Origin of the sequence: Stenotrophomonas sp. BR163 (assembly GCF_047520985.2) — a bacterium.
Taxonomy (GTDB): domain Bacteria; phylum Pseudomonadota; class Gammaproteobacteria; order Xanthomonadales; family Xanthomonadaceae; genus Stenotrophomonas; species Stenotrophomonas sepilia.
On the sequence record NZ_JAXBRE020000004.1, the window covers coordinates 1 to 227603 of the forward strand.

At 66.5% G+C, this 227603-nt stretch carries 211 protein-coding genes, 12 tRNA genes and 2 pseudogenes (1 of these 225 running past the window's edge); 131 read left to right on the forward strand and 94 right to left on the reverse strand.

Annotated elements, in window-relative coordinates; translation table 11 throughout:
* Window positions 1–103, forward strand: a pseudogene (locus tag ACM0PY_RS04155) (IS110-like element ISStma4 family transposase); the annotation flags it as partial.
* A gap of 100 nt (window positions 104–203) precedes the next feature.
* On the opposite strand, the gene ACM0PY_RS04160 reads toward ACM0PY_RS04155, so the two are convergent.
* The 11 genes from ACM0PY_RS04160 to tig form a co-directional block, all read right to left on the reverse strand.
* Window positions 204–2159 (reverse strand): peptidyl-prolyl cis-trans isomerase, encoded by a 1956-nt coding sequence (locus ACM0PY_RS04160; protein ID WP_180886491.1) that lies wholly within the window; start codon window positions 2157–2159, stop codon window positions 204–206.
* Between the two features lie 183 nt (window positions 2160–2342).
* Window positions 2343–2419 (reverse strand) — tRNA-Asp (locus tag ACM0PY_RS04165).
* 106 nt (window positions 2420–2525) lie between these two features.
* A tRNA-Asp gene (locus ACM0PY_RS04170) sits at window positions 2526–2602 on the reverse strand.
* A gap of 86 nt (window positions 2603–2688) precedes the next feature.
* Window positions 2689–2765: transfer RNA gene (locus tag ACM0PY_RS04175), tRNA-Asp, on the reverse strand.
* An 82-nt stretch (window positions 2766–2847) separates the two neighbouring features.
* A tRNA-Asp gene (locus ACM0PY_RS04180) sits at window positions 2848–2924 on the reverse strand.
* A 26-nt stretch (window positions 2925–2950) separates the two neighbouring features.
* Window positions 2951–3025: transfer RNA gene (locus tag ACM0PY_RS04185), tRNA-Val, on the reverse strand.
* An 11-nt stretch (window positions 3026–3036) separates the two neighbouring features.
* On the reverse strand, window positions 3037–3309 hold the full coding sequence (gene hbs / locus ACM0PY_RS04190) for a non-specific DNA-binding protein Hbs (RefSeq protein ID WP_005408270.1): 273 nt from the start codon (window positions 3307–3309) through the stop codon (window positions 3037–3039).
* Window positions 3310–3528: 219 nt separating this feature from the next.
* Entirely contained in the window at window positions 3529–5979 is a 2451-nt protein-coding gene (lon, locus tag ACM0PY_RS04195) for an endopeptidase La (protein WP_180886102.1), read from the reverse strand.
* A gap of 143 nt (window positions 5980–6122) precedes the next feature.
* A complete protein-coding gene (gene clpX / locus ACM0PY_RS04200) occupies window positions 6123–7412 on the reverse strand; it encodes an ATP-dependent Clp protease ATP-binding subunit ClpX (protein ID WP_004154600.1) in 1290 nt (429 codons plus the stop codon).
* Between the two features lie 126 nt (window positions 7413–7538).
* Window positions 7539–8165, reverse strand: a complete 627-nt coding sequence (gene clpP, locus ACM0PY_RS04205) for an ATP-dependent Clp endopeptidase proteolytic subunit ClpP (protein WP_004146318.1) — start codon at window positions 8163–8165, stop codon at window positions 7539–7541.
* Between the two features lie 76 nt (window positions 8166–8241).
* A complete protein-coding gene (gene tig / locus ACM0PY_RS04210; protein WP_069138945.1) occupies window positions 8242–9537 on the reverse strand; it encodes a trigger factor in 1296 nt (431 codons plus the stop codon).
* A 562-nt stretch (window positions 9538–10099) separates the two neighbouring features.
* On the opposite strand from tig, the gene ACM0PY_RS04215 reads away from it, so the two are divergent.
* From ACM0PY_RS04215 to ACM0PY_RS04430, 44 genes are all read left to right on the forward strand, one after another.
* On the forward strand, window positions 10100–12535 hold the full coding sequence (locus ACM0PY_RS04215; RefSeq protein WP_005412423.1) for a DNA-directed RNA polymerase: 2436 nt from the start codon (window positions 10100–10102) through the stop codon (window positions 12533–12535).
* 44 nt (window positions 12536–12579) lie between these two features.
* The gene (locus tag ACM0PY_RS04220; protein ID WP_005412422.1) at window positions 12580–12723 is read left to right on the forward strand and encodes a hypothetical protein; all 144 of its coding nucleotides are present in this window, start codon (window positions 12580–12582) and stop codon (window positions 12721–12723) included.
* On the forward strand, window positions 12716–13000 hold the full coding sequence (locus ACM0PY_RS04225; protein ID WP_005412421.1) for a hypothetical protein: 285 nt from the start codon (window positions 12716–12718) through the stop codon (window positions 12998–13000). The genes ACM0PY_RS04220 and ACM0PY_RS04225 overlap by 8 nt, the downstream gene beginning before the upstream one ends.
* A complete protein-coding gene (locus tag ACM0PY_RS04230; RefSeq protein ID WP_154267700.1) occupies window positions 13000–13158 on the forward strand; it encodes a hypothetical protein in 159 nt (52 codons plus the stop codon). The genes ACM0PY_RS04225 and ACM0PY_RS04230 overlap by 1 nt, the downstream gene beginning before the upstream one ends.
* Window positions 13158–13823, forward strand: a complete 666-nt coding sequence (locus tag ACM0PY_RS04235; protein WP_004154595.1) for a hypothetical protein — start codon at window positions 13158–13160, stop codon at window positions 13821–13823. The genes ACM0PY_RS04230 and ACM0PY_RS04235 overlap by 1 nt, the downstream gene beginning before the upstream one ends.
* A complete protein-coding gene (locus tag ACM0PY_RS04240) occupies window positions 13807–14244 on the forward strand; it encodes a RusA family crossover junction endodeoxyribonuclease (protein ID WP_049444495.1) in 438 nt (145 codons plus the stop codon). Before ACM0PY_RS04235 ends, ACM0PY_RS04240 begins: the two co-directional genes overlap by 17 nt.
* On the forward strand, window positions 14245–14607 hold the full coding sequence (locus ACM0PY_RS04245; RefSeq protein WP_004154593.1) for an N-acetylmuramoyl-L-alanine amidase: 363 nt from the start codon (window positions 14245–14247) through the stop codon (window positions 14605–14607).
* An 11-nt stretch (window positions 14608–14618) separates the two neighbouring features.
* Window positions 14619–15005 carry a helix-turn-helix domain-containing protein gene (locus ACM0PY_RS04250; protein WP_004154592.1) on the forward strand — a complete coding sequence of 129 codons (387 nt, stop codon included), beginning with the start codon at window positions 14619–14621 and terminating at the stop codon, window positions 15003–15005.
* Window positions 15002–15181: a hypothetical protein gene (locus ACM0PY_RS04255; protein ID WP_004154591.1), complete on the forward strand. Its 180-nt coding sequence runs from the start codon at window positions 15002–15004 to the stop codon at window positions 15179–15181. The genes ACM0PY_RS04250 and ACM0PY_RS04255 overlap by 4 nt, the downstream gene beginning before the upstream one ends.
* Before the next feature lie 151 nt (window positions 15182–15332).
* On the forward strand, window positions 15333–16799 hold the full coding sequence (locus tag ACM0PY_RS04260) for a toprim domain-containing protein (protein WP_005412418.1): 1467 nt from the start codon (window positions 15333–15335) through the stop codon (window positions 16797–16799).
* A 165-nt stretch (window positions 16800–16964) separates the two neighbouring features.
* A complete protein-coding gene (locus tag ACM0PY_RS04265) occupies window positions 16965–17213 on the forward strand; it encodes a hypothetical protein (protein WP_005412417.1) in 249 nt (82 codons plus the stop codon).
* Between the two features lie 10 nt (window positions 17214–17223).
* Window positions 17224–17874: a Gabija anti-defense Gad2 family protein gene (locus ACM0PY_RS04270; protein ID WP_180886100.1), complete on the forward strand. Its 651-nt coding sequence runs from the start codon at window positions 17224–17226 to the stop codon at window positions 17872–17874.
* 12 nt (window positions 17875–17886) lie between these two features.
* Window positions 17887–19725, forward strand: coding sequence for a DNA polymerase (locus ACM0PY_RS04275; RefSeq protein ID WP_180886098.1), 1839 nt, complete (start codon window positions 17887–17889; stop codon window positions 19723–19725).
* Window positions 19707–20045, forward strand: coding sequence for a hypothetical protein (locus ACM0PY_RS04280; RefSeq protein ID WP_050483582.1), 339 nt, complete (start codon window positions 19707–19709; stop codon window positions 20043–20045). The genes ACM0PY_RS04275 and ACM0PY_RS04280 overlap by 19 nt, the downstream gene beginning before the upstream one ends.
* Window positions 20042–20407 carry a hypothetical protein gene (locus tag ACM0PY_RS04285; RefSeq protein WP_005412414.1) on the forward strand — a complete coding sequence of 122 codons (366 nt, stop codon included), beginning with the start codon at window positions 20042–20044 and terminating at the stop codon, window positions 20405–20407. The genes ACM0PY_RS04280 and ACM0PY_RS04285 overlap by 4 nt, the downstream gene beginning before the upstream one ends.
* 28 nt (window positions 20408–20435) lie before the next feature.
* A complete protein-coding gene (locus tag ACM0PY_RS04290) occupies window positions 20436–20561 on the forward strand; it encodes a hypothetical protein (protein WP_005412413.1) in 126 nt (41 codons plus the stop codon).
* Window positions 20558–20806 carry a hypothetical protein gene (locus ACM0PY_RS04295; RefSeq protein WP_164170918.1) on the forward strand — a complete coding sequence of 83 codons (249 nt, stop codon included), beginning with the start codon at window positions 20558–20560 and terminating at the stop codon, window positions 20804–20806. The genes ACM0PY_RS04290 and ACM0PY_RS04295 overlap by 4 nt, the downstream gene beginning before the upstream one ends.
* A complete protein-coding gene (locus ACM0PY_RS04300; protein ID WP_164170919.1) occupies window positions 20803–21114 on the forward strand; it encodes a hypothetical protein in 312 nt (103 codons plus the stop codon). The genes ACM0PY_RS04295 and ACM0PY_RS04300 overlap by 4 nt, the downstream gene beginning before the upstream one ends.
* Entirely contained in the window at window positions 21111–21260 is a 150-nt protein-coding gene (locus tag ACM0PY_RS04305; RefSeq protein ID WP_164170920.1) for a hypothetical protein, read from the forward strand. Before ACM0PY_RS04300 ends, ACM0PY_RS04305 begins: the two co-directional genes overlap by 4 nt.
* Complete coding sequence (locus ACM0PY_RS04310; protein WP_235645387.1) at window positions 21257–22090, forward strand: phage exonuclease; 834 nt, start codon at window positions 21257–21259, stop codon at window positions 22088–22090. Before ACM0PY_RS04305 ends, ACM0PY_RS04310 begins: the two co-directional genes overlap by 4 nt.
* Window positions 22078–22284: a hypothetical protein gene (locus ACM0PY_RS04315; RefSeq protein WP_164170922.1), complete on the forward strand. Its 207-nt coding sequence runs from the start codon at window positions 22078–22080 to the stop codon at window positions 22282–22284. The genes ACM0PY_RS04310 and ACM0PY_RS04315 overlap by 13 nt, the downstream gene beginning before the upstream one ends.
* Window positions 22285–22408: 124 nt before the next feature.
* Window positions 22409–22945 (forward strand): deoxynucleotide monophosphate kinase family protein, encoded by a 537-nt coding sequence (locus ACM0PY_RS04320; protein WP_164170923.1) that lies wholly within the window; start codon window positions 22409–22411, stop codon window positions 22943–22945.
* A 64-nt stretch (window positions 22946–23009) separates the two neighbouring features.
* Window positions 23010–23189: a hypothetical protein gene (locus ACM0PY_RS04325; protein WP_004154580.1), complete on the forward strand. Its 180-nt coding sequence runs from the start codon at window positions 23010–23012 to the stop codon at window positions 23187–23189.
* 2 nt (window positions 23190–23191) lie between these two features.
* Window positions 23192–23362 (forward strand): hypothetical protein, encoded by a 171-nt coding sequence (locus ACM0PY_RS04330; protein ID WP_235648607.1) that lies wholly within the window; start codon window positions 23192–23194, stop codon window positions 23360–23362.
* The gene (locus ACM0PY_RS04335) at window positions 23355–24911 is read left to right on the forward strand and encodes a portal protein (protein ID WP_164170925.1); all 1557 of its coding nucleotides are present in this window, start codon (window positions 23355–23357) and stop codon (window positions 24909–24911) included. The genes ACM0PY_RS04330 and ACM0PY_RS04335 overlap by 8 nt, the downstream gene beginning before the upstream one ends.
* Window positions 24912–24927: 16 nt before the next feature.
* A complete protein-coding gene (locus tag ACM0PY_RS04340) occupies window positions 24928–25071 on the forward strand; it encodes a hypothetical protein (protein ID WP_160314196.1) in 144 nt (47 codons plus the stop codon).
* A complete protein-coding gene (locus ACM0PY_RS04345) occupies window positions 25071–25856 on the forward strand; it encodes a capsid assembly protein (protein WP_164170926.1) in 786 nt (261 codons plus the stop codon). Before ACM0PY_RS04340 ends, ACM0PY_RS04345 begins: the two co-directional genes overlap by 1 nt.
* Window positions 25857–25882: 26 nt before the next feature.
* Entirely contained in the window at window positions 25883–26836 is a 954-nt protein-coding gene (locus ACM0PY_RS04350) for a major capsid protein (RefSeq protein WP_111007468.1), read from the forward strand.
* Between the two features lie 150 nt (window positions 26837–26986).
* Window positions 26987–27577 (forward strand): phage tail tubular protein A, encoded by a 591-nt coding sequence (locus ACM0PY_RS04355; protein WP_005412402.1) that lies wholly within the window; start codon window positions 26987–26989, stop codon window positions 27575–27577.
* On the forward strand, window positions 27577–29709 hold the full coding sequence (locus ACM0PY_RS04360; RefSeq protein WP_111007469.1) for a phage nozzle protein: 2133 nt from the start codon (window positions 27577–27579) through the stop codon (window positions 29707–29709). The genes ACM0PY_RS04355 and ACM0PY_RS04360 overlap by 1 nt, the downstream gene beginning before the upstream one ends.
* Entirely contained in the window at window positions 29706–30179 is a 474-nt protein-coding gene (locus tag ACM0PY_RS04365) for a hypothetical protein (RefSeq protein WP_049434065.1), read from the forward strand. The genes ACM0PY_RS04360 and ACM0PY_RS04365 overlap by 4 nt, the downstream gene beginning before the upstream one ends.
* Window positions 30180–30211: 32 nt before the next feature.
* Window positions 30212–30610 carry a virion core protein, T7 gp14 family gene (locus ACM0PY_RS04370; RefSeq protein ID WP_049397861.1) on the forward strand — a complete coding sequence of 133 codons (399 nt, stop codon included), beginning with the start codon at window positions 30212–30214 and terminating at the stop codon, window positions 30608–30610.
* 3 nt (window positions 30611–30613) lie between these two features.
* The gene (locus tag ACM0PY_RS04375; protein WP_180895468.1) at window positions 30614–32788 is read left to right on the forward strand and encodes a hypothetical protein; all 2175 of its coding nucleotides are present in this window, start codon (window positions 30614–30616) and stop codon (window positions 32786–32788) included.
* 69 nt (window positions 32789–32857) lie between these two features.
* A complete protein-coding gene (locus tag ACM0PY_RS04380) occupies window positions 32858–35959 on the forward strand; it encodes a hypothetical protein (protein WP_495493244.1) in 3102 nt (1033 codons plus the stop codon).
* Window positions 35960–35998: 39 nt separating this feature from the next.
* Window positions 35999–38446, forward strand: coding sequence for a phage tail fiber domain-containing protein (locus ACM0PY_RS04385; protein WP_049444473.1), 2448 nt, complete (start codon window positions 35999–36001; stop codon window positions 38444–38446).
* Between the two features lie 24 nt (window positions 38447–38470).
* Window positions 38471–41245 (forward strand): tail fiber domain-containing protein, encoded by a 2775-nt coding sequence (locus ACM0PY_RS04390; protein ID WP_049451865.1) that lies wholly within the window; start codon window positions 38471–38473, stop codon window positions 41243–41245.
* Window positions 41245–41730 (forward strand): hypothetical protein, encoded by a 486-nt coding sequence (locus tag ACM0PY_RS04395; protein WP_049447215.1) that lies wholly within the window; start codon window positions 41245–41247, stop codon window positions 41728–41730. Before ACM0PY_RS04390 ends, ACM0PY_RS04395 begins: the two co-directional genes overlap by 1 nt.
* Before the next feature lie 26 nt (window positions 41731–41756).
* Window positions 41757–42026 (forward strand): phage holin family protein, encoded by a 270-nt coding sequence (locus ACM0PY_RS04400; RefSeq protein WP_005412393.1) that lies wholly within the window; start codon window positions 41757–41759, stop codon window positions 42024–42026.
* Window positions 42023–42268 (forward strand): DNA packaging protein, encoded by a 246-nt coding sequence (locus ACM0PY_RS04405; protein ID WP_032961803.1) that lies wholly within the window; start codon window positions 42023–42025, stop codon window positions 42266–42268. Before ACM0PY_RS04400 ends, ACM0PY_RS04405 begins: the two co-directional genes overlap by 4 nt.
* A gap of 8 nt (window positions 42269–42276) precedes the next feature.
* Window positions 42277–43941: a phage terminase large subunit gene (gene terL, locus ACM0PY_RS04410; RefSeq protein WP_235646857.1), complete on the forward strand. Its 1665-nt coding sequence runs from the start codon at window positions 42277–42279 to the stop codon at window positions 43939–43941.
* An 8-nt stretch (window positions 43942–43949) separates the two neighbouring features.
* Window positions 43950–44141: an LPXTG cell wall anchor domain-containing protein gene (locus tag ACM0PY_RS04415; protein WP_049434054.1), complete on the forward strand. Its 192-nt coding sequence runs from the start codon at window positions 43950–43952 to the stop codon at window positions 44139–44141.
* Window positions 44138–44584 (forward strand): lysozyme, encoded by a 447-nt coding sequence (locus ACM0PY_RS04420; protein WP_049397868.1) that lies wholly within the window; start codon window positions 44138–44140, stop codon window positions 44582–44584. The genes ACM0PY_RS04415 and ACM0PY_RS04420 overlap by 4 nt, the downstream gene beginning before the upstream one ends.
* Complete coding sequence (locus tag ACM0PY_RS04425; RefSeq protein ID WP_180886082.1) at window positions 44581–44889, forward strand: hypothetical protein; 309 nt, start codon at window positions 44581–44583, stop codon at window positions 44887–44889. Before ACM0PY_RS04420 ends, ACM0PY_RS04425 begins: the two co-directional genes overlap by 4 nt.
* The gene (locus ACM0PY_RS04430) at window positions 44886–45338 is read left to right on the forward strand and encodes a hypothetical protein (RefSeq protein WP_005412387.1); all 453 of its coding nucleotides are present in this window, start codon (window positions 44886–44888) and stop codon (window positions 45336–45338) included. The genes ACM0PY_RS04425 and ACM0PY_RS04430 overlap by 4 nt, the downstream gene beginning before the upstream one ends.
* Before the next feature lie 21 nt (window positions 45339–45359).
* Here ACM0PY_RS04430 and ACM0PY_RS04435 read toward each other — a convergent pair whose 3' ends face one another.
* The 3 genes from ACM0PY_RS04435 to ACM0PY_RS04445 all read right to left on the reverse strand — a co-directional run bounded on the left by ACM0PY_RS04435 (window position 45360) and on the right by ACM0PY_RS04445 (window position 46727).
* On the reverse strand, window positions 45360–45746 hold the full coding sequence (locus ACM0PY_RS04435) for a response regulator (RefSeq protein ID WP_005409127.1): 387 nt from the start codon (window positions 45744–45746) through the stop codon (window positions 45360–45362).
* A gap of 103 nt (window positions 45747–45849) precedes the next feature.
* On the reverse strand, window positions 45850–46182 hold the full coding sequence (locus ACM0PY_RS04440) for a hypothetical protein (protein WP_032961798.1): 333 nt from the start codon (window positions 46180–46182) through the stop codon (window positions 45850–45852).
* 215 nt (window positions 46183–46397) lie between these two features.
* The gene (locus tag ACM0PY_RS04445; protein ID WP_032961796.1) at window positions 46398–46727 is read right to left on the reverse strand and encodes a hypothetical protein; all 330 of its coding nucleotides are present in this window, start codon (window positions 46725–46727) and stop codon (window positions 46398–46400) included.
* A gap of 1074 nt (window positions 46728–47801) precedes the next feature.
* Here ACM0PY_RS04445 and ACM0PY_RS04450 point away from each other — a divergent pair.
* The 11 genes from ACM0PY_RS04450 to ACM0PY_RS04500 all read left to right on the forward strand — a co-directional run bounded on the left by ACM0PY_RS04450 (window position 47802) and on the right by ACM0PY_RS04500 (window position 53608).
* Window positions 47802–47963: a hypothetical protein gene (locus tag ACM0PY_RS04450; RefSeq protein WP_154267699.1), complete on the forward strand. Its 162-nt coding sequence runs from the start codon at window positions 47802–47804 to the stop codon at window positions 47961–47963.
* Between the two features lie 68 nt (window positions 47964–48031).
* On the forward strand, window positions 48032–48202 hold the full coding sequence (locus ACM0PY_RS04455; protein ID WP_004154558.1) for a hypothetical protein: 171 nt from the start codon (window positions 48032–48034) through the stop codon (window positions 48200–48202).
* Window positions 48203–48266: 64 nt separating this feature from the next.
* The gene (locus tag ACM0PY_RS04460) at window positions 48267–48866 is read left to right on the forward strand and encodes a DNA polymerase III subunit beta family protein (protein ID WP_005412385.1); all 600 of its coding nucleotides are present in this window, start codon (window positions 48267–48269) and stop codon (window positions 48864–48866) included.
* Between the two features lie 52 nt (window positions 48867–48918).
* On the forward strand, window positions 48919–49242 hold the full coding sequence (locus ACM0PY_RS04465) for a hypothetical protein (protein ID WP_005412384.1): 324 nt from the start codon (window positions 48919–48921) through the stop codon (window positions 49240–49242).
* Window positions 49242–49682 carry a hypothetical protein gene (locus ACM0PY_RS04470; RefSeq protein WP_005412383.1) on the forward strand — a complete coding sequence of 147 codons (441 nt, stop codon included), beginning with the start codon at window positions 49242–49244 and terminating at the stop codon, window positions 49680–49682. The genes ACM0PY_RS04465 and ACM0PY_RS04470 overlap by 1 nt, the downstream gene beginning before the upstream one ends.
* The gene (locus ACM0PY_RS04475) at window positions 49679–49861 is read left to right on the forward strand and encodes a hypothetical protein (protein WP_032961794.1); all 183 of its coding nucleotides are present in this window, start codon (window positions 49679–49681) and stop codon (window positions 49859–49861) included. The genes ACM0PY_RS04470 and ACM0PY_RS04475 overlap by 4 nt, the downstream gene beginning before the upstream one ends.
* Window positions 49858–50118: a hypothetical protein gene (locus tag ACM0PY_RS04480; RefSeq protein WP_032961791.1), complete on the forward strand. Its 261-nt coding sequence runs from the start codon at window positions 49858–49860 to the stop codon at window positions 50116–50118. The genes ACM0PY_RS04475 and ACM0PY_RS04480 overlap by 4 nt, the downstream gene beginning before the upstream one ends.
* A gap of 63 nt (window positions 50119–50181) precedes the next feature.
* The gene (locus ACM0PY_RS04485; protein ID WP_032961789.1) at window positions 50182–50802 is read left to right on the forward strand and encodes an antirestriction protein ArdA; all 621 of its coding nucleotides are present in this window, start codon (window positions 50182–50184) and stop codon (window positions 50800–50802) included.
* Window positions 50803–51043: 241 nt separating this feature from the next.
* Window positions 51044–51184 carry a hypothetical protein gene (locus tag ACM0PY_RS04490; protein WP_005412379.1) on the forward strand — a complete coding sequence of 47 codons (141 nt, stop codon included), beginning with the start codon at window positions 51044–51046 and terminating at the stop codon, window positions 51182–51184.
* 739 nt (window positions 51185–51923) lie between these two features.
* Window positions 51924–52298 carry a winged helix DNA-binding protein gene (locus tag ACM0PY_RS04495; protein WP_005412378.1) on the forward strand — a complete coding sequence of 125 codons (375 nt, stop codon included), beginning with the start codon at window positions 51924–51926 and terminating at the stop codon, window positions 52296–52298.
* A gap of 65 nt (window positions 52299–52363) precedes the next feature.
* Window positions 52364–53608: a tyrosine-type recombinase/integrase gene (locus ACM0PY_RS04500; protein WP_180885808.1), complete on the forward strand. Its 1245-nt coding sequence runs from the start codon at window positions 52364–52366 to the stop codon at window positions 53606–53608.
* 59 nt (window positions 53609–53667) lie between these two features.
* On the opposite strand, the gene ACM0PY_RS04505 is transcribed toward ACM0PY_RS04500, so the two are convergent.
* The 7 genes from ACM0PY_RS04505 to ACM0PY_RS04535 all read right to left on the reverse strand — a co-directional run bounded on the left by ACM0PY_RS04505 (window position 53668) and on the right by ACM0PY_RS04535 (window position 55552).
* Window positions 53668–53754: transfer RNA gene (locus ACM0PY_RS04505), tRNA-Leu, on the reverse strand.
* A gap of 136 nt (window positions 53755–53890) precedes the next feature.
* On the reverse strand, window positions 53891–54259 hold the full coding sequence (locus ACM0PY_RS04510; RefSeq protein ID WP_180885810.1) for a hypothetical protein: 369 nt from the start codon (window positions 54257–54259) through the stop codon (window positions 53891–53893).
* 423 nt (window positions 54260–54682) lie between these two features.
* A tRNA-Lys gene (locus ACM0PY_RS04515) sits at window positions 54683–54758 on the reverse strand.
* Window positions 54759–54955: 197 nt separating this feature from the next.
* Window positions 54956–55031: transfer RNA gene (locus tag ACM0PY_RS04520), tRNA-Lys, on the reverse strand.
* Window positions 55032–55110: 79 nt separating this feature from the next.
* Window positions 55111–55187 (reverse strand) — tRNA-His (locus ACM0PY_RS04525).
* A gap of 172 nt (window positions 55188–55359) precedes the next feature.
* Window positions 55360–55436: transfer RNA gene (locus ACM0PY_RS04530), tRNA-Arg, on the reverse strand.
* 39 nt (window positions 55437–55475) lie between these two features.
* A tRNA-Pro gene (locus ACM0PY_RS04535) sits at window positions 55476–55552 on the reverse strand.
* A 180-nt stretch (window positions 55553–55732) separates the two neighbouring features.
* Between ACM0PY_RS04535 and ACM0PY_RS04540 the strand changes: the two genes are divergently transcribed.
* Window positions 55733–56491 (forward strand): Bax inhibitor-1/YccA family protein, encoded by a 759-nt coding sequence (locus ACM0PY_RS04540; RefSeq protein ID WP_069138943.1) that lies wholly within the window; start codon window positions 55733–55735, stop codon window positions 56489–56491.
* 81 nt (window positions 56492–56572) lie between these two features.
* Here the strand turns inward: ACM0PY_RS04540 and ACM0PY_RS04545 are convergent, their stop codons facing one another.
* The 5 genes from ACM0PY_RS04545 to grxC all read right to left on the reverse strand — a co-directional run bounded on the left by ACM0PY_RS04545 (window position 56573) and on the right by grxC (window position 60487).
* Window positions 56573–57481, reverse strand: coding sequence for a LysR family transcriptional regulator (locus ACM0PY_RS04545; RefSeq protein ID WP_134972213.1), 909 nt, complete (start codon window positions 57479–57481; stop codon window positions 56573–56575).
* Window positions 57482–57534: 53 nt separating this feature from the next.
* Window positions 57535–58278 (reverse strand): cysteine hydrolase family protein, encoded by a 744-nt coding sequence (locus tag ACM0PY_RS04550; protein ID WP_180885812.1) that lies wholly within the window; start codon window positions 58276–58278, stop codon window positions 57535–57537.
* A gap of 249 nt (window positions 58279–58527) precedes the next feature.
* Window positions 58528–59532 (reverse strand): isocitrate dehydrogenase, encoded by a 1005-nt coding sequence (locus tag ACM0PY_RS04555; RefSeq protein WP_012479261.1) that lies wholly within the window; start codon window positions 59530–59532, stop codon window positions 58528–58530.
* Between the two features lie 275 nt (window positions 59533–59807).
* Entirely contained in the window at window positions 59808–60200 is a 393-nt protein-coding gene (locus tag ACM0PY_RS04560) for a carboxymuconolactone decarboxylase family protein (protein ID WP_004154542.1), read from the reverse strand.
* Entirely contained in the window at window positions 60197–60487 is a 291-nt protein-coding gene (gene grxC, locus ACM0PY_RS04565; RefSeq protein WP_004154541.1) for a glutaredoxin 3, read from the reverse strand. The genes ACM0PY_RS04560 and grxC overlap by 4 nt, the downstream gene beginning before the upstream one ends.
* Before the next feature lie 142 nt (window positions 60488–60629).
* Here grxC and ACM0PY_RS04570 point away from each other — a divergent pair, with 142 nt between their 5' ends.
* The 9 genes from ACM0PY_RS04570 to lpxH all read left to right on the forward strand — a co-directional run bounded on the left by ACM0PY_RS04570 (window position 60630) and on the right by lpxH (window position 74225).
* Window positions 60630–62276, forward strand: a complete 1647-nt coding sequence (locus ACM0PY_RS04570) for a M48 family metalloprotease (RefSeq protein ID WP_456116003.1) — start codon at window positions 60630–60632, stop codon at window positions 62274–62276.
* 116 nt (window positions 62277–62392) lie between these two features.
* Window positions 62393–63082: a phosphate regulon transcriptional regulator PhoB gene (gene phoB / locus ACM0PY_RS04575; protein WP_005408258.1), complete on the forward strand. Its 690-nt coding sequence runs from the start codon at window positions 62393–62395 to the stop codon at window positions 63080–63082.
* Window positions 63083–63188: 106 nt separating this feature from the next.
* Window positions 63189–64520: a phosphate regulon sensor histidine kinase PhoR gene (phoR, locus tag ACM0PY_RS04580; protein WP_180885815.1), complete on the forward strand. Its 1332-nt coding sequence runs from the start codon at window positions 63189–63191 to the stop codon at window positions 64518–64520.
* A 4-nt stretch (window positions 64521–64524) separates the two neighbouring features.
* Entirely contained in the window at window positions 64525–66612 is a 2088-nt protein-coding gene (ppk1, locus tag ACM0PY_RS04585) for a polyphosphate kinase 1 (protein WP_134971969.1), read from the forward strand.
* A gap of 169 nt (window positions 66613–66781) precedes the next feature.
* Window positions 66782–68308 (forward strand): exopolyphosphatase, encoded by a 1527-nt coding sequence (gene ppx, locus ACM0PY_RS04590; RefSeq protein WP_005415458.1) that lies wholly within the window; start codon window positions 66782–66784, stop codon window positions 68306–68308.
* A 317-nt stretch (window positions 68309–68625) separates the two neighbouring features.
* Entirely contained in the window at window positions 68626–71550 is a 2925-nt protein-coding gene (locus ACM0PY_RS04595) for a TonB-dependent receptor domain-containing protein (protein ID WP_053500125.1), read from the forward strand.
* A 170-nt stretch (window positions 71551–71720) separates the two neighbouring features.
* Entirely contained in the window at window positions 71721–72866 is a 1146-nt protein-coding gene (locus tag ACM0PY_RS04600; protein WP_180885817.1) for a glycosyltransferase family 4 protein, read from the forward strand.
* Window positions 72847–73386, forward strand: coding sequence for a phosphatase PAP2 family protein (locus ACM0PY_RS04605; RefSeq protein WP_005415455.1), 540 nt, complete (start codon window positions 72847–72849; stop codon window positions 73384–73386). The genes ACM0PY_RS04600 and ACM0PY_RS04605 overlap by 20 nt, the downstream gene beginning before the upstream one ends.
* A 92-nt stretch (window positions 73387–73478) precedes the next feature.
* Window positions 73479–74225 (forward strand): UDP-2,3-diacylglucosamine diphosphatase, encoded by a 747-nt coding sequence (gene lpxH / locus ACM0PY_RS04610; RefSeq protein WP_134971963.1) that lies wholly within the window; start codon window positions 73479–73481, stop codon window positions 74223–74225.
* 88 nt (window positions 74226–74313) lie between these two features.
* Here lpxH and ACM0PY_RS04615 read toward each other — a convergent pair whose 3' ends face one another.
* Window positions 74314–75567: a M12 family metallo-peptidase gene (locus ACM0PY_RS04615; RefSeq protein WP_069138938.1), complete on the reverse strand. Its 1254-nt coding sequence runs from the start codon at window positions 75565–75567 to the stop codon at window positions 74314–74316.
* A gap of 225 nt (window positions 75568–75792) precedes the next feature.
* Here ACM0PY_RS04615 and ACM0PY_RS04620 point away from each other — a divergent pair, with 225 nt between their 5' ends.
* A complete protein-coding gene (locus ACM0PY_RS04620) occupies window positions 75793–77250 on the forward strand; it encodes a T6SS phospholipase effector Tle1-like catalytic domain-containing protein (RefSeq protein ID WP_134971961.1) in 1458 nt (485 codons plus the stop codon).
* Between the two features lie 66 nt (window positions 77251–77316).
* Here ACM0PY_RS04620 and ACM0PY_RS04625 read toward each other — a convergent pair whose 3' ends face one another.
* From ACM0PY_RS04625 to ACM0PY_RS04655, 7 genes are all read right to left on the reverse strand, one after another.
* Window positions 77317–78141, reverse strand: coding sequence for a ferritin-like domain-containing protein (locus tag ACM0PY_RS04625; protein ID WP_180885819.1), 825 nt, complete (start codon window positions 78139–78141; stop codon window positions 77317–77319).
* 9 nt (window positions 78142–78150) lie between these two features.
* Entirely contained in the window at window positions 78151–79617 is a 1467-nt protein-coding gene (gene purF, locus ACM0PY_RS04630) for an amidophosphoribosyltransferase (RefSeq protein WP_049414284.1), read from the reverse strand.
* A 30-nt stretch (window positions 79618–79647) separates the two neighbouring features.
* Window positions 79648–80427, reverse strand: coding sequence for a CvpA family protein (locus ACM0PY_RS04635; protein ID WP_134971957.1), 780 nt, complete (start codon window positions 80425–80427; stop codon window positions 79648–79650).
* A gap of 46 nt (window positions 80428–80473) precedes the next feature.
* Window positions 80474–81517, reverse strand: coding sequence for an SPOR domain-containing protein (locus ACM0PY_RS04640; RefSeq protein ID WP_072169154.1), 1044 nt, complete (start codon window positions 81515–81517; stop codon window positions 80474–80476).
* A gap of 80 nt (window positions 81518–81597) precedes the next feature.
* Entirely contained in the window at window positions 81598–82869 is a 1272-nt protein-coding gene (folC, locus tag ACM0PY_RS04645; protein WP_180885821.1) for a bifunctional tetrahydrofolate synthase/dihydrofolate synthase, read from the reverse strand.
* Window positions 82870–82910: 41 nt separating this feature from the next.
* Window positions 82911–83555, reverse strand: coding sequence for a histidine phosphatase family protein (locus ACM0PY_RS04650; RefSeq protein WP_005415444.1), 645 nt, complete (start codon window positions 83553–83555; stop codon window positions 82911–82913).
* Window positions 83556–83756: 201 nt separating this feature from the next.
* Window positions 83757–85919: a S46 family peptidase gene (locus ACM0PY_RS04655; RefSeq protein WP_134972564.1), complete on the reverse strand. Its 2163-nt coding sequence runs from the start codon at window positions 85917–85919 to the stop codon at window positions 83757–83759.
* A 372-nt stretch (window positions 85920–86291) separates the two neighbouring features.
* On the opposite strand from ACM0PY_RS04655, the gene tdh reads away from it, so the two are divergent.
* On the forward strand, window positions 86292–87314 hold the full coding sequence (gene tdh / locus ACM0PY_RS04660; protein ID WP_005415442.1) for an L-threonine 3-dehydrogenase: 1023 nt from the start codon (window positions 86292–86294) through the stop codon (window positions 87312–87314).
* 184 nt (window positions 87315–87498) lie between these two features.
* Here the strand turns inward: tdh and ACM0PY_RS04665 are convergent, their stop codons facing one another.
* Window positions 87499–88194, reverse strand: coding sequence for a TorF family putative porin (locus tag ACM0PY_RS04665; protein ID WP_134972563.1), 696 nt, complete (start codon window positions 88192–88194; stop codon window positions 87499–87501).
* Between the two features lie 200 nt (window positions 88195–88394).
* Between ACM0PY_RS04665 and kbl the strand changes: the two genes are divergently transcribed.
* Complete coding sequence (kbl, locus tag ACM0PY_RS04670) at window positions 88395–89603, forward strand: glycine C-acetyltransferase (RefSeq protein ID WP_041863091.1); 1209 nt, start codon at window positions 88395–88397, stop codon at window positions 89601–89603.
* Between the two features lie 127 nt (window positions 89604–89730).
* Here kbl and ACM0PY_RS04675 read toward each other — a convergent pair whose 3' ends face one another.
* The 4 genes from ACM0PY_RS04675 to ACM0PY_RS04690 form a co-directional block, all read right to left on the reverse strand.
* The gene (locus ACM0PY_RS04675) at window positions 89731–90063 is read right to left on the reverse strand and encodes a hypothetical protein (RefSeq protein WP_180885823.1); all 333 of its coding nucleotides are present in this window, start codon (window positions 90061–90063) and stop codon (window positions 89731–89733) included.
* A gap of 84 nt (window positions 90064–90147) precedes the next feature.
* Window positions 90148–90954 (reverse strand): pseudouridine synthase, encoded by an 807-nt coding sequence (locus ACM0PY_RS04680; protein ID WP_072169152.1) that lies wholly within the window; start codon window positions 90952–90954, stop codon window positions 90148–90150.
* 20 nt (window positions 90955–90974) lie between these two features.
* The gene (locus ACM0PY_RS04685; protein ID WP_005408235.1) at window positions 90975–91481 is read right to left on the reverse strand and encodes a hypothetical protein; all 507 of its coding nucleotides are present in this window, start codon (window positions 91479–91481) and stop codon (window positions 90975–90977) included.
* A 218-nt stretch (window positions 91482–91699) separates the two neighbouring features.
* Complete coding sequence (locus tag ACM0PY_RS04690) at window positions 91700–92791, reverse strand: OmpA family protein (RefSeq protein ID WP_049416163.1); 1092 nt, start codon at window positions 92789–92791, stop codon at window positions 91700–91702.
* Window positions 92792–93148: 357 nt separating this feature from the next.
* On the opposite strand from ACM0PY_RS04690, the gene ACM0PY_RS04695 reads away from it, so the two are divergent.
* The 5 genes from ACM0PY_RS04695 (at window position 93149) to ACM0PY_RS04715 (ending at window position 98611) form a co-directional block, all read left to right on the forward strand.
* The gene (locus ACM0PY_RS04695; RefSeq protein WP_180885825.1) at window positions 93149–94168 is read left to right on the forward strand and encodes a zinc-binding alcohol dehydrogenase family protein; all 1020 of its coding nucleotides are present in this window, start codon (window positions 93149–93151) and stop codon (window positions 94166–94168) included.
* A 196-nt stretch (window positions 94169–94364) separates the two neighbouring features.
* Complete coding sequence (gene yczE, locus ACM0PY_RS04700; protein WP_061480599.1) at window positions 94365–94997, forward strand: membrane protein YczE; 633 nt, start codon at window positions 94365–94367, stop codon at window positions 94995–94997.
* Window positions 94998–95126: 129 nt separating this feature from the next.
* Window positions 95127–97157, forward strand: coding sequence for an NADPH-dependent 2,4-dienoyl-CoA reductase (locus tag ACM0PY_RS04705; RefSeq protein ID WP_180885827.1), 2031 nt, complete (start codon window positions 95127–95129; stop codon window positions 97155–97157).
* A gap of 299 nt (window positions 97158–97456) precedes the next feature.
* Window positions 97457–97915, forward strand: a complete 459-nt coding sequence (locus ACM0PY_RS04710; protein ID WP_004154513.1) for a cell wall hydrolase — start codon at window positions 97457–97459, stop codon at window positions 97913–97915.
* 84 nt (window positions 97916–97999) lie between these two features.
* Window positions 98000–98611, forward strand: a complete 612-nt coding sequence (locus ACM0PY_RS04715; protein ID WP_019659563.1) for a glutathione S-transferase N-terminal domain-containing protein — start codon at window positions 98000–98002, stop codon at window positions 98609–98611.
* Between the two features lie 123 nt (window positions 98612–98734).
* Here ACM0PY_RS04715 and ACM0PY_RS04720 read toward each other — a convergent pair whose 3' ends face one another.
* The 6 genes from ACM0PY_RS04720 to ACM0PY_RS04745 all read right to left on the reverse strand — a co-directional run bounded on the left by ACM0PY_RS04720 (window position 98735) and on the right by ACM0PY_RS04745 (window position 105410).
* Window positions 98735–99790 (reverse strand): suppressor of fused domain protein, encoded by a 1056-nt coding sequence (locus ACM0PY_RS04720; RefSeq protein ID WP_061480596.1) that lies wholly within the window; start codon window positions 99788–99790, stop codon window positions 98735–98737.
* Window positions 99791–99836: 46 nt separating this feature from the next.
* Window positions 99837–100340 carry a hypothetical protein gene (locus ACM0PY_RS04725; RefSeq protein WP_005415431.1) on the reverse strand — a complete coding sequence of 168 codons (504 nt, stop codon included), beginning with the start codon at window positions 100338–100340 and terminating at the stop codon, window positions 99837–99839.
* A 214-nt stretch (window positions 100341–100554) separates the two neighbouring features.
* Window positions 100555–102435, reverse strand: coding sequence for a propionate--CoA ligase (gene prpE / locus ACM0PY_RS04730; protein WP_180885829.1), 1881 nt, complete (start codon window positions 102433–102435; stop codon window positions 100555–100557).
* Window positions 102436–103076: 641 nt separating this feature from the next.
* On the reverse strand, window positions 103077–103691 hold the full coding sequence (locus tag ACM0PY_RS04735; RefSeq protein WP_134971660.1) for an RluA family pseudouridine synthase: 615 nt from the start codon (window positions 103689–103691) through the stop codon (window positions 103077–103079).
* Between the two features lie 122 nt (window positions 103692–103813).
* The gene (locus ACM0PY_RS04740; RefSeq protein WP_134971658.1) at window positions 103814–104800 is read right to left on the reverse strand and encodes a malate dehydrogenase; all 987 of its coding nucleotides are present in this window, start codon (window positions 104798–104800) and stop codon (window positions 103814–103816) included.
* Between the two features lie 118 nt (window positions 104801–104918).
* Window positions 104919–105410 (reverse strand): peptidylprolyl isomerase, encoded by a 492-nt coding sequence (locus tag ACM0PY_RS04745; protein ID WP_005408225.1) that lies wholly within the window; start codon window positions 105408–105410, stop codon window positions 104919–104921.
* A 270-nt stretch (window positions 105411–105680) separates the two neighbouring features.
* Between ACM0PY_RS04745 and typA the strand changes: the two genes are divergently transcribed.
* The 3 genes from typA to ACM0PY_RS04760 are packed head-to-tail and all read left to right on the forward strand — an operon-like array spanning window position 105681 to window position 109671.
* Entirely contained in the window at window positions 105681–107528 is a 1848-nt protein-coding gene (gene typA / locus ACM0PY_RS04750) for a translational GTPase TypA (protein ID WP_061480552.1), read from the forward strand.
* A gap of 11 nt (window positions 107529–107539) precedes the next feature.
* Window positions 107540–108007, forward strand: coding sequence for a DUF2127 domain-containing protein (locus tag ACM0PY_RS04755; RefSeq protein ID WP_005415426.1), 468 nt, complete (start codon window positions 107540–107542; stop codon window positions 108005–108007).
* Between the two features lie 41 nt (window positions 108008–108048).
* On the forward strand, window positions 108049–109671 hold the full coding sequence (locus ACM0PY_RS04760; RefSeq protein WP_134971654.1) for an amidase: 1623 nt from the start codon (window positions 108049–108051) through the stop codon (window positions 109669–109671).
* Between the two features lie 27 nt (window positions 109672–109698).
* Here ACM0PY_RS04760 and ACM0PY_RS04765 read toward each other — a convergent pair whose 3' ends face one another.
* From ACM0PY_RS04765 to ACM0PY_RS04775, 3 genes are all read right to left on the reverse strand, one after another.
* Window positions 109699–110886, reverse strand: coding sequence for a mechanosensitive ion channel family protein (locus tag ACM0PY_RS04765; RefSeq protein ID WP_219633375.1), 1188 nt, complete (start codon window positions 110884–110886; stop codon window positions 109699–109701).
* 596 nt (window positions 110887–111482) lie between these two features.
* Window positions 111483–112076 carry a mechanosensitive ion channel family protein gene (locus tag ACM0PY_RS04770; RefSeq protein WP_005418176.1) on the reverse strand — a complete coding sequence of 198 codons (594 nt, stop codon included), beginning with the start codon at window positions 112074–112076 and terminating at the stop codon, window positions 111483–111485.
* Between the two features lie 35 nt (window positions 112077–112111).
* Window positions 112112–112291, reverse strand: coding sequence for a hypothetical protein (locus ACM0PY_RS04775; RefSeq protein WP_061480628.1), 180 nt, complete (start codon window positions 112289–112291; stop codon window positions 112112–112114).
* Between the two features lie 126 nt (window positions 112292–112417).
* On the opposite strand from ACM0PY_RS04775, the gene ACM0PY_RS04780 reads away from it, so the two are divergent.
* Genes ACM0PY_RS04780 through ACM0PY_RS04790 form a run of 3 tightly spaced genes read left to right on the forward strand, consistent with a single transcriptional unit; the run spans window position 112418 to window position 114419 of the window.
* A complete protein-coding gene (locus ACM0PY_RS04780) occupies window positions 112418–112996 on the forward strand; it encodes an RNA polymerase sigma factor (protein WP_180870201.1) in 579 nt (192 codons plus the stop codon).
* Entirely contained in the window at window positions 112993–113526 is a 534-nt protein-coding gene (locus ACM0PY_RS04785; protein ID WP_134955655.1) for a hypothetical protein, read from the forward strand. Before ACM0PY_RS04780 ends, ACM0PY_RS04785 begins: the two co-directional genes overlap by 4 nt.
* A gap of 11 nt (window positions 113527–113537) precedes the next feature.
* Window positions 113538–114419, forward strand: a complete 882-nt coding sequence (locus ACM0PY_RS04790; protein ID WP_134970962.1) for a DUF4097 family beta strand repeat-containing protein — start codon at window positions 113538–113540, stop codon at window positions 114417–114419.
* Window positions 114420–114468: 49 nt separating this feature from the next.
* Here the strand turns inward: ACM0PY_RS04790 and ACM0PY_RS04795 are convergent, their stop codons facing one another.
* The 3 genes from ACM0PY_RS04795 to ACM0PY_RS04805 all read right to left on the reverse strand — a co-directional run bounded on the left by ACM0PY_RS04795 (window position 114469) and on the right by ACM0PY_RS04805 (window position 116547).
* Entirely contained in the window at window positions 114469–114651 is a 183-nt protein-coding gene (locus ACM0PY_RS04795) for a hypothetical protein (RefSeq protein ID WP_005410566.1), read from the reverse strand.
* Window positions 114652–114662: 11 nt separating this feature from the next.
* Window positions 114663–114956 carry a YkgJ family cysteine cluster protein gene (locus ACM0PY_RS04800; RefSeq protein WP_072169117.1) on the reverse strand — a complete coding sequence of 98 codons (294 nt, stop codon included), beginning with the start codon at window positions 114954–114956 and terminating at the stop codon, window positions 114663–114665.
* A gap of 229 nt (window positions 114957–115185) precedes the next feature.
* Window positions 115186–116547 carry an Hsp70 family protein gene (locus tag ACM0PY_RS04805; RefSeq protein ID WP_180884548.1) on the reverse strand — a complete coding sequence of 454 codons (1362 nt, stop codon included), beginning with the start codon at window positions 116545–116547 and terminating at the stop codon, window positions 115186–115188.
* A 179-nt stretch (window positions 116548–116726) separates the two neighbouring features.
* Here ACM0PY_RS04805 and ACM0PY_RS04810 point away from each other — a divergent pair, with 179 nt between their 5' ends.
* Window positions 116727–117062 carry a zinc ribbon domain-containing protein YjdM gene (locus ACM0PY_RS04810; RefSeq protein ID WP_010482882.1) on the forward strand — a complete coding sequence of 112 codons (336 nt, stop codon included), beginning with the start codon at window positions 116727–116729 and terminating at the stop codon, window positions 117060–117062.
* Between the two features lie 7 nt (window positions 117063–117069).
* Here the strand turns inward: ACM0PY_RS04810 and ACM0PY_RS04815 are convergent, their stop codons facing one another.
* Window positions 117070–118221, reverse strand: a complete 1152-nt coding sequence (locus tag ACM0PY_RS04815) for a transglutaminase domain-containing protein (RefSeq protein ID WP_180884550.1) — start codon at window positions 118219–118221, stop codon at window positions 117070–117072.
* 229 nt (window positions 118222–118450) lie between these two features.
* Between ACM0PY_RS04815 and ACM0PY_RS04820 the strand changes: the two genes are divergently transcribed.
* The 4 genes from ACM0PY_RS04820 to ACM0PY_RS04835 all read left to right on the forward strand — a co-directional run bounded on the left by ACM0PY_RS04820 (window position 118451) and on the right by ACM0PY_RS04835 (window position 121315).
* Window positions 118451–119053: an HD domain-containing protein gene (locus ACM0PY_RS04820; RefSeq protein ID WP_180884552.1), complete on the forward strand. Its 603-nt coding sequence runs from the start codon at window positions 118451–118453 to the stop codon at window positions 119051–119053.
* 49 nt (window positions 119054–119102) lie between these two features.
* Window positions 119103–119276 (forward strand): oxidoreductase-like domain-containing protein, encoded by a 174-nt coding sequence (locus ACM0PY_RS04825; RefSeq protein WP_061480629.1) that lies wholly within the window; start codon window positions 119103–119105, stop codon window positions 119274–119276.
* Window positions 119273–119890: a DUF998 domain-containing protein gene (locus tag ACM0PY_RS04830; protein ID WP_134970966.1), complete on the forward strand. Its 618-nt coding sequence runs from the start codon at window positions 119273–119275 to the stop codon at window positions 119888–119890. Before ACM0PY_RS04825 ends, ACM0PY_RS04830 begins: the two co-directional genes overlap by 4 nt.
* 78 nt (window positions 119891–119968) lie before the next feature.
* Entirely contained in the window at window positions 119969–121315 is a 1347-nt protein-coding gene (locus tag ACM0PY_RS04835) for a virulence factor family protein (RefSeq protein WP_275942803.1), read from the forward strand.
* 95 nt (window positions 121316–121410) lie between these two features.
* Here the strand turns inward: ACM0PY_RS04835 and mprF are convergent, their stop codons facing one another.
* Window positions 121411–123975, reverse strand: coding sequence for a bifunctional lysylphosphatidylglycerol flippase/synthetase MprF (mprF, locus tag ACM0PY_RS04840; RefSeq protein WP_180884553.1), 2565 nt, complete (start codon window positions 123973–123975; stop codon window positions 121411–121413).
* 193 nt (window positions 123976–124168) lie between these two features.
* Here mprF and ACM0PY_RS04845 point away from each other — a divergent pair, with 193 nt between their 5' ends.
* Window positions 124169–124516 (forward strand): RidA family protein, encoded by a 348-nt coding sequence (locus ACM0PY_RS04845; protein WP_005418155.1) that lies wholly within the window; start codon window positions 124169–124171, stop codon window positions 124514–124516.
* Window positions 124517–124566: 50 nt separating this feature from the next.
* Here the strand turns inward: ACM0PY_RS04845 and rnfB are convergent, their stop codons facing one another.
* The 9 genes from rnfB to ACM0PY_RS04890 form a co-directional block, all read right to left on the reverse strand.
* Entirely contained in the window at window positions 124567–124980 is a 414-nt protein-coding gene (gene rnfB / locus ACM0PY_RS04850) for an Rnf electron transport complex subunit RnfB (protein WP_061480619.1), read from the reverse strand.
* A gap of 24 nt (window positions 124981–125004) precedes the next feature.
* Window positions 125005–125595, reverse strand: a complete 591-nt coding sequence (locus ACM0PY_RS04855; RefSeq protein ID WP_134972598.1) for an HAD family hydrolase — start codon at window positions 125593–125595, stop codon at window positions 125005–125007.
* Between the two features lie 78 nt (window positions 125596–125673).
* Window positions 125674–127746, reverse strand: coding sequence for a methionine--tRNA ligase (metG, locus tag ACM0PY_RS04860; protein WP_180884554.1), 2073 nt, complete (start codon window positions 127744–127746; stop codon window positions 125674–125676).
* A 100-nt stretch (window positions 127747–127846) separates the two neighbouring features.
* Complete coding sequence (locus ACM0PY_RS04865) at window positions 127847–128290, reverse strand: DUF2147 domain-containing protein (RefSeq protein WP_049415741.1); 444 nt, start codon at window positions 128288–128290, stop codon at window positions 127847–127849.
* Between the two features lie 484 nt (window positions 128291–128774).
* Window positions 128775–129179 carry an SMU1112c/YaeR family gloxylase I-like metalloprotein gene (gene gloA2 / locus ACM0PY_RS04870; RefSeq protein ID WP_134972595.1) on the reverse strand — a complete coding sequence of 135 codons (405 nt, stop codon included), beginning with the start codon at window positions 129177–129179 and terminating at the stop codon, window positions 128775–128777.
* On the reverse strand, window positions 129176–130246 hold the full coding sequence (locus tag ACM0PY_RS04875) for a serine hydrolase domain-containing protein (RefSeq protein ID WP_134972596.1): 1071 nt from the start codon (window positions 130244–130246) through the stop codon (window positions 129176–129178). The genes gloA2 and ACM0PY_RS04875 overlap by 4 nt, the downstream gene beginning before the upstream one ends.
* A 16-nt stretch (window positions 130247–130262) precedes the next feature.
* Window positions 130263–132203, reverse strand: a complete 1941-nt coding sequence (locus tag ACM0PY_RS04880) for a DUF885 domain-containing protein (protein ID WP_180884556.1) — start codon at window positions 132201–132203, stop codon at window positions 130263–130265.
* Window positions 132204–132297: 94 nt separating this feature from the next.
* Window positions 132298–133086 carry a queuosine precursor transporter gene (locus tag ACM0PY_RS04885; RefSeq protein WP_180884557.1) on the reverse strand — a complete coding sequence of 263 codons (789 nt, stop codon included), beginning with the start codon at window positions 133084–133086 and terminating at the stop codon, window positions 132298–132300.
* Window positions 133083–133766: a DUF502 domain-containing protein gene (locus tag ACM0PY_RS04890; protein WP_005418129.1), complete on the reverse strand. Its 684-nt coding sequence runs from the start codon at window positions 133764–133766 to the stop codon at window positions 133083–133085. The genes ACM0PY_RS04885 and ACM0PY_RS04890 overlap by 4 nt, the downstream gene beginning before the upstream one ends.
* A gap of 76 nt (window positions 133767–133842) precedes the next feature.
* Here ACM0PY_RS04890 and ACM0PY_RS04895 point away from each other — a divergent pair, with 76 nt between their 5' ends.
* Window positions 133843–135159: a hypothetical protein gene (locus tag ACM0PY_RS04895; protein WP_180884559.1), complete on the forward strand. Its 1317-nt coding sequence runs from the start codon at window positions 133843–133845 to the stop codon at window positions 135157–135159.
* 127 nt (window positions 135160–135286) lie between these two features.
* Here ACM0PY_RS04895 and ACM0PY_RS04900 read toward each other — a convergent pair whose 3' ends face one another.
* The 4 genes from ACM0PY_RS04900 to trxA all read right to left on the reverse strand — a co-directional run bounded on the left by ACM0PY_RS04900 (window position 135287) and on the right by trxA (window position 140122).
* A complete protein-coding gene (locus tag ACM0PY_RS04900) occupies window positions 135287–135739 on the reverse strand; it encodes a DUF4442 domain-containing protein (RefSeq protein WP_111201791.1) in 453 nt (150 codons plus the stop codon).
* A gap of 98 nt (window positions 135740–135837) precedes the next feature.
* Window positions 135838–137460 (reverse strand): CHASE2 domain-containing protein, encoded by a 1623-nt coding sequence (locus tag ACM0PY_RS04905; protein WP_134972587.1) that lies wholly within the window; start codon window positions 137458–137460, stop codon window positions 135838–135840.
* Complete coding sequence (locus ACM0PY_RS04910) at window positions 137457–139157, reverse strand: FecR family protein (protein WP_134972588.1); 1701 nt, start codon at window positions 139155–139157, stop codon at window positions 137457–137459. Before ACM0PY_RS04910 ends, ACM0PY_RS04905 begins: the two co-directional genes overlap by 4 nt.
* A gap of 107 nt (window positions 139158–139264) precedes the next feature.
* Entirely contained in the window at window positions 139265–140122 is an 858-nt protein-coding gene (gene trxA / locus ACM0PY_RS04915; protein ID WP_069139614.1) for a thioredoxin, read from the reverse strand.
* Between the two features lie 257 nt (window positions 140123–140379).
* Between trxA and ACM0PY_RS04920 the strand changes: the two genes are divergently transcribed.
* From ACM0PY_RS04920 to ACM0PY_RS04955, 8 genes are all read left to right on the forward strand, one after another.
* Entirely contained in the window at window positions 140380–140988 is a 609-nt protein-coding gene (locus ACM0PY_RS04920; protein WP_180884560.1) for a DUF998 domain-containing protein, read from the forward strand.
* 105 nt (window positions 140989–141093) lie between these two features.
* Window positions 141094–143736, forward strand: coding sequence for a leucine--tRNA ligase (gene leuS / locus ACM0PY_RS04925; RefSeq protein ID WP_111201801.1), 2643 nt, complete (start codon window positions 141094–141096; stop codon window positions 143734–143736).
* A 137-nt stretch (window positions 143737–143873) separates the two neighbouring features.
* Complete coding sequence (locus ACM0PY_RS04930; RefSeq protein ID WP_253137224.1) at window positions 143874–144458, forward strand: LPS-assembly lipoprotein LptE; 585 nt, start codon at window positions 143874–143876, stop codon at window positions 144456–144458.
* Between the two features lie 12 nt (window positions 144459–144470).
* Window positions 144471–145508 (forward strand): DNA polymerase III subunit delta, encoded by a 1038-nt coding sequence (gene holA / locus ACM0PY_RS04935; protein ID WP_049414424.1) that lies wholly within the window; start codon window positions 144471–144473, stop codon window positions 145506–145508.
* Window positions 145509–145511: 3 nt separating this feature from the next.
* Window positions 145512–146177: a nicotinate-nucleotide adenylyltransferase gene (nadD, locus tag ACM0PY_RS04940; protein WP_069139612.1), complete on the forward strand. Its 666-nt coding sequence runs from the start codon at window positions 145512–145514 to the stop codon at window positions 146175–146177.
* A 58-nt stretch (window positions 146178–146235) separates the two neighbouring features.
* Window positions 146236–146646 (forward strand): ribosome silencing factor, encoded by a 411-nt coding sequence (rsfS, locus tag ACM0PY_RS04945; protein ID WP_005410536.1) that lies wholly within the window; start codon window positions 146236–146238, stop codon window positions 146644–146646.
* A gap of 64 nt (window positions 146647–146710) precedes the next feature.
* Window positions 146711–147181 carry a 23S rRNA (pseudouridine(1915)-N(3))-methyltransferase RlmH gene (gene rlmH / locus ACM0PY_RS04950; protein ID WP_005418108.1) on the forward strand — a complete coding sequence of 157 codons (471 nt, stop codon included), beginning with the start codon at window positions 146711–146713 and terminating at the stop codon, window positions 147179–147181.
* 22 nt (window positions 147182–147203) lie between these two features.
* Window positions 147204–147280, forward strand: a tRNA-Asn gene (locus tag ACM0PY_RS04955).
* Window positions 147281–147381: 101 nt separating this feature from the next.
* Here the strand turns inward: ACM0PY_RS04955 and arcD are convergent.
* The 4 genes from arcD to ACM0PY_RS04975 all read right to left on the reverse strand — a co-directional run bounded on the left by arcD (window position 147382) and on the right by ACM0PY_RS04975 (window position 153557).
* Complete coding sequence (arcD, locus tag ACM0PY_RS04960; protein ID WP_134972466.1) at window positions 147382–148803, reverse strand: arginine-ornithine antiporter; 1422 nt, start codon at window positions 148801–148803, stop codon at window positions 147382–147384.
* 164 nt (window positions 148804–148967) lie between these two features.
* Window positions 148968–151757 carry a TonB-dependent receptor gene (locus ACM0PY_RS04965; protein WP_134972465.1) on the reverse strand — a complete coding sequence of 930 codons (2790 nt, stop codon included), beginning with the start codon at window positions 151755–151757 and terminating at the stop codon, window positions 148968–148970.
* A gap of 196 nt (window positions 151758–151953) precedes the next feature.
* Window positions 151954–152604: an energy transducer TonB gene (locus ACM0PY_RS04970; RefSeq protein WP_235646709.1), complete on the reverse strand. Its 651-nt coding sequence runs from the start codon at window positions 152602–152604 to the stop codon at window positions 151954–151956.
* A 215-nt stretch (window positions 152605–152819) separates the two neighbouring features.
* Window positions 152820–153557, reverse strand: coding sequence for an SIMPL domain-containing protein (locus ACM0PY_RS04975; protein WP_111126989.1), 738 nt, complete (start codon window positions 153555–153557; stop codon window positions 152820–152822).
* 130 nt (window positions 153558–153687) lie between these two features.
* On the opposite strand from ACM0PY_RS04975, the gene ACM0PY_RS04980 reads away from it, so the two are divergent.
* Genes ACM0PY_RS04980 through tldD form a run of 4 tightly spaced genes read left to right on the forward strand, consistent with a single transcriptional unit; the run spans window position 153688 to window position 161168 of the window.
* Entirely contained in the window at window positions 153688–154296 is a 609-nt protein-coding gene (locus ACM0PY_RS04980; RefSeq protein ID WP_065179231.1) for a Maf family nucleotide pyrophosphatase, read from the forward strand.
* A complete protein-coding gene (gene rng / locus ACM0PY_RS04985; RefSeq protein ID WP_005418079.1) occupies window positions 154289–155776 on the forward strand; it encodes a ribonuclease G in 1488 nt (495 codons plus the stop codon). The genes ACM0PY_RS04980 and rng overlap by 8 nt, the downstream gene beginning before the upstream one ends.
* A gap of 30 nt (window positions 155777–155806) precedes the next feature.
* Window positions 155807–159664, forward strand: coding sequence for a YhdP family protein (locus ACM0PY_RS04990; RefSeq protein ID WP_180884565.1), 3858 nt, complete (start codon window positions 155807–155809; stop codon window positions 159662–159664).
* 58 nt (window positions 159665–159722) lie between these two features.
* Complete coding sequence (gene tldD / locus ACM0PY_RS04995; RefSeq protein ID WP_099485977.1) at window positions 159723–161168, forward strand: metalloprotease TldD; 1446 nt, start codon at window positions 159723–159725, stop codon at window positions 161166–161168.
* 41 nt (window positions 161169–161209) lie between these two features.
* Here the strand turns inward: tldD and yjgA are convergent, their stop codons facing one another.
* Window positions 161210–161797 carry a ribosome biogenesis factor YjgA gene (gene yjgA, locus ACM0PY_RS05000; protein WP_005418075.1) on the reverse strand — a complete coding sequence of 196 codons (588 nt, stop codon included), beginning with the start codon at window positions 161795–161797 and terminating at the stop codon, window positions 161210–161212.
* A gap of 68 nt (window positions 161798–161865) precedes the next feature.
* Between yjgA and pmbA the strand changes: the two genes are divergently transcribed.
* On the forward strand, window positions 161866–163233 hold the full coding sequence (gene pmbA, locus ACM0PY_RS05005) for a metalloprotease PmbA (RefSeq protein WP_134972648.1): 1368 nt from the start codon (window positions 161866–161868) through the stop codon (window positions 163231–163233).
* Between the two features lie 87 nt (window positions 163234–163320).
* Complete coding sequence (locus tag ACM0PY_RS05010; RefSeq protein WP_061479648.1) at window positions 163321–163692, forward strand: DUF4870 domain-containing protein; 372 nt, start codon at window positions 163321–163323, stop codon at window positions 163690–163692.
* A 75-nt stretch (window positions 163693–163767) separates the two neighbouring features.
* Here the strand turns inward: ACM0PY_RS05010 and ACM0PY_RS05015 are convergent, their stop codons facing one another.
* The 5 genes from ACM0PY_RS05015 to ACM0PY_RS05035 form a co-directional block, all read right to left on the reverse strand.
* A complete protein-coding gene (locus tag ACM0PY_RS05015; RefSeq protein WP_061479647.1) occupies window positions 163768–164646 on the reverse strand; it encodes a polyprenyl synthetase family protein in 879 nt (292 codons plus the stop codon).
* Window positions 164636–164896: an exodeoxyribonuclease VII small subunit gene (locus tag ACM0PY_RS05020; RefSeq protein ID WP_005410522.1), complete on the reverse strand. Its 261-nt coding sequence runs from the start codon at window positions 164894–164896 to the stop codon at window positions 164636–164638. The genes ACM0PY_RS05015 and ACM0PY_RS05020 overlap by 11 nt, the downstream gene beginning before the upstream one ends.
* Before the next feature lie 36 nt (window positions 164897–164932).
* Window positions 164933–166219, reverse strand: coding sequence for a tRNA lysidine(34) synthetase TilS (tilS, locus tag ACM0PY_RS05025; RefSeq protein WP_171957221.1), 1287 nt, complete (start codon window positions 166217–166219; stop codon window positions 164933–164935).
* A gap of 545 nt (window positions 166220–166764) precedes the next feature.
* A complete protein-coding gene (locus ACM0PY_RS05030) occupies window positions 166765–167310 on the reverse strand; it encodes a WG repeat-containing protein (protein ID WP_180884568.1) in 546 nt (181 codons plus the stop codon).
* Window positions 167307–169013, reverse strand: coding sequence for an alkaline phosphatase (locus ACM0PY_RS05035; RefSeq protein ID WP_180884569.1), 1707 nt, complete (start codon window positions 169011–169013; stop codon window positions 167307–167309). The genes ACM0PY_RS05030 and ACM0PY_RS05035 overlap by 4 nt, the downstream gene beginning before the upstream one ends.
* A 154-nt stretch (window positions 169014–169167) precedes the next feature.
* Between ACM0PY_RS05035 and ACM0PY_RS05040 the strand changes: the two genes are divergently transcribed.
* Window positions 169168–170502, forward strand: a complete 1335-nt coding sequence (locus ACM0PY_RS05040; protein WP_065179181.1) for a dicarboxylate/amino acid:cation symporter — start codon at window positions 169168–169170, stop codon at window positions 170500–170502.
* A 244-nt stretch (window positions 170503–170746) separates the two neighbouring features.
* Here ACM0PY_RS05040 and ACM0PY_RS05045 read toward each other — a convergent pair whose 3' ends face one another.
* Window positions 170747–171520: a C40 family peptidase gene (locus tag ACM0PY_RS05045; protein ID WP_180884571.1), complete on the reverse strand. Its 774-nt coding sequence runs from the start codon at window positions 171518–171520 to the stop codon at window positions 170747–170749.
* Between the two features lie 131 nt (window positions 171521–171651).
* Window positions 171652–172191, reverse strand: coding sequence for a C40 family peptidase (locus ACM0PY_RS05050; RefSeq protein ID WP_005418044.1), 540 nt, complete (start codon window positions 172189–172191; stop codon window positions 171652–171654).
* Between the two features lie 111 nt (window positions 172192–172302).
* Between ACM0PY_RS05050 and ACM0PY_RS05055 the strand changes: the two genes are divergently transcribed.
* The 7 genes and pseudogenes from ACM0PY_RS05055 (at window position 172303) to ACM0PY_RS05085 (ending at window position 177855) form a co-directional block, all read left to right on the forward strand.
* The gene (locus tag ACM0PY_RS05055; RefSeq protein WP_005418041.1) at window positions 172303–172785 is read left to right on the forward strand and encodes an FKBP-type peptidyl-prolyl cis-trans isomerase; all 483 of its coding nucleotides are present in this window, start codon (window positions 172303–172305) and stop codon (window positions 172783–172785) included.
* A gap of 99 nt (window positions 172786–172884) precedes the next feature.
* Window positions 172885–174129 carry a DUF418 domain-containing protein gene (locus ACM0PY_RS05060; RefSeq protein ID WP_180884572.1) on the forward strand — a complete coding sequence of 415 codons (1245 nt, stop codon included), beginning with the start codon at window positions 172885–172887 and terminating at the stop codon, window positions 174127–174129.
* A gap of 35 nt (window positions 174130–174164) precedes the next feature.
* Window positions 174165–174317 (forward strand): annotated as a pseudogene (locus ACM0PY_RS05065) (amino acid dehydrogenase); the annotation flags it as partial.
* Window positions 174314–175672: a glutathione-disulfide reductase gene (gene gorA / locus ACM0PY_RS05070; protein ID WP_180884574.1), complete on the forward strand. Its 1359-nt coding sequence runs from the start codon at window positions 174314–174316 to the stop codon at window positions 175670–175672. The pseudogene ACM0PY_RS05065 and the gene gorA, both read left to right, overlap by 4 nt.
* A gap of 159 nt (window positions 175673–175831) precedes the next feature.
* Window positions 175832–176752: a DMT family transporter gene (locus ACM0PY_RS05075; RefSeq protein ID WP_134971216.1), complete on the forward strand. Its 921-nt coding sequence runs from the start codon at window positions 175832–175834 to the stop codon at window positions 176750–176752.
* On the forward strand, window positions 176659–177087 hold the full coding sequence (locus ACM0PY_RS05080; protein ID WP_414609328.1) for an MGMT family protein: 429 nt from the start codon (window positions 176659–176661) through the stop codon (window positions 177085–177087). Before ACM0PY_RS05075 ends, ACM0PY_RS05080 begins: the two co-directional genes overlap by 94 nt.
* Before the next feature lie 93 nt (window positions 177088–177180).
* Entirely contained in the window at window positions 177181–177855 is a 675-nt protein-coding gene (locus ACM0PY_RS05085; RefSeq protein WP_005410509.1) for a rhomboid family intramembrane serine protease, read from the forward strand.
* 49 nt (window positions 177856–177904) lie between these two features.
* Here the strand turns inward: ACM0PY_RS05085 and ACM0PY_RS05090 are convergent, their stop codons facing one another.
* The 8 genes from ACM0PY_RS05090 to ACM0PY_RS05125 form a co-directional block, all read right to left on the reverse strand.
* The gene (locus ACM0PY_RS05090) at window positions 177905–179488 is read right to left on the reverse strand and encodes a phytoene desaturase family protein (RefSeq protein ID WP_180884575.1); all 1584 of its coding nucleotides are present in this window, start codon (window positions 179486–179488) and stop codon (window positions 177905–177907) included.
* Between the two features lie 73 nt (window positions 179489–179561).
* On the reverse strand, window positions 179562–180056 hold the full coding sequence (locus ACM0PY_RS05095) for a VOC family protein (RefSeq protein WP_180884577.1): 495 nt from the start codon (window positions 180054–180056) through the stop codon (window positions 179562–179564).
* A 125-nt stretch (window positions 180057–180181) separates the two neighbouring features.
* Window positions 180182–182191, reverse strand: coding sequence for a M13 family metallopeptidase (locus tag ACM0PY_RS05100; protein ID WP_134971210.1), 2010 nt, complete (start codon window positions 182189–182191; stop codon window positions 180182–180184).
* A 220-nt stretch (window positions 182192–182411) separates the two neighbouring features.
* A complete protein-coding gene (locus ACM0PY_RS05105) occupies window positions 182412–184514 on the reverse strand; it encodes a M13 family metallopeptidase (RefSeq protein ID WP_111201700.1) in 2103 nt (700 codons plus the stop codon).
* Between the two features lie 187 nt (window positions 184515–184701).
* On the reverse strand, window positions 184702–187686 hold the full coding sequence (locus ACM0PY_RS05110) for a TonB-dependent receptor domain-containing protein (protein WP_180884579.1): 2985 nt from the start codon (window positions 187684–187686) through the stop codon (window positions 184702–184704).
* 186 nt (window positions 187687–187872) lie between these two features.
* Window positions 187873–188217, reverse strand: a complete 345-nt coding sequence (locus tag ACM0PY_RS05115; protein ID WP_235646708.1) for a hypothetical protein — start codon at window positions 188215–188217, stop codon at window positions 187873–187875.
* Window positions 188218–188725: 508 nt separating this feature from the next.
* Window positions 188726–191533: a TonB-dependent receptor domain-containing protein gene (locus ACM0PY_RS05120; RefSeq protein WP_065179173.1), complete on the reverse strand. Its 2808-nt coding sequence runs from the start codon at window positions 191531–191533 to the stop codon at window positions 188726–188728.
* A gap of 414 nt (window positions 191534–191947) precedes the next feature.
* The gene (locus ACM0PY_RS05125; protein WP_072168514.1) at window positions 191948–194737 is read right to left on the reverse strand and encodes a TonB-dependent receptor plug domain-containing protein; all 2790 of its coding nucleotides are present in this window, start codon (window positions 194735–194737) and stop codon (window positions 191948–191950) included.
* Between the two features lie 214 nt (window positions 194738–194951).
* Between ACM0PY_RS05125 and apbC the strand changes: the two genes are divergently transcribed.
* Window positions 194952–195806: an iron-sulfur cluster carrier protein ApbC gene (apbC, locus tag ACM0PY_RS05130; RefSeq protein ID WP_005418013.1), complete on the forward strand. Its 855-nt coding sequence runs from the start codon at window positions 194952–194954 to the stop codon at window positions 195804–195806.
* 78 nt (window positions 195807–195884) lie between these two features.
* On the forward strand, window positions 195885–196457 hold the full coding sequence (gene dcd / locus ACM0PY_RS05135; protein WP_005418012.1) for a dCTP deaminase: 573 nt from the start codon (window positions 195885–195887) through the stop codon (window positions 196455–196457).
* Between the two features lie 106 nt (window positions 196458–196563).
* Here the strand turns inward: dcd and ACM0PY_RS05140 are convergent, their stop codons facing one another.
* Genes ACM0PY_RS05140 through ACM0PY_RS05150 form a run of 3 tightly spaced genes read right to left on the reverse strand, consistent with a single transcriptional unit; the run spans window position 196564 to window position 197837 of the window.
* On the reverse strand, window positions 196564–196731 hold the full coding sequence (locus ACM0PY_RS05140) for a LiaI-LiaF-like domain-containing protein (protein ID WP_005418011.1): 168 nt from the start codon (window positions 196729–196731) through the stop codon (window positions 196564–196566).
* A gap of 15 nt (window positions 196732–196746) precedes the next feature.
* Window positions 196747–197169: an HIT domain-containing protein gene (locus ACM0PY_RS05145; RefSeq protein WP_049414742.1), complete on the reverse strand. Its 423-nt coding sequence runs from the start codon at window positions 197167–197169 to the stop codon at window positions 196747–196749.
* Entirely contained in the window at window positions 197166–197837 is a 672-nt protein-coding gene (locus ACM0PY_RS05150) for a dienelactone hydrolase family protein (protein ID WP_065179170.1), read from the reverse strand. Before ACM0PY_RS05150 ends, ACM0PY_RS05145 begins: the two co-directional genes overlap by 4 nt.
* 205 nt (window positions 197838–198042) lie before the next feature.
* Between ACM0PY_RS05150 and rimO the strand changes: the two genes are divergently transcribed.
* Entirely contained in the window at window positions 198043–199404 is a 1362-nt protein-coding gene (rimO, locus tag ACM0PY_RS05155; RefSeq protein ID WP_005418008.1) for a 30S ribosomal protein S12 methylthiotransferase RimO, read from the forward strand.
* A complete protein-coding gene (locus ACM0PY_RS05160) occupies window positions 199401–200225 on the forward strand; it encodes a DUF3025 domain-containing protein (protein ID WP_180884581.1) in 825 nt (274 codons plus the stop codon). Before rimO ends, ACM0PY_RS05160 begins: the two co-directional genes overlap by 4 nt.
* Window positions 200226–200279: 54 nt before the next feature.
* On the opposite strand, the gene greB is transcribed toward ACM0PY_RS05160, so the two are convergent.
* Both greB and ACM0PY_RS05170 read right to left on the reverse strand, forming a co-directional pair.
* Window positions 200280–200786, reverse strand: coding sequence for a transcription elongation factor GreB (gene greB / locus ACM0PY_RS05165; protein ID WP_005418006.1), 507 nt, complete (start codon window positions 200784–200786; stop codon window positions 200280–200282).
* Between the two features lie 87 nt (window positions 200787–200873).
* Window positions 200874–202379, reverse strand: a complete 1506-nt coding sequence (locus tag ACM0PY_RS05170; RefSeq protein WP_180884583.1) for a helicase HerA-like domain-containing protein — start codon at window positions 202377–202379, stop codon at window positions 200874–200876.
* 122 nt (window positions 202380–202501) lie between these two features.
* Between ACM0PY_RS05170 and ACM0PY_RS05175 the strand changes: the two genes are divergently transcribed.
* Complete coding sequence (locus tag ACM0PY_RS05175; RefSeq protein ID WP_180884585.1) at window positions 202502–204112, forward strand: transglycosylase SLT domain-containing protein; 1611 nt, start codon at window positions 202502–202504, stop codon at window positions 204110–204112.
* A 23-nt stretch (window positions 204113–204135) separates the two neighbouring features.
* Complete coding sequence (locus ACM0PY_RS05180) at window positions 204136–204483, forward strand: ribonuclease E inhibitor RraB (protein ID WP_049414732.1); 348 nt, start codon at window positions 204136–204138, stop codon at window positions 204481–204483.
* Between the two features lie 109 nt (window positions 204484–204592).
* On the opposite strand, the gene asd is transcribed toward ACM0PY_RS05180, so the two are convergent.
* Both asd and ACM0PY_RS05190 read right to left on the reverse strand, forming a co-directional pair.
* On the reverse strand, window positions 204593–205435 hold the full coding sequence (asd, locus tag ACM0PY_RS05185) for an archaetidylserine decarboxylase (protein WP_053501139.1): 843 nt from the start codon (window positions 205433–205435) through the stop codon (window positions 204593–204595).
* On the reverse strand, window positions 205432–206082 hold the full coding sequence (locus tag ACM0PY_RS05190) for an SCO family protein (protein ID WP_180884587.1): 651 nt from the start codon (window positions 206080–206082) through the stop codon (window positions 205432–205434). Before ACM0PY_RS05190 ends, asd begins: the two co-directional genes overlap by 4 nt.
* A 122-nt stretch (window positions 206083–206204) precedes the next feature.
* Between ACM0PY_RS05190 and prmB the strand changes: the two genes are divergently transcribed.
* The 13 genes from prmB to ACM0PY_RS05255 all read left to right on the forward strand — a co-directional run bounded on the left by prmB (window position 206205) and on the right by ACM0PY_RS05255 (window position 224593).
* Complete coding sequence (gene prmB / locus ACM0PY_RS05195; RefSeq protein WP_069139585.1) at window positions 206205–207134, forward strand: 50S ribosomal protein L3 N(5)-glutamine methyltransferase; 930 nt, start codon at window positions 206205–206207, stop codon at window positions 207132–207134.
* Window positions 207131–208234, forward strand: a complete 1104-nt coding sequence (aroC, locus tag ACM0PY_RS05200) for a chorismate synthase (RefSeq protein ID WP_180884589.1) — start codon at window positions 207131–207133, stop codon at window positions 208232–208234. Before prmB ends, aroC begins: the two co-directional genes overlap by 4 nt.
* On the forward strand, window positions 208227–209264 hold the full coding sequence (locus tag ACM0PY_RS05205) for a 2-hydroxyacid dehydrogenase (protein ID WP_134972665.1): 1038 nt from the start codon (window positions 208227–208229) through the stop codon (window positions 209262–209264). The genes aroC and ACM0PY_RS05205 overlap by 8 nt, the downstream gene beginning before the upstream one ends.
* Before the next feature lie 89 nt (window positions 209265–209353).
* Window positions 209354–210382 carry an aspartate-semialdehyde dehydrogenase gene (locus ACM0PY_RS05210; RefSeq protein ID WP_019660602.1) on the forward strand — a complete coding sequence of 343 codons (1029 nt, stop codon included), beginning with the start codon at window positions 209354–209356 and terminating at the stop codon, window positions 210380–210382.
* A 148-nt stretch (window positions 210383–210530) separates the two neighbouring features.
* Window positions 210531–212558 (forward strand): FimV/HubP family polar landmark protein, encoded by a 2028-nt coding sequence (locus ACM0PY_RS05215; RefSeq protein ID WP_180884591.1) that lies wholly within the window; start codon window positions 210531–210533, stop codon window positions 212556–212558.
* Window positions 212559–212584: 26 nt separating this feature from the next.
* A complete protein-coding gene (locus ACM0PY_RS05220; RefSeq protein WP_049414720.1) occupies window positions 212585–212947 on the forward strand; it encodes a VOC family protein in 363 nt (120 codons plus the stop codon).
* Between the two features lie 33 nt (window positions 212948–212980).
* Complete coding sequence (gene truA / locus ACM0PY_RS05225; protein ID WP_065179161.1) at window positions 212981–213751, forward strand: tRNA pseudouridine(38-40) synthase TruA; 771 nt, start codon at window positions 212981–212983, stop codon at window positions 213749–213751.
* Entirely contained in the window at window positions 213748–214404 is a 657-nt protein-coding gene (locus tag ACM0PY_RS05230) for a phosphoribosylanthranilate isomerase (RefSeq protein WP_065179160.1), read from the forward strand. Before truA ends, ACM0PY_RS05230 begins: the two co-directional genes overlap by 4 nt.
* Window positions 214405–214572: 168 nt before the next feature.
* Window positions 214573–215247: an OB-fold-containig protein gene (locus tag ACM0PY_RS05235; protein ID WP_065179159.1), complete on the forward strand. Its 675-nt coding sequence runs from the start codon at window positions 214573–214575 to the stop codon at window positions 215245–215247.
* Window positions 215247–217265, forward strand: coding sequence for a hypothetical protein (locus ACM0PY_RS05240; RefSeq protein WP_005417967.1), 2019 nt, complete (start codon window positions 215247–215249; stop codon window positions 217263–217265). Before ACM0PY_RS05235 ends, ACM0PY_RS05240 begins: the two co-directional genes overlap by 1 nt.
* 82 nt (window positions 217266–217347) lie before the next feature.
* On the forward strand, window positions 217348–222735 hold the full coding sequence (locus tag ACM0PY_RS05245) for a DNA repair ATPase (RefSeq protein ID WP_180884593.1): 5388 nt from the start codon (window positions 217348–217350) through the stop codon (window positions 222733–222735).
* On the forward strand, window positions 222732–223439 hold the full coding sequence (locus tag ACM0PY_RS05250; protein WP_111201689.1) for a hypothetical protein: 708 nt from the start codon (window positions 222732–222734) through the stop codon (window positions 223437–223439). The genes ACM0PY_RS05245 and ACM0PY_RS05250 overlap by 4 nt, the downstream gene beginning before the upstream one ends.
* 44 nt (window positions 223440–223483) lie before the next feature.
* The gene (locus ACM0PY_RS05255) at window positions 223484–224593 is read left to right on the forward strand and encodes a toxic anion resistance protein (RefSeq protein ID WP_134972898.1); all 1110 of its coding nucleotides are present in this window, start codon (window positions 223484–223486) and stop codon (window positions 224591–224593) included.
* Window positions 224594–224664: 71 nt separating this feature from the next.
* On the opposite strand, the gene ACM0PY_RS05260 is transcribed toward ACM0PY_RS05255, so the two are convergent.
* Window positions 224665–225552, reverse strand: a complete 888-nt coding sequence (locus ACM0PY_RS05260; protein ID WP_180884595.1) for a LysR family transcriptional regulator — start codon at window positions 225550–225552, stop codon at window positions 224665–224667.
* A 97-nt stretch (window positions 225553–225649) separates the two neighbouring features.
* On the opposite strand from ACM0PY_RS05260, the gene trpB reads away from it, so the two are divergent.
* The 3 genes in view from trpB to trpA are tightly spaced (at most 1 nt apart) and all read left to right on the forward strand, a layout consistent with a single transcriptional unit that may run on beyond the window.
* Window positions 225650–226867, forward strand: a complete 1218-nt coding sequence (trpB, locus tag ACM0PY_RS05265; RefSeq protein ID WP_005417953.1) for a tryptophan synthase subunit beta — start codon at window positions 225650–225652, stop codon at window positions 226865–226867.
* Window positions 226864–227544, forward strand: coding sequence for a hypothetical protein (locus ACM0PY_RS05270; RefSeq protein ID WP_134972856.1), 681 nt, complete (start codon window positions 226864–226866; stop codon window positions 227542–227544). The genes trpB and ACM0PY_RS05270 overlap by 4 nt, the downstream gene beginning before the upstream one ends.
* 1 nt (window position 227545) lies before the next feature.
* Window positions 227546–227603, forward strand: the start of a protein-coding gene (trpA, locus tag ACM0PY_RS05275; protein WP_005417949.1) for a tryptophan synthase subunit alpha. The gene runs 752 nt beyond the window's last position; only the first 58 of its 810 coding nucleotides appear in the window; its start codon is at window positions 227546–227548; its stop codon lies off the right edge, out of view.

Genomic DNA, 227603 nt, shown 5'->3' on the forward strand with positions numbered 1-227603 from the left:
CTTCAAGGTCGTCATGTGTGCGGTGATGCGCAAGCTCATCCATCTGGTTTGGGGCGTACTGAAAAGCGGCCGGCCATTTGAGCCTGACGGCGCCCTTGCCTAGGCAAGGGCAACACGGTATCTACAATTCAATTTCCAGCAGCGCCCGCACGAAAAAAAGGCCCGGCAATGCCGGGCCTTCTTCGATCTGCTCGCCGCGAGGCTTACAGGTTCGCTTCGGTGGTCTGGATCATGAACTTCTTGCGCATCGCCTCGATGTAGGCCTTGGCCGCGGCCATGCCGTCGATCTGGCTCAGCTGTTCCTTCAGCTGCTTCTGCTGCTCTGCGGTCACTTCCTTGATGTCGCCCGGATTGACCTTGTTCACCGCGAACAGCAGCGCGTGACCATTGACGTCGACCTTGCCATAGCTCGGCTTGCCTTCAGCCGGCACCGGCGCACTGAAGATCGCGCGGTTGATTTCCGGGGTCGGCACCGGCTGGCTGCGCGGCAGGCCCGGCATCGGGCTCAGCTGCAGCTTCTCGCTGGCAGCCAGCGACTGCAGGGTGGCGCCCGCCTTCAGCTTGGCCAGGATGGCATCGGCCGCCTTGTCGCTGGCCTGGCGCTGGCGATCAGCACGGATCGCAGCGATCACCTGTTCGCGGGCCTTGTCCAGCGGCAGGGCCTGTTCCGGGGTGTGTGCAGCCACACGGATGACCACGCTGTGGTTGGTCGCGCCGCCCAGGGCGATCGGGTCACTGGCGGTACCGTCCTGCACCAGCACGTCGGAGAAGGCGGCACGCAGCACGGCCGGGTCAGCGGCGATGCCGCTGGCGGTCGCGCGGGTGATCGGGCCCAGGGTCTGCAGCGGCAGGTTCACTTCCTTGGCGGCGGCCGCCAGGTCGCTCGGGCTCTTGTTGATGGCATCGACCAGGCGACCGGCCAGTTCGTTGAAGCCGCGCTCGCCGTCGGCCTTCAGCTGCTCGGCAGCCAGCGTGTCACGCACTTCCTCGAACGACTTGCCCTGGCCACCGCGCACAGCGGCCACCTTGATGATGTGGTAACCGAACTCGGTCTTGACCGGGCCGATCACGTCACCGGCCTTGGCCGCAAACAGCGCGTCCTCGAACGGCTTGACCATCGCACCGCGCTCGACCCAACCCAGGTCACCGCCCTGGTCCTTGGAGCCCGGATCTTCCGAATTGGCCTTGGCCAGCGCAGCGAAGTCGGCACCGGCCGCCTTGGCTTCGGCAGCGATCCTGTTCGCCTTGGCTTCGGCGCCGTCACCGGTGATCAGGATGTGCGAGGCCTGGCGCTGCTCCGGCGAGGTGAACTTTGCCTTTTCCTCTTCATAGCGCTTGCGCAGGGTCGCTTCATCGGCCGGGGTCGGTGCCGGCAGGTTCGCACCGTTGATCTCGACGTACTCCAGCGACACGCTCTCGGCCTGGCGGAAATCCTTGCCGTGGCTGTCGTACCACTTCTTGATCTGATCGTCGGTGACCGGCGCGGTATCGGCAGGTACGGGCGGCAACGCGGCCAGCTCGACGTCGCGGGTTTCGCCCAGCAGCTTCAACAGGCGCTCGGTCTCGGCCTGGGTGACGAAGCCGGAGCTCTGCAGGCCCGATGGGATCACCGACTGCTGCAGGCTCTCACGCACCAGTTCCTGGAACTGGGTCGGGGTACGCGGCGGATTGCCACCGGCCAATGCCAGGCGGTAGTTGTTCTCGTTGAACTTGCCGTTCGAATCGAGGAACGACGGCATGGTCGCGATGTACTCGCGCACCGCGCCGTCGCCGATCACCACGCCCGCCTGTTCACCGACCAGGCGCACGACCTGTTCGTCGATCAGCTGATCGAGCACGGCCATCTTGTTCTCGGTGCTCTCGAACGCGCGCGGGTCGAAGTTGTCGCCCTGCTGCTGGCGCTCACGCATGCGCTCCTGCTCGAAACGCGTGCGGAAATCCTGCGAGCTGATCTCATGGTGCTGCCACAGCATGCGCACCGGCCACCACGACGGCGCCGAACGCCACCAGGTAGGCGGTGCGGAAACCTTGGCCACGTTCTGTGCGCCAACGCCACCGAGGTAGCTGTTGTCGATCACGAACAGGAACGGAATCATCAGCAGCCCCAGGATCACGGTGACGATCCAGCCTGAGGTCTTGTCGCGGAGTTTCTGCAGCATGGTGAGGAATCACAAGGCCTGATTGGCGAGCCCGGCAGTGTAACCCGCTTCGCCGCAGGGACCAAAAGCAGCACCGACGCGGCCTGCGCCCACTTGCGCAGGCAGGCACCATCAGTGCATCGGCCAACTCCACATCCTGGCGCAAAGAAAAAGCCCCCGGCTTGCGCCGAGGGCTTTTAGAGTTGGCGGAGCGGACGGGACTCGAACCCGCGACCTCCGGCGTGACAGGCCAGCATTCTAACCAGCTGAACTACCGCTCCGCGCTTGAACTTTGCAGGCGCCCAGTATATCCGAAGACTCTCTGGAAACCCAGCCCGATGAACACTTTTTTCAAAGTTTTTTCACAGGGACTTAAGAAGTCTGCAATGGCGGAGCGGACGGGACTCGAACCCGCGACCTCCGGCGTGACAGGCCAGCATTCTAACCAGCTGAACTACCGCTCCGTTCTTGCAAAGACTTTTTCGCCTTCCTCCGAACCTCTCGGTGAGAAGACAAGGCCCCCAGCCTTGAACCGGGGGCCTGGATGTAATGGCGGAGCGGACGGGACTCGAACCCGCGACCTCCGGCGTGACAGGCCAGCATTCTAACCAGCTGAACTACCGCTCCGCGTTGTTACCTTTTTGCTTTCAGCCGGCCTGGACCGGGGAGAAAACAAAGCCTCCAGCTTTTGGCCGGAGGCCTCGTTGAATGGCGGAGCGGACGGGACTCGAACCCGCGACCTCCGGCGTGACAGGCCAGCATTCTAACCAGCTGAACTACCGCTCCACACTCAAACTTTTACCGCGGTGCTGTGGTGGGTGCTGAGGGTTTCGAACCCCCGACCCTCTCCGTGTAAAGGAGACGCTCTACCGCTGAGCTAAGCACCCCAGCGAGCCGCTTAGTTTACAGCATCCTTCAGGGCCTTGCCAGCCTTGAACGACGGATTCTTCGAAGCAGCGATCTTGATGGTGTCGCCGGTCTTCGGGTTGCGGCCGGTGCGGGCAGCACGGTCGCGGACCTGGAAGGTACCGAAGCCAACCAGGGTGACCGCATCGCCGTCCTTCAGCGCCTTGGTGATGGCAGCAACGACGGCATCGACAGCGCGGCTGGACTCTGCCTTGGTCAGGTCGGCAGCTTCAGCAACGGCATCGATCAATTCGGTCTTGTTCATTCTCTACAACTCCTTTGGCGGTGGGTTCCGCTTATTCGACAGGGAAGCAACCGCACGCCATCTGCATGCGGCCGCCATGTGGAAACGGTTCGCCGAATCCAGCGATCACCAGACTGCGACCACTCATTCGCGAGTGCTGCTTTTATACCAGTGGCCCTACCCCCACGCAAGCTGGAAAGCCAGCAACGACGCGGGTTTCGGGCCATTGGACAGCGCGCGTCAATGCTTGACGCGCGCGTTTCCACTCGGTTTGGCCTTGCTGCGCACCGTGACACGCTGCGCACTCTTGCGCGCCTTCTTCGGTGCCAACGGACGCTCCAGCGCCAGGTCCAGGACTTCTTCGATGTACTTCACCGGCACGATCTTCAGATCGCGGGTGACGTTGGCCGGGATGTCGGCCAGGTCCTTGCGGTTCTCTTCCGGAATGATGACCGTGCGGATGCCGCCACGCAGTGCGGCCAGCAGCTTCTCCTTCAGGCCACCGATGGCAGTGACGCGACCACGCAGGGTGATCTCGCCGGTCATCGCCACGTCGGCGCGCACCGGCACCTTGGTCAGCATCGACACCAGCGAGGTGACCATCGCCGCGCCGGCACTCGGGCCATCCTTCGGCGTGGCGCCATCGGGCACGTGCAGGTGCACGTCGTGCTTCTGCAGGAAGTCGCTGTCGATGCCAAAGCCCACGGCGCGCGAACGCACCACCGACAGCGCGGCCGACGCCGATTCCTTCATCACGTTGCCGAGCTGGCCGGTCAGGATCAGCTGGCCCTTGCCCGGCACCAGGGTCGATTCGATCTGCAGCAGGTCGCCACCGACTTCGGTCCAGGCCAGGCCGGTGACCAGGCCGATTTCATTCTCTTCCTCGGCACGGCCGAAGTCGAAGCGACGCACGCCCAGGTACTTGTCCAGGTTCTTGCTGGACACATTGACCAGCGCCTTGGGCTTCTTCGCACCCTTCTTCGCCTTCACCGGCTGCGGGCCGGCCAGCGCGATCTCCTTCACCACCTTGCGGCAGATCTTGGCGATCTCGCGTTCCAGGTTGCGCACGCCCGATTCGCGCGTGTAGTAGCGCACGATGTCCTGGATGGCGTCACTGCCGATTTCCAGTTCTTCCGGCTGCAGGCCGTTGGCCTTGACCTGCTTCGGCACCAGGTAGCGGGCCGCAATGTTGAGCTTCTCGTCCTCGGTGTAGCCGGGGATGCGGATCACTTCCATGCGGTCCAGCAGCGGGCCGGGAATGTTGAGCGAGTTCGAGGTGGCCACGAACATCACTTCGGACAGGTCCAGGTCCACTTCCAGGTAGTGGTCATTGAATGCGTTGTTCTGCTCCGGATCGAGCACTTCCAGCAGCGCCGAAGACGGATCGCCACGGAAGTCCATCGACATCTTGTCGATCTCGTCGAGCACGAACAGCGGGTTCTTGCTTCCGACCTTGTTGAGGTTCTGCACGATGCGGCCCGGCATGGAACCGACGTAGGTACGGCGGTGGCCACGGATTTCGGCCTCGTCGCGCACGCCGCCCAGCGACATGCGCACGAACTTGCGGTTGGTGGCCTTGGCAATCGACTGGCCCAGCGAGGTCTTGCCCACGCCCGGCGGCCCGACCAGGCACAGGATCGGGCCCTTCATCTGCTTCACGCGCGACTGCACCGCCAGGTATTCAAGAATGCGCTCCTTGACTTTCTCCAGGCCGTAGTGGTCGGCATCGAGCGTATCCTGCGCGACCTTCAGGTCCTTGCGCACCTTGCTGCGCTTCTTCCACGGCACGCCCAGCAGCCACTCCAGGTAGTTGCGCACAACGGCGGCTTCGGCCGACATCGGCGACATCTGCTTGAGCTTGTTCAGTTCATTGCGCGCCTTGGCTTCAACCGCCTTCGGCATGCCGGCCTCGGCAATCTTGCGGGCCAGTTCTTCCAGCTCGCCCGGCGCGTCGTCCAGGTCACCCAGTTCCTTCTGGATGGCCTTCATCTGTTCGTTGAGGTAGTACTCGCGCTGGCTCTTCTCCATCTGCGACTTCACGCGGCCGCGGATGCGCTTCTCCATCTGCTGCACGTCGATCTCGCCGTCGACCAGCCCGACCAGCATCTCCAGGCGGTCACCGACGGCCAGCGTTTCCAGCAGGCGCTGCTTGTCGGCCAGGCGCACGCTGATGTGCGCAGCGATGGTGTCGGCCAGGCGCGCCGGCTCATCGATGCCCGACAGCGTCTGCAGCAGCTCCGGCGGCAGCTTGCGGTTGGTCTTCACGTACTGCTCGAACAGCGACATCAGCGAGCGGGCAATCGCCTCGACCTCGCGCGCCTCGCGCTCGTCGGTGGCGTCGATCTCCACGGCCTGGCCATGCAGCGAGCCGTCGCGCTCGTCGACGTGGGTGACCTGCACGCGCGACAGGCCTTCAACCAGCACCTTGATGGTGCCGTCGGGCAGCTTCAGCAGCTGCAGCACCTGCGCCAGCGTGCCAACCTGGTAGAGGTCGGCCGCATGCGGGTCGTCGGTCTCGGCCGACTTCTGCGCCAGCAGCAGGATGCGCTTGTCCGCCTCCATTGCCTGTTCGAGCGCGTGCATGGACTTGTCACGGCCGACGAACAGCGGGATGACCATGTGCGGGAACACCACTACGTCGCGCAGCGGCAGGACCGGCAGGTCGAGGGTTTCACTTGGGGAACGGGCCATGGGGGCTCCAGGGAAGGGGGAAAACCGCCTCCGGGAGGGCATCTTCCGGAGACAAAAAAAGCCGATGGCCCCGTTATGGGGCCATCGGCTTTCAGATGCAAGGCATTCCTTTAAAATCCTTTCCAATCAACAACCTGGAAGGATCACTCGGCGCCTGCGGCCTTCTGTTCAGGGGCGGCCGGGGTCTGGTAGATCAGGTACGGCTCGGACTTGTGCTCGATCACCGATTCGTCCACGACCACCTTGCTGACGTTCTCCTGCGACGGCAGGTCATACATGGTGTCCAGCAGGACCGATTCGACGATGGTGCGCAGGCCACGGGCGCCGGTCTTGCGCTTGAGCGCCTTCCTGGCGATGGCCGACAACGCGTCCGGACGGAACTCCAGCTCCACGTTTTCCATCTCGAACAGCTTCTTGAACTGCTTGGTGATGGCGTTCTTCGGCTCGGTCAGGATCTTGATCAGGGCCGGCTCGTCCAGCTCCTCCAGGGTCGCGACCACCGGCAGGCGGCCGACGAACTCGGGAATCAGGCCGAACTTGATCAGGTCTTCCGGCTCGACTTCCGCCAGCACCTTGCCCACTTCCTGCTTGCGCTCGCTGCTCTTCACCTTGGCACCGAAGCCGATGCTGCCGACGTCGGTGGAACGCGCCTGGATCACCTTGTCCAGCCCGGCGAACGCGCCGCCGCAGATGAACAGGATGTTCTTGGTGTCCACCTGCAGGAATTCCTGCTGCGGGTGCTTGCGGCCGCCCTGCGGCGGAACGCTGGCCACGGTACCTTCGATCAGCTTCAGCAGGGCCTGCTGCACGCCTTCGCCGGACACATCGCGGGTAATCGACGGGTTCTCGCTCTTGCGCGAGATCTTGTCGATTTCATCGATGTAGACGATGCCCTGCTGCGCCTTCTCGACGTCGTAGTCGCACTTCTGCAGCAGCTTCTGGATGATGTTCTCCACGTCCTCGCCCACGTAACCGGCTTCGGTCAGCGTGGTGGCGTCGGCCATGGTGAACGGCACGTTGAGCAGGCGGGCCAGGGTCTCGGCCAGCAGCGTCTTGCCCGAACCGGTCGGGCCGACCAGCAGGATGTTCGACTTCGCCAGTTCGACGTCGTCGTTCTTCTGCCGGCTCTCGATGCGCTTGTAGTGGTTGTACACGGCCACTGCCAGCGTGCGCTTGGCACGGTTCTGGCCGATCACGTACTGGTCGAGGACCTCGAGGATCTCGCGCGGCTTGGGCAGCGAACTGCGCGCCGACTGCGCCTTTTCCTCAAGTTCCTCACGGATGATGTCGTTGCACAGCTCCACGCACTCATCGCAGATGAACACGCTCGGACCCGCAATCAGCTTGCGCACTTCATGCTGGCTCTTGCCGCAGAAAGAGCAGTAGAGGATCTTGCCGGTGTCCGTGGAACGACCTTGGCGGTCTTCGCTCATGCTTCGCTTACCCAGTTACCCCACCCGCTGAACGGGGGTTCGATTCGAGAATAGCACAGGGCCGAGGGGACACCAGTCCCACCCGACCCTGCAGGAACGAGGCCTCCCTGGCCCCGTGAAGGCCGGTCAGCCGGCCTGGATCGACTCATCCGGACGACGCTCCAGGACCTGGTCGACCAGACCGTAGGCCTGCGCCTCGAAGGCGCTCTTGAAGTTGTCGCGCTCGGTATCACGGGCGATCGTCTCCAGCGACTGGCCGGTGTGCTTGGCCAGCACCTCGTTCAGGCGCGAACGCAGGGTCAGGATCTCGCGCGCGTGGATGTCGATGTCGGTGGCCTGGCCCTGGTAGCCACCCAGCGGCTGATGGATCATCACGCGCGAGTTCGGCAGCGCATAGCGCTTGCCGGCTTCGCCCGCGGCCAGCAGCAGGGCGCCCATCGAGGCGGCCTGGCCGATGCAGGTGGTGCTCACATTCGGCTTGATGTACTGCATGGTGTCGTAGATCGCCATGCCGGCGGTGACCACGCCACCCGGCGAGTTGATGTAGATGTTGATGTCCTTTTCCGGGTTTTCCGATTCCAGGAACAGCAACTGCGCCACCACCACGTTGGCCATGTGATCGTCGATCGGGCCCACGAGGAAGATCAGGCGCTCCTTCAACAGGCGCGAATAGATGTCGTAGGCACGCTCGCCGCGGCTGGTCTGCTCGACCACCATCGGAACCAGGTTCAGGGCTTTGGTTCGGTTGTCCATTACGTGAGGTACCTATCTTGGGGGGCAACAACCCCGCGCCGGCAAAGGCGCGGGGCATCCGGTGATCCGCCCGGGCTTACTGGCGGATCGCGTCCTGGAACGACAGCTTCTCTTCGGTGTGCTGGGCACGCTCGGCGATCCAGTCGATCACCTGCTCTTCCATCACACGGTTCTGCAGGCCAGACATCAACTGGGGGTCGTTGCGGTACATCTCAATGACCTGCTCCGGCTCTTCGTAGGTCGAAGCGATCAGACGCATCGTTTCATTCAGGCGCTTGGCTTCCAGACGCAGGTCGTTGATGCGGGCCACTTCACCGACCAGCAGGCCGACCAGCACGCGCTTGGCGGCAGCGTCCTTGAAGCCTTCGTGGGCATCGGCCGGGATCTCGCCGACGTTCTGGCCGTTGCGGCGCAGCTGCTCGACCTGCTGGGCCAGCATGGCGCGGGCTTCGTTCTCGACCAGGCGCGGCGGCATTTCCACCGACGAGTAGGCCGCGATCAGCTGCTCGCCCACTTCGCGGCGCAGGCGGTTCATCAACGCACCCTTCAGCTCGCGCTCCAGGTTGGCGCGGATGTCGCTGCGGAACTGCTCCACATCGCCGCCCTTCACGCCGAAGCTCTTGATGAAGGCTTCGTCGACCGCCGGCACGACCGGCTCGGAGACCTCGGTGACCTTGACGGTGACCTGCACGGTCTTGCCGGCCAGCACCGGCACGCGCCAGTCAGCCGGGAACTCGACGTCGAGGGTCTTCTCTTCGCCCTTGGCCAGGCCGACCAGGCCCTTCTCGATGGTGTCGAACATCATGCCCTGGCCGAGCACGATCGAACCCTTCTCGGTGCCCTCGGCCGGCAGGCGCTCTTCGCCGGCCTGCGACCAGGTTTCCACCGCGACCAGGTCACCGTCCTGCGCGCCACGGCTGACCGGGGCCCAGGTACGACGCTGGTTCTGCAGGTTCTCGATCATCTGGTCGATGTCGGCGTCGGTGATCTCGGCGGTATGGCGCACGACGGTCAGCTTGCTGACGTCGATGTCGCCGAAGTCCGGCACCACTTCCACGGTGGCGACGAAGGAGAACTCACCCTCGTCGCCCTTGTCGATGCGCGGGCTGCCGACGATGCGCAGGTCGTGCTCGCGCACGGCCGCATCGAAGGTTTCGCGCAGCAGGCCATCCAGCGCCTCGCCACGGACCTGCGCGCCGAAGCGCTGCTCGATCACCTTGGCCGGCACCTTGCCCGGGCGGAAGCCCTTGATGCGGGTGGTACGGGCGATTTCGCCGAGGCGGCCGGCGATGTGGCTCTGCAGACGCTCTTCCGGCAGCGAGAAGCTCAGGCGGCGTTCCAGGTTGCCGGTGGATTCGATCGAAGCTTGCATGTTGACTCCTGCCACCGGTGGCCCAGGCCCCCGGCTCGATGATTGGGATGAAACGGTTGTAAGGACGCGACGTCTGGGACGCGCCTGCTTGCCGCAGCCCTTTAGTTTCGCCCAATTCGGCTTGCACTGCCAGCGCGTGCCGGTCAAGGGGGCGCAGATGGCCCGATCAGGGCGGGGACAGGCCGGCACTGGTGCGAAAGGGGGGACTCGAACCCCCACGCCTTGCGGCACTGGAACCTAAATCCCGAAGCCCCTGCCGATTAGTCCTGACCACTCAACTACTTACAGCTTTCCAGTCTATCAGGTGACGCTTCGGGTGACATATAGGTGACGCCGGGTGCCACGACAGGTGACACCAGGTGACGCCGAATAAAGTGGTCATCTTCGGCGGACCTCCTCCTAGGACAACCATTCAGAACTACTCATTGCTGTTCACCACCGAGGACTACTACAGTTCCACATAGGTCCACCCAGGACCAACAACCGAACCACTCAGGACCGTACCGGGCAGCCCCCGGTGCGGTCCTCCCGTTTTGACTTTTGCATCCCCTGAGGGCAAACGATGACGACTTGGCAAGAGAACGACCTGCACGCCGCCCAGCTCGAACTGGAGAAGGAAAGCACCAGCCTGGGCATTGCCCGCTACGAGAAGATCAGGGAGCAGCGCCAGGAGGCCGAGACCGGCCCCGGCCGCAAGCTGGTCATGGAGAGCATCGACGCCACCGCCGCCGCGATCATGGCGTTCGTGGCCGAAGCCGACACCGGCAAGCCGGGCAAGCGCCACGCCGCCCTCAAGTTCATCCGCCACCTGAACCCCCACGCCCTCGCCTATCTGACCAGCTTCACCTGCGTCAACGCGCTGGTCGCCGATCACCGCAAGGCGGTGTCCGTGGCGATCACCCTGGGCCACGAGGTAGCCAACGAGATCAACTTCTCCCTGCTCCGCGAGAAGCACCCCGGCCTGTACCGGGTGGTCCAGGAGCAGCTCAAGAAGTCCACCTCGGCCCGGCACTCCACCGCCGTCATGCGGCACGTCATCGCCGACGCCGAGTTCGCTCCCGAGGACGACAAGCGCCTCTACCTGTCCGACAAGGACGCGCTGCTGGTGGGCATGAAGCTCATCGAGCTGTTCGTCGAGGCGACGGGGCTGGTCGAGCTGGTCACCGTGGCCGAGCGTGGCAAGCGCCACCTGCTCATCGCCGGGAATCAGAAGGTGCTCGACTGGCTGACCAAGGCCCACGACAGCGCCGCCCTGTACCAGCCGGTGCTGATGCCGATGGTCGTCCCGCCCCGTCCGTGGACCACGCCCCGCGACGGCGGCTACCTGACCGACATCGGCGGCCGGGCTGACCTCGTGCGTACCCGCAACCGCGCCTACAAGCGCGAGCTGGCGCTGGTCGATATGCCCAACGTCTACCAGGCCCTCAACGCCATCCAGGCAACCGCCTGGAAGGTGAACGTGCCCGTCCTGGAGGTCATGCGCGAGCTGTGGAACGCAGGCGGCGGTGTCGCCGGGCTGCCGGAGCGCGAGCTGATGGACCTGCCGAGCCGCCCTGCCCTGCTGGAGACCGACCCGGACTACTTCAAGGAGCACCACGCCGACGAGTTCAAGGAATGGAAGCGCGACCGCGCCAAGGTCTACGAGGCCAACGCACGCAGCGTGTCCACCCGCCTCGCCGCCGCGCAGAAGATCGCCCTTGCGGAGAAGTTCGCCGAGTACCCCGCGATCTACTTCCCGCACAACCTCGACTTCCGCGGCCGGTGCTACCCCCTGCCCCCGACGCTGACCCCGCAGGGTGATGATGCGGCCAAGGGCCTGCTGACGTTCGCCCAAGGTGTGCCGCTCGGCGAGGACGGTGCCTACTGGCTCGCCATCCACGTCGCCAACTGCTTCGGCGTGGACAAGGTGTCGTTCGAGGAGCGCGTGGCCTGGGTGCGCGAGCACGAGGAGCAGATTCTCGACAGCGCCCTCGATCCGTTGGACGGCCAACGCTTCTGGATGGACGCCGACAGCCCGTTCTGCGCGCTGGCTGCGTGCTTCGAGTGGCTCGGCTACAGCCTCAACGGCCGCGATCACGTCTCCCACCTGCCCATCGCGCTCGACGGCTCCTGCAACGGCCTCCAGAACTTCTCGGCCATGCTCCGCGACTCCGTGGGCGGCGCAGCCACCAACCTGATCCCGCAGCCGAAGCCCGCCGACATCTATTCGCGCGTGAAGGACGTGGCCCAGGAGAAGCTGCGCGCCCGTGCCGAGAGCGGCGACCCGCTGGCGATCAAGCTGGACGGCCAGCTCACCCGCGACATCGTGAAGCAGCCGGTGATGACGCTGCCCTACGGCGTCACGAAGTCGGGCATGCGCGCCCAGGTGCTCTCCAAGTTCAAGAAGCTGGGCATGGAGGACGATTGGGAGACCGCCGAGTACCTGGCGACCCTGCTGTGGGAGTGCATTGGCGAGGTGGTGATCGCAGCCCGCGCGGCGATGGACTGGCTGCGTGACGCCTCCAAGGTCGCCTCGTCGGCAGACCTGCCGGTGAGCTGGACGACCCCTGCTGGCTTCCCGGTCCTCCAGGAGTACCGCGAGGAGGAAGGCGTCCGCATCCGGCCGCACGTCGGAGGCCGCGAGGTGAATTTAGTGGTCAACATCGGCGGTACTAAGCTCGACCGTCGCAGGCAGACCCTCGGGATCAGCCCGAACTTCGTCCACTCCTGCGACGCCAGCCACATGATGCTGACCACCTGCCTCGCGGCAGAGAACGGCATCGAGTCGTTCGCCATGATCCACGACTCCTACGGTACGCACGCGGGCCAGGCAGCAATCCTCGCCGCCGCACTCCGGCAGGCGTTCGTCGATCAATACAGCGGCGACGTACTGGCCGACTTCCGACAGCAACTCGTCGAGCAGCTCCCGCCAGAAGCGGCAGAGAAACTCCCACCCCTCCCGCCGCATGGCGACCTGGACCTCAGCCTGGTGCTGGAGTCGCGCTATTTCTTTGCCTAGTCCATCCCCCTTTGGCAATTGATACCCCAAGCGAGAACATCAACATGAGCATCAACTACCAGCACGCACTGAACACCTACGTTGCCCAGGACCACTTCGGTGTGGTCCTCGGCATCTACAACCCGGCCGAACACGGCACGGTCGAGGAGTTCAAGCACCGCATGACGGAGCTGCACGCAGGTGCGTGATCGCGTCATCGACGGACTGCACTCACGTTCTGCCGAGAGCGCCGCACGCGGCGCTTTCGTCGTGATCGACAGCGTGCAGTCCCTCGGCCACCCGGCCGATCAGGTGATCGGCTTGGCGTGCGCCTTCAAGAACTTCTGCGAAGTGCTCGGCCTCGATCCGATGGAAGTGCTGCGGGTCGTCTCGCGCATGGAGCAGGACTGCCGCTACCGGCAGGTCAACACCCTCAACGCCGTGCGCCGCTACGCGGAGCGCGAGCTGAAACCGCACTACCCGTGATGCGTGACCCGATCACCGACGCCTTCATCGACGAGGCGCTCATCGGCTTCGACATCGACGAAGCCTTCGGCATTTCCGCCGACACCCCGCTGACCGCCGCCGCTGACCTGTGGCGCGCGGGCATCTATCTCCCGACCAACTACGAGACCGACAACTGATGGCAACCAAGAAGCGCGAACGATTCGTCTCCCCCAAGGGCACCGCCGTGTGGCCGCGCCTGAACGAACCGGACACCAAGTTCAAGCCGGAAGGCGAATACACCGTGAGCCTGGCGTTCGACCCGAACGACAAGGACTTCAAGGCGCTGGCGAAGAAGCTGGAAACCCGGCGCGACGAGCTGTTCCAGGAGTTCCTGAGCGAGAACCCGAAGAAGAAGAAGGGTGCCGAAGTGGCCCCGGTGTTCACCGAAGAAACCGACGAGAACGGCGATGACACCGGCCGCGTGCTGGTGAAGTTCAAGATGAAGGCCAGCGGCGTCAGCAAGCGCACCGGCAAGAAGTTCACCATGCGCCCGGACATCTTCGACGCCCGCGGCAAGAAGATCGACAACCCGCCGCAGATCGGCGGCGGCAGCGAACTCAAGGTCTCCTACGAGATCGGCGGCTCGTTCGTCGAATCGGCCAAGAAGTTCTACCTGACCTGCTACATGGTCGCCGTCCAGGTGATCGAGCTGGTCGAGTTCGGCCAGCGCAACGCCAAGGACTACGGCTTCGGCGAGGAGGACGGCTACGAGGCCGCCGACAGCGCGCCGTTCAGCGACAGCGATGACGACTCGGACGACGACAGCGACTCCGACGACGAGGGCGATGACGGCGACTACTGATCCGCTGTCGGTCATCGTGGACACCGCGAGGGGGGCCAAGCATTTGGCCTCCCTCACGTTCCCGTTTGACCCGGTGCCCGCCTCGCGCCCGAAGGTTTCGCGCTGGGGCGTCTACTACGGCAAGACCTACAAGACCTGGAAGGAAGCCGCAGAGAAGCATCTGCCAGCCGGTGACCTGGACCTGTCGCCGACCGATCCGGTTTTAGTGGTCATCATCGCGGTATGCAAACGCGCCAAGACCTCGAAGGCCGCGTTTCCCAAGGGCGACGTGGACAACCTCGCCAAGGGGCCGATGGACGTTGTGACCAAAGCCACCGGCTATTGGGCCGACGACAAGCAAGTCATGTGGCTGCTCTCCGGTAAGCGCTGGGCGCAGCCGGACGAAGAACCACGCACCGAAGTCCACCTCTACAAACTCTAAGTGCGCCTCAAACCTCTGGAATCGGTAGAGGCGCTGTTCGTCCTCGCCAGCATGACCCGCCCCGAGCAGGTCACGACCGGCGAAGAACTCGCACGCCTGCACCGCTCGCAGGGCTACTCGAAGATCGCCGTCCACTTCGTCATCGAACGTGACGGCTCGATCTACGACGGTCGCCCGCTGAATCAGCCCGGCGCTCTCGCCGGTAAGCACAACCAATCCGCATACCAAGTCTGCCTCCTGGGCGGCGTCAACGACGCCATGCAGCCCGAGGACAACTTCACCGAAGCCCAACACGCCGCGCTGCGACGCCTGCTCGCCGCCTACGGCAAGCCCGTCGTGTGGGCACCTGACTTCCCTCGATAGGAGAACCCAACGTGAAACCGCTGCCCCCGCAAACCCAGGTCGTCCTGGATCACCTGCGTCGCCACTCGCACCTGACCTCGTGGCAGGCCGAAGGCGTCTACCGCATCCGCCGCCTCGCCTCGCGCGTCGATGAGCTGCGCGCTGCTGGCTTCGAGATCGAAACGCAGACCTGCGAGGACGCCTCGGGGCAGCGGTACACGCGCTATCGCCTGTCGCGCCGTCAGCGCCGCAGCAAGGCTCCACTCCTGGAAGCGCGCCGCGCTCCGAAGCAGTACCGCGTCGATGCGCTGCTCCAGCTGTATCGCAACTACTGCACCGACGAGCTGGGCCTCGACGCCAACGATGCGACCGAAGAAGTCGCCGCATTCACCAAGTTCCTGCTGGAGAAGAACGCATGACCAACACCGCCACCACCGTCATTCCGTCCGCGATGCGCCTGGCTTTCGAGCGCGCATGGGCGCGCGCCGACAAGCCGTTCCGCGGCCTGGGCCGCACCGTCAAGGGTGCGCTGAATCGTCGCCTCGGCATTTCCTACCGCAAGCGCATGTGGTCCGTGGAGCGTGCAAAGCGCTGACTCCGAATACCTCCACAAAGAGCCGTGCCCGAACTGCGGCAGCAAGGACAACCTTGCGCGCTACAGCGACGGGCACGGCTACTGCTTCGGCTGCGGTCACTACGAGCCAGCCGAAGGCGAGGAGGTCTCTCAACCCACCAGCAGGAAAACCATGAGCGACTTTGCGAAGGGTGAACCGCAAGCCCTGGCGAAGCGCGGTATCACTGAGGAAGCATGCCGTAAGTACGGCTACTGGATCGGCAAGGACAAGCACGGCAAGACCGTGCAGATCGCCAACTACAAGCGCGATGGCGGCATCGTCGCGCAGAAGCTCCGCTACCCCGACAAGAAGTTCTCGTTCATCGGCGACTCGAAGGCGTGCGGGCTGTTCGGCCAGCACCTCTACGAACCGGGGCGACGCCTCGTCATCACCGAAGGCGAGATCGACGCGCTCTCCGTGGCGCAGGCACTCGGCCTCCGCTGGCCGGTGGTGTCCGTCCCGAACGGGGCGCAAGGCGCAGCCAAGTCCATCAAGCGCGAGCTGGAGTGGGTCAACGGCTTCGACGAGGTTGTGCTCATGTTCGATATGGACGAACCGGGCCAGGCCGCCGCGCAGGAAGTGGCGCTGCTGCTGACTCCCGGCAAGGCCAAGATCGCACAGCTCCCGGCGAAAGACCCGAACGAGCTGCTCCAGCGTGGCGATGCCGAGGCGATCACCCGCGCCATCTACGAAGCGCAGACCAAGCGCCCCGATGGCGTGGTGACGTTCGGCTCCCTCAAGGAGAAGGCACTCAAGCCGGTCTCGATGGGCATGCCTTGGCACGACCCGCGCCTCACCGCGCTGACCTACGGCAAGCGGTACGGCGAGGTCTACACCTTCGGCGCGGGCACCGGCATCGGCAAGACCGACTGGCTGATGGAGGAAGCAGCCTTCATCGCGCAGGAAACCGGCGACCGCGTTGGCCTGTTCTTCCTGGAGCAGCAGCCGGTCGAGACGGCGAAGCGCATGGCAGGCAAGGTTGCTGGCCGCCGCTTCCACGTCCCTGATGGGAGCTGGACGCAGGAGGAGCTGGAAGCCGCGTTCGAGATTCTCGACAAGGGCCAGGTGTTCATCTACGACCACTTCGGCTCGTCCGAGTGGGACGTGATCGAAGCCAAGATGGCCCACATGGTCGTCGCCGAGGGCGTCAAGCACATCGTCCTCGACAACCTCACGTCGTTCGCGGCCGGTGCCGAGGACGAGCGGAAGATGCTGGAGGACACGATGGCGAAGATCGCGCAGTTCGCGCAGCGCCACCTCATCTGCATCTACCTGGTCTCGCACCTCGCCACGCCGGAAGGCAAGCCCCACGAGGAAGGCGGACGCGTGATGCTCCGTCACTTCAAGGGCAGCCGCGCGATTGGCTTCTGGACTCACTTCGCGTTCGGCCTGGAGCGCAACACGCAGGCCGAGAACGAGGCCGAGCGCAACTGCACGACCTTCCGCGTCCTCAAGGATCGCTTCACCGGCCAGTCGAACGGCCAGGTTCTCTACTACAGCTACGACCACGCATCCGGCCGTCTGCTCAATGCAGATGCTCCGGGCGAATACGGCGACTTCGCCGACGAGTCATCCGATGTATCCACCTCCGACTACTGACGGCCGCTCGGTCGTCGGCTTCATCCCAGCTGATGCGCCGCTCTCCTTCGCTGAGAGCCTCGTTCTCCCCTACCAACTCCCGCGCTCCGATCAAGCCTGCCGTGTCATGTACGGCAAGCCAGGGCGGCGCGTGGTCATCCACATCAAAGCCGAGGAACTACCCCAATGAAAGAGATCGTCGCCATCGCAATCGACCTGCTGACCGCTCCGTTCCGCAAGGACACCGTGACCGACGTGGTGAAGGTGCTGGAGGGCCAGGTGGACAAGCTGTTCAAGATCAGCGCCGACCGCATCGCCACCGCCTCGACGCTGCGCGACAAGGCCGATGTCCTGCACTCGCAGGCCGACGAGCACGAGGAAGAAGCCGAGCGCGCACTGCGTGTCGCCGAGCGCTTCACCAACCTGATCCGCTAAGGGACCAACCATGACTGCCGAGCAACACGCTCGGTCCCTGTTCGACGTGTTGCCGGCCGAAGTCCGCCACCTGGTCATCCTGGGTGGCGGAAGCCTGCGCGCGTTCTACGACGGGACCGAAATCAAGGACATCGACTGCTTCTTCGTGTCACTTGCGAGCTACACCTACGTGGCCGCGTACCTGAGCGGCCGTAGCGACTGGACCAGCGAAGCCGCTCCGAACGGTATCCGCAACTTCCGCTCGCCCGAGGGTCACCTCGTGAGCCTGATCGGCTTCGAGTTCGGTACGCCGCATGAGCACTGCGCCCGCTTCGATCTGCGGTGCTGCGCCCATGTCGCCATCTACGAACCCAGCACCGACGAGGTGGTGGTCGTATCCCTCGAAGGCGCGGTTGCCGACGCATCGGAGAAGCTGCTGTTCGTGCTGAACAACAACGGCACCGAGCGCACCATCCGCCGCATCACGCACTACGTCGAGGACTACGGCTACACGCTGCACCCCGACCAGCCCGAGCAGGAGGAACTGTTCGAGGACGACGACTTCCCCGGCCACGCGCCGCAGGGCGTCCACACGCCGCCGAAGGCTCCCGAGCCGGAGTACATCCTCCGCGCCCGCCGCCGCGTCCGCGCAATCCCCGTAACCAACCACGGCTACCCGTAAGGAGGACCGCCGTTGATCCTCGTATTCGACTGCGAGACCAATGGCCTCCTCGACGAACTTGACACGATCCACTGCATTTCCCTCCAAGAGGTAGATGAGACCGGAGCACCGCGCGGTCCCATCCTGTCCGCCAACGATCACGGCACGGGCGAAATGACAGTCCGTCAGGCCGTCGAGAGGCTCAAGAAGGCCAAGCGCGTTGTCGGCCACAACATCGCCGGATTCGACATTCCGGCTATCGCCAAGGTGTTCCCGGACTTCAAGGTCCAGGCGTACTTCGACACGCTGCTGATGTCCACGCTGGTCTACCCGGACCTCAAGGACCGCGACTTCAAGGCCCGCAAGAAGCAGGGAGCGAACCCGGTGTTGCCGGGCAAGCTGATCGGCCGCCACGCCCTCGAAGCGTGGGGCTACCGCCTCGGCCGCTGGAAAGGCGACTACGCGGCGCAGATGGCCGCACGCGGCCTCGACCCCTGGGCACAGTGGTCTCAGGAAATGGACGACTACTGCGACCAGGACGTTGCGGTCACGCAAGCGCTGTTCGCGTTGTTGATGAGCAAGGTCCTCCCCACCGAGGCCATCGAGCTGGAGCAGGCCGTCGCGCCGATCCTCTCGCGTCAGCAGCGCTACGGCTACCTGTTCGATCAGGAGAAGGCGCGTGAGCTGGAGTGCATCCTCGTGTCCCGGCGCACTGCGCTGGAGGCCGAGCTGCGCAAGGTCATTCCGCCGTGGAAGGTGGTGAAGCGCAAGTTCGTACCAAAGCGCGACGACAAGCGCCGCGGTTACGTCAAGGGCGTGGAGGTCACGACCTACAAGGACGTGGTGTTCAACCCGGCAAGCCGACAGCACATCGCTGACCGCTTGACTGCAATGTATGGCTGGCAGCCCCAGGAGTTCACCGAGAAGGGCCAGCCGAAGATCGACGAAGAAGTCCTGGGCGCACTCAAGTTCCCGATCATCCCGCTCCTGCTGGAGCACTTCATCGTCAACAAGCGCCTCGGCCAGCTCGCCGAAGGCGACGAGGCGTGGCTCAAGGCCATCAAAAAGGACGGCCGCATCCACGGCAGCGTGAATCAGAACGCAGCGGTGACCGGCCGCATGACGCACTCGAAGCCGAACATCGCTCAGGTGCCGAAGTGCGGCGTGCCTTACGGCAAGGAATGCCGGTCGCTGTTCTGCGTACCGACAGGGAAACTCCAGGTCGGAGCGGACGCCTCGGGATTGGAGCTGCGCTGCCTGGCGCACTTCATGGCAAAGCACGACGGTGGCGAGTACGCCAAGGTCATCCTCGAAGGCGACATCCACTCCGTCAACCAATCGGCGGCAGGACTGCCCACCCGCGACAACGCCAAGACCTTCATCTACGCCTTCCTCTACGGGGCAGGCGACGCGAAGCTCGGCTCCATCGTGGGCAAGGGGCGACAAGCCGGGGCGAAGCTCCGCTCGAAGTTCCTGGCCGGGCTGCCTGCGCTGGAGAAGCTGGTACGCGGGGTCAAGAAGCGCGCGGCCGAGAAGGGATACCTGATCGGTCTCGACGGCCGGAAGCTGCACATCCGCAGCGACCACGCCGCGCTCAACACCCTGCTCCAGTCGGCCGGTGCGCTGGTGATGAAGAAAGCCCTGGTGATCCTCGACGCCGACCTGCAAGCCGCAGGGCTGGTGCCGGGCGTCCACTACGAGTTCCTCGCCAACGTCCATGACGAGTGGCAGATCGAAGTGGACGAGGACAAGGCCGAGTTCGTGGGCAAGACCGCCCAGGCCGCCATCCGCAAGGCTGGCGACCACTTCGGCTTCCGCTGTCCGCTGGATGGCGAGTTCAAGATCGGAAGGAATTGGGCCGAGACGCACTGACCCGCGGCAAGCGGGACATTGCACTCGCCCTGGTGCGCCAAGCGAAACGCCGGGCAGCAAGGAAGGGACTGCCGTTCGACCTCACGTCGGACGACATCGTGGTCCCCGACTTCTGCCCGGCGCTGGGCATCCCGCTGTACCGCGCTGTCGGGCGCAAGGCCCAAGGCCCCAACTCACCCACGCTCGACCGCATCGAACCTGACCTCGGCTACGTCCGGGGCAACGTGCGCGTGATCTCCGCACGCGCGAATCAGATCAAGTCCGACGCGACTCCCTCGGAGCTTCTGCGAGTCGCCTGTTACGTCCAAGAGAACCGATGAACCCAACCAACATCCTGCGCGCCCTCGCGGCGCTGCTGGTCGTTGCCGCACTCGCGGCTGGCGGCTTCGCAGCCTGGAAGTACACCGCAATGGCCCAGCGCGTGACGGAGCTGGAGGAGTCGGCAAAGGAACTGGCCGACCTCAAGCAGACCGTCGAGACCCTCAACCGCGAAGCCGTGCGCCGCTCTGCCTTCGATGCAGCGCTGCGGAACGCCCGCGCCACCACCAACCGCTCTGTGGAGATTGCAGCAAATGCTGACCCGGAAACTGGCGATTACCTGTCTCGCCGCATTCCTGACGAGCTGCGCCGCGCACACCTCGAAAGTCGTGCCGGAGCAGTTCCTCCAGCCGACCGTCATTGAGGGCACGCACTCCTCACTGGACGCCGTGATGGCTGACCCGACCACCACCACCTACGACCTCTACCGCTTCGGCGGCAACGCCGAGGACGGCCTCCAGCGCTGCAACGCCGACAAGGCGAGCGCCCTGGAAGTCCTCAAGGAATCGAACCGATGAACGAGAATCAGCTTCGCGTGCATTTCATTGGCGGCCCCGCTGACGGCGATGTCCGCTTGATCGCTCCGTGTACTACCTACCGCGTGGCTGTGCTCGAACACCAGCCCGAGGTTCACGCCTACAACGCCAAGTGCCCGTGCTGCACGGAGCGCATGCTGCGCCCCGTGGAGTGGAACACCGCGATCTACTTCATCCGCCGCGTTAGCGAGAAGTGCTGGGTCGCCGTACACGAGAGCATGGTGTGAAGCGCGCTCTCCTGATCCTGGCGCTGTGTGCTGGCCTCGCTGCGTGCGATATGAAGCCCTGGCCGCCGAGTGCGGACTATGGCTCGTGCCTGAAAGGGCACAGCGAGGACTCCTACATCATCATGTGGCAGTCGATGTGTACGGGGAACTCCTGCACGCAGATTCCGTACACCATCCCGACCACCGACTTCGTGTGCGACGAGCACGAGTACCCGCTCGGCGACGGCCCGGAGTACCAGGCCGGAATGAAGCGCTACGCCGCCGAGCTACAGGCGTGGTATGAGCGCCACCCGGAGAAGCGGCCATGACTTCCTACGTCACCTATCGGCCACCGCAGGCGGCTGGTTCCTGGGTCATCGGCGGCAACTTCTTCGTGCAGGTCCGGGAGCGTCCGAACTGGCTGCACCGCTGGTTCGCGCTGGCGCTCCTGGGATGGCAGTGGGTGGACGCATGAACAAGCGCGGCCCCCTGCTGCTGATCGACGCCGACGTGCTGCGCTACCAGCTCGCGTTCTCGAACACCGCGAACATCGACTGGAACGGCGACGGCAACAAGGTCGAAGCGATCCAGCCCGAGCGCGCGAAGGCGAAGCTGGAGGACTACATCGACGAGATCGTCGAGAAGTTCGGCGCGCGTGATTACCTGCTGGCCCTGTCCTGCAAGAAGCACAACTTCCGCAAGGACATCGACCCGACCTACAAGCTCAACCGTGCCAGCAAGGACAAGCCTGCCCTGTGGTACGTGCTCGACGAGTTCGTCTACGACGAGTTCGGCGACAAGATCGTGGAGATCGAGAACCTGGAAGGTGACGACGTGCTGGGGCTGCTGGCCTCGCACCCGAATCCGAAGCGCGCGCCAGGCAGCCGCATCGTCGTGTCCATCGACAAGGACATGCAGACGATCCCCGGCATCCGTCTCTACAACCCCAACCGTCCCGACGTGGGCGTCCGGCCGATCTCGGCTCACGACGCTGACCTGTTCTGGATGAAGCAGGTGCTCACGGGCGACCGGGTGGACAACTACCCAGGCTTCCCCGGCATCGGCCACAAGGGCGCGGACGAGCTGCTCATGCCCATCCACGAGGCGTACCGCGATGCGTCCGTCGAGGAGCACCTCGGCGCGCTGTGGAACACCGTCGTCACCACCTACACCACCCGCATCCCCCGCGGCGGCACCGAGCCGCTGTCGAAGCACGATGCGATCCGCCAAGCACGCCTCGCGCGAATCCTGCGCTACGGCGACTACAACCCCAAGACCAAGGAAGTGAAGCTGTGGAAACCCTGATCCTGTTCATCACCATCATCGCCGTGCTGGCCGTGCTGTTCGCCTTCGTCGCCTACGGTGCCGCCTGGCTGTGGTGGCGCAGCCTCAACACCCTCGAACGTGCCCTGTACCGCTCGGCTGGCCGCGTCAAGCTGTGGCCGGCCGCTGTCGGCGCTGCTGGTGCGGCCTGGCTGATCGCCCGGTGCTTCGCCTGATGCGTCCGAAGCTGCTGGCCCTCGCCATCAACCTGGCGCTGCACGGCCGTCCCGGCTGGTAGCGCCTCTCCCCCAAGTCCCCTTCGGCCCGCCTCGTGCGGGCCTTTCCTTTTCTGGAGTCCCCATGAAGATCATCGGAATCACCGGCCGCGCCCGTAGCGGCAAAGACACCCTGGCCGAGTTCCTGGTCAGCGACCACGGCTTCGTGAAGCTGTCCTTCGCGGCCCCGATCCGCGCCTTCGTGGCGGACATCACCGGCCTGCCGGTGTCCGCGATGGAGGACGGCCCGCTCAAGGAGGAGCCGCTCGACTGGCTCAACGGGCAGACCCCGCGCCGCCTGATGCAGACCGTGGGCACCGAGTGGGGCCGCGAAATGATCGACCGCGACCTGTGGGTCAAGGTGGTCGCGCAGAAGATCCGTCAGGCCCGCCGCGACGGCGCTGCTGGCGTCGTGGTTTCGGACGTTCGCTTCGACAACGAGGCGCAGTTCATCCGCGAGTGTGGCGGCCAGGTGGTCCAGGTGCTCCGCGACAGCGCGACTCCGGTCTCGGCGCATGCCTCCGAGGCAGGCGTCCACGGCGACCTGATCGACACCGTGATCGACAACAACGGCCCGATCCACCGCCTGCGGATGGTCGCGGAATCGCTGGCCCGGCTCTAAGGGTTTAGTGGTCATCATCGGGGGAAACGACAGTTTCCCCACCTATTCATAACCCAGGAGTTCTATGCAAATCCCTCTGCACTCCTACGACCTGATCGACCTCCTGGACGAACTGCACCCCGAAGTGATCTACGACCCCGCCCAGCCGAAGGAGGAGTTCCTGCTCCGGCAGGGCGAGCGCCGCCTGATCCTCCGGCTCAAGGCGCTGCGGAAGGTCGAGCAGATGGAGCACCGCGCCCGCTAATCATGTGCAGCAAGCCCAACATGCCGGACCAGCAGGAGAAAGACGCGATCCTGCTGACCCGCCAGGACACCCAGCCGACCGGCCACGCGGCCGATCAGCGGCGTAAGTCCAAGGTCCGACTGGACCTGAACAACGCAACGCAGTACCAAGGACTGACCATTCCGAATGGCTGACGCCAAGCAGACCTCGGCCGAGAAGCAGACGGCCGCGAAGCGCTACGGCGATCTCAAGTCCAACCGCAAAGAAGCCGAGACGCGCGCCAAGCGCTGCGCCAAGGTCACCCTGCCCCGCCTGTGGGTGGACGAGGGCGCGAAATCGCGTACCCCCGGTTCCGCCTACATCGACACCGGCCCGAAGTGCGTCAACGCCCTGGCCTCGAAGATCGTGCTGGCCTGGCTCCCGCCGAACGCCTCGGTGTTCAAGCTCGCGCCTGACCAGGCCGTCGCCGAGAACATCGCCGAGCAGGCTGGCGTGGAGACCTCCGAACTGGAGGCCGCGCTGGTGGACGTGGAGCGGGTCATCGTCAATGACCTGGAGACCAGCGGCGTCCGCCCGGTCCTCAGCGAGGCGGCCAAGCACGCCATCGTCCTCGGCAACTTCCTGCTCTACGACCCCGACGAGGGCAAGCCCAAGCTGTACCCGCTGACCTCCTACGTGACCGACCGCGATGGCCTGGGCAACGTGCTGGAGATCATCACGCTCGACAAGATCGCCCCGGCCATGCTGCCGGACTCGATCCGCGCGGCGGTGATGCAGAAGCTCGCCCAGGAGCGCGACGAAAAGACCAAGAACGACGACGTGAACCTCTACACCTGGGTGCGTCGCTCGGAAGATGGCAATGAGTGGGAAGTGGTCCAGGAGGTCGAGGGCGTCGAAGTCCCCGAGACCGTGGGCACCTACCCCATCGACGCCTGTCCGTGGATTCCCCTGTGCGCTCCGCCGTCCCTCGTGGACGACTACGGCGAGGGCCTGGTCTACGACTACGTGGGAGCGTTCGAGTCGCTGGAGGCGCTGCGCAAGGCGATCCGCAAGGGTGCCGCCGCGCTGGCGAAGATCATCATGTTCCTCAAGCCGACCTCGACGATCCGCGAGCGCCAGCTCACCGAGGCCGAATCCGGCGCGGTGCTGCGTGGCGAGGCCAGCGATGTGACCACGCTCCAGCTCCAGAAAGCCTACGACCTGAACTTCGTGCGTCAGGAGGCCGAAGGGCTGGCGAACTCGCTGGAGCTGATCTTCGGCGTGAAGTCCGCCGTGCAGCGCCCCGGCGAGCGTGTGACCGCCTACGAAATCCGGGTGCTCACCCAGGAACTCGACGACGCCCTCAGCGGCTTCATGGCGATGTCGGGCGAGCAGCTCTTGCTGCCGCTGATCCGCCGTCGCCTTCACAAGCTCCAGAAGCAGGGTCGCCTGCCTGAGCTGCCGCAGGAACTCATCAAGCCGCGCATCACCGTTGGCATCGCCGCCCTCGGCCGCGGCCACGACCTGAACAAGCTGATCGAGTTCGGTCAGGCAGTGGATGCGCTTGTCGGCGCAGAGGAGAAGGCACGCCGCCTCAACAGTGGCGAGGCGATCTCCCGACTGGCCGCCGCTTCCGACATTTCCACCAAGGGCCTGATCCGCTCCGACGACGAGCTTGCTGCCGAGCAGCAGGACGCCTCGGCGCAGGAGGCGATGGTCCGTGCCGCTCCGAATATCGCCTCAGCGATGACCCAAACCCCGTAACCCCGAGAAGGACGCAATGTCGAACGAAACCACCGAGAAGCCCGCCAAGCCGACCAAGGAAGCCCCGAAGGCTCCGAGTGTCGAGCGTAAGGGCAAGGCCGAGATCACCCGCAAGGCGAACGGCCTGGTCATCGTCAACTACAAGCCCGAGGACAAGTAATGTCGCAGCCGGGCAAGTCCGAAGTAACCGTCAGCCTTGACGGCATCAACGGCCAGCCGACCCCAGGTCAGCAGCCGCCGCAGAACTCCCAGGACACCCAGCAGCCCGCACAGGGCGCGCAGGGTGGCACCGATGGCGAGCGCCTGTTCGGCGGCAAGTACAAGACCGTGGAGGAGCTGGAAGCCGCCTACGCAGAACTGAGCACGCCAGCCGACGACAAGGGTGGCAAGGGCGGCCCCGCGACCATCGACGACGCCACCGCGGATGACGCGCGTGACGCCTTGGCGCGGGCTGGCCTGAACCTGGACGACTTCGCCACCGAGTTCAACTCGAACGGCTCGCTGTCCGAGGAGAGCTACAAGAAGCTCCAGGACGCCGGTTATCCGAAGGAGCTGGTGGACGTGTATGTCGATGGCCTGCGCGCTCGCGTGCAGACCTACGAGAACGCCGTCTACTCGCCCGCAGGTGGCAAGGCCGGTTACGACGGCCTGGTCCAGTGGGCCAAGACCAACCTGAGCGCCGAGCAGAAGCGGGCGTTCAACGAAGCGGTGCAGTCCGGCGACGCCGGCCGCGCAGCGCTGGCAGTCCAGGGCCTCGTCGCCCTCCGTGGCGGCAACGGCCGCCTTCTGAATGGCAAGACCGCATCGAACGCCGATGCTGGCCCCAAGCCGTTCCAGTCGCAGGCGCAGGTCGTCGAAGCGATGCGCGATGTGCGCTACCAGCGTGATCCGGCTTACCGCGCGGAAGTCTCCGCCCGCCTGGCCGCGTCGCCGCTGTTCAAGTAATCCACTCAACCTCAAGCAAGGACTAAATGTCGGACGCAATCCCCTCCCGCCTGGGTCAAGCCCAGGCCAACGGCGACGCCTGGGCGCTGTTCAAGCAGAACTACACTGCTGAAACCATCACCAGCTTCGTCGAGAACTACAAGCTGGACGGCCGCGTGTCGGTGCGCAACATCGAGAGCGGCAAGTCCGCCTCGTTCCCGAACGTCGGCACCATCGGCTCCGAATACCATGTGCCGGGCACCGAGATCAAGGGCCTGGTGGTCGAGCACAACGAGACCATCATCACCCTCGATCCGATGCTGATCTCGCACGCCTTCATCGCCAACATCGACGAAGCGATGAATCACTTCGACGTGCGTTCCGAGTACACCCGTCAGCAGGGTGCGGAGCTGGCACTCAAGCGCATGCAGAACGAGCTGCGCTGCGCGATCCTGGCCGCTCGTACCACCGAAGGCAAGGTCGAAGGCCAGCCGGGTGGTGCCATCATCAAGGCCGCCACGATGGCCTCCGATCCGACCGTGCTGGCCGATGCGTTCCGCAACGCCCGCATGCTGTTCGACGAGAAGCTGCTGCCGGACAACCCGCAGGAGTTCACTGGCGCACTGGCCCCGGCTCAGTGGTATCTGCTGACCGAGAACAAGGACTTGATCGACCGCGACATCAACGCGGAATCGAACGGCTCCTACGGCCAGGCGATCATTTCCTCGGTCGCCCGCATCCCGCTGGTGAAGATCAACGCGATGCCGCGTGTCGATGAGTCGGCCCTGGCTTCGATCCCGGCCAAGTACCGCGGCAACTTCGCGGACACCGTTGGCGTGATCTTCCACCGCTCGGCTGTCGGCACCCTCAAGCTGCTGGACCTGTCCCTGGAGGACGTGTACCAGGGCGAGAAGCAGGGCACCCTGATGCTGGCGAAGTACGCGCTGGGTCACGGCATCCTCGCTCCGCGCGGTGCCATCGAGCTGTCGAAGGCCGCGTAAGTTCCACCGGGACGGGACTCATAGAGTACCCGGTCGTGTAGCTGGCACCGCAGACCTAGATCGTCAAGTCGGCTCCCGTCCCAACTCCAATCTCTCTCCATCTACGGGGGACATCCACACGGGTGTCCCCCGTTTTTTTGCCCCGAATTCATGAACCTCGAACTCACTCCGACCACGGAACTCGAAGCCGTCAACGTGCTGCTCGGTGCTATCGGCGAAGCGCCGATCAGCGACCTCGAAGCGCTCGGCAACCTGTACGCCTCGCAGGCGCGCGACACCCTCCGCGCGGTGAGCCGCGAGGTCCAAACCGCTGGCTGGTGGTTCAACACCAGCGAGTCGTTCACCTTCACGCTCAACGCGGAAGGCAAGGTGCTGCCGCCGCAGTCGATCCTCAAGCTCGTCCCCGCACGCGGAAGCGAGCCGCTGGTGATCCGAGGCACGCGCCTCATCAACCCGCTCACCCTCGCCGACACGTTCTCGTCGGCACCCACCGCCGACTTCGTGACCTGGTTCCTCGCCTACGAGGAGCTGCCCGAGTCGGCCCGCCGCTACATCGCCGTGCGCGCTGCGCGTCTGTTCCAGACGAGCGTGCTGGGTAGCGACCAGCTCTACGTGTTCACCGAGAAGCACGAGGAGGAGGCATACCTCATCTTCGCGCAGGAGCACGCCGACTTCACCTACGCCCGCGGCCACAACTTCCTCAGTGGCTCGACGGACGTGTCTGATATTTGGGACCGCTGATGCCGCTAATCACGGGGGACTATCCCTCGTTCCTGGGAGGCGAGTCGCAGCAGGACGATACCGTCCGCTCGCCGAACCAGCTCACCAAGGCGATCAACGCCTGGCTGCATGCCGCAATGGGCGCTGGCAAGCGCCCGCCCGCCGAGTTCGTTGCTGGCCTTGGCGTCACCCTCGATCACGACTGTGCCTTCCACTCCATCGTCCGCGATGAGAACGAGCGCTACATCGTCGCCGTGGGTCACCGCAGCATCCGCGTGTTCGACCACGAGACCGGCAAGGAATACACCGTCAACGCCACGGGCGACGCGCTCAACTACCTGGACACCCAGGGACAGCGTGCGTGGTCGTGCTTCGCGCTGGCGACGTTCTCCGACACCACCTTCATCGTCAACCGGCTGGTAGACGTGAAGCAGAGCGATGAGCTGTCGCCCGGTTCACTGTACGGATCGGCGCAAACGATGTCCGACCTGCCGAAGCCCGGTGACAAAGGCTCGGCCGTTGTGCCGACCGGCGCGATCTACAACATCATCGGTTCGTCCGAATCGCAGTTCGACGACTACTACGTCCAGAAGCAGTCCTCCTCGGTCTACCTGGAGGTCGCCCGGCCGGGCATCAAGCACCGCTTCGATGCCAAGACGATGCCGCACATCCTCAAGCGCATCCCCGATCCGGTGCATGCGGACGGCTTTTGGTTCTCCTTCGGTGGACCGGAGTGGACCGCGCGCCTCGCGGGTGACGAGCAAAGCAACCCGTTCCCGTCCATCGACGGCCAGCGCATCCGCGAGGTGTTCAAGCACCGGGACCGCCTGGGCTTCCTGGCCGGGGAGAACGTGCTGATGTCCGAGGTCTCCGATCCGTTCAACCTCTGGCGCACTTCGGTGACCCAGGTGCTCGACGCCGACCCAATCGACGTGAGCGTCAGCGGGTCGAACGGCGTCACCACGCTCTATCACGCAGTCCCGTTCCAGTCGGCCCTGTTCCTTGCCGCTGCGGGCGGCCAGTTCCTCCTGACCGCCGAGCCGTACCTGGCCGCCAAGAACGTCAAGAGCGATCCGGTCAACAGCTACAGCAGCTCGCCGTACATCCGGCCGAAGCTGATGGGCGAGTCGCTGTACTTCACCGAGGACAGCGGCGCATACGCAAGCGTGCGCGAATACTTCATCGACGACCTGTCGGTGACCGGCGACGCCGCCGACGTGACCGCGCATGTGCCCAAGCTGATGCCGGGCCGCATGCGAGCGATGGCGAGCGCAAGTGGTGCTGACTGCGTGTTCTTCGCTCCTGACGAGCCGACCGACGCGCAGCTCTACGTCTACTTCGTCCGCTGGATCGGCGACGAGAAGCAGCAGTCCGCATGGACGCGCTGGTCAATCTCCGGCGTCGGCCGCATCGTCCACATGCACGCCATCAACGACGTGCTGTACGCCGTCGCGGAAGCGCCGGGAGGCGGCTGCGAGCTGCTCAAGTTCCGCATGGTGCTCAACCAGCACGACGCGGACGCCACGGGCGACTACAACTTCCTGCTCGACCGCATGCTGGTGGTGCAGCCCACCTATCAGCAGTTCGGCAACGAGACCTGGATCGACCTGCCCTACATCGTGCCCGATGGCATGACGGTCACCGTCCTCAAGACGGACGACTGGCAAGACCCCGGCGCGTACCTGGACATCACCAAGGCGCGCTGGGACAACGCCCGCACCCGCCTCGCGCTCCCCGGTAACCACACCGAGGGCCGCGTGGTCGTCGGCATGGACTACGAGCACCGACTCACCCTGACCAAGCCCATCGTTCGCGGTGGGCAGAACCAGGCCGTGCTGGTGGGCCGCACGCAGGTGCGTGACATCGAGGTCGCCTACAAGGACGGTGCGTACTTCGAGCTGGAGGTCGAGCAGCACGGCAACGGCCGAGTCGAGACCTACGTGGCGTCGCATTCCGGTGCATACACCGCGCGCGTCCTCAACGATTCGGTGTTCCGCACCAGCGCCCCGACGTTCCACTCCGGCTCTCGCCGGTTCCCCGTGCTGGGCGACGCCAACAGCGTCCGCATGCACCTCGTCAACCGCCTGCCGTTCCAGTGCTGGTTCCAGTCAGCACAGTGGCGCGGCATGTTCGTCTCCCGCAGCCGAGTATGACCCTGACCTATCGAAGCCCCACCGCCAGCGACATCCTCCACGTCGCCGAGAACATGCGGCAGGAGGACATCCTGGAGGTGGCGGCTTCGCATGGTCACACCCCGCTCCAGGCGCTCGCATACGCAGTGACCGCGAGCGACCGCAGTTTCGCCGCGATGCACGACGGTTCTCCCGTGTGCATCTTCGGCTTCACCCAGCACGCCGAGGGTATCGCCTCGGTTTGGCTGCTGGGCACCGACGCCCTGGTGGCTCCCTCGTTCCGCCGCACGTTCCTCCGAGAAGCTCGGCGGATCAGCGACGAGTGGGCGGCCACCTTCGGCACCATCTTCAACTTCGTCGATGTCCACGCCGTCACCACGCGGCGATGGCTCGGCTGGCTTGGCTTCCGCGAGAGCGGCGTCGAGTCCGCCTACGGCTTCGCCAAGACACCCTTCGTCCGAGTAACCAAGACCCCATGTGCAACCCCGTAGCAGTCCAGGTCGGTATCGCCGCAGTCAGCGCGATGGCGACCATGTACGGCCAGAATCAGAACAACAAGGCCATCGAGGAAGCCGCGGAGCGTCAGCAGGAGCAGATCAACGACCAGGCCGCCGAGCGCACCCAACAGCGCATGGAGGAGGCCCGCGCACTGCGATCCGCGATGCGCGCCTCCGCAGCAGAAGCGGCAGTGTCCGGCAACTCGGTCGAGCTGCTGGCGAACGACATCATGGCCCAGGCTGGCCGTGACGTGGCCCTCATCGAGAAGAACCGCAGGAACGGGGTCGTCGAAAGCGGCTCCGAAGCACGCGCTCGTATCCGCACCGGCAATGCCGAGGCGCTGGGCGGCGTGATGCAGTCAGGCGCGAACGCCTACAGCAACATCCAAACCTACAAGCGCTATTCCATTCCCGGAGACGAGTAACCCGTGGCTCGCACGAAACCCCAAGAGATCATCCGCCGCGCGCAGGTGCCGCAGCGTCTCGCCGAGCGCCCCGTTCTGGCGGTGCAGGCTGACCAGGCGTCCTCCGCTGGTGCCGGTGCCCTCTCTCGCACCGCCGCTGCGGTGCTGACGCGCGTCTCGGATTCCGTCAACTCGCAGATGATCTCCAACAGCCGCGAGCAGTACACCGCCGCGGCGACCCAACGTATGCAGGAGGACGCCGAGGGTACGCCCCGGCAGGCCGAGGACTTCGTTGCCCAGCAGTCGGAGTCATGGCGTCGCGGCTACCTCAAGGCTGACGGCATCATCCGCGTCCGCGACTGGCAGATCGAAGCGGCCAAGGAGATCGCCAAGGCCGAACCCGGCACCGACATCGAGCCGCTCATCAAGGAGCGGATGGCGGCGCTGACGCAGAACCCCGAGTTCCAAGACCCGCAGGTCCGCAAGGCCCTGATGCCGGTCGCCATGCGCGCCGCGCAGCAGGTCCGCCAGCAGTGGCAGGCCGACTCGATGCGGGAAATGCTGGTGCGGCAGAAGGAGTCGCTGACCGCGATCATCCGCGACGGCATCAAGGGCGGCACGTTCCTCACCTCCGAGGGCATGAACGGCCTGTACGCGATGCTGGATCAGGAGGAGTACGCCTACCTCAACAAGCGCGACGTGGACGAACTCTACGTCGAGGCCGCCAAGGAGGAGCTGGCTGCGGGCAACCGCGATCCTCAGTCGATCCTGGCGTTCCTGGAGAAGGACCGCGGCGACGGCCAGCCAGGCTTGATGAACACCGAGCACGGCGACGAGCTGCGCGCGGCGGCTGCCGCTGGTGCCCGCGTAATCGCACACCGCGAGGACGAGGCACGCAAGCAGGCGATGGCCGAGGCGGAGTGGACGCTCCAGGGCCTCGCGGATCGCGGCCAGCTCACCCACAAGACCATCGACACCTGGGCCAGCAAGTTCGGCCTGAGCGGCGGCGACCTCCAGTCCTTCAAGCGCTACTGGAACAACCAGCAGGAGCAGACGCTCCGCCGCTGGGAGCAGGAAGCGAAGGAGCGCGCCCGAGAGGAGCGCATCCGCAAGCTGGTCGCCGGGGGCAACCCCTACGAGATCAGCGATGCCGACCTCAAGAAGCAGGCCGGTAAGGAGTGGGAGGAAACCCCGCAGGCTGCACGCGGCCAGGTGCTCCAGAAGTGGGCACGGCAGGGCATCGTCATCCCCCAGCTCGAACGCATCCTCAAGCGCGCTGACCCGGCGTTCCAGGAGAACTTCCAGAACGCCGCGACGCTGTACGAACAGCTCCGCAAGGTCTCGCCCAAGTACGCCGATACGGTCGCTGGCGGCGAGGCTGCCGCAATGCTGGACCAGTACCTCTACGACACCCGGCGCAGCGGTCAGTCTCACCAGGAGGCCGCTCGCGTCCTGACGCAACCAAAGCGCGAAGTCGAGGAGGCCCGCTCGGTCATCAACGACACCTGGAAGTCCGGCATCAAGGACTACCTGGAGATCGACGGCAAGCCGCGTGACCCGCGTGAGCTGCACCGCATCCGCCAGGAAGCCGAGCGCATCGCCTCGCGCGGTGGCGTGTCCGGCGAAGCTGCCATCCGTGCAGCGGTCGGTCAGATCGACGCCCAGCGCACGACCGTCAACGGCCGCCGCGTGCCGAACATCGGCATGCCGCAGGGTGCCGAGCCAGCGGTAGACGAGCTGATCCAGACGGTCGCGCGCAAGCTCGGCCGCGACCCGGATGAGCTGTCGGCCCTACCTAATCCCCGCAATCCGGGGCAGTGGCAGATCGTTGGCCCCGACAACTGGCTGATCCCCGACCCTGACACCGGCCGCGCCATCGGTTTCGACCCGCGCGCCATCGCGGCACAGCACCAGCGCTGGAAGGGAGACCTCGCGGAATCCCGGGCGCGTCGTCGGGTCGAGCAGCGCACCACCTGGGCGGATCAGTCCCGGAACATCCGCGACCTGCGCTCGCAGTCGGCGACCACGGAAGTCCCCGCGGCCATCGCCAAGCGCGACGCCAGCGCCGCCGAGGCCCCCGCTTTCGAGCTGCCCAAGTTCGACCTCACCAAGCCGCTGGTCCCCAACGCGGGCACCAAGCAAACCACCACCACCCCGGCAGTCCCCGAGGACTTCCTGGAGTACCTGACGAGGAAGTAAGACCGCATGTTTGAATCCCTACCCGGCGCAGACGAGAACATCGTCAAGCCGGCAACCCAGCAGCCCATCGTGCAAGCCGTGCGCGAGCGCAAGGAGCAGCGAGAGGCCGCGCAGCGCCGGAAGGATCAGACGACCGTATGGGACGGATGGGGCGCTGCCCAGGCAAAGGGCGGCATCGGCTTCATCGACCGCTTCATCACCGAGCTGGGCTACGAGCCGCAGCAGGGCTATCGCATTCCCGCAGACGCGCGCAAGCGCTGGGAGTCGATGGGCCTGCGCCCGGAGCAGTGGGAGCTGTTCGGCCGGGCCACTTCCGACGAGCACCTCTCCTATCTGGAATCCGTGGCCTTCATGAATCAGATGGCGGACGACGACCTGGCGCAGTTTGGCCTGGGCGGACAGATCGCCCTCGGCTTCACCGACCCGGTGGCAACCGGCCTCGATCTCGCCACGGGCGGCCTGGGGTACGCAGCCAAGGCCGGACGCCTCGCCAACGCGGTGCGCTCCGGTCTACAGGCTGCGGGCACCTCCGCGCTGATGTCGGCCGCAACCTCCACCTACGACCCCGAGCAGACGCTCGCGGATGGCGTGCAGAGCGCCGCCCTGTCGTTCGCGTTCGGTGGTGCCCTCGGCGCTCGCCGGGGTGCCCTGTTCGATGGCGAGGTCAAGCCTGACGTGGTGAAGCGGCTGGCTGGTGACGACTCGCTGTCGGCCGCCCGCGTTGCTGGCACCGCCACCACCGACCCGACGCCAGGCGTCCTCCCGCTGCGCAACGAGACCGCATTCGAGCAGGAGTTCACCGACAAGGCGCTGGTCAACGCGCACATCACGCCCCACTTCGCCACCGTCCGCCGCGACCTTGCTGCCCGCATGGGTAGCGCAAAGTCGCCGCTGGTGCGCGAGGCGGGCCGCCTGCTGTTCCGTGATGGCGTCGGCTACACCGATCGCTCCGTCGCGGTCCAGGAGTCCACCACCGAGTTCGCCAAGCGCCACCTGGCCGTCATGGAGACGGAATGGCGGAGCGGAGTGAACGCCGCGTGGGACGCCTACAAGCAGCGGACGGGCACGCATTGGTGGAACTTCTCCGAGCGCGCCAAGTTCAACGAGGAGGTCGGCCGTGCCGTGCGCGGCGCGCCGGACGTGTCACCGGAAGCCGCCAAGGCTGCTGGAAGCGTCGCCAAGGCGATGCGGGATGCGCTCAAGCTGGCGCAGGACAGCAACCTCGACGGCTTCGCCAACGTGGCGCAGAACGGCAACTACCTGCCGCGCTACTGGAGCGGCAAGGGCTTCAAGCGCCTGTTCGGCGAAATGCAGCTCCACCAGGACGACGTGATCGACCAGCTCATCAAGCCCGCCATGCGACGCGCATGGGAGGCCGTCGCCGACGAAGGCGACGAGATCGACGACGAGCTGCTCGGTGCGGTTGCACGCTCCTACCTCAAGCGCGCTCAGGCGAACTTCGAGGGCGACGGGATGGACCTGCTGGTCCGCCCGCTGGACAGCGATTCGGTCGAGGAGATCGGCAATATGCTGACCGAGGCGGGCGTCTCGCCCGTGCGGTCGCAAGAGCTGCTGTCCAAGCTGGACCGCAAGACCTACGAGTCGGGCAAGCTCGACCGCGCGAAGAAGCGCATCGACCTCGACGAGACCTACTCCACCACCATCCGCAACGAAGCTGGCGAGGACGTGCAGGTCTCGATGGCCGACCTGTTCGACAACGACGTGGACTCGGTGATGACCCGCTACATGCGCGAGATCACCGGCTGGTCGGCGCTGTCGTCTAAGGCTGGCATCAAGAACCGAGCACAGCTGGACCGCTTCGTGTCAAAGCTCAAGAGCGACGCCCGCAAGTCCGGCGACGACGTGAAGGACATCGAGCGCCTGATCGACATCGGCCTCAAGTCCACCTTCGGCCGCAGCACCGAACTCGATCCCGCCAGCCGTGGCGCACGCTACGCGCGGTTCCTGCGCAACTGGAACTTCGCCCGCGTGATGAACCAGGTCGGCTTCTCGCTGTTCGCCGAGCTTGGCCCGACCATCGCGCATGCCGGTCTCCGCAACTTCTGGAACTCCGTGGGTGCCGCACGCGACTTCCTGGTGCGTGGTGCTGACGGCAAGCTGTCCTCGCAGGAGGCGCGCGTGATGGAGCGGCTGTTCGCACCCGGCACCGACTGGCTGCGCAACCCGCCGTTCCTGCGTCTGGACGAGGACGCGCTCGTGCCGCAGACGTTCAACGTCAAGCACGGCGAGAAGATCGACAACGCGATGAACATGGCGACGCACGTCACCTCGGTCGCATCCGGCATGGCCCCGATCAACACGATGCTCCAACGCATCGCCGGTCGCGCCACGCTGCTGCGGCTGCTGGACATGGCGAACGCCAAGAAGCTGTCGGACGCCGAAGTGGCCCGCCTGCGCACCTGGGGCCTCGACGAGAAGGCCCAGGCCGACGTGTTCGGCTACCTCAAAGGCAAACGGCAGATCGAGCAGATCGACCCGGACAAGCTGCCGTTCCAGACGCGCGAGCGGATGGCGGCCTTCCTGTTCCGCGTGACGCGACACCAGGTTCTCGAAGGTGACGCCTCGGACAGCATCGAGCTGATGCACTCCACCACCGGCCGCATCGTCACGCAGTTCCGCAGCTTCATGGTCAACAGCTACACCCGCCACTTCCTGAACTCCGTCCACCACTACGACGACTGGCGCACCTACGCAATGGTCGTGCTGTCCACCTCGGCAGCAGGCATGGGCTGGGCGGCTCGCACGTACATCAACACTGCGGGCAACCCCGAACAGCGAAAGAAGCAGCTGACACAGGAGAACTTCTACAAGAACGCTGTCGCGCAATCGAGCTGGTCGAACGTGATCCCCGCCGTCACCGACGCAGTGTGGGCGGACGCCTTGGGCAACGACCCGGTGTTCGCCAACAACCGCTCGACCGGCCTGGAGAACGGCGTGATGGGCTTCCCGTCCATCGACCTGTTCAACAAGGTCTACGGCAGCACGCGGATGATCGGCTCGGCCATCCGCGACGACGAGGAGATCACCGAGAAGCAGATGCGAGACTTCTGGAAGATTTGGTGGTTCAACAACATGACGGGCGTCCGCAACATCGCGGATCAAGCCCTACAGCAGTTCCCAGACCGCAAGGACGGGACTGATCGACCGTAACCAGGAGGCCCTTCGGGGCCTCCACCTTTTTGAGAACGCATGATCGAACTATCGCGCGGCCTTTCCTTCGTGCTCTACACCTACGAGGGAGGCCCTACGCGGTTCACCGTGCCGTTCCCGTACATCGCCCGCGAACACATCCGGGCGTTCGTCGGTGAACCGGACGCGGCCCGCGCTGTCTCCGTGTCGTGGGTGGACGCCAGCACCATCGAGATTCCGTCGCAGGATGGCGTGCTCGACGCACCCTACACTGTGACCATCCGGCGATTCACGCCGATTGACGCCCTCCTGGTCAACTACAAGGAAGGCGCAAACCTCCCGGCGCGCGACTTGTCCAAGTCGTTCCGCCAACTGCTGTACGCACACCAAGAACTCGCCGAGTTCGGTGGCGGTAGCGGCCTCCCCGGTGGCACCCCCGGCAACGGCGGTGGCTCCTCGGACCTCAACGCAATCATCGAGCAGCTCCTCCGCTCTCCCGCACTCCAGGACCTCCTGACGCGCATCGAGCTGATCGACATGAACGCCGAGGCGATCCTGGAGGAGATCATGCGCTCGCACGAGTTCTTCGACGTGCAGCGCGACTACGGCGACAAGATCAGCACGGCAACCCACGAGATCGGGCTGCTGACCGAGGGCAACCGCGTCATCGCCCAGCAGGTCATCGACCTGTTCGCGCGTGTCGATACCAGCGAGCGGAGCAACCAGGCTCAGTTCCTGGAGGTCAACCGGGCCATCGCAGACGAGACCTCGGCGCGTGTCGAGGCGCTGACCGAGCTGCAAGCTCAGATCGTCCAGAACGGCGAGGTCGTGTCCGCAGCGCTCAACCAGCGGATCGACGAGGTGGAATCCACCACCGAGGAAGCCCGCGCGGCCACCGAGCAACGCCTCGGCGCACAGATCGACGACAGCGTGGTGCAAATGCGCGACGCCGTGATGGTCGAGGTGGACGCCACGAAGGCGCGCGTCTCCGACGTGGAGACCGCAGTGGTCCAGCACGGCGAGAACATCGCTGGCCTGGCGCAGACCACGGAAGCCCTGACGACCGCCGAGGGTGCCAACACGGCATTCCGGCAGCAGATGGCGGCCAGCTACGGGGCGAACGTCCCGCAGGGCATCGCCAACGAGATCGACGGCCAGGTGGCCGCCGTGTCGGCTGCTTTCGAGCAGCGCATCGACACTGAGGCGTCCGCGCGCGAGGCCCTGGCAACCCAGGTGTCCACGCTCCAGACGACCACCGCACCGACGATCTTCTCCGAGACGCAGCCCACGGCTCCCGCTGGCGGCTTCAAGGTCCCGACGTTCTGGATCAAGACCGGTCAGACCGGCGCGTACCTGACCCACGTTTGGGACGGCACGAGCTGGCGCAAGGCCGACATCGACACCACGTCACCGACCGGTGCGCTGGTGCAGCAGCTCCAGTCCACCAAGATCACCGCAGAGCAGGCACAGTCCATCGCAAGCACCCAGGTGCAGGCGTTCAAGGACGGCGCATTCGCCACGCTCCAGCAGAACTTCTCCGTCGTCGCAGGCGAACACGCTGGCATGTACGGGCAGTGGCAGGCGAACTACTCGGTCAAGATCAACGCAGGCACTGTCAACGGCGTCCCTGTCGTAGCAGGTATTGCCCTGTCAGCGAATCCTGCGACGGGCAGCGACTTCATCGTCACGGCCGACCGCTTCGCCTTCGTCCACCCGCAGTACACTCAGGGCGGCAACCTGGCGAGCGTGAAGTACCCGTTCGTGATTGGCAGCGTGGGCGGCCAGTCCACCGTAGGCATCCAAGGCGCCCTCGTCGTGGATGGAACCATCACTGCGGACAAGCTCAGAGTGAACAGCCTGTCGGCACTCACCGCGAACGCTGGCACGATTAACGGCGGCACCTTCAAGACCCACTCGCTCGACGGAAACGGCAACGTCATTAACGCGGCTGAGTTCCGGGTCGAAATCTCCAACCTGGGCGACTGGCCCCTCTGGATCGGCTCCGGCGTGAAGACCGCCAACAATGCTGTCTTCTATGTGGATCGAGGCGGTGGTGCATTCTTCCGGGGCAAGGTCAACGCGCCCAATGTCGTCGGTCAGTTCCAGGCCGCCGCAGCAATCACTTGGTCTGGTGCAGTCAACCTTGGTGGCCCGCGCGAGGAAGTCGAGGTGATGCGCTTCTGGCTTCCTGCGCCGCTGCTTGCCGGGGAGCAGCACATCCCGGCAATCAACCTCAGTATCGTCCACGACCAAGCCTACTGCCCTGTGTACGTACTACAGCAGCGTGTCGGCTCCGTCTGGCTCGACGTCACCCGCGCGGGCATGGACGGCATCTACTCGTCCGGATCGACCGCGATCCCTATGGGCCGCTACGGGCAGATCAGCGGCGCCGGTTATCAGACCGGCTCCGAGTCCGAGTTTCGCCTTCTGATTGTTCAAGACCTCGACAGCCTGCGTAAGAACGGAATCGTCCGCTCGGTTCGCGGCTACGTATTCGGCATTCGCTAACCAACATAGAAAATCCTCAAACGCATGAGCAACAATCCCGGTTACGTCTCCAACTCGGAACTGGCCTCTCGCCTGTCGAAAGTAGTTGACCGCTGGAATACCCGCGAGAATCAGATGATCTCGCTGCTGACGCAGGACGAAGGCACTGTCGTTGTCACGGACGGCCTCGGCGTCAACCACACGCTACCGTCGTTCCCGCAGCTCCAGAAGGACGTGACGGCAATGACCGACGAGCTGACCGGCTCGGTCGTGCAGGTACGCGACCTGGTGTCCGTGGCAACCGGCATGGCGAACGCAGCGGCCGAGTCTGCCAGTGAAGCCCTGGGCTTCTCCGACGCCGCCGAGGCGTCCGCCGTGCGGGCTGCGGAATCTGCTGCCAGCATCGAGGACGACGTTATCGCCTCGGCCGAAGCGGCGGCTACCGCTGTCGCAAAGGCTGGCGAAGCAAGCGCATCGGCGTCTGCGGCGGCAACCAAGGCAGCCGAGGCCGGTGCTTCGGCCGTTGATGCCGCAGCATCCTCGCAGGCAGCGTCGGCCTCTGCCGCCTCGGCCGGTGACTCGATGTCGCAGGCTAGGGCGGCGGCGAACGCTGCTGACGCTTCGCGCGCCGCTTCGGCGGCCGTGCTGGTGGAAATGACGGACCTGGCAGACCTGGTGGAGGCAGACGCGCAGTCGGCCGCCGCCTCCAAGACCGCCGCAGCTGGCAGCGCAACCGCTGCTGCCGCCTCGGTGACCAGCGCAACCTCCCAGGCCAACCGGGCGGAAGCCCAGGCGTCCATCGCCACCACCAAGGCCAGCGAAGCGGCTGGTTCGGCGGTAACCGCGGCCGGCCATGCCTCCGCAGCGTCCGGCTCGGCGTCGGCCGCCTCCACCTCAGCGCAGACCGCATCGTCGGCCAAGACCGCTGCCGAGGCTGCCCGCGACAAGGCGAACCTGTACGCGAACGCTCCCCAGGGCACCGAGGTTTCGCCGGGCGAGTTCTCGGCGAAGCATTGGGCCGCCCAGGCTCAGGCTGCGGCTACCGGCTCCCTGATCTACATGGGGTCGTGGGACGCGAGCACCGGGGCATTCCCGGCGAACCCCGTGAAGGGTCACTTCTACAAGGTCGTCGGCGAAGGCACCGTGGGGGACATCCACTGGCGAGTCGGCGACCAGGCGCTCTACGGCGCTACCTGGGAGAAGATCGACAACACCGATCAGGTAACCAGCGTCGCCGGGAAGCAGGGCGACGTGACCCTCGTGGCTGGCGACATCGGCGGGCTGGGCGCGCTGGCGACCCGCAACGACGTGGACTTCAACACCCACGTCACCGGCAAGCCGACGACCTACCCGCCGAGCACCCACACGCACACCAAGGCGCAGGTCGGCCTCGACAAGGTGGACAACACCGCCGACCTCGACAAGCCGATCAGCACCGCGACGCAGGCGGCGCTCGACGGCAAGGCGGCGGCGTCGCACACGCACTCCATCGCCAACGTGACCGGCCTCCAGGCTGCGCTCGACGGTAAGGCCGCGGCGTCGCACTCGCACACCATCGCCAACGTCACGGGCCTGCAAGCGGCGCTGGACGCGAAGGCGAACCTGTCCGGGGCGAACTTCACTGGACCTGTCGGCGTTGGTTCTGCGGGGGACGGCAACGACCTACTCACGTTCAACAGCGAACGCTCGTGGTCGTTTAAGCAGGTGGGCACGGCCGCTGAGACCGTTCTCCAGCTGTATGACAACACTGGTGCCAAGAGGTTCCAGATCGCAGCGGCGCAGACCAACAACGTGATCGAGATCGATCCGGCCAAGGCCGCGATCAAGATCAACGGCAACGCTGTTTGGCACTCGGGCACCTTCAACCCCGCCAGCAAGGCAGACGTGAGCCACACGCACACCATTGCCAACGTCACGGGCCTCCAAGCTGCGCTCGACGGCAAGGCGAGCCTGGGCGGCGCAACCTTCACCGGACAGGTCACTCTGGCCTACTCCGCGCCTCTGCGGTTGACCGGCATGGGTGCAGCGGGAACCGTGTACATCCACGGAACGAACGGCGCTGGCGATGACGTCTGCTCGATCACCCGCGTGAACACGAACAGCTGGTACAACCTGTACTGGAACGGCGCTGCGAATATCGCGGGCCGCCTGACGGCTGGCGATCAGATTTACCTCAACGCGGGCTGGTTCCGCTCGCAGCAATCCGGCACCGGCTGGTACTCGGAGCCGCATGGCGGCGGCTGGTTCATGCAAGACAATTCGTACATCCGCAGCTACGGCAGCAAGCGCGTGTTGATCTCGTCGGGCGGCGGTGCGGACGGCGACCTCCGCCTGGAAAGCACCTCCCCGACCATTACCTTCTACGACACCGATCTCGGAACGACTCACTGGCTCCACTGTAACGACAACAACCTGGGCTTCCTCGCGTCTAACAGTTTCGCCTGGGCCTGCTTCCGCAACAATAACAACGACTGGCAGTGTCAGAGCAACAGCATTTCCTACGCTTCGGACGCCCGTCTCAAGGAGAACATCGCGCCCATCGCGCGAACTGCGGTCGACGACTTCTTCTCGAAGTTCCGAGTGCGGGAGTTCGATTGGAACGACGAACGGATCAAGGAGCTGAACCCCGGCTTCACCTACTCGGCCAAGCACGAGTACGGCGCAATCGCGCAGGAAGTCGAGGAGGTTCTGCCGTACATGGTCTACGAGTCCGAGCATAACGGGATCAAGACGATCCTGTGGGACAAGGCCGTGCCGTTCCTGATTGCCGAGGTGCAGGCGCTCCGTAAGGAAGTCGCAGAGCTGCGGGGAGGTGCCTGATGGCCCTCCCTGGCTCCGGTGCGATCTCCTGGGAAATGATCCGTGCCGAGTTCGGCGGCGGGTATCCGATCTACGCGCACCAGTATTACCGGGGCGCTGGATTGGTGCCCGACGTTCCTGCCAACTACGGCGTACCCACGAGCGGCCCGCTCTACGCCTCGCAGTTCTACAACGCGGTCAAGGCGACGCCGTTCCAAGCGTCGTTGTCGCCGAGCTGGCTGATGGGGAGCTGGCCGCAGAACACCAGCGGCACGATCAGCAGATCGTTCACCGTTAGCTGTTCGGGCGGCACCGGCAACTACTCGGTGATCTCTCGCACGGTGGACGGTGGCGCTTCGATCTCCGGCAGCGGCCTCGGCGGAACCGTGACCGCATCTGGCCGCAACACTAGCCGCATGGGCACTTTCACCGTAGCCGTCACCGACGGCGTAACGCAGATCACTTTGAGCGGCAGCTACGAGTACAGCTTCGGCGTTCCGATCTAACGCCCTTACCACCTACAAGAGACCTAATGCACGATGAAGTGAAGCTGGTCGGCGCTCTCGCGGGCGTCGGCCTCATCGTGGGCATCGCAAAGATGCTCACGTCGAACGACCCGATCACCTGGAAGCAGGCGCTCGGCCGCGCAATCCTCTCCGGCGCTACCGGCCTTGCCGCTGGTGCCATCGTCATTTTCATCCCCGGCGTCTCCTTCGTCGCCCAGGTCGCGCTCGCGTGCATCCTGGCGTCGCTCGGCACGTCCGCGCTGGAGACCGTACTGAACCGCGTCGTCAACAAGTGACCGCCCCCAAGGATGCCTTGGAGCGACTGCACGCCGCAGTCGCGGACAAGCTCGCCGACACCATCGACTCGATGGAGTCGGACGCGAAGGGCCTGGCCTCGATCCTCAACGTGGCCCGGCAGTTTCTCAAGGACAACGGCATCGACGTTGCGGCCACGCCGCCCGGCTCACCGCTGGGCAAGCTGGCCGACAAGGTGTCCGAGTTCCCGTTCGATCCCGCTGAGGATGGGCGGCTGAACTGATGGAGGGCATGACGAGCCTCCACGTTCGTCACCCTTTCGAGGACTTCCGCAACTTCGCCTGGTACGTCTGGAAGGAGCTGGGGCTGCCAAGCCCCACTCCGATCCAGTACGACATCTGCGAGTTCCTGAAAACCGGCCCGCGCCGTCGCGTCATCATGGCGTACCGCGGCGTCGGCAAGTCCTGGGTGACGGCCGCCTACGTCTGCTGGCTCCTCTGGAAAGACCCCAAGCACAAGATCATGGTGGTCTCGGCATCGAAGGAACGCGCCGATGCGTTCTCGGTGTTCGTCAAGCGCCTGATCGAAACCCTGCCTGAGCTGCAACACCTGCGCCCGCGCCCGGACCAGCGCAACTCGAACCTGGCGTTCGATGTCGGTCCCGCGCAGCCCGATCAGTCGCCCTCGGTGAAGTCGGTCGGCATCAACGGCCAGCTCACCGGCTCCCGCGCCGACACCATCATCGCGGACGACATCGAAGTCCCGAAGAACTCCATGACCGTCGTGCAGCGCGAGAAGCTCGCCGAGCTGGTCAAGGAGTTCGACGCGGTGCTCAAGCCAGGTGGCGAGATCATCTACCTCGGCACTCCGCAGACCGAGGAGTCGCTCTACAACAAGCTGCCCGAGCGCGGCTACGTCATCCGCATCTGGCCTGCGCGCTACCCGAAGGACACCAAGCACCGCCAGGTGTACGGCGACCGCCTCGCGCCGATGATCGCCGATGCGTTCGACGCGAACCCCAAGCTCGCCTGGAAGAACTGCGAGAGCGTCCGCTTCTCCGATGAGGACTTGATGGAGCGCGAGGCGTCCTACGGACGCTCCGGCTTCATGCTCCAGTTCATGCTCGATGCGTCGCTGTCCGACGCCGAGAAGTACCCGCTCAAGCTGTCCGACCTGATCGTGATGGACGTGGACCGCGAGGTCGCTCCGATTCGCGTGGTCTACAGCAGCGGCCCGGAGTACATCGTCAGCGACATCCCGTCCGTGGGCTTCACTGGCGACCGCCTGTACCGGCCCATGTACCTCGCCTCGGAAATGGAGGAGTTCACCGGCAAGGTGCTCGCTATCGACCCCTCGGGCCGAGGCGGCGACGAAACCGGCTATGCGGTCGTCGGCATGCTTCGCGGCATGCTCTACGCGCGCCGTGCTGGCGCGACCAAGGGCGGCTACGACGACGACACGCTGGAGACCCTGGCGCACATCGCGCGCGCCGAGAAGGTCTCCGCAGTCCTCATTGAGGCCAACTTCGGTGACGGCATGTTCGCCAAGATGCTCTCCGGCGTCCTGGCGCGCGTGTACCCGTGCTCCATCGAGGAGGTGAAGCACTACGGCACCTCGAAGGAGAACCGAATCATCGACGTGCTGGAGCCGGTGCTGAACCAGCATCGCCTGGTGGTCGATGCCTCGATCATCCGCGCCGATCAGAAGTCCGAACAGAAGTACCAGCTGTTCTATCAGCTGACGCGCATCACGCGCGACCGCGGCGCACTGCGCCACGACGACCGCCTCGAAGCGCTGGCGATGGCCGTGAAGTATTGGGCCGACCAGCTCTCCCGAGACGTGTCCAAGGAGGAGCAGCGCTACCTGGAGGAGCTGCTCGACCGCGAGTACGCCTCCTTCATCCAGTCCGTGACCGGCCGCATGCCGTCACCCGACAACTACCTCGACATCCTGTAGGAGACCCAATGTCCAACACGCTCGCTGCGTGGCTGATGGCGCTCGCCGCCGCTGCCCTGCTGTACCTGTTCCTGCGCCGCAAGAACGACGACGACAACGACGGCCCGAGCGCACCCGCGCCGGTAACGCCGTGCGACTGCAACCACGCTCCCTGCTGCCACACCCAGGGCGGCCAGTCGAACCCCTACGCCCCGGTGTGAGCCAGGCTGTCCAGCTCGCGCGCCCTCTGACGATGAAGTCGGAGGGTCTGCGCCTGGTGGCCTACCTGTGCCCCGCAGACAAGTGGACCATCGGCTACGGCCACACCGGCAGTGACGTGAAGCCTGGCCTCCGCATCACCGAGGAACGCGCTGTGGAGCTGCTGGAGGCTGACCTCTCCAAGGCCGCTACGGTCGTCCGTCGATACGTGCGCGTGCCCCTCAGCGCGCCGCAGGAAGCCGCTCTGATCGACTTCGTGTTCAACCTCGGCGAGGGCAACTTCGCCAGCTCCACCCTGCTCCGCGTGCTCAACGCGGGCGACTACGCGGCGGTGCCCGCACAGCTCCGCCGATGGACCAAGGGTCGCGTCAAGGGCGTGCTGACGGACCTGCCCGGCCTCATCGACCGCCGCGAGGCGGAAGTCAAACTCTGGAACTCCAAGTGACCATCAAGACCATCTACAACCGCGCCAGCGAGCGCCTGGTGCGCGCCTACGAGCGCGCCAAGGGGTACGCAGCGCTGCGCACTGCCCTCGCCTCGCAGTGGCTCCTGGAGAGCCTGCGCGAGACCTCCCGTCGCACCTACACCGGCTGGCTGTTCGTCGCCGTGTTCCTGGCGCTTCCCTACGTCGTCCTCGGCGGCCTGTGGGAGCACCTGCGGAATGCCGCGGAGCGCCTGTGGGATGACGTGAACGACATCGAGTGGGCTGCGTTCACCCCGAGCTACTGGCGGGAGCACATCAAGCAGTGACCACGCTGGCCTTTGACGGCCGGCTCGTTGCTATCGACTCGCAGGTCACCGCTGGTGATCTGCGGTACGAGGAGGAGAAGTTCTACCGCACCACCGACACCACCGGGCGCGACCTGGTGGTGTTCGGCGCGGGCACCACTTCCCACATCCAGCGAGCCGTGCGCGAGCTGTCGGAGGGATTCGACGAACTGACCAAGGGCGAGTACACGATCCTCGTGGTCGGCCTGCGGGACAACCCGGTGGCCTTCTACCACGACGGTCTCCCTCTCGACCTCCGGCGCGACTTCCTCGTCGCCGGTAGTGGTGGTGCGATTGCCCTGGCCGCCATGAAGGCAGGCCATAACGCGACCGAAGCAGTCCTCATGGCCTGCTCGACGGACCTCTACAGCGGTCCTCCGGTGCAGACCTACGACACGGTTACAAAGCGTTTCCTAAAACGCCGGACCTGAACTACTGGCGCATGGACGCGCCTAAACAGGAATGCCGATTTGGCGAGTCCTATCAAGGGCGCTCATGAGTTCTTTGATGCGGTACGGCTTCGGGAGAAAGGTCGCCCACTGGTGAGCGTCAGGGAGCTGCGGGTTCGGCACCCCGGACGCGAACATGTAGGGAATTCGGTGCGACAGCAGGTAATCGGCGACGGACATTGATGCTCCGTCCTGCGTCTGGATGTCTAAGATCGCCGCGTGAAATGCTTTCGCCTCTATGCGGTCGAATGCATCGGCAGCGGAGGCGACCACATCGACCTCGTAACCCTGCATCGCCAGGATTTCCTTCAACATCCCTGAGAGGTCAGGATCATCTTCCATGACCAACAACGAGCCGAGCCGACCCTGGCTGTATGCATCCGTAGCCATCGCGCGTTCTCCCACGCCTACGTTCCCCAAACGGTTCGTACCGTACACGACGGCCAGTTAAAAGACAGGAAACGACTCTACCTGAAAGTGAACAGTTCAGCTATCACGCCAATTCTTCATCCTTGAACCACCACATTACAGCCAAGACGACAAACCAAACGATCAGCGGGACGCCAATCGTGAATTCCACGAGTAGGCCTCTCATGTGCTCGTGCTGCGCGGCCTCAGTCAGTGCAGAATCCAGAATTGGCACCGCATCGGCCACCACGCTGTACGCGGTCGTGTCATCGTTTATGACCTCGCGGGTACGTTCGACCAGCTCCCGTGCTGCTCGAAGCTTCGCGTGCTGATATGCGGCGGGCACTCCAGCACAGACCAGCGAGAGGACAGTGACCAGCGCCGCCAAGCGAATGAGGAGGGTATTGAGCGATGCCATAGATGCTCGTTGTAATGTCTATGCCAACCGCTAAGTTTATTCGACCACGGAGCACTGGGAGGGCTTGACAAGGGTGCTATCATAGTAAGACCTAAGTATTACTCTAGCAGGACTATAGAGTTCTATTCATTGGTATTCACCATCAAGTAGAGCTACAGTTCTCCTATGCACTCCTGGGGTGTTCCTCTGTCCTCCTTGGGTGCCACTGCGGCGGACTAGACCTCCGTCCCATCCTTGATGACCCATAGCACCACGCCCGCACCAATCCAAGCGAGCGCCGGGATGCCCAAAGCGAGCTGGAGAAACAGGTTGCGGGAATTGCGGTTGCTGATGAGGTCATTCGTCGCGGCGTCAAACGTCCGCACCGCCTCATCAACCAACACCTGCGGCGAGGCGTCGTTCTCGATGATCTGCTCGTTCCAGGAACGCAACTCCTCAGCGCTCCTTACGCCGGTCTGAAAGTACGCGGCAGGGAGTCCTGCGAGCACTAAGGCCAGGACGGTGATCGCGGTAGCGGTTCTTATCGTGTATCGGCGGGCGTACATAACGTCTCCTCGAAGTGACAGAGGTGGTCGAAAGGTTTGCGGCAAATTTCCGAAGGAGTATCCAACTACTTGGAACGGCGCGATCACCCCCCGTAGGGGGTCGCCCCCTGTAGCGTAAGGCACGATGCGCCCCCTTCGCGTCACCTGCGGCGCCACCACCTCGGCTAACCTACTGATTCCAAAGGTGAACCACCGGATTAGGTATCCAGTGCCTAGGCTATCCCATGCGACACCTGGGCAACCTGCAGACATCCGCGCTCAAACGTTCGCGCCTCTGTCTGTCCCTATCTGTCTTTTTGCCCCGACCGCCACGCGCCCACCTCGGCACCACCTCGGCACACCTGCCGACCACCTCGGCGCACCCTGCCCCGGCCTATGCCCACCTGCCGCCCACCACGGCCAGCCAATGCGCCACCACGGCCCACGCAAGGCCCGCCACGGGCATCCCTACCGCCCCGCCTATAGAAGCTCCCCACGCGCGCTAGGCGCTCCCTGCGACCATCCAAAATCGTTGCCATCGGGGTATTGACAGCCATGCGGGGATTGATCTAATCTATACCCGTCGCCAGCAACACGGCGGCAGCGGAAAAGGCGGCGACAGACGTGCGACCGATGGATCGACAGCACCTAGAGCTTATCCCGCCAGCACTGAGGACTAGCCCCAAAGGCCCCTAAGCGCACCGCAGGTAACGTCCGGCTCAACCATCCCCCTACCGGGAGTGATTGACAAACCGGGAGCAAAAGGGCATAATGCCCACCATCGAACAACGGCCGCAGGGTGCGGTCGGGACAGTAGGAAAGGGGCAGGCAGGAGCGCCGCCCACGGCAGAACGCGGGGAGCTGGGAACACTAGCCGCGCCGGGAAGTGTAAGGGCCGATGAAGGCCGCCACGGATACCGGGTCACCGCCAGAAAGAGCGGGGCCATCTGTACGGGATTCCTAGGCGAGCTGGAGGCGCTCCCGGAAGCTGGCGACGGTCAGATTCCATGCCTTACGAGCATGAGTCTGACCGCCAAAGCGCCCCTACCGTTGTGATGGGGCGTTTTGGTGGTCCGATTCACTGGAGAGCAACCCATGACGATGATCCCGTTTGATATGACCGCCCGCGACTACTACGTGGCCGGTTGCATCCGCCGCGGCATCCGCGAGCACCGCGCCCGACTCAACGAGCGGGAGCGCCAGGCACACAAGAACCGCACCCAAGTTGCGCCTTGTCCATCCCCCGTTGTCATCTGATCCCCTTTCGTCAACCCGGTTTTCCACACCCCGCCGACGTGTGACGGCGGGTCTTTTTTGGAGCTACCATGAGCACCAATGGACCACTGGAGGACTTGCAAGTGCGCAAGCTCACCGCTGAGATTCGCAAGATCAACCGCGAGAGCGACAAGCTGATGATGGAGACCCGGTGGTATCCGCTGGTGGTCGCCACGGCCTTTGTGGCTGGCATCGTCACGCTGACCAAGCTGTTCCTCTAACAGCGCCCTACCCCAATCCCCCGAAGCCGCCGCAAGGCGGCTTTTTTGTTGCCCGGAGAAAGCTATGAACAAAATTCCTTCCGCCCTGATCGCCGCCGCTCTGCATGTGGCCCCCAAGAATGACGTTCGCTTCTACTTGAATGGCGTGCTGATTGAGTCGCACGCCGATGGTGCGATCATCGTTGCTACAGACGGCCACCGCATGCTTGTGGTGCGTACCAGCCTGCCGTGGGACATTGGCAAGATCATCGTGCCGCGCAATGCGTGCGAGCTGGTCGCCAAGATGAAGGGCGATGTCTATTTCAGCGCCGTGGGCGATGCCAGCCGGTTCAAGGCGGAGCGCGGAGGCCAGGCCATTGAGTTTGCTGCCGTTGATGGAACCTACCCGGACTGGCGTGCTGCGGTGTCCAAGCCGAACGAACTCAAGCTGTCCGGATTCGCGCCTGCCGTCCTCGAAGGCGTAGTGAAGGCGGCCGGTGTAATTTGCAAGGCATTCGGCGGCAAGGCCACTTCACTGATTCCGGTGACTGGCGGCGACGTGGCGGCCATGTTCGGTATTGGCGGCATCACCGATCCGAGCATCAGGTGCGCGTCTTTGATCGTCATGCCAATGCGCGACTCGTCATACCCGGAAGCCCTGTGCAGCGACGCGCTCCGCGCTTAACCCGAACCCATCAGCCGCCGCAAGGCGGCTTTTTTGTTGCCCGGAGAAAGCCATGAACCTCGACAACTACGCCCCCGAGAGCGCGAAGCGCATAGCCGTGGCGCTGGTGGATGCCGCCCTCGCCGCTGGTTACTCGCTCGGCGTCTACGACGGCGAAGAAACCACGGTGCGGCACAGCCGCGACCGGCAAGAAGTGTTGGAGGCCCTCGCCTCTACCGACCACGATCACCTGCGGTTCTACCGCCCGGACGCAACAAAGGCGGGGTTTGTGCTCCTGATTTGGGAGAACGGGGACGACGCCGCGAGCGACTGGAGCGACAACGACGAGACCAACGCGCTGGTGATGCCGGTGCTGCGCGGGCTGGGGGTGCTGTGATGGAACTGCGCACCTACGGAACCCGCAACGTGTTCCTGGCACAGCCGGGGCGCTATCACGAACAACTGGCGGCGACCGCGATGACGCCGCAGCAAGCCGAGGAGTTCGCCACCGTGGTCAACCGCGCAATCAGGGATACCGACTTCGACCCCATCGACCTCGCGCAGCTGGCGAGCGGGTGGACGTGGCCCGAGCCGATGAGCACCGCGCCGCTGGGCATTGAGGACTCCGAATTTCTTGTCGAGGTGGCGCGCATGCTGCACCGCCTCTGGCAGGAGGTCGGCGAGCAGTGGAGCGGCGTTTGGGCCTACGACATCGCCGACCCGCTGGGCGGGTGGCTGTCGAGGAACGGCATCAACCACGAGACCGCCGATGGCGTGGCCCGCGCCGAGCAGCAGGCCCGCGCATGGATCGCCGAGGGCATGGGAGCCGCGCGATGAGCTACCGCGAGGAGGACATCTTGTTCGAGACCGAAAAGGCATGGGTGCTGCGCAAGGGGCCGAACCATTTTGAGGTCTACAAAATCGGCCTCACCCACTCGACACGCCACGGCATTTTTCACAACATCCCCGGCGCACTGGATCGCGCCATCGAACACGCAAAGGGCCTGTCGCAATGAGCAATGACAACGAGCTGGCTGTACCTGCCGGTGACAAGCTGGTCACCCTGGGCGACCGATCGGTCTCCTACGGTCCCCGCCAAGAGTTCGACGGGAGCGTCGAGCCTTGCGCACCGATGGCCGCGCAGTTTTGGGGCGTCTACCGCTGGGCCGGTAAGGACCGCTGGTGGTGGATTGCCGACGTGGCCGACGAGGACACCGCCCGCGCAGTGGCCGCCGCCTACCTGCTGAACGTCAAGCCCGATTGGGCGCACTGACCGATAACCACCCCTGATCCCGAGGCCCGCCTAGTGCGGGCCTTCGCATTTCTGGAGCACACCATGCAAATCTACGTTGCCTGCCTTGCCTCATATAACGCTGGCGTCCTGCACGGCGAGTGGATCGACTTGGAGGGACGCGACGCCGACGACGTGCGCGATGAGATTGCCCGCATCCTGCGCGAGTCGCCGCACCCGAACGTGACCGTTGATTGCCCGGATTGCGGCGGTACTGGAACCACATACGTCCCCCGAGTATTCGGCGGGGCGGAATGCACGGCGTGTGGCGGAAGCGGCAAGGTCGCCAGCGCCGAGGAGTGGGCCGTCCACGACTACGACGACGTGTTCGGGGATACCTGGGGCGAGCACCCCGACCTGGACAAGCTGTGCGCATTGCAAGAGCGGCTGGACGAGTTGCACAACGACACCGAACGCGCTGCCTACACGGCCTTCTGCGACCACGAGGGCCTCGACGATGTGACCGTGGAGCAGTTCCACGAAGCCTACGTGGGCCAGTTCGATAGCTGGGCCGACTTTGCCGAGAACTATGTGGACGAATCGGGGCTTCTCCACGGCGTGCCCGACGCCCTCTCCCGCTACTTCGACTACGAGAGCTATGGCCGCGACATTCGGCTCAACGGTGACGCGTTTGAGGTGAGCGGCTTCTACTTCTGGAGCCGCTAACGCCGCTTCCGCAAGACCCTGCGCCAATACAGGTATGTGCGATGCGCCGGCACCGAGCTAGTCCACACCCATACGACTAGGTGAAGGGCCGTAATGGCGACTTCTACGCGGGGGTCAATCATCGAACGGTCCTTGGGGTCGGGAGTGGCGATCACGCCCTTCAGCCCTACTCATAAGGCCAATCTCGATATTTGGCACTCATTGTTCCATTTGTAGCACTTGCATAACAGGAGACTTACATATGCGTAACGCAGATTTCACCGCAAACTCGACCCTGGTGATCGTCAACGTGGCCCTCCGCGTCCACCAGTTCGGCCCGTTCTTGGTATTCGAGCGGGAGGTTTTGGTCCTGCATGAACGGACCTACGAGGTGCCCGAATGATTCGGACCATCAATTTCGACCATAACGAGAAGCGCGGCGCTCTCCGCGCGATGCTCGGCCTACTCAACGAGCGCGTCCAGTTCTCGGTCGTCCCCGAGGACTGTGGCTGGCGGGTGTCGTATCCGGTCCCACCCGCGGCCCCAACGGAGACCCCGCGGCCATGACTTCACTGCACCAGTCGGGATCAATCTCTCCCGTGGTACTTGATTCCTACGGACGCGCCATCATTGTGGCCTGTAGTCTGCCCGACGGCAGCGTCATGCTGTCGGGCTGCGCATCCGCAGACGACCAGGGGGGCGTTCTCAGTCTATGAGTACGGTGAGACGGACAATAGCCAGCGCGGTAGTCCGCGTAGGGCAAGGACTGTTTTTTGCATCCGTGGTCGGGGCCATTGTGACCCTGGCGGCGATGCTGGCACTACCGTTCTTAAAACACTGAAACGTAAGACCTTTTTGTGGAGCGCAGCCGGGGGTGGCGGCGCATTACAACGCCGTGAGCAGGGGACAGGACGGCCCCTTCGCAGGGCAGAAGTACCTGGACCTGTTCGTGAAAGCCTTTGGATATGAGATCGGAATCGACCCCTCCCCCACGCCTTGGCAGCGTGGTTTCTGGATGGACAAAATTGGCAAGAATGCCATCAACATTGGCTTGGGCCTTGTAATCCTTACATTGCGGCTCCAAGATAGACCCTGATGGTTTCCCAAGGGGGAACCATCCCCTTACGGAAAATGAGCGCACCATGAATCTCTCGCAGAAAGAACTGACGGCCATTCTCACAACCGCACTGTCAGCCTTCCGGGAAGAGATCGACGAGGACATCACCGCCACCCGCATCCTCACCCTACTCGCCGTTGTGGACGAGCCGGGCATTCAGCAGGTGGACCTTGAGCGCGTCCTCGGCGGACTCTCTCCCTCCGCAGTGAGCCGCAATGTGCTCGACCTGTCGTCTATCAAGCGTAACCGCGAGCCGGGGCCTGACTTCCTAGAGCAGCGCCCTGATCCCGCCTACCGCAAGCGCAACCTGATCTTCCCGACGACCAAGGCGCTGCACTGGCTGGCTTCGCTCGCAGAACGTGTCAACCGCAAGGTGACGGCGCGCGTCGCAGCCGCCTAACCCCCAATACCCCGTTGTGCCCCGAGGCCCGCCTAGTGCGGGCCTTTTCATTTTTGGAGATACACATGGCCCTTCGCCTCAAAGGGACCGCGCCCAAGCCGGGTGCGCCCGACAAGCGCTACTACATGCTCGACGTGCAGGAGGGATACCGCCGCGTGCGCCTGTCCACCGGCACCCGCGACCGCGTGGCAGCCGAGCGCAAGGAGCAGGCGGTCCTCGACGCCCTGCGCGATGACCCCGAGATTTCAGAGGACGCGCTGCGGGAGCTGATTCGGGGCAAGTCCCGGTCGGTGCAGATGGCCGTGGCGAAGGCCAAGGTCCGCCAGCGCACCCTCAAGGACGCGATGGACGACGCGCTGGACGACCGCAACTTTTGGGGCAAGCTCCGGTCCATCGACACCGTGCGTACCAACTGCAAGGTGGTCCAGAGCTACCTGGGCGAGGAAACGCCCATCAACGACATCACGCAGGCCGCGGTCAACGACATGGCGCAGCGCATGCTCGCCGACAAGGCGGCTCCCGCCACCGTGAACCGCAAGATGCAGTGCCTCCTTGCCCTACTGAAACGCGAGAGGAAGGCCGGCCGGTTCTTGGGAGAGCTGCCCGAGTACAGCTTGGCCGACGAGAGGGACAACGCACGCACGTTCGTCCTGAACGTTGAGGACGAGGAATTGATCCTGGCGCGGCTGCTGGAGTGGGACACGCTCCCGAACGGCCCTGCCGGAGGGCACCCACGGGTGCGCGACGGGGCGGACTACCGCGACCTGTTCGTGTGCCTCGCCGACCTGGGCTGCCGCATGAGCCAGGCCATCGGCATCCGGTGGTCCGAAGTAGTCGATCAGGGCGGAAGGCTCCACGTCCGCTTCTGGCGGCACGCTACGCTCAAGAAGGGGCGTCCCCGCACCCTACCCTGCACCGCCCGTGTCGCCGAGGTTCTACAGCGGCGCAAGGACGCCCTGGCGGCCACATCGGACGGCCCCTTCACGATGCTCAATCGCACGCGCGCCGACCGGCTGTGGCAATGGGCCATCAAGGGGACACATCTCGCTTCCGAGAAGGAGTGCGTACCGCATGCGCTCCGCCATACGTGCGCCACTCGGCTGCTGCTGGCGACCGGCAACATCAAGCTCGTGCAGGAGTGGCTCGGACACCGCGACATCCAGACCACCTCAGCGGTCTACGCGAAGGTACTGGCCGAGCAATCGCTCCAAGGCATGTCTGCACTGGAGCAGTTCCGCCTCCCAGCCGCCTCGAACGGAACAGGTGACGTTCCGAGACAGGGATCAATTGCCAAAGCGGGAATCCAATAGGACAACTGACCGTCGCCAGCTTATTTTTCAATCACTTAGGCAATCTGTGCTCGGCCAGATGGTGCGAAAGGCGGGACTCGAACCCGCACGAGGTCACCCTCACTGGAACCTAAATCCAGGGCGTCTACCAATTCCGCCACTTTCGCGTGGCCGGCGCAGGCGTTCATTGTCGCAGGCGATGGCGGGAAGCGGAAGGCCTGCACAAAACTGAACATGGCAATGGTGCGCAGCCCGCGCGTTGAACCACCCCGGCGAGCGCAAGCTCATCCGGGGTGGCGGGGTTCACTGCTGCGGCCTGGCCTTGGCCGACGCCGTATCGGCACCCTGCCCGGCTGCAGGATCCACCTTGCGGATCTCCACGCCCCCGTCGCCGGTGCGCCGCAGGGCCGCCGGCTCCGGCGTGGCCTTGCGCACATCCACCGAACCATCCGCATTGCGCTGCACGTCCACCGCATCGGGCAGGGCCTCCCGCTCTGCCGCCTGAGCCGGCTGCATCTGCATGGCCTCACCGACCAGGCGCGCAGGAGCACTTTCAGTGCCAGCATCGCGTTCGCCGGTCTGCGCGGGATTGTCGGCGGGCGCGCAGGCCGCCAGTGCCAGCAACGCGAAGGAAACCCACAGCGTGCGGTGCAATCGATTGATATGAGCCATCAACATCTTCCTTCGTGCATGCGCCGTCGGCGCGGAAGATCCATTGGGTGCGATGCAGGATGCGATGCGGTGAGATGCAGCGCACAGCATTGATAACACTGATGACGCGTATGACCCTGATTTCAGCATTGCTTCAGTCGATCCACGCCATGCGCGGATGAAATGCCCCCCCCAGCGAACAGGCAAGAAAAAAGCCACTTGGCGAACCAAGTGGGAAGCTGCCGCGCATTCGCGCCGCAGCCCCACGCTTTGCGCGGTAAAGCGCGGGCCCCACTTCATCAGCCGCCACATCCCCGCGGCTTCGCCGCGCCCCCTTGACTCAAGGGGGCTCCACTCCAGCCAGCACCGCTGGCATCTGCAGATGCCCCCCCCCCGGCGAACAGGCAAGAAAAAAGCCACTTGGCGAACCAAGTGGCTTTCGTCTGGTGGGCTGTCAAGGATTCGAACCTTGGACCTATTGATTAAGAGTCAACTGCTCTACCAACTGAGCTAACAGCCCGAAATCGGGGCGCGAATTATGACCCGATCCGCTCGGTGGGTGCAAGCACTTTTTTCAACGTGGTTGAAACCAGCACTGCGGGCCCCGCTCCTGCTGCAGATCCACGCCGAACGGGTTCTGCAACGCGTGATCCATCGGAACGATGGGAGTCACATCTATAAGAAAAAGCCACCTGGCGTACCAGGTGGCTTCTGTCTTGGTGGGCCGTCAAGGATTCGAACCTTGGACCTATTGATTAAGAGTCAACTGCTCTACCAACTGAGCTAACGGCCCGTGAAACTCAGACGCACATTGTAGCGTGCTTTCTGTTTATTGCAATACCGTTTCGGCTGCGCCGATGCGGTTGAATCAGTGGGGTGGCTGAGGGGATTCGAACCCCCGACCACCGGAATCACAATCCGGTACTCTAACCAACTGAGCTACAGCCACCACTGAAACTTTCGCCCCATCGCCGATACCACTGACGCCGGAACCTTGAACATTGCCTGGGGACTGTCACCGAAGTTGCGGTCCGCCGAAGCGAGTCCGATATTCTGGTGGAGTCCTTGCGCTTTTGCAAGCACTTCTTCACATCCGTCGATGCGATCCCGGCGCTCGCCAATGGCGCGCCCGACAGGAATCGAACCTGTAACCGCCGGCTTAGAAGGCCGGTGCTCTATCCAGTTGAGCTACGGGCGCCCGAACCGGAACGGTGTCCAATCCGACGTGGCGTGGGATTGGTCGGGGTAGAGGGATTCGAACCCCCGACATCCTGCTCCCAAAGCAGGCGCGCTACCAGACTGCGCTATACCCCGGTCTTGCAATCCCCTCGGGTTGGGCCCGGGGAGTTGGTCATTGTCGCCAAGCGCGTTGGGAACTGTCAACGAAGGATGCACAGATCCCGGGCCTGCCACAACGCCGAAAGCAGTCATCGGCTATGCTCACGCCCATCGGCCGGATGGCCGTCCCGACCTTCATCCGCACGGAGAACACGCATGCGCAGCGGCAACCCGGCTCTTTCCGAGTCGACTTTCCTCGACCTCGCCAGTGGCTCGGTAGTGACCAGCCCCGACCAGGTCATGACCCTCAATGGCACCGCCAACAAGACCGGCATCCTGCTGCTGTTGACCGTGCTGACCGCGGCGTTCGCCTGGAGCCAGGCGGTCGACGAGTACGGCCAGATTTCCGGCAGCGCGAGCCTGTACGCCATCGGTGGCGCGATTGGCGGCCTGGTGCTGGCATTGATCACCATCTTCAAGAAGGAATGGTCACCGGTCACCGCGCCGATGTACGCGCTGGTCGAAGGCCTGTTCCTGGGCGCCGTGTCGGCCCTGTTCAACATGAAGTATCCGGGCATCGTGTTCCAGGCGGTGCTGCTGACCTTCGGCACCCTGGCCGCCCTGCTGTTCGCATACCGCAGCGGCCTGATCAAGGCCACCGAGAACTTCAAGATGGGCGTGGTCGCCGCCACCGGCGGCATCGCCCTGCTCTACCTGGCCTCGTTCGTGCTGGGCTTCTTCAACATCAACGTGCCGGTGATCCACGACTCCAGCTGGCTGGGCATTGCCTTCAGCCTGTTCGTGGTGGTCGTGGCCGCGCTGAACCTGGTGCTGGACTTCGATTTCATCGAGACCGGCGTGGCCCAGCGCGCGCCGAAGTACATGGAGTGGTATGGCGCATTCGGCCTGATGGTGACCCTGGTCTGGCTGTATGTGGAGTTCCTGCGCCTGCTGTCGAAGATCCAGCAGCGCTGAACCGGGCAGAGCCATAAACGACAAAGGGCGCCTTCGGGGCGCCCTTTTCTCTTTGTAACGCCTGGCTGCTGCATTTCCCGGCTAGCCAGTCACGCCGGCCTGTGCAGCGTAGTGCGCCGCAAGGTGCTCTACCAGCGCGCGCACCTTGGGCGCGAGCGCGCGCGCATGCGGGTACAACGCGAAGTAGCGCCGCTGGCCGGCATGCCAGGCCGGCAGCACGCGGATCAGACGACCGGCGCGCAGGTCCTCCTGCACGGTCAGCGCGGTGAACAGGCTGATGCCCATTCCGGCCAGCGCGGCGGCGTACAGCGCAGGCGTGGCATCCACACGCAGGCGCTGCCCGGCTTCAACGCTCACGCAGGCGCCGCGCGGCCCCTGCAACCGCCAGGGCGGCATTGATGGGGTGGGACTGAAACCCAGCAGCGTGTGCTGCTCCAGATCCGCAGCCTGCCGCGGCAGGCCATGCCGGGCCAGGTAGGCCGGTGCGGCGACCAGGATGCGCGGGCAGCTGGCCAGCTCGCGCGCGACCAGCTGGCTGTCCGGCAATGAAGCTGCAATGCGCAGCGCCAGGTCGAAGCCACCGCCCACCACATCGACCAGCTGATCATCCGCCGACAGGTCCAGCGTGACCTGCGGGTAACGCTGCAGGAACGAGGGCAGCCAATGCGGCAGTTCCTGGCTGGCCACTACCTGCGGCACGCTGATCCGCACCCTGCCACTGGGTTGCGCCTGCCCGGCGCGGGCACGATCGTCCGCCTCCTGCAGGCGGTCCAGCAGCGTTGCCGCCTCGCGGTAGTAATCGCGCCCGGCCTCGGTCAACGACAGCCGACGGCTGTTGCGATCGAGCAGGCGTACCTGCAGGTGTTCTTCCAGCTGCCGCAGCTGCCGCGACATCGCCGAGTGGGTGGTCCCCAGGCGCTCGGCGGCCGCGGTGAAACTGCCCGCGTCAACGATGGCGCGCAGCGCGCGCAGGGCGGCGAAGTGATCCATCGGCGGGCAGCTCCACGTGGCGGGGCCCACGGCATGCGGGCCCCGCCAGCTTATCAAGCGCCGTCACCGGCCTTGCGTACCGGCAGCGCCAGGATCGCGTCGGTGCTCATGACATCGCCGAAGGCGTCTTCGATCTGCGCCAGCGAGGCCTCATGCAGCGCGCGATGATCGGTGCGACGGCCGCCGGCCAGATCCAGGTCACGGCTGGCGCTGGCATCGGACGAGACGATCACCCGGTAGCCACGTGGTGCGGCCGCTGCGTCGCGCGCGGCACCGGCCACACAGGCATGGGTCTGCAGGCCAGTGACGATCAGGGTATCGATACCGGCATTCTTCAGCATCGGGTCGAGCACGGCTGCGGACGCGCCGGCGAACACGCTGACATTGTCCTTCTGCACCACGGTCTCGCCCTGGCGCGGCTGCAGGTCGCGATGGAAGGCGGCATTGACGCTGCCCTGCGCGAACAGGGGTGCGCCGGCCGGCAGCACGTGCTGGACATGGATCACGCGGATGCCGTGGGCATCGGCGAATTCGACTACCCGCCTGGCCTGGCGCAGTGCGGCCACGCCATCGGGAATGACCATGCGGCCACCCGCAAAGCCCGGTACGGCCTTGGCATCGAAGTACTCGTTCTGGAAGTCGATCACCAGCACGGCAGTCTTCGCCGCATCCAGCGAGGTCGCGACCGGCGCACCCGCCATATGGCGGATGGTGGGATGGGCCGGCTCGGCAGCAGCAACCGGGAGGGTGGCTGTCATGCCGATCAGGCTGGCCAGGCCGAAGGCGGTGAGGTTCATGTTCAAGCTCCGGTGCGTTGGGAAGTGGGCACAGGATGCCGATCACATTACGCACGAACCAGCCGCCCAGCGGCACATGATCTGTGCGATATACGCACAGAAAATCCCCTGTAGAGCCACCCCATGGGTGGCTGCGGACCGTAGGGGCCCCGTCATCCACGCATGGCGTGGATCTACCGAGCCAGCCCACAACGCAACGGGGCACCCGAAGGCGCCCCGCTGTGGATCCGACCGAGGTCGGCCGGCCGCTTACAGGCGGCTGGCAATGGCCTTGGCAAAGCTCATGGTGGTGCCGGTGCCACCCAGGTCGCCGGTCAGCGAATCCTTGGCTTCCATGGTCGCCACGATGGCCTTGCGCAGGCGCTCGGCGTTTTCCGGCTGGCCGATGTGGTCCAGCATCTGCGCGGCCGCCAGCAGCAGCGCGCACGGATTGGCCTTGCCCTGGCCGGCGATGTCCGGCGCGGTGCCGTGCACGGCTTCGAAGATCGCCGCATCCTTGCCGATGTTGGCGCCCGGAGCCAGGCCCAGGCCGCCGACCAGGCCGGCGCACAGGTCGGAGATGATGTCGCCGAACAGGTTCGTGGTGACGATCACATCGAACTGTTCCGGGCGCATCACCAGCTGCATGCAGCAGTTGTCGACGATCATTTCCTGGAACTCGATGTCCGGGTACTGCGCGGCGACTTCACGGGCGACATTCAGGAACAGGCCCGAGGTCGACTTGATGATGTTGGCCTTGTGCACGGCGGTGACCTTCTTGCGGCCGGTGCTCTTGGCCAGCTCGAAGGCGTAGCGCACGATGCGCTCGGAGCCCTTGCGGGTGATGCGGGTGCCGGAGAAAGCGGTCTCGCCATCGGCCGACACTTCCTGGCCTTCGGCCAGGTAGGCACCTTCGGTGTTCTCACGGACGGTGATCAGGTCGACGTTGTCGAAACGCGACTTGGTGTTCGGGAAGGTGTGGGCCGGACGCACGTTGGCGTACAGGTCGAAATGACGTCGCAGGCTGACGTTGATCGAGGTGAAGCCACCACCGACCGGGGTGGTCAGCGGGCTCTTCAGCGCGACCTTGTTGCGCGCGATCGATTCCAGGGTCACCGCCGGCATCAGGTCGCCGTGCTTTTCCAGGGCCACCAGGCCGGCGTCGGCGTCTTCGTACTCCAGGCCAGTCTTGAGCTGGTCGAGCACGAACAGGGTGGCGTCCATGATTTCCGGGCCAATGCCGTCGCCGCGGATGACCGTAATTTTCTGCGTCATTGATCGATGTTCCGAACAGGGGGAAAAACGCCGTCCGGACGTGCCCGGAAACGCCGGCGCAAAGGAAGTTTCACCGGCAATTATGCCTGAGCCGGGGCCGAGGTCCCAAATAGACCATGGTCCCAGTCCCCGGCTCAGGCAGAATTGCCCGCGCATCCCTCCTCTACCCCCGCCTGTCGGCGCGCCCCTTCAACAAGAAGGGGCTCCTGGGCCTTTGGATCGCGGGACAGGCCCCCCGGCGGCCGGGTCGGGCGGGCGGCGGCCCGCCCCGACCCTCAGTGCTCGTGCGCGGCTGGCGCGGCGGCGCCGCCTTCGAGCTGGTCGAGGAAGTCGACCGCGCGGCGCAGGTGCGGGATCACGATGGAGCCGCCCACCACCAGGCCGACCGAGAAGGTCTCGAAGAACTCCTCACGGGTCACCCCGGCGTCCTTGCACTGGGCCACGTGGTAGCTGATGCAGTCGTCGCAGCGCAGCACCATCGAGGCCACCAGGCCCAGCAGCTCCTTGGTCTTCACATCCAGCGCGCCGGCCTGGTAGGTCTGCGTATCCAGCGCGAAGAAGCGGCGCACCACCTGGTTCGGTTCGCCCAGGATGCGCTCGTTCATGCGCTTGCGGAACTCGGTGAACTCGGCGATGCGGTCCTTGCTGCCGTCGTCGGCCGCGCTCATGCCTGGCCCTGCCCGGCCAGCAGCGGCTCGAGCTTGCCTTCACGGTGCAGGGCCATCATGTCGTCGTAGCCGCCGACATGGACGTCGCCGACGAAGATCTGCGGCACGCTGGTGCGGCGGGTCAGCGCCATCATCTTCTCGCGCTCGGCCGGGTCCAGGTCGATGCGGACCTCGGTCCACTGCTGGCCCTTGCTCTTCAGGAAGTTCTTGGCGGCCACGCAGTACGGGCAGACGGCAGTGGAATAGATGGTGATGGCGGGGGCACCGCCGGCGGTCTGGGCTGTCACGGGAAACTCCACGATGGATCGACGGTCTACATATGGTACCGGTGCGCTGGAATTTCCACGCCACGGCCGCAACACTGTGGATTAACGAATGGTTGCCCCCCGCCCTGCCACGCTTGGCGCGCCCCGCCCGAGGACCTTCTGCTTGCGAGCCCTGCTGCTGACTACCGCCGTCACCCTGGCCCTGGCCATGCCGCTGGCCCAGGCCCAGGAGAAGCTGCCCGACATCGGCTCTTCGGCCGGCGAGCTGCTGACCCCGGCCCGCCAGGCCGAGTACGGCGCGATGATGCTGCGCGAGCTGCGCAACTACGGCTACCTGCTGGAAGATCCGCTGGTCAACGACTGGCTGCAGACCATGGGTACCCGGCTCGGCTCCAACAGTGACCAGCCGCGGCAGCCGTACGCCTTCTTCGTGATGAACGACCGCCAGATCAACGCGTTCGCCACGCTGGGCGGCTACATCGGGGTCAATGCCGGACTGGTGCTGACCGCCGAGCGCGAGGACGAGGTTGCTGCGGTGCTGTCCCACGAAATCGCCCACGTCACCCAGCAGCACGTGCTGCGCGGTGTCGAGCGCGCCCAGCGCGACCAGATCCCGATCCTGCTGGGCATGCTGGCGGCGGTAGTGGCCGCCCAGGCCAGCAACAGCACGTCGTCCGGCAACGCGACGATGGCGGCGATCAGCTCGGGCATGGGCCTGATGCAGCAGCGGCAGATCAACTACACCCGCTCCAACGAGTCCGAGGCCGACCGCCTCGGCATCCGCACCCTGTCGCGCAGCGGCTACGACGTGGATGCCATGGCCGGCTTCTTCGAGCGGATGTCGGCAGCCATGCGCGGCAACGAAGGCGGCTACAGCGTGCCCGAGTTCCTGCGCACCCACCCGGTCAACATCACCCGCATCAGCGAGGCCAAGTCCCGCGCCCAGCAGATGAAGAAGGATACGGTGCTGCTCACCACCAGCACGCCCACCGGCGAGCGCAAGGAGCGGGTGGACCCGGCCGATCCCAGCCTGGGCGAGCCGCTGCTGCGCGGCAACAACCCGCTGCTGCCCGGCAGTGTGCTGCGCCTGCCGATCGGCCAGCTCAACCGTGGCGCCAGCGGTGACTTCGAGTGGGCGCGTGAGCGCCTGCGCGTGCTCAGCGCGGACTCCACCCCCGAGCTGGAGCGCGAGTACGCCGACCTGGCCAAGCGGCAGAAGGACGGCCTCAACGATGCGCAGCGCTACGGCCAGGCGCTGGCGGTGATGCGCGGTGGCCGTGCCGGTGCCGGCCAGGCCCGGCAGACCCTGGCCGGCCTGCTGCAGGCCCACCCCGGCAACCTGTGGCTGGCGCTGGGCCTGGGCGAGGCGGAGTCGCGCGCAGGCCAGACGGCCCAGGCCAACAGCCGCTTCGAGCAATTGTTGCGCGAACACCCCAACAGCCGCCCGGTGGCACTGACCTATGCCGGGATCCTGAACGAACAAGGCAGCCGCGAAGCCGGCCAGCGTGCACAGGCGATGCTGCGCCCCCTGCTGTCGCAAAGCGGTAACGATCCGGTCTTCCAGCAGCGTTTCGCCCGCGCCAGTGAGTTGGCTGGCGACAGCGTGCGCGCCAGCGAGGCCTATGCCGAGGCCGCCTTCCTCAGCGGGCGGCCAGAACAGGCGCTGATGCAGCTGCAGGCGCTCAAGCGCAACCCGGCGCTGGATTACATCGGCCGCGCGCGGGTTGACGCGCGCATCGAATCGATCACCCCGACGGTGCTGGAACTGCGCCGGCAGGGCGTGCAGGACCCGGATCTGGACCGTCGCTGAGCACCGCATGACCGGCCGATGGCAATCCAGGCCGGTTCCGGCCGGGTAGTCACAAACATGTCATCAAACCGTAGTCTACTGGCACCACTCCAGTAACCGAGCCCTACGGTGTCCTCGTGCAGAAACGCATCCTGATCGTCGATGACGAGCCCGCGATCCGTGAAATGGTCGCCTTCGCCCTTCGCAAGGGCGATTACGAACCGGTCCACGCCGGCGATGCCCGGGAGGCCCAGACCGCGATCGCCGATCGCGTTCCCGACCTGATCCTGCTGGACTGGATGCTGCCCGGCACCAGCGGCCTGGACCTGGCCCGTCGCTGGCGCAAGGAGACGCTGACCCGCGAAGTGCCGATCATCATGCTGACCGCCCGCGGCGAGGAGAACGATCGCGTCGGTGGCCTCGAGGCCGGTGTCGATGACTATGTGGTCAAGCCGTTCTCGGCACGCGAACTGCTGGCCCGCATCCGCGCGGTCATGCGCCGCGCCCGCGAAGATGACGAGGACGGCAGCGTAGCCGTCGGCCCGATCCGTATCGACGGCGCCGCCCATCGCGTGTTCGCCAACGACCAGCCGGTGCCGATCGGCCCGACCGAATACCGCCTGCTGCATTTCTTCATGACCCACCCGGAGCGCGTCTACACCCGCGCGCAGCTGCTGGACCATGTGTGGGGCGGCAGCGTTTACGTGGAGGAGCGCACCATCGACGTGCATATCCGCCGCCTGCGCAAGACGCTGGAGCCGTTCAACGCCGAGAACATGGTGCAGACCGTGCGCGGCGCCGGATACCGCTTCTCCACCGCCACCTGAGTCTCGTCGTGCCGGCGCCAAGCACCTGCGGGTGCCGGCGCCGGCAACTCTGCTATAACCCTCGGTTCACCCCAGTGAACCGCCGCACCTCAACGACGAGATCGCAATGCCCCGCCACATCCGCTCTGCCTGGTTGAAGACCCTGGCCACCGTTGCCGCGGTGCTGCTGTTCGCCGGACTGGTGGGGTGGCTCTCGGGGCATCTGTGGCTGTGCATCGCACTGGGCGCGCTGGCCACCCTGGCTTGGCATTACTGGCGCCTGCGCAGCGTTCTGCGCCGGCTGACCGCTCGCCAGCGCTGGGACACCGCCGAAGAAGGCACCGGTGTCTGGAACGAACTGGACCGCCTGCTGTACCGCAACCAGGTGGAAATGCGCGTGCGCAAGCGCCGCCTGCTGGACATGCTGCGCAGCTACCGCGCCGCCGCCGCCGCGCTGCCCGATGCTGTCGTCGTGCTGGATCGCAACAGCCAGCGCGTGCAGTGGTTCAACGAAGCGGCTACCGCCCTGCTCGGCCTGCACCATCCCGGCGACCTTGGCGAGGCCCTGGTCGAGCGCCTGCAGCCGATGCCGCTGGCGCACTGGCTGGCCGGTGGCCGCAATGCCGAGCCCATCCTGGACGTACCCTCGCCGGTGGATCCGGCGATCCGCCTGAACCTGCGCCTGATTCCCTATTCGTCGGACTACTGGCTGCTGATCGCGCGTGACGTCAGCAAACTGCTGCGCCTGGAGCAGGTGCGGCGGGATTTCGTCGCCAACGTTTCACACGAGCTGCGCACGCCGCTCACCGTGGTCCACGGCTACCTGGACATGATGGACCCGGAGGATTTCCCGGGAACCGGACCGATGCTGGAAGAAATGCGCAAGCAGAGCCAGCGCATGGCCCAGCTGGTGGAAGACCTGCTGACCCTGTCGCGCCTCGAATCGCAGGAACACAGCGAGGACGAGGCCGTAGCCATGCAGCCGATGCTGGCCACCCTGCGCCGCGAAGCCGAAGCGCACAGCCAGGGCCGCCACCAGATCAGCATCGACGACCTGGCCGGCGTTGACCTTCAGGGCTCGACCAAGGAGCTGCACAGCGCCTTCTCCAACCTGGTCACCAATGCGGTGCGCTATACGCCGGCCGGTGGCCGCATCGCGGTGGAGTTCCGCCGCGAAGGCGACGGTGCGGTGCTGGCGGTGCGCGACTCCGGCTACGGCATCCCGGCCACCCACCTGCCGCGCCTGACCGAACGCTTCTACCGTGTTTCCAGCAGCCGCTCCCGCGAAAGCGGTGGTACCGGCCTGGGCCTGTCCATCGTCAAGCACATCCTCGGCCTGCACCACGCGCGGCTGGAGATTGAAAGCGAAGTCGGCAAGGGCTCGGTGTTCTCCTGCCATTTCGATGCCGACCACGTGCGCCCGCGCGAGTCCGCCCCCCTGACCTCCATCGAAGAATGACGCCATGAGCAGCCTCGGATCCCTCCCCCTCCCCGTGAGCCCGGACAACGATCCGTTGCGCGACCCGGCGCTGTACATCAATCGCGAACTGTCACAGCTGGATTTCAACTTCCGCGTGCTGGCCCAGGCGATGGACCCGCAGGTGCCGCTGCTGGAACGCCTGCGCTTCATGTGCATTTCCTGCACCAACCTCGACGAGTTCTTCGAGATCCGCGCCGCCGCCGTGCGCCACGCGCAGGAGTACGGCCTGCCACCCGCACCGGACGGGATGAGCCCGCAGGCCATCCTGAGCGCCATCCATGACCGCGCCGCCGAACTGGTGGACCAGCAGTACCGCTGCTGGAACGAGACGCTGCGGCCGGCGCTGATGGAGGCCGGCATCGGCGTGCTCGGCCGCCACTCCTGGACCGACCGCCAGAAGCGCTGGCTGCGCGCCTACTTCCGCAACGAGATCATGCCGGTGCTGTCGCCACTGGGCCTGGACCCGGTGCACCCGTTCCCGAAGATCCTCAACAAGTCGCTGAACATCGTGGTGGTGCTCAAGGGCACCGATGCGTTCGGCCGCGCCGGCCACCTGGCCATCGTGCGCGCGCCGCGCTCGCTGCCGCGCATCATCCAGCTGCCGGAAAAGCTCGGCGGGCCCCAGAACTTCGTGTTCCTCTCGTCGGTGCTGTCGACCTTCGTCGATGAGCTGTTCCCGGGCATGGAAGTCCAGGGCGCCTACCAGTTCCGCGTCACCCGCAATTCCGAGCTGGTGGTGGACGAGGAGGAAGTGGAGAACCTGGCGCTGGCACTGCGCGACGAACTGGTCGACCGCGGCTACCGGCCAGCGGTGCGGCTTGAGATCGCGCACGACATGCCGCGCGAGATCGTGCGGACCCTGCTGCAGAATTTCGGCCTGACCGAGAACGCGGTGTACCGCATCGATGGCCCGGTCAACCTCAACCGCATCATCCAGCTGTACGACCTGATCGCGCAACCGGACCTGAAATACCCGCCGATGACCCCGCGCACGCTGCGCGACAGTGACGGCATCTTCGAGACGGTGGCGCGCCAGGACCTGCTGCTGCACCATCCGTTCGACGCCTTCACCGCAGTGCTGGACCTGATCCGGCAGGCGGCAATCGATCCGAACGTGCTGGCGATCAAGCAGACCCTGTACCGCACCGGCAAGGACTCACTGATCGTCGATGCGCTGATCCAGGCCGCGCGCAACGGCAAGGACGTGACCGTGGTGGTCGAACTGCGCGCCCGCTTCGACGAAGAAGCCAACCTCGGCCTGGCCGATCGCCTGCAGGAAGCCGGCGTGCAGGTGGTGTACGGCGTGGTCGGCTACAAGACCCACGCCAAGATGCTGCTGATCGTGCGCCGCGAGGGCCGCAAGCTGCGCCGCTACGTGCACCTGGGTACCGGCAACTACCACAGCGGCACCGCCCGCGCGTATACCGACATCAGCCTGATCACCGCCGATGCGGACATCGGCAATGACGTGCACCTGCTGTTCCAGCAGCTGTCCGGGCTGGCGTCGAAGATGAAGCTCAAGCGCCTGCTGCAGTCGCCCTTCACCCTGCACACCGGCATCCTCGGCCGCATCGAGCGCGAGACGCGCATCGCCGCCGCCGGCCGCCCGGCGCGGATCATCGCCAAGATGAACGCACTGAACGAACCGCAGGTGGTGCGCGCGCTGTACGCCGCGTCGCAGGCCGGCGTGCAGATCGACCTGATCATCCGCGGCGCCTGCACGCTGCGACCGGGCGTGCCGGGTATCTCGGACAACATCCGCGTGCGCTCGATCGTCGGCCGCTTCCTGGAACACAGCCGCGTCTACTGGTTCGGCAACGACGGCGCACCGGAAATGTACTGCGCCAGCGCGGACTGGCTGGAACGCAACCTGCTGCGCCGGGTCGAGACCTGCTTCCCGATCCTCGATCCGGAACTGGCCAAGCGGGTCTACCGCGAAGTCCTGCAGAACTACCTTGACGACAACCTCAACGCCTGGGAGCTGGATGCCGACGGCATCTACCACAAGCGTGCCCCGGCCCACGACGAAGCGCCGCATTCGGCACAGATGGCGTTGATGCAGGGGCTCTGACCCTGCCCCGGTAGATCCCGACCGCTGGTCGGGATTCGATCGCCACGGGGTCAGATCCCTTTCCTGCGGGAAAGGGATCTGACCCCTTGCAGTCCTGCGGCACGCCCTCTTCCAAAATGTGAAGGCCGCGCGGTGACGAGCACACCGCCCCTTCGGCTAACATTCGTCCATGCCGCACACCACCACGACTCCGCCCGCATTGCAGGATGGCGACCTGCTGGCCGCCATCGACCTTGGCTCCAACAGTTTCCATATGGTCATCGCGCGCTATACGCTCGGCCAGCTGCGGGTGATCGACCGCCTGCGCGAGACGGTGCGCATGGCCGATGGCCTGGATGGCAAGGGTGGTCTCTCTTCCGCTGCACGCCAACGTGCACTGGAATGCCTGGCCCGCTTCGGCCAGCGCATCCGCAATGTGCCGCCGCACCGCGTGCGCGCGCTGGCCACCAACACCGTGCGCCAGCTGCGCTCGCCGCAGTCGTTCCTGGTACCGGCCGAAACCGCACTGGGGCATGCCATCGAAGTGGTCAGCGGGCGCGAAGAAGCGCGCCTGATCTACCTGGGCGTGGCCCACGCGCAACCGCCCAAGCCCGGGCAGCGCCGGCTGGTGATCGACATCGGCGGTGGCTCCACCGAGTTCATCATCGGCATGGGCATGCAGACCCTGGAGCGCGAAAGCCTGCAGGCCGGCTGCATCGCCAGCACCCGGCGCTTTTTCCCCGGCGGCAAGCTGAGCAAGAAGCGCTGGAAGGACGCGCTGGCCGAGATTGGCCGCGAGTTCCAGCCTTTCGCCAGCAAGTACCGCGCGCTGGGCTGGCAGGAAGCGTTGGGCTCTTCGGGCACGCACAAGGCGATCAGCGAGATCTGCGCGACGATGAAGCTGAGCAAGGGCGCCATCACCGCCGAGGCCCTGCCGCAGCTGCGCGATGAACTGCTGAAGGCCAAGAAGATCGACGACATCCAGCTGCCGGGCCTGTCCAGCGACCGCCGCCCGATCATCGCCGGCGGCATCCTGGTGCTGGAAGCGGCCTTCCAGGCGCTGGGCCTGCAGAAGCTGCTGGTCAGCAAGGCGGCGATGCGCGAAGGCATCCTGTATGACATCGTCGGCCGCGCCGGCGAAAACGACCTGCGTGACGAATCGGTGGCTGCGCTCAGCCAGCGCTACGGCATCGATACCGTCCAGGCCGAGCGCGTGCAGGACACCGCGCTGTCCCTGCTGGAACAGGTGCAGGAGCGCTGGAGGCTCGATGCCGACGATGCGCGCATGCTGGGCTGGGCCGCGCGCCTGCACGAGCTGGGCCTGATGATCGCGCACAGCGGCTACCACGTGCATGGCAGCTATGTGCTGGAACACTCGGATATCGCCGGCTTCTCGCGCCAGGAGCAGCAGATGCTGGCGGCTCTGGTGCGCAGCCACCGCCGCAGCGTGACCAAGACCGCCTTCGACGCCCTGCCCGAGCGACTGCTGCTGACCGCACGCCGGCTGGCGGCCCTGCTGCGGCTGGCGGTGCTGCTAAACCGCGCCCACGAAGACGATCCGCTGCCGGCACTGGAATTGACCGCCGACGACAACCGGCTGTCGCTGATCGTGCCGCAGGCCTTCATCGATGCCCGCCCGCTGCTGCGCGCGGACCTGATCGGCGAGACCGATGGCATCGCCGGGCTGGGCATCCAGTTCCGTCCGTTCGTGGCCTGAATACGCTGTCCGCTGTTGTCCACAGGACAACTGGGGTGACGCATTTCCCACTCCCACTTTGCGCAGTCTGGCGGTTTTTTGTGCTGCTCCGCAACACAACGGCGTGCTGTGGGCAATCGCTGCCATCACGTAAGCACCTGCTTTTGTTCACGTTTTGTGAAGATTGGCGCGGCCGCGTGACACAAATTGATACGAACTCTTTACAGAGCATTAACTAACGAGACTACTATCGGGTCACCGGCTCGGTCATCGACCCTGCTGGCTCCTTCGACGCCCCCTTTGGCGTCCTGTGCACGACCTGAGAGAGAGAGCTCGCCATGACTTCACGCACCACCGCACTGGGGCAGGCCATCCGCTACGCCCTGGCTACCACTGCAGCGCTGGCGGCGCTGCCCGCGTTTGCCCAGGAAGGCAGCAACGCCAACCCGACCAACCTCGACCGCATCGAGATCACCGGCTCGCGCATCCGCCAGGTGGACGTGGAAACCGCACAGCCGGTGTTCGCGATCAGCCGCAACGACATCGAAAAGCAAGGGTTCAGCTCGGTTGCCGACATCCTGCAGAACGTCACCGCGATGGGCAGCCCGACCATCAGCCGCGCCAATGCGCTGACCGCGGGCGAGAACGCGGGCGGCACCTACATCGACATGCGCAACCTGGGCACCCAGCGCACCCTGGTGCTGGTCAACGGCAAGCGCCTGGGCATCAGCACGTCCGGCTACCAGGACATCTCCACGCTGCCGGTGTCCGCCGTGGAACGCATCGAGGTGCTGAAGGACGGCGCCTCTGCGATCTATGGCTCCGACGCCATGGCCGGTGTGGTGAACATCATCACCCGTTCCAATGTCACCGGTGTGACTGCCAACGTCTACCACGGCCAGTACAGCCAGGGCGACGGTGCACGCGACCGCTTCGACGTGGTCGCCGGCTGGAGCAATGAGCGCGTGTCGTTGACCCTGTCGGCCGAGCACGCCGAAGAGAAGGGCGTGTGGGCGCGCGATCGCGGCTTCAGCAAGTACGGCATGACCGATCGCCATCCGTACGACAGCAGCAACTGGACCACGATCAGCCAGTACGGCCAGTTCACGGGTCTGCGCGGCCCGGGCTGTACCGCCACTGCGGGCTGCGGCTATTCCCTCAACCGCGGCGCGGATCCCACCAACCCGGCCAATTACCACCTCACCGATAGCACGCCTTTCACCGGTGACGTGAGCAACGCCAACGACCAGATGCATGTGATGTATCCGGTCAAGCGCGACTCGGTCTATTTCGACGGCCGCTTCAAGATCACCGACAACGTCAACTTCCGCACCGAGCTGGGCTACAACAAGCGTGAGTCCACCCGCCAGATCGCGGGCTATCCGCTGCAGTCGAGCACCGCCGGTGTCGGCTCGATGTCGATCAACAGCTACTTCAACCCGTTCGGCCGCCAGCACGGTTACGCCAACCCGACCGCCGTGGCCTGGAACCGCCGCACCTGGGAAGTGCCGCGCGTGACCACCAGCGAGCTGAAGACCTACCGCGCGGTGGCGTCGTTCGACGGTTCGTTCGAGATCGGCAGCCGCTACTTCGACTGGGAAGTGGGCTACCAGTACAACCGCAATGAGCTGGAATCGGTGGCCACCGGCAACCTGCACAAGGGTCGCGTCGCCGGCGGCGTCGGCCCGTCGTTCTACAACGCCGCCACCGGCAAGGTGCAGTGCGGTACCGCAGCTGCACCGATCTCCTATGACGTGTGCAAGCCGTGGAACCCGTTGGTTCCGTATGGCACGACGGCTGCCGATGGCCTGTACGGCAACGAAGAACTGCAGGCGTGGCTGTTCCCGGAAGAGATCACCAAGGGCCGCACCACCTCCAAGAACTTCTTTGCCAACATCGCTGGCAGCATCGTGACCCTGCCGGCTGGCGATCTCGGCTTCGCCTTCGGCGTGGAAAGCCGCAAGGAAGAAGGCAAGTACACCCCGGATGCCCTGGCCCAGACCGGCGCTACCACCAACCTGGCCGCAGGCCCGACCGGCGGTGACTACACCGTCAACGAGGCCTACCTGGAAGTGAACGTTCCGGTGCTGGCCGACCTGCCGGGCGCGAAGGAACTGACCTTCAATGGCGCAACCCGCTTCTCGGACTACAACACCTTCGGCAACACGCTCAACAGCAAGTTCGGCTTCAAGTGGAAGCCGATCGACTCGCTGATGGTGCGTGGCACCTGGGCCGAGGGCTTCCGTGCACCGACCATCAGCGACCTGTTCGGTGGTGGTTCGGAGACCTTCGCGCAGTTCAGCGATCCGTGCGACACCCGTTTCGGTTCCTCGGCCTCCAGCGCCGAAGTCCGTGCACGTTGCGCACGCGACATCGCCAATGCGAATACCTTCCGCCAGCTGCGCCAGGGCGGCACCCCGGTGAACACGTCGACGGACGCGACCCCGGTGCCGTTCACCTCCGGGTCCAACCCGCTGCTGACGCCGGAAACCTCGACCAGCAAGACCCTGGGCCTGGTCTGGAGCCCGAGCTTCATCCAGGGCTTCAACGCCTCGCTGGACTGGTGGAAGATCCGCATCGACAACACGATCATCGCCGACACGCCGACCCAGATCCTGCAGGACTGCTACGAGTCGGGCATCGAAGCGCGCTGCTCGCGCTTCCAGCGTGACCCGGTGACCGGCATCGTGACCAACCTGAAGTTCGGCAACCGCAACGCGGGCTTCATGGAAACCGAAGGCTACGACCTGGACGTGAGCTACCGTCTGGACACCCGGTTCGGCAAGTTCAACGTGAACTCGGCCACCACCTACGTGTCCAGTGCGACCTACCGCACCTCCAACGACAACTCGATCGTTCCGATCGTCACCAACGGCATCGGCAGCGCCTTCCGCGTCCGTTCCAACCTGGTGCTGGGCTACGAGCGGGGCAACTTCGGCGCGAGCTGGACCGCGCGTTACTACTCGGGCGTGAAGGAAACCTGCTCGAACATCGCGCTGTACCCGGACGAATGCTCGGATCCGGGTGTGTATGCACCGTGGTACAAGGGCGCCCGCAACTACAACGAGCGTGGTGCGGTCACCTTCCACGACGTGCAGGTGCGTTACTCGCTGCCGTGGGATGCCACCGTGTCGGTCGGTGCCAACAACGTGTTCGAAAAGACCGGCCCGATCATGTACAGCAAGCCGAACTCGGCCTTCTCGTACTACGGTGGCTACGACATCGGCCGCTTCGTCTACATGAAGTACCAGCAGCGCTTCTGATCCATCGCGCTGTGACATGAAGCACCAGGACCACGGCCCTTCGGGGCCGTGGTTTTTTGTTGGCCGCAGCGCCCCTGCGATGGCCGTCGCCCCCGTCATCTGACGGTCGCAAAGCGGTCATGTCGGCTACATCGCCAGGGCCGAGCATGCCGGAAACCGGGAGGCCCGCCATGCGCTATGCCATCGTCACCGAGACCTATCCGCCGGAAGTCAACGGCGTCGCCCTCACCGTACAGGGCCTGGAGCAGGGTCTGCGTGCAGCCGGACACGAGATCGACCTCGTCCGCCCCCGCCAGTCCACCGAAGCGCTGGATTCGGCACCCGGCACCCTGCTGGTTCCCGGCGCTGCCCTGCCCCGCTACCCCGGCCTGCGCTTCGGCCTGCCAGCCCCGATCCGGCTGGGCCGCCATTGGCAGAATCAGCGTCCGGATGCGGTCTACATCGCCACAGAAGGTCCACTCGGCTGGTCGGCACTGCGTACCGCACGTCGCCTCGGCATTCCGGTCGCCAGCGGCTTCCACACCCGCTTCGACGAGTACTTGCCCGACTATGGCGTGGCATGGCTGCAGGCCGCGGCCATGCGCTGGATGCGCCGCTTCCACAACCAGGCGGACGCTACCCTGGTGCCGACCCGCGAACTGCAGGAGTTCCTCGGCGAACAGGGCTTCGAACGCGTGCGCCTGCTGGCCCGTGCGGTGGACAGCCAGCAGTTCGATCCAGGCCGGCGCGACCCTGCACTGCGCGAGGAATGGGGCGTGGATGGCAACGGCCTGGTGGCGATCTATGTCGGCCGCATTGCTGCCGAAAAGAACCTCGGCCTGGCGGTGAAGGCATTCCGCCGCCTGCAGCAGATCCGGCCCAAGGCACGCTTTGTATGGGTGGGTGACGGCCCGGCCCGCGAGAAGCTGGCACATGAAAATCCCGATTTCATCTTCTGTGGCATCCAGCGCGGCGATGCGCTGGCCCGCCACTTCGCCAGCGGCGATCTGTTCCTGTTCCCCAGCCGCAGCGAGACATTCGGCAACGTGACTCTGGAAAGCATGGCCAGCGGTGTGGCCACCGTGGCCTTCGACTACGGCGCCGCGCGTGAGTACCTGCGCAACGGCGAGAACGGCGCAGCGGTGGACAGCGACGAGCAGTTCATCGAGGCCGCCGTGCAACTGGCCGCCGATGACGCGAAACGCCACGAACTGGGCGGCACTGCTGCACGCGCGATGAAGCGATTGCATCCTCAGCAGGTGGTGGCCGAGTTCGATGCGTTGCTGGCCGAGCTTGTGCAGTCGCGGAGGAGCGGCCATGCGCACCACGCCGCTTGAACTGCTGGCAGGGCGCGAGGCGCGCTTGTGCCGGCGGGCGAACCACTACTGCCGGCGCCGCCGCGTGCGCCGCCTGTTCTCGGTCATCAGCCGTCTCGGCGATGGCGTGTTCTGGTATGTGCTGATGGCTGCGCTGGTGGTGCTGGATGGCTTCGATGGCCTGCGTGCCTCGGTGCACATGGCCGCCACCGGCCTGGCCGCATTGCTGCTGTACAAGGGCCTCAAGCGCTGGACGCGGCGCCCGCGGCCTTACGCGGCCGATCTTCGCATCCGCGCCTGGGTGGCACCGTTGGACGAATTCAGCTTCCCCTCCGGGCACACCCTGCACGCAGTGTCGTTCACCATCGTCGCACTGGCCTACTACCCCTGGCTGGCACCCTTGCTGGTACCGTTCACCCTCGGTGTCGCGCTGTCGCGGGTGGTGCTCGGCCTGCACTATCCTTCCGACGTGCTCGCCGCCACGGGCATCGCCGTCCTGCTGGCTTCGGCCAGCCTGACCTGGCTGCCGCTGCCGGTGTAGCCCAGGGATCAGATCGCTTTTCCGCCGGAAAGGGATCCGACCCCGCCGCTCCCGCGGCGCTACCATCATCATTGATGGCCTAGAATGCAGGCATGACCACGTTGTTCATTTCCGACCTGCACCTGGACCCCAGCCGTCCGGAGATCACCGACCTGTTCCTGCGCTTCCTGCGCGAGCAGGCGCCCGGCGCCGATGCGCTGTACATTCTCGGCGACCTGTTCGAGGCCTGGATCGGCGACGACACGCCCTCTCCGGCCGCCGATGCGGTGGCCGTTGCGTTGAAGGTGCTGTCCGACAGCGGCGTGCCCGTGTACTTCATCCGCGGCAACCGCGATTTCCTGCTTGGCGAGGACTACGCGCGCCGTGCCGGCCTGCGCATCCTGCCCGACCCGTGCGTGATCGAGCTGTACGGCCGCCCGGTACTGCTGCAGCATGGTGACCTGCTGTGCACCGATGACATCCCCTACCAGCAGTTCCGTGCGCAGACCCGCGACCCGGTGTTCCAGGCGCAGTTCCTGTCGCAGCCGCTGGCCGCACGCATCGCCTTCGCGCAGAAGGCGCGCGAGGCGAGCCAGGCCCGCCAGTCGGAAATGAAGCAGGGCGATCGCGCGCAGTTCGAGACCGTCACCGACGTCGCCCCGTCCGAAGTCGATGCCACCTTCGTGCGCCACGGCGTGGACACCATGATCCACGGTCACACGCACCGTCCGGCCATCCACGCACTGCAGGCCGGTGGACGCGATTGCATCCGTATCGTGCTGGGTGACTGGTACGAACAGGGTTCGGTGCTGCGTGTGGATGCCAACGGCTGGTCGCTGGATACGCTCGCCCGCGATTGATGGATCGCAGGATGCCAACCAGGGTTGGCATCTACCCGAGCCGGTGAACGCGCCCGGGTAGAGGCCGCCGCTTGGTCGGCGCTTGGCCTCAGCGGAAGGCCGCGATGGTGGCCTTGGTGTTGACCAGCACGCGCTGGTTGTCAGCGGTACTGGCATTGCCCATCGGGATGCCGTTGTAGCTGATGTTCGGGTTGGACCAGTAGTTCAGGCGCGGGCAACTGCGGGTGCAGTTGTAGGCCATGATCGTGCGCCAGCCGGTGCCGCTGGACGGCTCATAGCGGTAGCCGTGGCCATAGGCGTAGGGCGATGTGCTCGGGTCGGTGGCGATGTCATGCCGCGCGCTCTGCAGGTGGCCGATCTCATGCGCGAATGAGTAGTAGCCGGTCGCGCAATCCCAGTACACCGCCGCGAACGCCGTCGACGCGGTCGAGCCGATCCCCGAGGCCAGGCCGCAGTAGGCACTGTTGTTGATCAGCAGCACGCCGACATCGGCCGCGGTGGTGTTGCGGCTGGTGTGGATGCTGTCCATGTAGCCGTCGCTGGTGCCACGGAAACGCGACAGGTCGGTGGTAAAGTTGCCAGACTCGCTGTAGCTGGTGGTCTCGTAACCGGCCAGTTGCAGCGTCAGGCCGACGTTGCTGTTGCCGTAGCCCTGGTTGGACTCGGCCACCGCCAGCTGCACCAGCGACTGCATGTTGCCGCCATAGGCGGCGACGGCGGCATTGGTCGCTACCACCAGCACACGGATGGTCGCCGGCGTACCGGACGATGCCTGCGCGATGCCGATGCGATCGTTGTTGCCCATCGGGATCTTCGGCAGCTGGTTGTAGTCGGCCGGATGGTCGGCCGGCATCCGCGATTCATCCACTTCCACCAGCACGTGGCGGTTGCCCAACGGGCGCAGGCGATACAGCTTTCCATCCTTGCGGATCGAGCCGGTGACGGTGTCGCCCGAGCGCACCAGGATCAGCGAATTGCCGGGGTCGTCCTGGCCGTTAGAGGTGGCCGCGGTCAGTTTGTCCGAGGGCGAACGGAACTGGCCGTACCAGATGCTGCCGCCATCGGGCAGTGCTTCGACCTTGCTGCGCACCGCCTGCACCCGCCGGCCGAGCAGTTCGAATTCCAGCTGCGGTTGTGCAGTAGCTGCTGCATCGACACGCACTTCCTGTACCGTCGCCGTGGACGGGGTGGCCAGCAGCTTGCCCAGTGCGGGCTCGCTGTTTGCCGATGCGCGGCTGATGACCGTCACCGGCTCGAATAACGGTGCCGCATGCGCGGCCGCTGCCACCGACAACCCCAACACCAGGCCACCTGCCGCTTTGCCAATCGATCTGGACAACATTGCGTCGCTCCTTGAATGATGTGAACAGCGTTGATGCAGCACGACCCGGTTTGCCGGGTCTGGTCATATGGCCTGCGCGGGTCGTGTGAATTCAATAGGCGAGAGAAGTGAAAATCAGGATTTGTGATCGACCGCATCTGGGTTAAGTAAGGTCAAAAGCGTTACTACACGTCGTCAACACACCGCTTTCGCGCTACCGTGACGCAGCCACGACGGGGAATGCACATGGCACCATCGCAGGACACGGACGAAGATGTCGGCTTGCTGCGGATCGGGCTGTTCTTCGATGGCACCCGCAACAACGCACACAACCTGGCCCGTGGCAGGCCCCAGCTGCCGCAACCGCGCCCGGCGCAGCTGCGTGCGGATGACGATTCGACCTACCAGAGCCGGTTGACCAGCAGCTACGACAATGGCCTGACCAACATCGCCCGCCTGCAGCAGCTGTACCCGGACAGCCGCAGCGGGACATCGGCGGCCCCCTCGCTGTCGATCTACGTGGAAGGTGTCGGTACCCGCGATGACGCCGACGACGACCTGATCGGACTGGCGTTCGGCATTGGCGCCAGCGGTGTGCGCGCCAAAGTGCGACGCGCGCTGCAGGTGCTGCTGCCGGCAGCACTGGGTGCACTCGCTACGCGCTGGCAGCGACCACTGCGTGGCGTGCAGCTGGATCTGTTCGGCTTTTCACGGGGTGCGGCCGCCGCGCGCGATGTGGCCAACCAGTTGCAGGCCTGGGATCGCACCCGCTGGCGGCAGCTGTTGCAGGCCGCTGGCCTGTCCTGCACAACGGACTTCGCCCCGGCCGCTCCGCCGCTGCGCTTCATCGGCCTGTTCGACACGGTGGTTGCGGTCAGCGGTGGCCGCACCGACGAACAACCTCATCTCGCGCTGCATGCAGGCGTTGCCAGGCAGGTGCTGCAACTGAGCGCGCGTGACGAGCATCGCCAGCACTACCCATTGACCAGCGTGGCGCCAGCGTTCACCGAGATCGCCCTGCCCGGCGTACACGCCAACATCGGCGGCGGCTACAACCAGCTCGAAGAAGGGCCCAAGCTGCTCAGTCGCCCGCGCCGGCAGCTGCTGCGCCGCCCGAGCGTGGCCGAGTACCAGACGCCACCGCTGGCGATCCTGCAGGCGACCACGGCCTACGCCGAGGCACAGGCCGACGCCGAGCGCTGGCGGCAGCAGTTGGGCCTGGACGAAAAGGAAGTCTGGGTGGATGTCTGGCACCAGTGGCAGCAACAGCGTCGCGCCGGCAGCCGCAGCGTAGTGCTGTCACCGGTGCTGTACGTGACGGCGGCCGTGGTGTTGCGCCGGCGCATCGACTGGCGCTACCAGCTGATCGCGCTTCAGGTAATGCAGCAGCATGCCATCGATGCCGGCGTGCAATGGACGGCCAATGCCAACGCAGTCCCCGGCTGGGAACTGCCGTCGGCCCTGCAACCGATCGCACGACGACTGGTGGCCGGACAGCCACTGACGCAAACGCAGGAGGCGCTGTTGCGACGGCGTTACCTGATGCAGTCGGCGCACTGGAACTTCGACGCGCTGGGCGACACCGCACTGACCTACGCTGCCGACGCCGGCGTCAGCGAGCTGCCGTATCGGCCGGGCCCCGGCCTGTTCTACATCAACCGGCCAACGGTGGATGGCAAGCGCGTGGTACTGCCGAACGCATGAAAGAGGGGACGGAGGGAATCAAGTCGCTTGTGCCAAAACATCTTGATTCCCTCCGTCCCCTTTTCTTCAACCGGCCTGCTCGACCAGGTTGGCGAGTTCGTCCGCATCGAATCCGGCCAGCAGGCGCGCTTCCATGTTGAACGGCCCATGCAGGTAGCCGCCGGCGTACTCCACCAGCAGCTCCTTGAAACGCGCGCGCGGCTCGACACCGGCGCGGTCGCAGTACCAGCGATACCAGCGCGAACCGGCGGCAACATGCGCCACTTCCTCACGCAGGATCACCTCCAGCACATCGGCGGTTTCGCCATCACCGACATTGCGCAGCTTCTCGATCATGCCCGGGGTGACGTCCAGACCACGCGCTTCCAGCACGCGCGGCACCAGCGCCATGCGCGCCAGGCCGTCATGCGCGGTCTTTTCGCACATTTCCCACAGACCGTTGTGTGCGGGGAAATCCGCATAGTCGTGGCCATGCACCTGCAGGCGCTCGCGCAGCAGCATGAAATGCCGCGATTCGTCATCGGCACAGCTGACCCAATCAGCTTGGAACGCCGACGGCAGGCCCCGGAACCGGTACACCGCGTCCCAGGCCAGGTCGATCGCGTTGAGCTCGATATGGGCAATCGCGTGGATGAAGGCAGCCCGCCCTTCCACGCCGCCCAGTCCACGCCGTGGCACCTCGCGCGGATGCACCAGCACCAGTCGTCCCGGACGACCCGGCATGCAGATCGGATCCGGCGGCGGCGCATCCGCGGCCACCTTCAGGCGACCGGCACGGAACGCGGCCGCATACGCCTGGGTCAATGCGACCTTGCGCAGCGGATCCGCTTCAGCCAGGCACTGCTGCGCAGCGCGCAGCAGGTCGCCACCAACGTCGGGCACATCCACCACGCCTGATCCTCAGGCGCGGCGCTTGTGCTTGGCATCGTCCGAACGCAACTGCTGGATGCGCTCGAAGTAGCCGGGCTCGATACCGGTCGGGTAGTGGCCGTTGAAGCAGGACGAATCGAAGCTGCGCAGCGCCGGGTTGCCTTCGCTCACCGCCGCTTCCATGTCTTCCAGGTCCTGGTAGATCAGCCAGTCGCAGCCCAGGTGGGCCTCGATCTCTTCCACCGTGCGGTTGTGCGCGACCAGCTCTTCGGCCGCCGGCATGTCGATGCCGTAGATGTTCGGGTAGCGCACCGGCGGCGCGGCGCTGGCCAGGTAGACCTTGCGCGCGCCGGCATCACGGGCCATCTGCACGATCTGCTGGCTGGTGGTGCCACGCACGATCGAATCGTCCACCAGCAGCACCACGCGGTTGCGGAACTCCAGGTGGATCGGGTTGAGCTTGCGGCGCACTGACTTCACGCGTTCACCCTGCCCCGGCATGATGAAGGTGCGGCCGATGTAGCGGTTCTTGATGAAGCCTTCGCGGTACTTCACCCCGAGCACATTGGAGATCTCCAGCGCGGCATCGCGCGAGGTATCCGGGATCGGGATGATGGTGTCGATGTCGTGGTCCGGGCGCAGGCGCAGGATCTTCTCGCCCAGCTTGATGCCCATGCGCATGCGTGCCTTGTGCACCGAAACGTTGTCGATCATCGAATCCGGGCGCGCGAAGTAGACGTATTCGAAGATGCACGGGGTGTGCTCGGCCGGCTCGGCGCAGATTTCCGAGAACAGCTCGCCGCGCGCGGTGATCACCAGCGCTTCGCCCGGCTGCACGTCACGCACGCGCTGGAAACCCAGCACGTCCAGTGCAGCCGACTCGGACGCCACGATGTACTCGTCGCCTTCTGCGTGGCTGCGCTTGCCCAGCACCAGCGGGCGGATGCCATGCGGGTCGCGGAAGGCCACCAGGCCCAGGCCCAGCACTACGCTGACCACTGCATAGCCGCCCTTGCAGCGGCGGTGCACGCCGGCCACCGCGCGGATCGCGGCTTCCGGGCTGAGCTGGCGCTGCTGCTCCAGTTCGTAGGCAAACACGTTCAACAGCACTTCGCTGTCCGAATCGGTATTGACGTTGCGCCGGTCCTGTTCGAACACCTGCTGGCGCAGCGCCTCGGTGTTGATCAGGTTGCCGTTGTGGGCCAGCGCGATGCCGTACGGCGAATTCACGTAGAACGGCTGTGCCTCGTCCATGCCTTCCGAACCTGCCGTCGGATAGCGCACGTGCGCGATGCCGACGCTGCCTTCCAGCGTGGACATGGTACGGGCGTCGAACACATCGCGGACCAGGCCGGTAGCCTTCTGCACCCGCAGGCGGCTGCCGTTGGCGGTGGCGATACCTGCCGCGTCCTGGCCGCGGTGCTGGAGAACGGTCAAGCCGTCATACAACTGCCCGGCGACGTTCTGGTTGCCGACGATTCCGACGATGCCACACATGGTGCGAGGTCTCCGCTGGGCTGTGCCCAGTTACAAGGAAGGTGGCCGTACCTGGCCGCGGTGGTCGCCGCGCCTGCGGTCGACATTGGCCGGATCGTCCGGCTCGATACTGTCCGGCAGTGCTGGGGCGTCCGGGCGCACTTCGGCCGGATCGTATGCATCGCCCTGTTCCGCTTTCGCGGGCCGCAGCCATCCGCCGCCCGCCACTACCTGGTTGAGGATGCCATTATCGCCTGCCGCGCCCGGCTTTCCCAACCCGGCGCCTGCATTCTTCCCCAATTCCATCAATGCAGATGGGGACAGCATGTCGGTCGGCAAGGCCTTGGGCAGCATGTCGGCGCCGGGTACCTGCCAGCGCGGCAGCTTCCCGTTCATCCAGGTCACGGCCGGATTCAGCACCGGGCGAACCGCCGAGCGCTTCCAGGAGGGCTCGGCAGTCAGCGGGGTGAAGCCGGCCAGCAGCACCAGGATCGCCGCGATCAGGCCACCTCGCACGGCCCCCAGTACACCGCCCAGCAACCGGTCCAGGCTGGTCAGCATGCTGCGGTGGATCATCGCCTTGATGACCATGCCGATCACCGCGACCACGATCATCACGCCAATGCCCACGCCCAGGTAGCCGCCGACGAAATGTTCGCCGCCAGGTGCGGCGGGCGCCGCCCACCAGCGCGCGGCATCGTTGCCGAAGGCGAAGGCCGCCCATGCGGCCAGCAGCCACGACAACGTGCCGATGACGATTCCCACGAAGCCACGCAGCATCCCGAGCAGGGTCGAGGCGGCGATCACGATCAGCAGCACCACGTCGATCATGGCGCCCCGCTCCTTCGGCGGCGCTGGCAACGGGCCTGCGCGTCGGTCATGGGTGCGGTCGGACCATGCCGGCGACGCCAACCTTGGCGGCGACCTGCGCCTTCAGCTGTTCGGCGTCAGCCCGGTTGGCCACCGGTCCGACACGGACGCGATGCAGGGTGCCCTTTTCGGTACGCACCTGCTCGACGAAGGCGCTGAAGCCGGCAGCACGGACCTTGTCACGCAGCGCATTGGCATCACTGGCCTGACCGAACGCGCCCAGCTGCACGGCGAAGCCGACGCCGCTGGCCGCCGGTGCAGCCGGCGTGGTCGGTGCCGTCACCGGCTTGCTGGCGGTGGCCTCCGGCTTCGGCTCGGGCTTCGGGGTTTCGGGCTTCGGCGCCGGCTTCGGCGGCTCGGGCTTGGCCGCCGGAGTGGCCGTCGCAGTCGGCGTACTCGGCGGCAGGCTTTCGCTGCGCACCGGGTTGCTGCTGGCGGACGGCGAGGTGGCTGCGGACGGGGTACTGGCGCTTGGCGTAGCCGGTGCCGGGGTAGCTGCCACCGGGGCGCTGCTGCCCGTTGCGGCATCCAGGGTGATCACTTCGGCCTTCACATCGGCGCGGATCTTCACCGCCTGCAGCCGGGCCGCCTCGGCCTGTGCACGGTCGGCATACGGCCCCACGCGCACACGCCATGCCTGACGGCCGTTGATGGTAGTCGCTTCTGCGAAGCCCGGCAGCTGCGAGCGCTGCAGGTAGGCGATCACGGCATCGGCGTCGGCCTTGCTGCCGTAGGCGCCGAAAGTGACGGCGTAGTTGCCGGCGGCAACCGCCGGGGACGTGTCCACGGTCGGCGGCGTGGCCGGCGTGGCGGCCTCCTGCAGCGGCTTGGCCTGCCCGGTCTGCAGGCCGGTAGCCCCACCGGCCGGGGCCACCAGCGGCAGTTCACGGGTTTCGAACTGGCCATCGGCCGGTGCATCCGGCGCGGCGATCGGCACCGAGGCCACGCCGCTGTCCGGTGCAGGCCCCTTGACCAGCATCGGCAGGAAAATCACGGCCAGTGCAACCAGCACGATGGCACCAATCAGACGCTGTTTCAGAGGCGTATCCACGTGAGGCGGCAACTGTCCGGAGGTTGCGGTCGATTATACGGGTGCCGGACCGGACGGCGTCGGGATTGGCTGAACGTGGCTCAGGCGCTGCCCTGCAACCACTGCAACGCGGCGGCAGCGGTATGGAAGGAGCCAAACACCAGTACGCGGTCACCGCGCTCGGCCCGGGCCAGTACCTGTGCCAGCGCCTGTTCGACCGAAGCGGCCAGCTGCGCGCTGCCAGCAGCGGTCTCGGCCAGGCGCGCCTGCAACTGGGCGGCACTCTGGCCACGCGGGCCGTCCAGGCCGGCAAGGGTCCACTCGCCAACCACGCCCTGCAATGCCTGCACCACACCCGCCGCGTCCTTGTCCTGCAATGCGGCATACACCGCCAGGGTGCGCCCGGCCGACGCCTCGGCCTTCAGCGCGCGCGCCAGCTGGCCCGCCGCCTGCGGGTTGTGCCCGACGTCGACGCGGATCTGCACACCGCCACGCTCGAACGCCTGCAGGCGGCCCGGAATGCGCGCCGCCGCGATACCGGCGGCCCACGCCGCGCGCGGCACCGGCTTGTCCAGCGCGCGCAGCGCAGCAATGGCCGCACCGGCATTGGCCAGCTGGATCGGGCCGGCCAGCGCCGGGGTCGGCAGTTCCATGCGCAGGCCGACATCGCGCCAGCGCCAGCGCTGGGCGTCGATCGGCTCGTAGAAGTAATCGCTGCCGCCGCGGATCGCGTTGGCACCGACCAGGTAGGCACGCGCGAGCACGCTCGAGGGCGGGTCGGTCTCGCCCAGGATCACCGGCTTCCAGCCGCGGATGATGCCGGCCTTCTCGGTGCCGATTGCTTCGCGGTCCTCGCCCAGCCATTCGGCATGGTCGATGTCCACAGTGGTGATCACGGCCACATCGGCGTCGACGATGTTGACCGCATCCAGGCGGCCGCCCAGACCCACTTCCAGAACCACCAGGTCCAGCCCGGCGTCGGCGAACAGCTGCAGCGCAGCCAGCGTGCCGTACTCGAAATAGGTCAGCGTGGTCTCGCCACGCGCGGCCTCGACCGCACTGAACGCAGCGACCAGCGCGGCATCGTCCACGTCCCGGCCGTCGATGCGCACGCGCTCGTTGTAGCGCAGCAGGTGTGGCGAGGTGTACGCGCCCACCTTCCAGCCGGCGGCACGTGCAATGGCTTCGATGAAGGCCACGGTGGAGCCCTTGCCGTTGGTGCCACCGACCACGATGGTGCGCTTGGCCGGCGCCCCCAGGCCCATCGCCGTGGCCACGGCGCGCACGCGCTCCAGGCCCATGTCGATGCTCGCCGGATGCTGGCGTTCAATGTAGTCCAGCCAGTCGGCCAGGGTGGTCGGGGTGTTCGTCACGGCAGCGGTTCCAGCAGAAGCAGTTGGTGCGAGGGGATCGATCAGAGTGCGCGGTGCTTGGCTTCGCCGAAGAACGGCGTGTGGTGGGCGCAGTCGTTCAGGCGCACCACTTCCAGGCTGTCAAGGTCGGCGCCTTCGAGCAGGTTGAGCGTGGTCGGTGCCTGGCGGAAGGTCCACAGGCGGGAGATCGGCAGGCCCAGCACCTTGCACAGGATCACGCGGTTCACCGCGTCGTGGGCGACCACCAGCAGGGTGTCGTGCTCGCCAAGGCCGTCGGTGGCGCGGGCCAGGCCGCGCCAGCTGCGCTCCAGCACCAGGCGCAGCGATTCGCCGCCGGGCATCAGCACGGTATCCGGCTCCTCGCGCCAGGCCTGCAGGCGCGACGGATCCTTCTCGTGGATCTCGCTGGCCAGCAGCCCTTCCCATTCGCCGTGGGCGATTTCCTGCAGTTCCGGCTCGGTCAGCAGCATGTCGGCACGGGCGGCGCCAAGCGCCAGCTGCGCGGTGCGCTGCGCGCGCGACAGCGGCGAAGCGACGGCACGGGTAATGTCGACCGAGGCCAGGCGGGCACCCAGTGCCTGGGCCTGGGCTTCGCCGATCGGCGACAGCGGGATGTCGATCTGGCCCTGATAGCGGCCTTCGGCGTTCCACGGCGTTTCACCGTGGCGGGCAAGCAGGATGCGCATGCGTGCAAGGGGTCCTGGGGGGGAGGAGGTTCCCGCGTTTCGTTCACATCCTGTGAAGTGCGCGGAACACGGATGATACCTGTTCGGCGCGCCGGGTCGGGGCGGGCATGAAAAAACCCCGCGACGTGGGTCGCGGGGTTTCGGAATTCCCGGCCATCGGGTCGGGTTTGCCGGCCAGCGGCCGGCACTACCGCAACCGGTTTACTTCGCCAGGTTCAGTTCCTTCAGCAGCTGCGGCGCCGGCGCCACTTCCTGCATGATCCACTGCATGTAGCGGCTGTCGACGGCGATCATGCGGGTCATCACCGGGTCGAACACCCAGTTGGAGCTGACCGATTCCCAGTTGCCGTCGAATGCCAGGCCGACCAGCCTGCCGTTGGCGTCCAGCACCGGCGAACCCGAGTTGCCGCCGGTGATGTCCAGGTTGGACAGGAAGTTCACCGGCACCGAGCCGATGCGCTTGTCTTCCAGTCCGCCATAACGCTTGGCCTTGACCGCATCGAGCAGCGCCTTCGGCGAATCGAACGGATCTTCACCAGTTTCCTTCGCCGCCACGCCTTCCAGGGTGGTGAACGGGGTGTACTTCACGCCGTCCTTGCCGTAGCCCATGACGTTGCCGAAGGTGATGCGCAGCGACAGGTTGGCGTCCGGGTAGACGAACTCGCCCTGGCTCTTCTTGTAGTCGGCCACGGCCTGCAGGTACAGCGGACGCGCGGTCAGCGATTCACCTTCGCGGATCTTCTTCTGCTCTTCCTGCTTCAGCAGTGCCGGCATGACAGCCACGGCGTACTGGATGGCCGGATCGCTGCTGGCTTCGAATGCGGCACGGTCGGCCTTGAACCACTTCAGGCGTGCGTCCAGGCTGCCGAGCTCGGTGCCCGACAGCTTGCCCACCAGCGCCTTGACTGCGTTGGCATCGCTACCGGCCAGCCACTTGTTCAGCACTTCATTGTCGCGCTGCGCGGCCGGCAGGGCCACGTACTGCTCCAGCCAGTAGGCCTGCAGCTGCTGGTCCATCTTCGCCACGTAGCGGCGGTCCATCTGCTTCAGGCCACCTTCAATGGTGGTCAGGTCGCGTTCCTGGTAACCGGCTTCGCGCTCGGCGTCCGGCTTGCTGCGCTCGATCGACAGGCGGTACAGGGTGATTGCAGCGCCAACGGCCGAGGTGTTGTTGAACTGCCCGACGAACAGGTCGCGCTCGCGGGTCGCCTTGCTGGTATCCAGGTGCTTGACCAGCTGCGCGTGTGCGGCCAGCGCCGGCTTGCCTGCAGCGCCCTGCTTCTTCAGCCACGCCAGCACGGCAGCTTCTTCAGCCTGCTTCTGGCCTGCGGCGTCGATGCGCTTGAAGCCTTCCAGCTGGCCCAGGTAGTTCTTGGCCACGTTGTTCATGCTGGCGGCGGTGGCGGCGTACTTCACCTTGACGTCGGCGTCGGCCTTGCCCGCGTCGGCGATCATCTTCAGCACGGCGTTGTAGTGCTTGGCGATGGTCGGGTAGGTGAAGCTGGCGGTTTCGTTGAACTCACCGGCCAGCGCGTAACGGTTGGTGCGGCCCGGGTAGCCGGCCACCATCACGAAGTCGTCGGCGCCCAGCGGCTGGTCGGCGAACTTCAGGAAGTGCTTGGGCTGGTACGGCACGTTGTCGGCGGCGAAGGCGGCCGGCTTGCCATCCTTGCCGACGTAGGCGCGGTAGAACGAGAAATCGCCGGTGTGGCGCGGCCACATCCAGTTGTCGACGTCGCCGCCGAACTTGCCGACGCTGCCCGGGGGCGCGTAGACCAGGCGCACGTCCTTGATTTCCATGTTGCGGAACAGGCGATAGGTGTTGCCGCCGGAGAAGCTGTACAGGCGGCAGCGGAAGCCGGCATCGGCTTCACAGGCGGCAACCTGGGCCTTGTCGAAGGCGTCCAGCGCGCGACTGCGGGCCAGCGGGTCATTGCCGGCGGCGGCGATGGCGGCCTTGGCCTGGGCGGTGACGTCGGTGATCTGGTCGAGCACGAACACGCGGGCGTTCGGGCCGGCGCTCAGTTCGTCCTTCAGGGTCGGCGCGTTGAAGCCGTCCTTGATCAGGTTCTTCTGCGCGGTCGAATTGAGCTGGATGGCGCCATACGCGCAGTGGTGGTTGGTGACCACCAGGCCCTGCGGCGAGACGAAGCTGGCAGTGCAGCCACCCAGCGCAACCACCGCACCCATCGGGTCACCGGTCAGGTTGGCCAGCTGCTCCGGGGACAGTTTCAGGCCGGCCTTCTGCAGCGGCCCGGCGATTTCCGGCAGCTGCTGCGGCACCCACATGCCTTCTGCGGCGTGGGCGACCTGGACCAGCCCAAGGCTGGCGACGATGGAAAATGCAAGCAGGTTCGAGCGCATGGAGCGGCCCCTGGTAGTGGAACCCTCGATTGTAGCCCGTCGCCCTGCCCCGGCCCGAACCCCGGAAGTCATGGGCCTGCTTCTTGCTCTGCGCACATCGGCCGCGCAGACGGAATCGTCCAGAGGGGGCGTGGTCACCCTGCCCGGGACTGTTGGCGCCATGGATGGGCTTTTGCGTGTCCCGGCCAGGGTGACCACGCCCCCTCCCCCGGAATCAGGGAGGCGCTGCTGTTTGCAGTACGTTCGAAACGCCCGCCGGCGCACGCCTTTCGTTCCGCCAAAGCACCCGCAGCGCAACATGGGAAATCCGCGCGGCACCCTATAATCCGCGCTTTCCCCCTGATGAGTTCCACCCCGATGGCGCAGCAAACGATGAAGGCCCTGGTCAAGCGCGAAGCAGCCAAGGGCATCTGGATGGAAGAGGTTCCGGTGCCGACTCCGGGCCCCAACCAGGTGTTGATCAAGCTCGAGAAGACCGCAATCTGCGGTACCGACCTGCACATCTACCTGTGGGACGAGTGGAGCCAGCGCACGATCAAGCCGGGCCTGACCATCGGCCATGAATTCGTCGGCCGCATTGCCGAAATCGGCCCGGGCGTGACCGGCTACGAGATCGGCCAGCGCGTCTCGGCCGAAGGCCACATCGTCTGCGGCCACTGCCGCAACTGCCGTGGCGGCCGCCCGCACCTGTGCCCGAACACCGTCGGCATCGGCGTCAACGTCAATGGTGCCTTTGCCGAATACATGGTGATGCCGGCCAGCAACCTGTGGCCGATCCCGGACCAGATCCCATCGGAGCTGGCCGCGTTCTTCGACCCATACGGCAACGCTGCGCACTGCGCACTGGAATTCGACGTGATCGGTGAGGACGTGCTGATCACCGGCGCTGGTCCGATCGGCATCATCGCCGCCGGCATCTGCAAGCACATCGGTGCGCGCAACGTGGTGGTGACCGACGTCAACGACTTCCGCCTGAAGCTGGCCGCCGACATGGGTGCCACCCGCGTGGTCAACGTCGCCAACCAGTCGCTGAAGGACGTGATGAAGGAACTGCACATGGAGGGCTTCGATGTGGGCCTGGAAATGAGCGGCAACCCGCGTGCGTTCAACGACATGCTCGACTGCATGTACCACGGTGGCAAGATCGCCATGCTGGGCATCATGCCCAAGGGTGCCGGCTGCGACTGGGACAAGATCATCTTCAAGGGCCTGACCGTGCAAGGCATCTACGGCCGCAAGATGTATGAGACCTGGTACAAGATGACCCAGCTGGTGCTGTCCGGCTTCCCGCTCGGCAAGGTGATGACCCACCAGCTGCCGATCGACGACTTCCAGAAGGGCTTCGACCTGATGGAAGAAGGCAAGGCCGGCAAGGTCGTGCTCAGCTGGAATTGACCCGAAGGGTCAATTCCCCCGCATGTTTCCTTATCCCCGCGCCTTTGGCGCGCCCCCTTGAACAACAAGGGGCTCTTCCCCGGATGGGATCAATAACACTGCGGAATTGAAAAAGGCGCCCGATGGGCGCCTTTTTCGCAATGCGTGCCAGGCAAGCCTGGCACCTACCGTAACGCCTGCGGCGTTACTTGCCGACGGCCACGGTCAGCAGCACGCGGCTGTGTGCCAGCTTGCCGGAGTTGTCGCGGCCGTTGCCGTCGGTGCCGTAGTAGCCGAGGCCGACGTTGAACAGGCCGAACTGGCGTTCGACGCCGACGTTCCAGTCGGTGTAGTCCTTGGCGATGCCGTCCTCGAAGGTGCTGCGGCCGACGTTGGCATTCAGGGTGAAGTCCTTCGGCAGGCCCCAGCTGCCGCCCAGGCCGAAGTACCAGCCATCGGTGCTGCTGTTCCAGACATCGTTGGTGTAGGCCACCGTCAGCTTGTAGGTCTCATCCAGCGTGGTGGTGGTGATCAGCTCGTTGTAGTTCAGCTCGCTGGCACCGAGGTAGGTGTAGCGGTTCAGCAGCGCGTCGAAATTGACGCGGGGCGTGACGTCAACGCCGTAGCCGATCTGGTAGTCCACCTCGGTGCTCGGGTCGCCCGGACCGAAGTCGACGCCCGAACCCCAGACACCGGCATACAGGCCGACCGGCGAGGTGTAGGTGAAACCGGCCTGCAGGGTCGGCTTTTCGTCGGTCTGCGAGACACCACGGAACAGGTAATCGGAAACGGCGGTGACGTTCCAGCTGTACGGCGATTCGTTTTCCTGCGCACTGGCGGTGAACGGGGCGGCCATGGACAGGGCAGCGGCAATGGCGAGGCAGGCACGGGCGTGCTTCATGAGCGTCTCCGGTGGGGGCGGTGGCGTGGCGCGGAAGGCGGGAGCGGCCGGAACGGGACAGCTCCGGTTCACGAATTTTTAACCCGTTTGCTATTGCGATGCAACATGTGCCGGCCGTGGCGATGCCCCGCCCGGGCCGGTTGGCAAGCGGCGATGCCCGGTAGAATCAGCGGTTTCCCGTTCAGAGCCGTGCCCACGCCATGACCGACGTCTCCTCCGCCCTGACCCGCCACTACGCCGAGGAACTGGACGCCATCCGCGCCCAGGGCCTGTTCAAGTCCGAGCGGATCATCACCAGCCCGCAGTCGGCCGAGATCACCCTCGACGACGGCCGCAAGGTGCTGAACTTCTGTGCCAACAACTACCTGGGACTGGCCGACCATCCGGACCTGATCCAGGCCGCCAAGGACGCACTCGATACCCACGGCTTCGGCATGGCCTCGGTGCGCTTCATCTGCGGCACGCAGGACCTGCACAAGCAGCTGGAAAAGCAGATCGCCGACTTCTTCGGCAAGCAGGACACCATCCTGTACGCGGCCTGCTTCGATGCCAACGGCGGCCTGTTCGAGCCGCTGCTTGGCGAGAACGACGCGATCATTTCCGATGCACTGAACCATGCTTCGATCATCGACGGCGTGCGTCTGTGCAAGGCCAAGCGCTTCCGCTACGCCAACTGTGACATGGCCGATCTGGAAGCCCAGCTGCAGGCCGCCGATGCCGCCGGCTGCAAGACCAAGCTGATCACCACCGACGGCGTGTTCTCGATGGACGGCTTCATCGCGCCGCTGGACGAGATCACCGCGCTGGCAAAGAAGTACAACGCCCTGGTACACATCGACGAATGCCATGCCACCGGCTTCCTCGGTGCCACCGGCCGCGGCTCGGCCGAGGTCAAGGGCGTGCTGGAGAAGATCGACATCATCACTGGCACTCTGGGCAAGGCCATGGGTGGCGCACTGGGCGGCTTCACCTGCGCCAGCGCCGAGGTGATCGAACTGCTGCGCCAGCGCTCGCGCCCGTACCTGTTCTCCAACTCGCTGCCGCCGCACGTGGTGGCCGCCGGCATCAAGGCGTTCGAAATGCTGGCGGCCGCTGACGACCTGCGCAGCACCCTGGCCGAGAACACCGCCTACTTCCGCGAAAAGATGACCGCCGCCGGTTTCGACGTGAAGCCGGGCGTGCATCCGATCAGCCCGGTGATGCTGTATGACGCACCGTTGGCGCAGAAGTTCGCCGAGCGCCTGCTGGAAGAAGGCATCTACGCCATCGGCTTCTTCTTCCCGGTGGTGCCCAAGGGCCAGGCCCGCATCCGTACCCAGATCAGCGCCGCGCACAGCCGCGAGCACCTGGACCGGGCAATCGACGCCTTCACCCGCATCGGTGTCGAACTGGGCGTGGTCAAGGGCTGATCACGGCCGGGGTCGGATCCCTTTCCGCAGGAAAGGGCTTTGACCCCGCACGGTCAAAGCGTGCCGACCAAGGTCGGCACCTACCGGAGCCTGATGACGTGCCGACCAAGGTCGGCACCCACTGGCGTCACTTCTTTTTCTTCTTGCCCTTCGGCTCTTCCTTGCTGGCCACCACCACCGGCTTGGCAGCGTCCTGGCCATTGCCCTTGGCAACGCGGATGCCGTTGGCCTTCATCCAGGCATCGAACTCATCGGCGGTCATCTTCTTGTCGCCGTTGCTCATCAGGAAGCGGTAACTGCCGCGACCATCCAGCTCCGGGGTTTTCACTTCCACCACCGGGGTCTCGGCAGGCGTTTCCGCCTTGGCCACCTTCTTGTGGCCGCCGCAGGCGGCCAGCAGCACCATCGGCAGCAGCAGGCCTGCACAGCGCAGGGTTTGATTGAGGGTCGGGTGGTACATGGCAGGCTCCGTTCGGGAAAGTCGACAGCCAGGCGCCCCCTACGCCTGGAACGGCGGCCGGCAACTGCCGGCCACGGGCGATGATCAGCCCGGTGCAGCGGCCCCCAGCCGCTGCTGGTCGCTGACCTGCAGAACCCGCCACTGGCCCTTGCCGAGATCGCCGAGCAGCAGCCCACCGATCGCGACCCGGACCAGGCGCAGCACCTGCAGGTCGAAGGCCGCCAACAGGCGGCGGATATGGCGGTTGCGGCCCTCGTCGAGGACCACCTCCAGCCATGCGGTCTTGTCGCCACTGCGCAGTACGCGCACGGCACAGGCGGCGAGGAGCTCGCCCGCGTCTTCGACACCGGCGCGCAGCGCGGCCAGGGTGTCCTCATCGGGCAGACGATCCACCTGCACGTGATAGGTCTTCTGCGGGCCGGTCTCCGGATCGGTCAGGTGCGCCGCCCACTGCGGATCATTGCTGAACAACAGCAAGCCTTCGCTGGCCTTGTCCAGGCGCCCGACCGGCGCGATCCACGGCAGGCCGGCACCATCGAAGCAGCGATAAACGGTGTCGCGACCACGCTCGTCCTGCGCCGTGGTGACCACCCCGCGCGGCTTGTTGAGCATCAGGTACAGGCGCTGCGGCGCCCCCATCGGCTGGCCGTCGACCTCGATCGGCGGGGGCGGACTGGCAATCGGGAACTCGGGATCACGAACGATGCGGCCGGACACGCGCACGCGGCCCTCGGCGATCCAGCGCGCGGCCTCGCTGCGCGAGCACACGCCGGCCTTGGACAGTATGCGCGCCAGGCCATGGCGCACGCCACTGGTGACATTCGGAGTCGCACGCCCACGCGGTGCGCGGGAGCGGGCGGCGGGGGCGGCAGGTGGGCGGCGCGTGCGCAAGCCTCTGCTCCCCGCGGCGCTTACTTCTTGTCGACCGGCTTGGTCTCAGCCGGTGCTTCGGCCGGGGCCGGAGTGGCGGCCGGAGCCGGACGCGCCTTGACCACGCGAACACCGCGCGCCTTCATCCAGGCGTCGAACTCTTCGGCGGTCATGCGCTTGCCGTTCTGGCTCATGTCGAAGCGCCAGGGCGTGTTGTCGAATTCGGTCTGCGGCTTATAGGCCGCCGGATCGTTCGGCTTCACCGCCGGTGCGCTCGGAATGGCCTTGGCGATGTTCTGGCAGCCGTCGATGCGCAGGCGCTGCAGCACCTGGTCCAGCGACTGCGACGGATCGTAGTTGCTGCTCAGCACACCGGCCGGCATGCCCAGCTGGTTGCCACGGATGTACAGCTCGTCGGCCACCGGCGCGATGGTCGTGGCCGGCAACGGCAGCGGCGAGGCGCTGGTGTTGACCGAGCAATCGACCGCAGCGTGGGCGGCGGGAACCAGGGCCAGCGCCAGGACGGCGGCCGATGCAGAGCGCAGCATGAGGGGCATCCACGGAAGGAAGTGACGCGGCGAGTTTAGCAATGCCGCGTCAGCTTTCAAGCGCCACTTTCAATGAATACGACAACTTGTTGGTTTTACGGGCAAAAGACCGACGAACGGTTGTGTTGCCGCGTCACAGGCGAGCTTCCTGGCCGCAGAAACAACAAGACCCGGCCGAAGCCGGGTCCTGCTGTGTCCTACGGGCAGAGCGTCAGAACTTAGTTCTGGACGTTCAGCTCGGTACGACGGTTCTTGGCGCGACCTTCCGGGTTGTCCGAACCATCCGGGTTGGTGTTCGGAGCAATCGGACGGCTCTCGCCGTAGCCGATCGGGCCGACCAGGCGACCGGCGTCAACGCCGTTCTTGGTCAGGTAGTTGTACACGGCGGTAGCACGACGCTCCGACAGCTTCTGGTTGTAAGCGTCGGTACCCTTCGAGTCGGTGTGACCGGCAACTTCAACGCGCAGATCCGGGTAACGCTTCAGGATCTCGGTGGCTTCGCTCAGGATCGCCACGGCGTCCGGACGCAGGTTCGACTTGTCGAAGTCGAAGTTGACGCCCTTCAGGTCGATGGAGACCGGAACCGGGCAACCGTCCGGACCGATGGTCTGACCCGGCTGCGAGTTCGGGCACTTGTCGTCGCAGTTGTTGACGCCGTCACCGTCGTCGTCCAGGTCGGCGCAGCTCGGGGCAACCGGAGCCGGAGCCGGAGCAGCCGCGACCGGAGCCGGGCCCAGCGGGATCACGACGCCGACCGAAGCCAGCACGTCGCCGAACCAGCTCTCGTCACGTGCGGCGATGCTCTGGTCGTCGAAGTCAGCGCGGTAGGCCACTTCGGCGCGGACAGCAACACGCTTCTCGAAGGTGGTCTGCAGGCCGACGCCCAGCTTGGCGGCAACATTGCCGTCCTTACGCTGGCGCGGGCCGTTGTTGTCGAGCGCAGCGTACTCTTCTTCCGACTTCTGGTAGCCCAGGCCACCGACGATGTACGGGTTCCAGCCGCGGCCTTCCTTGATGAAGTGGCGACGCAGGTCCAGCGAGACGCCGTACTGCGACCAGTTCAGGTCCTGGTTGCTGTCGAAGTTCGGGTTCTGGTAGTTCAGCTCACCGTCCAGCGACCAGTTCGGGCTGATGAACTTACCCAGGCCCAGGGTCACGAACGGAGCGTCATTGGTCAGACGGTCGCTGTCCTGGAAGTTGAAGCCGGCCGAACCGGTCAGGTACCAGCGGTCATCGAACTCCTGCGCCGAAGCTGCCTGGGCGAAAGCCAGGCCGCCCAGCAGCGCGGCAGTAAGGATCTTCTTGTTCATTGAGTACAGCTCCTATTTCGGGGGTATGAAACCGGTAGAGGCATGGGCCAGCACTAGTGCGTCGATGTTCGACAGCCGATTCAGCACGCCACCGCCGCGAACATTATGCTCAGGCGAGTGAAGGCCATGTTAACAGTCCCGTAACATGTGAAGTGTTGCGCCCGACCGTCCACCGGTCCGACGTTGAAACCCTATACAGGATGATGAAAATCCGCAAGACCCACACGCTGCAAGGGTTTGACGGGGTTTAGGCGCGAGAAGCGACATATTGCGCAACGTGCTGCATCACGCGGTTCAGCGCGTCTGAGGAAACGTGAGGAACCTTATGATGGGATCACGAACCCAGCCGGAGCCGTGATGAAAGCCGTCGCCCTGAGTCGTGAATACGCGCCCGCCCTGCGTGATGTCCTGCTGCCGCCGCCGCTGCCTCCTCGCGGCCGCGATCTGCTGGTGCGAATCGAAGCGGTTTCGGTCAACCCCGTCGATGGCAAGCAGCGGGCCGCCACCGATCCGGCCACCCTTGAGGTTCCCCGGGTGCTCGGCTGGGACGCAGCCGGCGTGGTCGAAGCCATCGGTGACGAGGCCAGCCTGTTCGCCTCCGGTGACGAGGTCTACTTCGCCGGTGACGTTACCCGACCGGGCTGCAACGCCCAGTACCAGTGGGTTGATGAGCGCCTGGTCGCCCGCAAGCCGACCACGCTCGATTTCGCTGAAGCGGCCGCGCTGCCGTTGACCACTCTCACAGCCTGGGAACTGCTGTTCCAGCGCATGCCGCTGCAGCTCGATGGCCGCCGCCACGTGGGCCAACACCTGCTGGTGATCGGCGGCGCCGGCGGCGTCGGCTCGATGGCGATCCAGCTGGCACGCCATGCCGGTTTCGAGGTGATCGCCACCGCCTCGCGCGAGGCCTCGATCGACTGGTGCCGGCAGATGGGGGCCACGCATGTGATCGACCATCGGCAGCCACTGCAGCCCCAGTTGCGGGCGCTGGGCATCGGTGCGGTGCAGGTCGCGCTCAATCTGGCCGACACCGACCACTACTGGGATGAACTGGGCCAGCTGCTGGCACCGCAGGGCCACGTCGGCCTGATCGTCGAGCCGCGGGGTGCGCTGCGCATCGGCGATCCCTACAAGGCCAAATGCATCGGCATCCACTGGGAATTCATGTTCGCGCGTTCGCGCTTCGCCACCGCCGACTGCATCGAACAGCACCGCATCCTCAGCCGTGCGGCCAGCATGATCGATGCCGGCCAGCTGCGTGGCACGCTCAAGGAGACGCTGGGCACGATCAATGCGGCCAACCTGGACATCGCGCATCAGCGCCTGGCCAGTGGGCGCACGGTAGGCAAGCTGGCGCTGGTCGGCTGGGACGACTGAGGCGGTGATGTAGAGCCGAGCCCACGCTCGGCTGCTGTGCCTGCCGCCACCCGCAGAGCACGGGCTCGGCCCTGCACAACCGCCCGCATGCAGGACCGACGCTACCTGTAGCAACGGATTGGCCGGCATCTGTATCTATGGATGATGCAGAAACAGCGATACGGTGGAAACAGATCCTCGCCCCCCCCGGACCGTCATGCCCACCGCCCTGCCCTTGCGCCTGCTGCAATTGATCACCGGCCTGTTCCTGTACGGCTTCGGCGCCTCGCTGATGATCCGTGCCGCCATCGGCGTGGCACCCTGGGATGTGCTGTCGCAGGGCATCGCTGCGCAGACGCCACTGTCATTCGGCCTGGCAACCAATGCCATCGGTGCATTGGTGCTGCTGCTGTGGTGGCCGCTGCGGCAGAAGCCGGGCGTCGGCACCGTGCTCAACGTGATGCTGATCGGCCCCTCCGCACAGTTCGGGCTGTGGCTGCTGCCGCCGGCCGTCGGCCTTGGCTGGCAGCTGGCGATGTTCTGTGGCGGCATGCTGCTGGTGGCGCTGGCCACCGGCCTGTACATCGGTGCCCGCCTTGGCCCGGGGCCACGCGATGGTCTGATGACCGGTCTGCATGCCCGTACCGGCTGGCCGATCTGGAAGGTGCGCAGCCTGATCGAAGGCAGCGTACTGCTGCTGGGCTGGTGCCTGGGCGGCAATGTCGGCCTCGGCACCCTCGCCTTCGCCCTGCTGATCGGGCCGCTGTGCGGAATGACGCTGGGCTGGTTCGGGATCGGTCGGCCCGCTCCGGTTGTGCCGGCCGCCGGCCGGCAACCGCAATCGCCCTGAGTTGACCGGAATGCCGGCCAGCGGCCGGCATTACCGTCAGACAGCGGCCAGCCCTTCCAAAGAAGCGGCCCTTGCCCCGGCCGCCGTTTCGCGGCACGCTTCGCGCTTCCGTACGCAAGCGTATCGACCATGTCGCCAGCCAACGAAAGCGCCTATCCCCACCTGTTCGCCCCGCTGGACCTGGGCTTCACCCAGCTGCGCAACCGCGTCCTGATGGGTTCGATGCACACCGGCCTGGAAGATCGCGCCCGCGACTTCCCGCGGCTGGCGGCCTACTTCGCCGAGCGCGCCGAGGGCGGCGTCGGCCTGATCGTCACCGGCGGCTTCGCGCCCAATGTGGTCGGTTGGCTGAAGCCATTCGGTGGCAAGCTGTCCTGGCCCTGGGAAGTGCGGCCGCACCGCCAGCTCACCGCCGCCGCGCACCAGCACGGCGCGAAGATCTGCCTGCAGTTGCTGCATGCCGGCCGCTATGCCTACCACCCGTTGTCGGTGGCACCGTCGAAGCTGAAGGCACCGATCAACCCGTTCACCCCGCGCGCATTGTCGGCCAGCGGCGTAGAGCGCCATATCGCCGACTACGCTCGCAGTGCCAAGCTGGCCCGCGAGGCCGGCTACGACGGCGTGGAAGTGATGGGCTCGGAGGGCTACCTCATCAACGAGTTCATCGCCCCGCGCACCAACAAGCGCGCCGATGCCTGGGGCGGCGACGCGCGCCAGCGCATGCGCTTCGCGGTCGAGATCGTGCGCCGCATCCGCGAGGCCTGCGGCCCGGACTTCATCATCATCTACCGCCTGTCACTGGTGGATCTGGTCGACGACGGCAGCGACTGGGACGAGATCGTTCAGCAGGCGCAGGCGATCGAGGCGGCTGGCGCAACGATCATCAATTCCGGCATCGGCTGGCACGAAGCGCGCATTCCGACCATCGCCACCTCGGTGCCGCGCGCGGCCTTTGCCGGCGTCACCGCCAAGCTCAAGCCGCATGTGAAGGTACCGCTGGTGGCGACCAACCGCATCAACATGCCCGACGTTGCCGAACGCATCCTGGCCGGTGGCGGCGCCGACATGGTGTCGCTGGCACGCCCGCTGCTGGCCGACCCGCAGTGGCCGAACAAGGCCCGTGCCGGCCGCGCGGAGGCGATCAACACCTGCATCGCCTGCAACCAGGCCTGCCTGGACCACGTGTTCGAGAACAAGCTGGCCAGCTGCCTGGTCAATCCGCGCGCCGCCCACGAGACCGAGCTGGTCTATCGTCCCACGGCTACGCCGAAGAAGGTTGCGGTGGTCGGTGCCGGCCCCGCCGGCCTGGCCTGCGCCACCGTCGCTGCCCAGCGTGGCCACCAGGTCACCCTGTTCGATGCCAATGATGAGATCGGCGGCCAGTTCAACGTGGCCAAGCGCATCCCCGGCAAGGAAGAGTTCCACGAGACCCTGCGCTACTTCCGCCACGCGCTGCAGGAGACCGGCGTACAGCTGCGCCTGGGTACCCGCGTCGACGCTTCCCAACTGGCTGGCTTCGACGAGGTGGTGCTGGCCACCGGCATCACCCCGCGCAAAGTCGATTTCCCCGGTGCCGATCACGACAAGGTGGTGAGCTACCTGGACGTGCTGCTGGGACGGGTCGAAGTGGGCGCCAATGCGGCGATCATCGGCGCCGGCGGCATCGGCTTCGATGTCGGCGAATTCCTCAGCCACGCCGGTGAATCCCCCTCGCTGGATCCGCAGCGCTGGATGGCCGAATGGGGCGTAGATGCCAGCTTCGAGGCACGCGGCTCGCTGGGCCGGCCCGAGGTCGAGCCGTCACCGCGGCGCTTGTGGCTGCTGCAGCGCAGCCCGGGCAAGCCGGGCGCGCGGCTGGGCAAGACCACCGGCTGGATCCATCGCGCCACACTGAAGACCAAGGGCGTGCGCATGCTCGGTGGCGTCGAGTACTTGGGGGTGGACGACGAGGGCCTGCGCATCCGCGTGGACGGCAGCGAACAGCTGCTGCCGGTCGACCATGTGGTGATCTGCGCCGGGCAGGAACCGAACCGCACGCTGCAGGCCGAACTGCAGGCCGCCGGCATCAACGCGCAGCTGATCGGCGGTGCCGACGTGGCCGCCGAACTGGACGCGAAGCGGGCAATCGACCAGGGCAGCCGGGTGGCCGCCACGCTCTGATGAGCGCCTGAATGGGGGACGGAATGTGATTTCCGTCACCTCCGTCGAACCTGAATGTCAAGCCGGGCGGTTCACGATGCGTTCGGCTATTCCCCCCTACCTTGCGCCATCTTTCCGCTCACCAGCCAGTTTCCGGTGAGCTGGCGTGGCCCCACCGATCAGTACTGATCGATTCTTTTTGGGGCTGCCCACGGGGCGGCCCCGATGGCCGCCTCCCCATGACGCCAAGTCGTACCCCGCCTCCTGTCGCCCCCGCGGCCGGAACCGGAAGGTGCGGCCCATACGGAGCAAGGAGTTATATGAAACTGGCCTGGATTCTCTGGCTGTCGCAGTTGTTGCCGCAGCCGGCCGCTGATTCACTGTGTCTGAGCACCACCGTTTACCTGGAAGCCCGCGACCAGACCCTGCGCGGCCAGCAGGCCGTCGCCGAGGTCGCCCTGCGTCGCCTTGACAGCGGCCTGTGGGGCGACTCGATGTGCCAGGTGGTCACCGCGCGCAAGCAGTTCGCACCGACCATCGTCTCCCCCGGCACCCAGCTGGGCAATGACGCGGCGTGGAGCGAAGCGATGAACGTGGCCTTCGACGCCGAGCGCAACTGGGCGCTGCCGGCCGGCGAACGCCGCGAGATCGTGCCCGGTGCCAGCCACTTCGCCGCGCTGTCCATCGCCAGCCCGAACTGGCGCAACGCCTACCAGGTGGCGACCATCGGCGATCACACCTTCTACAAGGTACAGAACCTCAAGCCGCGGCAATCGTAACGATCCGTGCTGGCGGCAGCGTTGCCGGCCGCCGCCGGGCTCTGGGATAGTGGGCGTTTCCCGCCCGCATCACCTGGAGTTCCCATGAAGCTGTACAGCAAGCCCGGTGCCTGTTCCACCGCCGATCACATCGCCCTGCAGTGGACCGGCCAGCCGTTCGAGGTTGAACTGCTGAACAAGGACACCCTGAAGGGTCCGGAATTCCTCAAGATCAATCCGGCCGGTGCCGTTCCCGCACTGGTCGACGGCGACTTCGTGCTGCTGCAGAACGCCGCGATCATGGGCTACATCGCCGACCGCTTCCCGCAGGCCGGCCTCGGCGGTGATGGCAGTCCGCGCCAGCGCGCCGAAGCCACCCGCTGGCTGGCCTTCGTCAATTCCGACGTGCACCCGGCCTTCTCGCCGCTGTTCGCGCCGGGCAAGTTCATCGCCGACGAGAGCCAGTTCGATGCGATCCGCGCCGCCGCGCACAAGCGCCTGCGTGGCCTGTTTGAGACCGCTGACAGGCAGCTGGCCGACAAGCCCTGGCTGGCCGGCTTCCGCAGCTTCGCCGACCCGTACTTCTACATCACCCTGCGCTGGGCCGCCGGTACCAAGGTTGATCTGTCCGGCCTGGACAACCTGGCCGCCTACAAGGCACGCATGGACGCCGATGCCGGCGTGCAGGCCGCGCTGAAGGCCGAAGGCCTGGCCTGAGGATGACCCGGGGGTCAGGGCCGTTTGCGTGTCGAACGGATCTGACCCCGCTGGTTGCCAAACGCGGGGTCGGATCCGCCTGTACCGCAGGCGGCTCTGACCCCATCCGTTGCATCCTCACACTCAGCCGATCTGGCGGATCACTTCGCCCTTGGCATCGCGCAGATAGGTCGGCACCACGTCGATGCGCAGCGCCTCCGTCAACGGGTAGATGCCACGTTCGGCACGCACGCCGGCCAGGGCCCGCAGCCCCGCCTCGCTCAGCGCCCAGCGCGCGCTGTCCGCCGACAGTTCGCCCACGTCACCATGCCCGGCTGGAATGAACGCCCATTGCCGCTCGCGACTGACCAGTTCCAGCGACTTTCCGTGGCGCAGGCGCAGCGGTAGCAGTTCGCACACGCTGGCGACCTGGCCCGCGCCGAGCACCAGTGTGGTGACGCCCGCCTCCTGCCGCCAGTCCAACGTCTCGACGAACAGCATGCCGGTGCTGGAGCCCTCGCGCTCGCTGCCGGCCCTCACCCGTTCGGCCAATGCCGGATCTTCCAGCAGGTTGCCGCGATGCAGGTCGCTGATCCACAGCGGCATCGCCGGCTGCAGTGCCTGCAGCACGCCACGCGTCGACCAGCGCTTGACCGCCTCCATCTCCTCATCGGTCAGCCCGACCAGCTGCAGGAACTGCAGGTGGCCATTGGCGGTGTCGCGTGCCGGCAACTGCGGGTCGGCAATGAAGGCCAAGTGGCACAACCGCGTGTCGGTCTCCAGTGCGATCGGGCCGTTCGCATTCAGATGGTGGCCATCCTCGAACACGTTGCCGCTGCCGAACACATAGCGCGCCAGGTTCTGCAGCAGGTTCATCGGCCACACCGGCGGCGTGCTGTCGGCGTTCTCAGCGGCTTCGGCAGCAAGACGGAACGTCAGCTCGAAACCATAGCCGCTGGCGGCAGCATCACTGCTCTCCTTGGCATACAGCTCGGAAAAACCGTAGGTGATGTAGTGCCAATGCGGAACCGGCGCATCCGCCCAGTACACGCTGATGCCATCCAGCGGATCCTGGCCGCCGAGCGTGTAGGGAAGCGCGGTGCCGTAGTGTCGCGGCTCCTGCCCGGCATACAGCGGCGCCAGCGCCGCATTGATCGCGTCCCAGCCGGGGGTGTCGGTGTCATCGTGGTCGTCCTGCACGCGGGACTCCTTGTGGGAAAGTGAACCGATCACTTTACGCGGTGGCTCAGGCCTGCACGACCTCTTTGCCAGCGTTTACTACGGCGGACTGGGTTTCCTGCCACCAGCGCTGGGCCAGCGCCGGGCTGCGCGCCTTGCCCACCGCCGCCAGCAGTTCCGGGCAAAGGCGTTCCAGCGCCAGCGCATCGGTGCAGCGTTCGATCTTCAACTGCATGAAGTAGCCCTTCAGCCCCAGATGGCGCCGCACCGCCTCGCTCATCGCGTCGTACAACTGCTGGTACAGCGCCGGGTCCTGTTCGCGGCCGGTGCTGATGCCACGCGCCGGAGCGGCCTCTACGCTCCCGCCGATCACCTCGATCAGTCCCTGTGCGGCCAGCTGCTCCAGTGCATCCGGAGGTGCGCGCAGGCCATCGAACAGGCCGCGCAGTTCGGTGTCATCGCGATGGCCATCGACCATCAGCAGGATTGAACGCAGTGCCGCCGGCAGGCGCCGGCCACGGTCTTCGATTTCCTGACGGCCAGCAGCCGTCTTGGCGTGCAGCAATGCCATTGCCCCCCTCCCTTGATGCGCCATGCCAGCGTGCCGTGTGCGGGCACGCCCCCCTTATTGCCATCCCCGGGCGGCGCGCGCGTTCCCCGGCGCGCACCGCGTGTTGCAGGTCGATGACAGGCCGAGCTTAGCGCAAGTGCCGCGGGTAGTGCCGTCCGCTGGCCGGCAACCTCGGGATTGATGGGGGGGCCGGCCAGCGGCCGGCGCTACCGGATCAACGGCCCAGCGCGCGGCGGATCTCCTCCAGCGCGCTGGGGTCGTCCAGCGTCGACAGGTCGCCCGGGTCACGCTGCTCGGCCAACGCCTGCAACGAGCGCCGCAGCAGCTTGCCCGAACGGGTCTTGGGCAGTGCGTTGACCACGTGCACATGCGCCGGGCGCGCGACCGCACCAAGCGAAGTCGTCACCGTCGCCATCATCTCGGCCACCACCGGCGCCGGATCCTCGCCTTCAAGCCCCTGCTTGAGGGTGACGAACACCAGCGGCACCTGCCCCTTCAGCTCGTCCTTGACCCCGATCACGGCAGCCTCGGCCACGCGCGGGTGGCTGGAGATGGCCTCCTCGATCTCGCGCGTACCCAGACGATGCCCGGCCACGTTGATCACATCGTCGGTACGGCCGAGGATGAAGGTATAGCCATCGTCATCGCGGATCGCCCAGTCCAGCGAGCTGTACAGCAGTTCCTTGAAGTGGCTGAAGTAGCTCTGCAGGAAACGGCTGTCGTCGTTCCACACCGTGCTCATGCAACCCGGCGGCAAGGGCGGCGACACCACCAGCACGCCCTTCTGCCCCGGCGCCACTTCCTCGCCGGTGTTCTCGTCGATCACCTTCATCCGATAGCCTAGATTGGGGAAGCCCGGTGAACCGAAGCGCACCGGCTTCATCTCCAGGCCCGGCAGCAGGGTCAGTGCCGGCCAGCCGGTTTCGGTCTGCCAGTAGTTGTCGATGATCGGCTTGCCCAGCGCTTCGCTGATCCAGTGCGCGGTGGGTTCGTCCAGCGGCTCGCCGGCCAGGAACAGGTACTTCAGGGCGCGCAGATCGTGGCGATGGATGAAGTCCGCGTCGTGCTTCTTCAGCACGCGGATGGCGGTGGGTGAGGAGAACATGGTGCGCACGTTGTACTGTTCGCACAGCGCCCACCAGATACCCGGGTCCGGGTTCGTCGGCAGCCCCTCGTACAGCAACGAGGTGCAGCCACCGATCAGCGGGCCGTACACGTTGTACGAGTGGCCCACCGCCCAGCCGACGTCGGAAGTGGAGAACATCACCTGGCCCGGCTTGCAGTCGAACACGGTCTCCATCGACTGCGCCATCGCCACCGCGTAACCACCGACATCGCGCTGCACGCCCTTCGGCTTGCCGGTGGTGCCGGAGGTGTACAGCAGGTAGCTCGGCTCGCTCGCTTCAAGCCACTGCACCGGCACCTCGACTTCACCAACCTGTGCACGCAGCGCGGCGTAGTCCACGTCGCGACCCGGCACGCGGGGTTCGGCGGCATCCAGCCCACGCGAGACGATCAGCACGTGTGGCGGAGGCGACGCCGCTTCGGCGCAGGCCGCGTCAACCATCGGCTTGTACGGAATCAGCTTGCCACCGCGCATGCCGGCATCCGCCGCGATCAGCAGCTTCGGCTTCGCATCGTCGATGCGCAGCGCCAGGTTGTGCGCGGCGAAGCCCCCGAACACCACCGAGTGCACCGCACCGATGCGCGCGCAGGCCAGCATCGCGAACACGGCTTCGGCCATGTTCGGCATGTAGATCACCACGCGGTCACCGTGGCCGACGCCGAGATGCTTGAGCACGGCGGCGAAGTCGTTCACTTCGCGATACAGCTGGCGATAGGTGATCTCGCGGGTGCTGTTGGTTTCGGTGGAAATCGCAACCAGCGCGAGCTGGTCGGCGCGCGTTGCCAGGTGGCGGTCGACGGCGTTGTAGCAGAGATTGGTTTCACCACCGACGAACCAGCGCCGGAACGGCGGGTTGCTGTAATCGAGCACCTGCTGCGGCGGTTTGTGCCAATGGATGCGCTTGGCTTCCTCGCCCCAGAACGCCTCCGGCTCGTCGATCGAGCGACGGTAGGTTTCCTCGTAGTTCATGACGCAGCCCTCCCAGACAAAGTCATGGGTTCGAGGATAGTCCTGCGCTGGCGCGCGGGCCGTCCTACCTTGGTAGGGGGTGGGTTTTTCATGCAGGGCTGCGCCCTGCACCTGCAGAGGCCGAAGCCGAAGCCGAAGCAACAGCAGAAGCTGGCTTACTTGGGGATGGCGGGGTGGGTCCGGTGGCGGGAGACGCCGTAAACCCGTCCGTGGGGGCTTGGCCGCGGCATCCATGCCGCGGACACTCCCGCCACCGGACCCGCCCCGCCTTCGACAGATTCCGCGATCTGTCGGAACGGCATATTGTTCTGGTAGGTGTCGACCTTGGTCGACACGGTAGATCCACGCCATGCGTGGATGATTCATTCGATATCTGACAGAAAAATCGTGTCGACCAAGGTCGACACCTACCAACAGCTGCGCGGAACAACGGCCACCGTTACCAACAGCCGAGTGAACCTGTCGAAGGCGGGGCGGTGTCGGAGTGCGGGGTGTCAGCCGCATGGATGCGGCTGCCAAGCCTCCACGGACGTACTTGCGGCGTCCCCGCACTCCGACACCGTCCCGCCAACCCACGGATAGCCCGCTTTTGACGTTGACGTTGATTCTGCGGGTGCAGTGCTGCAAGCCCTGCCGGCCCCCTAGAACGGAGTCGCGGACTCGAACGCGAGTGTTTCGCCCGTCACCGGGTGGGTGAACCGCAGGCTGCGCGCATGCAGATGTACGCGTTGCGCCGGTGCCGCGCCATACAGGACATCACCAACGATGGGATGGCCGAGGCTGGCCATGTGCAGGCGCAGCTGATGGCTGCGGCCGGTGATCGGTTCCAGCTCCACGCGGGTACGCTGCGCTTCCACATCACGCGCCATTACGCGCCAGCGCGTCAGCGCCGGCTTGCCGCGTTCGTGATCGACCGTCTGCTTCGGCCGGTTCGGCCAGTCCACAATCAGCGGCAGATCCACGTCGCCGGCATCGCCTTCAAGCAGTCCCTCCACGATCGCTTCATAGCGCTTGCCAACCCGGCGCTGCTCGAACTGCATCGACAACGCCGCCTGCATGTCCTTGCCACGCGCATGCAGCAGCAGCCCGGAAGTCACCTGGTCCAGGCGGTGCACGGTCAACGCATCCGGGTACAGCGCCTGCAGGCGCGCGACGACGCAGTCCTGGTTCTCGGCGCTGCGGCCGGGCACGGACAGCAGGCCGGCGGGCTTTTCAGCCACCAGCAGCGCGTCGTCGATGTAGTGCAGGTGGATCATGCGGTTCCAGGAGTTCCAAATGAAAACGGGGAAGCCGAAGCCTCCCCGTTTCCTGCGTACCGACCAGCGGTCGGTACCTGCCTTGATGCAAGACGTACCGACCGGAGCCGGTACCGCCTGCATCAGCCCAGCAGGTGGGCGACGCCGGCGCGCTCTTCTTCCAGCTCGGCCAGGGTCTTGTCGATGTACTTCTGGCTGAAGTCGTCGATCGGCAGATCCTTGACCAGGGTGTACTTGCCGTTCTCGGTGGTCACCGCGAAACCGAAGATCACGCCTTCCGGAATGCCGTAGGAACCGTCGGACGGCACGCCCATGGTGACCCACTTGCCGTTGCTGCCCAGCACCCAGTCACGCACGTGGTCGATGGCGGCATTGGCGGCCGAAGCGGCCGAGGACGAGCCACGGGCTTCGATGATCGCCGCGCCGCGCTTGCCGACGGTCGGGATGAACGTGTTGGCGTTCCAATCCTGGTCGTTGATCGCATCGGCGATCGAGGCGCCGTCAGCGGTGGCGAAACGGTAGTCCGGGTACATGGTCGGGCTGTGGTTGCCCCACACCACCAGCTTCTCCATGCCACCGACCGGCTTGCCCAGCTTGGCCGACAGCTGGCTCAGCGCGCGGTTGTGGTCCAGGCGCAGCATGGCGGTGAAGTTCTCCGGCTTCAGGTCCGGAGCCGACTTCATCGCGATGTAAGCATTGGTGTTGGCCGGGTTGCCGACCACCAGCACCTTCACGTCACGGCTGGCGACCTTGTTCAGCGCGGCGCCCTGGGCGGTGAAGATCTTGGCGTTCTCCAGCAGCAGGTCCTTGCGCTCCATGCCCGGGCCACGCGGACGTGCGCCGACCAGCAGGGCGATGTCGGCGTCCTTGAACGCGACTTCGGCGTCATCGGTGCCAACCATGCCGGCCAGCAGCGGGAACGCGCAGTCTTCCAGCTCCATCATCACGCCCTTCAGGGCGGCCTGGGCCTTGTCGACCGGCAGTTCCAGCAGCTGCAGGATGACCGGCTGGTCCTTGCCCAGCATTTCGCCGGAGGCGATGCGGAACAGCAGGGCATAACCGATCTGGCCGGCGGCGCCGGTCACGGCAACACGAACGGGTGCTTTCATGGGGGTTTCCTCTTGCTTGCAAGCGTTTGATGGGGCGCCGCGGGCATGGCCACGCAGGCCGGGCGGGCGGCGGGGAACAGGGAAACGGCCACCCGTGGGTGGCCGTTTCGAAAGGGGGTCAGGCGGCGAGGTGCTTGTTCCACTCCGCGACGCGGTCGGCCTGGGCGGCCAGCACGGCGTCGACGTCGCCTTCCAGGGTGATCGAATGGATCACGTCGCCCTGCTTGACCGAATCGACGATGGCCTGGCCTTCCAGGACCTTGCCGAAGACGGTGTGGCGGCCGTCCAGCCAATCGGTCTTGATGTGGGTGATGAAGAACTGGCTGCCGTTGGTGTTCGGGCCGGCGTTGGCCATCGACAGCGAGCCGACCTCGTGCTTCACGCCATTCTTCTCGTCTTCGAACTTGTAGCCCGGGCCGCCGGTGCCACGGCCCTGCGGGCAGCCGCCCTGGATCATGAAGTCGGCGATCACGCGATGGAAGATCAGGCCGTCATAGAAGCCGTGCTTGACCAGGTTCACGAAGTTGGCCACGGTCAGTGGCGCCTTGTCGGCGAACAGCTCGACCTTGATCGGGCCCTGGGTGGTGTCGAAAGTGGCGATGAGGGACATGAAGATCCTTGGTGCAAAGGGGAATGCGTCTAGCCACGTAGTTTACACCTGCCTCGTGGCGGCGGTGCCTTCGACCATCGGCGGAGCCCCCGCCTTCAGCCAGGGGAAGGGAGCCGAGGGGCCGTCCTGGCGACCTCGGCCGAAGCGGTGGACAGCCAGCTGAATGGGCCGTTTGGCCGGCGTGAAATCCACCTTTTCGCGAATCGTCAAGTTCGACGTATAATGTTGGACTTCTTTTTCCAAATCCGGCGCCGACTGGCCCCCTTTCGTATGTCCATCGAAAATCTTCGCAACATCGCCATCGTCGCCCACGTCGACCATGGCAAGACCACCCTGGTCGACCAGCTGCTGAAGCAGTCCGGCACCCTGTCCGAGCGCACCGTCCTCGCCGAGCGCGTGATGGACAGCAACGACCAGGAAAAGGAACGCGGCATCACCATCCTGGCCAAGAACACCGCCATCACCTGGGAAGACAAGAAGACCGGCATCAAGAACCGGATCAACATCGTCGACACCCCCGGCCACGCCGACTTCGGCGGTGAGGTCGAGCGCGTGCTGTCGATGGTCGACACCGTGCTGATCCTGGTCGATGCGATGGACGGCCCGATGCCGCAGACCCGCTTCGTGACCCAGAAGGCCTTCGCGATGGGCTTCAAGCCGATCGTCGTGGTCAACAAGGTCGACCGTCCGGGCGCCCGTCCGGAGTGGGTGATCGACCAGGTCTTCGACCTGTTCGACAAGCTCGGTGCCACCAACGAGCAGCTGGACTTCCCGATCGTCTACGCCTCGGGCCTGAACGGCTACGCGGGCCTGGAAGACACCGTGCGCGACGGCGACATGACCCCGCTGTACGAAGCGATCATGCAGCACGCGCCGAAGCCGGAAGTGGACCCGGAAGGCCCGTTCCAGATGCGCATCAGCCAGCTGGACTACAACAACTTCGTGGGCGTGATCGGCATCGGCCGCATCCAGCGCGGCACCCTGAAGAAGAACATGCAGGTCGCGGTCATCGACCGTGAAGGCAAGAAGCGCAACGGCAAGGTGCTGCAGGTGCTGGGCTTCATGGGCCTGGAGCGCATCGAGCAGGATTCGGCCGAGGCCGGCGACATCGTGGCCATCTCCGGCATCCAGGAGCTGACCATCTCCGACACCATCTGCGCACCGGACTTCCCGGAAGCCCTGCCTGCGCTGACCGTCGACGAGCCGACCATCTCGATGACCTTCCAGGTGAACAATTCGCCGTTCGCCGGCAACAAGGACCTGTCCGGTGGCAAGTTCCTGACCAGCCGCCAGATCAAGGACCGCCTGGACCGTGAAAAGGTCCACAACGTGGCCCTGAAGGTCGAGCAGCTGGAAGACGCCGACAAGTTCCTGGTCTCCGGCCGTGGCGAACTGCACCTGTCGGTGCTGATCGAGAACATGCGCCGCGAAGGCTACGAGCTGGCCGTGTCGCGCCCGGAAGTGATCATCAAGGAAATCGACGGCCAGCTGATGGAGCCGATCGAGCAGCTGGTGGTGGACATCGAAGAAGTCCACCAGGGCGGCGTGATGGAAAAGCTGGGCACCCGCAAGGGCCAGTTGAAGAACATGGAATCGGACGGCAAGGGCCGCGTGCGCCTGGAGTACCAGATCCCGGCCCGTGGCCTGATCGGTTTCCAGAACGAGTTCAAGACCCTGACCCAGGGTTCGGGCCTGCTGTTCCACGTGTTCGACCATTACGGTCCGAAGGAACAGGGCGCGATCGCCAAGCGCATCAACGGCGTGATGATCGCCAATGCGCCGGGCGTCACCCCCGCCTACTCGCTGGGTCCGCTGCAGGAGCGCGGCAAGCTCTTCGCTGCCGAAGGCGACAACGTGTATGAAGGTCAGCTGGTCGGCATCCACTCCAAGGACAACGACCTGACCGTCAACGCGATCAAGACCAAGCCGCTGACCAACATGCGCGCTTCCGGCAAGGACGATGCGATCCAGCTGACCCCGGCGATCAAGTACTCGCTGGAACAGGCCCTGGACTTCATCGAAGACGACGAGCTGGTCGAGATCACCCCGAAGGAGATCCGCCTGCGCAAGAAGTTCCTGACCGAGAGCGACCGCAAGAAGGCTTCGCGCGGCGGCTGAGCCAGCACCCCGTGAACCAGAGCGGCTACAACCCGGATCCACACCGGCATCCGGGTCTGCACGTCATCGCCCTGCTCGAAGCGAGCAAGGCGATGCTGGCGCTGTTGGCCGCCACCGGGCTGGAAGTGCTCGGACCGCAGCCGCTTCGGCACGGCATCATGGTCCTGATCCGGCGTTTCAGCCTGGATCCGGACCATGGCACCCTGCCCTCGCTGCTGCATATGATCAGCCCCGACGCGGTCCACCTGGCCGCGGCAGGGATGATCGGCTACGGCCTGCTGCACCTGGTCGAAGCCTGGGGCCTGTGGCGGGCCAAGGCCTGGGCCTCCTGGCTGGGCTGCCTGACTGCCTCGCTGTACCTGCCCTTCGACATCTTCGCGATCATCCGCCACCCCGGCTGGCCGTCGTGGACGATCCTGGCGATCAACCTGATCGTGGTCTACGTTCTCGCCCGCGACCTGCGCAAGCGCCACCGCTGAGCACCGGCTACACTGGGGATTGGAGCCGACCAAGCCGCCCCATGCGCCCGTCCTTGCCGCCTCTGCTGACCTGCCTGCTCGCCGCGCTGCCTGCGCTGCTTTCGGCTGGCTGCAGCCCGGCCGCGCCCAGCGCGCATGCGGCCGAACCTGCGAGCCGCAACGTGCCGTTCCCGTACGCTGAAACCGATGTTGCCGACCTGCAGGCGCGGATGACCGCCGGTGAACTGGACAGCACCACCCTGACCCAGGCCTACCTGCAGCGCATCGCCGCCCTGGATCGGGCCGGCCCCCGGCTGCGCGCGGTGATCGAGCTCAACCCCGATGCCCTGAAGGAAGCCGCGGCGCGCGACCGCGAGCGCCGCGATGGACGCCTGCGTGGCCCGCTGCACGGCATCCCGGTACTGCTGAAGGACAACATCAACGCGGCGCCGATGGCCACCAGTGCCGGCTCTCTGGCCCTGCAGGGGTTCCGCCCTGACGATGCGTATCTGGTGCGGCGCCTGCGCGAGGCCGGGGCCGTGGTGCTGGGCAAGACCAATCTCAGCGAATGGGCCAATTTCCGCGGCAACGATTCGGTGTCCGGCTGGAGCGCGCGCGGTGGCCAGACCCGCAATCCCTATCGCCTCAGCCACTCGCCTTGCGGCTCCAGCAGCGGCAGCGCGGTAGCGGTCGCCGCCAACCTGGCCAGCGTGGCGATCGGCACCGAAACCGACGGCAGCATCGTCTGCCCTGCGGCGATCAATGGCATCGTCGGCCTCAAGCCGACCGTCGGCCTGGTCAGCCGCGATGGCATCATCCCGATTTCCTTCAGCCAGGATACTGCGGGGCCGATGACACGCAGCGTCGCCGACGCTGCGGCCGTACTGACCGCAATTGCCGGCCGCGATGATGCCGACCCGGCCACCGCAACCATGCCCGGCCGTGCGGTGTACGACTACACCGCGCGGCTGGATCCGCAGGGACTGCGTGGCAAGCGCATCGGCCTGCTGCAGACGCCGCTGCTGAAATACCGCGGCATGCCGCCACTGATCGAACACGCCGCCACCGAGCTGCGCCGGGCCGGTGCCGTCGTGGTGCCGGTGGAACTGCCCAACCAGGGCGCCTGGGCCGACGCCGAACGCAAGGTACTGCTGTACGAGTTCAAGGCCGGGCTGGAGCGTTACTTCAGCGCCCACCGCGCTCCCCTGCACAGCCTGGCCGAATTGATCGCCTTCAACCGGGCGCACGGCAAGCAGGAACTGGGCCTGTTCGGCCAGGAACTGCTGGTGGAAGCTGACGCTACCGCTGGCTTGGCCGACCCCGCCTATATCCGCGCACGCAGCGATGCGCGCAGGCTGGCTGGCCCGGAAGGCATCGATGCCGCCCTCGCCGCCCACCAGCTCGACGCCCTGGTCGCGCCGACCACCGGCGTGGCGTGGCCGATCCGCAGCGAAGGCGACGACTTCCCCGGCGAGAGCTACAGCGCCGCCGCCGTCGCCGGTTATCCCAGCCTCAGCGTGCCGATGGGCCAGATCGATGGCCTGCCGGTCGGCCTGCTGTTCATGGGCACGGCCTGGAGCGAACCGAAGCTGATCGAAATGGCGTACGCCTACGAACAGCGCACCCGCGCGCGGCGGCCACCGCACTTCGGCACCGACACGCTGATCGACGCCGGCGAGCCTTGATCCGGTAGTGCCGGCCGCTGGCCGGCGTTACCGTTCGGGTTCCGGCTCCATCGGCACGATTGCCGCCTCACCGTCTTCAGCCCCCGGCGAACGCACATCTGCAGTACGTGCGCGTGGACCACGCGGCATGTCCAGCTCGTCAGCATGCTGCAGCCGCGCACGCAGCTGCGGCAGCGACTGCGGATGCTCACGTGCGAGGAAATCGAGCATGCGCTCGCGTACCAGGCAACGCAGGTCGAACGAATCGCCCGAGCTGCGCGCACTCACCAGCAGGCGCACCTGGATCGCACGCTCGCTGGTTTCGGTCACCTGGGTCACGCAGACCCGGCCATCCCACAATGCCTCACCCCGGCAGATGCGCTCCAGCTCAGCGCGGATCGCCGCGATCGGGGCACGATAGTCCAGCCACAGAAACGCCGTACCGAGCAGATCGGCGCTGCGCCGGGTCCAGTTCTGGAAGGGGTTCTCGATGAACCAGGTCAGCGGCACCACCATCCTCCGCTCGTCCCAGATGCGTACCACCACGTAGCTGCTGCCGATCTCCTCGATGCGTCCCCACTCGCCCTCGACGATCACTACGTCGTCCAGTCGGATCGGCTGGGTCACTGCAATCTGCAGGCCAGCGATCAGGTTGCCGAACACAGGCTTTGCGGCGATACCGGCCACCAGGCCGATGAGGCCCGCCGAGGCCAGCAGCGCGGTGCCGATCTTCTGCACCATGGGGAAGGTCAGCAGCACCAGCGAAGTGCCCAGCACGATGATGCCGCCCATCAGCACGCGGCTGAGCACCCGCGTCTGGGTCTGGATGCGGCGCGCTTCCAGATTATCGGAGACATCGATGGGATGGCTGCGCAGGATGGCCCGCTCACCCGCTGCCACTGCGCGTACCAGCAACCAGATGAAGCAGGCGGTCAGTGCGATGTGCAGCACCCGTTGCAGGTTGCCCAGAAGGGGATCCTGCAGCGGCGTGGCCTGCAACGCAGGAATCAACAGCAGCAGCGGCCATGCGGTGGCCATTGGCAGCCCGAGCACACGCCCGATGCGCGCGCGCCGCCGATCACGCCCTTTCAGCCGATGGTAGATCCACAGGATCAGCCACGCGCCGATACCGCCCACCACCACGGCCAATCCCAACGGCCATGCGTAGGCCTGTGCGCTCTGCCAGTGCACCCTTGTCACCTCCAGTCGAACCGCCAAGCGGACAGCCTCGCGCATGGCGCATGAGCGTCACGTCAGTCGTTCGTAAGCAGGGTGTTGATCGGCAGGGCTTGCAGCCCTGCACCTGCTGCAAGCTGGAGCAACAGCAACAGCAACAGCCGCAGCAGAAGCGGGTTTCCTGTGGGATGGCGGGGTGGGTCCGGTTGCGGGGGACGCCGTGGATCCATCCATGGAGGCTCGGTCGCCGCATCCATGCGGCTCACGCCCCCGCAACCGGACCCACCCCGCCTTCGACAGATTCCCGCGATCTGCCAGCAAAGTCTGGGGTCAGATCCGTTCTCCAGAGGAGAACCGATCTGACCCCATCTTCTGATTTCGAAATCTGACAGACATTCATCCACGCATGGCGTGGACCCACCGTGTCGACCAAGGTCGACACCTACCAACAGCCGCCGGAATCTGTCAGAGGCGGGGCGGTGTGGGTGGGCAGGACCGTTGGCGCCATGGATGGCGCCATCGAGCCCCCATGGATGGGTTTACGGCGTGTCCTGACCACCCACACCGCCCCGCCATCCCACGGAATGCCGCTCTTGATCTTGCTTCGGCTTCGGCCTCTGCAGGTGCAGGGCGCAGCCCTGCCGAAAACCCCACCCTCAGCCGTCGCCCTGGATGCCGCCGGGCGCCTGCGCCGGGTCACGCCAGCGGCGCACCGTGCGCTGGAAGAACAGGTTGTTCGGCAACTGCAGCACCGTGCCTTCGTGGCCGTCGCCGGTTTCCTGCAGTGTGGTGTAGATCAGGTTCACGTCGATCACCCGGCCTTTCAGGCCCGGCTTCTCGCCGTTCTCCAGCACTTCGATGTAGTCATGCAGGCGGAACGGGCGAGTGGTGAAGATCAGCAACGTGCAGAAGATGTTGGAGAGCACGCTCCAGGCCGCGAAGAAGGCCACCGCGCCCACGGCCGCGAAGCCGGTGAACGCGGTCCACAGCACTGAAGGCTTCGCGCCGAGCAGGCTGAGGATATACAGCAGGGCGCTGAAATAGACCACGAAACTGGTGATCCGGCGCGCGCCCATCACCATTTCAGGTGGCAGCGTGTAGTGCTCGGCAAAGCGCCGGATCAGGCGACGGGCGAGTACCCGCAGCAGCCAGGCGACCAGCAGCACCAGCACGATCTGCAGGGCCACGCCCGCGTAGTTCAGCCATGGGTGGCTCCAGGCCGGCAGGTGATCCTTCAGCGACAACATCATGGGGGCGAAAACAGGTGGCGGGAACGGCCTCGATGTTACCCGGCGCGTGCCGGGGTTTCGACCATCGGTGACCACGCCAGGCAGACCAGCTCCTGGCGATCCTGCTGCAGGCAGGCGCGGCCGTTGTCGGGGCACAACCGCAAGGACAGGCCCGATGCCTGCAGCACGACGCAAGCGACGATTACCAGCAGGGCGGCGCAGGATGGGCTGGACATGGCGGAACTCCCTGGAGGTGTTTTCTCGAATGACCTTGCATGGATGCAGCCATCGTCGAAAAGGTTGCATGGCCTTGATCGGCGATCGGCTCTAAACCTTTTTCCGGGTCGCCGCATCCAAGCGATATGCTCGACACCACCATGCCAGCGCCGCCTGCCGCCCACGCCCCTGTCGACGAACCCGCCTTGGTGCGGGCGGCCGCCGCCGGTGACACTGCGGCCTACGAACTGCTGTACCGGCGCCATGCGCCGCGCGTGTTCGCCGTACTGTGGCGCCTGTGCGGGGGCCAGCAGGCGCGTGCCGAAGATGCCCTGCAGGAAGCGTTCCTGCAGGCATGGAAGGCGCTGCCGGGGTTCCGGTTCGAAAGCAGCCTGTCGACCTGGTTGCACCGGTTGGGCGTCAACGCCGCACTGATGGAACTGCGCGGGCGCGCCGCCGGGCAGGACCACGACAGTCTGGAGGAGGTCGACGGCGGCCTGCAGGAGCTATCGGTGCACGACCGTTGTGCCGGTACCGAGCGCGACCTGGAGCGCGCACTCGCGACGCTGCCTCCGAGGGCGCGCGCGGTACTGGTACTGCACGACATCGAAGGCTGGAAACACCAGGAAATCGCCGAGCAGCTGCAGATGGCCGTCGGCAGTTCAAAGGCACAGCTGCATCGTGCGCGCGGCCTGCTGCGCGCACGGCTGGGAGACATGACATGAGTACACACGAACACGATTCCGATCACGATCTGCTGGCCCGGCTGCGCGCGCTGCCGAACGAGCGCGATGTACCGGCCGATGGCTGGGCACGCCTGTCCGCGCGGCTGCCGCCGCGGGAACCAGAGGCAGCACCTGCGCCAACGGGCAACGTGGTGGCCCTGGCAACGCGTTCGCGGCGCCGCTGGTGGTTGCCGGCCGGCGCTGCCCTGGCTGCCAGCCTGGCGATCTACGCCGTGGCCCCTTGGCGGCATGCGCAGCCGGATATACCGGTGCCGTCCACGCTGCAGTTGCAGGCTGCGGCGATGACCGAGCAGTACCGGCAGGCGGTGGCCTCGCTGCCCGCAGGCCGGGCACCGGAATGGCAGCCGGCGCTGCACGAACTGGATGAAAGCGCGGCACAGATCCAGGCCGCGCTGGCGCAGGACCCACGTGCGCCTCACCTGCTTGGCCAGCTCAAGCGCACCTATGCGCTGCGGCTGGAACTGACCCGGCAGGCGGCCTATGCCGCCGAGTCCGGCCTGACGACCTGAGGAGACCCCCGATGACACGAACCCTGATGACCTGCTGCGCCGCGCTGTTGCTGCTGCCCGCGGTGGCCCTGGCTGACACCCGGATCGACGAACGCCACAACCTGGCCGCCGGCGGCCGCATCGAACTGAGCAACGTGGCCGGCAAGGTGACCGTGCGTGGCTGGGACCGCAACGACGTGCAGCTCACCGGTACGCTCAGTGATGGCCTGCAGCTGCGCCAGGAAAAGAGTGCCAACCGCGTCCGCTGGGAGATCGAGTATCCGCGTCGCAGCAACAACGGCGGCGCAACGCTGGTGCTGAACGTGCCGCGCTCGGTGGAGCTGCTGCTGAGCACGGTCAGTGCCAGCCAGGACATCAGTGGCATCGACGTGCGCCGCCTGCAGGCCGACACCGTCAGCGGCAGCCTCAGCGCCTCCGGTCGCAGCGGTGACAGCAAGCTCAATACGGTCAGTGGCGGTGTCAGCGCGCGCCTGCAGACGCCGAAGCTGGACGTAAATACGGTCAGTGGCCGGATCGTGGCCGGGAGCGGCGTGTCCGGCGACATCGGTGCACAGACGGTATCCGGCCGGGTCGAGGTCGATGCCGGGCTGGTGCAGCGGCTGGCGGTGGAAACCGTATCGGGCAGCATTGACCTGTCGGCGGCCGGGCTGGCGCCGGGAGGCCGTATCAATGTCGAATCGGTGAGTGCGTCGGTCAACCTGCGCCTGCCGCGCGCCGTCTCGGCGCAGCTGTCGGTGAACAGCTTCAGCGGGTCGATCAACAGCGATGCTGGCCAGGTGGAGCGGCCGCGCTACGGCCCCGGCAGCCATCTTGATACGCGGCTGGGCAGCGGCGACGGTGATATCCGCATCCAGTCGCATTCGGGCAGTGTTCGGGTAAGCCTGGATCGCTGAGCGCGATCCGGCAGGCCGCGGCGGCAGCGCCGCCGCGGTCGCTACTGGGTCAGCTGGCTTTCTTCAGCGCCCAGGTGGTGCCGAGGACTTCGATCTTGCCACCGGCCTTGCGGAACGCTGCCAGGTCCGAAGCGATCGAATCGCTGCTGACCACGGTGCTGGCGGCCGCGCCCTTGCGTTCGCTGCGGATGCTGTTGCTGGCCTTCGCGGGGGTCTTTGCCTTGCGGGGCATGGTTGCTCCTGTCAGGTGGAAGGGGAGGAAAGCGCCCAGGCATCAGCCTGGCGCAGGTAGTCCTGCCGCTCGCGGCGGCAGTCACTGCCGCCCATCGAGAACTGGCGGCAGATCGCCGGGCGCTGCGAATAGATCGTGCAGCGCAGGTGATAGGGATCGATCGCCGCACACCAGCCTTCCTCGTTGCGCGCCATCACGGCACGGCCGTGGGTGTCGCGTGACAGGAACTGGCCGGGCACGTGGTCGCCGGACTGCAGCAACACGGGCAGCCGGCAACAGACCGCGTCACAACGGCGGCAGTCGATGGGTGCATGTGCTGCGTCAGGTTGTAAGGCCTCAGGGGCCTGGCGGGTGCCCAAAGCGGGTCTCGATGGCGGCTCCGGTGGTACGCGGACCATGAACGAGCCAGGAAGGCATGGCCGCTAGGCCCGTAGGGCGGGCCAGGCTGCACCGTGGACACACACCGGCGTGGCCGGTGGAAGGTGCAGCAGGGTTCTAGCCGACCAAGAGTAACTTGGATCGCGTAACGTTTTGTTAATCCTGGCTGGCTGCCGCCAGCGCAAGGCCCTGGACCACGCCCAGCGAGGGCTCGCCGTGGACCATGCGGGCGCCCGGGAAGGCCTCCGCAACGGCCTGGCGCAGATACCCGGCGCGGGACATGCCGCCGGTCAGGAACACCGCGTCCGGGTCGCCGCCGATGTCGCTGCGGACCTGGGCCAGCAGCTCCCGCAGCTGCTCCAGATAACCATGGGCGGCTGCGGCCAGGCCGTCGGCGCTGCTGTCGGCATGCAGGTCGCGGGCGATGTAGTCCAGCGTGCTGCGATGTTCGCTGGCGGCACTGAGGGCGATCTTGGTGCGCTCGACGTCGCGGTACAGGCGGGCGGTATTGCCGGTGTCCTGCAGGGCCTGCAGGCGCGCGCGCCACGGATCGTCGACGTGATCGTATTTGTGCTGGCGGAAGTCACGCTGGCGCGTCATGTCCTGCACGGTGGCCGCTTCCACGTAGTGATGGGCGGGCACGCGGGTGATGCCGCGGCCGAACAGCGGCATGTAGCTGGACAGGCTCAGCGCCAGGTCGATATCGGTGCCGCCGCGGGCGATGCCCCAGGCGCGGTGGATGCGCGGGGCGTCGTCGCCGCCGACTTCGGCGTGGGCGATATCGGTGGTACCGCCGCCGATGTCGACGATCACGGCCTGGTGCCGTTCGCGGCTTTCGGCGTGATAGTGCATGGCCGCCGCGGCCGGTTCCTCGAGGAAATCGATCTGGTCGAAACCGGCCTGGCTGGCGGCTTCGCGCAGGATGTCCAGCGCCTGGTCATTGCCGGCCGCACCGATCGAGCTGCGGAACTGCACCGGACGCCCGAGCAGGGCCGCTCGCAGCGGCTGGCCGAGCTGGGCGCTGGCGGTCAGGCGGATGTGCTCGAGGATGTGCGCGGCGATGCCGGTGATGGTCTGCTTGGCGCGTGGGTGCAGGTTGTAGCCGAGCATCGATTTCGGGCTCTGCACCAGGTTGCCTTCGTGTTCCTCGAAATAGGCTTCCAGCGCTTCGTCACCGTAGACCGCATTCTGCAGCAGGTCGCTGGCACTGCGTTCCTTGCCGGCACGGGCTTCCATCCATTCCCGGCGCAGCGCGCGCAGGGCTTCGCGGCGCAGCGCCTGCGGCGTGCGTTCCTGGCCGGCGGCGCGCGCCGCACGCGCAGCGCTGTCGATCATCTGCTGCAGCTGGTGCTCCTGGCCGTCATCGAGCTGGAAGTCATCCGGGTCGGGAACCACGCCGGGGAAGTACACGCTGGTCCGGAACTGCTCGGCGTCGCCGAAGCGGATCGGCAGCAGCTTCCCTTCATGCACGATGGCGGCGGCGGAGTTGCTGGTACCGAAGTCGATGCCGAGGCGCATGGGGAGTTCCGGGGGCGATCAGGGGCCGCGCACTCTGCTGCAGTTCGCCGCCGACTGCAAGGTCCCGCGGTTTCCTGTTCCGGGCCGGGTCAACGAGGTCGCGGCGTACTGCCCGGAAAAGGCCAGGGGAGCCGGGCGGTTACAATGGTGGCTGTTGATTCACTTTGAGGTACTTGCTGATGTCTTCTGCCCCCGCCTGCCCGCAGTGCACCCTGGAAAACACCTACGCCGATGGCGCGCTGTGGATCTGCGCCGACTGCGGCTTCGAATGGACCGCCGAGGAAAGTGCCGGTTCGACCCTGGTCGTGCGTGACAGCAACGGCAATACCCTGCAGGCCGGTGACACCGTCACCGTGATCAAGGACCTGAAGGTGAAGGGCTCCTCGATCCCGCTCAAGCAGGGCACCGTGATCCGCAACATCCGCCTGGTCGAGGACGATGCCGAGCACATCGAAGGCAATTCGGACAAGATCAAGGGCCTGGTCCTGAAGACCTGCTTCCTCAAGAAGGCCTGACCGGCCTTCAGCGCCTGGCCTGCTGCCGTGCGCGCCAGCGGGCCAGGCTGTCCAGCTTGGCCTGGTAGCGCGCCTGCTGCGGCGCCCCGCCCAGTTCCTGTGCACGCAGCAGCTCACGATCGGCGTGCTTGAGCTGGCCCGCCAGGAAATAGACCCGCGCCAGCCCGAAGTGGAACTGGTGCGCGGTGTCGTACAGGCGCACGGCCTTCCGGTAATAGCGGATCGCCTGCTGCAGTTGCCCGGCGCGTTCGGCCTCGGCTCCGAGCAGGTACTGCGCGAACGGGTCTTCGCGCTGCACCGATTGCAACCGCTGCTCCAGTGCCTGGGCCTGCGCAATCATGCCGAGCTTGCGGTAGAGGGCGCTGGCGTTGGTGAGTGCAGCATCCTGGCGGCCGTCCAGTCGCAACGCCCTTTCCAGTGCCCGTCGCGCGGCGGCGGTATCGCCCGTGCGGTTTTCCAGCACGCCCAGGTTGTTCCAGGTGGCAGCGAAGCTGCCGTCCTGCGCCAGCGCGGTATCGAAGAAGGTACGTGCGCCCGCCAGGTCGCCGCTGGCCATGCGTTCGGCACCGCGATTGTTGTAGAAGTGCGCCAACGCCCGCGCCTGGCTGATCGGCAGCGGCCCTCGGCGGTCGTACAGCACATTGCGATCCAGATCGACGGTGGCGAAGCGGCCGGCGAAGCCGACCCCGGCATTGACGTGGCCTACGCTGTAGACCAGGCCCTGGGCCTGGTCCTGGTACCACGACACCACCTGGCCGACCTCCTGCACGCGCGCCTGGATGCCGGCTTCGCGTGCCAGCGCGACGAACATCAGGGTAAAGGCCAGGCAGTTGGCGCGTCGCTGCTGCCAGATCTCGCTGACGGTAAGGGTCGCGTCGGCGTCGTACTGCAGGTCCATGCCATGGCGGTCGAAGATCATCTCCACCAGCGCCTGCAGGCGCTGCTCGCGCGAATAGCTGCGACGGGTCACCTGGGTGTGCAGCATATCGAGCATGGCCGGTGGAATCGCGAACACCTGCTGCGGCGTCGGAATCGTCGGCGCGGCGGTGCTGGCAGTGAGCGCAGGGGCTTCGTTCGCGTCAGGGTTCAGGGCGATCGCGGAGGGTGCCGCCAATGCGGCCAGTGCGAGCAGAACGGATCGGGCGGCAGGACGGTACATGACGGCTCCCGGCAGCGGCGGGCGCTCCCGCCTGAGGCGAGTGTAGACCTGTGCGCGCACCCCTGCAGTGACCGCTGGTCGGTCCGCGCGTTCATCCACAGCCGGTGTGGACCAGCGCTCGACAAAGCTGTGGACAACCGCGTTGGGGTCCCGTGCGAAGGGCGTTGTGAGGGTGTGGTGAAAAAATGGCCAGCTTGCCCGCCACCGGCGCAGGCGGGATGATCCGGTCATGGACTTCTCCCCGCTGACGCTCGCTCCGGCGCAGTGGCAGGCGCTGCAGGACAGCTATGCGACGCCACCACGTGCCTACCATCACTTCGGCCACGTGCGTGCGGTGCTGCAGCACTGCCAGGAGGTTGCCGACGGTCCAGGCTGGCAGCAGCCGGCCGAGGTCTACCTGGCCGCGCTCTACCACGATGCGATCTATGTGGCGGGGCGAAAGGACAACGAGGCGCGTTCGGCGCAGCTGGCCCTGCAGGCGATCGCGCAGGCACCGGAACTTGCCACGGTCGACGCGGCCCGGGTCGAGCAGCTGATCCTGCTGACTGCCCGCCATGGCGAGCTCGGCCCGGACGATGTCGATGCCGAGGCCGCGTTGTTCCTGGACTGCGACATGGCGATCCTGGCCGCGCCGGAACCGGTGTTCAGCGCCTATGACCGCGGCGTGGCCGAAGAGTACAAGGGCGTGGTGCCGGGCTTCCTGTATCGCGCCGGCCGCCGCCGTTTCCTGCAGGGCCTGCTGCGTGCACCGCGCATCTTCCTCAGCGAATTCTTCCACCAGCGACTCGATGCGGCCGCGCGCGACAACCTGCGCCGGCAGCTGGGCCACTGAACCAGCCCGGTACACTGGGGCCTGTTTCCACCGATTGCCGCTTCCAACCGTGTCTGTCCCTGATCCCGATCCCCGCCCGTTGCCGCCGGAAGAGCCCGGTCCGAACGAATGCTGCGGCAGCGGTTGCCCGCTGTGCGTGCTGGACCTGTATGCCGACGAGCTGCAGCGCTATCGCAAGGCGTTGGCCGAATGGCTGGCGCGGCACCCGGAGGCGTCCGCATGAGCCGCGCGCGCCCAGCGGCACTGCTGGCGCTGGCGGCGCTGCTGCTGTTCGTGGCCACCGCGCTGTGGACCCAGTTCGCACGCACCGATCTGGACTGGGTGCGGGCCACGCTCAGCCTCTACCTGCACGGGCCGTGGGGGCTGGCATTGCGCGCGGCCTACTGCCTGCTGGCATTGGCGATCGCCCTGCTCGGCATCAGCCTCTACCGGGGCAGCATCGGCCCGCGGCGCAGCGCGGCGGCGCCGCTGCTGTTCACTGTCTCGGCACTGGGCCTGGCCACGGTCGCCATCGGTGACAGCTGGCTGCCGGAAGCGACGCCGCTGCTGGCACCGTTCATCCATGGGCTGGCGGCCAACACCGCGTTCCTGTGTGCCAGCGTCGGCATGCTGCTGCAGGCCTGGTACCTGCGCCGCGAACCGGGTTGGCAGTCCGCCGCGGGCCTGCTCTGGGGCTGGGCCTGGCTGGCGTTCGTACTGTTGTGGCTGAATGTGTTGTGGCGCGCCGGTCCGCCGCGCGGGCTGGGCCAGAAGGTCGTGATCGTGGTGATCGTAGGCTGGCTGCTGTACCTGGCGTTGGCACTGTACCGGCGCAGTCGGCGTACCACGGCCGACTGAATCGCCAACGGCCTGCACCGGTACGTGCCGTGCACGCGGTGGCGGCGTATCGTGTGCGCATTCCATCGGGGATGCGATATGAAGCGTGCAGGGCTGGGCAGGGCAATGGGTGTGGTACTGGCGCTGGCCGCGCTGCCGGCGACGGCGGCGGGGACCCCGCAGCAGTTCAGCCATGGGCGGTTCGAGCAGATTCCGGTGCACATGCCGGCCGGCACGCCGCAGCGGGTGGTGATCTGGTTCCACGAGCCCACCCCGGGTGGTGACACCAGCCGCCTGCCGATCGAAGCCCTGCGTGCCGACGGCGCCATGGTTGCCGCTGTGGACATCGCGCACCTGCGCGGCGTGCTCAAGCGCGAGGGTGATCCGACCTGCTCGTTCGGCGCCGGTGACGTCGAGAACTTCTCGCGCTGGCTGCAGGCGTCCCTGCATCTGCCCGGCTACCACCTGCCGCTGGTCGGCGGTGACGGCGAGGGTGCCGAGATGGCCTATTCGCTCGCGGCGCAGGCCGACACCCAGGTGTTTGCCGGCCTGCTGACCACCGGCTTCTGCCCGGACCACAAGCATGAGCGCATGGTCTGCGGCGATGGTGTGAAGCACAACACGCTGCAGCCCGCCGAACTGAATTTTCCGTGGTTGAGTGCCGCTGGCGATCACGGCTGCAAGGTGGGCGAGGCCAGCCGGTTTGTTCAGCAGGTCACCATGGCGCGCGAATTCAAGCGAACCGCGCGCGGTGATGCCTCACCCGGTCTGGTGGCCGCAGCGCGGGTGATCGGCGCGCAGGCCGGGGTCAGTCTGGCACCGCCGCCGGCCGCGCTGAAAGGCCTGCCGGTGGTGGAAGTACCGGCGAGTGGCAACGGTGACACGCTGGCCGTGTTCGTGTCCGGCGATGGCGGCTGGGCCGGCCTGGACAAGGACGTGGCGTCGTCGCTCAACGAGCACGGCGTGGCCGTGGTCGGCATCGACTCGTTGCGCTACTTCTGGAGCGAGCGCACGCCGAAGGGCTTCGCCGCTGACCTGCAGAAGATCATCGACCACTACCGCCAGCAGTGGCACCGCGACAAGGTGATGCTGATTGGCTTCTCGCAGGGCGCCGACGTGCTGCCGGCCACCATCAACCAGCTCGACGCCGGCACCCGTGACGCACTGGATCGTATCGTGCTGCTGTCGGTAGGCAGGAAGGCCGACTTTGAATTCCACGTCAGCAACTGGCTGGGCGGTGGCGGCGATGGCCTGCCGATCGCACCGGAGGTGGCCAGGCTGCCGGCGGAAAAAACCCTGTGCGTATACGGCGACAAGGACGAGGACGCACTGTGCCCGGACCTGCCGGCCAATGACGGCGTGAAGCGGGTGAAGCTGCCGGGCGACCACCATTTCGGCGGTGACTATGATCGGCTGGCCGAGGTGATCCTCAAGGGCGGGGCGTAGCGCCGGGCCACGCTGGCCAGCGTGCTGGAAAATGCCGACCTTGGTCGGCGCTGGCGTGTCGACCAAGGTCGACACCTGCCGGGTGGTGCGGGTCGTCAGTTGCGCCGCGGGTCCAGAGAGATCAGGCGCGTGGCGTCCAGCAGCGCCGCTGGCAGGTGCATGCCGCCAGGCGCGGCGAGATAGCGCGGCCGCCACTGCGGATCGAACTTCGACTTGAAGCGGCGCAGGCCACTGAACCCGTAGAAACGTTCGCCATGCCGCGCCAGCAGGCCGGCCAGGCGGTTCCAGCGGCCAGCCAGACGATGCTGTGCCAGCCCGGAAAGCGGCGCCATGCCCAGCGAGAAACGTGCATAGCCCTGTGCGCGGCCCCACAGGAACAGCTCGATGAAGAGGAAGTCCATCGTGCCCTTCGGTGCTTCGCTGACGTGGCGCATCAGGTCCACCGACAGCTCGGCGCCGGCCGGTGCCTGCCACAGGTTGGCGAAGGCCACGATCTGGCCTTCGGCCTCGACCAGCGCCACCGGGAAGCGCACCAGGTAATCCGGGTCGTAGCTGCCGAGCGAGAAGCCCTTCTCGTCGCCGGCCTTGTCTTCCAGCCAAGCGTTGGAGATCGCGTGCAGGCGCGGCAGCAGGCTGGGAACTTCCTCCACGGGCGCCACGCGGAAGGACAGGCCACCCCGCTTGCCCCGGTTCCAGGCCTGGCGCAGGTCGGCGCGCTCGCGCCCTTCCAGGCCGAAATCATGCAGCGGCACCATCGCTTCTTCGCCCAGCTTGACCAGCCCCAGGCCGAGGTCAAGGTAGGTCTGCCAGTAGGACTCGCCGACCTGGTAGAAGACGGGGCGCAGGCCGAGGCGGTCGGCTTCCTCGCGGAAGCGCCAGATCAATGCGCGGGCGACGTCCGGCGGGCCGACCGGGTCGCCCATCGCGATCAGCGACCCCCCATAGCGCTGCATCATCACGAAGCCCAGTTTCGCTTCGTCGCGCAGCACTGCCTTGTCAGCGGTCAGCACCAGGCAGGCCTGGGTGTCGGTGGCACCGGCCAGGACCGGCGCCAGCGATTGCAGCGTCGCTTCATCGGCGGCGGGTAGCGGGCTGCGCGTGCTGTGCAGCAGCCGCGCCAGGCCGAACATCACCAGCGCGATGGCCACCACCAGCAACGCGCGCAACGCGCGCGGTGCGTTGCCGGAGACCGCGAACTGCCACCACAGCTCGTTCTGGTATTCGACATGGCTGTAGGTGAAGAACAGCAGCCAGGTCACCGCCACCAGCACCAGGCCCAGGTTGCGCAGCCACGGCCACGACCAGGCTTCATCCAGCAGCGCACCCTGGCGGTAGAACTCGCGGCGCGCGGCCCACAGCGCCATCGCCACCAGCACCGCCGAGACGGCGATCAACGGTTGGCCACCGCGCAGCCACAGCGGCAGCGGGGTGGCCACGCACACCGCCATCGCCAGCATCCACGCCGCGTGGCTGCGCCGGGCCAGGCCCTGCCCGATCAGCAGCAGCGCGACACCACTGAGGCTGCCGATCAGGTGCGAGGTTTCCAGGATCGGCAGCGACGCGTTGACTAGGTGCCGACGTGGCGTGGGCAGCGTGCCGTCGATGACCAGCGCGGCACCGATGCTGAACACCGCCAGCGCAATGATCTGCGGCAACCATGGGCGCAGTGCGTTCCAGCCGGCGCGGGTTGCCCCGGCACTGGCCTGCAGCGGCTGGCGCAGCGCGGGCGCAAGGGCGAGCAACGTGGCCAGCACCAGCGGTAGTACGTAATAGGTCACGCGGTAGATCAACGCGGCCGCCAGCACCGCCGCCGGCGCCACCTGGGGCAACAGCTTCAACAGGCTCCATTCGAACACGCCCAGCCCGGCCGGCACGGTCGAGACCAGGCCGGCCAGTACCGCGACGAGGTACAGGCCGACGAAGCCGGGCAGGCCGGTGGGTGTCGAGTCCGGCAGCAGCACATAGAACGCTGCGCTGGCCAGCACCAGCTCGATCACGCTGAGCACGGTGACGCCGAGCATGGTGCGGCGGTCGGGTAGCCACAACGTATGGCCGAACACGCTGAACTGCCGTCCATCGCGACCGACCAGCAGCACGGTACCCAGATAGGCGAGCAGGGCGACGATGCCGACGATGCGCACGGCATCGGGATTCAGTGGCAATGCCAACGCCGCTGCCGCCGGTTCCATGCAGAGCGCCACGCTGATCAACAGCCACGCACCGAATACGAAACCAAGCGTGCTCATCAGCACCACCTGGCCGATCTGCGCCAGGTCCAGGCCGGCGCTGCGGTAGCCACGCAGGCGCACTGCGCCGCCGGTCAGCGCGGCAAAGCCCACGGTCTGGCCCAGCGTATGCGCAAGGAAGGCGGTGATGCCGATGCGTGCCGGATGCACGCGGATGCCGCTGCGGCGTAGGCCGATGGCATCGAAGCCGATCAGGCAGGCGTAGCTGGCCAGACCGAGCACCACGGTGAGCGTGATCTGCAGGCCACTGAGCTGGCGGAACGCCTGGCGGATGGCGCGGTAGCCGTGCTCATCGAATTCACTGGCCAGGCCATGCAGGGCCAGCGAGAGGATCAGCAGGGGAACGACAATGGTGAGGACCCGCTTCCATGCCGGGGTGGAGGAAGCGGCGGCGGGGTTGGTGGCTGCGGTCATCGGCGCAAGGGTGCGTCAGGAGGGGCGAGTGCGGTGTCAACGCGGGGCGTGGCGCATCGTGCGCCTGTCGCCGCCATTTGACCAGCGGATGTGTCGGAGCCCGGTAGTGACGTGTCGCGCGGGGGACCCGTGCACCCACCGTTGACCGGATTGGAGGACAATGCGGGCCTGATCACCCGCAGGAGCCACGCCCATGATGGAGCGTTACGACGTCGGACCGCGCATGTCCGAAATGACCGTGTACAACAAGGTCGCCTACCTCTCCGGCCAGATTCCGGAAGACACCAGCCAGGACATCACCGGCCAGACCCGGCAGGTGCTGGCGGAGATCGACAAGCTGCTGGCGCTGGTCGCCAGCGATCGCCAGCACGTGCTGCGTGCGGAAGTGTTCCTGGCCGACATCGCCGACTTCGACGGCATGAACAAGGCGTGGGACGAGTGGGTGGTCGAGGGCGCGACCCCGGCCCGCGCAACCTTCGAAGCCAAGCTCGCGCACGCCGAGTGGAAGGTCGAGATCGTGGTGACGGCAGCGGTGCCGTAACTGCGGGATGGGGTCAGGTCCCTTTCCTGCGGAAAGGCATCTGACCCCTGTTACAGGGGCAGCAGCTCGATGCAGTCCACCGGGCACGGCGGGATGCACAGTTCGCAGCCGGTGCACAGGTCGGCAATGACCGTGTGCATGTACTTGGCGCCGCCGACGATGGCGTCCACTGGGCAGGCCTGGATGCACTTGGTGCAGCCGATGCAGTCGGCTTCGACGATCAACGCCACCTGGGCCGCCTTGTGCTCGCCGCGCGAACGATCGAACGGAATCGCCGGTACACCCAGCACCTGCGCCAACGCCCGTGCACCGGCGTCGCCACCCGGCGGGCAGCGGTCCACACCCGCCTCGCCACGTGCCATTGCCTGCGCATACGGGCGGCAGCCGTCATAGCCGCATTGCCCGCATTGGGTCTGCGGCAGCAGGCGGTCGAGGCGTTCGGTCAGGGGCGGGATCAGGCTCATGCGTGGCGAAGGCTGCGCGTTGGGTTATTTCAGGGGCTTGCCGCGGAACCAGCGCTCGTGGGCCAGCGCCAGCATCGGCTTGTCTTCGGAACTGTCACCGTAGGCATGGATGCGCAGGTAGCGCGACAGATCGAACTGGCGGCGGATGTGCTCGGCCTTGCGCGGACCGCAGTCGCCACCGGCGTAACGGCCGGTCAGGCGGCCGTCCTGGCTTTCCAGCCGGTTGCAGATCAGCTGCAGGCCCAGTTGCTCGCACCACGGCCGCAGGTACAGGTCCAGCGAGCCCGACACGATCACGACGGTGTGCCGCTGTTCCTTGTGCCAGCGGATCTGCTCCAGCATTTCCGGGCGCACCACGTCGGGCAGGAACTCGCGCGAGAAGCCTGCGGCCAGCGTGGCGATGTCATCGCTGTGGCGGTCACTGAAGGTCAGGCGGGTGACGCGTGCACGGATGCGTTCGGCCGAGATCAGCTTCAGCCTGTACGCGGCCAGCCACGGCCCGACTTTCCACCATGCCTGTGCCAGCTGTTCGGCGGTGGCCACGCGGCGCAGGAATCGGCCATAGGTATCGCAGGTGGTCACGGTGTGGTCGAAGTCGAACAGCGCCAGTTCCATTGCGTTGCTTCCCATCGCGTTGCGTCCCGGGGCCGGAGCTGCCGGCGGGCGTGGCCGTAACCACGCCCGCTGCAGGCATCAGCGGACCGGCATGCCCGGCTGCGCGCCGCTGTCGGCGTCCAGCAGCGCCAGTGCGCCACCGTCGAAGCCGGCCGACAGGATCATGCCTTCGCTCAGGCCGAAGCGCATCTTGCGCGGGGCCAGGTTGGCGATGAACACCACGCTGCGGCCCACCAGCTGCTCCGGTTCGCCGTAGCTGCCACGGATGCCGGAGAAGATCTGGCGCTTGCCCAGCTCGCCGGCGTCCAGTTCGAAGCGCAGCAGCTTGTCCGAACCTTCCACGAACTCGCAGACCAGCACCTTGCCGATACGCAGGTCGAGCTTGGCGAAATCGTCAATGCCGATGTAGGCCGGGGCGTCGGCGCTCTTTGCTTCGTCCTTGGCCGGGGCCGGAGCCGGGGCGGCCGGCTTGGCGGCGGGGGCAGCGGCAGCCGCCGGCTGCAGGGTGTCCTTGGAGGCGTCGATCATGGCGTCAATCTTCTTCGGGTCAATACGGGTGAACAGCGGGGTGTACTCGGTGATGCGGTGTCCCAGCAGCGGTTGCGCCAGCTCGGTCCAGTCATTCACCGGCGCGGCCAGGAAGGCCTCGGCCTGCGCGGCGGTGGCCGGCAGCACCGGCTTCAGCGCGGTGACCAGCACGCGGAACAGGTTCAGGCCCTGGCTGCACACGGCCTGCAGCTGCGCCTCGGCGCCTTCCTGCTTGGCGATGACCCACGGCTTGACGTCGTCGATGTAGCGGTTGGCTTCGTCGGCCAGGGTCATGGTCAGGCGGATCGCCGCGGCCGGGTCGTTGCGCTCGTAGGCTTCACGGATCGGCGCCAGGCCATCGACGAAGCGCTGGTACTGCGCCGCATCGGGCAGCTGCGCGGCCAGCTGGCCGTCGAAGCGCTTGCTGATGAAGCCGGCGCAGCGGCTGGCCAGGTTGACGAACTTGCCGACCAGGTCGGCGTTGACGCGGGCGATGAAGTCACCCAGGTTCAGGTCGAGATCGTCGACGCCACCGCCGGACTTGGCGGCGTAGTAGTAGCGCAGCGCTTCCGGCTCCAGGCCGGCATCGAGGAAGGTACGGGCCATCACGAAGGTGCCGCGCGACTTGCTCATCTTGGCGCCGTCCACGGTCAGGTAGCCGTTGACGTGCAGGCGGGTCGGCGCGCGGTGGCCGGTTCCGTGCAGCACCGCCGGCCAGAACAGGCCATGGAAGTTGACGATGTCCTTGCCGATGAAGTGGTGCAGTTCGGTGGCGGTGCCGGCACGCAGGTGCGCTTCGAAGTCCTCACCGATCCTGCCGCACAGGGTCTGGAAGCTGGACAGGTAGCCGATCGGTGCGTCCAGCCAGACATAGAAGTACTTGCCCGGCTGGCCGGGAATCTGGAAACCGAAGTACGGCGCATCGCGCGAGATGTCCCACGCGCGCAGGCCGCCTTCGGCATTGAGCCACTCGCCCAGCTTGGCCTTCACGCCCGGCAGGGCGACATCGCCGGCCAGCCACTCGCGCAGGAACGCATCGAAGTGGCCCACCTCGAAGAAGAAGTGCTCCGAATCGCGCATTTCCGGCGTGGCGCCGGAGATGACCGAACGCGGCTCCTTCAGGTCGGTCGGTGCATAGGTCGCGCCGCAGACTTCGCAGTTGTCGCCGTACTGGTCGGCACTGCCACAGTTCGGGCAGATGCCCTTGACGTAGCGGTCGGGCAGGAACATGCCCTTGGCCGGGTCGTAGAACTGCGCGACCGAACGGCGGCTGATGTGGCCGGCCGCTTCCAGCTTCAGGTAGAACTGCTCGGTCAACGCCTTGTTGGCCGCCGAATTGGTCGAGTCGTAGTGGTCGAAGGCCACGCCGAAGGCGGCGAAGTCACGTTCGTGGCTGGCCTGGATGTTGGCGATGAAGGTTTCCGGGGTGACCCCGGCCTTTTCCGCGGCCAGCATGATCGGCGTGCCGTGGGTGTCATCGGCGCAGACGAACCAGGTCCTGCCGCCGCTCATTCGCCGCGCACGTACCCAGATGTCAGCCTGGATGTAGCCGACCAGATGGCCCAGGTGCAGCGGGCCGTTGGCGTAGGGCAGGGCGGTGGTGACGAGCGCGGTACGGGTCATGGTCGCGGGGTGAAGCCGAGGGAACCGCAGAGTATCGCATGCCCGCAACGACGTGACCCGGCCGGGGCCGGGTCACGGGGTTGAAGCAGGTGCGGAGCGCTTATTCGCGCTGCCAGGTCTGCGCACGGCAGATGAAGGCGATGCAGCCGGACACGTCCAGCCGGGTGCCGCCGGGCTGCAGTTCCATCTTCGACTTGTAGGTCTTGCCGTTGGCCGGGTCGAGGATGGTGCCGCCGGACCACTTGTTGGCGCCGTCGGCCTTCAGGTTCCAGAGAATGGTCATGCCCTTCACCGGCTTGTTCCTGTTGGCGCCTTCACAGCCGTCACAGACCGGGTTCGGGCCCTTGTCCGAGTGCAGGATGTCGACCACCTTGCCGGTCAGCGTGCCGTTGGGGGCCTGGGTGATCTCGACGATCGACTTCACCTTCCCGGTCTTGTCGTCGATGGTCTTCCAGCGGCCGGCGGCGCCGTCGGCGGCCTGCGCCGAAAGTGCGGCCAGGCACAGCGGCAATGCCAGCAGCAGGGTCTTGAAGGTCTTGCGCATGGTCCCCTCCCAGGGTTCATTCCGGCACGGTGCCGGCATGGGTCGACTGTATACCCATTCGGCGGAGTATGGGGAAGGGGGGCGTTGCAGGGTTGCGCCCTGCACCCGCGGTAGTGCCGGCCGCTGGCCGGCAACCTCAACGGCGGAATTCCGTGGGATGGCGGGGCGGTGTGGGTGGGCAGGACACGCCGTAAACCCCGCTCCGCGGTCCGGCCCAGCCGCTGGCGGCTGGGCGTTCGGGCGCTTGCGAAGCACTGCTTCGCAAGCAAAGCGCCCTCACCCATGGGGGCTCGATGGCGCCATCCATGGCGCCAACGGTCCTGCCCACCCACACCGCCCCACCTCTGACAAATTCCTTCGGCTGTTGGTAGGTGTCGACCTTGGTCGACACGGTAGATCCACGCCATGCGTGGATGAGGCGTCAGGTGGCGGCGATGGGGTCAGATCCCTTTTCCGTCGGAAAAGGGATCTGACCCCAGGGGCGTCAACCGACTTCGTACAGCTCCAGCGGCAGGCCATCCGGGTCGGCGAAGAAGGTGAAGCGGCGGCCGGTGTATTCGTCCACGCGGATCGGTTCGCAGGCCACGCCATGTGCGGCCAGGCGCTGGATGAACGGCTCCAGCGTGGCCACCCGGAACGCGAGGTGGCGCAGGCCCTGGGCCTCCGGGCGGCTGGGGCGGGGCGGTGGCGAGGGGAACGAGAACAGTTCCAGCTGTCCGCCGTCGGGCAGGGCCAGGTCCAGTTTCCAGGAATCGCGCGCAGCGCGGTGGTTCTCGGCCAGCACGCGCAGGCCGAGGATGCGCACGTAGAAGTCCTTGGAGCGTAAGTAATCGCTGCAGATCAGTGCCGCATGGTGGATGCCCAGCAGGGCGTCGGAACCAGTGTTCATTGCAGGGTGTCCAGCCAGCGCTGGGCGATCTTCAGTGCCAGCGGATAGGGTTCGGGGGCGTTGCGGTTGGTCAGCACGATCACGGTCAGGTGCTTTTCCGGGTGTCGCACGATCACATTGCGGAAGCCGATGCTTTCGCCACTGTGCCATTGCACTGGGCCGTTCAGGCGCCAGCCGAAGCCGTAGTGCGGCACATCCGGTTCGGATGTCGATGTGGCCGGGCTGAACATCGCGCGGCGCGAGGCCTTCGACAGCAGGCGGTCGTCGTACAGCGCCGCATCCCAGCGGGCGAGGTCGTCCAGCGAGGAGTAGATCCCGCCATCGGCGAGCACGGCACTGGTGGCGCTCTGGTCGGTGCGCTGCCAGCGGCCATCGATCCAGCTGTAGCCATAGGCGCGTGCGGCGATGGTATCGATGCCGTCCTGATGGGCCACGGTGTGGGCCATGCCCAGTGGACGGAAGATGCGCTGCTGCAGGAAGGCTGCGAAATCCTGGCCGGATGCGCGGCCGACGATCAGTGCCAGCAGCGCATAGCCGCTGTTGCTGTAGTGGTACTGCGTGCCCGGCGCGAAGTTCAGCCGGTCCTGGCGCGACAACAGGGCCAGCACGTCGGCGTCATCCACCTGCCGAGTATCAGCTGGATCCATCAGGTCTTCGTAGTCGAGCAGGCCACCGGTGTGCGAGAGCAGCTGGCGGATCGTGATGGCTGCCGCAGCCGGTGGCAGTTCGGGCAGCCACTGCCGGGCAGGCTGATCCAGCCCAAGCCGGCCATCCTCCACCAGCAGCAGCACCGCCGCAGCGGTGAACTGCTTGCTGACCGAGGCCAGCCGGAAGTTGCTGGCCGGGGTGACCGCGGTGCCGTCCTCCACCACCGCCAGGCCGTAGCCGCGGCGGAACACTACTTGCCCGTCGTGCAGTACCAGGACTGCAGCACCGGGTACCTGGCCGTCGTAGGCCTGCATCAGCCCGTCGATGCCCGCATCCGGTGGCGTCAGCACCGGTGCGGCGATACCCGTTGAAGGCAGCAGGCCCAGCACGACGGCGAACAGGGCGACGGCAGGGCGCATGGTGGCTCCGGAGGGGTCAAGGTGAAGGCGTGGGCGGAGTGCTGGCCGGCTGAACCATCCAGCGTTCCATCTTGCGGTCAAGCACGTCCAGCGGCATCGAGCCGTCCTTCAGCAGTTCGGCGTGGAAGCGGCGCAGGTCGAAGGCGGCGCCCTGGCGCGCCTTGGCCTTGTCGCGCAGGGCAACGATGGTGGTCAGGCCGGCGACGTTCGACAGCGCCTGGCCGGGCTGGGCCATGATCCGCTCGACTTCGGCACTGGCGTCGTCGCTGCTCATGTCCACGGTCTTCTGCAGGTAGGTGACAGCCTGCTGCTTGCTCCAGCCCTGGGCGTTCACGCCGGTATCGGCCACCACGCGGGCGGCGCGCAGCAGGCGCGAGTACAGGTAGCCGATGCGGTCGTAGGGATCGGTGTAGATGCCCAGGTCCTCGCCCAGCGTTTCTGCGTACAGGCCCCAGCCTTCGACGAAGGCGAGATCGCCACCGAGGCGGCGGAAGCGTGGCAGCTTGGCCAGCTCCTGCTGCAGGCCCAGCTGCACGTGGTGGCCCGGGATCGCTTCATGCAGGTACTGCACCGGCACGTTCCAGCGCTTGCGGCTGGGCAGGTCGCGGGTATTGACGTACAGCACGCCCGGTTGACCGGCCGCCGACGGCTGATAGGCGGCAGCGGCGGCGGTCAGTGCACGTTCCGGTTCCACCGCACGGACTTCCAGCGGTGCCTGCGGCAAGGTATCCAGCACCTGCGGCAGGCGTGCGCTGACCTGCTGCTGCACCTGGCGGTAGCGGTTGATCAGCGCATTGGCGTCGCCGTACTGGAACTGGCGGTCGTTGCGCATGCTGCGCAGCAGCTTGGTGGGAGAGCCGCGCAGCTTGGCGTCCTTCATCACCGTGGCGATCTGCGCCTGCAGTTCCTGCACGCGCTGTTCGCCCAGCGCATGCAGTTGTGCGGCGGTCTGGTCGCTGGCGGTGGTCTGCACGATCAGGTTGGCGTACCAGGCCTGGCCATCGGGCAATGCGCCCAGGCCGCTGCTGGTGCGTGTGGCCGGCAGGTATTCGGTGGCGATGAAGCCGCGCAGGGCACGGTAGGCCGGCATGATGCGCAGCTCGATCATGCGCTTGTATTCGGCGCTGATGCGCGCCTTGTCCTCAGCCGGGATGGTGTTCGGCATGGTGCGGATCGGCGACCAGAAAATGCTTTCCTCGGCGGTGGGCTTGATCACCGCATCCAGCTGCGGCAGCACTTTTTCCATCAGGTCGCGTGGTTGCACCACGCCGGCCTTCATGCCCTGGCGCATGTTGTCGATGGCCTGGTCGAACAGCTCGGGAATGCCCAGCGAACGGCGTGACCAGGTGTCGTAGTCCTGCACGGTGTTGAATGGCTGTGCGCCCGCACCGGAGCCGAGGATCGCCATGATGCTGCCGATGTTGTAGTACTGGCTGATCGGCATCATCCAGCTCGGGTAGCGCTCGGCGGCCAGTGATGCGCGCGCGTCGCGCACGAAGATCTCGTAGCTGAGCAGGTCCTGGCCCTGCAGGCCGTCACTGCCGAGCTTCTCGACCTTGCCCAGCCATTGCGTGGTGAAGTCGTGCGACTGCTGGCGCCAGGCGGCGGACAGGATGTTGGGCAGCTGGTCGTTGTAGCGGGCCTCGCCCTGGAAGGTGGCCTGCAGCGGGTTCAACCGCATCGAGGCATCCCAGTACTCGTCGTACAGGCGCTCCAGCTGCACCTGCTTGGGTACGGCCCGGGCCGGGGCGACCGGGCGCGGCGCGGCGCGGCGCGCCGAGCTGCCACGCGCCGGCGCGGTGGCGCGGGCGGGCCTGGCCTTGGGCTTGGCAGCCTGGCGGGTCTGCGCGGCGGCAGGGCGGCTGGCCTTTTTCTTCGCTGCTTCGGCCGACGGTACGGCACTGAACAGGAACAACGCGGCAATGGCGGCGGCCAGGGCGCGGGTGCGATGCGGCATCAGGAGCTTCCGTGGAACACAGACCGTGGAGCTTGCACGATCCGGCCGCGTACGGCCAGCGTGAAGGCGCAGTCAGCTTGCCGTCGCTGGGGCTTCAGTCAGCCGCGGCCGCGGCGCGCAGCGCGGCGGCCCTGTCTGCGCCCAGGTAGCGGGTGATCGCACGCCGCATCAGGTACAGCAGTGGAATCAAGGCAACCGCAAAGCCCATCTTGTAGATGTAGTTGACGCTGCTGACGGCCAGGAACAGTGAGGTCGGCCAGTGCTGCGGGCCGAGCACGAAGGCGATCCAGATCACTACGAAGCTGTCCACCACCTGGGAGATCGCGGTGGATCCGGTCGCACGCAGCCACACGTGGCGCTCGCCGGTGGCCTGGCGGATGCGGTGGAACACGGCCACGTCGATCAGCTGGCCGAGCAGGAAGGCCACCAGCGAACCGGCGATGGTCCACATGCCCTGGCCGAACACCGCTGCGAATGCCGCCTGGTAGTCCGGCACGCCGTGGCCGTCCATCGAGGTGACCCACCAGCTGGCCGGCGCCAGCGAGATCGCTGCGAAGGCGAACAGGAAGCCATAGGCGATCAGCACCACGGCCAACCACGAGATGAAGCGCACGCCGCGCTTGCCGAAAAACTCGTTGATCGTGTCGGTCATGATGAACACCACCGGCCACAGCAGGGTACCGGCGGTGAAGCTGAGCGAACCGGTCTGGCCAAACAGGTTCCAGTTCAGCGGATCAATGCCGAGGGTGTCTTCCAGCGAGAAGATCTTCACCCCGATCAGTTCGGCCAGCACGGCGTTGCCGCAGAAGAACGCGGCCAGCACGATGAACAGCAGGACCGCGCGGTCCTGCAGCGGGCGCTCGATTGGCGCCGCGGTGGTCATTCGCTGCGTTCGCCTGCGCGCGTGAACGGAACGCTGGACGGTGCGACGGCACCGCCGGAAATGATGAAGCTCATGGCCTGGTCGACGGTCCAGTCGGTCGGGGTCAGCAGCTCCACCGGCACGATCTCCAGGTAACCCGAGGTCGGGTTCGGTGTGGTTGGCACGTACACCGCGGCCAGTTCACGGTCGGTGCCGTGTTCCTTGATCACGCGGGTGACCAGCCCGACCGACTTCATGTCGCGGTGCGGGAAATCGATCAGCACCACGCGCTGGGTGCTGCCCGGCTCGGTCTGCAGCATGTCCAGCAGCTTCTTGGCGCTGTCGTAGATGATGCTGGCCAGCGGAATGCGCTTGATCACCGCGCCGACCCAGCGCAGCAGGCGCTGGCCGAGCACGCGGCGGCTGGCCACGCCCACCGCCAGGATCACCAGCAGGGTGGCCAGCAGGGCGATGGTGTTCTGGATCCACTCGGCACGGACCCAGCCGAGGTAATGCGGGAAGCTTGTCGCGATCTGCTCGGAAAGCGGCACCACCAATGGGCTGGAAATGCCCGAAAGGAGCACGAACACGAACTTGACCACGACCCAGGTCAGCCAGATCGGCAGCAGGGTCAGCAGGCCGGTCAGGAACAGGCGCTGCAGGGAGGGGCGGGGGACCAGGGCGGGGGCTTCGAGCGACATGCGCGCATTGTAGCGGCCTCAGCCGGTCGATTACGCTGGGGGATCGACTGCGGCAACGATGCATGGAAGGGAAGCTGTGTTGAAGATTCTGCGCGGACTGGGTTGGGCCCTGGCAGGACTGCTGGTGCTGGCCATCGTGGTGTGGTGTGCCTCGCGCATGTGGCCGGTGCCGGAATCACGGCTGCAGGCCCAGCAGCGGTTGCAGGCCCGCCTGCCCGCTGATGGCCGCAACGGCTTTGCGCTGCTGTGGACACTCGCGTTCGACGATCTCGACCCGGGCCAGCGCGATCAGGCGCTGGCACGGGATGTACAGCGCTGGGAGGCGGATCCGCGCGGCAAGGGCGGCGCCCGTCCGCAGCTGGCAGAGGACCACGTCGAGCTGCATTCACGGCCTTCGGCCAGCTGCGGACCGACCGCCAGTGACTGCCTCGGCCAGGTGCGCGCGGACCCGCAGCGCTTCGTCGATGCCCACGCTGGCCACCAGCAGCTGCATGCGCGCCTGGACCAGCTGGCCGATGCGGATCACTTCGTGTCGCCGTTCCGGCCCAAAGGGGAAGGCATCCTCGTGCCGATGCCGACCTATGGTTTGGTGATCGACGCCACCAGCGCACGCGCGCTGGCCTATGTGCAGGGTGATATCGACGGTGCGCTGCGTGGCAGTTGCCGCGGGCTGCAGCTGGGCCGCCGGCTGGTGACGGGCGGCAGCTACCTGGTGGAGAGCATCATCGGTGCCAGCCTGGTGCAGGCCAATGCCCAGCTGCTGGCCGACATGCTGGTTGAACTGCCGGCCGAGCAGCCGCTGCCTGCGGAATGCGAGCAGGCGATGAAGCCGATGCGGGCCGCCGAACAGAGCCTGTGCCGTGCGATGCAGGGCGAGTATGCGATGAGCAGGGCTGCGATCGAAACCTCGGCGCAGGAGTTCGGTGGCGTGCTGGTCCTCGATCGCAGCAGCACCCTGGCGCGTGTGGCGGGCAACCTGGGCTGGGCCTGTGGCGCGGCGGCGATGACCGCGCTGGAGGCGGATCGCCCGCTGCCGGTGCCGGCACCGCCGCAGCATGACTTCGGCTGCCTGTCGAACGTCATGGGGTGCGTGCTGGCCGATATCGCGGGCCCGGCCTATCCGGCCTATTCGTCACGGCCCCAGGATGCTGCCGCGATGGTGCGGCTGATCGGTGCGCAACGCTGGCTGCGACAGCAGGCCGAGGACCCTGTGGATGCGCTGAAGCGCTTGCCTGCCCAGTTCCGCTCGCAGGTGCGCACACCGCAGTTGTCGGCCGATGGCCGCCGGCTGCAGGTACCGCGGCGCTCAGCGCCGCGCAGCACCGACGAGAGCCCATGGTTGTCGGTACCGATGGTGGCGGGGGACGCCCCGGCCGCCGCCGCGCGCGACTGAGCAGCGGCGGCCAGTGCGCGCTGTCCTCGTCATCCTCGCGGCTGCCTTCGCTCCGCAGGTGCACACGCGCATACGGGCGCATCGGAGCCTCCCTGGCAGGGCAGCAGAGGACAGCGCCCGCGCCGGATCAGCGCGCGTGTGGCTTCAACCGCAGATAGACCTGCTTGCGCACCTGGGCGACCACCTCGCCGCTGTCGTCGACGACGTCGTTGCTGAACCAGCGCAGCACCTTCTCGCCGCCCGCCGCTTCGGCACGCAGTTCGGACAGCAGCGCATCGTCGATGCGGAACGAGGTGCGCACCGTGCCCCGGCCAGGCTTGAGGAAATCGATCGCACCGGCCCGGTCCCACACGTAGTAGTCACGGCCGAGGATGTGCAGCAGGCCCAGCATCCAGAACGGGTCGGTCATCGCGAACAGGCTGCCGCCGAAATGCGTGCCGACGTAGTTGCGGTTCCACGGCCGCAGCCGCAGCTCCACGTCGATCTGCCGGTAATCGGGCGTGATGCGGGTGACATGGATGCCGGTGAACAGGAACGGTGGCCACAGGTTGATGCCGAAGCGGAACAGGCGGGCGTTCATGCGGGTCCGGGGGCGCGAGGCGAGGCGCCCAGTCTAACCATTCGCATGCGTATGTTGCACCCCGGGCGTGTGTCCTACGGCGGCGTGCATGTCCTGCCTCATGGGCCGTCGATCATGTACCCGTCGCGGCCGTTGGCCTTGGCCTGATAAAGGGCGGTGTCGGCGCCTTCCACGAAATGGTGGGGCTGCAGTTCGCCGTCGGGCACGCGGGTGAATACGCCGATGGTGAGCGTGACGGTATCGTCGCTGCCATCGCCCGGCGCCGGCAAGGCGCGCACGCAGGCAATCAGGTCCTCAATCACCTGGCGTGCGCCCTCGGCCGGTGTATCCGGCAGCACCAGCGCGAATTCGTCGCCACCGTAGCGTGCCGCCATGTCGCGCGGGCGGCGCGCATGGGCGCCGATCAGGCGGGCGACATCACGCAGCACGCGGTCGCCGACCTGGTGCCCGTGGCGATCGTTATGGCGCTTGAAGTGGTCGACGTCGATCAACGCCAGGCTCAATGGCTTGCCGCTGCGCCGCGCTGCATCGCATTCCTGCTGCAGCGACTGCTCGAAGCGGAGGCGGTTGCCCAGGCCGGTAAGGCCGTCGCGGTTGGCCTGGCGGTGCCAGGCCGAGACCCGCCACACCGCCCAGACCAGCAGTGCCAGCGTCACGCCCAGCATCGCGCTGGCCGGCGCCCACCACAGGTCACTCGTGCGCAGCAGCAGCCAGCTCAGCAGGGCAGGCATCGGCAACGAACACAGCGCGACCAGCCAGGGCAGGCGCAGGCCGAGCAGGATCACGCACAGCGCCACCAGCACACCGCTGATGGCGTGCTGCCAGGCATGCGGTAGAACATCGATCTGCCTGTGCTGCAGCAGCATCGAGGTGATGTTGGCCTGGTACTCGCTGCCGCTCATCCAGAACTCGCGGGTGGTCGGGGTCAGCAGGCGGGGCGCGATGCCGCTGGCCGTCATGCCCACTACGATGCGGCGGCCATGCAGCATCGCCATGTCCACGTGGCCATCGAGAACGTCCGCATAGGACACCTGCGGCAGCCGCTCGGGGGGGCCGGTGTAGCGCACGCGAACGTAATCGTCGCGACGCCATTGATAGGGCGAGCCCAGTTCCGGGTCGGGATCGGGCAGGCCGCGTACGGCACCGGCAGGCAGGTCGGCCAGTGCCAGGCCCAGTGCCGGCCAGTGCGGCTGGCCGATACCTGCATGCAGATAGACGCCACGGGCGACGCCGTCGCCATCCACCTCGACATCGGTGTGGCCGATGGCGGCAGCACTGGCAGTGATCTGTGGGATCGGCAGCATCTCCTCGGCCATGCGGTCGCCGGCCGCCGGTGCGGCCAGCACCGGCAGCACCACCCGGCCATTGCGTCGGATGGCGGCCGCCAGTTGATCATCCTGTCGGCTGTCACGGCGATCCGGTTCGGACAGCATCAGGTCCAGCGCAACGCGTTCGGCGCCGGCATCGGTCAGGCGGTCAAGCAGGCGTGCATGCACCGAGCGGGGCCAGGGCCACTGGCCGATGCGCTGCAGGCTGCCTTCGTCGATGGCGACGATCAGCACGCTGGGATCGGGGCGGTAATCCCAGTTGCCGACCAACGCGTCATAGGCCGCCTCGTCCTGCCGCCACAGCCACTGTCCCTGGCTGGCCACGATGGTCAGCACGCCGGCCAGCAGGGCCAGCAGGATCCGCTTCGACCATGGCAGCGGCGAGCGCCTCACAACAACAACCAGAGCAGCAGGGCACCGCCACCCGCGCCGTAGCACAGGCGGCACGGCAGCGGGACCTGCTGGGCAGGCGAGAACGCGCTGGCGTGGCCGTCATCGTCGATGTACTGCACGCGTACATGCAGGGTGCCGCTCCACGGGCGCTTGAAGCTCACCTGCGGCTGGTCCACGGTTTCGTCGACCAGCGGTGCCTTGAAGTCGCCGCGGCGATCCACCTGCACCCGGTAGCGCTGGCCCTCGCTGCCGGCCTGCCAGCGCAGCGTCAGCTCGCCGTGTGCGGCCTCGGGTGGTTGCAGGGCCGGGTCCACCGGTTCATTGCTCAGCTGCAGCGGCAACGCCTGGCCATACCGGCCCTGTCGGCCTTCGCCATCGCGCGAGGCCACCCGCCAGTAGTACTGGCCGGGCGGCAGCGGTTGCGCCAGGCGCAGGTCGGTCGCATGGGTGGCCTGCTCCTGCAGGGGCTGCAGGAAGCTGGGTTCGGTGGCGATCTGCAGGACGCTGCTGCGCGCACCGGGGGCCTGGCTCCAGCGGAAACGCGGGCGGTCGCTGTTGATCGTCTGCCCATGCAGCGGCGATACGGTCAGCGGCGGTGGTGGCTGGTCACCGAGCTCGAAATCGGCGCTGGCATCCAGGCCTTCGACCCCCTGGGCGTCGACCGCGCGCAACAGGATGCGCAGTTGGCCAGGCGGCAGATCGCCGATCGCCAGCCGGGTGTCGGCGGTGGTGGCGGCGAACAGCAGGATCTCCGGCGTTGCCGCCTGCACCACTTCCACCCGGTAATGATCGGCGCCATTGACCGGTTCCCAGGCAAGCACGGTCGGCAGCGGCGCCAGGCGCAGCGCGTCATTGCGCAGCGCCGGCGCCGGCAGCAGTGCGGAGACCGCAGCGGGCGCCGCATCGGCACTGCTGCTGCGGGTCGCCTCGCCCGGCCGGACCAGCCGCTGGCCATGGGAGTTGCCGACCTGCACCTTGCCCTGCAGGACCTCGGTGGCACCGACGTGCCCGTTATCCCCGGCGCTGACCCGGAACACCGTGCCGCGCACGCTGCTGGTCGCGGTGGGCGCATCGATGATGTAGCGCGAGGCGGGGCCGCGCGCCGGCGTCACCCGGTTGCTGGCTCGCCCCTGCTGCAGGCGCAGTCGGGTGTCGACCATGCCGGTGTGGCCGTAACGGCTCAGCTGGTCCAGGCGCAGGCGCGAGTACTCGCGCAGCTGCAGGCGCGAGGCATCGGCGAATTCCAGGGTGATGCTGGAATCGCCTTCGGTCTCCACGGTGTCACCGATATGCAGCTGTTCGCCGGCCTGGAGCGCGCGGGTCGCCGTGCCATCGGCGCCTGCCAGCGCGACCTTGCCGCGCACGGACAGCACCCGGGCCGGCGCCGGTTCGGTGCGCAGCCAGCTGATCGGGAAGCGCAGCAGCTGGCCCGGCGGCAACTGGTAGGGGTTGTCGATGCGGTTGTGCTGCTGCAGCTGCTGCCAGCGTACCGAGGGCTTCAGGTAGAGCCCGCCCAGGTCCCACAGGGTATCGCCGGGCCGGACCCGGTAGTTCCAGTCCTGGGCGCCGGCAATGGCGGGCATCAGGAAGAGGGCGCAGAGCAGAGCGCCCCTTAAATGCATGGCGAACGACAGAGAGCGGACGACGGTCACAGTTTGCAATCCCGGCAATGCGGGGGTGCAGCTGCAAGACCCCATGGCCCCGACCTCATCCCCCCGAACGGATCGTGGCGACCGCGTGGCCACCAGCGCGGGCATTATTGCCCGCGTTCAGTGCAGGGATTCTGAACGGAGCGGGTTCCCGTTCAGAACAGCAGCGACGCCATCCTGCGGCGGTACTGGCCGACCAGGTCCTCGTCGGAGATCACATTGAAGGCGTCGATCAGCGCCTTGCGCGGCAGGCCCTCCTCGAATCCGCGGTCGATCCGCAGCATTTCCAGGAACTGGGCCAGCGCGGCCTCGTCATGACCGCCGAGCAGCAGTTGCACGCCGCGCAGGTGGCGGGCCTTGAGGTCCTTGCCGTCAGCGGCGATGCGTGCGTCCAGTACCTCGGCGGCCGGTGCATCCTTCAGCGCGGCGGCGAAGGCCAGGCGGGCGCGGGCACGCACGGCGCGGTCGTCGGTGGCCAGGTTGGCAGGCAGGCCGTCGATCAGGGTGCCTGCCTCGTCCACGCCACCGATCTGCAGCAGGGCCAGGGCCAGGTCGAGCTTCAGTTCATCCTTGTCCGGCTCGGCGGCGATCTGCGCACGCAGCACATCGACCTGCGCCTGCGGATCCAGCGGGGTGTCATCTTCGGGGACAGCATCGCCCACATCGGCCGGTACGATGCCGTGCTGGGCCAGGAACTCACGCAGCTGGCCTTCCGGAATGGCGCCGGGGAAGCCGTCCACCAGCTGGCCGCCCTTGACCAGGAACACGGTCGGCACCGAGCGGATCTGGAAGGCCGCAGCGATCTGCTGTTCCTTGTCGACATCGACCTTGGCCAGCTCGAACGCACCGTTGTACTCGGCAGCCAGCTTTTCCAGCATCGGGCCGAGGGTCTTGCACGGCCCGCACCAGGTGGCCCAGAAGTCGACCAGCACCGGCGTCTGCAGCGACTTCTGCAGGACTTCGGCCTCGAAGGTCGCAGTGGTGGCGTCGAATACGTAGGTCGTCTCGGTCATGGGGAAAGCATCGCTTGGCATCTGGAGACCGATTCTATGGTGACGATCGATGTCCGTCTCAACCCTGCCATCACATTGCGCGCGACGGCCTCGGGGGCGTGGCACGCAGTACAGCTCGTGGATCGCCCGCTTTCCGCAGCTGACCGGCGTAGTGGTCGAGGTGCGCCGGAAGTACCCGGCCTCGGCCGCGTGCTTGGCGCACCGCGTCGCTGCCGCGACAATGCGCTGATCCATTCTTTTCCGGGTGACTGCGCGCAATGTCCATGGTCCGGCTTGATCGTTGGTTGGGACTGCTTGCCGCAGTCGTGTTCGTCCTGGCTGTGTCTGGCTTCGGTGCCGGCCTGGAGGGTTATGCACAGGCCCGCCACCCGGTGGCGCTGCTGGGGGCGCGGGGCGTACCGCATGCGCTGGCCTTCAATCTGCTTGGCTTCGTGCTGCCCGGCGTGCTCGCTGCGGTGGTGGCTGAGCGCCTGCGCCGCAGCCTGCCCGCCACTGCCGGCTGGGCACCGAGGGTCGGCAGCCAGATGCTGCTGCTGGCTGGCCTGGGCTTTGCCGCGATGGGCTTGCTGCCGCTGGACGTGGACGATCTGCATGGGCCGGCCGGCCAGCGGCATTCCAGTGCCTGGATGATCTGGGTGCTGGGCTTCGTCGCCGGGACCCTGTTGCTGGGCACGACACAGCTGCGTCAGGCGCATGGCCGCGCCCTGGGCGCCCTGGGCGCCCTGGCCCTGGGCTGCGGCGTGCTGGCTGCGGTGGCCGCGTTTGCCCTGCAGGGCGTGCTGCCGGCGCCGCTGGCACAACGGCTGGCGTTTGCCTGCTGGGTGGTCTGGCTGGCCACCGCACTGCCGCTGTCGCGCCAACGCTGAGACGGCGCCCGGGGCATCGCGGCGCCCACCCCCAGCAGGCAGGATTGGAGACGTTTGCCGCACTGCGGTACGCTGTACCGCTTTGCCGCCGCATCCGCGTGTTCCATGACCAGCGCTGAAACCAACGCCTACGACCCGCAGCAGGTTGAATCCGCCGCCCAGCAGTACTGGGACGCCACCCGTGCCTTCGAGGTCGACGAGACCTCGGACAAGCCGAAGTACTACTGCCTGTCGATGCTTCCGTACCCGTCCGGTGCGCTGCACATGGGCCACGTGCGCAATTACACGATTGGCGACGTGATCAGCCGCTACAAGCGTATGACCGGCCACAACGTGCTGCAGCCGATGGGCTGGGACGCGTTCGGCCTGCCGGCGGAAAATGCCGCGATCAAGAACAAGACCGCGCCGGCGGCGTGGACCTACAAGAACATTGACCACATGCGCAGCCAGCTGAAATCGCTGGGCTATGCCATCGACTGGTCGCGCGAGTTCGCCACCTGCCGTCCGGACTATTACGTCCACGAGCAGCGCATGTTCACCCGCCTGATGCGCAAGGGCCTGGCCTATCGCCGCAACGCGGTGGTGAACTGGGACCCGGTCGACCAGACCGTGCTGGCCAACGAGCAGGTCATCGACGGCCGCGGCTGGCGCTCCGGTGCGCTGGTGGAGAAGCGTGAGATCCCGCAGTGGTTCCTGCGCATCACCGACTACGCCCAGGAACTGCTGGATGGCCTGGACGAGCTGGACGGCTGGCCGGAATCAGTCAAGACCATGCAACGCAACTGGATCGGCCGCTCGGAGGGCCTGGAAATCCAGTTCGACGTGCGCGACGTCGATGGTGGCGTGCTGGATCCGCTGCGCGTGTTCACCACCCGCCCGGACACGGTGATGGGCGTGACCTTCGTGTCGATCGCCGCCGAACACCCGCTGGCGCTGCACGCGGCGAAGAACAATCCGGAACTGGCCGCGCTGCTGGCCGACCTGAAGCAGGGCGGTGTGTCCGAGGCCGAGCTGGAGACCCAGGAAAAGCGCGGCATGGACACCGGCCTGCGCGCGCTGCACCCGGTCACCGGCGAGCCGGTCCCGGTGTGGGTCGCCAATTTCGTGCTGATGGGCTACGGCACCGGTGCGGTGATGGCGGTGCCGGGCCATGACCAGCGCGACAATGAAGTGGCCAACAAGTACGGCCTGCCGATCAAGCAGGTCATCGCGCTGAAGGACCCGCGCACTGAAGAAGAACGCAACTGGGACGGCAGCCGCTGGCAGGACTGGTATAGCGACAAGAACCGTGCGTTCGAACTGGTCAACTCGGCCGAATTCGACGGCTTGGACTTCCAGGGCGCGTTCGAAGCGCTGGCCGAACGTTTCGAGCGCAAGGCCCAGGGCCAGCGCCGCGTCAACTACCGCCTGCGTGACTGGGGCGTGAGCCGCCAGCGCTACTGGGGCTGCCCGATTCCGGTGATCTACTGCGCCAAGTGCGGTGCGGTGCCGGTGCCGGAGGAGCAGCTGCCGGTGGTACTGCCGGAGGACGTGGCGTTCTCCGGGACCGGTTCGCCGATCAAGACCGACCCGGAATGGCGCAAGACCACCTGCCCGGAATGCGGTGGCGCCGCCGAGCGCGAGACCGACACCTTCGACACCTTCATGGAGTCGAGCTGGTACTACGCCCGCTACACCTCGCCGGGTGCCCGTGACGCCGTCGACAAGCGCGGCAACTACTGGCTGCCGGTCGACCAGTACATCGGTGGCATCGAGCACGCGATCCTGCACCTGATGTATTTCCGCTTCTACCACAAGCTGCTGCGCGACGCGCGGATGGTGGACAGCAACGAGCCGGCGCGCAACCTGCTGTGCCAGGGCATGGTGATCGCCGAGACCTACTACCGCCCGAATCCGGACGGTTCGAAGGACTGGATCAACCCGGCCGATGTGGAAGTGCAGCGTGACGAGCGCGGCCGCATCACTGGCGCCACCCTGATCGCCGACGGCCAGCCGGTGGTGGTCGGTGGCACCGAGAAGATGTCCAAGTCGAAGAACAACGGCGTGGACCCGCAGGCGATGGTCGGCAAGTACGGCGCCGACACCGTGCGCCTGTTCTCGATGTTCGCCGCGCCGCCGGAGCAGTCGCTGGAGTGGAACGAGGCCGGCGTGGACGGCATGGCGCGCTTCCTGCGCCGCCTGTGGGCCCAGGTGCAGAAGCATGCTGCCGACGGTGCCGCCCCGGCGCTGGACGTTGCAGCACTGGATGCCAACCAGAAGGCGCTGCGCCGCAAGACCCATGAAACCATCGGCAAGGTCGGTGACGACTACGGCCGCCGCCACAGCTTCAATACCGCCATCGCAGCGGTGATGGAGCTGATGAACGCGCTGGCCAGGTTCGAGGACGACAGCGAGCAGGGCCGCGCGGTGCGCCAGGAAGCGCTGCAGGCCGTCGTGCTGCTGCTGAACCCGATCACGCCGCATGCCAGCCACGCCCTCTGGCAGGTGCTGGGCCATGGCGAGACGCTGCTGGAAGACCAGCCGTTCCCGCAGGCCGACAGCAGTGCGCTGGTACGCGATGCGCTGACCCTGGCGGTGCAGGTCAACGGCAAGCTGCGCGGCACCATCGAGGTGGCGGCCGATGCCGCGCGCGAGCAGGTCGAGGCGCTGGCGCTGGCCGAGCCCAACGCGGCCAGGTTCATGGAAGGCCTGACGGTGCGCAAGATCATCATCGTCCCGGGCAAGATCGTGAACATCGTCGCCGCCTGATGTACCTCGCACCGGCCACCCGCGCGGTGGCCGGTGCCTTTCCAGAAGCAGGGCCGGGTGCTTGATGGCCCTGCATTCACGCGGCTTCGGGCACGCTGTGTGTTGCCGTGATCGCCCGGCTCCGCCAGACTGTCTCCATGACCCGAATCCTGCTTGCCCTCGTTCTTGTCCTCGGCCTTGCCGGCTGCGGCTTCCATCTGCGCAACAAGCTGATGCTGCCGACCGACACCGCCCCGGTGAAGGTGGTCTCCACCGCCCCGTACAGTGAACTGGTCAAGCTGCTCAATCGCAGCCTGCTGGCCTCCGGTGCCAGGCTGGCCGATGAGGACAGCAAGGAACCCAGTACCCAGCTGCAGGTGTTGTCCGAGCGCTGGGGTGACCTCCCGATCGCCATCGACTCGCAGGGTCGTGCGCAGGAGTACAGCCTGCGCTATGCGGTGATCTTCATCTTCCGCCGCGAGGATGGAAGCGAACTGGTGCCGCAGCAGGTGATCGAACTGTCACGCGACTACGTGTCGCCGCCGACCTACGCCACCGGCACCACCACCGAACGCGAAATCCTGGCCACGGAGCTGCGCCGGGAAATGTCTGCCTCGATCATCCGCCGTATCGACAGCGTGGTCCGCGCCGAGATCGAGAAGGGGGGCAGCCTGTCCGCGCCGAAGGCCAAGCCGATCGAGGGCGCGGTGCCGGCAGAGCCGGCCGCCGCCGTCAAGCACTGAGCGGCAGCGACGATGGAACTGCGTCCGGAGCAGCTGGCCAGCCAGGGCGCTGACACCGCGTTGGCGCCGGTATACCTGATCGCAGGCCCGGAAACACTGCGCGTGCTGGAGGCCGCAGATGCCATCCGCGCGCGTGCGCGCGCCTCGGGCATCGGCGAACGCGAAGTGTTCGACGCCGACGGGCGTGATTTCGACTGGAACCAGCTTGACGCCAGTTTCAATGCGCCCAGCCTGTTCAGCGCCCGCCGCCTGGTCGAGGTGCGCCTGCCCAGCGGCAAGCCGGGCAAGGAGGGCGCCGAGGTGATCAGCCAGTTCTGCGCCAACCCGGCGCCGGACGTGGTGTTGATGATCACCGCCAATGAATGGAGCAAGGCCCACCAGGGCAAGTGGGCCGAGGCGGTCAGCCGCATCGGCGTGCTGTCGGTGGCATGGGCGATCAAGCCGCACGAACTGCCGGACTGGATCGAGCGCCGCCTGCGCGGCAAGGGCCTGCGTGCCGACCCGGCTGCCGTGCAGCGCCTGGCCGAGCGGGTGGAGGGCAACCTGCTGGCCGCCGCCCAGGAAATCGACAAGCTGGCGCTGTTGGCCGACGGCCAGCCGTTGGATGTGGAACGGATGGAGTCGCTGGTGGCTGACGCTGCCCGCTACGACGTGTTCCGCTTGGTGGAGGCGACGTTCTCCGGCCAGCCGCCGGCGGTGCTGCGCATGCTGGCCGGCCTGCGCGGTGAAGGGGAGGCGGTGGCCGCATTGATGCCGATCGTGATCCGCGAACTGCTGGCGGGCGCAGGCCTGGCCCGCGTGCAGGCGCGTGGTGGCAACCTGGCCGCTGAAATGAAATCGCGCGGCATCTGGGAATCGCGGCAGGCGCCTTACAAGCGCGCGCTGCAGCGGCACCCGGAAGGCAAGCGCTGGGAGCGCTTCGTGGCCGAGGCGGGGCTGGTCGACCGCATTGCCAAGGGGCGCGCTGACGGCGACGCCTGGCTGGCGCTGGAACGCCTGCTGGTGGCCGTGGCCGAGCCGCGTGCCGTGCGCCTGCTGGCGCGGGCCTGAGTGATGAGCCTGCGGATCTACTACGGGGGCACCTTCGATCCGGTGCACCTCGGGCACCTGGCGATCGCGCGTGCGGCCCGTGATGAACTGCAGGTCGCCGTGCGCATGCTGCCGGCCGCCGATCCGCCGCACCGCGCGGTGCCCGGTGCCACCGCTGAGCAGCGCTGCACGATGTTGTCGCTGGCCATCGGCGACGAGCCGGGGCTGCTGCTGGACCGTCGCGAATTGGATCGTGCCACCCGCTGCCCCGGTCGCCCGTCGTACACCGTCGACACCCTGCGCGAGCTGCGTGGCGAGCTGGGCCCGAGCCGGCCGCTGGCCTGGCTGGTGGGCGCCGACAGCCTGCTGGGGCTGTCCGGCTGGCACGAATGGGAGGCCCTGTTCGATCTGGCTCACTTCGTGGTGGCCGAACGACCGGGCAGTCCGTTGCAGGCGTCGATCGATGGCGAGCTGGGGCGCGCCCTGCAAGGGCGCTGGGCCGACAATGAGCAGGCCCTGTTCGCCAGCCCGGCCGGGCGCATCCTGCGCCTGCACCACCCACTGCGCGAGGAATCGGCCAGCGCCGTGCGCTCGCAGATTGCCGCTGGCGGTCCCTGGCGCGCACTGCTGCCACCGGCCGTGGCCGACTATGTCGCTGCACACGGGCTGTACCGCCCGGCCACGGCGTGAATGGCGCGGCCGCGCCATCCCCGTATAATCGCCCCCACGTTTATCGAGTCGATCCACTTTGAGCAACCAGACCCAGCCCCAGACCATCAAGGTCGATCTGCCCAGCCCGCCGCCGTCCGTGCCGGAACTGCTGGCCAGCGTCCGCCAAGCCACCGAAGACCTGAAGGCCAAGGACCTGGTCGAGATCGACGTGCGCGGCCGGTCCAGCGTTGCCGATTACATGATCGTCGTTTCAGGCACCTCGACCCGCCACGTCAAGTCGATTGCCGATGAAGTCGTGCGCTTCGCCAAGAACCTGGACGTGATGCCACTGGGCGTGGAAGGCGAGCGCGAGGCCGAGTGGGTGCTGGTCGACCTGGGCGACGTGATCGTCCACGTGATGCTGCCGCGCGTGCGTGAGTTCTACGCCCTCGAGCGCCTGTGGACCGTCGGCGACCAGCCGCCGTCCAGCGACGACGAAGTGGCCTGAGCCACACGATGATGCATCCCTTCGACGGCGCCGATGGCGCCGTCGACGTTTTGGAGGACCGCTGATGAAAGCCCGCCTGATCGCCACCGGTGAACGCGCCCCCAGCTGGGTCGCGCAGGGCTTCGCCGAGTACCAGAAGCGGCTGTCGCATTGGCTGCCGTTCGAGCTGGTGGAAATCGAACCCGGCCTGCGCGGCAAGGGGCGCGATCCGCGCCGTGCCACCGAGGATGAAGGCAAGCGGGTCATCGCCGCGCTGCCGAAGAACGCTTACGTGGTGGCACTGGACGTGCCGGGGCGGCAGTTGAGTTCCGAGCAGCTGGCGCAGCGCCTGGAGCATTGGCGCGGGCAGGGCCGGGACCTCGCGTTCCTGATCGGTGGCCCGGAAGGGCATTCGCCAGAGGTCTCCGCGCTGGCCGACGAAAAGTGGTCGATCGGACCGCTGACGCTGCCGCACATGCTGGTGCGTCTGGTGGTGGCCGAGCAGCTGTATCGGGCTGCCGCAATGATTGCCAATCACCCCTACCATCGCGCGTGAAGAGTGGTTATACTAGTCGTCTGCCCGAATAGCTCAGCCGGTTAGAGCACTTGACTGTTAATCAGGGGGTCGTTGGTTCGAGTCCAACTTCGGGCGCCACCTTGCAAAACCTGCATCGCGAGATGCAGGTTTTTTTTTGCCGTGTTGTGGCGGCGAGCCCATGCTCGGCTGCATCCTCCAAGCCGGGCACGCGCTCGGCGCTACAGCGTGATCCGGCCCTTCCAGAACGCTGCCAGCGTGGCGATCGCTACTGCCAGGATCGCGCCGAACAGCGCCCACTCCCAGCGCGTGAAAACCGGCTCGCCGCGCTGGCGCCGGGTCTGCGCAAACAGTACAACGCCGGGCACGTACAGCAGCACCGACAGCAGCAGGTTGTTCAGGCCACCGGCATACACCAGCCACAGCGCGTAGGCGCTGGCCAGCAGCGCGACCACGAAATCGCGCCAGCGCACGCGTGGCTCACCCGCGTAGGACTGCCCGCGCCAGGCCAGTTGCACGCCGAACGCGGTGGACAGGAAGTAGGGCACCAGGCTCATCGATGCGGCCAGCAGCACCAGGCCGGTGTAGCTGCCCGCATTGAACAGCACCAGCAGCAGGAACAACTGGATCAGCCCGTTGCTCAACCACAACGCATTGGCCGGCACGCCACGCGCATTCTCGCGTCCCAGGAAGGCGGGCATCGTGCCGTCGCCAGCGGCGGCATACAGCACTTCGGCACACAGCAGCACCCAGGCCAGCAGCGCGCCCAGCACCGAAATGATCGAACCGGCGATGATCACCGTCGCGCCCCATTCGCCGACGATGGCGCGCAGCACGTAGGCCATCGACGGGTTGGGCAGCCCGGCCAGTTCGGCCTGCGACAGCACGCCCATCGACAGCAGGCTGACCAGGACCAGCAGCAGCCAGACCCCCAGGAAACCGATCACCGTGGCACGGCCGACGTCGGCACGGCGCGCGGCTCGCCGCGAATAGATGCTGGCGCCTTCGATGCCGATGAACACCCACACGGTGACCAGCATCATGCCGCGCAGTTGCTGGCCGAGGTCGCCGAGCGCAGGCGTGCCGAAGAAGTCGGCGCGGAACACCTCCATGCGGAACGCGCCGGCGGCCAGCACCAGGAACAGTGCGATGGGCAGCAGCTTGGCCACCGTCACCAGACCGTTGACGATGGCGGCGGTGCGCAGGCCGCGCAGCACCAGCAGGTGGACGGTCCACAACAGTACGGACGAAGCGGCCACGGCGGCTGGCGTGTTGCCTTCGCCGAACACCGGCATGAAATGGCCCAGGCCGCTGAAGATCAGCACGAAGAAGCTGGCATTGCCCAGTACCGAAGCAACCCAGTAGCCCCACGCCGCGGAGAAGCCGATGTAGTTGCCGAAGCCTTCGCGTGCATATGCGTAGATGCCGGTGTCCAGGTCCGGACGGCGGTTGGCCAGGGCCTGGAACACGAAGGCCAGCATCAGCATGCCGGCGCCACTGACGGCCCAGCCGATCATCGCGGCGGCCGGACCGGCACTGCGCGCGACGTTCTGCGGCAGCGAAAAGATACCGGCGCCGACCATCGAGCCGACTACCAGTGCAGTCAACGCCGGCAGGCCGAGGCGTTGCGATGTCGTGGCCATTGAGATCCCCTGCGGCCCGGATGCCGCGAGCACACCCTAGCCATGTACTCGTGAACATGGCTGCAAGGCCGGGTGTGCGGGAGCCGGCATGGACAACGAACAGCCAGGAAACGACGAAGGCCCGGGCAACAGCCCGGGCCTTCGAAGCAAACACAGCAGCGGGATTATTTGAACGTGTACTTGGCGCCGACAGTGAAGTACCGGCCAATCGCACCACTGAAGTGCAGCGGGTTGTAATTGACTGCACCATAAGTGCTCGGGTCGAGCGGCGCAATGCGGTCGAACACGTTCTGCACCGAAGCGTTCAGCTCGAAGGCTTCGGTGATGTTCCAGCGGCCGGACAGATCGAAGGTGGTGAACGAGGAGATCTTCTCTACCGGCTCGCCGTCTTCATAGAAGGCCAGGTAGTCACCGCCGCGGCGGTCCTTGTTCTCCAGCTTGCTGATGTAGTTGGCCACGCCGCTGATGCTCCACGGGCCCTGCTTCCAGGTGGTGCCGAAGTTGATGCGGTCCTTCGGCGTGCCGATGCAGTTGGTCACGTCGCAGTTGCCGTGGGTGCCCACATAGTCGACGGTGGTATCACCCTCGGTGCGCTCGAACTTGAGCACGTGGCTCCACTGCAGGTCCATTTCCAGCTGGCCCGGGCCGATGTCGAAGGTCTGGCGGATGTCGGTGTCGATGCCGCGGACGCGCGAGGAGTTGGCATTCACGTAGGCGGTATTGACGGCCAGGATGGTGCCGCTGTTCGCGACTCCGCCGATGTTGTTGGCATCGCGGAGAACGTTGCCCGCGGCGATGGCGTCGGCGGTGCTGCCCTGCGCGATTTCGTTGGTGCGCTTGATTTCCCACGCATCCACAGTCAGCGAGGTGGTCGAGGTTGGCTGCAGAACGATGCCCACCGAGTAGCTCTTGGACTCTTCCGGCTTCAGGTCCTTGTTCGGCCGCGTGATGATCGCCACCGAGCGCGCGGTGCATTCGTTGGCCGGGTCGATGGCGCAACGCACCGGATCGCGGGCGTTGGAGAAAGCGGCCAGGCCACCGTCACCGTTCTCGGCCGGGTTCGGCGCACGGAAGCCTTCAGCGTAGCTGGCGCGCAGTGCGATCCAGTCGGCCGGGGTCCACTTCACGCCCAGCTTCGGCGTGGCCTTGCCTTCGCCGCTTTCGTACTTGTCGTAGCGGACCGCAGCGCTCAGCTCCAACTGCTCCAGCACCGGTGCGGACAGTTCGGCGTAGCCGGCATACACATTCTGCGTGCCGTCGTAGGCCGAGTAGCCCAGGCCGATGATCTGGCCGATATCGGTGAAGGTCTGCGGCGTCAGGCTGTTGCTCGTCTTGCGCCACTCCGTACCGAAGGCCAGGCCCAGCGGACCGCCCTTGAGATCCATCAGGCTGCGCGAGATGGTGAAGTCGAACATGTCCAGGCTCGACTTGGCACGCGCGCTGATGGTCGGGCTGATGGCATCGTAGACCGACTGCGGCGTCTGCGAGGCATTGTCGCCGATGCGCCAGGTGCCATAGGGGCAGGCCGGATTGCCCAGCACGCAGCGTACTGCGTCATAACGCAGGAAACCCGTGCGCTTGTTGACCAGGTCGGTGCCGGAATGCAGGTAGGCGGTGTCGTAGCTCCAGTCGCCCCAGTTGCCCTTGACACCCACCAGGAAGCGGTTGAACTCATTGGTATTATCGGTCACGCGCGGGCCCACGTCCCACGCGCTGTAACGCAGGCGGGCCGCGGTGGGCAGCGGGTTGTCCGGATGACCTGCATACAGCTGGGTCGCACCGGCACCGCTGTTGGCGTTGACAGGGCCGCCAGGGTAGCCCCAGCCGCCGGATACGCCGGATGGCGTATTGCTGAAGATCGTTTCCTTCTTCGAGTAACCGATCTCGGTATAGACCTCGCCGCCTTCACCAAACGCGAAGCTGGCGCGGCCGAACACGTTCACGTACTTCTCTTCCGGGCTCAGGTCGCGGTACTGCTGCGCCGGATCCCACAGGCAACCCTGGGCCTGCGCGGTCGCGTCACTCTGCCCGGGAATCGTGGTCAGCCCGGCGCAGCCCGGCAGGGCAACCAGATGACCGGTGGCATCGAACACCGAACCATTGGGACCCACGCCGCCGGCGGTACCGCCCGACAGGTAGGCGCCGCCCAGGAACTGCGCGTCTGCAGCGTCGTAACCCCAGCGACGGATATCGCCGGTGCCGATCCACTTGCGGTTCTTGCGGTCGCTGATCTTGATCGCGTCGGTCTTGCCGACGTCCAGGCTGAAGAACGCATTCCAGCCATCGCTGGACAGGTCGCCGGTGCCGGCAGTGAGGGTCGCCTTCTTCGCGTCGCCATCGCCGTCACCGGAAATGCCGTAGGAACCGCGCAGGATGGCGCCTTGGAAGTCGCTGCGCAGGATGATGTTGACGACGCCGGCGATGGCGTCGGAGCCATAGATCGCCGAGGCGCCGTCCTTGAGCACTTCCACGCGCTCGACGGCATCGAGCGGGATGGTGCTGAGGTCGGTGAAGACCTTCTGGCCGTCATCGGCCAGGCCGTAGGTGGCCATGCGGCGGCCGTTCAACAGCACCAGCGTCGAGCCGGCGCCCAGGCCACGCAGCGAGATGCCGGCGCCGCCACCGGCGAAGCCGTTGCCGAAGGTCTTGGGAATGGAGCCTGCGCCGTCGGCGGTCAGGGTCTGCAGGTACTCGGCGACCGTGGTCTTGCCGGTCCGGTCGATTTCCTGGCGGGTCACCACCTGCACCGGCGACGGTGTCTCGGTGTTGGTGCGCGGGATGTTGGAGCCGGTGACCGTGATGCGGTCGAGGTTGGTGGCCTGCTCCTGTGCAAAGGCTGAGGAAGAAGCCGCGGCGCCGACCAGCAGCAGGGTGCTGCCAGCAAGGATATGGGTGATGGACGATGCCAGGGTGGTGCGGCGGCGGCTGGCGGGCCGTTGGATCGGGTGTTTCACAGCTTCTCTCCTAACTGGAAAACCGTAGCGTTGAGGGCTGTCGCCGGATCGATACCGGGACGCGCCAATCTAGGTTTCCAGCAGGTGACGAAGACGTGAATTTTTGCTTAATCAGTAACGCTTGGCTCGGGCATGTCCGCATTTGCCGGGCAGTGGCAGGGGGGCGGCCCGGCGCGAGGCCGGGCCGGTGGGACGCTCAGTCCGGCAGCGAGAACTGCACCGGCACCATGCCGATGGCCGGGACCGCTACGCCGTCACGCTGGGCAGGCTCGAAGCGCCAGTGCTTGAGCACCTGCTGGCGGGCGGCCTGGTCCAGGTTGCGCGAGCCGCTGCTGCGCTCGACGCTGACCGCGACCGGCTGGCCACGGGTGTCCACTTCCACCCGCAGCAGCACCGTGCCCTGTTCGTGGTTGCGCAGGGACTGGATCGGATAGGTCGGCGGCGGAGCGCTGCGGTACTGCAGCTGGGCGCCGGCCAGCGGGGTGGAGGTGTCGATGCTGGGCGCCAATTGCGGCGGAGCCGGTTCGGCGGCCGGCAATACGATGCCCTGGGTCTCTTCCACGGTCGCGGTGGGCGCGGGCAGTGGCGGTACCACCGGCTGCGTCCGCGGCTTCGGTACCACCTGGACGATCTCTTTTGGCGGGACCGGAACCGGCGGCGCCGGCGGTGGCGGGATCCTCTCGATCAGCCGGACCGGCGTCTTTTCACGCGGGGCCTGCACGGCCTGGTAGGTCGCAGGGATGAGCAGCAACAGGAAGGCCAGCAGGTGCAGGGCGATCGCTGCACTCCAGGCGGCTACGCGGGCGGGGTCGAAGTGCGGGGATGCAACGGGATAGGTACGAACCATGATCCACCTCCATGCCAGTGACGAAGTCCTCAACGCACCAGGGTCCGTGGCGGGGTTGCCGCACGCGGCTGGCAGTTCATCAGTAGCGCGGCATGGCGGCCACTGCCTAGAGGCAGGGGCATGCGCGTTGGGCTGGCCTTCAGCCAACGCCGCCGGAATACACGAAAAAGGCGGGCCCCTGCGGGACCCGCCTGTGTCGGCCGTGCCGGGCGCGATCAGCGGCCCAGTTCGAACACCACCTCCAGGTTGACCGAGACGGTCGATTCACCCGGTGCGACCGGGGTGGCCTTGTCCATCGCCGCGCCGGCGGCCATGGTGCGCATCATCGGCATCGGGCGGAAACCGCCGTTGCTGTTCTCGGAAATGCTGACGATGCGGCGCACCTGCAGGCCCAGCGACCTGGCATAGGTCTGGGCGCGGGCCTGGGCCTTCTTCAGGGCGGCCAGGCGGGCTTCGTCATAGACCGGTTCGGGCTGGTCGATCTCAAACTGCGGACCGTTGATCTGGTTGGCACCCTGCGCGGCCAGCGCGTCGAGCACCTTGCCGAGCTTGGCGATGTCGCGGACCTTCAGGCTGACCGTGTTGCTGGCCTGGTAGCCGGTGATCTTCGGTGCCTCATTGTCGGCATAGCGGTACTGCGGGTTGAGGCTGACGCCGCTGGTCTGCACGTCGCGCTCGGCGATGCCGGCGGCCTTGATCGCGGCCAGCACCTTGTCCATCTGCTGGGCGTTCTGGCGCATGGCGCTGTTGCCGTCGGCTGCCTGGGTGACCACACCGGCCGACAGGGTGGCAACGTCCGGCACGCGGGTGGCCTCGGCATTGGCCGAGATGTTCAGCAGGGTGCCTTCGGCCGCGGCGGCGATCGACGGCGACGACGGAGCGGCATGAGCAGTCATCGAGGTTCCAAGGGCGAGGGACAGGGCAAGCAGCAGCGGGGTGGCGGTCAGGCGCATGGGATCTCCTTGTTGTGCCGGTGAGGGTGGTGTCGTAGCGATGAACGCGCTGTGAGCCTGATCGGGGTTGTACGCGTTCCGTAACGGGTTGCCGACGATTCAGGTGGCGGCCTCAGGTTATGCTGTGCCGATGCTCTATCTTGCTTCCCGCTCCCCCCGACGCAACCAGCTGCTGGCCCGACTCGGACGCCCCTTCCAGGCCCTTGACCTAGAGGTCGTCGAGCAGCGCGCGGCCACTGAAAGCGCCGAACAGTATGTATGCCGGGTCGCCGCCGACAAGGCGCGCGCCGGGCTGGCCCGGGTGCTGGCCGACGACCCGCAGGCGCGGGTGCTTGGTTCGGATACCGAGGTCGTGCTGGATGGCGAGGTCTTCGGCAAGCCGGTCGATGCCGCTGACGCGCGGGCGATGCTGGCGCGGCTGGCCGGGCGCACCCACCAGGTGATGACCGCCGTGGTGGTGGTCGGTGCGGGCGGCCTGGACAGCGAGCTGGTCATTTCCGAGGTGACCTTCGCCCCGATCGACGCCGCCGACATCGCCGCCTATGTCGCCACCGGCGAGCCGCTGGACAAGGCCGGTGCCTATGCCATCCAGGGCGGGGCCGAACGCTGGATCGAACATCTTTCCGGCAGCTACTCCGGCGTGATGGGGCTGCCGCTGCTGCATACCGATCGTCTGCTGGCGCGCTGTGGCGTGCCGGTCCCCACTGCCGATGCCGCCAGGGAGGCTGCCGATGTCTGAGGAAATCCTGGTCAATGTGACCCCGCGCGAGACCCGGGTCGCGGTGATCGAAAACGGCATGCTGCAGGAACTGCACATCGAGCGCGGTTGGCGCCGTGGCGTGGTCGGCAACATCTACAAGGGCAAGGTGCAGCGGGTCATGCCCGGCATGCAGGCCGCCTTCGTCGAAGTCGGCCTGGAGCGCGCCGCGTTCCTGCACGCCAACGACGTGGTGCGCCCGGCGCCGGTGGCCAGCGCCGACACCGAGAACACCACCCTGCCGCCGCCGGCCAGCGTGCCGATCGTCGAGCTGCTGCGTGACGGCCAGGACATCGTGGTGCAGGTGGTGAAGGACCCGATCGGCACCAAGGGCGCCCGCCTGACCACGCAGATCAGCATTCCCTCGCGCTACATGGTGCTGCTGCCGCAGTCCAAGGTAGTGGGCGTGTCGGCGCGCATCGAGGACGAAACCGAGCGCGCCCGCCTGAAGGCGCTGGTGACCGAACTGTCGGCACAGCATGGTGGCTACGGTTACATCGTGCGGACCAACGCCGAAGGGCAGCCGGCCGAGGCCATCGCCGAGGACATCGCCTACCTGTCGCGCGTGTGGAACGTGGTCGAGCGCCGCGGCCGCGAAGCGCCGTCGTGCAGCATCATCTATGAAGACCTGAGCCTGCCGCTGCGGTCCGTGCGCGACCTGATCCGCAAGGACGTGGACAAGGTGAAGGTGGACTCGAAGGAGACGTTCGGCCAGTTGCAGGCTTTCGTCGCCAAGTACATGCCGGTGCTGGCCGAAAAGCTGGAGCTGTATTCCGGCGACCGCCCGATCTTCGACATGTTCGGCGTGGAAGACGAGATCGGCCGCGCGCTGGACAAGCAGGTGCCGCTCAAGTCCGGTGGCTACCTGGTGATCGACCAGACCGAGGCGATGACCACCATCGACGTCAATACCGGCTCGTTCCTCGGCCAGCGCAACCTGGAAGAGACGGTGTTCCGCACCAACCTGGAAGCGGCGCAGGCAGTGGCGCGTCAGCTGCGGCTGCGCAACCTGGGCGGCATCATCATCATCGACTTCATCGATATGGATGATGCAGAGCATCGCCGTCAGGTGCTGCGCACGCTGGAAAAGGCGCTGGCCCGCGACCATGCCAAGACCACGGTGTACGACTTCTCGCCGCTGGGCCTGGTGGAAATGACCCGCAAGCGCACGGTGGAAAGCCTGGAGCGCCAGCTGTCGGAGACCTGCCCGCAGTGCAGTGGCCGCGGCAGCATCAAGACCACCGAGACGGTGACCTACGAGATCTTCCGCGAGATCACCCGTGCCGTGCGCCAGTTCGATGCCGCGCGCCTGCTGGTGATCGCATCGACCAAGGTCGTCGCGCGCATCACCGATGAGGAATCCTCGGCGGTGGCCGAGCTGGAAGAGTTCCTCGGCAAGAGCATCCGCTTCCAGGCGGACGAGCAGTACCTGCAGGAGCAATTCGATGTCGTTCTGCTCTGATCCTCGCCGGCTGCAGGCCGGCGGTGGCCGATGAGCGCGCCGCCGCGCCTGCGACTGCGAAGGATCCGCCGTCATTTCATTGCCGCCTGTGCGGTGGGCCTGGTCGGGCTTGCACTGCTGGTGGGTACCTTCAGCCAGCTGCTGCCGCTGGCCGAGCGTCATCCCGACAGGATCGCCGCCTGGCTGAGTGAGCGGGCCGGCCAGCCAGTGCGTTTCGAGCAGCTGCAGACGACCTGGACCCGTCGTGGCCCGCTGCTGCAGCTGAAGGGCCTGCGCATCGGTGCCGGGCAGGGCCTGGCGATCGGCGAGGCCGAGGTGCTGGTATCGATGTACAGCGGGCTGCTGCCCGGGCGCTCGCTGACCGAATTGCGCCTGCGTGGCCTGGCCCTGGACCTGCAGCAGGGCGAAGACGGACGCTGGTCGGTGCGCGGGTTGCCGCAATCCGACAACGGGGGGGATCCGCTGGATGGGTTGCGCCGGCTCGGCGAGCTGCAGGTGATCGGCGGCCGCCTGGGCGTGCACGCGCCGGGGATCGGCATCGACACCACGCTGCCGCGCATCGACCTGCGCATGCGGGTCAATGGTGATCGCCTGCGCGTGGGTGTACGCGCCTGGGCGCAGGCCGAAGCGCTGCCGCTGACCGCGGTACTGGACGTGGACCGCATGCGCGGCAACGGCCAGGCCTGGCTGGGTGCCGACCCGGTCGATTTCCATGCCTGGTCGCCCTTGCTGGCGGCCGGCGGCGTGCGCCTGCGCGAGGGCAAGGGCGAGCTGAACCTGTGGCTGACCCTGCGTGATTTCGCGCCGGTCGCGCTGACCACCGATTCGGACCTGCGGGACGTGCGCGTCGACGGTGCACCGATGCCCGGCGTGGCAGCGCCGCAGCTGCAGCTGCAGCGGCTGCAGGCCCGCCTGCGCTGGCAGCGCCAGGCCGATGGCTGGGCGTTGCAGGTGCCGCGCCTGCGCCTGAAGACCGAAGATGGCGCACAGCAGCTCGATGGCCTGCAGCTGCAGGTCGGCAAGCAGCTGCGGGTGAACGCCGGTGCGGTGCAGGTCGGTACCGCGCTGCGCGGGCTGGCCCTGAGCAATCTCCTTGAACCGGGTCTGCGGCGCTGGCTGTTCCTGTCCAGGCCGCAGCTGGACGTGCGCGCGTTGCAGCTGTCGGGCGAACACGATGGCCCCCTGTGGGCGCAGGGTGAACTGCAGTCGCTGGGTTTCGCCAGCGTGGGCAACTCGCCCGGCCTGCGCGGCCTGGGCGGGCGCTTTGAAGGCGACGCCGATGGCTTCAGCCTGCAGCTGCAGCCGCAACGGCAGCTGCAGTTCGATTGGCCGACCGGCTTTGGCGTGCGGCATGACCTGCATCTGGCCGGACAGGTCGTGGGGTGGCGCGACGAGGGCGGCGGTTGGCGGATCGGAACGCCGGCGATGCGCGTGGAAGGCACCGACTACGCGGCCGACGTGCGCGGCGGCGTCTGGTTCCAGGGCGACGGTACGCGGCCGTGGCTGCAGCTGGCCGCCAAGCTGGACGACGTGCCGATGACGGCGGCCAAGCGCTTCTGGATCCACTCCAAGATGAGCAAGGGCGCCACCGACTGGCTGGACATGGCGCTGGCTGGCGGCCAGGTGCGTGGTGGTGTCGGCCTGGTCACCGGTGACCTGGACGACTGGCCGTTCGACAACAATGATGGCCGCTTCGAGGCCACCGGCCACATCACCAATGGCGACATCCGCTTCCAGCACGACTGGCCGCTGATGAGCCAGGTCGACGCCGACATCGCCTTCATCGGCCCTGGCTTCGACATGCGTGGACGGGGTGATCTTGCCGGCGTGGCGGTACAGAAATTCGAAGCGGGCATTCCGGACTTCGGGCACCAGCCGTTGTACGTACGTGCCGACGCGCCGAGCGAGGCCGGCAAGCTGCTGGCGATGCTGCGCCAGAGCCCGTTGCACAAGGATTACGGCGATACCCTGGACAATCTGGTGGCCAGTGGTCCGGCCCATGTGACCTTCGATCTGCTGCAGCCGCTGCATCAGGACGAGGGCGAGGGCCACCTGCAGGGCACGGTCGATCTGGCCGGCGTGAAGCTGGTCGACAAGCGCTTCCAGCTGACCTTTGACAACATGCACGGGCAGGCGCGCTACAGCAATGGCGGTTTCGGTGCCGAGGACCTGGCGGTGCGCCACCTCGGCCAGGAAGGACGGCTGAGCCTGCGTGCCGGCGGCTACGTGCACGACAGCACGCGCGCCTTCGAATCGCAGCTGACGGCCCGCCTTGATGCCGGGGTGCTGATCGACCGCGCACCGGAAATGACCTGGCTCAAGCCCTACATCACCGGCACTTCTGCGTGGACCATCGCGGTCAACCTGCCCAAGGTGGCCCCGGGCGCGCCCGCGCCGCCGAGTGAACTGCGGTTGAGTTCGGACCTGGTCGGCACCCGGCTGGACCTGCCGGCACCGCTGGACAAGCCGGCCGCCGAACCGCTGGCGACCACGGTGGCCGCGCAGTTGCCGATGGGCGCCGGCCGCATCGATGTGGCCTTCGGCCAGCGCCTGGCCCTGGCCGCACGCAGCCACAACAACCAGACCGGCGTGCAGGTCACGCTGGGCAGTGACCATGTTGATCGTGAGCCGCCGCCGAGCGGGCTGACGGTCAATGGCCGCAGCGCGACGCTGGATGCGCTGGAGTGGATCGGCCTGGCGCGGGGTGGCGGGGACGACGATGCGATGCCGCTGCGAGCGGTGGACGTCCAGGTTGGCCAGTTGAAGCTGATCGGCGGCGTGTTCGAGCAGACCCGGCTGCAGCTGCACCCGGGCTCACAGGCACTGGATGTGCGGCTGGACGGCCCGTCGCTGGCCGGACGCCTGACCGTCCCCAATGCGGACGGTGGCACGATCAGTGGCCAGCTTGACCGCGTGCACTGGCAGTCACTGCCGGCGGCACCGGGCGCGCCGGTTGCACCGGCGCGGGTACAGGCCGGTGCCAACGACATGGACCCGGCCAAGCTGCCGCCGTTCGCGCTGGACATTGCCGACCTGAAGTTCGGCAAGGTGGTGCTGGGCCAGGCGGTGCTGCGCACGCGACCGTTGGCCAATGGCCTGAACGTGGATGCGCTGCGTTTCCGTGCGCCGGACCAGGAGATCGACATCAGCGGTCGCTGGCTGGGCCGGACCGGTGGTGCCCGTACCGAGTTGACCGCACAGGTGCGCAGCGAGGATCTGGGTGGGTTGATGCGGAATCTTGATTACGGCGGCCAGTTGCGCGGCGGTTCCGGCCAGGCGCAGTTGCAGGCCTCGTGGAGCGGAGGCCCGTCGGACTTCCAGCTGGGCAACCTGCAGGGCAGTCTCGACCTGCACGCGCGCAATGGCCAGCTGCTGGAGCTGGAGCCAGGCGCCGGCCGCGTGCTGGGCCTGCTCAGCGTCGCGCAGCTGCCGCGGCGCCTGATGTTCGACTTCCGCGACTTTTTCTCCAAGGGCTTCGCGTTCAACCAGATCGACGGCAGCATGCAGTTCGGCCAGGGCATGGCGCGCACCGACAAGGTGCTGATCGAAGGCCCGGCGGCCAACATCACCATCCGTGGCCAGGCCGACCTGCGCAATCAGCGGTTCGACCAGACCATCGACGTCAACCCGCGCGCGGGCAACCTGCTGACCGTGGTCGGTGCGGTGGCCGGCGGCCCGGTGGGGGCCGCGCTGGGCGCGGCCACCAATGCGGTATTGTCCAAGCCGCTGGGCGAGATTGGCGCCCGAACCTACAAGGTGACCGGTCCATGGAAGGAGCCGAAGGTGGAAGTGATCGAGCGCAGCCGCGACAAGTCCCCATCACCGCCCGAGCCGGCGTCTGCACCGGGCATTCCGCCGACCGTCACCGACCTGCCGCGCTCGCGCTGAGCGCGGTTCCCTGTTCACGGGGCTTGCCTGAGCGCCCCCGCACCCCCAGATCGAAACCATGACTGATATCGCCCTGACGCTTGCCCAAGACCGCCTGCTGCGCCCCGGCGGCCTGGATACCGCTGGCCTGGAGCGCACCTTCGGCCAGTTGCTCGGCCCCGGTGTCGACTTCGGTGACCTTTATTTCCAGCACGCCCGCCGCGAGAGCTGGAGCGTGGAAGACGGCATCGTCAAGGACGGTGCCCATTCCATCGAGCAGGGCGTGGGCGTACGTGCGATTTCCGGCGAGAAGACCGGATTTGCGTACTCCGATGACATCCATGCCGACGCGCTGCTGGCGGCGGCGCAGTCGGCGCGCGCGATCTCGCGTGAGGGCGGTGCGCAGTCCGGGCGATCGCTGCTGCGCGGCAATGCGCGTGCACTGTACCCGGCGCTGGACCCGATCGATGGTATCGGCAACGAAGCCAAGGTCGAGGTGCTCAAGCGCCTGGATGGTTACCTGCGTGCCGCCGACCCGCGCGTGAAGCAGGTGATGGTGAGCCTGTCCGGCGGCGTCGATACGGTGCTGATCGCCCGCAGCGACGGTGTGCTGGCGGCCGATGTGCGTCCGCTGGTACGCCTGAATGTGCAGGTGATCGTCGAGCACAACGGCCGTCGCGAGTCCGGCTATGCCGGTGGCGGTGGCCGTTATGGCTACGAAGACCTGTTTGCCAGCGGCCGCCCCGAAGCCCTTGCCCAGGAAGCGCTGCGCCAGGCGCTGGTGAACCTGGAAGCGGTGCCGGCGCCGGCCGGCATGATGCCGGTGGTGCTCGGCCCGGGTTGGCCGGGCGTGCTGCTGCACGAAGCGGTCGGCCACGGCCTGGAAGGCGACTTCAACCGCAAGGGCACCAGCGTCTACGCCGGCCGCATCGGCGAGCGTGTGGCGGCACCGGGGGTGACCATCGTCGACGACGGCACCCTCGACGGCCGCCGCGGTTCGTTGAACATCGACGACGAAGGCCACCCCAGCCAGTGCACCCCGCTGATCGAGGACGGCATCCTGGTCGGCTACATGCAGGACAGCCTCAATGCGCGGCTGATGGGCATGGCGCCGACCGGCAACGGGCGCCGTGAATCGTTCGCGCACCTGACCATGCCGCGCATGACCAACACCTACATGCGCGCCGGCGAGCACGACCCGCAGGAGATGATCCGTTCGGTGAAGAAGGGCCTGTACGCGGTCAACTTCGGCGGTGGCCAGGTCGACATCACCAGTGGCAAGTACGTGTTCTCGGCCACCGAGGCCTACCTGATCGAGGACGGCCGCATCACCACGCCGGTGAAGGGCGCGACCCTGATCGGCAACGGCCCGGAAACCATGCAGAAGGTGCGCATGGTCGGCAATGACCTGGCCCTGGACGAGGGCGTGGGCATCTGCGGCAAGGACGGGCAGAGTGTGCCCGTGGGTGTCGGCCAGCCCTCGCTGTTGATCGAGGGCATCACCGTCGGCGGTACCCAGGCCTGAGCGTGGCGATGGCCACAGCAACCGCCCGGGCCGGCGCGGACTCAGTCCTCGTCGGCTTCGCCGGTCCCGATGTGGTCGGTGTCTTCGGCGCCGGCCTTCAGGCCCAGCGCGGCCGGCAGCATCAGGCCGCGCAGCACCTGGAAGATCTCGCGGTAAGCGCGCGGCGGCTTGTTCCTGGCCTTCTCGGCCTGCGCGTTGCGTACCAGCGTGCGCAGCTGCTGGCGGTCGGCCTGCGGATAGTCATCGAGCAGAGCGGCCAGCGCCTTGTCACCCTCGGCCAGCAGGCGGTCGCGCCAGTCTTCCACGCGGTGCATCATCGCCACTTCGCGGCGGCCGGTTTCGCTGTTGGCGTCCAGCGCATCGCGGATCGCATCCAGCGTGGCCTCTTCTTCGCGGCGCATGTGCTTGGCCAGGAACGCGAGTTGGCGCTTGTGGGCGATGTGGGCGGTGATGCGCTTGCACTCGGCGATGTGCGGCAGCAGGTCTTCCGGAATCGGCAGGCGCGCCAGCTGGGCCGGGGTCAGCGACACCAGCTTCTCACCCAGGGCCAGCACGTCGAGTGCATCGCGCCGGTTCTGGCTGCGGCTCTTGTCGTGGAATTCACCGGTTTCTTCGTCGCGTCCGCGCATCGTCCCTACCTGATTTCAAAAAAAGTCGCCCGGCGTGATGCCGGGCCCAACCCGTACAGGATAAAGCATTGAACGTGATCGCCCCTGAAGTGGCCGTCGGCGACGACAGCCTGGCCCGGCTGGAACGGCTGGCCGACCTCTCCCAGCAGCTGCTCGACCGCGCCCGCGCGCTGGGCGCCAGCCAGGCCGAGGTCAGCTGCAGCGAGGACCGCGGCCTGGAGGTCAATGTCCGCCTCGGCGAGGTCGAGACCGTGCAGTCCACCCGTGACCGTGGCATCGCCGTGACCGTCTATTTCGGGCAGCGCAAGGGCAGTGCCAGCACTGGCGACCTGAACGAGGCCAGCCTGGCCGCCACGGTCGAGCAGGCCTGCGCGATCGCCCGGCATACCGAGGATGACCCGGCCGCCGGCCTGGCCGAGGCCGCGCTGATGGCCACCGACTTCCCGGACCTGGATGGCTGGCACCCGTGGGCGCTGCAGGCCGATGAGGCGGTGGACCTGGCCCTGGCCTGCGAGGCGGCTGGCCGCGAGGCCGATGCGCAGATCCGCAATTCCGATGGCGCTTCCGTGTCGAGCATGCAGAGCCTGTCGGTGTACGCCAATTCGCACGGCTTCTTCGGCCGTGAGCGCGGCACCCACCATTCGATCGGTTGCGCGCTGATCGCCGGGCAGGGCGACGGCATGCAGCGCGATGGCTGGTATACCAGCGCGCTGGCGCAGGAGGACCTGGAAGACGTGGGTCTGGTCGGCCGCCGCGCCGCCGAGCGCACCGTGGCCCGCCTGCAGCCGCGTTCGTTGGCCACTGGCAGCATGCCGGTGCTGTTCGCCCCGGAAGTGGCGCGCAGCCTGGTCGGCCACCTGCTTTCGGCGGTGTCCGGCGGCGCGCTGTACCGCCAGGCCAGTTTCCTGCTGGACAGCGTCGGCCAGCGCCTGTTCCCGGAGTGGATGCAGATTGACGAACTGCCGCACCTGCGCCGCGGCCTGCGCTCGGCCGCCTTCGATGGCGACGGCGTGGCCACCCGTGCTTCGGCGCTGGTCCGTGACGGCGTGCTGCAGCGCTATGTGCTGGGCAGCTATTCGGCGCGCAAGCTGGGCCTGCAGACCACCGCCAATGCTGGCGGCGTGCACAACCTGCAGCTGGCGGCCAATGCCGGCTCGCTCGAAGAGATCGCCCGGCAGATGGGTGACGGCCTGCTGGTGACCGAGCTGATGGGGCAGGGTGTGAACGGTGTGACCGGCGACTATTCGCGCGGCGCCGGCGGCTTCCGTGTCGAGAACGGCGAGATCCAGTACCCGGTGGACGGCATCACCATCGCCGGCAACCTGCGCGAGATGTTCAGCAGCATCGAGGCGGTCGGCAGCGACGTCGACCCGCGCTCGCACATCCGGACCGGCTCGATCCTGCTGGGGCGGATGACCATTGCCGGTAATGATTGATGGCATCGATGGCGTAAGCTATGCCCGCCTGACGCATCCAGCTTGGTGCTGGTGGGTCAAGACCACCCAATGAAAAGGAGTTTTGTCGTGAGTGAATTCGATAACGTCCCGCCGCCGCCGGCAACCACCAATGCCCCGGCCGACCAGCGCACGATGGCGCTGGCCGCGCACCTGCTGGGCATCTTCACCGGTTTCATCGGTGCCCTGATCATCTGGCTGATCAACAAGGATGATGCGGGCAAGGGCTTCGTGACCGATCAGTCCAAGGAAGCACTTAACTTCCAGATTACCGTTGCCATCGCCGTGCTGGTCTGCGTAGTCCTCAGCTTCGTCGTCATCGGCGCCATCCTGATGCCGATCGTGTACGTGGCCAACCTTGTTCTGTGCATCATCGCCGCTGTGAAGGCCAACAACGGCGAAGCCTACCGCTACCCGTTCGCGCTGCGCCTGGTCAAGTAATACCGTCTGCGTGCGCAAACAGGAACGCCCGGCATTGCCGGGCGTTCCTGTTTGGCGCCAACGTCACGCCAGCGATCAGTGATCGCGTTCCACCGCCAGTGTTGCCAGCGCGCGCAGCGCATCGGCTTCTTCGCCATAGTCGGCCAGCGTGGCCTGCATGCGTGCGGCCAGTTCGCGCAGCTGCGCCTTCGCACCGTCCATGCCGAGCAGCGCGGGGAAGGTGCTCTTGTCCTGCGCCTGGTCCTTGCCGGCGGTCTTGCCCAGCTGTTCGGAACTGGCTTCGACATCGAGGATGTCATCGCGGACCTGGAAGGCCAGGCCGAGCGCGTCGGCGAAGCCGTCCAGCTGGGCCAGCTGTGGTTCGTGGGCCTGGCCGCACAGCGCCCCCATGCGCACCGCTGCGCGGATCAGCGCGCCGGTTTTCAGCGCATGCATGCGGGTCAGTGCCGCCAGCGTCTGCTGCTGGCCGGTGGCGTCGATGTCCAGCGCCTGGCCACCGCACATGCCGGAGGCGCCGGAGGCGTGGGCCAGGGTCTGCAGGCAGGCCACGCGCAGCGTGGCCGGCAGCGGCGCATCGGCCAGCAGACCGAAGGCGCGGGTCTGCAGGGCGTCACCGGCCAGGATCGCGGTGGCTTCGTCGAAGGCGATGTGGGTGGTCGGCTTGCCGCGTCGCAGCGCGTCATCGTCCATCGCCGGCAGGTCGTCGTGCACCAGCGAATAGGCGTGGATGAGCTCGACGGCCATCGCCGCTGCGTCAAGGTGTTCAGGCTGCGCGCCAAACAGATGGCCACTGGCGTACACAAGCAGCGGTCGCATGCGTTTGCCACCGCCCAGCACCGAATAGCGCATGGCCTGGTGCAGGCGCTGCGGTGCTTCGGCGGGCGAGGGCAGGGCGGCGTCGAGCTGGCTTTCGATACGGTCGCGCCAGCGCGCGAACAGAACCTCAGCCGTCATGGCTGGGCGGATCGAAAGGCTCGGATGCTTCCGGCTGCGCCGGATCGCTGAGCAGGCGCACGCGCAGTTCGGCCTGTTCCAGCGCCTGCTGGCACTGGCGGTACAGACCGACGCCGCGTTCGTAAGCACTGAGCGAGGCTTCCAGGCTCAGCTCGCCGGTTTCCATCTGCTCCACCAGCTGTTCCAGCGATTCGAGCGACTGCTCGAACTGGGCGACCGGGGAGGCGTTTTCAGGGGACTTCTTGGCCATGCGGCAAGTGTGGACGGGCTGCGCGCGGGGGTCAATTCACCAGCCGCCGGGACGCCACTGCAGCTGAGCATCCTGGGCCTGCAACCAGGCTTGCAGAGGGGCCGCAATGACCACGTCGGCGGCAGCGAGCAACTGTGGCCCATCGAAGATCAGCGGCAGCTGGGCGCGCCGCCAGGGCGCCAGGTGCTCGCGTTGCAGGCAGTCCTTCAGTGCATGCGAATGCGGGCGACCGGGCAGCACGATGCGCTCGCCGCCCACGCGCGCACGGACCTGAAGCGGGCGTTCGAAGGCCACGGCGCCCCGCAGGCGCAGTTGACCACCATCGGGCAGCGGCAGGGGGGCACGCCCATCCCATTCGGCCTGCCACCCGCGGGGCAGCGATGGCAGCTGTGCGGGCAGCAGATAGGCGTGATCGCGCCATTGCTGGATGGCATGCTCGTGCCAGCGCACCCGCGCCTGGCGATCGTTGCTGGCCGGCAGCAGTTCGTGCAGACCCTGCTGCAGTACCGTGGCCGGCAGTGGGGCGGCACCGTGGCCGATCACCCAGGCGCGCAGCACGCGCGCGGCACGCCCCGGTGACACCTGGCGCAGCAGTTGCAGCGAAAGCACGCGTGGTGCCACTTCCAGGTGGGCGATCAGCTCGGCGTCTTCCTCGTCCAGCAGAGCACGGGTCTGCCCGCAGTGCATTGCGCTGCCCGCCAATGCCGCAGCCGCATGCGGCCAGCGCTGGCGCAGCAACGGCAGCACCTGCAGGCGCAGGAAGTTGCGATCGGCGTGGTCGTGGCCATTGCTGGGGTCTTCGATCCAGCGCAGCGCGTGCTGGCGCGCGTAGTCGAGCAGTGCGCTGCGTGGCACCGCCAGCAGCGGCCGCCATAGAGGTTGTTCGCCAAGGCGGCTGTGTGCGGACATCGCGGCAAGGCCATCGACGCCGGATCCGCGCAGGGCACGCAGCAGGAAGGTCTCGGCCTGATCGTCCTGGTGCTGCGCCAGTGCCAGCGTTTCGCCGTCGCGCAGTTCGGCGGCGAACGCTGCACGTCGTGCCTGCCGCGCCGCGCCTTCAAGGCCGAGGCCCGCGCGCTTGTCGACCTGCACGTGATGCACGGCCAGTTCAATGCCCAGTGCCGCGCATTGCTGCTGGCAATGCAGCACCCAGGCGTCCGCATCGGCCTGCAGGCCATGGTGTACGTGCACCGCACGCAGCGCCGTGCCGGAGGCCTGTGCGCAGCGCCACAGCCAGTGCAGCAGCACGGTCGAGTCGACACCGCCGCTGTAACCCACCAGCAGCGGCGCATCCAGCGGAACGAGGGCAGGGAAGGCAGTCACGGCGGCAAGTATAGGGTGGGGTTTGCTTGGCAGGGCTGCGCCCTGCACCTGCAGAGGCCACGCCACGGCAAGAGCCGAAGCAACAGCCGAAGCTGGTTTCCTGAGGATTGGCGGGGTAGGCCCGGTTGCGGGGGGCGCTGCAAGTACGTCCATGTAAGCTCGGTCGCCGCATCCATGCGGCTCACGCCCCCGCAACCGGACCCACCCCGCCTTCGACAGATTCCTGCGAACTGTCGGAATTGCTCTTGGGGTCAGATCCGTTTTCCTGCGGAAAACGGATCTGACCCCTATTTATTTCGATATCTGACAGATTTCATCCACGCGTGGCGTGGATCTACTGGCCACCGGAAAACTGTCGAAGGCGGGGCACTGTGGGTTTGCGGGGTGTGAGCCGCATGGATGCGGCGACCAAGGCCACATGGACGTACTTGCGCCGTCCCCGCACACCCACGGTGCCCCGCCATCCCACGGAATACACGCTGTTGCTGTTGCTTCGGCCGTTGCCGTTGCATCTGCAGGTGCAGGGCGCAGCCCTGCAGAAAAACCTACTTCACCCGGCGGCCCGCGCGGTCGATGCGGAACCACTCTCCGCCTTCCATCGGCGTGTGGCCATCGGCATCCGGCGTGCCGCGACGGCAGCCGTTGCAGACCTCGGCCACGCCGTCCTGGAACGGCCACCCGAAATCGAAGGTGCCGGGCACCACCTGGCGGAACTTCAGGTCGAAGTAGCCCACGCGGTGGCCGACGCGTGCGCGCAGCAGGCCTTCCTGCGGAGTTTCCGGGCCGTTGTCCCAGGTCAGCACCGGCAGGCTGTGGCCCGTGCGGTCGACGTAGTGGAAGCCCTGGTCGGCATACACCACGGCCAGGCCGTGGTCGTCGTAGTTCAGGTCCTTCAGCGTATCGGCGCTGATCTTCAGCCGGTGATCGACCACCTCGCAGTTGGGGAGCGGCCACAACCCGTGTTCGTCGGTCAGCAGCTTGCATGCCGGTGCCTGTGCCTGTGCATTGGCACTGACCAGCACGCCAAGCATTGCCAGCGACCGCGCAAAGCGGCCGCTGGCAGGGGCAGGGCGGGCCTGCCGCGCGATCACTTGGCCTCGGCCTTGCGTTCGAAGGCCGTCGGTGCCGGCAACTGCACAGGGACGCCCTTGTCATCGCAGGTGCCGGCCTGGCACAGGCGCTCGCGCAGGGCTGGGGTGGCCTGCACGATCATGTGGTAGATCGCGTTCTGTTCCAGCGTGCCGCGGATCGCCTTGCTGCCCGGGCCACGTGCCCAGATGCCGACGTCCTCACCACCATGCGATTCGGACTTCATCGGCACCAGCGCTTCCTGCATGTAGTCCGGATGCTCGGTGTCGACCTCGCGCAGGTTCGGGCGACCGTTGGCCGGTTCGAAGCTGCTTGGGTTGTGCGGGTAGCGCTTCGGCCCGGCCGGCTGCTGGTTGCTGCTGCCGGTGTGGCCTGGGCCGTTGGCGTAGCTCAGCGTGGTGTACGGCTGGCCGGTGCCGTCCAGGGCGTAGTCCAGCTTGCCGGCGCCGTCTTCGCCGCCCTTGTCCTTCACCTTGCCCAGGATCGGGTTGCCGCGTGCCGGGTAGCCGACGAAGTTCAGCGTGTGCGAGTGGTCGGCGGTGACGATGATCAGGGTGTCGTCGGCCGAGGTCAGCTCGTTGGCCACGCGCACCGCATCGGACAGCGCCACGGTCTCGGTCAGTGCACGGTAGGCATTGCCGCTGTGGTTGGCGTGGTCGATACGCGCGCCTTCGATCATCAGCACGTAGCCTTCCGGGTGCCTGGAAAGGTTCTTGATCGCTGCAGCCGTCAGTTCGGCCAGGCTCGGCTCACCGCCCGGATCCTGCGGGCGCTCGTACTCGTAGCGCATGTGGTCCGGCTCGAACAGGCCAAGGATGGCCGGCGCATTTGCGGCGGCGGCCAGCTGCTTGCTGTTCCAGACATAGGCACCCTGCGGATGCGCCTGCTGCCATTCCTGGACCAGGCTGCGGCCGTCCAGGCGCTGGCCGACCTTGTCGTCGTATTCCGGGTCGCGCTCTTCCACGGTGGTGAACTCACCACGGCCGCCACCAAGGGCGACAAGCGGACCGCGCCCATAGCGCGAGGTCGACAGCAGCTGCTGGGCGATGTCCTTGCAGCCGGCCGCCTTGGCTGCTTCAGTCAGGTCGGTGTCGTTTTCCCAGTTGCGCTCGGGCGAGTGCGCGTAGGTGGCAGCGGGGGTGGCATGGGTCAGGCGAGCGGTGGAGACCACGCCGGTGGCGAGGCCGGCGCTGTCGGCCAGCTGCAGCCAGGTCAGCAGGTCCTTGGACAGGCTGTCGGCACAGTCGGTGCGGCTTCCGGCACTGACGCCGATCGCGCCCATGTGGGTCTTCACGCCGGTGGTGATGGCGGTCATGGTGCCGGCCGAATCAGGCGTCTGCGAATCGGTGTTGTAGGTCTTGCTGAACGCCGTGGCCGGGAAGCGTTCCCAGGACAGCAGGTTCTCCTCGCCGGAGCCGCCCTTGCGCTGGCCCTCGTAGATGCGCGAGGCGGCCACGGTGGTCAGGCTCATGCCGTCACCGAGGAACAGGATGACGTTCTTGGCCTTGCCGTACATCGCACCATTGGCCGCAGCCTGGGCGGCCCCGCTGCGGTACCACCACTGCGGGGTCTCGCCGGCCGGATGGGCGACGGGATCGACGGTGACCTTCAGGCCGGCCGGGGCGGACGCGGGGGCGGAGCTGGCGCAGGCGCCCAGCAGAAGGGTGGTGGCGCAGGCGGCCAACAGGGAGACGGAACGACGCATGGACGCTGGGATCTCACAAACTGTAACGGGACATTCATTATGCCCGCCCCAGCAAGGCACGCCGATGACACACTGATTTGCCGGCCGGGCGGTCGTTCTGCGGGCTGCCTTGGGCTATCGTGCCAGCATCCCTTCCTTCCCCTCTGGATTGCCTATGAAGCTGGTCTCTGCCTGGCTGCGGATTCCGTTCTGGCAGCGCGTGGTCGGTGGCTTCGTGCTCGGCGCGCTGGCCGGCTGGGCGCTCGGCCCGGCCGCGGAAACGTGGTTCGGCCCGCTCGGCGAGCTGTACGTCACCCTGATCAAGATGATCGCCGTGCCACTGGTGTTCTTCGCGGTCATCAACGCGATCTCGTCGCTGCACGGGCAGAAGTCCGTGGCCGCGCTCAGTGGGCGCACCTTCCTGTGGTTCGTGATCACCGCCGCGCTGGCAGTGTGTGTCGGCCTGGCCGTGGGTACGGTGCTGCAGCCCGGCGCGGGTGGCCTGCAGTTGTCGATGGCCAGCAACTACGTGCCGCGCGAAGTGCCCAGCGTGGTGCAGGTGCTGCTGGACGTGGTGCCTGCCAACGTCTTCTATGCGCTGTCCGGCATCGGCACCAAGGTCAACGCGGCCGGTGAGACCGTGCTGGCCGCGGGTCGCGGCTCGATCCTGCCGGTGATCTTCTTCGCCGGCCTGGTGGGCTTTGCCATCGTCAAGCTGGGCGAGAAGGTGACCGAGGCGCGCAAGCTGGTCGGCCAGATGAGCGACATCATGATCCAGGTGACCCGCTTCGTGCTGGAAGTCACCCCGATCGGCACCTTCGGCCTGATCGCGGGCCTGGTCGGCAGCTATGGGTTCGAGAAGCTGCTGCCGCTGGGCCATTTCGTGCTGGCGTTGTACGTGGCCTGTGCGCTGCACATCGTGGTGGTCTACAGCGCGCTGCTGCTGGCGCACGGCCTGAACCCGCTGAAGTTCTTCCGTGGCGCCGCACCGGGCATGCAGGTTGCGTTCGTCAGCTCGTCCAGCTTCGCTGCGATGCCGGTGGCGCTGCGTTCGATCACCCACAACCTGGGCGTGAACAAGGACTACGGTTCGTTCGCGGTGCCGCTGGGCGCCAGCATCAAGATGGACGGCTGCGGCGCGATCTATCCGGCGCTGTGCGCGGTGTTCATTTCGCAGTACAGCGGCGTGCCGCTGACCCCGGAGCAGTACGTGGTGGTGCTGATCGCCTCGGTGCTGGGCAGCTTCGGCACCGCCGGCGTGCCGGGTACTGCGGTGATCATGGCCACGGTGGTGCTGAGCGCGGCGAACCTGCCGCTGGAGACCATCGGTTACCTGTATGCCATCGACCGCATCCTGGACATGATGCGCACGATGACGAACGTGACCGGCCAGATGCTGGTGCCGGTGCTCGTGGCCAAGGAAACCGGGCTGCTCGACCAGGCGGTGTATGACAATCCGTCCAGCAATGTGGGCGTGGACGATCCTGACCCGACTCCGCCACGCAGCTGAGGTTGCGTGGAGATGAAAGGCCCGCCTGACCGGCGGGCCTTTTGTTTGGGAGCTGGTTGGCGCGGTGGCGGCCAAGGCGGGTCCTGGTAGATCCACGCCATGCGTGGATGGAGGCAGTGCCGACCAACGGTCGGCACCCACCAGGGCAGGCGGCGCGATGCCGACCTACCGGGGGGCGCAAACAAAAAAGCCGCTGCGGGGCAGCGGCTTTTTGTCTTTCAGGTGGCGCCGTAGCGCCAGCGGGTCAGAGGTCGACCCGGCGGGCCTGCATGAACTTGTTGCCCCAGTAGCCACTGAGCAGGGTGTCCACGCGCACGTCCTTGCCCGAGCTGGGGGCGTGCAGGAAGCGGCCGTCGCCCACGTAGATGCCGACGTGGTCGACGCGGCCCTTGCGGCCGAAGAACACCAGGTCACCGGCAGCCAGCGCGGTGCGGTCGTTGATCAGTTCGGCGTTGTCATCGTGGGCCATCTCGCGCGAGACGCGCGGCAGCTCGATGCCCAGGGCCGAACGGAACACATAACCGACCAGGCCGCTGCAGTCGAAACCGCTGTCCGGGTTGCTGCCACCCCAACGGTACGGGGTGCCCAGCAGGGTCATCGCGCGGCGCAGCAGCGACTGCACCTTGCCGTTGTCGGCAGCGGTACCGACAACGCTGCCATTGGCGGCGCTGCTGGTGTCGTAGTTGGCGAGCAGGCGGCTGAGGTCGCCGGCCACCACGGCCGAGCGGTCCATCAGCGGAATGGTGTCGTTGGCGGCCAGGTGCGGCAGCAGGGCGGCCAGCGTGGCGCTGGCGGCGGCATCGACGCGGCTGCGCTGCGGAGCGGCAGCCTCGGCCTTGGCGGCCGGTCGGGCGACGCTCTCGGCCACCGGGGCCGAGGGCACATCGGAACGGTTCGGAGCAGTCTGCGACCAGGCCGGAAGGCTGGTCAGGCACAGTGCCAGGCCAAGCAACAACGGGCGGGCACTGCGTGAAGATACGGAAGTCTGGCCTTCGCTTTTCAGGTCGTCAGTCGTCACGCGTCGGTCACAGGAAAAAAACGATGGGGCATCATGCCCTGTAAAACCGCCGATAAGTTAAAAATTCCGTTAGTAAAACGTTATTTTAGCAGTGATTTACGTCACAGTTTTGAACATATCGCCTGTTCATTTTAGCGAAGGACGCGTTTCGCCCCTGTGTAGTGGTCTTTCCAGTAGGGGCCGCTGAGCGAGTCGAGGCGTACCGTCCCGCCGGTACTCGGCGCGTGCACGAAACGCCCCTCACCTACATAGATGCCGACATGGGTGACGCTGCCTCGGCTGCCAAAGAACACCAGATCGCCGGTGGCCAAGCGCTGCGGATCGATCTTCGGGCCCTGTACCGCGGCCAGGTCGCGCGAGGTGCGCGGCAGCCGCAGGTCCAGCATCTCGCGATAGACATAGGCGACCAGGCCGCTGCAGTCGAAGCCCGAATCCGGGGTGTTGCCGCCATAGCGGTAGGGCGTGCCGACCAGGCTGATGGCCCGCATCAGCACCGAGTTGGCGGCCTCGGGGTTGTCCGGCACGGTCTTCGGCCAGTTCGCCGTCGGCGGGGGCGGCGCCGGGCGGGTGGCCTTGCCGCCGCCACAGGCGGTCATCAACACGGGCAGGGCCAGCAGCAGGGCCGGGGCGAGAAACCGGCGCGGGCCGGACGAAACTGGCGTGATGTGCATGATCTCCGGATAATGCGCCACCTTGGATTGGCCGTCATGATGGCGGCGTCCCCGCCGGGCGACAACCCGCCCCAACCCGCCTGCCTCCGGCAGATCCAGACAGAGTTGCGCATGAAGATCGAAAAAGACCGCGTTGTCCGCTTCCACTACACCGTTTCCGAAGTCGGCCAGGAGCCGATCGAGTCGTCCAAGGACCGCGGCGAGCCGCTGGCGATCCTGATCGGCCACGGCAACATCATCCCGGGCCTGGAAAACGCCATGATGGACAAGGAAGCCGGCGCGACCTTCAACGTCGACGTCAAGGCGGCCGATGCCTACGGCGAGCGTCGTGAGGGCCTGTCCCAGCGCGTGCCGAAGAAGCACTTCGGCAACACCAAGCTGGCTCCGGGCCAGCAGGTGGTGCTGCAGACCAACTTCGGCCCGCGTGCGGTGACCGTGCAGAAGGTCGGCATGAGCGTCGTCGACGTCGACCTGAACCACCCGATGGCCGGCAAGGACCTGCACTTCGACGTCGAGATCGTCGACGTGCGCGAAGCCGGCAAGGAAGAGATCGACCACGGCCACGTCCACGGCGACGGCGGTCACCAGCACTGATCGCAGCACGATCGTGATGGATGCAGCGGCCCGCTTCGGCGGGCCGTTGCGTTTCTGGAACACGGCGCGGCCATCCATGGCGTACGGGCCGGCGGCATAATGGCGGACCTGCCTGACGGACGCCCCGTGAACGCCGCTTCTCCTTCCCTGCAGCCGGTCGCTTCCGGCGAACGCATCGCCGTGCTGGACGTGCTGCGCGGTGCCGCGCTGCTGGGCATCCTGCTGATGAACATCGAGGCCTTCAGCGGACCGCTGGACCTGGCCTTCACCGGCATCGACGTGCATTGGCAGGGCATCGACTACTGGGCCGATGCCTTTGTGTACGTGTTCGTGCAGGGCAAGTTCTTCACCCTGTTCTCGCTGCTGTTCGGCGCCGGCTTCGCGGTGATGGCGCAGCGCGCTGAGGCCGCCGGGCGCGACTTCACCCCGTTCTACCTGCGCCGCAGCGCTGGCTTGCTGCTGATCGGCCTGTGCCACGCGCTGCTGGTCTGGTCCGGCGACATCCTGGTGATGTACGCGTTGGTCTCGTTGCCGTTGCTGGCCTGCCGCGAGGCGCCGCGCAGCTGGCTGCCGTGGATGGGCGTGATCGTCTATCTGGGCGGCGTTGCGCTGATGCTGCTGGTGGGCGCGATGGTGTCGATGGCTTCGGCCGAAGAAGTGCGGGGCATGCTTGCCGAGGCGCAGCAGAGCATCGACCTGCAGCGGCAGGTGTACGGGCAGGGCAGCTGGGCGCAGGCCACTGTGCAGCGCCTGAGCGAGTTCGGCACCTCGATGGGCGCGCTGCTGATCACCGGTCCGGAAGTGCTGGGCATGTTCCTGATCGGCAGCTGGTTCGCCGCCAGCGGCGCGTTGGCGACGCCGGAGCGCTTTCCGCGGCTGTACGCGGTGCTGCGTTGGGGGGCACTGCCGCTGGGCCTTGTGGTCACGCTGCTGGGTATTGCCTGGAAGCCCTACCTGGCGCCGGGTGCCTACGGCCTGCCGGTGACAGCGGCGATGGCGCTGGTGACGATCGGTGGCCTGCCGATGTGCCTGGGTTACCTCGCGTGGATCGTGCATTGGCGTGCGCGGTTGGCCTGGCTGGCACCGGTCGGGCGCATGGCGCTGACCCACTATCTTGGTCAGTCGCTGCTGTGTACCTGGACCTTCTACCACTATGGCCTGGGCAGGTTCGAGATGATGCCGCGCAGCGTGCAGCTGTTGTTCGCGCTGCTGCTGTTTGCCGCGCAGGTGGTCTTCTCGCACCTGTGGCTGCGCCATTTCCGCTTCGGCCCGATCGAGTGGGTATGGCGTGCGATGACCTATTGGCAGTGGCCACCGATGCGGCGCAGGACGGAGCAGGGGTGAGCGATGGGCGCGCATGCGCTGAGCTGATCGGCCGCGCGCCCGCGCATCCTCACGTCTGGCTTGCAGCGGGGCATGGCATGCTCGGCATCAGCATGAGCGCCGGCACCGGCCAGCTGATCGCCGATCTCGTCTGCGGCCGCACGCCAGCGATCGATCCTGCCCCTTACCGACCCGAGCGATTCCGATGAGCACTGCACCTTATGATTACGACCTGATCGTCCTTGGCGGCGGTTCCGCCGGCCTGGCCGGTGCCATCCGTGCAGCGCAGCATGGCAAGCGCGTGGCGATGCTGGAACCGGGCGAACTGGGCGGTACCTGTGTCAATGTTGGCTGCGTGCCGAAGAAGGCGATGTGGCTGGCGGCCGATCTTCACGAGCGCATCGGCCTGGCCAATGCGATGGGCTTCGATGTCGAGGCACGCCCGGCGCTGTCGTGGAAGGAGCTGGTGATCCATCGCCAGGCCTACATCACCAACATCCACACCAGCTACCACAAGCGCCTGGATGAAACCGGCGTGGTGCGCATCCCTGCGCGCGGCCGTCTGCTCGATGCGCATACCGTGGCCTGCAGTGACGGCGTGCATTACAGCGCCGAGCACATCCTGATCGCCACCGGCGCGCATCCGCTGCGTCCGGATATTCCCGGCGCGGAACTGGGCCTGGTTTCCGATGATTTCTTCGATCTGCGTGCGGCACCGGCCGAGGTGGCGATCATTGGTGGTGGCTACATCGCGGTGGAACTGGCCGGGTTGCTGCAGGCACTGGGCAGCAAGGTGAGCCTGCTGGTGCGGGGCAAGCGGTTGCTGGAGCGCTTCGACTACGAGCTGACCGACCAACTGGCCGAGAACCTGAAGCAGCAGGGCGTGCGGATCCACTTCGACTATCGCCTGCGCGAACTGCAGCGCGATGGCGAGCGCGTGCGTGCGTTCGGCCATGACGGCCCGATCGACAGCGTGTTCGATGCGGTGTTCTTTGCCACCGGCCGCCGCGGCAACAGCCTGGGCCTGGGTCTGGAAGCGCTCGGCATCGGCATCGGCGAGCACCAGCAGGTGCAGGTGGACGAATGGCAGACCACCTCTGTGCCGAGCGTGCACGCGGTCGGTGACATCGCCGGCAAGGTCGGCCTGACCCCGGTGGCGGTGGCCGCTTCACGGCGGCTGATGGACCGCCTGTTCGGTGGACGTCCGCAATCGAAGATGGATTACGAGAACGTGGCCAGCGTGGTGTTCTCGCATCCGCCGCTGGGTGCAGTGGGCATGAGCGAAGAGGAAGCGCGCGCGCGTTTTGACCAGGTGAGCGTTTACCACAGCCGTTTCCGCCCGATGCTGCAGGCGCTGGCCAACGGCACCCAGCGCAGCCTGTTCAAGATGGTGTGCGCGGGCCCGGAGGAGCGCGTGGTGGGCATCCACCTGCTGGGCGAAGCGGCCGACGAGATCCTGCAGGGCTTCGCGGTGGCGGTGAAGATGGGCGCGACCAAGGCCCAGTTCGACGATACCGTGGCGATCCACCCGACCTCGGCCGAGGAAGTGGTGCTGATGCGCTGAGCCCGCAGTTGTAGAGCCGAGCCCACGCTCGGCTGCTTTTCGCCCAGGCTTGGCGAAGCCGAACGCAGGCTCGGCTCTACAGGGCACCGGGGGCGCCCGTGCGACAATGGGCGCCCCCACGCCTTACCGGGCCGCTCTGCGCGGCCCGCCGTCGTCCTGATGTCCACGCCCGCTTCCCGCATTGCTACGGCTTCCCCCCGCATCGCGCTGGGGGGTATCGGCCTGGCTGCGATCGGCGCCATTGCTGCTTCCGGCAAGGCCATCATCGTCAAGCTCGGCCTGCGCCACGGCGTCGATGCCACCACGCTGCTCGCCCTGCGCATGCTGATGGCGCTGCCGCTGTTCGTGCTGATGGCACTGTGGGCTGCGCGCCGGGCAGAGCCGCTGTCCTGGGCCGACCGCGCCCGCGTGCTGTGGCTGGGCTTCACCGGCTACTACCTGTCCAGCCTGCTCGATTTCCAGGGCCTGCAGTACATCAGCGTGACCCTGGAGCGGCTGATTCTTTACTTGAACCCGACCCTGGTGCTGCTGATCAACGTGCTGCTGGCGCGCCAGCGGCCGGGACGCTGGCAGATCGGCGCGCTGGTGCTGAGTTACCTCGGCGTGCTGCTGGCCTTCGGGCACGACCTGCAGCGCGAGGGCGGCCAGATCATCGTCGGCAGCCTGCTGGTGCTGGGCAGTGCGCTCAGCTACGCGCTGTACCTGTTCGGCAGCGGGCAGGTGGTCGCGCGTATCGGTGCAGTGCGGCTGACCGCTTATGCGAGCTGCGTGGCCAGCGTGCTGGTGCTGCTGCATTTCGCGGTGACCCATCCGCTGCCACTGCTGTGGCAGGCACCGGCGCCGGTACAGTGGCTGTCGCTGGTCAATGCCACTGTCTGTACGGTGCTGCCGGTGCTGGCGATCATGTTGGCGGTGCAGCGCGTGGGTTCGTCGCTGGCCGCACAGGTCGGTATGCTGGGCCCTGTTTCCACCATCGTGATGAGCCTATGGCTGCTCGAGGAACCGATGGGGCCGGCGCAGATCGCCGGCACCGTACTGGTGCTGATCGGCGTTCTGCTGGTGACCCGCCTGCGGCGCTGACGCCGGAGCAGGCGCGTGCGCGCATCCTGGCGGTGATCCGCGCGATCCCGGCGGGGCAGGTGATGGGCTACGGCCAGGTGGCGATGCGCGCGGGCCTGCCCGGGCGTGCACGCCTGACCGCGCGCATCCTGGGCCAGAACGACGACCCGGACCTGCCCTGGCACCGCGTGCTGCGCTCGGATGGGCGCATCGCCATGGAAGAAGGGTCGGCGGGCTGGCGCGAGCAGTCGCAGCGGCTGCGTGCCGAGGGCGTGGTGGTTGAGAACGGCCGGGTGCGGATGCCCACGACCGATCCGGCGGTAGCGCTGGATGCTGCCGTATGGGGGCCGGGCTGAGCGCCGCTGGCGACTGAACAGGCCGGACCTGCGGGTCGCCAACAAGGCGCGGTGCTGCGGCTATGATGGAGGTCGTTCCATGCCGGTGCTCCCATGTTCCCGCGACTGCCAACCGTCACCAAGGCCCTGCTGATCGCCAACGCGATCCTGTTCCTGCTGCAGCAGCCGTTCCTGCTTGGCATGCAGACCTTCGAGCCGTTCATGCTGCAACCGCTGCAGCAGGGCTTCGATGCGTTCTCGCCGGGCGGCAACTTCCAGCCGTGGCAGCTGCTGACCTATGGCTTCCTGCATGGCAGCTTCGGCCACCTGTTTTTCAACATGCTTGCGGTCTTCATGTTCGGCGCACCACTGGAGCAGACCTGGGGCGAGAAGCGCTTCCTGCTGTACTACCTGGTGTGTGTGGCCGGTGCCGGTGTCTGCCAGCTGCTGGTGGGAACGCTGCTGGAGAATCCGGCCACGGTGCTGGGCGCCTCCGGCGGCGTGTTCGGCCTGCTGCTGGCCTACGGCATGCTGTTCCCGAACCAGCGGGTGATGCTGCTGTTCCCACCGATCCCGATGAAGGCGCGCACGTTCGTGATCCTGTTCGGCGTGGGTGAGCTGGTGCTGGGCATGACCGGCTGGCAGCCGGGCGTGGCCCACTTCGCGCACCTGGGCGGCATGCTGTTCGGGTGGTTGCTGATCCGCTACTGGCGCGGGCAGCCGCCGTTCAACAAGCGCCGACCGCCCGGCCCGCCGAAGCGCCCGAACCATCTGCGCAGCGTCAAATGATCCGAAGGATCATTTGACGCTGCAGGTGCCAACCTTGGTTGGCACGCCCTCACAGATCCTGCAACACCACCTGCGCCGCATTGTGACCTGGCGCGCCGGTCACGCCGCCCCCGGGATGTGTTCCCGACCCGCACAGATACAGGCCGGGCAGGGCACCACGATAGCCAGCCTGGCCAACCATCGGCCGTGCCGAGAACAACTGGTTGGCACTGAGCGCTCCGTGGAAGATGTCGCCGCCGATCAGGCCGAAGGTGCGCTCCAGATCCAGCGGTGACAGCACCTGGCGGCCCAGTACGCTGCCAGCGAAACCCGGCGCATACCGTTCAACGGTGGCGATCATCAGATCGGCCACCGTTTCACGATGATCATCCCAGTGACGCCCACCGGGCAGCACGGGCGCCACGTGCTGGCAGAACAGGCTGGCGACGTGCTTCCCCGGCGGCGCCAGCGAATCGTCCAGCGTGCTGGGAATGAGCATTTCCACGATCGGTTCGCGTGACCAGCCATTGCGACGCGCATCCAGCCAGGCACGGTCCATGTAATCCAGGCTTGGGGCCATGATGATGCCGGCGCTGAGGTGATCGCCGGGACCGGGCAGAGCGCGGAAGTCCGGCAGCTGCGACAGCGCGACATTCATCCGGAACGTGCCGGAACCGCAGCGCCAGTTCGCCATGCGTTCGCGCGTTGCGTCCGGTACCTGCTCCGGTGCCAGCATCTGCTCGTACAGCAGCTTTGGATTGACGTTGGCGATCATCGCGCGTGCGCGCAGGATTTCGCCGTTGGCCAGCGCCACGCCCACGACACGACCCTGCTCGATCAGCAGGCGTTGCACACCGGCATCCACGCGCAGCTCAGCCCCGGCCTCCCGCGCGGCAGTGGCGATGGCCTGGCTGATCGCGCCCATGCCACCGATCGCATGGCCCCACGCACCTTTCATGCCATTGCACTGGCCGAATACGTGGTGCAGCAGCACGTAGGCACTGCCCGGTGTATACGGGCTTGCGTAGTTGCCGACGATGCCATCGAAGCCGAACAGCGCCTTGATCGGCTCGCTTTCGAACCAGCGGTCCAGGTACTCGGCCGCCGACAGCGTGAAAAGGTCCAGCAGCTCCTGCCGCAGCGAGGCATCCAGCGTGGCCAGTTCACGACCGAGACGGCCCATCTGCCACAGGGCGGGCAGCGCACGCCAACCGCCTGCTGCACCCAGGTCCGGCGGCGCGCGTAGGGCCCAGGCGCGCAGCACGTCGGCGAAGATCTCCAGGCGCGCTTCGTATTCGGGCAGCCGCTGTGCATCCCGCTCGGAGAACTTCGCGACCTCGGCCTGGGTGCGGCCCGGTGCGGACAGCAGGTAGCGGCCGTCCGGCAATGGCAGGAAGTTGTTGGCCGGGCGATTGATGATGCGCAGCCCATGCGCATGCAGCTGCAGGTCGTCGATCACCTTCAGCTGCAGTAATGACACCGTGTAGGACGCCACCGAGTTGCGGAACCCGGGGTGGAATTCCTCGGTGACCGCCGCACCGCCGAGAACGCCACGACGTTCCAGCACCAGCACCTTCTTGCCAGCGCGTGCGAGATAGGCCGCGCAGACCAGGCCGTTGTGGCCGCCACCGATGATGATCGCATCCCAGGACATCAGCACCTCGGAAAAAGGGGACGGAGGGGATTAAGTCGCAATTCGCATCTGCGCACAGGGGGGAAGAAACGACTTAATCCCCTCCGTCCCCTTTTTTGATTGCCGCTTCGATGGTGGCGATGTCGATCTTCTTCATCGGCATCATCGCATTGAAGGCGCGCTTGGCCAGTGCCTTGTCCTGGCTGGTCACCGCTTCGATCAACATGCGTGGGCTGATCTGCCAGGAAATGCCCCATCGGTCCTTGCACCAACCGCACTGGCTCTCCTGTCCGCCGTTGCTGACGATGGCGTCCCACAAGCGGTCAGTCTCGGCCTGGTCCTCGGTCTGGATCTGGAAGGAGAAGGCTTCGCTGTGCTTGAACGCGGTGCCGCCGTTGAGGCCGACGCAGGGGATGCCGCAGACCGTGAATTCGACCGTCAGTACGTTGCCTTCCTTGCCGTCCGGGTAGTCGCCCGGGGCGTGGTGGACAGCGCTCACCGCGCTGTCGGGAAAGGTGTTGGCATAGAAGGTGGCGGCCTCGAGCGCGCCTTTGTCGTACCAGAGGCAGATCGTGTTCTTGTGTGCCATGTCCGGCTCCACGTTGGACGAAGCCGCAGCGATAGCACGCCCGGTGTTAATCCGGGATCGTGCTGCACTCGCAAAAAAAAAGAGCGCCCGAAGGCGCCCTTTGTACTCCCAGTGCGGCAGCGGGCTCAGCGCCAGACCTTGATCTGGTCGGCTTCGCTGCGCTGCATCGGCTGCCCGGCCTTGCAGCTGAAGGTGGCACCGAACGCCGGCAGGTTGGCCAGCGTGCCATTGCTGCGCCACAGGCCCGGTGCGCGGATGTCGGCGGTCAGGCGGCGCGCGGCCTCGTTCGGCGACAGCTGCTGTGCCCACAGTGCCGACCAGGCGCGGAAGAAGCCCTGCTGCTGTGCCTGCTTGGCCTTGGGCTCCTGCGCGGCATACGCCGCCCATGCCAGTTCCAGGCCGGCGATGTCGGCCAGGTTCTCTTCCTGGGTCAGCGTGCCGTTGACCTTGGCACCCTTCACGCCCGGGAAGTCGTAGGCGCTGTACTGCGCGGCCACGCGGGTGCCGAGCAGGGTCCAGGCGGTCTTGTCGGCCGGGGTCCACCAGCTGCGCAGTTCGCCCTTGGCATCGACCAGCGCGCCCTTGGCATCGATCGCACGGGTCAGCTCGTGGCCGACCAGTCCACCGAAGCTGCCGAACTTGTCGGCGGCGTCGGCCTTGGCGTTGAACACCGGGCCCTGCAGGATCGCGGCGGTGACGATCAGGCGGTTCTGCGCCAGGTCATAGGCCAGCGACGGCTGCTGCGGCAGCACGTCCCAGCGACGGTCGGCGTTGCCCTTGCCGATGCGCTTCATTTCCTCGCGATGGCGCCAGGTCGACGCGATCAGCATATTGCCACCGAACGAGCCGCGACCCATCGGCTGCACGCTGTAGTCCAGGTCGCGCAGCGGCGTGCCGATCTCGATCTTCAGCGCAGCCAGCTTGGCCTGCGCTTCGGTCTTGGCTTCGGCACTCATCCAGCTGCTGTTCTTTACCGCCTCGATCTGTACTTCGCGCACCTTGTCGACGATCCATGCGGCCTGGCGACGATCTTCGGCCGACAGGTAGCGGGCGGCGTACTCGCGGCCGACCATCGGGCCGGCGGCCACATTGATTGCATCCAGCACGGATTCCCAGCGCTGCGGCGGCAGGGTCTGGCCACGCAGCACACGGCCACGGAATTCGAACTCGGCGTCGCGGTAGGCCTTGGACAGGTACGGCGCCATCGAGTCGCCCACGCGCCAGCGCAGGTAAGCTTTCCACTGCTCCGGCTTGAGCTTGGTGACCATGCCATCGAGCTGCTTGAACAGGCCTGGGTCGGCCAGCGAGACCAGGTCATCGTCCACGCCCTGTGCCTTCAGGAACGCGTCCAGCTGCAGGTTGCGGTAGCGGCTGTTGAGCTCCTTGGTGGAGATCGGCGCGTAGTTGTTGAACGGGTTGTTGATGCCGGCCAGCGACTGCGCGTTGCGCGCCAGCTCGGTCTCCAGCGCGATCACCGCCTGCGATTCGGCATCCAGCTTGGCCGCCGGGGTGCCGGTCAGCGCCAGGATCTGCTTGACGTAGTTGCGGTAGCGGCCCATCAGCGCCACGGTATCGGCGTCGGTGCGGGTATAGAACGCCGGATCCGGCAGGCCCATGCCGCCCTGCATGAAGTAACCGATGTGGCGGTCCAGTGCCTTCAGGTCGACGTCAGGGCCGAAGTTGAAGGCGACCGGGATGCCCACCTGGTGCAGCGCGGCGATCGAGGCCGGCACATCCTTGGCCTTCTTGATGGCGTTGATGCGGGTCAGCAGCGGGGCGATTGGATTGGAACCGTCCGCTTCGACGGCGGCTTCGTCAAGGCCGCTGGCCCAGAAGTCACCCAGCAGCTTCTGCACGTTGCCCTGCGGCGACTTCATCGCGGCATCGAGCAGGTCGCGCTGCTGCTGGCGGCTGCGGTCGACCAGCTGGCCCAGTGCGGTAGTGGCGCCGGTCTGCGGCACCGGGTTGGCCTTCAGCCAGCCTGCATTGGTGGTGTTGTAGAAGTCGCTGCACTGGGCGCTGACGGCCGGGGCGCGTGCGGCCTTCTTCTTGGCGGCGGCAAACGCATCGTGGGTCGGGAGCAGAGTCGCCAGGCTGATGCCCAGGGCGATGGCAAGCGGACGGAAGTTGGGCATGTGGAACGAATCCGTGATGGATTGAGGGCGCGCGCACTATAGCAAGCCGGGCATGGGCGCGGCATGCACGCATCACGGTGCATTCGCCGACCAAGGTCGGCAGCTACCGGGGAGCGCCGGGATCAGTAGATCCACGCCATGCGTGGATGAAAGACACCCGGAAAACAAAGGCCCGGGAATTCCCGGGCCTTTGCAGGTCTGCAACAGCGTCAGCCAGGACTTACCAGATCACCACCTGCTGCTCGCCGGTGCGGGCCATCGGCGAACCGGCCTTGCACTGGAACGCGGCGGCGAAGGTCGGCAGGTTCGACGGCGCACCCATGGCGCGGAACTGCGCCGGGGCGTGCGGGTCGGTGGCCAGGCGGACCTTGGCGTTTTCCGGGGTGTACTTGGTGCGCCACACGGTGGCCCAGTTGAAGAAGAAGCGCTGGTCGCGGGTGAAGCCATCGACCTTCGCATCTTCCTTGCCGGCGGAGGCCTTCTGCAGGGCGTCGTAGGCGGTGGCCAGGCCACCCAGGTCGGCGATGTTCTCGCCCAGGGTCAGGTGGCCGTTCACCGCCTGGCCGTCGACCTTGTACTGGTCGAACTGCTTGACCAGCTTGCCGGTGAGGCCTTCGAAGTTCTTCTTGTCGGCCGGGGTCCACCAGTCTTCCATGTTGCCGGTCGGCCCGAAGCGTGCACCCTGGTCGTCGTAACCGTGGGTCATTTCATGGCCGATCACCGCACCGATGCCGCCGTAGTTCAGCGCGTCGTCGGCCTTCGGATCGAAGAACGGCGGCTGCAGGATGGCGGCCGGGAACACGATCTCGTTCTGCAGCGGGTTGTAGTAGGCGTTGACGGTCTGCGGGGTCATGCCCCACTCGGTCTTGTCCACCGGCTTGCCGATCTTGGACAGGTTGAACTTGTAGTTGAACTCGTTGGCCGCGCGCACGTTGCCGAGGAAGCTGTCGCGCTGGGTCTGCAGGCCCGACCAGTCGCGCCACTTGTCCGGGTAACCGATCTTCGGGGTGAAGGTCTCCCACTTGGCGATGGCCTTGGCCTTGGTTTCCTCGCTCATCCAGCTCAGGCCCTGGATGCGGTCCTTCAGCGCGGCGGCCAGGTTCTTCACCAGTTCTTCCATCTTCGCCTTGGCTTCCGGCGAGAAGGCAACCTTCACGTACAGCTGGCCGAAGGCTTCACCGGCATCATTCTCGATGGTGCCCAGCACGCGCTTCCAGCGCGGCTTCTGTTCCTTCTGGCCGTTGAGGGTCTTGCCGTAGAACTCGTAGTTCTCCTGCACGAAGGCGTCAGCCAGGTACGGCGAGGCACTGTCCACGGTGTGGAAGCGCAGGTAGGCGCGCCACACCGACGGATCGGTATCGCCCAGCGCCTTGCTCACTTCCTCATGGAAAGCCGGCATGGCCAGCGAGAACTTCTCCGGCGCGGCCACGCCCTGCGACTTGAAGAACTCGGTCCAGCTGAAGTTCGGGGTCAGCTTGTCGGCGTCGGCCAGGGTGACCGGGTTGTAGTACAGCTCGACGTTGCGCGACAGCTCGACGCGCGACTTGGAGGCCTTGGCCAGGCGGGTTTCGAACTTGACCACGTCCTCGGCCTGCTTGGCCGCGTCGGCCGCGGCGACGCCGGACAGCTCCAGCACCTTGGCGACGTGTGCCTGGTAGGCCTTCAGCTTGTCGGCGTTCTTGGCATCGGTGTAATAGGTGGTATCCGGCAGGCCCAGGCCGCCCTGGCTGGCGTAGGCCATGTTCATGGTCGAGTTCTTGAAGTCCGCTTCGGCGCCGAAGCCGAACAGGACGTTGTCACCCTTGGCGGCGCTGGTGCGCAGGTAGTTGGCGATCGCCGCCTTGTCCTGCAGGCCGTCGATCGCCGCCAGGTCGGCCTTCAGCGGCTCGATGCCCTGCGCGTTGATCTTCGCTTCGTCCATGCCGGTCGCCCACAGGTCGCCGACGATTTTCTCGATGTGGTTCGGGTTCTTGACCTGCGCGACCTGTTCGGCCAGCTGGTGCTGCACGGCCACCGAGCGCTCGTCGAGGATGGTGAACGCGCCCCAGCTGGTGCGGTCGCCCGGGATTTCATTGGCGGCCAGCCACTTGCTGTTGACGTAGTCGCCAAAGGCGGTGCAGGCGTCCTTGGTGGTGTCCAGGTCGCTCGGCTGGAAGGCGTTGTAGGCCGGCAGCTTGCTCTCGTCCAGCTTATAGGTGGTGGCTTCGGCGGTGGCCGGGGCGGAGGCGGCGGCGTCCTTGGCCGGGGTTTCAGTCTTGCCGCAGCCGACCAGCGCGGCCGAAACGGCCAGGGTCAGCAGCACGATCTTGGGAGTACGGGTCACTTGAATGGCCTCCGGGCCGAGTGAGTCAGGGAGTGGCCGCAGGTACGGCCGTGGGCCGAACGATACGCCGCCGACCAGACCTGCAAGGGTGTCGAAGGTCATGGTCGGGCGCAAGGGCTTTTGCCGGGCCCGGAAAAGGCAGACCCGGCAAAAGCCGGGTCTGTCGGGTGTTGCGGTTCTGGATGGATCAGAACTTGTAGGTGGCGCCCATGTACATGTAACGGCCGATGTTGTCGTACATCGCCGAACCGACGTCGGAGCCGAAGTAGTTCACCGGCGGATCCTTGTCGAAGGCATTGTCGATGCCCAGGTAGACGTCGATCTTGTCACCCGGGAAGCGGTAGCCGAACTGGAAGTTGTGGTACGTGTACGAGCCGTTGCGGATCGGGCTGGTCTGTCCCGGGTTGGCCTGGTAGCTCTTCGGCTGCACACGCAGGTTCGGGCCGACGTAGGTCATGTCCCACGACGCGCGCCACTGGCCCAGCGAGTACTTGGTCTGCAACTGGCCACGCCAGCGCGGATCGGTCACCCAGGTGACGTTCTCGTCGTACTCGTTCGGGAAGGCCTGGAAGGCCCACTCGCGCGACTGCAGCAGACGGGTGCCCACCAGGCGGATGACGGTGTCACCCTCGGCCAGCTTGAAGCGGTAGTCCATTTCCAGATCGACGCCGACGCGACGCGAGCGGGCGAGGTTTTCGTTCAGCGCAACCCAGCGGCTGATCGAGTATTCCGGGAAGGTGCGGCCGCCAGCATCGGTCTTGCCGCCCACCGGTGCGCGTTCGATGAAGCCGCAGAAGCTGTTGTTGATCCCCCCCGGCGAATCCACGCAACGGGTTGCATTGGTCTGCGCGGTCACCGCACCAATGGCGTCCTTCAGACTGATCCACCAGTAGTCGATGGACATGCCGAAGCCTTGCAGGAAATCTGGCTGCCAGACTAGGCCATAGGTGAAGCTGCGTGCGCGTTCCGGCTTCAGGTCCGGATTGCCGCCGCTGACGCCCGGGCGGGTGGCAGTGTAGGTGTCGACCCAGCCGACCGGCACGCCCAGCGCCGAGCAGTTGGCCTGGCGCAGTGCCGGGTCCGCCGCGGTGTTCGGGCGGTTCGGGTTGGTGGCCAGGTAGTTGCAGGGGTCGTTGACCGTAGCGAAGTTTTCGCTCTGCGGGTTGTATAGCTCACCGATGCTCGGTGCGCGCACCGCCTGCGACAGGGTGCCGCGGGCACGCAGCGACGGGAGGATGGTCCAGTCCAGGCCCACCTTCCAGGTGGTGGTCTTGCCGATGCTGCTGTAGTCCGACCAGCGGCCTGCGGCGTCCAGGGTCAGGTTGTAGATGCCCGGGATGTCGGCCAGCAGCGGCACGGTGGTTTCAACGAAGGCCTCGCGCACGTCGTACTTGCCCATGCGGTTGGGAATGGCGTTGAGGAAGGTCAGGCCCTGCGCGGCCAGCGGATCGGTGATTTCGCGGCTCTTTTCGCGGCGGTATTCCACACCACCGGCCACGCCGACATCACCGGCCGGCAGGCTGAAGAGCGAGCCGTTGGCCAGCGACGCGCTGAACACCGACTGCTGCAGGCGCGAGTAGTTGAACGAATTGACGTTCATCCAGTCACGTGCGGCTTGGGTCACCGCGCCGTTGCCGAACACCGAGAACGGCACGCAGCCTTCGCGGGCGAACTGCGAGTACACGCGGTTGCCGTTGTTGGGGTTGGTCGCGTTCGGGTTCAGCGTGGTGCGGCAGACGATCTGGCCAGTGGCCGGGTTGACCACGGTATCCAGGCCAGCCTGCCAACGCTCGTTGATACGGTTGTTGAGGTTCCAGCGCTTGACTTCGCTCTGGCCCCAGTTGCCGTAAACGTCGTAGGTCCAGTTCTCGGTCAGGTTGCCTTCCATGCCCAGCACAAAGCGCTGGGTGTTGCGCTCCACGTGCTCACCACGCTGGCCGGCGTCGACGTTGAAGCGGCTCAGGGTTAGCTGGCTCAGGCCGGCGCTGGTCATCAGTGCACGCAATTCCGGCGACACGTAAGCGTTATCGCGCTGGATGCGCAAGGTCTGGTCGAACGACGGCTGTGCCAGGAAGTCCGACTCGGTTTCGGTGTACTTGCCTTCGAAGTACAGGCGATGGTTGTCGGTCAGGTCGAAGTTGACGACCGTGTTGATACTCTTGCGGTCGAACTTCGGCTGCAGGTCGGCAACCGAGTTCAGGTCGGCGAAATCACAGTTCACGCAACTGGTTGCGCTGACCACGGTGCCGTCGTAGCGCTGCTTGCGGAAGGTGCCATCCGGGTTGAACTGATAGCGGTTGCCCCAGGTAGCCGGATTGTTCGGGTTGAAGGTACCAATGTTGAAGGTACCGCCGAAGGAGATCGAGTGGTTGCCGCCCGGGCCTGCCAGCACGGTTTCCGGGTTGCTTTCGCTGGACGGCTTGCTGCTGTCGTAGTTCGGGTTGCGCACCGACACCAGGAACTCGTTGCCGATGGCGCGGTCGGTGCGGACGAAGCGGTCCTGCTTGCTGTATTCAAGGGCGACAGCGGCGTTGCCGCGGCCACCGGCGAAGTCGGTGCCGGCCGAGGCACTGATGAAGGAACGGTTGAAGCCGCCTTCGCTGGCCATGCCGGTCTGACCGCGTACTTCAGCCCCGTCGAAGGACTTCTTCATGATGAAGTTGACCACACCAGCCACAGCGTCGGCGCCGTACACCGCCGATGCACCACCGGTGATTACTTCCACGCGCTCGATCCATTCCACCGGGATGGTGTTGACGTCCACGGCCGAGGAGCCCGAGGTCGCGCCGACGTGGCGGCGGCCATTGACCAGCACGAGAGTGCGCGAGGTGCCCATGCCACGCAGGTCCATCAGACCCACGCCGGCGGTGCCGATGAAGCGGGTCGAGTTGCCCAGCGTGTAGGTCGGTGTCAGCGCTGGCAGGCGCGTCATCAGATCGCCGATGTTGTTCGCACCGGTGGCACGAATCTCCTCGGCGGTGATGGCCGTGACCGGCGAGGGGGTCACAAAGCCCGTACGCGCAATGCGCGAGCCGGTCACACTGACGCGATCGAGGTCGATCGGGTTGGAGGAGGCTTCCTGCGCGAAGGCAGGTGCTGCGGCCACGGCGAGCAGACCGACGAGCAGGGCGCTGCTGAGCGGGTGACGGCCAAGTGGGCGGTTGTGCGTCATCGTTATGGGTCCCCTAATGAATTGAAGCGTGCTGTTCCGTCCGTTCGTTACATCTAAGTTCATATAACGGGCGTCGTTCATGGAACCTAACACGGCCTTAACGAGAAATGCATACAAATGTCACAAAATGGTACCTGGGTGCACTTCGGAGTTGGCTGAAAGTGCAACAAATACAATCGTTTAATATCAATTGTGATCTGCCGGCGACAACTTGATGACGCGAAGCTGAACGTGGTGAGATGGGCCACTTTGCGCAAATAGGCGTTTCATCATCCGTCCAGGAGCGGTGTTTATCAGAGGGGCGGAGGAAGCTGCCGTAGTTGGCCTGCCGCGTGGCGATCCCCTTGCCTGGCGACCAGGCCGTCGATGTGTCGGAACTGCCTTTGCGTAGCTTTCGTAGTTCCAAATCGACTTCGGGTTGCCCAGCAGGTCCTGGAAGTCCTCACCCGGCTGCACCTGCACTTCATGCTTCAGCATGTTGGTGTAGTTGTCCGAGAACTGCAGCGAACCGAAGCGGCTGATGTCTTGCAAGTACGTGAAGCCGACGGTAAGGGCCTGCAGGTTCTGGCAGGCTCATCTTCGGGGGGGGGCACAGCGAGCTCAGGTTGCTGGCCGAATCGCGTACGACCCAGTCGGCCACGTCCTGATGGGTGGCCGAGGAGCTCTTCGGCAAGTCGTTGCGGCAGTAGTACTCGGCCAGCAGCAGCGGGTCTATGCTGGCTGCATCAACTTCGTTCTCGATCTTGCAGTTGTAGCAGTCGGCCGAGATCGACAGGTTTCTACAACCGGGGTATGGGCCGATTCGGCCAAGTTGCACTCGGTTTCTACGGCTACATGCCGAAGAATAGTGGTCAGGCGGCAAACGCGCTTGTGCCGTTCGTGGAGCGCGTGGATGCGTTCGATGAGCCCAAGTGCCAGCTCCGCTGGGGCCGGGAATGGGCAGGCCCCTGTTCCACCAGGGCCTGTTCTTCCATCCGCTCAGGCCGGACACGAAAAAGCCCCGCCATGGCGGGGCTTTTCCGTTGCTGCGGTTGCGGGATTACTTCACGCCGAACGCGTACTTGGCCTGCACGTAGATCGCGCGCCCGTAGGCGTTGTACAGGTAGTTGTTGTACGGCTGGCCGCTGGTGCCGGCGAAGCTGTAGCGCTGGTTGTCCGGCATCTTGTTGAACACGTTGTTGACCATCAGCGACAGGGTCAGGTTTTCCATCGCGCGGTAGTTCACGCTCAGGTTGTAGGTGGTGTAGGAACCCCACTTGCCTGCCTTGTAGCCGGAGCTGTGGACGTAGTCATAGCCGTTGCCCACGTAAGCCATGTAGTTCGGCGTCTTGCCGATGTAGTTGGCATACAGGGTGGTGGTCCAGTTGTCCTTGGCCCAGCCGATCGAGCCGTCCGCGCGTACCTTGGCGTACGAGTCATACACCCACATCGCATACGGGTCGTGCAGCAGGTCCAGGAACTCGTCACCCGGCTGCGGCTGCAGCTTGCGCTTGAGCATGTCGGTGTAGTTGGCCGAGAACTGCAGCGAACCGAAGCGACCGATGTCCTGCACGTACTTGAAGCTGGCGGTCAGTGCTTCCAGGTTCTGGCGGGCGACGTTCATCTTCGGCGTGTAGATCTCGTCGAGCACGCCCGATGCATCACGGGTGATCCAGTCGTCGACGTTCTGGCAGCTGGCTGAGGTGTTGTTGGACTGGCCGTTGCGGCAGTAGTACTCGGCCAGCAGCAGCTGGTCGGAGCTGAGCGTATCGACCTCGTTCTTGATCTTCCAGTTGTAGTAGTCGACCGACAGCGACAGGTTGTTGATCGGAGCCCACACGACGCCTGCATTCCAGACATCGGCGGTGATCGGCTCCAGGTCGGGGTTGCCCGAGCGGGTGCCGAACACCGAGACGCTGTCGTACGGGCAGCCGGTGGTGTTGGCCGGGTCGTAGCCCAGCTGGCCGCAGCGGTAGTAGTCGGTGGAGCCGTTGGCGTAGTAACCGCTGCGACCCTGGAAGGCATCGGACAGGGTCGGTGCGCGGAACGCCGTACCGTACTTGCCACGGAACAACAGGCTTTCGATCGGGCGGAACTCGATGCCGACGCTGTAGGTGGCCTTGTCCACGGTGTTGCTGCCGATCTTGAAGGCGTCATAGCGGCCGGAGCCGGTGACGGTCAGCGTTTCCAGCAGCGGCATGCGCAGTTCGGTGGTCACCGCGTAGTTGCTGCGATGGCCGGCACCGGATACGGCGGTGGTCCCCCACACGCTGCCGTCCATCAGGCCCGGGTCGGGCGTGTAATCCCAGCCTTCACTGCCGCCTTCCAGGACCACGGCGAAGCCAGCATCGCCACCCGGCAGCTTGAACAGCGAGCCATTGGTGACCTGGGCGCGGGCCAGGTTCTGCCAGGTGCGGCTTTCGCTGTAGCTGTAGCCGGTGAAGCTCTGGAAGTCACCGGCGGGCAGCGGTGCGTAGAACGCTTCCCAGTTCGGGCTGTAGATGTTGTAGCCGGTGCTGGTGGTACCCAGCACCGGGCCCAGCACACGCTGCTCGAAGTAGTCGTTGATCGGGTCGTTCCAGCGCACGAAATTGCGCTCGGTCAGCTTGTACTCGCCACGGGTGAAGCTGAGGCTGTAGTCCCAGTTGCCTGCGGTGCCGCGGCCGCCGAGGGTGACCTGGTAGGCCTTGTTGCGGTCGGTGTTCATGATGTCGCGGTAACCGCCGCCGCCGATGTCCTCCGGCGCGAACACGCGCTGCAGGTTCATGTACTGGCCGCTGGCCTGGTCGTAGAAGCGGCCCCAGCCCGAGGAGGTGCCCCACCAGGTGTAGCCGGAACCGGTGGCGTACTTGACCTCCTCCAGGCTGTACAGCGCGTCGCCGAACAGCTGGAAATTGTCGTTCACGTCGAAGGTGGCCGAGCTGTAGATCTGCCCGCTTTCCTTGCCGTTCTTGATGGTCTTGTACCCGGTGCCGTAGACCGAGCCGCAGGCCTGGCCGGTCGGACGGGTACCGAGCACGGTGGTGCCGTCGAACTGGCCCGCCACGTTGGCGCACCGGTTCGGGTCCATCATCGCGTAGCGGTTGTTGGCGGCCGGCAGCAGCACCAGGAAATCGTTGGAGACGTACTGCGGGCTGTAACCGTCGGGGTTGTTGACCTTGGTCAGGTCGCGCTGGTAACCCCAGATCGGGCTGGTCTTCTCATACTGCACGTTGACCAGTGCATGGAAGCGGTCATCCTTGGAGTTGAAACCGCGTGCGCCGCTGAAGCGGAAGCTGTTGCCGCCACCTTCGCTGTAGGCACCGCCGCGCACATTGAGCACGCCGCCATCCATGCGCTCCTTGAGAATGATGTTGACCACGCCGGCGATCGCGTCCGAGCCGTACAGCGACGACTGACCACCCGGCAGGATCTCGATGCGCTCGACGATGTCGATCGGGATGCCGCTGATGTTGTTGAAGGTATCGCCGCCGTTGTACAGCGCCGGATACGAGAGCATCGGGCGGCCGTTGATCAGGTACTTGGTATAGCCCGGGCTGAGGCCGAACATGCCCGCCGCTTCGGCGCCCTGGGTGAAGGATGCGGAGGTCTGGCCACCCTGCAGGCCGCCCGTGGACAGCGAGGACTGCTGCAGGACATCGGCGACGCTGGTGAAACCGCGGGTCTGGATATCCTCGGCGGTGACGGTCAGGACGGGCGTGTGGTTCTCGATCTCGGTCTGCGGAATCAGCGACCCGGTGACGGTCACACGATCAAGCTGGGTCGGCGCATTGCCGTCCTGGGCCAGGGCGGTGCCGGAGGCCAGGAGGGTGCCGAGCAGGGCGAGGGTCAGAGGGTGGCGCGAGAGCGTGGAACGTTGGCGAGACATGGTGGATCCCCGTAGTGAGCAATGTCTTGGCTGCGCATTCCCTGCGCATTAACAATTCGTTCAGTGTGACTCCATTCAGGTCGACCGTAACACGTCGTTAACGCTGCCAACACAGGTTTGTCACATCAAGGTGCCGTTGGGAGATGAAAAAACGCTTCAGAATCAATGGATAAGGCGATTTGTTTTGGCATGTTTCAAAAGTTGGCGGCGTGCAAGGGAACATGTCGGCATTGCGGATATGCCTTGTAGATCAATGCGTTGCCTTGGATCAGCGCTGCCGGGAACCCGGATGTTTGTGCGTTGTGGATCACACTTTCTGCTACAGGCCGGACAGGGGGCGGGGCTCAGTGGTGAAAAAAAAGGCCCCGCCGAAGCGGGGCCTGGTCCAGACACGCGGTCCGGAATACGACGGGATCAGAAGTCGTACTTGACCTGGGCCGAGATCTGACGGCCGTAGACGCTGTAGAAGCCGTCGTTGAACGGGGTCGATTCGTTGCCCGGGTAGTTGTAGCGCTGGCCTTCCGGCAGCTTGTTGAACACGTTGTTGACCATCAGCGACAGGGTCAGATCGTCCTGTGCCTGGTAGTTCAGGCTCATGTTGTACGTGGTGTACGAGCCCCACTTGCCGGCCTTGGCGCCGGAGGAGTGGACGTAGTCATAGCTGCGGCCGGTGTAGGCCAGGTAGTTCGGGGTGCTGCCGACGTAGTTGGCGTACACGGTGGTGGTGAACTTGGAGATGGCCCAGCCCACCGACACGTCGCCGCGTACCTTGGCGAAGTTGTCGTAGTACCACATGTTGTACGGATCGCTCAGCAGGTCCAGCTTCTGCGCACCCGGCAGGGCCACCACTTCACGCTTGAGCATGTTGGTGTAGTTGCCGGAGAACATCAGCGAACCGAAGCGGCCCAGGTCCTGCTGGTACTTGGCACCGACGGTCACCGCTTCCAGGTTCTGGCTGGCCACGTTGAGCTTGGGGGTGTACACGCGGGTCAGGTTGCCACCGGCGTCGCGGGTCACCCAGTCGGTCACGTTCTGGCAGCTGGCCGAGGTGTTGTTCGGCAGGCCGTTGTGGCACTGGTACTCGGCCAGCAGCAGCTGGTCGGTGCTCAGGGTCTTGACCTCGTTCTTGATCTTCCAGTTGTAGTAGTCGACCGACAGCGAGAAGTTGCTCACCGGGGCCCACACCACGCCTGCGCTCCACACGTCTGCGGTGATCGGCTTCAGGTCCGGGTTGCCGGACTTTTCGCTGTACACCGAGGTGGTCTTGTAGAACGAACAGGCTTCGTCACGCAGCGCGTAACCCATCTGGCTGCAGCGGTAGTAGTCGTTCTGGCCGGAGGCGAACGAGCCGCTCATGCCCTGGAAGGCATCGGACAGGGTCGGCGCGCGGAACGCGGTGCCGTACTTGCCGCGCAGCAGCAGGCTTTCCACCGGACGGTATTCCAGGCCGATGCTGTAGGTGGCCTTGTCGACGGTCTTGTCGGCGATCTTGAAGGCGTCATAGCGGCCCGAGGCGCTGATGGTCAGCGACTCGAACACCGGCATGCGCAGTTCGCTGGTCACCGCGTAGTTGCTGCGGTGGCCGGCACCGGCCACGGCGCTGGCGCCCCACGCGTTGCCATCGACGAAGGCCTGGTCGGGCGAGTAATCCCAACCCTCGCTGCCACCTTCCAGCACGACGGCCAGGCCGGCGTCGCCGCCCGGCAGGGAGAACAGCGAACCGTTGGTCACCTGCACGCGACCGAGGTTCTGCCAGGTCTTGCTGCGGTGGGTGCCATAGCCGGTGAAGCTGGCGAACTGGTCCGGGGTGATCGGCGAGTAGAAGGCGGTGTAGTTCGGGTTGTAGATGCCGAAGCCATCAGCAGTGGTGCCCAGGCGCGGGCCCAGCACGGTGTCGCCGAAGAAGCCTTCGATCTTGTCCTTCCAGCGCGCGAAGCGGTTCTGGTCCAGACGGTATTCGCCGCGGGTGAAGCTGGCGCTGTAGTCCCAGTCGCCGACCATGCCCTTGCCGCCCAGGGTGACCTGGTAGGAACGGCTCTCATCGGAGTTCAGGATGTTGTTGTAGTGGCCCGGGCCGATTTCTTCCGGCGCGAAGGCGCGCTGCAGGTTCACGACCTTGCCCAGGCCCTGGTCGTAGAAGCCGCCCATCACCGACTTGGTGCCCCACCACAGGGCGCTGGAGCCGGAGGTGAACTCGGTCTTTTCCTTGCTGTACAGCACGTCGGCGAACAGCTGGAAGTTGTCGTTCACGTCGAAGGTCATCGACGAGTAGAACTGGCCGCTGTTCTTGCCGTTCTTCAGGGTCTTGTAGCCGGCGCTGTACACCGAGCCGCACGATTCGCCCGATGCACGCTTGCCGACGGTGGTGGTGCCGTCGTACAGGCCTGCCACGTTGGCGCAGCGGGTCGGGTCCATCATGTACAGCTTGTTGTCGGCGTTGCCGATGACAGCAAAGTCGTTCGACGGCAACTGCGCGGTGTAACCGACCGGGTTGTTCTGCTTGGTGATGTCACGCTGGTAGCCCCAGATCGGGCTGCCGTTTTCGATCTGCACGTTGACCAGCGCGTGGAAGCGGTCGTCGAACGCGTTGAAGCCCTTGGCGGCGCTGAAGCGGATGTTGCTGCCACCACCTTCGGTGTAGGTACCGCCACGGATCGACATCGTGCCGCCGTCCATGCGTTCCTTCAGGATGATGTTGACCACGCCGGCGATCGCGTCCGAGCCGTACAGCGACGACTGGCCGCCCGGCAGGACTTCGATGCGCTCGACGATGTCGATCGGAATGCCGCTGATGTTGTTGAACGACTCGCTGCCGTTGTACAGCGCCGGATACGAGAGCATCGGGCGGCCGTTGATCAGGTACTTGGTGTAGCCTGGATTCAGGCCGAACATGCCGGCGGCTTCGGCGCCCTGGGTGAACGCACCCGAGGTCTGGCCACCCTGCAGGCCGCCGGTGGTCAGCGATGACTGCTGCAGCACTTCAGCAACACTGCTGAAGCCGCGGGTCTGGATGTCTTCGGCGGTGATGGACATCACCGGGGTCTGGGTTTCGACCTGGGTCTGCGGGATCAGCGAACCGGTGACGGTGATCTTGTCCAGGTTGGTCGCCTTGTCCTGGGCCATTGCCGGGGCGGCGGCCATCAGAGCGGAAATCAGGGCGACGGCGAGCGTGTTGCGACGTGCGGTATTGCTGACGTGTTTCATGTAGTTCCAATGGAGAGCAAAAAACAAAAACGGCACTGCGCATGCGCCATCGCGCGGGCCGGAAAAGCGGGCTCCGCAGCTCAAAACAGTGCTGATCGAACGTAACATGAACTTAACAATCTGTGCACGAATCCGTCGCAATCCTGAATTTCAGTCAGGTTACGTCCAGCTTGTATGATGTCGGGTTATCCCCCTGACTCCGCCGGTGCTCGTTGTGAACAGTTCTCCCCGCCGTCCCCATGCCAGCCAGGTCCAGAAGGGACTTACGCCGCATGCCCGCATCCGCAATGTCATCGCGGTCGGTTCGGGCAAGGGCGGCGTCGGCAAGTCCACCACCTCGGTGAACCTGGCTGTGGCGCTGCAGCAGCTCGGTGCGCGGGTGGGCGTGCTCGACGCCGACATCTACGGCCCCAGCGTGCCGGCCATGCTGGGGCTGTCCGGCCGCCCGGAAAGCCCGGACAACAAGAGCATCGAGCCTCTGCGTGCGTTCGGCGTGGACACCATGTCGATCGGCTACCTGATCGAAGAAGACACCCCGATGATCTGGCGCGGCCCGATGGCCACCTCGGCGATGACCCAGCTGTTCAACGATACCCTGTGGGACGACCTGGATTTCCTGCTGATCGACCTGCCGCCGGGCACGGGTGACATCCAGCTGACCCTGACCCAGAAGATTCCGCTGGCCGGTGCAGTGATCGTCACCACGCCGCAGGACATCGCCACGCTGGATGCGAAGAAGGCGCTGAAGATGTTCGAGAAGGTCGAGGTGCCGGTGCTGGGCATCGTCGAGAACATGGCGGTGCACACGTGCAGCAGCTGCGGGCACATCGAGCACCTGTTCGGCGAGGGTGGCGGCGAGCGCATGGCCGCGCAGTACGGCGTGCCGCTGCTGGGGTCGCTGCCGCTGCAGATCGGCATCCGCGAGCAGGGCGATGCAGGCACGCCGATCACCGTGGCCCAGCCGGATTCGGCACCGGCCCAGGCCTACCGCCATGCCGCGCAGCGCCTGATCGAGGAAGTCGGCAAGCGCCCGCGGGCCTCGATCCCGATCCTGTCCTCGCTGCTGTAAGTGCTGGGGCAGGGGCCGCCGGCGCAGGCCGGCCCCCTGCTAGAATCCTCGCGCCCCCTCGTACCCCCAGGACAAAGCATGAGCATCAAGAGTGACCGTTGGATCCGCCGCATGTCCGAGCAGCACGGCATGATCGAGCCGTTCGAGGCCGGGCAGGTCAAGCAGGCCAACGGCCAGCGCATCGTCAGCTACGGCACGTCCAGCTATGGCTATGACGTGCGCTGCTCGCGTGAGTTCAAGGTGTTCACCAACATCAACTCGACGATCGTCGATCCCAAGCACTTCGATCCGGGCAGCTTCGTGGATATCGTCGGCGATGAGTGCATCATCCCGCCCAACAGCTTCGCGCTGGCGCGTACCGTGGAGTACTTCCGCATTCCGCGCGATACCCTGGTGGTGTGCCTAGGCAAGAGCACCTACGCGCGCTGCGGCATCATCGTCAACGTGACGCCGCTGGAGCCGGAATGGGAAGGCCACGTCACCCTGGAATTCAGCAACACCACGCCGCTGCCGGCGCGCATCTACGCCAACGAAGGCGTGGCGCAGATGCTGTTCTTCCAGGCGGCCGCCGATGACATCTGCGAGACGTCGTACCGCGACCGTGGCGGCAAGTACCAGGGCCAGACCGGCGTGACCCTGCCGCGGACCTGAAGATTGCAGGCGATTTGTAGAGCCGAGCCATGCTCGGCTTCAAGGCAGGGCAGCCGAGCATGGCCCGGCTCCACATGAAGGAAGGCGGCGCAATGCGCCGCCTTTCTTATTTGCCGCGACCGAACAGCATCGCGATGCCGACACCCACCAGGGCCACCGGCCACCAGGTCAGCAGCAGCTTGGACAGGTTCAGGTGCGTCCAGCCGAGATTGCTGGCGAGCATGAACAGGCCGATCAGGATCAGCAGGACGGCGGCAACGAGGTTGAATCGCATCGGGTCGGCGAAGGCTCAGGACAGGGCCGGATATCCTAGCCGTTCCTTCCAGTAGGCGACATGCTGGTCCAGCGCCGCCGGCTCGTAGCGGTGCGCCGGGCCGCTGCCCCAGACCGGGCCCGGCCAGGCCGGATCACCGTCATGGCGGCCGATCACATGGAAGTGCAGCTGGCGCACGATATTGCCCAGCGCCCCGATGTTGATCTTTTCCACCCCGTCGGAGCCCTTCAGGGCCTTGCAGGCGCGGTTGAGCTCGGTGCGCAGCTTGTCCTGCTGCTCGCCGTCCAGCTCGATCCACTCGGTGACCCCGGCCAGGCGCGGTACCAGCACCAGCCAGGGGAATCGTTCGTCGTTCATCAGCCGCACTTGCGACAACGGTCCTTCCGCCACCAGCACGCTATCGGTGGCCAGGCGTGAATCGAGTTCGAATTCGCTCATCCAAGATGCTCCGAGAAGAAGTCCAGGGTGCGTTGCAGCGCCAGGGCGGCGCTGTCTGGATCATACGCATGTCCGACCTCCCGGTTGAAGGCATGATCGGCCGGATAGACGTAGGTGGCCATCTGCGGCAGCTTCTCGCGGTGGGCCTGCACGGCTTCCGGTGGGATGCTGCGGTCCTGGGCGCCGAAGTGGAAGATCACCGGCGCCTTGGGTGTCTCATCAAGGAACTGGACGTTGCGGGCGCCGTAGTAGCTGACCGACGGCAGCCCCAGGCGCACTGCGGACAGCATCGCCACCGTGCCACCCCAGCAGTAGCCGACGGTGCCCACCTTGCCGTAAGGGGCCAGCCGGGTGGCCGCCGCGCGGACCACTTCCAGTGCCCGCTCCATGCCCAGCGCGCCGACCCGTTCCAGGCCCTGCTTCACGCCGTCGGCGTCGTAGGGCAGCGCGTCCGGATCGGCGTCGGGGCCATCGAGCAGGTCAAAGAACGAGGGCGCCAGCACCGCATAGCCTTCCGCCGCGAAGCGCTCGGCCACGCTGCGGATATGCGGATTGGCGCCGAAGATTTCCTGCACCACCACCAGGCCGCCGCGCGCGGTGCCTTCCGGCAGGGCCTGCCAGGCCCGTACCGGGCCGTGATGCGTATCCAGGGTGATCCACTCGGCCATCGTCATCTTCCTCGTTGCTGGAAACAGAACTGCATTGTCGGTGCTGCGCCGGTTAGCGCGGCGTCAGCGGCTGTGCGTGATCGGTCGGCTGGGCATTCAGAGCGCGGCCGCCAACCCCGGTATACTGGCGCCCTTTCAGGCCCCGGCCCCCAGGAACCCCTGCCATGGCGGCAGGGGCCCAGGCCCCCAGAGTCCCGCGATTTCCATGTCCCAGCTGAACCCCAAAGTCGGCTTCGTCAGTCTTGGCTGCCCGAAGGCCCTCGTCGATTCCGAGCGCATCCTCACCCAGCTCCGCTCGGAAGGCTACGACATCGTCCCGTCCTACGATTCGGCCGACGTGGTGGTGGTCAACACCTGTGGCTTCATCGATTCTGCGGTGACCGAGTCGCTGGACGCGATCGGCGAGGCGATGAACCAGAACGGCAAGGTGATCGTCACCGGTTGCCTGGGCAAGCGCCCGGAGCAGATCCGCGAGGCGTACCCCAACGTGCTGGCGGTGTCCGGCCCGCAGGATTACCAGAGCGTGATGGAAGCGGTGCATGAAGCACTGCCGCCCAAGCACGATCCGTTCGTGGACCTGGTGCCCGACTACGGTATCAAGCTGACCCCGCGGCACTACGCGTACCTGAAGATTTCCGAGGGCTGCAACCACAAATGCAGCTTCTGCATCATTCCGTCGATGCGCGGCAAGCTGGTTTCGCGCCCGGTCGACGAGGTGCTGCGTGAAGCCGAGCGCCTGGTGCGTGGCGGCGTGCGCGAGCTGCTGGTGGTGTCGCAGGACACCTCGGCCTATGGCGTGGATGTGAAGTACGCCGAAAAGATGTGGCGCGACAAGGCCTACCAGACCCGTTTGAAGGCGTTGTGCGAAGGCCTGTCGGAGCTGGATGCATGGGTGCGCATGCACTACGTGTACCCGTATCCGCACGTGGACGAAGTGGTGCCGTTGATGGCCGAGAATCGCATCCTGCCGTACCTGGATATCCCGTTCCAGCACGCCAGCCCGCGCATCCTGCGCCTGATGAAGCGCCCCGGCGCGGTCGAGAAGACCCTCGAGCGCGTGCAGAACTGGCGCCGTATCGCGCCGGACATCACTGTGCGTTCGACCTTCATCGTCGGCTTCCCGGGCGAGACCGAAGCCGAGTTCGAGGAACTGCTGTCGTTCCTTGACGAAGCGCAGCTGGATCGCGTCGGTGCGTTCGCCTATTCGCCCGTTGAGGGGGCGACCGCGAACGATCTGCCCGATGCTGTGCCGGAGGAAGTGAAGCAGGAGCGTCTGGCCCGCTTCATGGAGAAGCAGGCGCAGATTTCCGCTGCACGCCTTGAGGCCAAGATCGGCACCGTGCAGCAGTGCCTGGTCGACGCCATCGAAGGCGACATCGCCGTGGCCCGTTCCAAGGCCGATGCCCCGGAGATCGACGGCCTGGTGCACATCCAGAATGCCGACCAGGTGCCGCTGCGCGTGGGCGAATTCGTCGAGGTGGAGATCACCGAGAGCGACGAGCACGACCTGTATGGTGACGCGCTGACGGCCGCCCCCCGTCCGGCGTTCGACCTCAAGGTGCTGTGACCGCAGCGACGGCCGCCACCGTCAACGGCGGCGGTTCACGACGCTTCGTACCGCCGCCACGTGCGGCGGTAGCTGCACGGCAGTTCGAGCATCCGCTGTTTGCCGGACTTCAGGACTTCCGTGACCTGCTGGACGGCACCGCGTGGCCGTCCATCGCGGCGCTCGATGCACGTCTGGCCGTGCCTGGCAAGCGCCTGGTTGAACAGGACGCCGCGTTGCTGGCCGATGGCCTGCATTATGAGGCGCGTATCGCGCAGGGACGCATCGCCACCCGTGCCGGCAACTGGCACGACCTGTTCAATGCGCTGGTGTGGGCCTCACAGCCGCAGCTGAAGCGCGCGCTCAACGTGCGGCAGTGCCTGCATATCGAGGCGATGCCACCCGGCCAGCGCAACCGCGCGCAGGCCGCCTTGACCCAGTTCGACGAAACCGGCGTGATCGTGCGTGTGCGCGATGACTCACTGCGGGTTGCCTGGAATGCACACGACTGGCCCGCGTTGTTTGACCCGGTGAACTGGCAGAGCGGTGACATCGCCATCACTGTGGTATTCGGGCATGCGTTGATGGAACAGGCCCTGCTGCCGGGGCGATTGCTGGTCGGCAAGTGCGTGGTGGTGCAGGGCGATGTCGAAGCCGCCTGTGTCGACGTGGTGAGCGCTGCCATTTCCGAGGGCAGGGCAGTGACCGATCCGCTGCAGCTGCGTCCGCTGCCGTTGGCTGGAATCCCAGGCTGGCACGACGTGCAGGATTCTGCCTTCTACCGCAATGCCGACTATTTCCGCCCGCTGCGTGCAGGGCGCACGTACCCGCCACCGTTGTAGAGCCGAGCCCATGCTCGGCTCTACATGGACAGCGAGGTCGGGCATGGCTCGACGCTACACAGGCTCGTACTCCACGCCGATCACTGCAAAGGTGAACTGCCCGCCGGGCAGCTCCACCGAGAACTCATCATCCAGCCGCTTCTTCAGCAGCGCACGCGCCAGGGGGGAATCGATGCTGATCCAGCCCAGGCCTGCATCGGTCTCATCCGGGCCGACAATGCGATAGCGGCTGGTGTCGCCGCTGTCCACGTTCTCCAGTTCCACCCACGCGCCGAAGAACACTGCGAGCGGATCGGTTGGCGTCGTATCGACCACGCGCAGCGATTCCAGCCGCTTGGTCAGGTAGCGCACGCGGCGGTCGATCTCGCCCAGTTGCTTCTTGCGGTAGGTGTACTCGGCGTTTTCGGAACGGTCGCCTTCTGCTGCAGCGGCGGCGAGCGCTTTCACCACTTCCGGGCGGCGCACGCGCCATAGCTCATCCAGTTCGGCCTTCAGTCGCGCATGCCCGGAAGCGGTGATCAGGGCGGTGCTTTTTTCTGCGGGGGGACGCCAACGGGACATGCAATACGACTTCTTTTCTGGATGACGAACGGGAAGCGGGGTCAGATCCCTTTCCAGCGGAAAGGGCTCTGACCCCAGCAGGGGCATCTAGCGCTTGCCGCCGAAGATGCCACCGAGGATGCCGCGCACGATCTGGTTGCCCAGCTTGGTGCCGACAGTGCGCGTGGTCTGCTTGGCCATGGTTTCGATCATGCCCTGGCGGCGCTTGGTGCCGAAGATCGCATCCTTGATGGCCTGGCCGAAACCACCTTCCTGAGCTTCGTCCTGCTCGCGGCTGCGCGCGGCCGGCGCCTGTGCCTGCTCGATGCTCTTCTGCGCGCGCTGGGCCAGCAGTTCGGCGGCCGATTCGCGGTTGATCGCTGTGTCGTAGCGGCTGCCGACCGGGCTGCCGGCGCGTACCTGTGCACGCTCGGCCTCGGTGATCGGTCCCATCCGGCAGCGCGGCGGCGCGATCAACGTCTGCTGCACGGGCATCGGCACGCCCTTGTCCTGCAGCGTGGATACCAGTGCCTCGCCGGTGCCGAGCTGGCTCAGCACCTTGGCCACGTCCAGCTTCGGATTCGGCACGAACGTCTCGGCCGCGGTTTTCACCGCCTTCTGGTCGCGCGGGGTGAACGCACGCAGTGCGTGCTGAACGCGATTGCCCAGCTGGCCGAGAATGTTGCCCGGCACGTCGTCGGGGAACTGCGAGCAGAAGTACACGCCCACGCCCTTGGAACGGATCAGGCGCACCACCTGCTCGATGCGCTGCACCAGCGACGGCGGTGCATCATCGAACAGCAGGTGCGCCTCGTCGAAGATGAAGACCAGCTTCGGCTTGTCCAGGTCGCCCACTTCCGGCAGCTGCTCGAACAGTTCCGACAGCAGCCACAGCAGGAAGGTGGAATAGAGCTTGGGCTTGAGCACCAGCTGGTCGGCGGCGAGGATGCCGATCATGCCGCGGCCGTCGTGGTTGACCCGCATGATGTCGGCCAGTTCGAGCGCCGGTTCGCCGAAGAAATTCTCGCCACCGTCCTGCGCCAGGCGCAGCACCGAACGCTGGATCGCCGCGATCGACTGCGCACTGACCAGGCCGTACTCGGTGGAAATGTCTTTGCGCTCCTCGGCAACCAGGCCGAGCAGGGCGCGCAGGTCGTCCATGTCCAGCAGCAGCAGGCCGCGGTCGTCGGCCAGCTTGAATACGATGTCGAGTACCCCGGCCTGGGTGTCGTTCAATTCGAGGATGCGCGACAGCAGGGTCGGGCCCATCTCGCTGACCGTGGTGCGCACCGGGTGGCCCAGCTTGCCGTACAGGTCCCAGAAGATGGTGGGGCTGGCGGCCGGCGCATAGTCGGCCACGCCGATCTCGGCGGCACGCTGGAGCAGGTTCTCGGCGCCGCTGCCGGGCACGGCCAGGCCGGAGACATCGCCCTTCACATCGGCCAGGAACACCGGCACGCCCCGTCGCGAGAAGCCCTCGGCCAGGGTCATCAGGGTTACGGTCTTGCCGGTACCGGTGGCGCCGGCCACCAGACCGTGGCGGTTGCCGAGTTTCGGCAGCAGGGTGACGGCAATATCGTCGGTAATGCCTTTGCCGAGCAGAATCGGATCCATTGTCCAGCCCTTGTGATGAATAGCCCAATGTTAACCGCCGGCAGTGACGGTCCGAAGGTCGGCTTGCCCGGACCTTGGCGGCGCCGCTACTCTGCCTGCCTGTTTTGCACACAGTGCCATCAATGCCCGTTCCTGTCCTGATTTCCCGCGGTTGGCCGCTGCTGGCCCTGGCCGGCCTGGTTTCCCTGGCACCCGACGCCCACGCACAGCGGGTTTCGGCCCGGGACAAGGTGAAGGTGGATGCGCTGCAGCAGCGCATGACCGCCGCCGAAAAGCGCTACGGCGATGCCCTGCTGCTGGTCGCCAATGCCGACCCCAAGGGCAGCAACGAGGCCGATGCCGCGCTGGAGGACATGGAAGATGTCCTCAACGACTGCGTGAAGCAGAAGGGCTGCCAGATGGGGACCCTGCTGGCCAGCTACAAGCGGCTGCTCAAGCACGACGCCGATGCCGCCGCCAGCGATGACGTGGCCGACGAGGGCGGTGATCGCCTGGAAGCCGACCCGGACCACATCGGGCCGCTCACCGCCGACGTGCCCGAGGCCGCGCGCGCTGCCGCGCTGCTGAACGACAAGCGGCACGCCTTCGACACGATGGTCGAGTACAACCCGGCGGTGCAGGCCGGCATCCGCCGCTGGCTGACCGACATGCGCCCGGCGCTGCTGACCAGCTACGAGAATTACCAGAACCTGCGCGCGGTGATGTGGCCGGAGTGGGAAAAGCGCGGCCTGCCCGAGGCGCTGCTGTTCGGGATCATGGCCAAGGAATCCAATGGCCGTGTGCATGCTTCCTCGCGTGCCGGCGCCGCCGGCCTGATGCAGTTCATGCCGGCCACCGGCCGCCGTTTCGGCCTGGGCCCGGACGGCACCGGCTTCGATACCCGCTTCGACGCGCGCAGCGCCGCCGAGGCCAGCGCCAGCTACCTCAACGAGCGCCTGCGCGAACTGAACAACAACGTGGAAATGTCGGTGGCCGCCTACAACGGTGGCGAAGGCCGTGCCGCACGCCTGTTCAAGCAGAGCGGTGGGCAGAGCTTCTGGACCGACAGCGTCTACAACCAGTTCCCGGGCGAGACCAAAGACTACGTGCCGATGGTGATCGCCGCGGCCTGGATCTTCCTGCACCCGCAGCAGTACGGCGTGGAGTTCCCGAAGATCAGCGCGCAGCCGGCCACGCTGCGCCTGGCCAAGTCGACCACCATCTACGAACTGACCATCTGCCTGGGCAGCCACGGCACCCGCGATGGCTACATGCGCGCGCTGCGCAACCTCAACCCGCGCTATGAGGCCGATGGCTGGATCCCGGCCGGCACGCTGATCAACGCCACCACCCGCATCGCCGGCCTGTACCAGCGCAACTGTGTCAGTGGTCCGCGTGCCGACCTCGCCCGCACGCTGATCACCGCTGATCTCAACGCGGCGATCAAGCGCCCGACCGCGGCGAGCTATACCGGCAGCGTGGCGGTGGGTGGTGTGGTGCCCGTGGCCGACGCGGCTGCATCCACCAGCGTGCCGACCGCACCGGTGGCTGCAGTGGCGGCACCGCGCCCGGCGCCGGCCGCCCGGCCGAAGCCGGCGCGCAGCCACAAGGTGGGTCGGGGGGAGACCCTGGGCGCCATCGCCGCGAAGTTCCAGTGCGACCTGCCGACCCTGGCCCGCGCCAACGGCCTGAAGGCGCCGGCCTACAGCCTGCGCCAGGGCCAGACGCTGAAGCTGCAGGGCTGCGACAAGTAATTCCCAAGACCACTGGAATCCGTATGGACCTCGAAGCCACCCGCAACCTGTTCGCCAACCTCCGCGAGAACACCGACTGGGACATCAACGGCCCGTTGCTGTGGGGGTATTTCTTCGTCCACGCCAGTGCCGAGCCGCTGCAGGCGCTGGCCCAGCACCTGCAGGCACAGGGCTACACCTTCGTGGAACTCTTCGAGCAGGAACCGGAAGAGGGCGACGCGCCGTTCCACGTGCTGCACGTGGAGCGCGTGGAAATCCACGACGAAGCCTCGCTGGACCGCCGCAACCAGGAATTCGCGGCGCTGGCCGCGGAGCACGGCGTGGAAGACTACGACGGCATGGACGTCGGCCCAGCACCGGTCCTGCAGTAATCCGCTTCTGACTGTAGAGCCGAGCCCGTGCTCGGCTCTACAGACCCGGTAGTGCCGGCCGCTGGCCGGCATTCCGTTGAATCCATCCACGCGTCGCGTGGATCTACGGTCAGCGCAGCTTTGCCAGGGCCTGGCCCAGCTGCACAGGGCTCTCGGCGCCCAGCTGCGGTGCGAATTCGGCCACGCCCGGCGGCAGCAGCACCACCACGGTCGAGCCGTAATTGAAGCGTGCCATCTCGGCGAAACGCTCCAGCTTGATGCCCTGGCCGCGGTAGTCCTTGCGGGTGATGCGATCGCCGTAGGCCGGGATCTCCTCGCCGCTCCACACGGTTTCCACGCCGGATACCAGCAGCGCGCCAACCATCACGCTGACCATCGGGCCGAAGCTGGTGTCGAAGTGGCAGACCAGGCGCTCGTTGCGGGCGAACAGGCGCGGCACCCCGTTGACGGCCGCAGGACCGACACTGAACAGGCGTCCTGGCACGTGCACGGTTTCACGCAGGGTGCCGGTCCACGGCATGTGCACGCGGTGGTAGTCGCGCGGCGACAGGTACACGGTGGCGTACAGACCGTCGTTGTACGGCTTGGCATCCTCGTCGCTGCCCAGCAGCTCGGCGGCGGTGAACGACTGGCCCTTGGCCTGGAAGATGCGGCCGGCCTCGATCTTCCCCAGCTGGCTGATGCGGCCGTCGGCCGGCATCACCAGGCTGCGCGGATCGGCATCGGCCACGCGCGCGCCCGGCTTCAGCGCGCGGGTGAAGAACTGGTTGAAGGTCGCATAGCTGCGCGGGTCCGGGTTGGCCGCTTCGTCCAGATTGACGTTGAACTTGCGGGTGACGGTGTCGATCAGCCAGCGCGACACGCGCGGATCGTCCGAGTACGCCAGCGAGCGTGCCATCGAGGACAGCAGGCGATGGGGCAGGGCGTACGTCAGGGCGGTGGTGAGGCTCATGGGGCGGTTTTCTCGGTCAGCTTCTGCAGGTCGCGGGCGATCGCCGGCGCATTGAACGGGGGGCGCACCAGGCCGGCAAGGCGGCCCTGCGGGTCGAGCACGGCCAGGCTGGCCGAATGCTCGACGGTGTAATCCTCGGGGTTTTCGTCGAAATGCTTGCCCGGCACTTTCTGGAACACGAAACCCAGCGAGGTGGCGAAGCGCTCCAGCGAGGGGATATCGGCGGTGGCGGCCAGGGTGTCCTTATGGAAGCCGTGCACGTACTCGCCCAGGCGGGTGGCGCTGTCGCGGTCCGGGTCGACCGAGATGAACAGCACGCGCGGGCGCAGGCCATCGGGCAGGGCCTCCCACTGGTTCTGCGCGCCGGCCAGCTCGGCCAGGGTGGTCGGGCAGACGTCCGGGCAGAAGGTGAAGCCCAGGAACACCAGGGTCCAGTGGCCCTTCAGTTCGCCCGGGATCAGGCGGGTGCCGTCGGACTGGGCCAGGTTGAAGTCGGGCAGTTCACGCGGCTGCGGGTACAGGGTGATCGCTTCGGTGGCCGGGGCATTGGTCGGCGGCTTCGGCGCGAACACCTGCTGGGCGGCCAGCAGGCCGAGCCCCGCGGCCAGGGCGATCAGCAGGATGATGCCGGCGTTGCGATTGAACATGGGGGCTCCCGCGCGAAATGGGCTCCATCATACCGGCTGTGGCCCGATCGTTTCCGCCGCAACGGATGCCGCCGCGGGCGCCAGCCCCTATAATCGGGGGCCACTTTGCCCGCAGTACCGCCATGACCGCTGAAACGGCCGCCGAACTCCACACGATCATCGATCTGATCCGCTACGGCACCAGCCGTTTCAACGAAGCCGGGCTGACCTTCGGGCACAGCTACGACAATGCGCTGGACGAGGCCACCCAACTGGTGCTGCACAGCCTGCACCTGCCGCACGACCTCGGCCCGGCCTACGGCCAGGCACGCCTGCTGCAGGCCGAAAAGCTGCGCGTGCTGGAACTGTTCCAGCGTCGCATCGACGAACGCATCCCCGCTGCCTACCTGACCGGTGAGGCCTGGTTCGCCGGCCTGAGCTTCAAGAGTGACACGCGCGCGCTGGTGCCGCGCTCGCCGATCGCCGAACTGATCGAATGTGGTTTCGAACCGTGGCTGGCCGGCCGCGATGTCAGCCGCGCGCTGGATCTTTGCACCGGTTCGGGCTGCATCGCCATCGCCATGGGCCACTACTACCCGAACTGGGAAGTGGACGGCGTCGACCTGAGTGACGACGCACTGTCGCTGGCCGAGGAGAACAAGGAGCGCCTGCAGGCGCACAACGTCACCCTGATCAAGTCGGACCTGTTCAATGGCCTGACCGGCCGCCACTACGACCTGATCGTCACCAACCCGCCGTACGTCACCAACGACGAGACTGATGCCCTGCCGCAGGAATATTCCTACGAGCCGGAAATGGGCCTGCGTGCCGGTGACGATGGCCTGGACCTGGTGCTGAAGATCCTGCGCGACGCCCCGCTGCACCTGAGCGAAGACGGTCTGCTGATCTGTGAAGTGGGTGAGTCCGAACAGCATCTGGTCAAGCTGCTGCCGGAAGTCGATTTTTCCTGGATCGAGTTCAAGGTTGGCCAGATGGGCATCTTTGCGGTCGAATGCCGCGAGCTGATCGCCCACAGCGCACGCATCACCGAACTGGCGGCGCAGCGCCCGTGAGCTCCAATTCGTTCGGCAAGCTGTTCACCGTCACCACGTTCGGCGAGTCGCACGGGCCGGCCATCGGCTGCGTGATCGATGGCTGCCCTCCGGGGCTGGCGCTGGACGCGGCCGAATTCGCCCACGACCTGCAGCGCCGTGCCACCGGCAAGAGCCGGCACACTTCCGCGCGGCGCGAGGCCGACGAGGTCGAGATCCTGTCCGGCGTATACGAGGACCTGACCACCGGCACCCCGATCGCGCTGCTGATCCGCAACACCGACCAGCGCAGCAAGGATTACGCCAACATCGGCCAGCAGTTCCGCCCGGGCCATGCCGACTACAGTTACTGGCACAAGTACGGCATCCGCGATCCGCGTGGCGGTGGCCGTTCCTCTGCACGCGAGACCACCATGCGCGTGGCCGCTGGCGTGGTCGCCAAGAAGTGGCTGGCCGAGCGTTTCGGCGTGACCGTGCGTGGCTACCTGTCGCAGCTGGGCGACATCACCCCGGCCGGTTTCGACTGGTCGGCGGTGGAAGACAATCCGTTCTTCTGGCCGCACGCCGCACAGGTACCGGAACTCGAGGCGTACATGGATGCGCTGCGCAAGTCCGGTGATTCGGTCGGTGCGCGCGTGGACGTGGTCGCCGACAACGTGCCGCCGGGCTGGGGTGAGCCGATCTACGGCAAGCTTGATGGCGAACTGGCCGCTGCGCTGATGAGCATCAATGCGGTGAAGGGCGTGGAGATCGGCGACGGATTCGCCAGCGCCGCGCAGAAGGGCACTGAACACCGCGACCTGCTGACCCCGCAAGGCTTCGCCAGCAACCATGCCGGCGGCATCCTCGGTGGCATCTCCACCGGCCAGCCGGTCGTTGCGTCGATCGCCCTGAAGCCGACGTCCAGCCTGCGTCTGCCGGGCCCGTCACTGGATACGGACGGCAACGTGGTCGAGGTGGTCACCACCGGCCGCCACGATCCCTGCGTCGGCATCCGCGCCACGCCCATCGCCGAAGCGATGGTGGCGCTGGTGCTGATGGATCAGGCGCTGCGTCATCGCGCGCAGTGCGGCGATGTCGGCACGATCACCCCGCGCATTCCCGGGCAGATCGATGGCTGACACGCGGCCGACCGTGTGGGTGAGCCAGCCGCTGATCGAGGCGGCCATCGCGCCGCTGCGCGATCGCGTGCAGCTGCGCAGCACCGACACCGTCACCGCCTGGTCGCCGGACCAGATCGCCGCACAGCTGGCCAGCGCCGACGGCGCGATCATCACCCTCAACGAGCGCATCGGTGCGGCGCAGGTGGCCGATGCCAAGCAGCTGCAGGTGATCGCCAATGTCGGCGTCGGCTACAACAACCTGGATGTCGACGCGCTCAGCGCGGCCGGCATCCTGGCCAGCAACACGCCGGACGTGTTGACCGAAACCACCGCCGATCTCGGTTTCGCGCTGCTGATGGCAACCGCGCGCCGGATCACCGAGTCCGAGCGCTGGCTGCGTGAAGGGCAGTGGCAGCAGTGGTCGTTCCAGACCATGCTGGGCGCGGATGTCCATGGCAGCACGCTGGGCATCCTTGGCATGGGCCGCATCGGCCAGGGCATCGCCCGCCGCGGCGCGCACGGTTTCGGCATGAAGGTGCTGTACCACAACCGTTCACGGTTGCCGGCCGACACCGAGGCGTCGCTTCGCGCGACCTACGTGGACCTGGATACACTGCTGGCACAGTCCGACCATCTGGTAACGGTGCTGCCCTACACGCCGGCCTCGCATCACATCATCGACGCAGCTGCGCTGGCGAAGATGAAGCCGACGGCAACCCTGGTGAACATCGCCCGCGGCGGCATCGTCGACGAACTGGCGCTGGCCGACGCACTGGCCAACGGCCACCTGGCGGCCGCTGGCCTGGATGTGTACGAGGGCGAGCCGAAGGTGCGCCCGGAGTTGCTGGCGCTGCGCAACGTGGTGCTCACGCCGCATATCGGCAGCGCCTCGCTGGCCACGCGCACGGCGATGGTACAGCTGGCCGTGGATAATCTGGCTGCCGGGCTCGGCCTGGATGGTGGCCCGTCGCGCATGCCGAGCGCGATCAACGCTGACGCGGCGATGGCCGCGCGCGTGATGCTGGGCAAAAAAACCGGGAAACGATAGGGAACCTCCGCGCGCCCCGCTTGAGGAGGTTCCCCGAACCCAGCTGTCGTGCGTGTTTTCCCCCATTCCCGTTTTCGTGAGAGTTCCCCATGAGCAATGCACAGCGCAGTTTCCACGTCGCCGTCGTCGGTGCCACCGGCGCCGTTGGCGAGACCATGTTGTCGATCCTGGCCGAGCGTGATTTCCCGGTCGGCACCCTGAGCGTCCTCGCCTCCGAGCGTTCGGCCGGTGGCGAGATTGAGTTCAACGGCCAGAAGGTCAAGGTGCAGGACCTGGCCACCTTCGATCCGACCGGTGTCGAGATCGCGCTGTTCTCGGCTGGCGGCAGCGTGTCCAAGGAATACGCACCGAAGTTCGCCGCCGCCGGTGCGGTGGTGATCGACAACTCCTCGGCCTTCCGTTACGACGATGACGTGCCGCTGGTGGTGTCCGAGGTCAACCCGGAACAGGTCGCCAACCGTCCGCGCGGCATCATCGCCAACCCGAACTGCTCGACCATGCAGATGCTGGTGGCGCTGGCGCCGCTGCACCGCAAGTACGGTATCGAGCGCATCAATGTGTCCACCTACCAGTCGGTGTCCGGCGGTGGCCGCTCGGCGATGGAGGAACTGGGCAAGCAGACCGGCCAGCTGCTCAGCTTCCAGGAGATCGATCCGCAGCGCTTCCCGGTGCAGATCGCCTTCAACCTGATCCCGCACATCGATGACTTCCAGGACAATGGCTTCACCAAGGAAGAGATGAAGCTGATCTGGGAGACCCGCAAGATCCTCGGCGACGACAGCATCCTGGTGAACCCGACCGCGGTGCGCGTGCCGGTGTTCTACGGCCACTCCGAGTCGGTGGCGATCGAGACCCGCGACAAGGTCACCGTCGCTGAAGCGCGCGCGCTGCTGGAGCAGTCGCCGGGCATCGAAGTGGTGGATCGTCACGAGGCCGGTGGTTACCCAACCCCGGTCACCCACGCCTCGGGCACCGACGCGGTGTACGTCGGCCGCATCCGCGAGGACCTGTCGCACCCGCGTGGCCTGAACCTGTGGATCGTGTCGGACAACGTGCGCAAGGGCGCTGCCCTGAACGCCGTGCAGCTGGCCGAGCTGGTCGCCGCCGAGCAGCGCTGATCACAGCGGTTGCCTCACCGGTAGTGCCGGCCGCTGGCCGGCATTGCCGTGATGTGTGGGCGTGCGTGTCTGCTGGCCAGCGGCCGGCGCTACCGAAGGTCCCCTCGGTGGGTGCGGACCCCGGTCCGCACGCTTTATAGTGTCGCCCATGAATAAACGGGCCAGGGGCGCGAAGCGCCCGCTCCTCTATCTTTCCACCGCGCTGCTGGCCCTGGCCAGCAGTTCGGCGCTTGCCCTGGGCTTGGGTGACATCCGTGTCCTGTCCAAGCCGGGCCAGCCCCTGCTGGCCGAAATCCCGGTAGTCTCGGCCGATCCATCCGAACTGGAGAACCTGCGCGTCGCGCTGGCCTCTGCGGTCACCTTCGAACGCGTCGGCCTGCAGCGGCCGGCCGGGCTGGTCAGCGAGCTGCAGTTCGAACTGACCCGCAATGCGCAGGGCAGGGCGGTGGTGCGGGTGACCTCGCAGACGCCGGTCGAAACCCCGTCGCTGAGCTTCCTGATCGAGGCCGACTGGGGCCAGGGCCGCCTGGTGCGCGAATACTCGGCACTGGTTGATGCGCCCTCGAGCGCACTGGCGGTGGCCGAACCGGAAATCGTCGCGCCGGCCGGTACCCTCTCCAACACCATCGTCCGTGACGTTGCACCGGCACCGGCCGCTGCGGAGAGCGCAAGCGCACCTGCGCCGTCCACTGCGGCAGCGCCGGCACCTGCATCGGCTCGCCCGCGTGCAGGGGCTGCACCCGCTGCCGCGCAGGCAGCCGATGGCAGCGTCATCGTCCAGCGTGGGCAGACCCTGTCGCAGATCGCCAGCGCGGTGGCCCGCGGCAACCAGGTCAGCCGCGACCGCGCGATGATCGCCCTGCTGCGGGCCAACCCGGAGGCCTTCATCCGCGGCAACGTCAACCTGCTCAAGCAAGGCGCCGTACTGCGCATGCCCGGCAGCGATGCACTGGCGGCGGTCGATGCCGCCGAGGCCGCAGCGCTGGTGCGCGAGCATGCAGCGCAGTGGCGGCAGGCGCGCACCGTGCCGCAACCGGCGGGTACCGTCGCCCCGATGGCCGCGGCGGCAACCACGAACGCTTCTTCCCCGGCCGCGGCCAATGGGGCACGACTTGAAATCGCTCCGGCGCTGGCTTCCGACGCCGCGCGCGCGGGCACAACCACCGGCACTGGAGCCGGCAGCGAGGGTGACATGCTGGGCAACGAACAACTGCGCCAGGCACGCGAGGACATCGCGACCCGCGATGCCGAGATTGGCGAGCTGAAGCAGCGCGTCGCCGACCTGGAAAAACTCAAGGAACAGCAGCAGTCGCTGATCGCGATGAAGGACAACGACCTGGCCGCCGCGCAGCAGCGACTGGCGCAGGCACCGGATACCCGCGATGCGGCAACGCCGTGGTACTGGCTGGGGCTGCCGGTGCTGCTGCTGGCGGCCGGTGCAGCCTGGCTGCTGCGTCGTCGCAAGCCATCGCCGCTGCCGCCGCTGCGCGACGAAGACGATGCCGCCGGCCTGACCGCTGCGGTACCGGCGGGCGCGGCGCTGGATACGCTGGCCGAGCAGTCCTCGTGGTCGTCGGCGGTGCCCGAAGCGGGCCGCCAGGAGCCGGCGATGCCGGCCTGGGCGAGCGAAACCGGGGGGCAGGATGACGTGGCTGCCGAACCGGTCGCCGACGTCGCCGCCCAGGCTGACTGGCAGGCGCAGACGCTGCGCGATGACGAAGTGATGGAGCTGCCCGAGGCAGTGACCGACCTGCCGCGCTGGGACGAGCCGGTGGCCACGCAGGAGGATTCCGCGCCGGCCGCCGCCGCGCAGGATGAGCCGCTCGCGCAGGCGGCCCCTGGCGAGGTGGCAGTGCCGGACTACGCGCTGCACGCCGAACAGCAGCCGCAGTTCCGCGGCGTGTTCGACCTGCCGGCCGAGCACCATGACGGCGAGGCTTCGGGCGCAGCGCCGCATGACGCGCTGGCCGCGGCGGCGCATGAAGACGGTACTGCGCCGCCGGCCAGCGATGCCGGCTGGGCGCCGCGCGCCGGGCAGGAACGCCTTGAGCTGGCCATCGCCTACCTCGACCTGGGCGATGCCCAGACCGCGCGTACGTTGCTGCAGGAAGTGGCCGAGGGCGGCGACCTGCACTGCCAGGCCCAGGCCCGCGAACTGCTGGCCCGCCTGCCGTGATCGACCCTGCCGACAAGGACCGTGCCATGAGCCGCGAGCGCCGCATCGACTACGTTGAATTCGCTTCCACGGATCCTGCAGCCAGCCGCGCCTTCTTCGAGAAGGCGTTCGGCTGGTCGTTCGTAGACTATGGCAGCGACTACACCGCGTTCGACGACGGCCGCCTGCAGGGCGGCTTCTTCCGCGGCCAGCCGCTGCGTGCCAGCGATGCCGGTGCCCCGCTGCTGGTGCTGTACGCTGACCAGCTGGCACCGATCGAAGCAGCGGTGCTTGACGCTGGCGGTGAGATCGTGAGGCCGGTGTTTTCCTTCCCCGGCGGCAGCCGTTTCCAGTTCGTCGAGCCTGGTGGCAACGAACTGGCGGTGTGGTCCGAACGCGATCCGGCCTGAGCGCCGCCCCTCCCGCAACATCTGAGGTAGCACATGCGTTACGCGCTTGGCGTCGAGTACGACGGCAGCGATTTCAGGGGCTGGCAGAACCTGGGCGAGGGTGGCCCGAGCGTGCAGGCCAGCCTTGAGCAGGCCCTGTCGTCGGTGGCCGATGCGCCGCTGCAGGTGGTCTGTGCTGGCCGCACCGATGCCGGCGTGCACGGCCAGTGCCAGGTCGTGCATTTCGATACCGACGTGCTGCGCGATCCGCGCGCGTGGATGCTGGGCACTACCACCCGCCTGCCGCGCTCGATCGCAGTGCGCTGGTGCGTGCCGGTGGCCGAGGATTTCCACGCGCGTTTCTCCGCGCGCGCACGCCGCTACCGCTACCGCCTGCTCAACCGCGAAGTGCGGCCCGCGCTGGACCGGCAGACCTTGAGCTGGGAGCGCCGCGCGCTGGACGAGACCCTGATGCACGCCGCCGGCCAGGCCCTGCTCGGTGAGAACGACTTCAGCGCGTTCCGTTCGGTGCAGTGCCAGGCGCTGCACGCCCGGCGTGAGCTGCAGTCACTGCAGGTCAGCCGCCAGGGCGAGGTGATCGAGGTCGCCGTGCAGGGCAATGCATTCCTTCATCACATGGTCCGCAATATCGTCGGATCGCTGATCCTGGTGGGCAGTGGCGAGAAGCCGGTGGAATGGATCGCCGAACTGCTGGCCGGGCGCGATCGCACCGTAGCCGGTCCCACCGCACCGCCGCAGGGCCTGGTGTTCCTTGGGCCCCTGTACCCCGACAACTGGCACCTGCCCGCCGAGGTCACGCTATGAGCCGTTCCTACTACCGCACACGCATCAAGTTCTGTGGCATGACCCGGGCCGGCGACGTCCGCCTGGCCGGTGAGCTGGGCGTGGACGCGGTGGGTTTCATCTTCGCCCGTGAAAGCAGCCGCCGGGTCGCTCCGGCCGAGGCACGCGCGATGCGCCAGGCGATCGCGCCCATGGTCGACGTGGTGGCGCTGTTCCGCAACAACAGCAAGGAAGAAGTGCGCGAGGTGCTGCGCACGGTACGACCGACCCTGCTGCAGTTCCACGGCGAGGAAGACGAGAGCTTCTGCCGCAGCTTCAACATGCCGTACCTGAAGGCGATCGCCATGGGCGGCCGTGAAGAGATCAACGCCCGCACCCTGCAGCTGCGCTATCCCAGCGCCGCCGGCTTCCTGTTCGACAGCCACGCGCCGGGCGGCGGTGGCGGCACCGGCGTGGCCTTCGATTGGGGCCGCATTCCGACCGGCCTGCATCGCCCGTTCCTGCTGGCCGGTGGCCTGAACCCGGAAAACGTCTACGACGCGGTGCTGGGTACCCTGCCGTGGGGCGTGGATGTCTCCAGTGGCATCGAACTGGAGCCGGGCATCAAGGACGGCGATAAGATGCGCACCTTCGTCGAGGAAGTGCGCCGCGCCGATTGCACGGTTCTTGAGTGATTGGCGTCACTATTTGCCGTGATTTGGACCTGGATTTGAGCCTGCACGCATTCTTCACATAGGATGGACCCAAGCGCGCCTGCCATGAGGGTCGGCGCGGGGATCGACGGGACGTGCATGGCGCGTCCCGAACGGGCGGCCGCCGCCCACAGCCCAGGAAGGCAAGCGATGCAGGAGTTCCTCACCGTCGTGTTCGGTTTCCCGACCCTGCCGTACAGCATCGTGCTGGCGGTGGCGGTGCTGTATTGGGCACTGGCGGCCTTCGGCCTGGTCGACGACGGGTTTGGCGATGCCGGCGCCGATGGGGCACTGCATGGCGACCCACATGAGCTGCAGGGACTGTCCGCGCTGCTGGCGCGCTGGGGCCTGGGTGGGGTTCCCCTCATGCTTGTGGTGACGCTGCTGGGTTTCTTCGCCTGGATCGTCACCTATTTCGTCCATCTGTTCGTGCTGTTGCCGCTGCCGGACCTGCTGCGCTGGGCCATCGGTGCGGTCGTGGCCCTTCTGGCGCCGTTGCCGGCGGTGCCGTTCACCGCGCTGCTGCTGCGCCCCGTCCGCAGGTTCCTGCTGCGCCTGCGCCCGGTGGCGCAGGCCTCGCTGCTGGGGCGTACCGGCGTGGTTGCCTCGCCGAAGGTGGATGCCCGCAGCGGTCACGCCACCTTCGACGATGGCGGCGCCGGACTGGTGCTGCAGGTGCGCAGCGAGATCGAACTGCAGCGTGGCGAGCGCATCGTGCTGGTCGAACACGTGGCTGATCAACACCATTACCGGGTGGTCCGCGCCGACGCGGTCGCCCTCGACTTCCAGGACAACCTGCTTCCGGGCAACAAGGAGAATCACTGATGACGTTGGCAACCATGGCCCCCTTCCTGATCGGCGTAGCCGTGCTGCTGGTCGCACTGCTCGGCCTGGCCGGCCTGTTCAAGGCCTTCTACCGCAAGGTCGACCAGGGCGTGGCCCTGATCGTCAACGACATGAGCTCCACGCCCAAGGTGCACTTCACCGGTGCGCTGATCATCCCGGTGCTGTACCGCGCCGAGCTGATGCGGATCAGCCTGATCACGCTGCAGATCGACCGCCGCGGCAAGGAAGGCCTGATCTGCCGCGACAACATGCGTGCCGATATCGCCGTGGCGTTCTACCTGCGGGTCAACGAGACCCAGGCCGACGTGCTGCGGGTGGCCAAGGCCATCGGTGCCGACCGTGCATCGGACAAGCATGCCGTCGACGAGCTGTTCAACGCCAAGTTCTCCGAAGCGCTGAAGACGGTCGGCAAGAAGTTCGACTTCACCGAACTGTTCGAGAAGCGCCAGGAGTTCCGCGACGAGATCATCGCGGTGATCGGCAATGATCTGAACGGCTATGTCCTTGAGGACGTGGCGATCGACTACCTGGAGCAGACCCCGAAATCGCTGCTGGACCAGTTCAACATTCTCGATGCGCAGGGCATCCGCAAGATCACCGAATTGACCGCCGCGCAGAACGTGGTGACCAACGAGCTGGAGCAGAACGAGAAGCTCGCCATCACCAAGAAGAACGTGGAAGCGCGCGAAGCGCTGCTGGCCCTGGAACGCCAGCAGGCCGAAGCCGAAGCGCGGCAGAAGCGTGAGATCGAGACCATCCGCGCACGCGAGGAGGCCGAGACCGCCAAGGTGCAGGAGGAGCAGCGCCAGTTGTCCGAGAACGCCCGCATCGAAGCGCAGCAGCTGATCGAGATCCGCGACCAGAACCGCCTGCGCGAAGTGGAAGTGGCCGAGCAGAACCGCCAGCGTGCCGTGGCCATCGAGGCCGAGCGCGTGGAGCGCGCACGCCAGCTGGAGCAGGTCACCACCGATCGTGAAGTGCAGCTGCAGGGCGTGGAGCGTGACAAGGTGGTCGAGCAGGGCAAGATGGACGTGGCCAACATCACCCGTGAACGCATCTCCATCGACAAGACCGTGGCGCAGGAAGAGGAGCGCATCAAGGAAGTGCGCGAAGTCTCCGAGGCCGACCGCCAGAAGCAGGTGCTGATCCTGGAAGCCGAGGCCAAGGCGCAGGAAGCGCTGGTGCGCGAAGTCAAGGAAGCGCAGGCGCGCGAGACCGCTTCAAAGCATCGCGCGGTGGAACTGACCACGCTGGCCCAGGCCGAGCATGAAGCGGCCGGCAAGCAGGCCGAAGCCAAGCGCCTGTTGGCCGATGCTCTGCGTGCCGAACAGGCAGCGCCGGGCCTGGCCGAAGCGCAGGTGCGTGAAGCTTCGGCGCTGGCCATCGAGAAGGTCGGCATTGCCGAAGCGCGCGTGATCGAAGCCAAGGCCGAAGCCAGCCTGAAGCAGGGCAGCAACGAAGCCCGCGTTCTGGCCGAGACCCTGCAGGCGCAGGCGCAGGGTGAGGAAAAGATGGGCCTGGCCCGTGCCACCGCCACCGAGTCGCTGGGCAATGCCGAAGCCGGCGTGGTGCAGAAGAAGCTGCTGGCCGAGGCCGAGGGCCTGGTGCGCAAGTTCGAAGCCATCGCCTCGCTGAGTGACCAGGCACGTGGCCATGAAGAGTTCCGCATGATGCTGGACAACAGCCTGAAGCAGGCGCTGGCCTCGATCGAAGCCGGCAAGGAAGTCTCGCGCGAGAACGCCAATGTCATCGCCAGCGCGTTGCGCAACGCCGATATCGACCTGGTCGGCGGCGACGGCGGCATGTTCGAGAACCTGGTCAAGGCGGTGTCGCTGGGCAAGTCGATCGAAGGCTTCGCCGGCAAGAGCCCGATCGTGCAGGAGCTGATGCAGCGCTACCTGGGCGTGGCCGTGGCCGAACCGGCGCCGCGCCAGATCGCCGAGGATGCTGAAGCGGTACCGACCGTGTCGGCTACCGTGGTCGACAGCGCCCGTTGATGCATCGGGCGATGGCCGCCGCCATCGCCCGCCCGCGCCGGCCGCAACCGCGGCCGTCCGCCCGTGAGCCGGAAACCTGCTGATGTCTGAAACCCATCCGTCCGCCGAATCCACTGCGCCGGAGGCCGGCGGCAGCACCGTCGACCAGGCTGTCGCCCAGGGCGGCGCCTACGAAGTCCTGCGCCGCCGCCTGGCCGAGCAGGGCCAGCGCCTGCAGGGCCTGGCCGAAACACTCAACCGCCAGCGCCTGGCCGAGTTCGGCGACAGCCGCCTGGAGGTGGTCGGGCGCTTCCGCATCCGCAGCGACAACAACTGCGTCGGCCGTGACATCGTGCAGGTGGGCCCGGACCGCCTGCTGTTCGGCTACAACGTGTTCATCGGGTTGAAGACCCAGACCCGCATCGAGGATGTGTTCGGCCTGTACCGGCTGGTGCAGGGCAGCGATGGCTACGACGTCGCTGCCTTGGAGCTGAAGGGCAGCTTTCTCGACCAGCCCGGCTTCGTGCACGATTTCAACGAGCTGTATGCCTACTACAAGCACGCGCGCCTGCTGCAGCTGATCGTGGTTGGCGACAAGCTGCTGGCCTCGTTCCAGATCGGCGAGCGCAGCAGCGACGTGCGCGTGTTCCGCTGGGCGCTGTCGCGCGAGGGCGAGCTGACCTACCTGGATGCGCGCGGTGAGCGCGATATCGCACTGCCGCCACCGTTCGACTTCGAATGGACCCGGGCGACCCGCGACCTGGCGGTCAACGGCCGCCATTCGCACCTGAACATCCTCGACACCCTGTTCGTGGAGACCACCGGCGGCGACCTCACCATAAAGGTCGAAAACAACACCGAAACCGGACAGGGCATCTACAGCGAACCCGTGGAGGACAGCACGCAGTCGCTGGACGACGCCCATTTCGAGTTCGCCCGGGTCGGCTCGCTGGTATTGCTGAAGGTGCTGCCGTACCGCGAGACCGAATGGCGCGGCCTGATCTACAACACGCTGACCGGCGGCATCGTGCGCAATGATGCGATCGTGCAGGCCTGCGTGCAGCTACCCGAAGACCATGGCGTGATCTTCCCGGGTGGCTATTACCTGCAGGGCGGCGAGCACAAGGCGTTTGATGCCTCGATGGCCGGCATGCAGTTCAAGCGCAGCATCCGTTCGCCAAACGGCGAGGACGTGCTGTACATCTTCTACGAGCGCGAAGGCGGGCGCTCGGCGCTGTTCGTCTACAACACCATCCAGCGCGTGCTGCAGAACCCGGTGTTCGGCCATGGCTACGCCTTGATGCAGGACGGGCGCATGGTGCTGTTCCATGCCGAGGGCAGCGAACCGACCCGCATCCATCCGATGCAGGTCTGGCAGACGCCGTTCAGCAGTGACGAGTTCGCCGCCAACCGGCCGCCCGGCAACACGTTCATGGGCCGCATCGGCAACGCCGAGCTGGTGCGCGGCATTTCCAACCTGTTCAACCTGGCGCGCGAGATCGATGGCCAGGACGTGTCGGTACAGCGCTACCAGCGCCTGGTGGCCGATACGCGGCGTCTGTTCGATGCGCACCACTGGCTGGGTGACGCGGCCTGCGATGGCGCCGAGGCGCTGCTGCGGCAGATCAGCGCGACCGGCGAATCGGTGCTGGACGAGTACGAGAAGGTGCAGTCGATCCGTCAGCAATCGGCGCAGGCGATGCTGGAGGCCGAGGCCGCGCACAAGGCGCTGCTGGGCCGGCTGCAACCGCAGAACTGGAGCGAGGTGCAGGCCTTCGTCGAGGCCCTCAACGCGATCACCGCATTGCGCGGGCGGCTGCTGACCCTCCGCGAGCTGCGCTACATCGACACCGCGCGCATCGAGGCGATGACCGTCGAACTGGTGGAGGCACAGGACCGTGTTGGCGCCGCCACCGGAGACTTCCTCGCGGGCGAGGAAGCGCTGGCGCCGCTGGCCACGCGCCTGCAGGCGCTGGATGACGCCGCGCAGCAGGCCCAGACGGCGCGCCAGCTGGACGAGCAGTTGGAAGGCCTGCGTGGCATGGCGTCCGACCTGGACATGCTGTCCGAGCTGATGGCCGGCCTGAAGGTGGACGATGCCACTGCCCGCACCCGCGTGGTCGAGTCGATCTCGGTGCTGTACGGTCGCCTCAACCAGGCGCGCGCGCGTGCTGACCAGCGCCGCAGGTCACTCGGTTCGGCCGAGGCCGTGGCGCAGTTCGCCGCCCAGTTCGCGCTGTTCTCGCAGTCGATCACCAGCGCGCTGGCGCTGTCCACCGACCCCGAACGTGCCGACGAGCAGTTGTCACGCCTGCTGGTGCAGCTGGAGGAACTGGAGAGCCAGTTCGGCGAACACGAGCAGTTCCTCGGCGACATCCTGAGCAAGCGCGAAGAGCTGGTCGAGGCCTTCGAAACGCGCAAGCAGGCGTTGCTGGATGACCGCCAGCGCAAGGCGCGTTCGGTACTGGATGCGGCCAATCGGATCCTCGACGGCCTGGCCAGGCGCACCGAGCGCTTCGCCACCGCCGATGAGCTCAACGCGTTCTTTGCCGGTGATCCGCTGATCCTCAAGCTGCGTGAGCTGGCCGAGCGCCTGCGCGCGCTGCACGACAACGTCAAGGCCGACGACATCGAGGCGCGGCTGAAAGGCGTGCGTGACCAGGCGGTGCGCCAGCTGCGCGACCGCAGTGACCTGTACGAAGCCGGCGGCAACGTGGTGCGGCTGGGCCCGCGCCATCGCTTCAGCGTCAATACGCAGGCACTGGACCTGACCCTGTTGCCGCGTGGCGACACGTTGGCCATCCATCTGACCGGCACCGACTTCCTGGAGACCCTGCACGATCCGGAGCTGGACGCACTCAAGCCGTTCTGGCCGGTCACCCTCGACTCGGAATCGCCCACGCTGTATCGCGGCGAGTATCTGGCCGGCAGCCTGCTGCTGGCCGCGCAGGAGGGGCGCGATGGCCTCGATCTGGCTGCGCTGCAGCACGACGTCGCCAACCCGGAAGCGCTGGATCAGCGTGTGCGTGCGTTCGCCGCACCACGCTATCGCGAAGGCTACGAGCGCGGCATCCATGACCACGATGCGGCACTGATCCTGCGTGCGCTACTGCCCTTGCAGCAGGCGGCCGGCAGCCTGCGCCATGCACCGCGGGTGCGTGCGCTGGCGTTGCTGTTCTGGGCCGCCGAGCAGCGGCGCGAAGCGGTGGCGCAATGGCCGGCGCGGCAGGTGGGCGCCGAGGCGCTGGCACGCCTGCTGGGGTCCGACGAAGGGCGTCTGGCGTTGCGCACAGAAATGGCCGAGGCGCTGCTGGCGTATGCGCAGTCCCACGCGTTGCCGTTCGATGCCGATGCCGCGGAGGCTGCATCCGCCTATCTGGGCGAAGAACTGGCGGCGGGCGATCCGGTGTTCAGCAGCAGCCGCCACGCGGTGGCGCTGCTGGAGGCATTGGCCCAGCAGCTGGAGCAGGCGGGGCAGCGTGAGGCGGTCGAGCGTGCCCTGCAGCGCGGCCAGGATCCGCTGGCTACGCGTTGGTCATTGGCTGGGCAGTGGCTGCGCGCAGTGGCGCGGATGCCGGCGCATGCCCAACATGCCGGCTATGTCGACGAAGCCGCCGCGTTGCTGCTGGTGCAGCGCCAGTTGCGCACCCGTACCAGCGATGCCGCACTGCAGGCGGAGGTCAATGGCCTGCTGGGTGAACACGCACGCATCAGCAATGGCACGCTGGTGGTATCGCTGGATGATTTCCTCGCGCGCCTGCAGCAGCACCTGCGTCATTTCGTGCCAGCGTTCCATGCCTACCAGGCGCTGCGCCAGGGCATCATCGGTCGCGAGCGCGAGACCCTGCGGCTTTCCGAGTTCAAGGCGCGGCCGCTGTCCTCGTTCGTACGCAACAAGTTGATCAACGATGTCTACCTGGGCGTGATCGGTGACAACCTGGCCAAGCAGATGGGCACGGTCGGCGAGAACAAGCGCAGCGATCTGATGGGCCTGCTGATGATGATTTCGCCCCCGGGCTATGGCAAGACCACGCTGATGGAATACGTGGCGCACCGGCTGGGCCTGGTCTTCATGAAGATCAACGGCCCGGCGCTGGGCCACGAGGTGCGCTCGCTGGACCCGGCCCAGGCACCGGACGCGACCTCGCGGCAGGAGCTGGAGAAGCTCAACCTGGCGCTGGAAATGGGCAACAACACCATGCTGTATGTGGACGACATCCAGCACACCCATCCCGAGTTCCTGCAGAAGTTCATCTCGCTGTGCGATGGCACCCGCCGTATCGAGGGCGTGTGGCGCGGTCGCACACGCACCTACGACATGCGCGGCAAGAAGTTCTGCGTGGTGATGGCCGGCAACCCGTACACCGAGTCCGGCGAGGTGTTCAAGATTCCGGACATGCTGGCCAACCGTGCCGACATCTACAACCTCGGTGACGTGCTGGGTGGCATGGAGGCCGCCTTCACCCTCAGCTACATCGAGAACAGCCTGACCTCCAATCCGGTGCTGGCGCCGCTGGCCACGCGCGACATGGCCGACCTGTATGTGCTGGTGGACCGCGCGATGGGCAAGGAGGTCTCGACCAACGGCCTCAGCCACGCCTACAGCAGCGCGGAGATCAACGAGATCACCGCCACCCTGCAGCGCATGCTGCGTGTGCGCGACGTGGTCTACCGGGTCAACCAGCAGTACATCGCCAGTGCCGCACAGGACGACCGTTACCGCACCGAGCCGCCGTTCCGCCTGCAGGGCAGCTACCGCAACATGAACAAGCTGGCCGAGAAGATCTCCCCGGTGATGAACGAGGACGAACTGCAGCAGTTGATCTCCGACCACTACCTGGGCGAGGCGCAGCTGCTGACCACCGGTGCCGAAGAGAACCTGTTGAAGCTGGCCGAACTGCGCGGCGTACTGGATGACACGCAGGCGCAGCGCTGGGCACAGATCAAGCGCGACTTCCTGCGCAACAAGGCCATGGGGGCCGACGACAGCGATGTCGGCGGGCGCGTGGTGGCGCAGCTGGCCGATATCGCCACCGCGCTGCAGCTGCCACCGCCCGCGCCGGAAGCGATCGCCGTTGCGGACCCGGCGCCGTGGCCGGCGCTGCTGGAGGCCCTGCATCGCCTTTCAGAGGCGCGTCCGGCCGCTGCGCCGGCGCCGGTCGCGGCAGCCCCCGGCGTGCCGGCCATGGCCTTGGCCGAAGACCTGCAGGCGGGCCTGGCGCCGCTGGTGGAGCTGCTGGCGGCATCGCAGGCGCAGCAGGTGCAGGTGTCGCAGACCCTGGCCGCGTTCGCCGGCTGGGCGCGACAGCAGGTCGAGCGGGGCACGCCGAGCGCTGTGGTGGCGCAGCGCGCGCGCGTGCGCCGCGCCGCGACGCCGGAGGAGCGGGCGCTGGATGAGGCGCTGATGCGCCACTTCTACGGCGAGTCATTGCCACCGGAAGACGGCGATGGCATGCCGGCATCCACGCCGAAGCCGCCGCCGCTGCCGTGACCACGCGCGTGCCACTGCCGCCACCGATGCTGCCGGATACGGTCGATGTCGCTGCGCTGGCCGACTATGGTGCGCCGTTGCTGCAGGCGCTGGCGCGGCGCGAAACGCCGTTGCCACCGGGTGCGGGCGAGCGCCTGGTGGCTGCGCTTGCGCGCATCGCGCTGGCCCTGCAGGCCGGCAACCCGGCGCAGATCCGGCAGCAGGAAGGCTGGTGGGGACGGCTGCTGGGGCGCGATGTCGCTCGCGAAGCAGAAGGGCACGCGCTGCAGTCGCAGCTGGGCGTACTGGCCCTGCAGGCGCGTGAGCAGGCCCAGCACCTGCAGCAGCACATGCATCTGCGGGCCATGGCCATCGTTGAGCATTCCGCGGCGGCCGCGGCGCTGGACGGCTGGGCCGAACTGGCTGCGTCGCGGCTGACGACGCTGGATATCGCCGGTCAGGCCGCGCTGTCGCACCGGCTGGACCATCTTCGCCGGCTGGCCTCGCTGCGCCGCCTGGAAGCCGGCCAATGGCAGCTGCTGCAGGACCAGGACAACATGCTGCTGCAACGCTTCGCGCGCATCCATGACGTGCTGCTGCCAGCCTGGCGGCAGGCTGCACTGGCGGGCCAGGCCGCTGCGGGCGCTGCGTTGGCCGGCAAGGCTGCCACGTTGCACGCACAGATCGATGACGAGGTGGCCGCGGCTCAGGCTAGACTGCCTTGAGCCGGCCGCCGCTGCCGCTTACCCAACTGCAAGGAGACTGCCCGATGACCCAGGACAGCCAGACCCCCGGTGCCCTCGTACCCGGCACGACCACCGCCACTGCGCTCGACGAAGGTGCACTGCAGGCGCTTGGGCTGGTCCGCGAGGATCTGCCGCGCATCGCCGAGATCCGTCTGGAACTGGACGATCTGCGCCCGGGCAACCTGCAGGTGTTCGGCCGCGAGGCGGCCACGCGCACCGCCGCGTTCTCCAGCCAGTTGCTGGACCAGGTCCGCAATCGTGACCTGGATGCCAGTGGCGAGAAGCTGGGCGAGGTGGTGCGCATCGCGCGCAGCCTGAAGCTGGACGGCTTCGCCCAGCGTTCGAAGGTGCCGGTGATCGGTGGCCTGATCGACCGCATGCGCGCCTCCAAGGGCGAGCTGGTGCAGAAGTTCAGCGACACCAACGCGCAGATCGAACAGCTGCTGGCCGACGTCGGCGTGCAGCAGGCGTTGATGGGCAAGCGCGTGGGCGAGTTCGACCGCATGCACGACATCGTCCGCGAAGAACGTCGTGCGCTTGGACTGTATGCGGCAGCCGGCAAGCAGCGGCTGGCCGAACTGCAGGCCGAACAGCTGGCCGGGCAGGGCAGTGAGGATCCGCAGCAGCGCATCCGCCAGAGCGAAGTCGACAACGCGATCCGCCTCCTCGAAAAGCGCGTGTCCGACCTGCAGCTGATGCAGCATGCGGCCGATCAGTCGCTGCCGATGATCCGCCTGATCCAGGCCAACGCGCTGCAGCTGATCGAGAAGTTCAACACCGTCCGCGACATCACCATTCCGTCGTGGAAGCGCCAGTTCGCCATCCAGCTCTCGCTGGGCGAACAGAAGGCTGCGGTCGAACTGTCCACGGCCATCGATGACGCCACCAACGAACTGATGCGCCGCAATGCCGACCTGCTGCGCCAGGCCTCGGTGGATGCCGCGCGCAGCAACCAGCGTGGCGTGATCGACGTGGCCACGCTGCGCCATGTGCACGACCAGCTGATCGCCACGGTGGAAGAAGTGCGCAGCATCCATCGCGAAGGGATGCAGCAGCGGCAGCAGGCGGAAGCGGAGCTGTCGCGCCTGCGCGAAGACCTGCAGCAGCGCCTGGCCACACCGACCGCCAGCTGAAAAAAGGGGACGGAGGGAATCAAGTCGTTTGTGCCACTTGCGACTTAATTCCCTCCGTCCCCTTTTTGTTGTCAGCGGAGTTGCTGGCCCAGCCAGTCGGCGAGCGCATCCACGCGCGCATCAGGTGGTCCGTCCGGTCGCGCCAGCACCCAGAAACCACCAGTGGCGGCAAACCCCCACGGCGCGACCAGTCGCCCGGCGGCCAGGTCCTCGGCCACCAGTGGCTCGGGTGCGATCGCCGGGCCCAGCCCGGCCACCGCTGCCTCCAGCAGGTAGTACAGATGCTCGAAGGCCGTGCCCAGCTGCAGCTTCGCGGGGTCCAGAGCATGCGCCTGCGCCCACGCCGGCCATGCCTGTGGGCGTGAGCTGGTGTGCAGCAGCGTCTCCTGCAGCAGTGCCGAGGGCGGTGCCTGCCGCAGGCGCTGCGCTGCCGGATGTGACGGGACCACCACCACGCCGACCCGCTCCGGGGCCAGCTCACGCACCTGCCAGCCCCGGGGCCACGGCCCCTGTGCCAGCAGCAGTACCGCATCCAGTGCCGCCTGCGCCTCGGTGAAGCTGCCATCCAGCGCTGACCACTGCAGGCGCACGCCGGGCAGGGCGGCCTGCAGCGCAGGCAGGCGCGGGATCATCCAGCGCGCCAGCACGCTGCCGCTGCAGCCCAGTACCAGCGCCGGGTCCGCCGCCGGCCGCCGCAGTTCGCGCACGCAGTCTTCGATGCCGCCGAAGGCCTCGCTGCACGCTGCCTGCAGCCGCGTGCCCGCAGCGGTCAGGCGCAGGCCGCGACCGGTACGCTGGAACAGCGCCAGGCCGAGATGGTCTTCCAGCAGCTTCAGCTGCCGGCTGACCGCACCGTGGGTGACATGCAGGTCGTGTGCGGCGCGGCCGACGCCGCCGAGACGGGCGGTGGCCTCGAACGCACGCAGCGCATTGAGCGGCGGAAGCAGGGAACGGCTCATGTGAGATTTCCTGACGATATGCGCCAGATAATATCCATTTTCCGGTCAAGACCTGTGCGCTAGAGTATCCACCTGTCTCGAACCAGCGGTCGCTTCCATGTCTGCCTCCCCCATTGCCGACTACCACGCCTTCCCGGATGCCCAGGGCCATTTCGGCCGCTACGGCGGCAGCTTCGTTGCCGAAACCCTGGTGGGTCCGCTGCAGGAACTGGCCCAGGCCTATGACCAGGCCCGCCAGGACCCGGCATTCCAGGCTGCCTACGACCGCGATCTGGCCCACTACGTGGGCCGGCCGAGCCCGATCTACCACGCCCAGCGCCTGAGCGACCATGTCGGCGGCGCGCAGATCCTGCTCAAGCGCGAAGACCTGAACCACACCGGCGCGCACAAGATCAACAACACCATCGGCCAGGCGCTGCTGGCCGCGCGGATGGGCAAGAAGCGCATCATCGCCGAGACCGGTGCCGGCCAGCACGGTGTTGCCAGTGCCACCGTTGCCGCCCGCCTGGGCCTGGAATGCGTGGTGTACATGGGCGCCACCGACATCGAGCGGCAGAAGATCAACGTCTACCGCATGAAGCTGCTTGGCGCGACGGTGGTGCCGGTCACCTCCGGCTCGGCCACCCTGAAGGACGCGCTCAACGAAGCGATGCGCGACTGGGTGACCAACGTGCAGGACACCTTCTACATCATCGGCACCGTGGCCGGCCCGGATCCGTATCCGCGCATGGTCCGTGACTTCAACGCCATCGTTGGCCGCGAGGCGCGCGAGCAGATGCTGGCCGAGTATGGTCGCCTGCCCGATGCGATCACCGCGTGCGTCGGCGGCGGCAGCAACGCCATCGGCCTGTTCCACGCCTTCCTCAACGATCGCCAGGTCGAGATCGTCGGCGCTGAAGCCGCCGGCGACGGCATCGGCACCGGCCGCCACGCCGCATCGATCGCCGCCGGTCGGCCGGGCGTCCTGCATGGCAACCGGACCTATGTGCTGTGCGACGACGATGGCCAGATCATCGAGACCCACTCGGTGTCGGCCGGCCTGGACTATCCGGGCGTCGGCCCGGAGCATGCTTTCCTGGCCGATACCGGCCGTGCGCGCTACCTGGGCATCACTGATGAAGAAGCGCTGCAGGCCTTCCACCTGCTGGCGCATACCGAGGGCATCCTGCCAGCACTGGAGTCCAGCCACGCACTGGCACAGGCGATCAAGCTGGCGCGTGAGCGTCCGCGTGACCAGATCGTGCTGTGCAACCTGTCCGGCCGTGGCGACAAGGACGTGCACACCATCGCCGCGCGCGAAGGGCTGGTGCTGTGAGCGCGCTGCTGCGGAACAGCGGGGTGCTTCTGCTGGTGCTGGGCCTGGCCGCGTGCCAGCCGCCGGAACCGCCAGTGCTTGCGCCGGCTGCCAAAGCCACCGCGCAGCCCGCACAGCAGCCGGCCGCCAACGATGACCTCGACCCGATGGCGCGTACGCCGATCGTCGATCCGCCGTCTGGGGAAGAGAGCAACGACGACAACGCCCCCGCCGTCGCCTCGGTTGCACTGGACCATGCCGGCGAAGTGCTGGTTGGTCAGCACATGGGGGACCTGGAGTCACTGGGGCCGTGGAAGGCACAGGGCGCGAAAGAGTTCTTCGAAGGCGACTGCGAGTACTACGACGGCAGGGGGTTGCCGCCGGGCGTGTCGATGATGACCGACGACGACCGCGTGGTCCGATTTGATCTGAAGCCGGGCGACGACCCGGAGCTGCCGGTTGAACAGCCCGGTCCCTTCGGCCTGCGCATCGGCATGACCCGTGCCCAGGCCATGGCGCAGTTCCCGAAGCCGCCGGTATCCAGCCCGCATGCCTACGACGGTGACCAGGGCGAGTACCTCACCTGGCAGGACCCGGGTTCGGACCTGGGCATCCGCCTGGAACTGTTTGAAGGGAAGGTCACCCGGATGTACTGGGGAACCAGCGATGCGATTGAACTGATTGAAGGATGTGCCTGACATGCCCGTATCCCGACTCGATGCCTGCTTCCTGCGTCTGCGCGAACAGCAGCGCAAGG

Coding starts and splice junctions, on each gene's coding strand:
- ACM0PY_RS05145 (WP_049414742.1), bottom strand. CDS start 197,169: ATGAGCGAATTCGAACTCGATTCACGCCTGGCCACCGATAGCGTGCTG.
- ACM0PY_RS05245 (WP_180884593.1), top strand. CDS start 217,348: ATGTCTGAAACCCATCCGTCCGCCGAATCCACTGCGCCGGAGGCCGGC.
- ACM0PY_RS05180 (WP_049414732.1), top strand. CDS start 204,136: ATGGACCTCGAAGCCACCCGCAACCTGTTCGCCAACCTCCGCGAGAAC.
- trxA (WP_069139614.1), bottom strand. CDS start 140,122: ATGACCGAGACGACCTACGTATTCGACGCCACCACTGCGACCTTCGAG.
- ACM0PY_RS04310 (WP_235645387.1), top strand. CDS start 21,257: ATGAACAAGCGCGGCCCCCTGCTGCTGATCGACGCCGACGTGCTGCGC.
- ACM0PY_RS05190 (WP_180884587.1), bottom strand. CDS start 206,082: ATGTTCAATCGCAACGCCGGCATCATCCTGCTGATCGCCCTGGCCGCG.
- ACM0PY_RS04880 (WP_180884556.1), bottom strand. CDS start 132,203: ATGCCGCATCGCACCCGCGCCCTGGCCGCCGCCATTGCCGCGTTGTTC.
- hbs (WP_005408270.1), bottom strand. CDS start 3,309: ATGAACAAGACCGAATTGATCGATGCCGTTGCTGAAGCTGCCGACCTG.
- ACM0PY_RS05170 (WP_180884583.1), bottom strand. CDS start 202,379: ATGGATCCGATTCTGCTCGGCAAAGGCATTACCGACGATATTGCCGTC.
- tdh (WP_005415442.1), top strand. CDS start 86,292: ATGAAGGCCCTGGTCAAGCGCGAAGCAGCCAAGGGCATCTGGATGGAA.
- ACM0PY_RS04510 (WP_180885810.1), bottom strand. CDS start 54,259: ATGGCTCATATCAATCGATTGCACCGCACGCTGTGGGTTTCCTTCGCG.
- ACM0PY_RS04445 (WP_032961796.1), bottom strand. CDS start 46,727: ATGTACGCCCGCCGATACACGATAAGAACCGCTACCGCGATCACCGTC.
- ACM0PY_RS04770 (WP_005418176.1), bottom strand. CDS start 112,076: ATGATGTTGTCGCTGAAGGATCACCTGCCGGCCTGGAGCCACCCATGG.
- gorA (WP_180884574.1), top strand. CDS start 174,314: ATGAGCACTGCACCTTATGATTACGACCTGATCGTCCTTGGCGGCGGT.
- ACM0PY_RS05100 (WP_134971210.1), bottom strand. CDS start 182,191: ATGCCCAACTTCCGTCCGCTTGCCATCGCCCTGGGCATCAGCCTGGCG.
- metG (WP_180884554.1), bottom strand. CDS start 127,746: ATGACCCGTACCGCGCTCGTCACCACCGCCCTGCCCTACGCCAACGGC.
- ACM0PY_RS04845 (WP_005418155.1), top strand. CDS start 124,169: ATGATGGAGCGTTACGACGTCGGACCGCGCATGTCCGAAATGACCGTG.
- ACM0PY_RS05235 (WP_065179159.1), top strand. CDS start 214,573: ATGCAGGAGTTCCTCACCGTCGTGTTCGGTTTCCCGACCCTGCCGTAC.
- typA (WP_061480552.1), top strand. CDS start 105,681: ATGTCCATCGAAAATCTTCGCAACATCGCCATCGTCGCCCACGTCGAC.
- ACM0PY_RS04455 (WP_004154558.1), top strand. CDS start 48,032: ATGAGCACCAATGGACCACTGGAGGACTTGCAAGTGCGCAAGCTCACC.
- tldD (WP_099485977.1), top strand. CDS start 159,723: ATGACTGATATCGCCCTGACGCTTGCCCAAGACCGCCTGCTGCGCCCC.
- ACM0PY_RS04265 (WP_005412417.1), top strand. CDS start 16,965: ATGAAAGAGATCGTCGCCATCGCAATCGACCTGCTGACCGCTCCGTTC.
- ACM0PY_RS04325 (WP_004154580.1), top strand. CDS start 23,010: ATGCAAATCCCTCTGCACTCCTACGACCTGATCGACCTCCTGGACGAA.
- ACM0PY_RS04675 (WP_180885823.1), bottom strand. CDS start 90,063: ATGTACCACCCGACCCTCAATCAAACCCTGCGCTGTGCAGGCCTGCTG.
- ACM0PY_RS05095 (WP_180884577.1), bottom strand. CDS start 180,056: ATGGCACACAAGAACACGATCTGCCTCTGGTACGACAAAGGCGCGCTC.
- ACM0PY_RS04735 (WP_134971660.1), bottom strand. CDS start 103,691: ATGATCCACCTGCACTACATCGACGACGCGCTGCTGGTGGCTGAAAAG.
- ACM0PY_RS05110 (WP_180884579.1), bottom strand. CDS start 187,686: ATGACGCACAACCGCCCACTTGGCCGTCACCCGCTCAGCAGCGCCCTG.
- ACM0PY_RS04370 (WP_049397861.1), top strand. CDS start 30,212: ATGGCGACCATGTACGGCCAGAATCAGAACAACAAGGCCATCGAGGAA.
- ACM0PY_RS05230 (WP_065179160.1), top strand. CDS start 213,748: ATGAGCCGTTCCTACTACCGCACACGCATCAAGTTCTGTGGCATGACC.
- ACM0PY_RS04780 (WP_180870201.1), top strand. CDS start 112,418: ATGCTCGACACCACCATGCCAGCGCCGCCTGCCGCCCACGCCCCTGTC.
- ACM0PY_RS04540 (WP_069138943.1), top strand. CDS start 55,733: ATGCGCAGCGGCAACCCGGCTCTTTCCGAGTCGACTTTCCTCGACCTC.
- lon (WP_180886102.1), bottom strand. CDS start 5,979: ATGGCCCGTTCCCCAAGTGAAACCCTCGACCTGCCGGTCCTGCCGCTG.
- ACM0PY_RS04340 (WP_160314196.1), top strand. CDS start 24,928: ATGTCGAACGAAACCACCGAGAAGCCCGCCAAGCCGACCAAGGAAGCC.
- ACM0PY_RS04705 (WP_180885827.1), top strand. CDS start 95,127: ATGTCGCCAGCCAACGAAAGCGCCTATCCCCACCTGTTCGCCCCGCTG.
- ACM0PY_RS04740 (WP_134971658.1), bottom strand. CDS start 104,800: ATGAAAGCACCCGTTCGTGTTGCCGTGACCGGCGCCGCCGGCCAGATC.
- ACM0PY_RS04385 (WP_049444473.1), top strand. CDS start 35,999: ATGATCGAACTATCGCGCGGCCTTTCCTTCGTGCTCTACACCTACGAG.
- prpE (WP_180885829.1), bottom strand. CDS start 102,435: ATGAACTACGAGGAAACCTACCGTCGCTCGATCGACGAGCCGGAGGCG.
- ACM0PY_RS05075 (WP_134971216.1), top strand. CDS start 175,832: ATGTCCACGCCCGCTTCCCGCATTGCTACGGCTTCCCCCCGCATCGCG.
- ACM0PY_RS04450 (WP_154267699.1), top strand. CDS start 47,802: ATGACGATGATCCCGTTTGATATGACCGCCCGCGACTACTACGTGGCC.
- ACM0PY_RS04975 (WP_111126989.1), bottom strand. CDS start 153,557: ATGCGCCTGACCGCCACCCCGCTGCTGCTTGCCCTGTCCCTCGCCCTT.
- phoR (WP_180885815.1), top strand. CDS start 63,189: ATGCCCCGCCACATCCGCTCTGCCTGGTTGAAGACCCTGGCCACCGTT.
- ACM0PY_RS05055 (WP_005418041.1), top strand. CDS start 172,303: ATGAAGATCGAAAAAGACCGCGTTGTCCGCTTCCACTACACCGTTTCC.
- ACM0PY_RS05140 (WP_005418011.1), bottom strand. CDS start 196,731: ATGCGATTCAACCTCGTTGCCGCCGTCCTGCTGATCCTGATCGGCCTG.
- ACM0PY_RS05210 (WP_019660602.1), top strand. CDS start 209,354: ATGAGCAATGCACAGCGCAGTTTCCACGTCGCCGTCGTCGGTGCCACC.
- ACM0PY_RS04620 (WP_134971961.1), top strand. CDS start 75,793: ATGGCACCATCGCAGGACACGGACGAAGATGTCGGCTTGCTGCGGATC.
- clpP (WP_004146318.1), bottom strand. CDS start 8,165: ATGGACAACCGAACCAAAGCCCTGAACCTGGTTCCGATGGTGGTCGAG.
- ACM0PY_RS05125 (WP_072168514.1), bottom strand. CDS start 194,737: ATGAAACACGTCAGCAATACCGCACGTCGCAACACGCTCGCCGTCGCC.
- ACM0PY_RS04230 (WP_154267700.1), top strand. CDS start 13,000: ATGCGTGACCCGATCACCGACGCCTTCATCGACGAGGCGCTCATCGGC.
- ACM0PY_RS04930 (WP_253137224.1), top strand. CDS start 143,874: ATGACCCGAATCCTGCTTGCCCTCGTTCTTGTCCTCGGCCTTGCCGGC.
- ACM0PY_RS04835 (WP_275942803.1), top strand. CDS start 119,969: ATGAAGCGTGCAGGGCTGGGCAGGGCAATGGGTGTGGTACTGGCGCTG.
- ACM0PY_RS04295 (WP_164170918.1), top strand. CDS start 20,558: ATGAACGAGAATCAGCTTCGCGTGCATTTCATTGGCGGCCCCGCTGAC.
- ACM0PY_RS04805 (WP_180884548.1), bottom strand. CDS start 116,547: ATGCGCCTCGGCATCGACTTCGGTACCAGCAACTCCGCCGCCGCCATC.
- ACM0PY_RS04440 (WP_032961798.1), bottom strand. CDS start 46,182: ATGGCATCGCTCAATACCCTCCTCATTCGCTTGGCGGCGCTGGTCACT.
- trpB (WP_005417953.1), top strand. CDS start 225,650: ATGTCTGCCTCCCCCATTGCCGACTACCACGCCTTCCCGGATGCCCAG.
- nadD (WP_069139612.1), top strand. CDS start 145,512: ATGAGCCTGCGGATCTACTACGGGGGCACCTTCGATCCGGTGCACCTC.
- ACM0PY_RS04285 (WP_005412414.1), top strand. CDS start 20,042: ATGAACCCAACCAACATCCTGCGCGCCCTCGCGGCGCTGCTGGTCGTT.
- ACM0PY_RS04810 (WP_010482882.1), top strand. CDS start 116,727: ATGTCTTCTGCCCCCGCCTGCCCGCAGTGCACCCTGGAAAACACCTAC.
- gloA2 (WP_134972595.1), bottom strand. CDS start 129,179: ATGAACACTGGTTCCGACGCCCTGCTGGGCATCCACCATGCGGCACTG.
- ACM0PY_RS04390 (WP_049451865.1), top strand. CDS start 38,471: ATGAGCAACAATCCCGGTTACGTCTCCAACTCGGAACTGGCCTCTCGC.
- tig (WP_069138945.1), bottom strand. CDS start 9,537: ATGCAAGCTTCGATCGAATCCACCGGCAACCTGGAACGCCGCCTGAGC.
- purF (WP_049414284.1), bottom strand. CDS start 79,617: ATGTGTGGCATCGTCGGAATCGTCGGCAACCAGAACGTCGCCGGGCAG.
- ACM0PY_RS04305 (WP_164170920.1), top strand. CDS start 21,111: ATGACTTCCTACGTCACCTATCGGCCACCGCAGGCGGCTGGTTCCTGG.
- ACM0PY_RS04990 (WP_180884565.1), top strand. CDS start 155,807: ATGAGCGCGCCGCCGCGCCTGCGACTGCGAAGGATCCGCCGTCATTTC.
- ACM0PY_RS05175 (WP_180884585.1), top strand. CDS start 202,502: ATGCCCGTTCCTGTCCTGATTTCCCGCGGTTGGCCGCTGCTGGCCCTG.
- ACM0PY_RS05035 (WP_180884569.1), bottom strand. CDS start 169,013: ATGCGTCGTTCCGTCTCCCTGTTGGCCGCCTGCGCCACCACCCTTCTG.
- yczE (WP_061480599.1), top strand. CDS start 94,365: ATGCCCACCGCCCTGCCCTTGCGCCTGCTGCAATTGATCACCGGCCTG.
- ACM0PY_RS05060 (WP_180884572.1), top strand. CDS start 172,885: ATGGCGGACCTGCCTGACGGACGCCCCGTGAACGCCGCTTCTCCTTCC.
- ACM0PY_RS04875 (WP_134972596.1), bottom strand. CDS start 130,246: ATGCGCCCTGCCGTCGCCCTGTTCGCCGTCGTGCTGGGCCTGCTGCCT.
- asd (WP_053501139.1), bottom strand. CDS start 205,435: ATGAGCCTCACCACCGCCCTGACGTACGCCCTGCCCCATCGCCTGCTG.
- ACM0PY_RS04760 (WP_134971654.1), top strand. CDS start 108,049: ATGCGCCCGTCCTTGCCGCCTCTGCTGACCTGCCTGCTCGCCGCGCTG.
- ACM0PY_RS04480 (WP_032961791.1), top strand. CDS start 49,858: ATGAGCAATGACAACGAGCTGGCTGTACCTGCCGGTGACAAGCTGGTC.
- ACM0PY_RS04865 (WP_049415741.1), bottom strand. CDS start 128,290: ATGCGCAAGACCTTCAAGACCCTGCTGCTGGCATTGCCGCTGTGCCTG.
- holA (WP_049414424.1), top strand. CDS start 144,471: ATGGAACTGCGTCCGGAGCAGCTGGCCAGCCAGGGCGCTGACACCGCG.
- ACM0PY_RS04355 (WP_005412402.1), top strand. CDS start 26,987: ATGAACCTCGAACTCACTCCGACCACGGAACTCGAAGCCGTCAACGTG.
- ACM0PY_RS04345 (WP_164170926.1), top strand. CDS start 25,071: ATGTCGCAGCCGGGCAAGTCCGAAGTAACCGTCAGCCTTGACGGCATC.
- ACM0PY_RS04550 (WP_180885812.1), bottom strand. CDS start 58,278: ATGAACCTCACCGCCTTCGGCCTGGCCAGCCTGATCGGCATGACAGCC.
- ACM0PY_RS04665 (WP_134972563.1), bottom strand. CDS start 88,194: ATGAAGCACGCCCGTGCCTGCCTCGCCATTGCCGCTGCCCTGTCCATG.
- ACM0PY_RS04745 (WP_005408225.1), bottom strand. CDS start 105,410: ATGTCCCTCATCGCCACTTTCGACACCACCCAGGGCCCGATCAAGGTC.
- ACM0PY_RS05015 (WP_061479647.1), bottom strand. CDS start 164,646: ATGACGGCTGAGGTTCTGTTCGCGCGCTGGCGCGACCGTATCGAAAGC.
- ACM0PY_RS04695 (WP_180885825.1), top strand. CDS start 93,149: ATGAAAGCCGTCGCCCTGAGTCGTGAATACGCGCCCGCCCTGCGTGAT.
- ACM0PY_RS04330 (WP_235648607.1), top strand. CDS start 23,192: ATGTGCAGCAAGCCCAACATGCCGGACCAGCAGGAGAAAGACGCGATC.
- leuS (WP_111201801.1), top strand. CDS start 141,094: ATGACCAGCGCTGAAACCAACGCCTACGACCCGCAGCAGGTTGAATCC.
- ACM0PY_RS04475 (WP_032961794.1), top strand. CDS start 49,679: ATGAGCTACCGCGAGGAGGACATCTTGTTCGAGACCGAAAAGGCATGG.
- greB (WP_005418006.1), bottom strand. CDS start 200,786: ATGTCCCGTTGGCGTCCCCCCGCAGAAAAAAGCACCGCCCTGATCACC.
- ACM0PY_RS04615 (WP_069138938.1), bottom strand. CDS start 75,567: ATGTTGTCCAGATCGATTGGCAAAGCGGCAGGTGGCCTGGTGTTGGGG.
- rlmH (WP_005418108.1), top strand. CDS start 146,711: ATGAAAGCCCGCCTGATCGCCACCGGTGAACGCGCCCCCAGCTGGGTC.
- arcD (WP_134972466.1), bottom strand. CDS start 148,803: ATGGCCACGACATCGCAACGCCTCGGCCTGCCGGCGTTGACTGCACTG.
- ACM0PY_RS04900 (WP_111201791.1), bottom strand. CDS start 135,739: ATGAACGCCCGCCTGTTCCGCTTCGGCATCAACCTGTGGCCACCGTTC.
- kbl (WP_041863091.1), top strand. CDS start 88,395: ATGACCGACGTCTCCTCCGCCCTGACCCGCCACTACGCCGAGGAACTG.
- ACM0PY_RS04560 (WP_004154542.1), bottom strand. CDS start 60,200: ATGAGCGCGGCCGACGACGGCAGCAAGGACCGCATCGCCGAGTTCACC.
- ACM0PY_RS04545 (WP_134972213.1), bottom strand. CDS start 57,481: ATGGATCACTTCGCCGCCCTGCGCGCGCTGCGCGCCATCGTTGACGCG.
- ACM0PY_RS04690 (WP_049416163.1), bottom strand. CDS start 92,791: ATGAACAAGAAGATCCTTACTGCCGCGCTGCTGGGCGGCCTGGCTTTC.
- ACM0PY_RS04920 (WP_180884560.1), top strand. CDS start 140,380: ATGTCCATGGTCCGGCTTGATCGTTGGTTGGGACTGCTTGCCGCAGTC.
- ACM0PY_RS04685 (WP_005408235.1), bottom strand. CDS start 91,481: ATGCTGCGCTCTGCATCGGCCGCCGTCCTGGCGCTGGCCCTGGTTCCC.
- ACM0PY_RS04830 (WP_134970966.1), top strand. CDS start 119,273: ATGAGCCGCGCGCGCCCAGCGGCACTGCTGGCGCTGGCGGCGCTGCTG.
- ACM0PY_RS05090 (WP_180884575.1), bottom strand. CDS start 179,488: ATGTCCTGGGATGCGATCATCATCGGTGGCGGCCACAACGGCCTGGTC.
- ACM0PY_RS04490 (WP_005412379.1), top strand. CDS start 51,044: ATGCGTAACGCAGATTTCACCGCAAACTCGACCCTGGTGATCGTCAAC.
- ACM0PY_RS04485 (WP_032961789.1), top strand. CDS start 50,182: ATGCAAATCTACGTTGCCTGCCTTGCCTCATATAACGCTGGCGTCCTG.
- ACM0PY_RS04215 (WP_005412423.1), top strand. CDS start 10,100: ATGACGACTTGGCAAGAGAACGACCTGCACGCCGCCCAGCTCGAACTG.
- ACM0PY_RS04855 (WP_134972598.1), bottom strand. CDS start 125,595: ATGGAACTGGCGCTGTTCGACTTCGACCACACCGTGACCACCTGCGAT.
- ACM0PY_RS04795 (WP_005410566.1), bottom strand. CDS start 114,651: ATGCCCCGCAAGGCAAAGACCCCCGCGAAGGCCAGCAACAGCATCCGC.
- ACM0PY_RS04655 (WP_134972564.1), bottom strand. CDS start 85,919: ATGCGCTCGAACCTGCTTGCATTTTCCATCGTCGCCAGCCTTGGGCTG.
- ppx (WP_005415458.1), top strand. CDS start 66,782: ATGCCGCACACCACCACGACTCCGCCCGCATTGCAGGATGGCGACCTG.
- ACM0PY_RS04395 (WP_049447215.1), top strand. CDS start 41,245: ATGGCCCTCCCTGGCTCCGGTGCGATCTCCTGGGAAATGATCCGTGCC.
- ACM0PY_RS04400 (WP_005412393.1), top strand. CDS start 41,757: ATGCACGATGAAGTGAAGCTGGTCGGCGCTCTCGCGGGCGTCGGCCTC.
- ACM0PY_RS04260 (WP_005412418.1), top strand. CDS start 15,333: ATGAGCGACTTTGCGAAGGGTGAACCGCAAGCCCTGGCGAAGCGCGGT.
- ACM0PY_RS05240 (WP_005417967.1), top strand. CDS start 215,247: ATGACGTTGGCAACCATGGCCCCCTTCCTGATCGGCGTAGCCGTGCTG.
- ACM0PY_RS04500 (WP_180885808.1), top strand. CDS start 52,364: ATGGCCCTTCGCCTCAAAGGGACCGCGCCCAAGCCGGGTGCGCCCGAC.
- ACM0PY_RS05020 (WP_005410522.1), bottom strand. CDS start 164,896: ATGGCCAAGAAGTCCCCTGAAAACGCCTCCCCGGTCGCCCAGTTCGAG.
- ACM0PY_RS05050 (WP_005418044.1), bottom strand. CDS start 172,191: ATGCACATCACGCCAGTTTCGTCCGGCCCGCGCCGGTTTCTCGCCCCG.
- ACM0PY_RS04820 (WP_180884552.1), top strand. CDS start 118,451: ATGGACTTCTCCCCGCTGACGCTCGCTCCGGCGCAGTGGCAGGCGCTG.
- ACM0PY_RS04365 (WP_049434065.1), top strand. CDS start 29,706: ATGACCCTGACCTATCGAAGCCCCACCGCCAGCGACATCCTCCACGTC.
- ACM0PY_RS05040 (WP_065179181.1), top strand. CDS start 169,168: ATGAAGCTGGTCTCTGCCTGGCTGCGGATTCCGTTCTGGCAGCGCGTG.
- ACM0PY_RS04715 (WP_019659563.1), top strand. CDS start 98,000: ATGAAGCTGTACAGCAAGCCCGGTGCCTGTTCCACCGCCGATCACATC.
- ACM0PY_RS04970 (WP_235646709.1), bottom strand. CDS start 152,604: ATGGTTCGTACCTATCCCGTTGCATCCCCGCACTTCGACCCCGCCCGC.
- prmB (WP_069139585.1), top strand. CDS start 206,205: ATGACCGCTGAAACGGCCGCCGAACTCCACACGATCATCGATCTGATC.
- ACM0PY_RS05205 (WP_134972665.1), top strand. CDS start 208,227: ATGGCTGACACGCGGCCGACCGTGTGGGTGAGCCAGCCGCTGATCGAG.
- ACM0PY_RS05220 (WP_049414720.1), top strand. CDS start 212,585: ATGAGCCGCGAGCGCCGCATCGACTACGTTGAATTCGCTTCCACGGAT.
- yjgA (WP_005418075.1), bottom strand. CDS start 161,797: ATGCGCGGACGCGACGAAGAAACCGGTGAATTCCACGACAAGAGCCGC.
- dcd (WP_005418012.1), top strand. CDS start 195,885: ATGAGCATCAAGAGTGACCGTTGGATCCGCCGCATGTCCGAGCAGCAC.
- ACM0PY_RS04235 (WP_004154595.1), top strand. CDS start 13,158: ATGGCAACCAAGAAGCGCGAACGATTCGTCTCCCCCAAGGGCACCGCC.
- ACM0PY_RS04160 (WP_180886491.1), bottom strand. CDS start 2,159: ATGCTGCAGAAACTCCGCGACAAGACCTCAGGCTGGATCGTCACCGTG.
- ACM0PY_RS05255 (WP_134972898.1), top strand. CDS start 223,484: ATGACCCAGGACAGCCAGACCCCCGGTGCCCTCGTACCCGGCACGACC.
- ACM0PY_RS04320 (WP_164170923.1), top strand. CDS start 22,409: ATGAAGATCATCGGAATCACCGGCCGCGCCCGTAGCGGCAAAGACACC.
- ACM0PY_RS04220 (WP_005412422.1), top strand. CDS start 12,580: ATGAGCATCAACTACCAGCACGCACTGAACACCTACGTTGCCCAGGAC.
- ACM0PY_RS04465 (WP_005412384.1), top strand. CDS start 48,919: ATGAACCTCGACAACTACGCCCCCGAGAGCGCGAAGCGCATAGCCGTG.
- ACM0PY_RS04650 (WP_005415444.1), bottom strand. CDS start 83,555: ATGCGCATCCTGCTTGCCCGCCACGGTGAAACGCCGTGGAACGCCGAA.
- ACM0PY_RS04710 (WP_004154513.1), top strand. CDS start 97,457: ATGAAACTGGCCTGGATTCTCTGGCTGTCGCAGTTGTTGCCGCAGCCG.
- ACM0PY_RS04460 (WP_005412385.1), top strand. CDS start 48,267: ATGAACAAAATTCCTTCCGCCCTGATCGCCGCCGCTCTGCATGTGGCC.
- ACM0PY_RS04815 (WP_180884550.1), bottom strand. CDS start 118,221: ATGTACCGTCCTGCCGCCCGATCCGTTCTGCTCGCACTGGCCGCATTG.
- rnfB (WP_061480619.1), bottom strand. CDS start 124,980: ATGAGCCTGATCCCGCCCCTGACCGAACGCCTCGACCGCCTGCTGCCG.
- ACM0PY_RS04240 (WP_049444495.1), top strand. CDS start 13,807: ATGACGGCGACTACTGATCCGCTGTCGGTCATCGTGGACACCGCGAGG.
- lpxH (WP_134971963.1), top strand. CDS start 73,479: ATGACCACGTTGTTCATTTCCGACCTGCACCTGGACCCCAGCCGTCCG.
- ACM0PY_RS04255 (WP_004154591.1), top strand. CDS start 15,002: ATGACCAACACCGCCACCACCGTCATTCCGTCCGCGATGCGCCTGGCT.
- terL (WP_235646857.1), top strand. CDS start 42,277: ATGACGAGCCTCCACGTTCGTCACCCTTTCGAGGACTTCCGCAACTTC.
- rimO (WP_005418008.1), top strand. CDS start 198,043: ATGTCCCAGCTGAACCCCAAAGTCGGCTTCGTCAGTCTTGGCTGCCCG.
- ACM0PY_RS04495 (WP_005412378.1), top strand. CDS start 51,924: ATGAATCTCTCGCAGAAAGAACTGACGGCCATTCTCACAACCGCACTG.
- ACM0PY_RS04360 (WP_111007469.1), top strand. CDS start 27,577: ATGCCGCTAATCACGGGGGACTATCCCTCGTTCCTGGGAGGCGAGTCG.
- ACM0PY_RS04415 (WP_049434054.1), top strand. CDS start 43,950: ATGTCCAACACGCTCGCTGCGTGGCTGATGGCGCTCGCCGCCGCTGCC.
- ACM0PY_RS04350 (WP_111007468.1), top strand. CDS start 25,883: ATGTCGGACGCAATCCCCTCCCGCCTGGGTCAAGCCCAGGCCAACGGC.
- ACM0PY_RS05215 (WP_180884591.1), top strand. CDS start 210,531: ATGAATAAACGGGCCAGGGGCGCGAAGCGCCCGCTCCTCTATCTTTCC.
- rng (WP_005418079.1), top strand. CDS start 154,289: ATGTCTGAGGAAATCCTGGTCAATGTGACCCCGCGCGAGACCCGGGTC.
- ACM0PY_RS05120 (WP_065179173.1), bottom strand. CDS start 191,533: ATGTCTCGCCAACGTTCCACGCTCTCGCGCCACCCTCTGACCCTCGCC.
- ACM0PY_RS04775 (WP_061480628.1), bottom strand. CDS start 112,291: ATGTCCAGCCCATCCTGCGCCGCCCTGCTGGTAATCGTCGCTTGCGTC.
- ACM0PY_RS04790 (WP_134970962.1), top strand. CDS start 113,538: ATGACACGAACCCTGATGACCTGCTGCGCCGCGCTGTTGCTGCTGCCC.
- ACM0PY_RS04785 (WP_134955655.1), top strand. CDS start 112,993: ATGAGTACACACGAACACGATTCCGATCACGATCTGCTGGCCCGGCTG.
- ACM0PY_RS05150 (WP_065179170.1), bottom strand. CDS start 197,837: ATGGCCGAGTGGATCACCCTGGATACGCATCACGGCCCGGTACGGGCC.
- ACM0PY_RS04470 (WP_005412383.1), top strand. CDS start 49,242: ATGGAACTGCGCACCTACGGAACCCGCAACGTGTTCCTGGCACAGCCG.
- ACM0PY_RS04270 (WP_180886100.1), top strand. CDS start 17,224: ATGACTGCCGAGCAACACGCTCGGTCCCTGTTCGACGTGTTGCCGGCC.
- ACM0PY_RS04635 (WP_134971957.1), bottom strand. CDS start 80,427: ATGATCGACGTGGTGCTGCTGATCGTGATCGCCGCCTCGACCCTGCTC.
- ACM0PY_RS04910 (WP_134972588.1), bottom strand. CDS start 139,157: ATGGGGTCTTGCAGCTGCACCCCCGCATTGCCGGGATTGCAAACTGTG.
- ACM0PY_RS04555 (WP_012479261.1), bottom strand. CDS start 59,532: ATGACGCAGAAAATTACGGTCATCCGCGGCGACGGCATTGGCCCGGAA.
- truA (WP_065179161.1), top strand. CDS start 212,981: ATGCGTTACGCGCTTGGCGTCGAGTACGACGGCAGCGATTTCAGGGGC.
- clpX (WP_004154600.1), bottom strand. CDS start 7,412: ATGAGCGAAGACCGCCAAGGTCGTTCCACGGACACCGGCAAGATCCTC.
- ppk1 (WP_134971969.1), top strand. CDS start 64,525: ATGAGCAGCCTCGGATCCCTCCCCCTCCCCGTGAGCCCGGACAACGAT.
- mprF (WP_180884553.1), bottom strand. CDS start 123,975: ATGACCGCAGCCACCAACCCCGCCGCCGCTTCCTCCACCCCGGCATGG.
- ACM0PY_RS04595 (WP_053500125.1), top strand. CDS start 68,626: ATGACTTCACGCACCACCGCACTGGGGCAGGCCATCCGCTACGCCCTG.
- ACM0PY_RS04980 (WP_065179231.1), top strand. CDS start 153,688: ATGCTCTATCTTGCTTCCCGCTCCCCCCGACGCAACCAGCTGCTGGCC.
- ACM0PY_RS04885 (WP_180884557.1), bottom strand. CDS start 133,086: ATGACCACCGCGGCGCCAATCGAGCGCCCGCTGCAGGACCGCGCGGTC.
- ACM0PY_RS04290 (WP_005412413.1), top strand. CDS start 20,436: ATGGCTGACCCGACCACCACCACCTACGACCTCTACCGCTTCGGCGGC.
- ACM0PY_RS05085 (WP_005410509.1), top strand. CDS start 177,181: ATGTTCCCGCGACTGCCAACCGTCACCAAGGCCCTGCTGATCGCCAAC.
- ACM0PY_RS04435 (WP_005409127.1), bottom strand. CDS start 45,746: ATGGCTACGGATGCATACAGCCAGGGTCGGCTCGGCTCGTTGTTGGTC.
- ACM0PY_RS04725 (WP_005415431.1), bottom strand. CDS start 100,340: ATGGCATTGCTGCACGCCAAGACGGCTGCTGGCCGTCAGGAAATCGAA.
- ACM0PY_RS04600 (WP_180885817.1), top strand. CDS start 71,721: ATGCGCTATGCCATCGTCACCGAGACCTATCCGCCGGAAGTCAACGGC.
- ACM0PY_RS04335 (WP_164170925.1), top strand. CDS start 23,355: ATGGCTGACGCCAAGCAGACCTCGGCCGAGAAGCAGACGGCCGCGAAG.
- ACM0PY_RS05080 (WP_414609328.1), top strand. CDS start 176,659: ATGGCTGCTCGAGGAACCGATGGGGCCGGCGCAGATCGCCGGCACCGT.
- ACM0PY_RS04605 (WP_005415455.1), top strand. CDS start 72,847: ATGCGCACCACGCCGCTTGAACTGCTGGCAGGGCGCGAGGCGCGCTTG.
- ACM0PY_RS04765 (WP_219633375.1), bottom strand. CDS start 110,886: ATGCGCGAGGCTGTCCGCTTGGCGGTTCGACTGGAGGTGACAAGGGTG.
- ACM0PY_RS05260 (WP_180884595.1), bottom strand. CDS start 225,552: ATGAGCCGTTCCCTGCTTCCGCCGCTCAATGCGCTGCGTGCGTTCGAG.
- ACM0PY_RS04890 (WP_005418129.1), bottom strand. CDS start 133,766: ATGTCGCTCGAAGCCCCCGCCCTGGTCCCCCGCCCCTCCCTGCAGCGC.